This is a genomic window from Methylobacterium currus, assembly GCF_003058325.1.
Lineage (GTDB): Bacteria > Pseudomonadota > Alphaproteobacteria > Rhizobiales > Beijerinckiaceae > Methylobacterium > Methylobacterium currus.
The window spans coordinates 79309-304783 of sequence record NZ_CP028843.1 but is presented as its reverse complement, the minus strand read 5'-3'; the positions used below and the strand labels follow the sequence as shown (position 1 = coordinate 304783).

The 225475-nt window shown below is 71.2% G+C and carries 212 protein-coding genes, 3 pseudogenes and 1 riboswitch (2 of these 216 running past the window's edge); of the genes and pseudogenes, 102 read left to right on the top strand and 113 right to left on the bottom strand.

The genetic code is table 11. The features are described 5' to 3' along the window. Window positions 1-309, bottom strand: partial view of a transcriptional regulator GcvA gene (gene gcvA / locus DA075_RS01425; protein ID WP_099951691.1) — the 5' end (the start) only. The gene continues 594 nt to the left of window position 1, outside the view; 309 of the gene's 903 nt are visible here — the first part of the coding sequence; it begins with the start codon at window positions 307-309; its stop codon lies off the left edge, out of view. Window positions 310-464: 155 nt separating this feature from the next. Here gcvA and DA075_RS01420 point away from each other — a divergent pair, with 155 nt between their 5' ends. Then, window positions 465-1292 (top strand): EamA family transporter, encoded by an 828-nt coding sequence (locus DA075_RS01420; RefSeq protein WP_099951690.1) that lies wholly within the window; start codon window positions 465-467, stop codon window positions 1290-1292. A 4-nt stretch (window positions 1293-1296) separates the two neighbouring features. Here DA075_RS01420 and DA075_RS01415 read toward each other — a convergent pair whose 3' ends face one another. Then, entirely contained in the window at window positions 1297-1917 is a 621-nt protein-coding gene (locus DA075_RS01415; RefSeq protein ID WP_099951689.1) for a pyridoxamine 5'-phosphate oxidase family protein, read from the bottom strand. Window positions 1918-2217: 300 nt separating this feature from the next. On the opposite strand from DA075_RS01415, the gene repA reads away from it, so the two are divergent. From repA to DA075_RS01380, 7 genes are all read left to right on the top strand, one after another. Further along, window positions 2218-3438, top strand: a complete 1221-nt coding sequence (repA, locus tag DA075_RS01410) for a plasmid partitioning protein RepA (RefSeq protein ID WP_099951688.1) — start codon at window positions 2218-2220, stop codon at window positions 3436-3438. Then, window positions 3435-4472 carry a plasmid partitioning protein RepB gene (gene repB, locus DA075_RS01405; protein ID WP_099951687.1) on the top strand — a complete coding sequence of 346 codons (1038 nt, stop codon included), beginning with the start codon at window positions 3435-3437 and terminating at the stop codon, window positions 4470-4472. The genes repA and repB overlap by 4 nt, the downstream gene beginning before the upstream one ends. 194 nt (window positions 4473-4666) lie before the next feature. Continuing rightward, a complete protein-coding gene (locus DA075_RS01400; protein ID WP_099951686.1) occupies window positions 4667-5806 on the top strand; it encodes a replication protein RepA in 1140 nt (379 codons plus the stop codon). Window positions 5807-7258: 1452 nt separating this feature from the next. Continuing rightward, complete coding sequence (locus tag DA075_RS01395; protein ID WP_099951685.1) at window positions 7259-8350, top strand: IS5 family transposase; 1092 nt, start codon at window positions 7259-7261, stop codon at window positions 8348-8350. Window positions 8351-8944: 594 nt separating this feature from the next. Then, window positions 8945-9685, top strand: a complete 741-nt coding sequence (locus DA075_RS01390) for an ImuA family protein (protein WP_099951684.1) — start codon at window positions 8945-8947, stop codon at window positions 9683-9685. Beyond that, a complete protein-coding gene (locus tag DA075_RS01385; protein ID WP_099951683.1) occupies window positions 9603-11120 on the top strand; it encodes a DUF6504 family protein in 1518 nt (505 codons plus the stop codon). Before DA075_RS01390 ends, DA075_RS01385 begins: the two co-directional genes overlap by 83 nt. After that, complete coding sequence (locus tag DA075_RS01380) at window positions 11120-14341, top strand: error-prone DNA polymerase (protein ID WP_099951682.1); 3222 nt, start codon at window positions 11120-11122, stop codon at window positions 14339-14341. The genes DA075_RS01385 and DA075_RS01380 overlap by 1 nt, the downstream gene beginning before the upstream one ends. Window positions 14342-14538: 197 nt before the next feature. Here the strand turns inward: DA075_RS01380 and ssuD are convergent, their stop codons facing one another. The 5 genes from ssuD to msuE (DA075_RS01355) are packed head-to-tail and all read right to left on the bottom strand — an operon-like array spanning window position 14539 to window position 18914. Beyond that, window positions 14539-15702, bottom strand: coding sequence for an FMNH2-dependent alkanesulfonate monooxygenase (ssuD, locus tag DA075_RS01375; RefSeq protein ID WP_099951681.1), 1164 nt, complete (start codon window positions 15700-15702; stop codon window positions 14539-14541). Window positions 15703-15728: 26 nt separating this feature from the next. Next, window positions 15729-16553, bottom strand: coding sequence for an ATP-binding cassette domain-containing protein (locus DA075_RS01370; protein ID WP_099951680.1), 825 nt, complete (start codon window positions 16551-16553; stop codon window positions 15729-15731). 47 nt (window positions 16554-16600) lie between these two features. After that, window positions 16601-17386, bottom strand: a complete 786-nt coding sequence (gene ssuC, locus DA075_RS01365; RefSeq protein WP_099951679.1) for an aliphatic sulfonate ABC transporter permease SsuC — start codon at window positions 17384-17386, stop codon at window positions 16601-16603. A 5-nt stretch (window positions 17387-17391) separates the two neighbouring features. Next, a complete protein-coding gene (locus DA075_RS01360) occupies window positions 17392-18336 on the bottom strand; it encodes an aliphatic sulfonate ABC transporter substrate-binding protein (RefSeq protein WP_099951678.1) in 945 nt (314 codons plus the stop codon). Further along, the gene (gene msuE / locus DA075_RS01355; RefSeq protein ID WP_099951677.1) at window positions 18333-18914 is read right to left on the bottom strand and encodes an FMN reductase; all 582 of its coding nucleotides are present in this window, start codon (window positions 18912-18914) and stop codon (window positions 18333-18335) included. The genes DA075_RS01360 and msuE (DA075_RS01355) overlap by 4 nt, the downstream gene beginning before the upstream one ends. Before the next feature lie 567 nt (window positions 18915-19481). Between msuE (DA075_RS01355) and DA075_RS01350 the strand changes: the two genes are divergently transcribed. Next, a complete protein-coding gene (locus DA075_RS01350; protein WP_099951676.1) occupies window positions 19482-19901 on the top strand; it encodes a tellurite resistance TerB family protein in 420 nt (139 codons plus the stop codon). Window positions 19902-20240: 339 nt separating this feature from the next. Here the strand turns inward: DA075_RS01350 and DA075_RS01345 are convergent, their stop codons facing one another. Together DA075_RS01345 and DA075_RS01340 are read right to left on the bottom strand one after the other, a co-directional pair. After that, the gene (locus DA075_RS01345; protein ID WP_099951675.1) at window positions 20241-21206 is read right to left on the bottom strand and encodes a D-2-hydroxyacid dehydrogenase; all 966 of its coding nucleotides are present in this window, start codon (window positions 21204-21206) and stop codon (window positions 20241-20243) included. Window positions 21207-21513: 307 nt separating this feature from the next. Beyond that, the gene (locus DA075_RS01340; RefSeq protein ID WP_099951674.1) at window positions 21514-21783 is read right to left on the bottom strand and encodes a hypothetical protein; all 270 of its coding nucleotides are present in this window, start codon (window positions 21781-21783) and stop codon (window positions 21514-21516) included. 165 nt (window positions 21784-21948) lie between these two features. Between DA075_RS01340 and DA075_RS01335 the strand changes: the two genes are divergently transcribed. From DA075_RS01335 to DA075_RS01325, 3 genes are read left to right on the top strand one after another with little or no spacing between them, the layout of a single operon-like run. Further along, a complete protein-coding gene (locus DA075_RS01335) occupies window positions 21949-22467 on the top strand; it encodes a (2Fe-2S)-binding protein (RefSeq protein WP_099951673.1) in 519 nt (172 codons plus the stop codon). After that, entirely contained in the window at window positions 22464-23519 is a 1056-nt protein-coding gene (locus DA075_RS01330; RefSeq protein WP_099951672.1) for an FAD binding domain-containing protein, read from the top strand. Before DA075_RS01335 ends, DA075_RS01330 begins: the two co-directional genes overlap by 4 nt. Further along, entirely contained in the window at window positions 23512-25749 is a 2238-nt protein-coding gene (locus tag DA075_RS01325; protein WP_099951671.1) for a xanthine dehydrogenase family protein molybdopterin-binding subunit, read from the top strand. The genes DA075_RS01330 and DA075_RS01325 overlap by 8 nt, the downstream gene beginning before the upstream one ends. A 57-nt stretch (window positions 25750-25806) precedes the next feature. On the opposite strand, the gene DA075_RS01320 is transcribed toward DA075_RS01325, so the two are convergent. From DA075_RS01320 to DA075_RS01310, 3 genes are all read right to left on the bottom strand, one after another. Next, window positions 25807-27825, bottom strand: coding sequence for a PhoX family protein (locus tag DA075_RS01320; RefSeq protein ID WP_099951670.1), 2019 nt, complete (start codon window positions 27823-27825; stop codon window positions 25807-25809). Window positions 27826-27900: 75 nt separating this feature from the next. Then, window positions 27901-28173 carry a hypothetical protein gene (locus tag DA075_RS01315; protein WP_099951669.1) on the bottom strand — a complete coding sequence of 91 codons (273 nt, stop codon included), beginning with the start codon at window positions 28171-28173 and terminating at the stop codon, window positions 27901-27903. Between the two features lie 212 nt (window positions 28174-28385). Further along, window positions 28386-28706, bottom strand: coding sequence for a hypothetical protein (locus DA075_RS01310; protein ID WP_123834109.1), 321 nt, complete (start codon window positions 28704-28706; stop codon window positions 28386-28388). A gap of 376 nt (window positions 28707-29082) precedes the next feature. On the opposite strand from DA075_RS01310, the gene DA075_RS01305 reads away from it, so the two are divergent. The 3 genes from DA075_RS01305 to DA075_RS01295 are packed head-to-tail and all read left to right on the top strand — an operon-like array spanning window position 29083 to window position 31158. Then, window positions 29083-30501 carry a pyridoxal phosphate-dependent decarboxylase family protein gene (locus DA075_RS01305; protein ID WP_099951667.1) on the top strand — a complete coding sequence of 473 codons (1419 nt, stop codon included), beginning with the start codon at window positions 29083-29085 and terminating at the stop codon, window positions 30499-30501. A gap of 52 nt (window positions 30502-30553) precedes the next feature. Next, the gene (locus tag DA075_RS01300; RefSeq protein WP_099951666.1) at window positions 30554-30850 is read left to right on the top strand and encodes a type II toxin-antitoxin system RelE/ParE family toxin; all 297 of its coding nucleotides are present in this window, start codon (window positions 30554-30556) and stop codon (window positions 30848-30850) included. Beyond that, entirely contained in the window at window positions 30850-31158 is a 309-nt protein-coding gene (locus DA075_RS01295) for a HigA family addiction module antitoxin (RefSeq protein ID WP_099951665.1), read from the top strand. Before DA075_RS01300 ends, DA075_RS01295 begins: the two co-directional genes overlap by 1 nt. A 9-nt stretch (window positions 31159-31167) precedes the next feature. Here the strand turns inward: DA075_RS01295 and DA075_RS01290 are convergent, their stop codons facing one another. Further along, window positions 31168-31785, bottom strand: a complete 618-nt coding sequence (locus DA075_RS01290; protein WP_099951664.1) for a TetR/AcrR family transcriptional regulator — start codon at window positions 31783-31785, stop codon at window positions 31168-31170. Window positions 31786-31889: 104 nt separating this feature from the next. Here DA075_RS01290 and DA075_RS01285 point away from each other — a divergent pair. After that, window positions 31890-32804: pseudogene (locus tag DA075_RS01285) on the top strand (SDR family oxidoreductase). 212 nt (window positions 32805-33016) lie between these two features. On the opposite strand, the gene DA075_RS01280 reads toward DA075_RS01285, so the two are convergent. The 5 genes from DA075_RS01280 to larC all read right to left on the bottom strand — a co-directional run bounded on the left by DA075_RS01280 (window position 33017) and on the right by larC (window position 37374). Next, the gene (locus tag DA075_RS01280) at window positions 33017-33241 is read right to left on the bottom strand and encodes a hypothetical protein (protein WP_099951663.1); all 225 of its coding nucleotides are present in this window, start codon (window positions 33239-33241) and stop codon (window positions 33017-33019) included. A gap of 90 nt (window positions 33242-33331) precedes the next feature. Beyond that, window positions 33332-34459: an aldo/keto reductase gene (locus DA075_RS01275; protein ID WP_099951662.1), complete on the bottom strand. Its 1128-nt coding sequence runs from the start codon at window positions 34457-34459 to the stop codon at window positions 33332-33334. Between the two features lie 118 nt (window positions 34460-34577). Then, on the bottom strand, window positions 34578-35255 hold the full coding sequence (larB, locus tag DA075_RS01270; RefSeq protein WP_099951661.1) for a nickel pincer cofactor biosynthesis protein LarB: 678 nt from the start codon (window positions 35253-35255) through the stop codon (window positions 34578-34580). Next, entirely contained in the window at window positions 35252-36064 is an 813-nt protein-coding gene (larE, locus tag DA075_RS01265; protein ID WP_099951660.1) for an ATP-dependent sacrificial sulfur transferase LarE, read from the bottom strand. The genes larB and larE overlap by 4 nt, the downstream gene beginning before the upstream one ends. Continuing rightward, window positions 36061-37374 (bottom strand): nickel pincer cofactor biosynthesis protein LarC, encoded by a 1314-nt coding sequence (larC, locus tag DA075_RS01260; RefSeq protein ID WP_099951659.1) that lies wholly within the window; start codon window positions 37372-37374, stop codon window positions 36061-36063. The genes larE and larC overlap by 4 nt, the downstream gene beginning before the upstream one ends. Window positions 37375-37652: 278 nt before the next feature. Between larC and DA075_RS01255 the strand changes: the two genes are divergently transcribed. From DA075_RS01255 to atpC, 10 genes are all read left to right on the top strand, one after another. After that, window positions 37653-39236 (top strand): aldehyde dehydrogenase (NADP(+)), encoded by a 1584-nt coding sequence (locus DA075_RS01255; protein WP_099951658.1) that lies wholly within the window; start codon window positions 37653-37655, stop codon window positions 39234-39236. A gap of 150 nt (window positions 39237-39386) precedes the next feature. Further along, on the top strand, window positions 39387-39620 hold the full coding sequence (locus DA075_RS01250; protein ID WP_099951657.1) for a DUF2171 domain-containing protein: 234 nt from the start codon (window positions 39387-39389) through the stop codon (window positions 39618-39620). 426 nt (window positions 39621-40046) lie between these two features. Continuing rightward, window positions 40047-41252: a Zn-dependent hydrolase gene (locus DA075_RS01245; protein ID WP_174800044.1), complete on the top strand. Its 1206-nt coding sequence runs from the start codon at window positions 40047-40049 to the stop codon at window positions 41250-41252. 38 nt (window positions 41253-41290) lie between these two features. After that, window positions 41291-41782, top strand: a complete 492-nt coding sequence (locus DA075_RS01240) for a glutathione peroxidase (RefSeq protein WP_099951655.1) — start codon at window positions 41291-41293, stop codon at window positions 41780-41782. 76 nt (window positions 41783-41858) lie between these two features. Next, window positions 41859-42560, top strand: coding sequence for a DsbA family protein (locus tag DA075_RS01235; RefSeq protein ID WP_099951654.1), 702 nt, complete (start codon window positions 41859-41861; stop codon window positions 42558-42560). 382 nt (window positions 42561-42942) lie between these two features. Then, window positions 42943-43515 carry a F0F1 ATP synthase subunit delta gene (locus DA075_RS01230; protein ID WP_099951653.1) on the top strand — a complete coding sequence of 191 codons (573 nt, stop codon included), beginning with the start codon at window positions 42943-42945 and terminating at the stop codon, window positions 43513-43515. 67 nt (window positions 43516-43582) lie between these two features. Then, a complete protein-coding gene (atpA, locus tag DA075_RS01225) occupies window positions 43583-45112 on the top strand; it encodes a F0F1 ATP synthase subunit alpha (RefSeq protein ID WP_099951652.1) in 1530 nt (509 codons plus the stop codon). Between the two features lie 31 nt (window positions 45113-45143). Then, window positions 45144-46028, top strand: coding sequence for a F0F1 ATP synthase subunit gamma (locus DA075_RS01220; protein ID WP_099951651.1), 885 nt, complete (start codon window positions 45144-45146; stop codon window positions 46026-46028). A gap of 25 nt (window positions 46029-46053) precedes the next feature. Next, the gene (atpD, locus tag DA075_RS01215) at window positions 46054-47511 is read left to right on the top strand and encodes a F0F1 ATP synthase subunit beta (protein WP_099951650.1); all 1458 of its coding nucleotides are present in this window, start codon (window positions 46054-46056) and stop codon (window positions 47509-47511) included. Window positions 47512-47604: 93 nt separating this feature from the next. Next, complete coding sequence (gene atpC, locus DA075_RS01210) at window positions 47605-48006, top strand: ATP synthase F1 subunit epsilon (RefSeq protein ID WP_099951649.1); 402 nt, start codon at window positions 47605-47607, stop codon at window positions 48004-48006. A gap of 69 nt (window positions 48007-48075) precedes the next feature. Here atpC and DA075_RS01205 read toward each other — a convergent pair whose 3' ends face one another. From DA075_RS01205 to DA075_RS01195, 3 genes are all read right to left on the bottom strand, one after another. Continuing rightward, the gene (locus DA075_RS01205; RefSeq protein ID WP_123834107.1) at window positions 48076-49416 is read right to left on the bottom strand and encodes a sulfatase-like hydrolase/transferase; all 1341 of its coding nucleotides are present in this window, start codon (window positions 49414-49416) and stop codon (window positions 48076-48078) included. A 294-nt stretch (window positions 49417-49710) separates the two neighbouring features. Continuing rightward, window positions 49711-51324, bottom strand: coding sequence for an AMP-binding protein (locus DA075_RS01200; protein ID WP_099951647.1), 1614 nt, complete (start codon window positions 51322-51324; stop codon window positions 49711-49713). After that, complete coding sequence (locus tag DA075_RS01195; RefSeq protein ID WP_099951646.1) at window positions 51321-51920, bottom strand: nitroreductase family protein; 600 nt, start codon at window positions 51918-51920, stop codon at window positions 51321-51323. The genes DA075_RS01200 and DA075_RS01195 overlap by 4 nt, the downstream gene beginning before the upstream one ends. Window positions 51921-52084: 164 nt before the next feature. Here DA075_RS01195 and DA075_RS01190 point away from each other — a divergent pair, with 164 nt between their 5' ends. The 8 genes from DA075_RS01190 (at window position 52085) to DA075_RS01160 (ending at window position 56997) form a co-directional block, all read left to right on the top strand. After that, on the top strand, window positions 52085-52429 hold the full coding sequence (locus DA075_RS01190) for a hypothetical protein (protein ID WP_099951645.1): 345 nt from the start codon (window positions 52085-52087) through the stop codon (window positions 52427-52429). A 4-nt stretch (window positions 52430-52433) separates the two neighbouring features. Continuing rightward, complete coding sequence (locus DA075_RS01185) at window positions 52434-52727, top strand: hypothetical protein (RefSeq protein WP_099951644.1); 294 nt, start codon at window positions 52434-52436, stop codon at window positions 52725-52727. 10 nt (window positions 52728-52737) lie between these two features. Continuing rightward, window positions 52738-52911, top strand: a complete 174-nt coding sequence (locus DA075_RS36325; protein WP_164712183.1) for a hypothetical protein — start codon at window positions 52738-52740, stop codon at window positions 52909-52911. A 78-nt stretch (window positions 52912-52989) separates the two neighbouring features. After that, complete coding sequence (locus tag DA075_RS01180) at window positions 52990-53232, top strand: hypothetical protein (RefSeq protein ID WP_099951643.1); 243 nt, start codon at window positions 52990-52992, stop codon at window positions 53230-53232. A 112-nt stretch (window positions 53233-53344) separates the two neighbouring features. After that, a complete protein-coding gene (locus DA075_RS01175; RefSeq protein ID WP_099951642.1) occupies window positions 53345-54766 on the top strand; it encodes an SNF2-related protein in 1422 nt (473 codons plus the stop codon). A 107-nt stretch (window positions 54767-54873) separates the two neighbouring features. After that, a complete protein-coding gene (locus DA075_RS01170) occupies window positions 54874-55479 on the top strand; it encodes a sulfite oxidase-like oxidoreductase (protein WP_099951641.1) in 606 nt (201 codons plus the stop codon). 3 nt (window positions 55480-55482) lie between these two features. Continuing rightward, entirely contained in the window at window positions 55483-56190 is a 708-nt protein-coding gene (locus DA075_RS01165; protein WP_099951640.1) for an FAD-binding oxidoreductase, read from the top strand. Between the two features lie 9 nt (window positions 56191-56199). Continuing rightward, window positions 56200-56997, top strand: coding sequence for a shikimate dehydrogenase family protein (locus DA075_RS01160; protein ID WP_099951639.1), 798 nt, complete (start codon window positions 56200-56202; stop codon window positions 56995-56997). A gap of 64 nt (window positions 56998-57061) precedes the next feature. On the opposite strand, the gene DA075_RS01155 is transcribed toward DA075_RS01160, so the two are convergent. After that, entirely contained in the window at window positions 57062-58210 is a 1149-nt protein-coding gene (locus tag DA075_RS01155; protein ID WP_164712182.1) for a S8 family serine peptidase, read from the bottom strand. Between the two features lie 587 nt (window positions 58211-58797). On the opposite strand from DA075_RS01155, the gene DA075_RS01150 reads away from it, so the two are divergent. The 3 genes from DA075_RS01150 (at window position 58798) to DA075_RS01140 (ending at window position 62560) form a co-directional block, all read left to right on the top strand. Further along, complete coding sequence (locus DA075_RS01150) at window positions 58798-60207, top strand: FAD-binding oxidoreductase (RefSeq protein ID WP_099951637.1); 1410 nt, start codon at window positions 58798-58800, stop codon at window positions 60205-60207. Window positions 60208-60454: 247 nt separating this feature from the next. Then, complete coding sequence (locus tag DA075_RS01145; protein ID WP_099951636.1) at window positions 60455-62050, top strand: GMC family oxidoreductase; 1596 nt, start codon at window positions 60455-60457, stop codon at window positions 62048-62050. A gap of 42 nt (window positions 62051-62092) precedes the next feature. Further along, entirely contained in the window at window positions 62093-62560 is a 468-nt protein-coding gene (locus DA075_RS01140) for an ureidoglycolate lyase (RefSeq protein ID WP_099951635.1), read from the top strand. A 9-nt stretch (window positions 62561-62569) separates the two neighbouring features. Here DA075_RS01140 and DA075_RS01135 read toward each other — a convergent pair whose 3' ends face one another. From DA075_RS01135 to DA075_RS01115, 6 genes are all read right to left on the bottom strand, one after another. Further along, window positions 62570-63343 carry a DUF4198 domain-containing protein gene (locus tag DA075_RS01135; protein WP_099951634.1) on the bottom strand — a complete coding sequence of 258 codons (774 nt, stop codon included), beginning with the start codon at window positions 63341-63343 and terminating at the stop codon, window positions 62570-62572. 160 nt (window positions 63344-63503) lie between these two features. Continuing rightward, on the bottom strand, window positions 63504-63656 hold the full coding sequence (locus DA075_RS36320) for a hypothetical protein (protein ID WP_164712181.1): 153 nt from the start codon (window positions 63654-63656) through the stop codon (window positions 63504-63506). Between the two features lie 2 nt (window positions 63657-63658). After that, entirely contained in the window at window positions 63659-64960 is a 1302-nt protein-coding gene (locus DA075_RS01130; RefSeq protein ID WP_099951633.1) for a CCA tRNA nucleotidyltransferase, read from the bottom strand. Further along, the gene (locus tag DA075_RS01125; RefSeq protein ID WP_099951632.1) at window positions 64957-65214 is read right to left on the bottom strand and encodes a DUF6111 family protein; all 258 of its coding nucleotides are present in this window, start codon (window positions 65212-65214) and stop codon (window positions 64957-64959) included. The genes DA075_RS01130 and DA075_RS01125 overlap by 4 nt, the downstream gene beginning before the upstream one ends. A gap of 6 nt (window positions 65215-65220) precedes the next feature. Then, window positions 65221-65880 (bottom strand): CoA pyrophosphatase, encoded by a 660-nt coding sequence (locus DA075_RS01120; protein WP_099951631.1) that lies wholly within the window; start codon window positions 65878-65880, stop codon window positions 65221-65223. Then, window positions 65877-66491, bottom strand: a complete 615-nt coding sequence (locus DA075_RS01115) for a DUF1285 domain-containing protein (RefSeq protein ID WP_099951630.1) — start codon at window positions 66489-66491, stop codon at window positions 65877-65879. The genes DA075_RS01120 and DA075_RS01115 overlap by 4 nt, the downstream gene beginning before the upstream one ends. Window positions 66492-66882: 391 nt before the next feature. Here DA075_RS01115 and DA075_RS01110 point away from each other — a divergent pair, with 391 nt between their 5' ends. Further along, a complete protein-coding gene (locus DA075_RS01110; RefSeq protein ID WP_099951629.1) occupies window positions 66883-68376 on the top strand; it encodes a pilus assembly protein TadG-related protein in 1494 nt (497 codons plus the stop codon). A gap of 70 nt (window positions 68377-68446) precedes the next feature. Here DA075_RS01110 and DA075_RS01105 read toward each other — a convergent pair whose 3' ends face one another. After that, window positions 68447-68878 (bottom strand): PaaI family thioesterase, encoded by a 432-nt coding sequence (locus DA075_RS01105; RefSeq protein WP_099951628.1) that lies wholly within the window; start codon window positions 68876-68878, stop codon window positions 68447-68449. A 91-nt stretch (window positions 68879-68969) separates the two neighbouring features. Between DA075_RS01105 and DA075_RS01100 the strand changes: the two genes are divergently transcribed. After that, a complete protein-coding gene (locus DA075_RS01100) occupies window positions 68970-69440 on the top strand; it encodes a PaaI family thioesterase (protein ID WP_338067995.1) in 471 nt (156 codons plus the stop codon). Between the two features lie 57 nt (window positions 69441-69497). On the opposite strand, the gene DA075_RS01095 is transcribed toward DA075_RS01100, so the two are convergent. Both DA075_RS01095 and DA075_RS01090 read right to left on the bottom strand, forming a co-directional pair. Beyond that, the gene (locus DA075_RS01095; RefSeq protein WP_099951627.1) at window positions 69498-70070 is read right to left on the bottom strand and encodes a hypothetical protein; all 573 of its coding nucleotides are present in this window, start codon (window positions 70068-70070) and stop codon (window positions 69498-69500) included. A gap of 363 nt (window positions 70071-70433) precedes the next feature. After that, entirely contained in the window at window positions 70434-70790 is a 357-nt protein-coding gene (locus DA075_RS01090; RefSeq protein WP_099951626.1) for a c-type cytochrome, read from the bottom strand. Between the two features lie 292 nt (window positions 70791-71082). Between DA075_RS01090 and DA075_RS01085 the strand changes: the two genes are divergently transcribed. Then, window positions 71083-72516: an FAD-linked oxidase C-terminal domain-containing protein gene (locus DA075_RS01085; protein ID WP_099951625.1), complete on the top strand. Its 1434-nt coding sequence runs from the start codon at window positions 71083-71085 to the stop codon at window positions 72514-72516. Between the two features lie 16 nt (window positions 72517-72532). Here DA075_RS01085 and DA075_RS01080 read toward each other — a convergent pair whose 3' ends face one another. From DA075_RS01080 to DA075_RS01045, 7 genes are all read right to left on the bottom strand, one after another. Next, a complete protein-coding gene (locus tag DA075_RS01080; RefSeq protein ID WP_099951624.1) occupies window positions 72533-73378 on the bottom strand; it encodes a 23S rRNA (adenine(2030)-N(6))-methyltransferase RlmJ in 846 nt (281 codons plus the stop codon). 134 nt (window positions 73379-73512) lie between these two features. Further along, window positions 73513-74349 (bottom strand): ABC transporter ATP-binding protein, encoded by an 837-nt coding sequence (locus DA075_RS01075; protein WP_099951623.1) that lies wholly within the window; start codon window positions 74347-74349, stop codon window positions 73513-73515. A gap of 238 nt (window positions 74350-74587) precedes the next feature. After that, on the bottom strand, window positions 74588-75859 hold the full coding sequence (locus DA075_RS01065) for an ABC transporter substrate-binding protein (protein WP_099951622.1): 1272 nt from the start codon (window positions 75857-75859) through the stop codon (window positions 74588-74590). A 48-nt stretch (window positions 75860-75907) separates the two neighbouring features. Continuing rightward, the gene (locus tag DA075_RS01060) at window positions 75908-76981 is read right to left on the bottom strand and encodes a branched-chain amino acid ABC transporter permease (protein WP_099951621.1); all 1074 of its coding nucleotides are present in this window, start codon (window positions 76979-76981) and stop codon (window positions 75908-75910) included. Beyond that, window positions 76981-77874, bottom strand: coding sequence for a branched-chain amino acid ABC transporter permease (locus tag DA075_RS01055; protein ID WP_099951620.1), 894 nt, complete (start codon window positions 77872-77874; stop codon window positions 76981-76983). The genes DA075_RS01060 and DA075_RS01055 overlap by 1 nt, the downstream gene beginning before the upstream one ends. A 13-nt stretch (window positions 77875-77887) precedes the next feature. Beyond that, window positions 77888-79819 (bottom strand): long-chain fatty acid--CoA ligase, encoded by a 1932-nt coding sequence (locus DA075_RS01050; RefSeq protein ID WP_099951619.1) that lies wholly within the window; start codon window positions 79817-79819, stop codon window positions 77888-77890. Then, a complete protein-coding gene (locus DA075_RS01045) occupies window positions 79819-80628 on the bottom strand; it encodes an ABC transporter ATP-binding protein (RefSeq protein ID WP_099951618.1) in 810 nt (269 codons plus the stop codon). Before DA075_RS01045 ends, DA075_RS01050 begins: the two co-directional genes overlap by 1 nt. A gap of 194 nt (window positions 80629-80822) precedes the next feature. Here DA075_RS01045 and DA075_RS01040 point away from each other — a divergent pair, with 194 nt between their 5' ends. From DA075_RS01040 to DA075_RS01030, 3 genes are all read left to right on the top strand, one after another. Next, a complete protein-coding gene (locus tag DA075_RS01040; RefSeq protein ID WP_099951617.1) occupies window positions 80823-81476 on the top strand; it encodes a TetR/AcrR family transcriptional regulator in 654 nt (217 codons plus the stop codon). Between the two features lie 223 nt (window positions 81477-81699). After that, window positions 81700-82257: a dihydrofolate reductase family protein gene (locus DA075_RS01035; RefSeq protein WP_099956328.1), complete on the top strand. Its 558-nt coding sequence runs from the start codon at window positions 81700-81702 to the stop codon at window positions 82255-82257. Window positions 82258-82824: 567 nt separating this feature from the next. Next, on the top strand, window positions 82825-84501 hold the full coding sequence (locus tag DA075_RS01030; RefSeq protein ID WP_099951616.1) for a methyl-accepting chemotaxis protein: 1677 nt from the start codon (window positions 82825-82827) through the stop codon (window positions 84499-84501). A 71-nt stretch (window positions 84502-84572) separates the two neighbouring features. Here the strand turns inward: DA075_RS01030 and DA075_RS01025 are convergent, their stop codons facing one another. The 10 genes from DA075_RS01025 to DA075_RS00980 all read right to left on the bottom strand — a co-directional run bounded on the left by DA075_RS01025 (window position 84573) and on the right by DA075_RS00980 (window position 96371). Further along, on the bottom strand, window positions 84573-84785 hold the full coding sequence (locus DA075_RS01025; protein WP_099951615.1) for a hypothetical protein: 213 nt from the start codon (window positions 84783-84785) through the stop codon (window positions 84573-84575). A gap of 11 nt (window positions 84786-84796) precedes the next feature. Next, on the bottom strand, window positions 84797-86494 hold the full coding sequence (locus DA075_RS01020; RefSeq protein WP_099951614.1) for a Dyp-type peroxidase: 1698 nt from the start codon (window positions 86492-86494) through the stop codon (window positions 84797-84799). An 80-nt stretch (window positions 86495-86574) separates the two neighbouring features. Beyond that, window positions 86575-87549: a hypothetical protein gene (locus DA075_RS01015; RefSeq protein WP_099951613.1), complete on the bottom strand. Its 975-nt coding sequence runs from the start codon at window positions 87547-87549 to the stop codon at window positions 86575-86577. Between the two features lie 11 nt (window positions 87550-87560). Further along, window positions 87561-88406: a hypothetical protein gene (locus DA075_RS01010; RefSeq protein ID WP_210207012.1), complete on the bottom strand. Its 846-nt coding sequence runs from the start codon at window positions 88404-88406 to the stop codon at window positions 87561-87563. Window positions 88407-88671: 265 nt separating this feature from the next. After that, window positions 88672-89862 carry a phenylacetate--CoA ligase family protein gene (locus tag DA075_RS01005; protein ID WP_099951612.1) on the bottom strand — a complete coding sequence of 397 codons (1191 nt, stop codon included), beginning with the start codon at window positions 89860-89862 and terminating at the stop codon, window positions 88672-88674. A 399-nt stretch (window positions 89863-90261) separates the two neighbouring features. Next, entirely contained in the window at window positions 90262-91128 is an 867-nt protein-coding gene (locus DA075_RS01000; protein ID WP_099951611.1) for an HpcH/HpaI aldolase/citrate lyase family protein, read from the bottom strand. A gap of 6 nt (window positions 91129-91134) precedes the next feature. Further along, complete coding sequence (locus tag DA075_RS00995; RefSeq protein ID WP_099951610.1) at window positions 91135-91629, bottom strand: MaoC family dehydratase; 495 nt, start codon at window positions 91627-91629, stop codon at window positions 91135-91137. Further along, a complete protein-coding gene (locus DA075_RS00990) occupies window positions 91626-93572 on the bottom strand; it encodes an acetyl-CoA carboxylase biotin carboxylase subunit (protein ID WP_099951609.1) in 1947 nt (648 codons plus the stop codon). The genes DA075_RS00995 and DA075_RS00990 overlap by 4 nt, the downstream gene beginning before the upstream one ends. A 7-nt stretch (window positions 93573-93579) precedes the next feature. Next, window positions 93580-95187 carry a carboxyl transferase domain-containing protein gene (locus DA075_RS00985; protein ID WP_099951608.1) on the bottom strand — a complete coding sequence of 536 codons (1608 nt, stop codon included), beginning with the start codon at window positions 95185-95187 and terminating at the stop codon, window positions 93580-93582. Between the two features lie 11 nt (window positions 95188-95198). Then, window positions 95199-96371, bottom strand: coding sequence for an isovaleryl-CoA dehydrogenase (locus DA075_RS00980; RefSeq protein WP_099951607.1), 1173 nt, complete (start codon window positions 96369-96371; stop codon window positions 95199-95201). A 426-nt stretch (window positions 96372-96797) separates the two neighbouring features. Here DA075_RS00980 and DA075_RS00975 point away from each other — a divergent pair, with 426 nt between their 5' ends. Beyond that, window positions 96798-98201 (top strand): methyl-accepting chemotaxis protein, encoded by a 1404-nt coding sequence (locus DA075_RS00975; RefSeq protein ID WP_099951606.1) that lies wholly within the window; start codon window positions 96798-96800, stop codon window positions 98199-98201. Between the two features lie 503 nt (window positions 98202-98704). Next, window positions 98705-100819, top strand: a complete 2115-nt coding sequence (locus DA075_RS00970) for an ATP-binding protein (protein WP_244936469.1) — start codon at window positions 98705-98707, stop codon at window positions 100817-100819. 97 nt (window positions 100820-100916) lie between these two features. On the opposite strand, the gene ruvC is transcribed toward DA075_RS00970, so the two are convergent. Further along, window positions 100917-101474: a crossover junction endodeoxyribonuclease RuvC gene (ruvC, locus tag DA075_RS00965; protein WP_099951604.1), complete on the bottom strand. Its 558-nt coding sequence runs from the start codon at window positions 101472-101474 to the stop codon at window positions 100917-100919. A 191-nt stretch (window positions 101475-101665) separates the two neighbouring features. Between ruvC and DA075_RS00960 the strand changes: the two genes are divergently transcribed. After that, window positions 101666-102421, top strand: a complete 756-nt coding sequence (locus DA075_RS00960) for a TSUP family transporter (protein ID WP_099951603.1) — start codon at window positions 101666-101668, stop codon at window positions 102419-102421. Here DA075_RS00960 and DA075_RS00955 read toward each other — a convergent pair. Continuing rightward, entirely contained in the window at window positions 102418-103269 is an 852-nt protein-coding gene (locus DA075_RS00955; protein WP_099951602.1) for an urea carboxylase-associated family protein, read from the bottom strand. The genes DA075_RS00960 and DA075_RS00955 overlap by 4 nt on opposite strands. Window positions 103270-103448: 179 nt before the next feature. On the opposite strand from DA075_RS00955, the gene DA075_RS00950 reads away from it, so the two are divergent. After that, window positions 103449-104093, top strand: coding sequence for a DUF1007 family protein (locus DA075_RS00950; protein WP_099951601.1), 645 nt, complete (start codon window positions 103449-103451; stop codon window positions 104091-104093). Next, entirely contained in the window at window positions 104087-105091 is a 1005-nt protein-coding gene (locus tag DA075_RS00945; protein WP_099951600.1) for a nickel/cobalt transporter, read from the top strand. Before DA075_RS00950 ends, DA075_RS00945 begins: the two co-directional genes overlap by 7 nt. 78 nt (window positions 105092-105169) lie before the next feature. Here the strand turns inward: DA075_RS00945 and DA075_RS00940 are convergent, their stop codons facing one another. After that, complete coding sequence (locus DA075_RS00940) at window positions 105170-106078, bottom strand: MBL fold metallo-hydrolase (RefSeq protein ID WP_099956327.1); 909 nt, start codon at window positions 106076-106078, stop codon at window positions 105170-105172. A 156-nt stretch (window positions 106079-106234) separates the two neighbouring features. After that, window positions 106235-108979 carry an ATP-binding cassette domain-containing protein gene (locus tag DA075_RS00935; RefSeq protein ID WP_108394336.1) on the bottom strand — a complete coding sequence of 915 codons (2745 nt, stop codon included), beginning with the start codon at window positions 108977-108979 and terminating at the stop codon, window positions 106235-106237. A gap of 394 nt (window positions 108980-109373) precedes the next feature. On the opposite strand from DA075_RS00935, the gene DA075_RS00930 reads away from it, so the two are divergent. Both DA075_RS00930 and DA075_RS00925 read left to right on the top strand, forming a co-directional pair. Further along, a complete protein-coding gene (locus tag DA075_RS00930; RefSeq protein ID WP_099951598.1) occupies window positions 109374-109631 on the top strand; it encodes a hypothetical protein in 258 nt (85 codons plus the stop codon). 124 nt (window positions 109632-109755) lie between these two features. Then, a complete protein-coding gene (locus tag DA075_RS00925; protein ID WP_244936467.1) occupies window positions 109756-110454 on the top strand; it encodes a carbonic anhydrase in 699 nt (232 codons plus the stop codon). A gap of 71 nt (window positions 110455-110525) precedes the next feature. Here the strand turns inward: DA075_RS00925 and DA075_RS00920 are convergent, their stop codons facing one another. Further along, on the bottom strand, window positions 110526-111083 hold the full coding sequence (locus tag DA075_RS00920; protein ID WP_099951596.1) for a DUF2239 family protein: 558 nt from the start codon (window positions 111081-111083) through the stop codon (window positions 110526-110528). Between the two features lie 168 nt (window positions 111084-111251). Between DA075_RS00920 and DA075_RS00915 the strand changes: the two genes are divergently transcribed. From DA075_RS00915 to DA075_RS00905, 3 genes are all read left to right on the top strand, one after another. Continuing rightward, complete coding sequence (locus tag DA075_RS00915) at window positions 111252-112667, top strand: DHA2 family efflux MFS transporter permease subunit (protein ID WP_099951595.1); 1416 nt, start codon at window positions 111252-111254, stop codon at window positions 112665-112667. A 158-nt stretch (window positions 112668-112825) separates the two neighbouring features. Continuing rightward, window positions 112826-113155, top strand: coding sequence for a hypothetical protein (locus tag DA075_RS00910; protein ID WP_099951594.1), 330 nt, complete (start codon window positions 112826-112828; stop codon window positions 113153-113155). A gap of 209 nt (window positions 113156-113364) precedes the next feature. Next, window positions 113365-113796 (top strand): LbetaH domain-containing protein, encoded by a 432-nt coding sequence (locus DA075_RS00905; RefSeq protein ID WP_244936464.1) that lies wholly within the window; start codon window positions 113365-113367, stop codon window positions 113794-113796. Here DA075_RS00905 and DA075_RS00900 read toward each other — a convergent pair. Further along, window positions 113789-115201: an adenylate/guanylate cyclase domain-containing protein gene (locus DA075_RS00900; protein WP_099951593.1), complete on the bottom strand. Its 1413-nt coding sequence runs from the start codon at window positions 115199-115201 to the stop codon at window positions 113789-113791. The genes DA075_RS00905 and DA075_RS00900 overlap by 8 nt on opposite strands. Window positions 115202-115809: 608 nt before the next feature. Here DA075_RS00900 and DA075_RS35700 point away from each other — a divergent pair. Further along, on the top strand, window positions 115810-116268 hold the full coding sequence (locus DA075_RS35700; protein ID WP_123834105.1) for a DUF6894 family protein: 459 nt from the start codon (window positions 115810-115812) through the stop codon (window positions 116266-116268). A 207-nt stretch (window positions 116269-116475) separates the two neighbouring features. On the opposite strand, the gene DA075_RS00895 is transcribed toward DA075_RS35700, so the two are convergent. The 3 genes from DA075_RS00895 to DA075_RS00885 all read right to left on the bottom strand — a co-directional run bounded on the left by DA075_RS00895 (window position 116476) and on the right by DA075_RS00885 (window position 119513). Beyond that, window positions 116476-116889: a GNAT family N-acetyltransferase gene (locus DA075_RS00895; protein WP_099956325.1), complete on the bottom strand. Its 414-nt coding sequence runs from the start codon at window positions 116887-116889 to the stop codon at window positions 116476-116478. Between the two features lie 53 nt (window positions 116890-116942). Continuing rightward, window positions 116943-118253: a 2-oxo acid dehydrogenase subunit E2 gene (locus DA075_RS00890; RefSeq protein ID WP_099951592.1), complete on the bottom strand. Its 1311-nt coding sequence runs from the start codon at window positions 118251-118253 to the stop codon at window positions 116943-116945. A gap of 147 nt (window positions 118254-118400) precedes the next feature. After that, the gene (locus DA075_RS00885) at window positions 118401-119513 is read right to left on the bottom strand and encodes a DUF2336 domain-containing protein (protein ID WP_099951591.1); all 1113 of its coding nucleotides are present in this window, start codon (window positions 119511-119513) and stop codon (window positions 118401-118403) included. A gap of 274 nt (window positions 119514-119787) precedes the next feature. On the opposite strand from DA075_RS00885, the gene DA075_RS00880 reads away from it, so the two are divergent. Then, window positions 119788-120006, top strand: a complete 219-nt coding sequence (locus tag DA075_RS00880) for a hypothetical protein (RefSeq protein ID WP_099951590.1) — start codon at window positions 119788-119790, stop codon at window positions 120004-120006. Between the two features lie 16 nt (window positions 120007-120022). Then, complete coding sequence (locus tag DA075_RS00875) at window positions 120023-120814, top strand: hypothetical protein (RefSeq protein ID WP_099956324.1); 792 nt, start codon at window positions 120023-120025, stop codon at window positions 120812-120814. A gap of 29 nt (window positions 120815-120843) precedes the next feature. Here DA075_RS00875 and DA075_RS00870 read toward each other — a convergent pair whose 3' ends face one another. The 4 genes from DA075_RS00870 to DA075_RS00855 form a co-directional block, all read right to left on the bottom strand. Next, window positions 120844-121440, bottom strand: a complete 597-nt coding sequence (locus DA075_RS00870; protein ID WP_099951589.1) for a DUF1254 domain-containing protein — start codon at window positions 121438-121440, stop codon at window positions 120844-120846. After that, window positions 121437-122171, bottom strand: coding sequence for a DUF1214 domain-containing protein (locus DA075_RS00865; protein WP_099951588.1), 735 nt, complete (start codon window positions 122169-122171; stop codon window positions 121437-121439). Before DA075_RS00865 ends, DA075_RS00870 begins: the two co-directional genes overlap by 4 nt. A gap of 153 nt (window positions 122172-122324) precedes the next feature. Continuing rightward, window positions 122325-123002, bottom strand: a complete 678-nt coding sequence (locus DA075_RS00860; protein WP_164712180.1) for a glycosyltransferase — start codon at window positions 123000-123002, stop codon at window positions 122325-122327. 280 nt (window positions 123003-123282) lie between these two features. Continuing rightward, window positions 123283-125436 carry a transglycosylase domain-containing protein gene (locus DA075_RS00855; RefSeq protein ID WP_244936590.1) on the bottom strand — a complete coding sequence of 718 codons (2154 nt, stop codon included), beginning with the start codon at window positions 125434-125436 and terminating at the stop codon, window positions 123283-123285. 321 nt (window positions 125437-125757) lie between these two features. Here DA075_RS00855 and DA075_RS00850 point away from each other — a divergent pair, with 321 nt between their 5' ends. The 3 genes from DA075_RS00850 to gshB all read left to right on the top strand — a co-directional run bounded on the left by DA075_RS00850 (window position 125758) and on the right by gshB (window position 128130). After that, a complete protein-coding gene (locus tag DA075_RS00850) occupies window positions 125758-126330 on the top strand; it encodes a YcgN family cysteine cluster protein (RefSeq protein ID WP_099951585.1) in 573 nt (190 codons plus the stop codon). Between the two features lie 205 nt (window positions 126331-126535). Further along, the gene (locus DA075_RS00845; protein ID WP_099951584.1) at window positions 126536-127066 is read left to right on the top strand and encodes a YciE/YciF ferroxidase family protein; all 531 of its coding nucleotides are present in this window, start codon (window positions 126536-126538) and stop codon (window positions 127064-127066) included. A gap of 107 nt (window positions 127067-127173) precedes the next feature. Further along, a complete protein-coding gene (gene gshB / locus DA075_RS00840; RefSeq protein ID WP_099951583.1) occupies window positions 127174-128130 on the top strand; it encodes a glutathione synthase in 957 nt (318 codons plus the stop codon). Window positions 128131-128154: 24 nt separating this feature from the next. Here gshB and DA075_RS00835 read toward each other — a convergent pair whose 3' ends face one another. The 4 genes from DA075_RS00835 to DA075_RS00820 all read right to left on the bottom strand — a co-directional run bounded on the left by DA075_RS00835 (window position 128155) and on the right by DA075_RS00820 (window position 131322). Next, entirely contained in the window at window positions 128155-129243 is a 1089-nt protein-coding gene (locus DA075_RS00835) for an AI-2E family transporter (protein ID WP_232386655.1), read from the bottom strand. Window positions 129244-129535: 292 nt separating this feature from the next. Further along, entirely contained in the window at window positions 129536-129940 is a 405-nt protein-coding gene (locus tag DA075_RS00830) for a hypothetical protein (protein WP_099951581.1), read from the bottom strand. Between the two features lie 151 nt (window positions 129941-130091). Continuing rightward, the gene (locus DA075_RS00825) at window positions 130092-130652 is read right to left on the bottom strand and encodes a DUF1993 domain-containing protein (protein WP_099951580.1); all 561 of its coding nucleotides are present in this window, start codon (window positions 130650-130652) and stop codon (window positions 130092-130094) included. Between the two features lie 214 nt (window positions 130653-130866). Then, window positions 130867-131322, bottom strand: coding sequence for a molybdenum cofactor biosynthesis protein MoaE (locus tag DA075_RS00820; RefSeq protein ID WP_099951579.1), 456 nt, complete (start codon window positions 131320-131322; stop codon window positions 130867-130869). Window positions 131323-131467: 145 nt separating this feature from the next. Here DA075_RS00820 and DA075_RS00815 point away from each other — a divergent pair, with 145 nt between their 5' ends. After that, window positions 131468-132487 carry a gamma carbonic anhydrase family protein gene (locus tag DA075_RS00815; RefSeq protein WP_099951578.1) on the top strand — a complete coding sequence of 340 codons (1020 nt, stop codon included), beginning with the start codon at window positions 131468-131470 and terminating at the stop codon, window positions 132485-132487. A gap of 248 nt (window positions 132488-132735) precedes the next feature. Here DA075_RS00815 and msuE (DA075_RS00810) read toward each other — a convergent pair whose 3' ends face one another. Beyond that, on the bottom strand, window positions 132736-133314 hold the full coding sequence (gene msuE, locus DA075_RS00810; RefSeq protein WP_099951577.1) for an FMN reductase: 579 nt from the start codon (window positions 133312-133314) through the stop codon (window positions 132736-132738). Window positions 133315-133439: 125 nt separating this feature from the next. Then, a complete protein-coding gene (locus tag DA075_RS00805; RefSeq protein WP_099951576.1) occupies window positions 133440-134135 on the bottom strand; it encodes an HAD family hydrolase in 696 nt (231 codons plus the stop codon). Between the two features lie 175 nt (window positions 134136-134310). Between DA075_RS00805 and DA075_RS00800 the strand changes: the two genes are divergently transcribed. Together DA075_RS00800 and DA075_RS00795 are read left to right on the top strand one after the other, a co-directional pair. Beyond that, window positions 134311-134631: a PetM family of cytochrome b6f complex subunit 7 gene (locus tag DA075_RS00800; RefSeq protein ID WP_099951575.1), complete on the top strand. Its 321-nt coding sequence runs from the start codon at window positions 134311-134313 to the stop codon at window positions 134629-134631. An 88-nt stretch (window positions 134632-134719) separates the two neighbouring features. Then, complete coding sequence (locus DA075_RS00795; RefSeq protein WP_099951574.1) at window positions 134720-135766, top strand: YeiH family protein; 1047 nt, start codon at window positions 134720-134722, stop codon at window positions 135764-135766. A 6-nt stretch (window positions 135767-135772) separates the two neighbouring features. Here the strand turns inward: DA075_RS00795 and DA075_RS00790 are convergent, their stop codons facing one another. From DA075_RS00790 to DA075_RS00775, 4 genes are all read right to left on the bottom strand, one after another. Continuing rightward, window positions 135773-137083: a TadE/TadG family type IV pilus assembly protein gene (locus tag DA075_RS00790; RefSeq protein WP_099951573.1), complete on the bottom strand. Its 1311-nt coding sequence runs from the start codon at window positions 137081-137083 to the stop codon at window positions 135773-135775. Window positions 137084-137470: 387 nt separating this feature from the next. Beyond that, on the bottom strand, window positions 137471-137596 hold the full coding sequence (locus tag DA075_RS38080; protein ID WP_269153902.1) for a hypothetical protein: 126 nt from the start codon (window positions 137594-137596) through the stop codon (window positions 137471-137473). Window positions 137597-137803: 207 nt separating this feature from the next. Beyond that, entirely contained in the window at window positions 137804-139669 is a 1866-nt protein-coding gene (locus DA075_RS00780) for a L,D-transpeptidase family protein (protein ID WP_099951572.1), read from the bottom strand. A 69-nt stretch (window positions 139670-139738) separates the two neighbouring features. After that, window positions 139739-140278: a TetR family transcriptional regulator gene (locus DA075_RS00775; RefSeq protein ID WP_099951571.1), complete on the bottom strand. Its 540-nt coding sequence runs from the start codon at window positions 140276-140278 to the stop codon at window positions 139739-139741. A 92-nt stretch (window positions 140279-140370) separates the two neighbouring features. Here DA075_RS00775 and DA075_RS00770 point away from each other — a divergent pair, with 92 nt between their 5' ends. Further along, window positions 140371-140958: a PaaI family thioesterase gene (locus DA075_RS00770; protein ID WP_099951570.1), complete on the top strand. Its 588-nt coding sequence runs from the start codon at window positions 140371-140373 to the stop codon at window positions 140956-140958. Continuing rightward, window positions 140955-141653 (top strand): SDR family NAD(P)-dependent oxidoreductase, encoded by a 699-nt coding sequence (locus tag DA075_RS00765; RefSeq protein WP_099951569.1) that lies wholly within the window; start codon window positions 140955-140957, stop codon window positions 141651-141653. The genes DA075_RS00770 and DA075_RS00765 overlap by 4 nt, the downstream gene beginning before the upstream one ends. Before the next feature lie 11 nt (window positions 141654-141664). On the opposite strand, the gene DA075_RS36315 is transcribed toward DA075_RS00765, so the two are convergent. Next, window positions 141665-141811, bottom strand: coding sequence for a hypothetical protein (locus DA075_RS36315; RefSeq protein WP_164712179.1), 147 nt, complete (start codon window positions 141809-141811; stop codon window positions 141665-141667). 38 nt (window positions 141812-141849) lie between these two features. After that, window positions 141850-142635, bottom strand: coding sequence for an SDR family NAD(P)-dependent oxidoreductase (locus DA075_RS00760; protein ID WP_099951568.1), 786 nt, complete (start codon window positions 142633-142635; stop codon window positions 141850-141852). Window positions 142636-142832: 197 nt separating this feature from the next. Here DA075_RS00760 and fliF point away from each other — a divergent pair, with 197 nt between their 5' ends. Genes fliF through DA075_RS00730 form a run of 6 tightly spaced genes read left to right on the top strand, consistent with a single transcriptional unit; the run spans window position 142833 to window position 150643 of the window. After that, the gene (fliF, locus tag DA075_RS00755; protein WP_099951567.1) at window positions 142833-144527 is read left to right on the top strand and encodes a flagellar basal-body MS-ring/collar protein FliF; all 1695 of its coding nucleotides are present in this window, start codon (window positions 142833-142835) and stop codon (window positions 144525-144527) included. Continuing rightward, window positions 144527-145411 carry a hypothetical protein gene (locus DA075_RS00750; RefSeq protein ID WP_244936463.1) on the top strand — a complete coding sequence of 295 codons (885 nt, stop codon included), beginning with the start codon at window positions 144527-144529 and terminating at the stop codon, window positions 145409-145411. The genes fliF and DA075_RS00750 overlap by 1 nt, the downstream gene beginning before the upstream one ends. Before the next feature lies 1 nt (window position 145412). Continuing rightward, window positions 145413-146759 carry a MotB family protein gene (locus tag DA075_RS00745; RefSeq protein ID WP_099951566.1) on the top strand — a complete coding sequence of 449 codons (1347 nt, stop codon included), beginning with the start codon at window positions 145413-145415 and terminating at the stop codon, window positions 146757-146759. Then, a complete protein-coding gene (locus DA075_RS00740) occupies window positions 146756-148108 on the top strand; it encodes a chemotaxis protein MotC (RefSeq protein ID WP_099951565.1) in 1353 nt (450 codons plus the stop codon). Before DA075_RS00745 ends, DA075_RS00740 begins: the two co-directional genes overlap by 4 nt. Then, window positions 148105-150087 carry a flagellar hook-length control protein FliK gene (gene fliK, locus DA075_RS00735; protein WP_099951564.1) on the top strand — a complete coding sequence of 661 codons (1983 nt, stop codon included), beginning with the start codon at window positions 148105-148107 and terminating at the stop codon, window positions 150085-150087. Before DA075_RS00740 ends, fliK begins: the two co-directional genes overlap by 4 nt. Then, window positions 150041-150643 (top strand): transglycosylase SLT domain-containing protein, encoded by a 603-nt coding sequence (locus DA075_RS00730; protein ID WP_232386667.1) that lies wholly within the window; start codon window positions 150041-150043, stop codon window positions 150641-150643. The genes fliK and DA075_RS00730 overlap by 47 nt, the downstream gene beginning before the upstream one ends. A 77-nt stretch (window positions 150644-150720) precedes the next feature. Here the strand turns inward: DA075_RS00730 and DA075_RS00725 are convergent, their stop codons facing one another. From DA075_RS00725 to motA, 8 genes are all read right to left on the bottom strand, one after another. Next, the gene (locus tag DA075_RS00725; RefSeq protein WP_099951563.1) at window positions 150721-151446 is read right to left on the bottom strand and encodes a response regulator transcription factor; all 726 of its coding nucleotides are present in this window, start codon (window positions 151444-151446) and stop codon (window positions 150721-150723) included. Between the two features lie 317 nt (window positions 151447-151763). Beyond that, entirely contained in the window at window positions 151764-152204 is a 441-nt protein-coding gene (locus DA075_RS00720; RefSeq protein ID WP_099951562.1) for a hypothetical protein, read from the bottom strand. After that, on the bottom strand, window positions 152201-153265 hold the full coding sequence (flhB, locus tag DA075_RS00715; protein WP_099951561.1) for a flagellar biosynthesis protein FlhB: 1065 nt from the start codon (window positions 153263-153265) through the stop codon (window positions 152201-152203). The genes DA075_RS00720 and flhB overlap by 4 nt, the downstream gene beginning before the upstream one ends. 119 nt (window positions 153266-153384) lie before the next feature. Further along, on the bottom strand, window positions 153385-154422 hold the full coding sequence (locus DA075_RS00710) for a flagellar motor switch protein FliG (protein WP_099951560.1): 1038 nt from the start codon (window positions 154420-154422) through the stop codon (window positions 153385-153387). 4 nt (window positions 154423-154426) lie between these two features. After that, entirely contained in the window at window positions 154427-154780 is a 354-nt protein-coding gene (gene fliN / locus DA075_RS00705) for a flagellar motor switch protein FliN (RefSeq protein WP_099951559.1), read from the bottom strand. A gap of 388 nt (window positions 154781-155168) precedes the next feature. Further along, on the bottom strand, window positions 155169-155462 hold the full coding sequence (locus tag DA075_RS00700; RefSeq protein WP_099951558.1) for a hypothetical protein: 294 nt from the start codon (window positions 155460-155462) through the stop codon (window positions 155169-155171). Beyond that, window positions 155446-156423: a flagellar motor switch protein FliM gene (locus DA075_RS00695; protein WP_099951557.1), complete on the bottom strand. Its 978-nt coding sequence runs from the start codon at window positions 156421-156423 to the stop codon at window positions 155446-155448. Before DA075_RS00695 ends, DA075_RS00700 begins: the two co-directional genes overlap by 17 nt. A 19-nt stretch (window positions 156424-156442) precedes the next feature. Further along, entirely contained in the window at window positions 156443-157315 is an 873-nt protein-coding gene (motA, locus tag DA075_RS00690) for a flagellar motor stator protein MotA (protein WP_099951556.1), read from the bottom strand. A gap of 648 nt (window positions 157316-157963) precedes the next feature. On the opposite strand from motA, the gene DA075_RS00685 reads away from it, so the two are divergent. The 3 genes from DA075_RS00685 to DA075_RS00675 all read left to right on the top strand — a co-directional run bounded on the left by DA075_RS00685 (window position 157964) and on the right by DA075_RS00675 (window position 163528). Next, window positions 157964-159409, top strand: a complete 1446-nt coding sequence (locus DA075_RS00685; protein WP_099951555.1) for a flagellin N-terminal helical domain-containing protein — start codon at window positions 157964-157966, stop codon at window positions 159407-159409. A gap of 452 nt (window positions 159410-159861) precedes the next feature. Beyond that, window positions 159862-161307 carry a flagellin N-terminal helical domain-containing protein gene (locus tag DA075_RS38075; RefSeq protein WP_099951554.1) on the top strand — a complete coding sequence of 482 codons (1446 nt, stop codon included), beginning with the start codon at window positions 159862-159864 and terminating at the stop codon, window positions 161305-161307. 454 nt (window positions 161308-161761) lie between these two features. Further along, a complete protein-coding gene (locus DA075_RS00675) occupies window positions 161762-163528 on the top strand; it encodes a flagellin N-terminal helical domain-containing protein (RefSeq protein ID WP_099951553.1) in 1767 nt (588 codons plus the stop codon). 103 nt (window positions 163529-163631) lie between these two features. Here DA075_RS00675 and DA075_RS00670 read toward each other — a convergent pair whose 3' ends face one another. Both DA075_RS00670 and DA075_RS00665 read right to left on the bottom strand, forming a co-directional pair. Beyond that, on the bottom strand, window positions 163632-164327 hold the full coding sequence (locus DA075_RS00670; RefSeq protein ID WP_099951552.1) for a response regulator transcription factor: 696 nt from the start codon (window positions 164325-164327) through the stop codon (window positions 163632-163634). A gap of 536 nt (window positions 164328-164863) precedes the next feature. Then, window positions 164864-165292: pseudogene (locus tag DA075_RS00665) on the bottom strand (glutathione S-transferase C-terminal domain-containing protein); the annotation flags it as partial. 52 nt (window positions 165293-165344) lie between these two features. On the opposite strand from DA075_RS00665, the gene DA075_RS00660 reads away from it, so the two are divergent. Next, the gene (locus tag DA075_RS00660; RefSeq protein WP_099951551.1) at window positions 165345-165866 is read left to right on the top strand and encodes a helix-turn-helix domain-containing protein; all 522 of its coding nucleotides are present in this window, start codon (window positions 165345-165347) and stop codon (window positions 165864-165866) included. A 65-nt stretch (window positions 165867-165931) separates the two neighbouring features. Continuing rightward, on the top strand, window positions 165932-166393 hold the full coding sequence (locus DA075_RS38475; protein WP_244936442.1) for an IS630 family transposase: 462 nt from the start codon (window positions 165932-165934) through the stop codon (window positions 166391-166393). Between the two features lie 9 nt (window positions 166394-166402). On the opposite strand, the pseudogene DA075_RS38470 reads toward DA075_RS38475, so the two are convergent. From DA075_RS38470 to DA075_RS00635, 4 genes and pseudogenes are all read right to left on the bottom strand, one after another. Continuing rightward, window positions 166403-166690, bottom strand: a pseudogene (locus DA075_RS38470) (thioredoxin domain-containing protein); the annotation flags it as partial. A 64-nt stretch (window positions 166691-166754) separates the two neighbouring features. Continuing rightward, window positions 166755-167486 carry a YidB family protein gene (locus tag DA075_RS00645; protein WP_099951550.1) on the bottom strand — a complete coding sequence of 244 codons (732 nt, stop codon included), beginning with the start codon at window positions 167484-167486 and terminating at the stop codon, window positions 166755-166757. A gap of 61 nt (window positions 167487-167547) precedes the next feature. Beyond that, window positions 167548-167859, bottom strand: coding sequence for a hypothetical protein (locus DA075_RS00640; RefSeq protein WP_232386673.1), 312 nt, complete (start codon window positions 167857-167859; stop codon window positions 167548-167550). 270 nt (window positions 167860-168129) lie between these two features. Continuing rightward, the gene (locus DA075_RS00635; RefSeq protein ID WP_099951548.1) at window positions 168130-168393 is read right to left on the bottom strand and encodes a hypothetical protein; all 264 of its coding nucleotides are present in this window, start codon (window positions 168391-168393) and stop codon (window positions 168130-168132) included. Between the two features lie 344 nt (window positions 168394-168737). Here DA075_RS00635 and DA075_RS00630 point away from each other — a divergent pair, with 344 nt between their 5' ends. From DA075_RS00630 to DA075_RS00615, 4 genes are all read left to right on the top strand, one after another. Beyond that, a complete protein-coding gene (locus DA075_RS00630; protein WP_099951547.1) occupies window positions 168738-169133 on the top strand; it encodes a VOC family protein in 396 nt (131 codons plus the stop codon). A 128-nt stretch (window positions 169134-169261) separates the two neighbouring features. Beyond that, window positions 169262-169810 carry a twin-arginine translocation signal domain-containing protein gene (locus DA075_RS00625; protein WP_099951546.1) on the top strand — a complete coding sequence of 183 codons (549 nt, stop codon included), beginning with the start codon at window positions 169262-169264 and terminating at the stop codon, window positions 169808-169810. Between the two features lie 110 nt (window positions 169811-169920). Continuing rightward, on the top strand, window positions 169921-171489 hold the full coding sequence (locus DA075_RS00620; protein ID WP_099951545.1) for a GMC family oxidoreductase: 1569 nt from the start codon (window positions 169921-169923) through the stop codon (window positions 171487-171489). Next, a complete protein-coding gene (locus DA075_RS00615; RefSeq protein ID WP_099951544.1) occupies window positions 171489-171875 on the top strand; it encodes a hypothetical protein in 387 nt (128 codons plus the stop codon). Before DA075_RS00620 ends, DA075_RS00615 begins: the two co-directional genes overlap by 1 nt. 290 nt (window positions 171876-172165) lie before the next feature. Here the strand turns inward: DA075_RS00615 and DA075_RS00610 are convergent, their stop codons facing one another. Then, window positions 172166-172501 carry a hypothetical protein gene (locus DA075_RS00610; protein WP_232386676.1) on the bottom strand — a complete coding sequence of 112 codons (336 nt, stop codon included), beginning with the start codon at window positions 172499-172501 and terminating at the stop codon, window positions 172166-172168. Between the two features lie 385 nt (window positions 172502-172886). Between DA075_RS00610 and DA075_RS00605 the strand changes: the two genes are divergently transcribed. After that, complete coding sequence (locus DA075_RS00605) at window positions 172887-173147, top strand: DUF3297 family protein (protein ID WP_099951543.1); 261 nt, start codon at window positions 172887-172889, stop codon at window positions 173145-173147. On the opposite strand, the gene DA075_RS00600 is transcribed toward DA075_RS00605, so the two are convergent. Continuing rightward, window positions 173137-173643, bottom strand: a complete 507-nt coding sequence (locus DA075_RS00600) for a VOC family protein (protein WP_099951542.1) — start codon at window positions 173641-173643, stop codon at window positions 173137-173139. The two genes, DA075_RS00605 and DA075_RS00600, sit on opposite strands and share 11 nt — an antisense overlap. Window positions 173644-173763: 120 nt before the next feature. Between DA075_RS00600 and DA075_RS00595 the strand changes: the two genes are divergently transcribed. From DA075_RS00595 to lexA, 5 genes are all read left to right on the top strand, one after another. After that, the gene (locus tag DA075_RS00595) at window positions 173764-174744 is read left to right on the top strand and encodes a LysR family transcriptional regulator (protein ID WP_099951541.1); all 981 of its coding nucleotides are present in this window, start codon (window positions 173764-173766) and stop codon (window positions 174742-174744) included. Then, window positions 174741-175853 carry a PAS domain-containing protein gene (locus DA075_RS38070; RefSeq protein ID WP_276330924.1) on the top strand — a complete coding sequence of 371 codons (1113 nt, stop codon included), beginning with the start codon at window positions 174741-174743 and terminating at the stop codon, window positions 175851-175853. Before DA075_RS00595 ends, DA075_RS38070 begins: the two co-directional genes overlap by 4 nt. 72 nt (window positions 175854-175925) lie before the next feature. Next, window positions 175926-178727: an excinuclease ABC subunit UvrB gene (gene uvrB, locus DA075_RS00585; RefSeq protein WP_099956318.1), complete on the top strand. Its 2802-nt coding sequence runs from the start codon at window positions 175926-175928 to the stop codon at window positions 178725-178727. A gap of 145 nt (window positions 178728-178872) precedes the next feature. Continuing rightward, window positions 178873-179112, top strand: coding sequence for a hypothetical protein (locus DA075_RS00580; RefSeq protein ID WP_123834103.1), 240 nt, complete (start codon window positions 178873-178875; stop codon window positions 179110-179112). Window positions 179113-179328: 216 nt separating this feature from the next. After that, window positions 179329-180081 (top strand): transcriptional repressor LexA, encoded by a 753-nt coding sequence (gene lexA, locus DA075_RS00575; RefSeq protein ID WP_099951539.1) that lies wholly within the window; start codon window positions 179329-179331, stop codon window positions 180079-180081. 78 nt (window positions 180082-180159) lie between these two features. On the opposite strand, the gene DA075_RS00570 is transcribed toward lexA, so the two are convergent. From DA075_RS00570 to DA075_RS00555, 4 genes are all read right to left on the bottom strand, one after another. After that, window positions 180160-181344 carry a cupin domain-containing protein gene (locus tag DA075_RS00570; RefSeq protein ID WP_099951538.1) on the bottom strand — a complete coding sequence of 395 codons (1185 nt, stop codon included), beginning with the start codon at window positions 181342-181344 and terminating at the stop codon, window positions 180160-180162. Between the two features lie 191 nt (window positions 181345-181535). Beyond that, window positions 181536-182891 (bottom strand): NCS2 family permease, encoded by a 1356-nt coding sequence (locus tag DA075_RS00565; protein WP_099951537.1) that lies wholly within the window; start codon window positions 182889-182891, stop codon window positions 181536-181538. After that, window positions 182882-185653: a molybdopterin-dependent oxidoreductase gene (locus tag DA075_RS00560; RefSeq protein WP_099951536.1), complete on the bottom strand. Its 2772-nt coding sequence runs from the start codon at window positions 185651-185653 to the stop codon at window positions 182882-182884. The genes DA075_RS00565 and DA075_RS00560 overlap by 10 nt, the downstream gene beginning before the upstream one ends. Further along, the gene (locus DA075_RS00555) at window positions 185650-186474 is read right to left on the bottom strand and encodes an FAD binding domain-containing protein (RefSeq protein WP_099951535.1); all 825 of its coding nucleotides are present in this window, start codon (window positions 186472-186474) and stop codon (window positions 185650-185652) included. Before DA075_RS00555 ends, DA075_RS00560 begins: the two co-directional genes overlap by 4 nt. A gap of 439 nt (window positions 186475-186913) precedes the next feature. Here DA075_RS00555 and DA075_RS00550 point away from each other — a divergent pair, with 439 nt between their 5' ends. Both DA075_RS00550 and DA075_RS00545 read left to right on the top strand, forming a co-directional pair. Next, window positions 186914-187633: a hypothetical protein gene (locus DA075_RS00550; protein ID WP_099951534.1), complete on the top strand. Its 720-nt coding sequence runs from the start codon at window positions 186914-186916 to the stop codon at window positions 187631-187633. Window positions 187634-187761: 128 nt separating this feature from the next. Then, window positions 187762-188823, top strand: a complete 1062-nt coding sequence (locus DA075_RS00545) for a DMT family transporter (protein WP_099951533.1) — start codon at window positions 187762-187764, stop codon at window positions 188821-188823. Between the two features lie 5 nt (window positions 188824-188828). Here DA075_RS00545 and DA075_RS00540 read toward each other — a convergent pair whose 3' ends face one another. From DA075_RS00540 to DA075_RS00520, 5 genes are all read right to left on the bottom strand, one after another. Continuing rightward, window positions 188829-190499 (bottom strand): FAD-dependent monooxygenase, encoded by a 1671-nt coding sequence (locus DA075_RS00540; protein WP_099951532.1) that lies wholly within the window; start codon window positions 190497-190499, stop codon window positions 188829-188831. A 60-nt stretch (window positions 190500-190559) separates the two neighbouring features. Further along, on the bottom strand, window positions 190560-191069 hold the full coding sequence (locus tag DA075_RS00535) for a MarR family winged helix-turn-helix transcriptional regulator (protein WP_414468070.1): 510 nt from the start codon (window positions 191067-191069) through the stop codon (window positions 190560-190562). Window positions 191070-191284: 215 nt separating this feature from the next. After that, window positions 191285-193573 carry a putative bifunctional diguanylate cyclase/phosphodiesterase gene (locus DA075_RS00530; RefSeq protein ID WP_099951531.1) on the bottom strand — a complete coding sequence of 763 codons (2289 nt, stop codon included), beginning with the start codon at window positions 193571-193573 and terminating at the stop codon, window positions 191285-191287. 650 nt (window positions 193574-194223) lie between these two features. Beyond that, entirely contained in the window at window positions 194224-195660 is a 1437-nt protein-coding gene (locus DA075_RS00525; RefSeq protein ID WP_099951530.1) for a peptidase, read from the bottom strand. Next, window positions 195660-197798, bottom strand: coding sequence for a TonB-dependent receptor (locus DA075_RS00520; protein WP_099951529.1), 2139 nt, complete (start codon window positions 197796-197798; stop codon window positions 195660-195662). Before DA075_RS00520 ends, DA075_RS00525 begins: the two co-directional genes overlap by 1 nt. A gap of 256 nt (window positions 197799-198054) precedes the next feature. Beyond that, window positions 198055-198255: riboswitch (cobalamin riboswitch) on the bottom strand. Window positions 198256-198588: 333 nt separating this feature from the next. Here DA075_RS00520 and DA075_RS00515 point away from each other — a divergent pair. The 6 genes from DA075_RS00515 (at window position 198589) to DA075_RS00490 (ending at window position 202848) form a co-directional block, all read left to right on the top strand. Continuing rightward, window positions 198589-199803, top strand: coding sequence for an ABC transporter substrate-binding protein (locus DA075_RS00515; protein ID WP_099951528.1), 1215 nt, complete (start codon window positions 198589-198591; stop codon window positions 199801-199803). A 93-nt stretch (window positions 199804-199896) separates the two neighbouring features. Further along, a complete protein-coding gene (locus DA075_RS00510) occupies window positions 199897-200724 on the top strand; it encodes an aldo/keto reductase (protein ID WP_099951527.1) in 828 nt (275 codons plus the stop codon). Window positions 200725-200795: 71 nt separating this feature from the next. After that, window positions 200796-201233, top strand: coding sequence for an acyl-CoA thioesterase (locus DA075_RS00505; protein WP_099951526.1), 438 nt, complete (start codon window positions 200796-200798; stop codon window positions 201231-201233). A 101-nt stretch (window positions 201234-201334) separates the two neighbouring features. Continuing rightward, window positions 201335-201739, top strand: coding sequence for an ACT domain-containing protein (locus DA075_RS00500; protein ID WP_099956316.1), 405 nt, complete (start codon window positions 201335-201337; stop codon window positions 201737-201739). Between the two features lie 125 nt (window positions 201740-201864). After that, a complete protein-coding gene (locus tag DA075_RS00495) occupies window positions 201865-202071 on the top strand; it encodes a hypothetical protein (protein WP_099951525.1) in 207 nt (68 codons plus the stop codon). A 12-nt stretch (window positions 202072-202083) separates the two neighbouring features. Beyond that, complete coding sequence (locus DA075_RS00490; RefSeq protein ID WP_244936458.1) at window positions 202084-202848, top strand: sulfite exporter TauE/SafE family protein; 765 nt, start codon at window positions 202084-202086, stop codon at window positions 202846-202848. A 7-nt stretch (window positions 202849-202855) separates the two neighbouring features. Here DA075_RS00490 and DA075_RS00485 read toward each other — a convergent pair whose 3' ends face one another. Then, the gene (locus DA075_RS00485) at window positions 202856-203425 is read right to left on the bottom strand and encodes a hypothetical protein (protein ID WP_123834101.1); all 570 of its coding nucleotides are present in this window, start codon (window positions 203423-203425) and stop codon (window positions 202856-202858) included. 322 nt (window positions 203426-203747) lie between these two features. On the opposite strand from DA075_RS00485, the gene DA075_RS00480 reads away from it, so the two are divergent. The 4 genes from DA075_RS00480 (at window position 203748) to DA075_RS00465 (ending at window position 206599) form a co-directional block, all read left to right on the top strand. Beyond that, window positions 203748-203957, top strand: a complete 210-nt coding sequence (locus tag DA075_RS00480; RefSeq protein WP_099951523.1) for a hypothetical protein — start codon at window positions 203748-203750, stop codon at window positions 203955-203957. A 108-nt stretch (window positions 203958-204065) separates the two neighbouring features. Beyond that, window positions 204066-204827 (top strand): 5-oxoprolinase subunit PxpA, encoded by a 762-nt coding sequence (locus DA075_RS00475; RefSeq protein WP_099951522.1) that lies wholly within the window; start codon window positions 204066-204068, stop codon window positions 204825-204827. Window positions 204828-204833: 6 nt separating this feature from the next. Continuing rightward, window positions 204834-205556 (top strand): 5-oxoprolinase subunit B family protein, encoded by a 723-nt coding sequence (locus DA075_RS00470; RefSeq protein ID WP_099951521.1) that lies wholly within the window; start codon window positions 204834-204836, stop codon window positions 205554-205556. After that, window positions 205553-206599, top strand: a complete 1047-nt coding sequence (locus tag DA075_RS00465; protein WP_099951520.1) for a 5-oxoprolinase subunit C family protein — start codon at window positions 205553-205555, stop codon at window positions 206597-206599. Before DA075_RS00470 ends, DA075_RS00465 begins: the two co-directional genes overlap by 4 nt. Window positions 206600-206742: 143 nt before the next feature. Here DA075_RS00465 and DA075_RS00460 read toward each other — a convergent pair whose 3' ends face one another. Beyond that, entirely contained in the window at window positions 206743-208011 is a 1269-nt protein-coding gene (locus DA075_RS00460; protein ID WP_099951519.1) for a serine hydroxymethyltransferase, read from the bottom strand. A 134-nt stretch (window positions 208012-208145) separates the two neighbouring features. On the opposite strand from DA075_RS00460, the gene DA075_RS00455 reads away from it, so the two are divergent. After that, the gene (locus tag DA075_RS00455) at window positions 208146-209057 is read left to right on the top strand and encodes a LysR family transcriptional regulator (protein ID WP_164712178.1); all 912 of its coding nucleotides are present in this window, start codon (window positions 208146-208148) and stop codon (window positions 209055-209057) included. Between the two features lie 66 nt (window positions 209058-209123). Here DA075_RS00455 and DA075_RS00450 read toward each other — a convergent pair whose 3' ends face one another. From DA075_RS00450 to DA075_RS00410, 8 genes are all read right to left on the bottom strand, one after another. Continuing rightward, window positions 209124-211274 (bottom strand): TonB-dependent receptor family protein, encoded by a 2151-nt coding sequence (locus tag DA075_RS00450; protein WP_099951517.1) that lies wholly within the window; start codon window positions 211272-211274, stop codon window positions 209124-209126. Between the two features lie 512 nt (window positions 211275-211786). Further along, window positions 211787-213268, bottom strand: a complete 1482-nt coding sequence (locus DA075_RS00440; protein ID WP_232386695.1) for an HWE histidine kinase domain-containing protein — start codon at window positions 213266-213268, stop codon at window positions 211787-211789. Between the two features lie 258 nt (window positions 213269-213526). After that, on the bottom strand, window positions 213527-213871 hold the full coding sequence (locus DA075_RS00435; protein WP_099951514.1) for a DUF3088 domain-containing protein: 345 nt from the start codon (window positions 213869-213871) through the stop codon (window positions 213527-213529). A gap of 22 nt (window positions 213872-213893) precedes the next feature. Next, window positions 213894-214472, bottom strand: coding sequence for a cytochrome b (locus DA075_RS00430; RefSeq protein WP_099951513.1), 579 nt, complete (start codon window positions 214470-214472; stop codon window positions 213894-213896). 121 nt (window positions 214473-214593) lie between these two features. After that, entirely contained in the window at window positions 214594-215403 is an 810-nt protein-coding gene (locus DA075_RS00425; protein WP_244936456.1) for a TetR/AcrR family transcriptional regulator, read from the bottom strand. Between the two features lie 165 nt (window positions 215404-215568). After that, window positions 215569-216390 (bottom strand): pyrroline-5-carboxylate reductase, encoded by an 822-nt coding sequence (proC, locus tag DA075_RS00420; RefSeq protein ID WP_276330923.1) that lies wholly within the window; start codon window positions 216388-216390, stop codon window positions 215569-215571. Further along, the gene (locus DA075_RS00415) at window positions 216387-216890 is read right to left on the bottom strand and encodes a type III secretion system chaperone family protein (protein ID WP_099951512.1); all 504 of its coding nucleotides are present in this window, start codon (window positions 216888-216890) and stop codon (window positions 216387-216389) included. The genes proC and DA075_RS00415 overlap by 4 nt, the downstream gene beginning before the upstream one ends. A 280-nt stretch (window positions 216891-217170) precedes the next feature. After that, on the bottom strand, window positions 217171-217500 hold the full coding sequence (locus tag DA075_RS00410; RefSeq protein ID WP_099951511.1) for an accessory factor UbiK family protein: 330 nt from the start codon (window positions 217498-217500) through the stop codon (window positions 217171-217173). A 240-nt stretch (window positions 217501-217740) separates the two neighbouring features. Here DA075_RS00410 and DA075_RS00400 point away from each other — a divergent pair, with 240 nt between their 5' ends. From DA075_RS00400 to DA075_RS00390, 3 genes are all read left to right on the top strand, one after another. After that, a complete protein-coding gene (locus DA075_RS00400; protein WP_099951509.1) occupies window positions 217741-218457 on the top strand; it encodes a response regulator in 717 nt (238 codons plus the stop codon). Beyond that, the gene (locus DA075_RS00395) at window positions 218454-219815 is read left to right on the top strand and encodes a sensor histidine kinase (protein ID WP_099951508.1); all 1362 of its coding nucleotides are present in this window, start codon (window positions 218454-218456) and stop codon (window positions 219813-219815) included. The genes DA075_RS00400 and DA075_RS00395 overlap by 4 nt, the downstream gene beginning before the upstream one ends. Window positions 219816-220017: 202 nt before the next feature. Beyond that, window positions 220018-220611, top strand: coding sequence for a hypothetical protein (locus tag DA075_RS00390; RefSeq protein ID WP_099951507.1), 594 nt, complete (start codon window positions 220018-220020; stop codon window positions 220609-220611). Window positions 220612-220630: 19 nt separating this feature from the next. Here DA075_RS00390 and ruvA read toward each other — a convergent pair whose 3' ends face one another. From ruvA to DA075_RS00370, 4 genes are all read right to left on the bottom strand, one after another. Then, window positions 220631-221257, bottom strand: coding sequence for a Holliday junction branch migration protein RuvA (gene ruvA, locus DA075_RS00385; RefSeq protein WP_099951506.1), 627 nt, complete (start codon window positions 221255-221257; stop codon window positions 220631-220633). A gap of 114 nt (window positions 221258-221371) precedes the next feature. Continuing rightward, window positions 221372-221977 carry a PAS domain-containing protein gene (locus DA075_RS00380; RefSeq protein WP_099951505.1) on the bottom strand — a complete coding sequence of 202 codons (606 nt, stop codon included), beginning with the start codon at window positions 221975-221977 and terminating at the stop codon, window positions 221372-221374. 456 nt (window positions 221978-222433) lie between these two features. Then, a complete protein-coding gene (locus DA075_RS00375) occupies window positions 222434-223603 on the bottom strand; it encodes a mandelate racemase/muconate lactonizing enzyme family protein (RefSeq protein ID WP_099951504.1) in 1170 nt (389 codons plus the stop codon). A gap of 135 nt (window positions 223604-223738) precedes the next feature. Beyond that, entirely contained in the window at window positions 223739-224044 is a 306-nt protein-coding gene (locus DA075_RS00370) for a hypothetical protein (protein ID WP_099951503.1), read from the bottom strand. Between the two features lie 611 nt (window positions 224045-224655). Here DA075_RS00370 and DA075_RS00365 point away from each other — a divergent pair. Further along, entirely contained in the window at window positions 224656-224931 is a 276-nt protein-coding gene (locus DA075_RS00365) for a hypothetical protein (protein WP_099951502.1), read from the top strand. Between the two features lie 17 nt (window positions 224932-224948). Here DA075_RS00365 and DA075_RS00360 read toward each other — a convergent pair whose 3' ends face one another. Next, window positions 224949-225475, bottom strand: partial view of a sigma-70 family RNA polymerase sigma factor gene (locus DA075_RS00360; protein ID WP_099951501.1) — the 3' portion only. The gene runs 190 nt beyond the window's last position; the window shows 527 of its 717 coding nt (coding positions 191-717); its start codon lies off the right edge, out of view — the gene reads right to left on this strand; its stop codon occupies window positions 224949-224951.

Genomic DNA, 225475 nt, shown 5'->3' with positions numbered 1-225475 from the left:
GAAGGTCGACGGCGCATTGACCCGCAATACCGCGCCCGCCTCGTGACCGTAGAGCGCCGTCGCGGCGGCGATCCGGTCGAGGGCCGGGCCGATTTCCGCCAGATAGGCGCGGGCCGCCGGCGTGAGCATGACGCGCCGGTTGTGCCGCTCGAACAGGCTCGCCCGCAGCCAGTCCTCCAGCCCGCGCACCTGCTGGCTGACGGCGCCGTGCGTCACCCCGAGCTCCTCGGCGGCGGCCTTGAAGCTGCCGAGGCGGGCGGCAGCCTCAAAGGCGCGAAGGGCGTTCAGGGGAGGCAGCGCGCGCCGCATTCGGGTGAGTTTTCCTGCCCGGTTCTGCCTGAACAAATGGTTTGTCGGGCCCGCCCGCAAGAGCCACCCTCACGTGGACCGTCTTTCAACCGCGTGAAACCCGTGTTCGCTCTCATCCTCCTCCCGATCCGCCGGCGCGGCGCCGAGCCCGCCGCATGACGCCCCTCATCTTCGCCTCCGTGACCGGCGCCGCGATCCTGCATGCCGGCTGGAACGCCGTCCTGCGCGGCGGCAGCGACCGGCTGTGGTCGATGACCCTGATGATGATCGCGGTCAGCGCCGTCACCGGGCTCGCGGCGTGTGCCCTGCCCTGGCCGAACGCGGCGAGCTGGCCTTACGTGATCGCCTCCGCCCTGCTCCATACCGGCTACAACCTGTCGCTGGTGCGGACCTACCGCATCGGCGATCTCGGCCAGACCTATCCGATCTCCCGCGGCTCCTCGCCGGTCCTGGTCGCCTTGGGCGCGATGCTCTTCGCGCACGAGGCCATCACCCTCGTCTCGGCGCTCGGCATCGCGCTCGTCTCCGGCGGGATCGTCTCGCTGGCCTTGCAGGGCCGGACGGTCCGGGCCGAGGTGCTGCCCGCGGCGCTCACAACGGGCGTGCTGATCGGCGCCTATACGGTCGTCGACGGGATCGGGGTCCGGCTGTCGGGCGACAGCGTGGCCTATGCCAACGCGATGTTCCTGCTGTGGAGCCTGACGATGCCGCCGATCTTTCTGGCCCTACGCGGCAGGCCCCCGGCCTATACCCGGCGCGAGACCGCCCTGGCGCTCGCCGGCGGCGTGGTCTCGATCCTCGCCTACGGCATCGTCATCGGGGCGATGCAGTCCGGCGCGATGGGGGTGGTCTCGGCCCTGCGCGAGACCAGCGTGGTCTATGCCGCCCTGATCGGCCGGATCTTCCTGAGGGAGCGGCTGACGGCGCAGCGGGTCGCCTCCTGCCTGGCGATCGCGGCAGGCGCGGCCTGCCTCGCTGCCTGACCCGTCACCACATCGTCTGCTTCGCCCGCTCGGCCCAAGCGGCGTCGTAGGTCTCGCCGCCGACGCGACCCTCGCTCAAGCCGGCCAGGATCTGGCCGGGCGTCGGCATCGTCGTCGGATCGACCTGACTGTCGGCCCGCCACAGGCCGGAGCGGATCAGCGCTCGGGCGCATTGGAAATAGACCTCGCCCACACGGATCACCATCACGGTGCGCGGCGCCTTGCCTTCGACGGCGAAGGAGGTGCACAGCTCGGCATCGTCCTCGATCACCGCCCGCCCATTGATCCGGAGCGCGTTGCCGAGGCCGGGGATCAGGAACATCAGTCCGACCCGGGGATCGCGGACGACGTTGCGCAGGCTGTCGATCCGGTTGTTGCCGCGCCGATCGGGCAGGAGCAGCGTATGCGGATCGGCAACCCGCACGAAGCCCGGACGGTCGCCGCGGGGCGAGCAATCGAGCCCCTCCGGGCCACTGGTTGCCAGGGCGGCGAACGGCGCCGCCTCGATGAAGCGGCGGTAATGCGGTGTGATGTGGTCGGCGACCTTCACGGTCGAGGCTTCGCCGACGGCGCCGAACGCGCCGTAGACCCGTTCGAGGTCTGCTTCCGTCTTCAGGATCGCCATGACCTTCACCTCCTCTCGCCCGGTTCTCGGCTCTTAGGGGTTCGGGAGGCGCGCGAATATCGAGAAGATTGCACTCTCGCGTGCGTATCGCTCACGCATGGACGGCTCGCCGCATCCTCTTCGGTTGCCAGCTGGCAACTGCCGGGCGAGGGTGAAATCCTGCTCGGGGCCGGTCTCAGGTTGCCAGCTGGCAACCAGCTGCCCATGGTTAATGGCCCTTAACCAAAAAAAGTTTGCACCGTGACAGCCACGCTGGCATCGTTTTACGGAATATCCTCGCGATGCGCTCAGGAACCGTAAATGCCCGATCAGCCGCAGGAGCAGGCGAGAGCCGCAGCCTCCGACCGTCCCACGATCACCCGGATCATCGCCGATGACGGCGGCGCCCTGTCGAGCGAGTTGAACGCGCTCCGGCGCACGCTCTTCCCGCCGGCCTCGCACAAGCTCCTGCGCTCGTTCTCCTCGGGCGAGGCGGCGAAGCTGATCGGGGTGGCGGACGGTTACCTGCGCCAGCTCTCGCTCGCCAGCAAGGGCCCGCAGCCGGAGATCGGCCCCGGCGGCCGGCGGTCCTACACGCTCGGCCAGATCAACGAGCTGCGCCAGCTCCTCGACGACGGCCCGAAGGCGAAGGGCTACGTGCCGCACCGCTCCGGCGATGAGCATTGCCAGGTGCTCGCCGTCGTCAACTTCAAGGGCGGGTCGGGCAAGACCACCACGGCGGCCCATCTCGCCCAGTACCTCGCCCTGCGCGGCTACCGCGTGCTCGCCGTCGACCTCGATCCGCAGGCCTCGCTGACCGCGCTCCACGGCTACCAGCCGGAATTCGACGTCGGCCCCAACCAGACCCTCTACGCCGCGATCCGTCACGACGACGAGCAGCGGCCTCTCGCCGAGGTGGTGCGCAAGACCTACTTCCCGGGCCTCGACCTCGTGCCCGGCAATCTCGAGTTGATGGAGTTCGAGCACGACACCCCGCGGGTGCTGGCCGACCGGAATGCCGAGCCGTTCTTCGGCCGCATCGCCACGGCCCTGGGGAGCGTCGCCGACGATTACGACGTGATGATCCTCGATTGTCCGCCGCAACTCGGCTTCCTGACGCTCGGCGCGCTCTGCGCCGCCACCGCGATGCTGGTGACGGTGCACCCGCAGATGCTCGACGTGATGTCGATGTGCCAGTTCCTGCTCATGGCCTCCGACCTGCTCGGCGTGGTGCAGGAGGCCGGCGCCGACCTCGATTACGACTTCCTGCGCTACGTCGTGACCCGCTACGAGCCCTCGGACGCGCCGCAGACCCAGATGGTCGGCTTCATGCGCTCGCTGTTCCGCGAGCGCGTGCTGACCCACCTGATGCTGAAATCGACCGCCATCTCGGATGCCGGCCTGTCGAAGCAGACCCTCTACGAGATTGGTCGCGAGAGCTTCACCCGCGCCACCTACGACCGGGCGATCGAGGCCCTCGACGGGGTCAACGGCGAGATCGAAGGCCTGATGCACCGCGCCTGGGGACGCGTTCCGGCATGAAGCGCAAGGACGCCCTCCGCGCCGCCCTCGGCGCCCGTTCCGCCGACCGTGAGACGCCGCCCGAGTTGCCAGCTGGCAACCCGGCCGAGCCGGTGGAAACGCCCCCTGAGGCGCCGCGCCCCCTGGTGCGGTCCGGCGCCGTCGGCGCCATGGGCCGCAGCCTCGGGCGCATCGCCAGTGCGGCGGCGGAAGCTCGCGCCATGGTCGCCTCGGGCGACAGGGTGGTCGAGCTCGATCCGGCCCTGGTCGACAGCTCCTTCGTGCAGGACCGCCTCACCGGCGATCCGCAGGAGCACGCCGCCTTCGTCGCGCTGATCCGCGAGCGCGGCCAGCAGGTGCCGATCCTGGTGCGGCCGCATCCGAGCGCGGAGGGCCGCTACCAGGTGGCCTATGGCCATCGCCGGTTACGGGCGGCCCTGGAGCTCGGCCGCCCGGTGCGGGCGGTGGTCAAGGCGCTCTCGGACGAGGATCTCGTCGTCGCGCAGGGCCAGGAGAATTCGGCCCGGGCCGATCTCAGCTACATCGAGCGGGCTCTGTTCGCGATCGCGCTCGAAGACCGCGGCTTCGACCGCGCCACCATCATGGCGGCGCTCGCGGTCGAGAAGACCCAGCTTTCGCGCCTGATCGGCATCGGCCGGGCGGTGCCGGCCGCAATCGTGGCGGCGGTCGGCCCGGCGCCGAAGGCCGGGCGGCCGCGCTGGACGGCGCTCGTCGAGGCGCTGGCGCGGGACGGGGCAGGGGAGGCGGTGACCCGCATCCTGGCCGCACCGGATTTTCCGGATCTGCCCTCCGACGACCGCTTCGCCCGGCTGCTCTCCGGCCTCACCGCACCGGTGCCGCGGCCGGCCCCGACGCCGGCTTTCTGGACCAATCTCGGCGGCCGGCCGGTGGTTCGGATCGAGCGTGGCCGTCAGGGCACCCAGCTCACCGTCGACGACACCCTCGAGCCGGACTTCGCCGCCTACCTGATCCAGAGTCTTCCACAGCTCTACGCCGCGTTCAGCGAGTCGAAGACCCGCGACGAGACCGATTAAGGTTCGGCTCACGCCCAAGCCGGCGGGACGAAGACTCGCCGGTTAAGCACAGAGATTCACAGGAATCTGTCACTCTGCTTCGAGAATCGGCCAGACTCGACTCTGCCGATTCGGGTTTTGCGCGTTAGGACTCCACCAGACAACAGTCACGACGCGTGCCCGAAAGGCTCGCGTCCCCGTGCGGAGCCCTCTTGGTGGAGACGACGACCCCGCCGCAATCCGCCCTCGAGCCGGTCGAGGGCGTGCGCGATGCCGACCTGATCGAGATCGTCGAGAAGGCGCGCGGCAGCGTCGCCTACAAGGCGACGCTCGCCTTCGTGCGCGCCAGCCAGGCCAAGCGCGACGCCGAATCGGAAGCGCGCGACAAGCTGGTGGTGCTGAAGGCCGAGGCCGCGGCCGAGCGTGCCCGGCTGCCCCGCAACGCCCGCCGCCGCGACATGGTGCGCGAGGTGATCGAGAACGAGCCCGCGGCGCCGGAGAACATCCAGCACATCCACTCGGTGCTGGCGCTCTGCGGCCTGCCGTATCGCGAGCCGAAGGGCGTTACCAACGTCTCGCGGGAATACGGCCGCAACACCCTCGCCATCAATGCCGGCCGGCTCATCAACCCGACCACCGGCGAGATGGAGATGCAGGGGCTGCCCTACGGCCCCAAGGCGCGCCTTCTCCTGCTGCATCTCTGCACCGAGGCGGTGCGCCAGCGCAGCCCCAAGGTCGAGGTGGCGCAGAGCATGTCGGGCTTCATCCGCGACATGGGCTTCCCGGTCACCGGCGGCGAGCGCGGCACGCTCAAGCAGTTCAAGGAGCAGCTCAACCGGCTCGCCGCCTGCTCGATGCAGATCGGCCTGTGGGACGGCACCCGTGCCTCGACCCTCAACGTGCCGCCGTTCCGGCAGATGGATGTGTGGCTGCCGCTGCACAACCATCCGGATCAGGGCCTGCTCTGGTCTTCCACCATCACGTTCCACCGCGAGTTCTACGACAACCTGATCCAGCACGCGCTGCCGGTCGACATCCGCGCCGCCCGCGCCTTCGCCGGCTCGGCGCGCAAGCTCGACCTGCTGTTCTGGGTCGGCTACCGGCTCTCGCGCCTGGAGCGGCCGCTCCGCCTGACCTGGGACAACCTCTACAAGCAGTTCGGCAGCGAGAACGGCTCGATCCGCTCGTTCCGGCAGGAATTCCGCAAGGACGTCGCCCATCTCACCGAGGTGTTTCCCCGCCTGCGCCTGACCCTCGACGACGGAGGGATGCAGCTGTTGCCCTCCGATCCGAAGGACCTTCTGGTGCCCCCGAAGGCAGCTCTGGCGAATAAGCGAGCCCGGGCAAGGGCTTGATTCCGCCGACTTCCCTACGCGGGGAGGGGGTGTGTCGGGCGGGGCACGGCGTGGACCCGCGGGTCCACGGGCTTGGCCGCGACCTGTTATAGGATTGTTTTCTTAATATCGGCTGTGCTATGCAGTCGGGAGCGGTGTGTGCATCCGGCGGTGGCGCGCGCGCTATGGCAAGAGATAACACTTCGGATACTGGGTTTTACGTCAGGTTTCTTCCATATCATCTTATGATTTCGAAACATGACCATGTAAAACATCAAACCAGGTGACCATGAGGCGACGCGGGACCTCCTCTGCGGTTTGGCAGCACGTATCCCGCGATTTTTCTTGGCAATTCATAGTTTTTTGTGAGAATACTATTGATTGATATGTTTTATAGTGTTGTTTCAAATAATCAATCGGATGTTTATTACACTTATCAGAACTTAAATCCTCCGAGGTCGATCTTGTCCATCTCACCCGCATGCCTTCCCCACGCTGAGTTGCCTACGCTCCGGGACTGCCAGAACCGGCCTCGGCCACGCTGAGTCGCCTACGCGCCCACGCACCCGCACGGCCCCCCGAATCCAGCGCCTTGCTTTTGAGATTCGGCGGTTTTTCCGATCCCGCGGCCGCGCAGACCTGCCTATGGGACGTGACCGGTCTCACGCCGAATTGCCTACGCTTCTCCCCGACCGGGCAATCCGCCGGTAACCCTCCGGCCGATGGAAGCCGCGACTCGCAGCCAAGTATTGCCGAGCTGCCGCAGCACCGCGAGAGTCGAGCAAGAGTCCCGTATCGGGACGGCGAATCATCATCCCGCGTACAGGCGAGTCGGTCCCCCCGCTTCAAGCCTCGCCTCGACTCTTCCACGGGGAAACGAGTCCGGCTGTGCTGGGCTTTGTCGGATGAGGACTCGGGACCCGGGAGTCTCCGAGTCGCGGATCGGCACCCAAGACTCGGGACGGAGCAAGGCGGGCATCGAGCCGCTCGCCTCAGGCCGGAGGGCGCCAGGCGCCCCTCAGGCGGATCCCCCGCAGGGGGCCAAACTCGGCGATCGCGCTCTGGGAACCCCTAACTCCCGATCCCCAAAAGCCTTTTTATGAGAGATTCAGAATCTAGATTCCGAGTCTGAATCCGTAGAGCTATATGGGTATTATATGGGGGCGCGAATTTCCGAACAGCCGCAAGGGGTTAGGCCCCGTTCGCGTAGGCAGGTCTGCGCGTCCGCGTAGGCAACTCGGCGCAGGTCCGTAGGCAGGTCTGCGCGGAATCGCCGGCTTGGCGAAGGCGACTCGGCGTGGCCCCGTAGGTTACTCAGCGCAGGCCCCCGATTAACAGCTTGGAAAGCTGTGTGAATCGCGGATGGCCCGGCGTAGGCCACTCAGCGCACCCCGCTAGCAGGCTGCTGAAAAAGGGCTTCGCCTGTCGGCAGAAGCGTGATTCACTCTTCTGGGATCATCGGGAGAGTTTTCAGTGCGTGGTCAGGATCTCCGAAGCAGCTCGCTGTTCTCCTACGTGGATCTCGAGCGCCGCATTCGGCCTGACCATCCCCTGAGAACGATCCGAACTTTGGTCGACGAGGCGCTCACGACGCTCGACGGGCAGTTCTCGGAGATCTACTCGCAGATTGGCCGCCCCTCGATCCCACCCGAGCAACTCCTGCGCGCCATGCTGCTCCAGGCATTCTACTCCGTGCGCTCCGAGCGACAGTTGATGGAGCGCCTCGACTTCGACCTGCTGTTCCGCTGGTTCGTCGGCCTCGGCATCGACGATCCCGTCTGGGATGCCTCCACCTTCTCCAAGAACCGCGATCGGCTGCTGGGCGGCAGCGTGGCCGCCGCCTTCCTGAGCGCCGTGCTGGCGATCCCGCGCGTCAAGCGGCTGCTGTCGCAGGATCATTTCACCGTCGATGGCACCTTGATCCAGGCTTGGGCCTCGATGAAGAGCCTCAAGCCCAAGGACATTGCGCCCTCCGACCCGCCTGATCCCCCGGCAGGCGGGCGCAATCCCGACGTCGACTTTCGCGGCAAGAGCCTGTCCAACGACACTCATCAGAGCAGCACTGACCCCCAGGCGCGGCTCTACCGCAAGGGTCAGGGCAAGGAAGCCAAGCTCTGCTTCATGGGTCATGCGCTCATGGAGAACCGCAATGGGCTGATCGTCGATGGCTGCGTGACCCAGGCGACGGGGCAGGCCGAGCGCGTCGCGGCCCTGGCGATGATCGAGAAACGGGCCAACCGTCCCACCCGCGTCACCCTGGGCGCCGACAAAGGTTACGACGCCGCGGACTTCGTGAACGAACTGCGCGCCATGGCGGTGACGCCGCACGTGGCCTGCAACACGGCGGGACGCCGCTCCGCCATCGACGGACGCACCACACGCCAGCCCGGCTATGCGATCAGCCAGACGATCCGCAAGCGGATCGAGGAAAGCTTCGGCTGGAGCAAGGAGATCGGCCTGATCGGCCGCATCCGGGTCCGCGGGCGGGAGCGGATCGACATGGCCTTCACCTTCACAGCCGCAGCCTTCAACCTCGTGCGGCTGCCAAAACTCCTCGGAGCGTAAGCGACCGCCTGACGACAGAACGGTGCCGCCTCTTGCTCAACGCAGCCGAACCCTGCCCCAGCGCAGCGGTTGAGCCCGGCACGACGAGCCACCGCAACGCCGGTGCAAGGCGAAAACCAGCAAACCAAACGGCGCCAAGCCAGGCATCAAAGCGACAAGCCCCTTTTTCAGCAGCCTGCTAGGCGTCGCGCCACCCCTCGGACGGCGCCGGATTCGCGCCTCCGGACGCTGCGCCGACACCCGTCGCGGCGGGATTGCCGGAATCTCCGCCAGGAGGCCCGTGGAGGCCCGTCGCGCCTCGGGACAGTTGTACGGCACCTGCCGGCCCCGAATCCAGCTCAGCGGCGCTCCTGGCGGCTTGAGGGGCGTTGTCCAACGGCTGTGCCCGTCCGCAGGTCTCGCCGCGCCCTCGGGCGATCTCCTTGCACCATCGGGCTTTCCGGGCGGCGCCGGGGCAGCTGTCCCCGCTGCCGTCAACAGGAGCCCGGTTTCGGCAGGCTCTGACGGCGCCTCCGTCCACAGCCCCGATTGACACTCCCATGAAACCGAACAAAACAAGAACGAGTTGGTGTTTCGGTCGGTGATGGGCATGAGATGCGGCAGGCCGAGCGAGAGCGGCAGCTCGCGGCGTTGCGCGAGCGGATCGGTGGGCTGGCGCCCGAGGGGGCGGGCCGGCCGGTCCTGCCGTTCGGCGTGGCAGACCTGGACGCGCATCTGCCGGGCGGGGGCCTGCGCCTCGGCGCGGTGCACGAGGTTCTGGCGGCCGGACCCGTGGACGGGGAGGGGGCGCTCGCAGCGCTGTTTGCCGCCGCGATCCTCGCCCGGCTGCCCGGCCCGGTCCTGTGGTGCCTGGCGAGCCGCGACCTGTTCGCCCCCGGCCTCGCCGCGGTCGGCCTCCATCCCGACCGGGTGCTCTACGCCGAGACGCGGCGCGAGGCCGAGGTTCTGCCCACCATGGAGGAGGGGTTGCGCCATCGCGGCCTCGCGGCGGTGGTCGGCGAGGTCGCCCGGCTCGGGCTCACCCCGTCGCGCCGGCTCCAGCTCGCCGCCGAGGGCAGCGGCGGCCTCGCCCTGGTGATCCGCCGCTGGGGCGCCGCCGTCCCGGAGCCGAACGCCGCCGCGACCCGCTGGAGCGTCGTCGCGGCGCCGTCCCCCGCTCTTCCCGTACCGGGCCTGTCGCGGGCCCGCTGGACCGTGGCGCTCGTCCGCGCCCGGGGCGCCGAGCCCCGCACCTGGCTCCTCGAGGCTCCCGATGCGAAGGGTCATCTGCGTGTTCCTGCCGACCTGGCCGACCGACCGCTGGCGGCGCCGGAGCGGCGGGCCGCCGCCGGATGAGCCGCTGGTCGCGGCGGCGCAGGAGGGTCCGCGCCGGGTGCTCTCGGCCGTCGATTCCGCCGCCCGCCGCCTCGGCTTGCGCCCCGGCCTCGCCCTCGCGCAGGCGCAGGCGCTATGCCCGGGCCTCACGGTGATCGAGGCCGATCCGGAGGGCGATGCAGCAGGGCTCGCCCGCCTCGCGGCCTGGTGCCTGTCCTACGCCCCCCTCGTCGCCCCCGACCCGCCGGACGGGATCTGGATCGATGTCGCGGGCGCGGCCCACCTGCAAGGCGGCGAGGCGGCCCTGCTCGGCCAGTTGCGCCGCCGCCTCGGCCGGGCGGGCATCCGGGTCCGGGTCGCCGTGGCCGACACGCCCGGCGCCGCCTGGGCGGCGACCCGCTGCCTGCACCCCGAGACGGTGCTGCCGCCCGGCGGGCAGCGGGACGCGCTCCCCGACCTGCCGCTCCGGGCCCTGCGCCTCGACCCCGCCACCGTCGCGGCCCTCGCCCAGCTCGGCCTCACCCGGGTCGGCCATCTCCTGGACCAGCCCCGCGGCCCCTTGCGCCTGCGCTTCGGGGAGGAACCCACCCGTCGCCTCGACCAGGCGCTGGACCACGCCCCCGAACCGCTCGCCTATCTGGCGCCGCCGGTGGAGCACGCGGTGCGGCTCGCCTTCCCGGAGCCGATCGGGGCGCCCGAGACGCTGGCCCGGGTGAGCGGGCGGCTCGCCGCGATGCTGGCGGAGGGGCTGACCCGGCACGGGCTCGGCGCGCGCCGGCTCGACCTGGTCTTCCGCCGCGTCGACGGGCTCGACCAGTCGGTCAGCGTCGGCACCGCCCGGCCGAGCCGCGACCCGCGCCACCTCGCCCGCCTGCTCGCCGAGCGTCTGCCGCAGATCGATCCCGGCCACGGCCTCGACGAAGCGCGGCTCTCCGCGCCCCGGGTCGAGCGCCTGGAGGCGCGCCAGCTCGCCGCCCCCGGCGAGGAGCCGGATCCGGACGCGATGGCCGAGCTGATCGACCGGCTGGTGCTGCGGCTCGGGCCGGGCCGGGTGTTTCGCAAGGCTCCGGTGGAGAGCGAGTGGCCCGAGCGGGCGGTGCGCCGGGTCGCCCCCTTGAGCCCCGCCACCGGCGTGACCTGGCCCGCCGACCTGCCGCGGCCCGGCCGCCTGCTCCCCGTGCCGGAGCCGGTGGCGGTGCTGGCCGCGCTCCCCGATGCACCGCCCTCCGCCTTCACCTGGCGCGGCACCCGCCGCCGGGTGGCGCGGGCCGACGGGCCGGAGCGCATCTTCGGCGAATGGTGGCTCGCCGACGACGAGGTCGCGGCGACCCGCGACTATTACCGGGTCGAGGACGAGACCGGCGCCCGCTACTGGCTGTTTCGCGATGCCCTGACGAAGGACGGCGCCCGCTGGTGGCTGCACGGCTTAGGGGAAGCGGGCTTGGGAGAGGCGTGATGAGCGTCGAACTCCAGGTCACCACCCATTACTCGTTCCTGCGCGGCGCCTCCTCGCCCGAGGAACTGTTCGCCACTGCCGCGCTCCTCGGCATCCGGGCGCTCGCCGTCACCGACCGCAATACCCTCGCCGGGATGGTGCGGGCCCATACCGCGGCGCGCACCACCGGCTGCCGCCTGATCGTCGGCTGCCGGCTCGACCTCGCCGAGGGCTGGAGCCTGCTGGTCTATCCCACCGACCGAGCGGCCTATGGGCGGCTCTGCCGCCTCCTCACGATCGGCCGCTCGCGGGAGCGGGCGCCCCGCGGCGGTTGCCACCTGACAACCGCGGATGTCGCCGAGTGGAGCCGGGGCCTCGTGGCGGTGCTGCCGGCCGACCGGCCGGACGACGTGCTCCTTGAGCGCCTGCGCACCTTGAAGGCGATCTTCGGCAAGGACCTCTCCTGCGGCCTGTCGCGGCGCTTCGGCGTCAACGACCACCTGCGCCTGGACGGTCTCGCGAGCCTCGCCAGGGCTGCCCGGGTGCCGCCGGTCGTCCTCGGCGACGTGCTCTACCACGTGCCCGAGCGGCGGATGATGCAGGACGTCGTCACCTGCATCCGCCTGAAGACCACCATCGCGGCGGCGGGCTTCGCCCGCGAGCGCCATGCCGGGCGCCACCTGCACGAGCCTGACGAGACCGCGCGCCTGTTCGCCCGCCACCCCGAGGCGCTGGCCCGCGCCGCTTCGATCGCCGAATCCTGCCGCTTCTCGCTCGACGAGCTGACCTACACCTATCCGGACGAGGCCGGAGAGGATGGCCGCCCGGCGCAGGTGCGCCTCGCGGCGATGACCTGGGAGGGCGCGGCCCGACGCTACCCGGCCGGGGTGCCGGAGGCGGTGCGCAAGCAACTCGGCGACGAGCTCGACCTCGTCGCCAAGAAGGCCTACGCGCCGTACTTCCTCACCGTCGAGGCGATCGTCCGCTACGCCCGCAGCCAGGGCATCCTGTGCCAGGGCCGCGGCTCGGCGGCGAACTCGGCGATCTGCTGGTGCCTCGGCATCACCGCCATCGACCCGGTGGAGCAGGGGCTGCTCTTCGCCCGCTTCATCAACGAGACCCGCGACGAGCCGCCGGACATCGACGTCGATTTCGAGCACGAGCGCCGGGAGGAGGTGATCCAGTGGATCTACGCCACCTATGGCCGCGAGCGGGCGGCGCTCACCGCCACGGTGATCCGCTACGGTGCCCGCGGCGCGGTGCGGGAGGTCGGCAAGGTGCTGGGCGTGCCGGAGGATGTCACCGGGGCGCTCGCCCGGCTGGTCTGGGGCTGGTCGCGCGAGGGCGTCGGCGAGCGGGAGGCGAAGGCGCTCGGCCTCGACCTCTCCGAGCGCAGCTTGCGGCTCACCCTGGAGATCGCCCGGGCGCTGATCGGCACGCCGCGCCATTTCGGCCAGCATCCCGGCGGCTTCGTCCTCACCCTCGAGCGGCTCGACCTCCTCTGCCCGGTGGTCCCGGCCCGGATGGAGAACCGCCAGATCATCGAGTGGGACAAGGACGACATCGAAGCCTTACGCTTCATGAAGGTCGACGTGCTCGGCCTCGGCATGCTCGGCTGCCTGCGCCGGGCCTTCGCGCTCCTCGCCGAGCACAGGCCCGAGACGAACCCGCCGCGGGAGATCGCCGACATCCCGCCGGGCGACGAGCCGACCTACGCGATGATCCGGAGCGCCGACACGATCGGGGTCTTCCAGATCGAGAGCCGGGCGCAGATGGCGATGCTGCCGCGGATTCAGCCGAGAAATCTCTACGATCTCACGATCGAGGTCGCGATCGTGCGGCCGGGCCCGATCCAGGGCGACATGGTCCATCCCTATCTGCGCCGGCGCAACAGGCGGGAGCCCGTCACCTACCCGACCAAGGAACTGGAGAGCGTGCTCGGGCGCACTCTCGGCGTGCCGCTGTTCCAGGAGCAGGCGATGCAGGTCGCGATCGTCGCCGCCGGCTTCACCGCCGCCGAGGCCGACGGCCTGCGCCGCGCCATGGGCACCTTCAAGGGCGACGGCACGATCAACCTCTACGAGGACAAGCTCGTCCGCGGCATGATCAGCAACGGCTACGACCCGGACTTCGCCGCCCGCACCTACCGCCAGCTCGAAGGGTTCGGTTCCTACGGCTTCCCGGAGAGCCATGCCGCCTCCTTCGCCCTCATCGCCTACGCCTCGTCCTGGCTGAAATGCCGGCACCCCGATGTCTTCGCTTGCGCGCTCCTCAATGCCCAGCCGATGGGCTTCTACGCCCCGGCCCAGATCGTGCGCGATGCCCGCGCCCATGGCGTCGAGGTGCGGCCGATCAGCGTGAACGCCTCGCGCTGGGACTGCACCCTGGAGCCGGCGGGAGACGGACGGCTCGCGGTGCGCTTGGGCCTGAGACTGGTGCGCGGCCTGCCCAACACCGACGGCGCCCGCATCGCCACGGTGCGGGAGGCGGACCTGTTCCGCTCGGTCGAGGATCTGTGGCGCCGGGCCGGGCTCTCGCTGAAAGGTTTGCGCAGCCTGGCGGGCGCCGACGCCTTCGCGTGCCTCGGCCTGGGGCGGCGCGAGGCCCTGTGGGCGATCCGTGGCCTCGCGCCCGCGCCGCTGCCGCTCTTCGCGGCGGCCGACCGGCGCGAGGCGGTGCCGTCCCCCGAACTCGCCGAGCCCCCGGTGCGCCTCGCACCCCTCGGGGAGGGGGCCGCCGTGGTGGCGGATTACCGGGCTTCGGGCCTCAGCCTCGGCCGCCACCCGCTCGCCTTTCTGCGCGCGACGCTGTCGCGCGACGGCGTCTCGACCTGCGCCACCTTGCGCCGCCTGCGCGACGGCGCCCGGGTGACGGTGGCGGGGCTGGTGCTGGTGCGCCAGAAGCCGGGCTCGGCCAAGGGCGTGATGTTCATCACCCTGGAGGACGAGACCGAGGTCGCCAACCTGGTGATCTGGCCTTCCCTGTTCACCCGCCAGCGCAGCCTGATCCTCCAGGCCGGCCTGATGGCCGCCCGCGGCCGGGTGCAGCGCGAGGGCGAGGTGATCCACCTCGTCGCCGAGCACCTGATCGACCGTTCGGACCTCTTGGGCCGGGTGGCGGAGGACGGGCCGGCGGAGCCGCTCGCGGTCGATGGCGGGCGGGGGGACGAGGCGCGGCGCGGGGGGGCGGATCCGAGGGGCGCGGCGCGGCCGTTGCGGGTCGGGAGCCGGGATTTCCGATGATGTGGGGGGCTCTGCCTGGTCACGGATATTCGCGCTACACGACCGGCCTGCCCTTACGCGGATCACACATGGCCACGCTCACGATCCGCAATCTCGATAGCCAGGTCGAAGAGTGGCTGAGGTCGCGGGTGAGATGAATGGCTGAACCGCGTCGAGCGGGCTCTGTTTGTCCTCGCTCCACAGCCCGAACGCCCCTTTCAATGCGCCGCCACCCCCCGTGCCGGCACGATGTCGTTGGCGATCACCTCGCCGAACGGGCCGTCGTTGCGCGCCCCCGTCGCCGCCGTCCCGGTGGTGCTGCGCAAGGGCAGCTTCGGGAAGACCAGCTCGGCGAAGCGGTAGGCCTCCTCCAGATGCGGGTAGCCGGAGAGGATGAAGCGGTCGATGCCGAGGTCGATGTATTCCTTCATCCGGTCGGCGACCTGGTCGGGGGAGCCGACGAGGGCGGTGCCGGCGCCACCGCGCACCAGGCCGACGCCGGCCCAGAGGTTCGGCGAGACCACGAGCTTGTCGCGCCGGCCGCCGTGAAGCTGCATCATCCGGCTCTGGCCGACGGAATCCTGGCGCGCCAGGGTCGCCTGCGCCTTGGCGATGGTGGCGTCGTCGAGGCGCGAGATCAGCGACTCGGCCGCCTCCCAGGCCGCGGATTCGGTCTCGCGCACGATGACGTGCAGGCGGATGCCGTAGGAGAAGGTTTTTCCGCGCTTCTCCGCCGCCGCGCGGGCCCGGGCGATCTTATCCGCCACGTCGGCCGGGGGCTCGCCCCAGGTCAGGTAGACGTCGCAATGCTCGGCCGCGACCTCGATGCCGGCCGGCGAGGAGCCGCCGAAATAGAGCGGCGGGTAGGGCCGCTGCACCGGCGGGAAGATCAGCCGCCCGTCCTCCAGCCGCAGGTGCTCGCCCGCATAGGTCACGGTCTCGCCGGAAAGGAGCCCGCGCCAGACCCGCAGGAACTCGTCGGTCACCGCGTAGCGCTCGTCATGGGCGAGGAAGACGCCGTCGCCGCGCAGTTCGACGGGGTCGCCGCCCGTGACCACGTTGATCAGGAGCCGCCCGTCCGAGATCCGGTCGAGGGTCGCGGCCATGCGGGCGGCGGTGGCGGGCAATTGCAGGCCCGGCCGCACCGCCACCAGGAAGCGCAGGCGCTTCGTCAGCGGCGCGAGCGCCGAGGCGACGACCCAGGAATCCTCGCAGGAGCGCCCGGTCGGCAGCAGCACGCCGAAATAGCCGAGCTCGTCGGCGGCCTGGGCGATCTGGCGCAGGTAGGGCAGGGTGACGGCCCGGGCCCCTTCCTGCGCGCCGAGATAGCGGCCGTCGCCGTGGGTGGGCAGGAACCAGAGGACGTCGGTCTGGCCGATCATTGGAAGTCTCCCAGGGGAGGGCGCGCTCAGGCGCGCCCGTCGAGCAGGTGATCGAGGATGCGGCCTTCCAGGGCCGCCAGCTCCGGGTCGCCGCGCCGGCGCGGGCGGGGCACCGGCACCGCCAGGTCGAGGGCGATGCGGCCGGCCTCGACCACCAGGATGCGGTCGGCGAGCGCCACCGCCTCGGCGACGTCGTGGGTGACGAGGAGCGCCGTGAAGCCTTGCCCGCGCCAGATCCGCTCGATCATCGCCTGCATGTCGATGCGGGTCAGCGCGTCGAGGGCGCCGAGGGGCTCGTCGAGGGCGAGGAGACCCGGGCGGCTGACGAGGGCGCGGGCGAGCGCCACCCGCTGGCGCTGGCCGCCCGAGAGGGTCGAGGGCCATTGCCCCGCCTTGTCGGCGAGGCCGACCTCCTGGAGCGCCGCGGCCGCGCGCTCCCGCCGCTCCGCCACCGACCCCTCGCGCAGGCCCACCGCGACGTTGTCGAGGACCCGCGCCCAGGGCAGGAGCCGCGGCTCCTGGAACATGATCCGGCGCGGGGCGTCCCCGCCCTCGACCGCGACGCGCCCGGCGCTCGGGGTCTCGAGGCCGAGGATCAGCCGCAGCAGGGTGGACTTGCCGCAGCCCGAGCGCCCGATCACGGCGACGAACTGGCCGGCCGGGATATGCAGGTCGAGCCCGTCGATGACGGGCTTCCCGTCATCGAAGGCCTTGGACAGGCCGCGCAGGGTGAGACCGAGGCCGGCCGTGGTCCGGTCGCGGGCGATCTCGCGGTCGATGACCTCGCGGCGCAGGCGGGCGGGGGAGGCGGGCGCGACGCTCTCGAACCGGCGCAGGGTGCTGGCGAACATGGAGGAAGATCCTGGGGGGAAAAAATCCTGGAAGCGGGGAGCGGGGATCAGGCCGAGCGGTAGGCCGGGTTCCAGGCGAGGCAGGCCCGCTCCAGCTGGCGCGTCAGCAGGTCGGCGACCTTGCCGAGGAGCGCGTAGATCAGGATCGCCAGCACCACGACGTCGACCAGCATGAACTCGCGGGCCTGCATCGCCATGTAGCCGAGCCCCGAGGACGCCGAGATCGTCTCGGCGACGATCAGCGTCAGCCACATGATGCCGAGCGCGTAGCGCAGGCCCACGAAGACCGAGGGCAGGGCGCCGGGCAGCACCACGCGAGAAAACAGCTCAGGTCCCGACATGCCGTAGATCCGGCCCATCTCGACCAGCTGCGGATCCACCGAGCGGATGCCGTGCAGGGTGTTGGCGTAGATCGGGAAGAACACCCCGAGCGCCACCAGGAACAGCTTGGCCTCCTCGCCGATGCCGAACCACAGGATCACCAGCGGGATCAGCGACAGGTGCGGGATGTTGCGGATCATCTGCACGGTGGTGTCGGTGAGCCGGTCCGACAGGCGCGACAACCCGTTGGCGAGGCCGAGGATAAAGCCGATGCCGCCGCCGATGAGGAAGCCGCTCGCCGCCCGCAGGAAGCTGACGCCGAGATTCGTCCAGAGCTCGCCGGTCTCGGCGAGGCGCCAGCCGGCCGCCGCCACGTCGAGGGGGGCGGGCATCAGCCGGGTCGAGACCAGCCCGGCCGAGCCGGCGGCCTGCCAGCCGACGAGGATCACCGCCGGCAGGAGCCAGGGGGCGAAGCGCCGCGCCGCGGCGGCGGGGGAGGGGAGGGTGGGCATGGATGTCAGCCGTTCTGGGGGACGGGCGCGCGGAGCGCGTCGCCGATCCGGATCGGGTGCGGGATCAGCGAGAGGGCATGGAAGCGGTCGGCGACCCGCTGCTGCTCGGCCACCACGCTCGGGGTCATCGGGCCGATGACGTAGTCGGTGCGGTCCACCGCCCGGCGGGTCGCGGCCAGCGGCACGCCGGTCCCCTTGGAGAGGAGCGCCGCCACCTCGCCGCGATTGGCCTCGCACCAGCGCGCCACACCGGATAGCGCATCCAGGGCCGCGTCCAGCACCGGGCCGCGTTCCGCCGCGACGGTCTTGTGGGCGAGAAAGAAGTTGTTGGGCTTCGCGATGTCGGTGGCCAGCGACAGCACCCGGGTGCTCGGCTGCATCTCCGCGATGGCGAAGTACGGGTCCCAGATCGTCCAGGCATCGACGCTGCCGCGGGCGAAGGCGGCAGCCGCGTCGGCCGGCGCCAGGGTCACCGGCTCGATGTCGCGGTAGGTGAGCCCCGCCTTCTCCAGGGCCGCGATGGTGAGGTTGTGCGCGCTCGACGCCTTGGCGAAGGCGACGCGCTTGGCCCTAAGATCCGCGAGGCTGCGGATGGGAGACTCCTTCTGCACCAGGACCGCGGCGCCCGAGCCCGCGGCTTCCTGCGCGGCCACGTAGACCAGAGGAGACCCGGCGGCCTGCGCGAAGATCGGCGGGGCGTCGCCGGTCTGGCCGAGATCGATGGCGCCGAGGCTGATCGCCTCGAGGAGCGGCGGGCCGAACGAGAACTCGACCCAGGTGACGCCGACGCCGAGGGCCTTGAGCCGGGCCTCGATCACGCCCTGCTGCTTGGCGACGACCAGGATGCCGTTCTTCTGATAGCCGATGCGCAGGGTGTCGCCGGCAGCCGCACGGGCCGGCAGGGCGGCGCCCGCGAGAGCCGCCGCGAGGAGAGAGCGACGGTCGATCACCGGGCGCCTCCGGCGACGCGGGCCAGCGGCGCCGCCGCAGCCGCCCGGGCGCCGGCCAGGGCGGCGAGCTGCCCGCCGGCCTCGGCCACCCGCTGGCGGATCGCCGCGGAATCGAGGCCGCCATCGCGGAAGTCGGGGTCCGAGGCGTAGACGGCCGTCGGCACCGTCAGCGCGGTGAAGAAGCCGAAGAGCGGGCGCAAGGCGTGCTCGACCACGAGGGCGTGGCGCGGGCCCCCGCCGGTGGCGGCGAGCGCCACCGGCTTGCCGGCCAGCGCCTCCGGCGCCACGAGGTCGAACAGGTGCTTGAACAGCCCCGTATAGGCGCCCTTGTAGACGGGGGTGCCGACCACGAGGGCATCCGCCTCCTCGACCGCCTCGACGAGGCGGCGGGCCGGCAGGGAGAGCTGGTCGCGGGTGAGGGCACCGCCGAGGCCGGGACCGGCATCGACGAGGTCGAAGATCCGCACCTCGACCGGCAGCCGCATGGCGGCCTCGGCGGCGATCGCCTCGACCAGGGTGCGGGTCTTCGAGGGCCGCTGGATGTTCGCGGAGAAGCCGACGAGGCGCGGTCGCGTCATGGAGGTCGATCCGGTGGTCAGGGGCGGGGGGGACGGACGGGCCGTCGCGGCCCCGTGCTCGATGCCCTCAACGATGCGGCCCAGACTGAGATCAGTCAATGAAATGAGATTTTAAATGCACGTATAGCGGGAGTTGATCCTGCTACCAGGGCAACGGAAGAGAGAAAAAGAGACTCGGACGACGATCTGGAATGAGAAAGATCGGAGCATCTCGTCGGATATGCTGGGTTCGCCGGTGCCGTCGCGGTTCGGGCACGGCGATCGGCGGGCGGCCTTTGCCGCCAGGCGGCTCGGCCTTGCCCGGCCGGCATCGATCGCCGGACCACCTCCACGCCGCATTTTCAAGCCTCGATCAGGGATTAAACCCGGTCACCGAACGTACTTCATGATGACCGGCCGCTATATGGGAGTTTGAGACGGCAAACGGAATACCGGTCAAACGAAAAATACTTATCATCAACCCGCTCTCCGATGATCGACACCGCCGCATCGTTGCGGTAATCGACCGCCTGCGCTGATGGACCGAGTCAGCACATTGACAGAGCACCTTGCCAGGGGCCCCCGACGATGTTCAACATGTTCAAGTCGCAGACCTCGCTCGACCTCACGCCGCGGACCTGCCTCGCGGTCTCGCTGATCTACTGCATGAGCGCCGACGGCGAGATCGACCCGGAGGAGATCGGCCACCTGATGTCGGTGCTCGGCCGCAACGCGACGCGCCAGAGCCTCGACGCCGCCGTCCGCTACGCCCGCAGCACCCCACCGGCCCAGTTCCTGGCCGATGCCGCGCCGCGCCTGCGCCCGGACCAGAAGCTCTGCATTCTCCTCAACATGATCGACAGCGCCATGGCCGACGGCGAGGCCGAGGCGGGCGAGCAGCGCCTGATCATGCAGTTCGCGCAGGCCTTCGGCCTGTCGGAGAACGACCTGACCCCGTACTTCAAGGCCCTGGTGGCGAAGAACGACCGGGCGGTGCTGGATCGGTGAGGCGGGGCCGGGCGTGAGCTGAGGCGCCCGCTTCCGGGACAGGCGCAGGGTCCACCTCTCCCCGCGGGCGGGGAGGCCGGGGGATCGTCGATCCCACCCCTCGTTCGGAGGGTTCGGCAGGCCCGCAGCGAACCGCCGGTTCGCCGCGAGGGCGAGGGCTATGTCCGGGGGAGTCTCACGCGTCGAGACCCCCACCCTCGCTCCGGCTGCGCCTCCGCTTGCCGCTTGCACGACAAGGTGCAAGCGGCTCTCTCCCCGCCCGCGGAGAGAGGCGGACGCGCACGAACCGTCGCGTGAGAACAAACCCGCGGAGATGAGATCCGCATCGGAACCCGTCCCTCACACCACCGGGTTCGCCAGCTCCTCCCCCCGCCGCAGCCGCTCCAGATTCTCAAGCAGCAGGTCGATCACCCGGCCCTCGTAGTGGCCGGTCTCGCCGGCACTGTGCGGCGTGACGATCACGTTCGGCATGCGCCAGAACGGCGCCTCCGGCGGCAGCGGCTCGTCGTGAAAACAATCGAGGCCGGCGCCGGCGATCCGGCCCTCGGCGAGCGCCTGCGCCAGGGCGTCCTGGTCGACCACGCGGCCACGGGCGACGTTGACGAGGAGCGCCCCCGGCTTCATCGCCGCGAGCGCCGCCGCGTCGATCAGGCTCTCGGTCTCCGGGGTCAGCGGGCAGGCGAGCGCCACGATGTCGGCCTGCCCCAGAGCCTCGTGCAGCCGGTCGGGGGCGAGCACCGCCTCGACCGGATCGCCGGCCTGGAGCGGGCGGCGGCGCAGGCCGATCACCCGCATGTCGAAGGCCTGGGCCAGCCGGGCGATGCGGGTGCCGATGCGCCCAAGGCCGATCACCAGCAGCGTCCGGCCGCCGAGCTCCTGCTCGCGCTTCGCCGGATCGGCGATCATCGGCCGCCAGGTCGCGGCGGCCTGGTTGCGCAGGGCCTCCGGCAGGCGGCGGGTGAGGCCGAGCATCAGCGCGAGGGCGTGCTCGGCCACGGCGCGCTCGTTGCCGCCCTGCGCGCTGGCGAGCCGGATGCCGCGCGCGCGAAGAGCGTCCTTCGGGAACTGGTCGGTGCCGGCGCTGACCGACTGGATGAAGCGCAGGCGCGGCGCCCGCTCCAGCAGGGAATGGCGCCAGAGCCCCGAGACCACCAGCACCTCGGCCTGCGCCACCGCGTCTTCCAGCCCCTTCAGGCTGCGCACCTCGACGAAAGGCTGAGGCGCGCCCTTCGCCGCATAGGCCTCGCCGAGGCGATAGGCGGCATGGGCGAGGACGATGGGGCCGGACAGGGCGGATGCGGTCATCGGCGGGCGGCTCGGGGGCTTGTGGAAGCGGGGCCGCGGGAGTTCACACCGGTGGAGGGTGCAAGGCAAGCCGGAATGTGGATCCCGCCAATCCTTCCCGATTGTAAAGGCCGTTTCCGACAAGTCGCGGGATCCCCTCTCCCACACGGGAGAGGAGAGAGGCGTTTTACTCGTGACTGCTAGAGAATCGGCTGTCGCCCGCAAGTAAAAAGCCCGCCCCCGCGGGAGGCGGGGACGGGCTTTACCGGCTCGCGAGAGCGGAAGGTCCCGAACGGGGCAGACGGGACCTCCGGGCTCGATTACTCGGTTAGCGGCCGTAGCCGTAGGGCGCGACCGGCGCGTAGCCCGGGGGCACCTCGCGGACCAGCACGCCGCGCTCGTCGCGCGGATAGACGAGGACGGAGCCGGTGCTGTCGACCGACGGAGCGCCGCCCGGGGCGCCGTAGGCACGCTCGATGCCGCCGAGCGGGCCGCCGGCCTGCGAGCCGGAGCGGTTGTAGGGCGAGCCGCCCTGGGCGAAGGCGGGGGCAGCGGCGGCGGTCAGCAGGGCGGCGGCGAGGGCGAGACGGGTCTTCATCACAGTACCTATCGGTTGAGGGGGGACCGGCGATCCGGTTTCGCAGGGTCAATCGCCGCGCCGGCAAAAGGTTCGCTGCGACATGTGCGCTGCCGCACGCGGCAGGATCTGGGCGGTGCGGGCGGCCGGATTAGTTTGGACACGGTCTAGCCTGGAGGAAGCCGCATGAGCGTCGACATCGTCCTGACGGTGAACGGCACGAGGCGCACGATCCCGATTCCGGACCCGCGCACCACCCTGCTCGACCTCCTGCGCGAGGGCCTGCACCTCACCGGCGCCAAGAAGGGCTGCGACCGCGGCCAGTGCGGCGCCTGCACGGTGCTGGTCGACGGGCGGCGGATCAATTCCTGCCTCGCGCTCGCCATCAGCCTCGACGGCGCCGAGGTGCTGACCATCGAGGGCCTGGCGGAGGGCGACCGCCTGCACCCGGTGCAGGAGGCCTTCATCGCCCATGACGGGTTCCAATGCGGCTTCTGCACCCCGGGCCAGATCATGAGCGCGGTCGGGCTGATCCGCGAGGCCCAGGCCGGCGACGACCCCGAGCGGGTGCGCGAGGCGATGAGCGGCAACCTGTGCCGCTGCGGAGCTTACGCGGGCATCACCGAGGCGGTGCTGGAGGCGCAGAAGACCATGAGCCAGCACACGATCCAGGATTCCGCGGCCCGGCGGGGAGAGGCGGCATGATCCCGTTCGAGTACGTGCGCGCCACCGACATCGCGGGCGCGCTCGCCGCCGGGGCCGCGCCCGGCGCCGCCTATCTGGCCGCCGGCACCAACCTCCTCGACCTGATGAAGGGCGACGTCAGCCGGCCGACCCGCCTCGTCGACATCACCCGGCTGCCCGGCCTCGCCGCCATCGAGCGGCAGGGCGACGGATCGTTGCGCATCGGGGCGCTCGCCCGCAACAGCGACCTCGCCCACGATCCCGCCTTCGCCAAGGCCTATCCGGCGGTGGCGGAAGCGCTCCTCTCCGGCGCCTCGGCGCAATTGCGCAACGCCGCCACGGCAGCCGGGAACGTGATGCAGCGCACCCGCTGCCCGTACTTCACCGACACCGCCAGCGCCTGCAACAAGCGCCGGCCCGGCAGCGGCTGCGACGCCAGAGGTGGCGAGACCCGGCTGCACGCCATCCTCGGCTGGAGCGAGGCCTGCATCGCCACCCACCCGTCGGATTTCTGCGTGCCCCTCGTGGCGCTGGACGCTGTCGTCGAGATCGCCGGCCCGGCCGGAACGCGCAGCGTGCCGCTCGAGGCGTTCCACCGCCTGCCCGGCGAGGCGCCGGAGCGCGAGACGGTGCTGGAGCCCGGCGAGCTGATCACCGCCCTCGTGCTGCCGCCGGAAGCGTCCGCGTTCGCCGGCCACAGTCGCTACCTCAAGGTCCGCGACCGCACCTCCTACGCCTTCGCGGTGGTCTCGGCGGCTGCGTCCTTGCGGCTCGATGGCGGGCGCATCGCCGAGGCGCGGCTGGCGCTCGGCGGCGTCGCCCTCAAGCCCTGGCGCGCCAGGGAGGCGGAGGCGGTTCTCGCCGGGCGCGCGCCCGACGAAGCCGCTTTCCGGGCTGCCGCCGACGCCGCCCTCGCGGGGGCCAAGCCGTCGGGCGACAACGCCTTCAAGATCGCGCTCGCCCGCCGCCTCGTGGTGCGGGCGTTCCAACGCGCCGCGTCCGGCACGCCGGACCGCCTGCCGGCGCTGCCGGGTTCCGCCTTCGCCCCGATTCCGGAGGCCGCTCATGTCTGAGACCGCTCCCCGCCAGATCCGCCACGGCTCGAAGATCGGCCAGCCGCTCACCCGCCGGGACGGGATCCTGAAGGTGACCGGCGCTGCCGCCTACGCCGCCGACCACCACCCGCCCGGGATGCTCTATGCCGTGATGGCGGTGAGCCGCATCGCCCGCGGCCGGGTCACGCATCTCGACGTCGCAGCCGCCGAGGCGCATCCCGGCGTCGTCGCCGTGATGACGCCGCAGACCAAGCCCGCGCTCGCGCAGCACCCGGACGAGAAGCATGACGGCTTCACCTTCCGGCTCGACCTCCTGCAGGACGACCGCGTGCGCTACGCCAACCAGCCGGTCGCGGTGGTGATCGCCGAGACGCTGGAGGCCGCGACCGAGGGCGCCGCCCTGCTCAATCCGACCTACGAGGCCGAGATGCCGGCGGTCGGGCTCGATCCGGCGCAAGCCTTCACCCCGCGGGCGATCGGCGTCGGCGACCCGGCCGACATGGAGATCGGCGACGTCGCGGCCGGCCTCGCCGCGGCGGCGCGCACCGTCGAGGCGACCTACGAGACGCCGGCCCAGTACCACAACGCCATGGAGCCGCATGCCGTCGTCGCCACCTGGGACGGCGACCGGCTCGACCTCGACATGCCCTCGCAGGGCCTGGCGATGGCGCAGGGGCGGATCGCCGGCCTCTTCGGCATCTCGCCAGCGGACATCCATATCCGCAGCCCGTTCCTCGGCGGCGGCTTCGGCTCGAAGGGGATGATCGCCGGTCCCCAGGTGCTCGGCATCATGGCGGCCCGCCTCGTCGGCCGGCCGGTGAAGCTGGTGCTGAGCCGGCCGCAGATGTTCGGCCCGGTCGGCCACCGGGCGCCGACCCGCCAGACCCTGCGCCTCGGCGCGCGCGAGGATGGCGCGCTCACCGCCCTCGACCACCACACGCTCACCGCAACCAGCACCTTCGACGACTTCATCGAGCCGAGCGGCGGCGTCTCGCACACGCTCTACGCCGCGCCGGCGCTCGCCACCCGGCACCGGGCGGTGCGGCTCGACACCGGCACGCCGCTCTTCATGCGTGCCCCCGGCGAGGCCTCGGGCAGCGTCGCGCTCGAAGGCGCGATCGACGAGATGGCCGAGGCCTGCGGCATGGATCCGCTGGATTTCCGCCTGCGCAACTACGCCGAGACCGAGCCCGCCTCCGGCAAGCCGTTCTCCTCGAAGGCGCTGCGGGAGTGCTATGCGCGCGGGGCCGAGGCCTTCGGCTGGGCCAAGCGCCCACGGGCATCCGGGCAGATGCGCGACGCGAACGGCCTCCTCGTCGGCTGGGGCGTCGGCACCGCGACCTTCCCGGCCCTGATGTTCCAGGCCGAGGCGCGGGCGGTGCTGACGGCCAACGGCGAGGCGTCCGTTGCGATCGGCGCGATCGACATGGGGCAGGGGGCCTGGACGGCGCTGGCGCAGATCGCCGCCGAGGAGCTCGGCCTCGACATCGACGCGGTCGACTTCCGCATCGGCACCTCGGACCTGCCCAACGGCGGCATCGCCGGCGGCTCGGCCCACACCGCCACCGCCGGCACGGCGATCAAGGGCGCGGCCGCCGACGCGATCGCGCAGCTCGCGGCGCTCGCGACGCAGGATCGGCGCTCGCCCCTCTACGGCGCCGGCAATGCCGGGGTGATCGCCCGCGGCGGCCGGCTGGTGCGGCGCGACGACGAAACCCGGTCCGAGGCCTTCGCGGAGATCTTGAGCCGGGCAGGCCTTGACCTGGTCGAGGGCAAGGGCGCGGCCGGGCCCGACGCGGCGCGCGAGGCTTACGCCATGCACGCCCACGGCGCGGTCTTCGCCGAGGTGACGGTCGACCCCGATCTCGGCCAGATCCGGGCGACGCGCCTCGTCGGCGCCTTCGCGGCCGGGCGGATCATCAACCCACGGCTGGTGCGCAGCCAGTATTACGGCGGGATGATCTGGGGCGTCTCCTTCGCCCTGCACGAGCAGGCGGTGATGGACCCGCGCACCGGCCGGCCGATGAACGCCAACCTCGCCGAGTACCACGTGCCGGTGAATGCCGACGTACCCTCGCTCGAGGCGATCCTGGTCGAGGAGGAGGACCCGCACGTCAACCCGCTCGGGATCAAGGGCGTGGGCGAGATCGGCGTCACCGGCAGCGCCGGCGCCATCGTCAACGCGATCTGGCACGCGACAGGCAAGCGGGTGCGCAAGCTGCCGGTGACGTTGGACAAGGTGCTGTAGGGGACCCGGACCCTCCCCCGCAGAAGGGGAGGGTTCGGGCGGTGCGACGTCCTGAGTTTACGTCCCCACCTTCCCCCCGCCCCTCTTGGTGATCGCCACCACTGCCGGGCGCGGCGGCAGGGCGGGGTGGAAGTCGGGCCAGCGGGTCGTCGGGTTCTCGAAGGTCGCCGGGGCGGCGTTCGGGTCCTCCTCGTCGGCCTCGCCGGGATGCTGCACGGCGACGAAGAAGGTGGTGTCGTCGGGGGTGAAGTAGGGGCCGCACATCTCGGCCCCGAGGGGGACCTGGAAGAAGTGCTTGGCGGTGCCGCGGCGGGCGCCGTCGGTCTCCACCGCCCAGATGCCGTCGGCGCGGCCGGTCTTGGCCGGCGAGTTGCCGTCGGTGGCGACCCAGAGCCGGCCCTGGCCGTCGACGGCGCAATTGTCCGGCATGCCGAACCAGCCGTCCTTCGTCGTCGCCGACGAGAAGGTGGCGCCCACCGCCGCGATCGACGGGTCGCCGCAGCGCACCAGCACCTCCCAGGCGAAAGCATCGGCCGCGAAGTCGCCGCCCTCGGGCGAGAGCTCGACGATGTGGCCGAAGCGGTTGTCCGGCCGCGGGTTCGCGGCGTCGACCTGGTCGGCCTTGCGGCGCACGTTGTTGGTCAGCATCACGTAGACCTTGCCGGTCTTCGGGTTGGCCTCGACGTCCTCCGGCCGGTCCATCTTGGTGGCGCCGAGGAGGTCGGCGGCCCGCCGGGTCTCGATCAGCACGTCGGCCTGGTCGCGAAACCCGTTCTCCGGGGTCAGCGGGCCCTGCCCGAACACGATCGGCAGCCAGGTGCCGCGCCCGTCCGCGTCGAAGCGGGCGACCGACAGCGTGCCGTGATCGAGGAGGTCGCGATTCGCTGACCTGTCGTCCTTGTTCACCGCGTCCCGGGTGACGAAGCGGTAGACGTAATCGAAGCGCTCGTCGTCGCCCTGGAACACGACGTAGCGCCCGTCACGCGCCATCGCCCCGGCGGCGCCCTCGTGCTTGAAGCGGCCCATGGCGGTGCGCTTCACCGGCACGCTTCCCGGGTCGAAGGGATCAATCTCGACAACCCAGCCGAAGCGGTTCGGCTCGTTCGGCTCCTTCCCCAGGTCGAAGCGCTCGTGGAAACGGGCCCAGCCGTAGAGGTTGCCCGGCATGCCGAGGCGCTTGTGGTTCCTCGTCTCGGCCGAGCCCTCGGGCAGCCGGCCCTGGAAGTAGTAGTTGACGTTCTCCTCGCAGGTCAGCCACGTGCCCCAGGGCGTGACGCCGCCGGCGCAGTTGTTGAGCATGCCGAGGACTTTTGTCCCCTCCGGGTCGGCGCTCGTGCGCAGGCGGGGCGAGCCGGCGGCGGGGCCGGAGAGCCGGATCGGGGTCGAGGCGGTGATGCGGCGGGCGTAAGCGGAGTTCGGCACCACGCGCCAGCGCCCGTCCTCGCGCTTGACCTCGATCACCGAGCCGCCATGGGCCGCCATCTCGATCTCGACGAGGTCGCGGCTCATCCCGGCGAAGGCGGCCTTGCCGTCCTGCCGGCCGAGGCCGGGGAACATCAGCTCCTCGTTCGTGTATTCGTGGTTGACCACGAGGAGGCCGTGGCCGGCGGGATCGCTCGACCCCGGCAGCGGGAAGAAGCCCAGGAAGTCGTTGTTGTAACCGAATTGCTGCGCCTGCGCGGCGGCGGACTGCCGGTGCGGATCGAAGGGCGGGGCACCGGGCAGGACGGGATCGCCCCAGCGGATCAGCACCTCGGCGTCGTGGCCCTCCGCCACGTGGTGGCGCTCGTCGGCGCCGGCCGGCAGCTCGCGGAACGGGAAGGTCTCGGGCAGGCTCTCGGCGGCCGCCACGGCCCGGGGAACCAGGGTCGCGGAGATCGCCGAGACCGCCAGACTTCCGGCCAGGCTTCCCGCCAAGCCTCCCGCCAAGCCTCCCGCCAAGCCGCCGCGCAGGATCTCGCGCCGGTGGAAGCGCCGGGCCACGACCTCGCCGAGGGTCGGGTTCGGGCTCGGATTCGAGCCGGCATCCTCGGCGGCCTCGGCCTGCTGCGATCGGTTCAGCGACGGCTGTGTCATCGGGTCCCCTCGGTGCTCCGTCTCGGATCAACCCGGACGCTTACCCTGGGGACCGTGGCAAGCGCGTGACGGTCCTCAGCGAGGTGCCCGTCTGTGGGCCGGGAGGGCCCGCACGGAGCCGGTGGCCTCGGGTCCGGTGACGCTCGGCACGAGCCACGGCGTCGGCCGGTCGAGCGGGCGGGCCTCGGGCGCGCGGGCCGCGGCGTAGGGGTTGGTGACGTAGCTGCTCATGAAGGCGCCGCCGGCCGGCTCGCGGTCCCCGCCATTGGCGAAGGCCGGGACGGGCAGGGCAGCGAGGGGAAGGGCGACGAGGGCGGCAGAGGCCGCGGCGGTGACGAAGCGGATCATGACGAGTCTCCGGCCGCCTCCATCCCGGCGTCTCACGCGGGCGCTGCGGGGCTTGAGCGGCATGGGAGAGATATGGACCCGGCCCGCCCGACCTCGCGTGCGCCGGCGCACCGGACCACTCCGCCGGCCGCCGCCTCGGGCCGAAAACGGTTGTGGTGGAACCGCTTAACGTCGGCGTTGCGCGCCCGTCGGACCCGCTAGGCGACGCGGCCTCACGGCAGCAGGTGCGCGTCCATCCAGGGCGGCGGGGCCGGGCGCGGCAGGCGGCGGGCGATCCAGTCGATCACGGCGTCGGGCGTGTCGAAGAGCGGGGCGCGAGCCAGCGCCTTGCCGGGACCGTAGGTCTCCGCCACGCGCCATTTGTGGTGGTGCTCCGGCGCGGCGGTGCCGGGCTGCAGGCGGATCAGCCGCGAGACCAGCTGGTCGCCGAGGTAGATCAGGCAGCCATCCTGATCGGCGCCCTCGCCCTGCACGCGAACATGGCGTTGAATCAGCGTGCCGGCCGGTCTCGTCTGGGTGCCTCGCCCGAACATCGTGCTCCTCTTGTCGTCCTCTCATGAACTAACATGGCGGGTTAAGGAATATCGAAGCGAATCCCGACAATTTGCGCGACCGACCAATGTCCTCGCTTTCGCCTTCATGCCCTTGGGTCGATAGGAGATCGTGGCCTCGAAGCGCAACCTTAAATTGGTTAAGCAGCCGTAAATAACCCTCTCTCGATTGATCGTGGCACGCTTTCTTTGCGCTCTCAAGGGGCTCCGATGCAGGGATCGATTGTCGGACACGGTCAAGTCCGCGAGGCGGCCCACGCCTCGATTGCAGGCCCGGGCCGGGCGGGGGAGGCGCGTCCCGCAAAACCTGCTAGACAGCCCCGGGCACCGGGAAAAGCCGGGCCGGCGGGAGGAGCGGATGGACGAGGAGACGTTTCGGGCCTGGGCGCGCCGCGCCGCCGACTGGTCGGTGGATTACCTGTCTGGCGTCGGCGAGCGGCCGGTGCGGGCGCAGGTCGCGCCGGGCGAGGTCTTCCGGCAATTGCCCGACGCCCCGCCCGTCGCGGGCGAGCCGATGGAGCGGATCTTCTCCGACCTCGACCGGGTGGTGATGCCCGGCATGACCCACTGGCAGCACCCGCGCTTCTTCGCCTATTTCCCGGCCAATGCCAGCCCGCCCTCCCTGGTGGCGGAGTTCGTCACCGCGGCGCTCGCCGCACAATGCATGCTCTGGCAGACCTCGCCGGCCGCGACCGAGCTCGAGACACGAGTGATGGACTGGCTGCGCCAGATGATCGGCCTGCCCGACGGCTTCTCCGGCGTGATCCAGGATTCGGCGTCGGGCGCCACCCTCGCGGCGCTCCTCACCGCACGGGAGCGGGCGCTCGGCTTCACCGGCAACGCCCAGGGCCTCGCCGGCGGTCCGACGGTCCGGGTCTACGCCTCCGAGCAGGTGCATTCCTCGGTCGACAAGGCGGTGCGCATCGCCGGCATCGGCGACGCCAACCTGGTGCGGATTCCGGTGACGGGCTCCCTCCACGGCATGGACCCGGAGGCCCTCGACGCGGCGATCCGGGCCGACCGCGAGGCGGGTCTGGTGCCGGCCGCGATCGTCGCCTGCCTGGGCGGCACCGGCATCGGTGCCTGCGATCCGATCGAGGCCGTGGCCGCGGTGGCGCGCCGGCACGGGGTGTTCCTCCATGTCGACGCGGCCTGGGCCGGCAGCGCGATGATCTGCCCCGAGTTCCGCGACCTGATACGCGGCGCGGACCTTGCCGACAGCCTGGTGTTCAACCCGCACAAGTGGCTGTTCACGCATTTCGACTGCTCGGCGCATTTCGTGCGCGATCCGAAGGCCCTGACCGACACGCTGGGCCTGCGTCCCACCTACCTGCGCACGCTCGGCCGGGACGGCGTCGTCGACTACAACGAGTGGTCGATCCCGCTCGGGCGCCGCTTCCGGGCGCTGAAGCTGTGGTTCGTCATCCGCTCCTACGGCGTCGAGGCGCTGCAGGGCATGATCCGCCACCACGTCGCCTGGGCGCGGGATCTCGCGGAGGTCATCGCGGCCGAGCCCGATTTCGAGCTGACGACGGCGCCGATCCTCTCCCTGTTCACCTTCCGGTTTGCGCCTGCGGGCGCCGACGACCTCGACGCGCTGAACGCCCGCCTCGTCGAGCGCATCAACGACGACGGCCGCACCTACCTGACCCAGACCCGCCACGACGGCCGGTTCGTCATCCGCTTCCAGGTCGGCCAGACCACGACGACGCGGGAGGACGTGATGACGGCGTGGGCGGCGGTGCGGGAGATCGCGGCGGGGTTGCGGGCAGGGTAAAAGGACGCCGTGCGGATTCGATCTGTAAGGTGTTGCTTGACATTGTCGGGTGATGCCTTGCATCTCGAGTCACGATCCGCTCGTTCAGCAAACGGGCCTCCGGCTGTTCGCCGAAACGGGCGATCCCAAGAAGCTCGGCGTCGAGAATGTGACCCGCGTCCGCCGCATCCTGGTCCAGCTCGATGCGGCGACGAGCCCGGAAGATATGAACCTGCCGGGCTATCGCGTCCATGAATTGAGCGGCAGCCGAATAGGCACCCACGCCGTCCGAGCCAGCGGCAATCACCGGATCACGTTCCGCTGGGACGCTCCCGACGTCACCAACGTCGATCTCGAGGATTACCACTGATGAGCGGCAATCCCCTGCTCGCCGGCCTCGCACCGACCCATCCGGGCGAGATCCTGCGCGAGGACATCCTGCCGGCCGTGAACCTGCCGAAGACCGAGATCGCCCGCCGGCTTGGGATCTCGCGTCAGACGCTCTACGACCTGATCGAGGAGCGCCAGCCCGTCACGCCCGCCATGGCGCTGCGCCTCGGCCGGCTGTTCGGCAACGCTCCCGAATTCTGGGTCAACCTCCAGCGCGACCACGACCTGCGCACCCTGGAGGTCCGCATGGCGAGCGAGCTGGCCGCCATCGAGCCGATCGCCGCCTGAGCGGTCGGCCTAACAAGGCCCGCCGGCCCCGCAGACCTCGGCGGCGATCTGCGCGAACGCCTCCTCCAGGTACGGCGCGGCACCCCGGTCGCCGCCGGCCTGGATCCAGGCCTCGATCGCCAGGCGCATCGCGCCGAGCGACACCATCGCGACGAGGCGCAGGGCCCGGCTGCGCGAGGGATCGGGCCAGCGCTCGACCAGGGCCTCGTGCAGGGCCCGCTCCTGAAGCGCGTAGGTCGCCTGCTTGCGCGCCTGCAGCGTCTCGCTCGCGCGCATCACCCGGTCGATGCTGATGAATTCCTGCGCGCGGATACCGGCGGCGATCTGCAGCATGGCATCGCGCACCACCGCGATCGGCGCCCGGTCGGTGGGCTGCGCCAGCACCGCCCGGCGCAGCTGCGCGCTGAACCCGCGCATCTGCCATTCCAGCAGGATCTCCTCCTTCGAGCGGAAGTAGGAGAAGAACGTCCGGCGCGAGATGCCGGCGGCGTCCGCGATGGCGTCGAGCGTCGTCGCCTCGTAGCCGCGTTCGCCGAACAGCCGCAGGCCGGTCTCGGCGATGCGCTGCAGCGTCTCCTGCCGCTTGCGCGCGCGCAGGCCCTCGGGCTTCGGGGGTTCACTCTCCATGACGGCCTTCTCGCACGCCGATCGCCGCTTGTGAATTTGCACTCGGTGCAGTAATAATTTTGCACTGAGTGCGATCATGCACCCGGTGAAAGGGACACGTGACGATGGCGGGATGGAGCTTGTCGGACATGCCGCCCCAGGCGGGACGCACCGCGATCGTGACGGGGACGGGCGGCCTCGGCTTCGAGGACGCCTTGGCGCTGGCCCGCGCCGGGGCCGACGTGATCGTCGCCGGGCGCAACCCGGAGAAGGGCGCGGCGGCCCTCGCGCGGATCCGCCGCGCGGTGCCGAACGCGACCGTGGCGTTCGAGCCTCTCGACCTCGCCCGCCTCGCCTCCGTCGCCGCCTTCGCCGAGCGGGTGGCGGGGAGCCGCGACCGGATCGACCTTCTCATCAACAACGCCGCGGTGATGACCCCGCCGACGCGGTAGGTCTCCGCCGACGGATACGAGCTGCAATTCGCCACCAACCATCTCGGCCACGTCGCCCTCACGGCGCGCCTGCTGCCGCTGCTGCGCCGGGCGAGCGCTCCGCGGGTGGTGTCGCTGTCGAGCGTCGCAGCCCGCGGCGGCTCGCTCGCCTTCGACGACCTGCAGGCCGAGCGCGCCTACAGGCCGATGGCGGCCTACAGCCAGTCGAAGCTGGCCTGCCTGATGTTCGCCCTCGAGTTGCAGCGCCGCAGCGAGGCCGGCGGCTGGGGCCTCACCAGCCTCGCCGCCCATCCGGGCATCGCCCGCACCGACCTGCTGCCGAACGGCGCCGGCCCGCGCAGCCTCGCCGGCCTGGCGCGGACCTATCTGTGGTTCCTGTTCCAGCCGGCCGACCGGGCCGCCCTGCCGGCGCTCTACGCCGCGACCGCACTCCAGGCGGCCGGAGGCGCCTATTACGGCCCGGTGCACCTCTCGGAGACCCGCGGCGCGCCCGGCCCTGCCCGGATCCCGGCCCAGGCGCTGGACGAGGCGGCGGCTGCGCGGCTGTGGGACGTCTCCGAGCGCCTCGCCGGCGTGCGCTTCGGCTGAGGAGGCCCTATGACCCCGATTCTCGCCCGCTTCGGCACCGCCTTGCTCATCGGCGCGGCGTCGTTCGTGAACCTCCACCCTTGCGCCGCGACGGCGGCCGAGCGGCCCGGGGGGCGGATCATCGCCGTGGCAAACATCGCGTCCGCCGGCGTCCCGACGCCTCCCGGCCGACCGGACCGCGAGGTGACATGGTCGGAGCGATCCGCGAAGGGTCAGGCCTGCCCCATCCGCGTCGGCGGGCAGCGCAGGACCGCCTCCGCCTCCTCGCGCGACTTGCCCCGCACCGCGTAGCCCATCGCCTCGAAGCGCTCGACCAGCGCCGGGCTGTCCCCGGCCGTGCAGGCGGCCCAGGCGGCGAGGCGCTCGTTCATCGTGTGCAGCTCGGCGGACGGGTTGCGGGGCGGGGCGGGAGTGTCGCTCGCGGTGGTGTCGCTCATGAGGCGGCCTCTTGCAGACGTGAGGATTTGCCGGCGTGAAGACGTGAGGTCAACGCGCCGGCCGCCGTCATGGTTGTGTCGTATCGGCCCTCACTCCATGGTCGGGGCGAGTTTCTTCACCCCCGGCACGTCCTCGCCGAGCCAGGCAGCGTTCTTGGCGGTGCCGTCGAAGGTCGCGCTGGTCTTGAACAGCTCGTACTTGCCCTCGAGCGCGTAGGGCCGGCTGCGGTTCAGGAGTTCCGCCACCGCCGCCTTGTCCATCGGCTTGAAGGTCTTCACCGCCTCGAAGGCCTGGTCGAGGTCGCGCTGGTTCTGGATGCCGGTGATGACCACCGAGGTCGGCAGGTTGAGCGAGAAGTGCAGGTACTCGATCGGCTTGATCGGTGCGTCGCTCTTCAGGATCACCCCGTCGCCGAAGGTCTTCATGCCGAGCGCCGCGATGCCGTTCTGGACGAGGTAGGGCAGCACGAGGTGGCCGAAGCTGCGGAAATGCGCGTCCATCACGTTGAGGGGCATCTGCACCGAATCGAAGTGGAAGCCGCGCTCGGCCGCCACTTCGAGCATCTGCAGGTGGATGCGCGGGTCCTTGTGGCCGGTGAAGCCGATATAGCGCAGCTTGCCCGCCTTCTTCGCCTCCTCGAACGCCTCCATGGCGCCGCCCTCGGCGAAGACCCGGTCGGGATCGTCGTAGCGCAGGATCTCGTGGTGCTGGACGAGGTCGATCCGGTCGGTGCGCAGGCGGCGCAGCGACTGGTCGATCTGCTTCATGGCTTCCTGCTTGGTCCGCCCGTCCATCTTGGACATCAGGAAGACCTTGTTGCGGTATCCGTTCTGCTCGAGGGCGATGCCCATCCGCTCCTCCGAGCGGCCCTCGTTGTAGTCCCAGCAATTGTCCATGAAGGTGATGCCGCGGTCGATCCCCTCATGCATCAGCCGGGTCGCCTCGGAATCGGTCACCGCGCTCTTGCCGAGATGGAAGCCGCCCATGCCGATCGCCGAGATTTTTTCCCCCGTCCGCCCGAAGGACCGGTAGAGCATCTCGCCCCGGCGCTCGCCGGGATCGGTGACCAGCGGCAGGTCGGCGGGATCGGTGGGCCGGGTGCCCGGCAGGGGACCGGAGCTGGGAGGGGGCGGATTGTTCACGGCCGCCCCCGCACCCGTGGTGACGGCGAGACCGGCCCCGAGGGCCGCGCCCTGCAGGAAGCTGCGACGTTCCATGGCGATTCTCCCAAGCAGATTTCGCAAAAGTGGTGGCCGGATTTGCGACAATGATCTGCGGCAAACCAACAAACGAAGCGGATGAAGCGTTGGCTTGCCAACGCAGGTCTGCCGAGGGTCATCGGGGAGCCTCCGCGAGCCGGGATGCCGCGTGGAGCAGGCGCAGGGCCGCGCAGGCGGCGCCGTAGCCGTTGTCGATGTTGACGACCGCGATGCCGGGGGCGCAGCTCGCCAGCACCGCGTCGAGGGCGGCGCGCCCCCCTTCGGCGACGCCGTAGCCGACCGAGGTCGGCACCGCGATCACGGCGCCGGCGACGAGGCCGCCGAGCACGCTCGGCAGGGCCGCGTCCATGCCGGCGGCGCAGATCACCACCGGATGAGCCCGGATCTCCTCGATCCGCCGGGTCAGCCGCCACAATCCCGCGACGCCGACATCGGCGATGAGCGTCGTGGCATGGCCCTGGTAGGCGAGCGTCCGCTCGGCCTCGCGGGCCACCGGCACGTCCGAGGTGCCGGCCGCCACGATGGCGATGCGGGCCGGTCCCTCGACCCGCCTGGCCGCGCCGAAGAAGGCGGTGCGCGAGACCGGGCAGTAATCGAGCCGGTCGTGATGGTCGAGCGCCGCGAAGCGCTCCGGGTCGAGGCGGGTGACGAGGAAGCGGGCGCCGCGCGCGTCGGCCGCCGCCAGGATGGCGTCGATCTGCGCCGGCGACTTGCCGGCGGCGAACACCGCTTCTTCCAGGCCGATCCGCTCGGTGCGGGCGAAGTCGAGGGTGAATTCGTCGGAGAGGCTCACCGCGGCGCTCCTCCGGTCAGGAAGGCACTGCCGGTGCGGTAGGGCGCGAAGGAGACCGGCGCGTCGGAGAGCCGGGCCGGCGCCCGGGCGGCGATGCGACGGCCCAGGGTGATCCTCGCCGCCTCGGGCAGGCTGGCGAGGCTCTGGGAATCGAGCTCGACCACGATGCCGGCGGCACGCACCCGGCAGCGCACGGCGCGCTTCGCACCCGTCACCTCAAGGTTCTCGCCGACCAGCCGCTCGACGGCGTGGATGAAGGCCAGGGTCTCGGGCTCGATGCGGATGCCGGTCTCGACCCGGCTCGACAGGCAGGGCGCCGCGGGCAGCTCCGCCACCGCGCCCAGGCCCAGGTCGCGGGCGAGCGCCCGCACCATCGCCTTGCTGAAGGACGCCTCGACGAAGGGGTGGCGCACCCCGTGCTCGCGGGCGGCGTCGAGGCCGGGGCGGTACTCGCCGAGGTCGTCGAGATTGGCGCCCGACACGATCGGGCGCCCGGTCACGCGCCGGATCGCCCCGTAGAGGTTGGTCTTGCAGAAGAAGCAGCGGTTGACCGGGTTGTCGCGGTAGGCCGGGTCGGCGAACTCGCCGGCCTCGATCACCCTGAGGTCCCAGCCCTCGCGGGCGGCCTCCGCCCGCACCCGCTCGGTCGCCTCGCCGGGCACGGCGGGGGACACGGCGTGGACCATCAGGGGCGGCTCCGGCGCGGTCCGATGCGCGATCGTCGCCAGGGTCAGGCTGTCGACCCCGCCGCTCACCGCGACGGCGACCGGACCGAGCCCGGCAAGGACCGATGCGAGGCTCGCGCTCATCTTTCGTTCTCCGGCAACGCGAGAGCCAGGCGCTCGGCTTCCCGGCGTAAGGCCTGGCGGGCGGCGTGGCCCTCGGTGGCCTGCGCGTCGTCGGCCTCGGCCTTGGCGGTGCGCCCGCCCGGCCGCGCGACGCTCTTCACCCGGACAGTCCTGCCCGCCACCGCGACGGTGTCGAGCCGCCGTGTGAGCGCGGCTCCCGAGACGGTGTGGTGGCGCAGGCCGATCGTGGTGGTCTCGCGGAAGCAGGCCTCGATCGCCTCCTCGATCGCGTCGGCCCGGGCGAGCGCCCGGACATGCGTCATCATCCGGCCCTTCTTGCCGAAGACCGGCATCTGCACGACGTCGAAGATCTTTGGGTGCGCCCTCAGCCGGTCGAGCCCCATGGCGAGGTCTTCCGCCGACTGGTCGTCGACCTCGAACTCGATGATGCCGAGCTCGCGGTGGCCGGGCGATCCGGTCTCGCCCTGCTCCTCGAAGGCCAGCACCCGCAGGACGTTGCTCAGGCCGGGAAGCGTCTTCGTGCCGAAGCCGAGGCCGCTGCGCAGGAGCCGGCGCGGCCCGCTCCTTCGCGGCTGGTCGCCGCACAGATGGCGCAGGATCGCCGCGCCGGTCGGGGTCACGCGCTCGCCCGGCACGCCGTCGTCGAGGGTGAGGAAGCCTTCGAGCAGGAGCGCGGTCGCCGGTGCCGGGACCGGCAGGGGACCGTGCTGGGTCATCACCCGGCCGGAGCCGAGCGGCAGCGCCGACACGCTCCAGCCCGTCGCGCCGATCGCCTCGACGAGATGCGCCGCCGCGACGATGTCGGCGATCGAATCCCAGGCGCCGACCTCGTGGAACGCCACCTCCTCGACCGGGATGCCATGCACCCGCGCCTCGGCCTGCGCCAGATGCCCGAAGATCGCGAGCGCGTGGGCGAGCAGAGCCGGGGACAGCCCGCACGATTCGAGGTCGCGGCGGATGCCGGACCAGTGCCGGTGCGCGTGCCCGCCGCCGTGATGGCGATGGCCGTGATCGCCTTGCGGTTGATCGCCTTGCCCGTGATGGTGGTGGTGATCGCCGTGGTGACGGTGGCGAGGGGCATGGTCGTCCGCCGGCCGGTCCGGCGCCTCGCCCCCGGGGCCGGTGACCGCGAAGCGCCGGCCCTGGAGCACGCCGTCGCCATGGGCGAGGAGGGCGCAGGCGGTGCGCCCGCGGCTCGCCCGGGCCACGCTCTCGCGGACGCCCGCCTCGTGCTCCGGAAAGGCGTCGAGGAGCGCCGCCACGACCATGTCGCCGGCCACGCCCCCGACGGCGTCGAGATGGATCTGCATCGGGTCCTTTGTCCCGGCCCCTGACCTGACGCCGGTCGGGGGCACATCGGCCCGCGCGGGCCCGTGGCAAGCGCCGACCCCTCGGGACAGACCGTCGCAGCGGGGATGAGACGGATTTTTCTGCCCGCCCCGGTGGATCATCCCCCTCCCGCCGGGGCATAAGCCTGCCCAGCCGGAGCCGCGTCCGATCGGGCGAGGCTCGACCGTCGCCATGCGACGCGGCCATGCGACGCGCGACCCAGCGGTCGGGCGGCCGAAGCAGGAGAGGACGCGACCCCATGCCCATCACCGGAGAGAACCTGATCGGCGCCGCCGCCCGCCGCGGCGAAGGCGAGAGCTTCCGTGCCGTCGAGGCCGCCACCGGCAACAGCCTGGAGCCGGCCTTCGCCTCGGCGACCGCCGCCGACGTCGAGCGGGCCTGCGCGCTCGCCGCCGAGGCCTTCGACACCTACCGCGAGACCTCCCTCGACGACCGCGCCCGCTTCCTCGAGGCGGTGGCCGACGCCATCGTGGCGATCGGCGACGAGCTGATCGTGCGCTGCATGGCCGAGAGCGGCCTGCCCCGGGCGCGCCTCGAGGGCGAGCGCGGCCGCACCGTCGGCCAGCTCAAGATGTTCGCCGGCGTGGTGCGCGACGGCGGCTTCCTGGAGGCCCGGGTCGACCCGGCTCAACCCGAGCGCAAGCCCCTGCCGCGGCCCGACCTGCGCCTGCGCCAGATCGCCGTCGGCCCGGTCGCGGTCTTCGGCGCCTCGAACTTCCCCCTCGCCTTCTCGGTCGCCGGCGGCGACACCGCCTCGGCGCTGGCCGCCGGCTGCCCGGTGGTGGCCAAGGCCCATCCGGCCCATCCCGGCACCTCGGAGCTGGTCGGCCGCGCGGTGCAGGCGGCGGTCAAGCAATGCGGCCTGCCGGAGGGCGTGTTCTCGCTCCTCATGGATTCCGGCATCTCCGTTGGCCAGGCGCTGGTGGCCGATCCGCGCATCGCCGCTGTCGGCTTCACCGGCTCGCGCCGCGGCGGTGTCGCGCTGATGCAGGCCGCCGCGTCCCGCCCTGTCCCGATCCCGGTCTATGCCGAGATGAGCAGCGTCAACCCGGTCGTCCTGCTGCCGGCGGCGCTCGAGGCCCGCGGCCGCGACATCGGCCGCGCCTTCGTCGGCTCGCTCACCCTCGGCTCGGGCCAGTTCTGCACCAATCCGGGCCTGATCCTGGCGGTGGAGGGTGCGGGCCTCGACGGCTTCCTGGAGGCGGCCTCGGCCGCCCTCACGGAGACCCAGGCCGCCACGATGCTGACGCCCGGCATCCACAAGGCCTATTGCGCCGGCGTCGCGGCTTTGGAATCCAACCCGGCCGTGACGACGCTCGCGCGCGGCCTCGCCGGCGGCACCCACCAGGGCCAGGCGGCGCTCTTCGCGACCACCGCCGAGGCGTTCCTCGCCGACCACGCCCTCGCCGAGGAGGTTTTTGGCGCGGCCTCGCTGGTGGTGCGCTGCCCCGACCTCGCGACGATCCGCGCGGTGCTGGAGCGGCTGGAGGGCCAGCTCACCGCGGCCCTCCACCTCGACGAGGCCGACCATGACGCCGCCCGGGCCCTGCTGCCGGTGCTGGAGCGCCGGGTCGGGCGCATCCTGGTCAACGGGTTCGGCACCGGCGTCGAGGTCGGCCACGCCATGGTGCATGGCGGACCCTACCCGGCGACCTCGGACGGCCGTACCACCTCGGTCGGCAGCCTGGCGATCCACCGCTTCCTGCGCCCGGTGAGCTACCAGGACCTGCCCGCGTCCCTGCTGCCGGCGGCGCTCCGCGACGACAACCCGCTCAAGCTGTGGCGGCGGCAGGACGGCAAGCTCGCCGCGCCAAGCGCTTGAGATGTCCGGCGCTTGAGATGTCCGGCGCTTGAGATGTCCGGCGCCTGAGACGTCTTGAAACGCCCGCGGGAGGCTGCACGGCCTCCCGCGGGCGGCAGGAACCTGCCCCCGGTAGCCTCGTTGATCGCCGCACCACGTAAGGAACGGGCGATGATCGATCTCAGCAGCATCAAGGAGCACATGCCGGTCGTCGGCTCCGACGGCGGGCATGTCGGCACGATCGATCACCTCGACGGGCAGCGGATCAAGCTGACCAAGACCGACCCGGCGGCCGGCGGCCACCACCACTTCATCCATGTCGATTCGATCGCCAGCGTCGAGGGCGGGCAGGTGCGCCTCAACCGCACCACCGCCGAGGCCAAGGACGAGTGGGCGACGGCCTGACCGCCCCCCAGGGAGCACCTTTCGGCGGTAGACCGAGGGATGATGCAACCGGAAGCGAGGGACTTGAGTTGGGTTAACGATCCTGGACCGAAAAAGGGCCGCCCCACGAGAAGGCGGCCCGAGTCTAGGGAGGAAACGCCCGAGGAGGGCGCGAGCAGCGCAGCGGCATCGCCACCGCCCTGCACAGGACCAAACCCGGTCCGCTGCCGCGTGGTTCCCGGGCGGGAACTGCTACCAAGGTCCGCTCCGGCGGGCCTTCTTTTTGCCGTGATCGGCGCGGCGGGCCGAAGCGGGCCCGGATGGGGCGCCATCCCCCCGGTGCTGCTTGTTATAGCTTGACCAGGTGCGCCCTGGTACGGATCGTGCCTCGAACGAGCCACGCCCGACCGTCCCGGTTCCGGGCGGCCACGGAGGGCAGCGAGCATCATGCGGGCGATCGACACGCAGGCTTTTCTCAAGGATCTCCACGACCTGCGGGCGATCGGCCGCTTCCGCACCGGCGTGCACCGCCCGACCTACTCAGCCCAGGACATGGAATCCCGGCGCTGGCTGATGCGGCGCCTGGAGGAATGCGGGCTCGACCCGACCATCGACGGCGTCGGCACCGTCCTCGGGCGTCATCGGGGTGACGGTCCGCACCTCCTCGTCGGCAGCCATATCGAGAGCCAGAACGAGGCCGGCTGGCTCGACGGGGCGCTCGGCGTGGTGGCCGGCCTCGCGCTCGCCCGGGCCGGGCTGCCGGTCGATGTCTGCGCCTTCGCGGACGAGGAGGGGCATTTCGACGTCGGCTTCCTGGGCAGCCGCTCCGCCATCGGCGAGGTCACCGAGGCCGAGATCGACGGCAGCCACAACCGCACCGACGGAACCCCTTTGCGCGCGGCGCTGGCTTCCGCCGGTCTCGCCGGCCTGCCGCGGATGCAGCTGGAGGCGGGGCGCTACCGCGGCTTCCTGGAGATGCATATCGAGCAGGGAACGCAGCTCGAATCGACGGGTTTGCGCCTCGGGATCGTCACCGGAATCGTGGCGATCTGGCAGTGGCGGATCGTGATCGAGGGCGCGCAGGACCATGCCGGCGGCACCACCATGGCGGAGCGCCGCGATGCAGGCCTGACCGCCGTGCGCCTCCTCTCCGCCATCGACCAGGCCTTTCCGCAGGTCTGCGGCGAGCGCAGCACCTGGACCACCGGCCGCATCACCCTCGATCCCGGCGCGCCGAGCATCATCCCGGGCCGGGCCGAGATCCTGTTTCAGATCCGCGACGTCGCGGTGCCGGTGCTGGAGCGGATGGAGGCGACCCTGCGGGCGCTGATCCGCGAGAGCAACCGGCGCGAGCGCTGCACCGCGACCCTCGAAGAGATCTCCCGCAACACCCCGGCCCTGTGCGATCCCGGCCTGATGGGGGCGCTGTCGGAGGCGGCCGAGGCCCTGTGCCCCGGCGGCTGGCAGACGATGCCCTCGGGCGCCGGCCACGACGCCCAGAACGTCGCCAAGGTGATGCCCGCCGCGATGCTGTTCGTGCCCTCGATCGGCGGCATCAGCCATCACTGGGCCGAGGACACCAAGGAGGAGGACCTGGCGCTCGGGGTGCGGGTGCTGGCGGCGGCGGCGGAGCGGGTGCTGGCCGCACGCTGAGGCGAGACCTTCGCCGCCGGGTGAGGCATAAGGCGGCCATGACGACGGTCCATGACTTCGCCCCCGCCGCCCCGGACGGCACGCCCCACCCGCTGGCGTCGTACCGCGGCAAGGTGCTGCTCATCGTCAACACCGCCTCGGCCTGCGGCTTCACCCCGCAATATGCCGGGCTGGAGGCCCTGTGGCGTCGCCACCGCGAGGCCGGCCTCGTGGTATTGGGGTTTCCCTGCAACCAGTTCGGCGCCCAGGAGCCGGGCAATGCCGAGGAGATCGCCCGGTTCTGCACGCTGACATACGACGTCAGCTTCCCGCTCTTCGCCAAGGTCGAGGTGAACGGAGGCAGAGCCGAGCCGCTCTTCACCCACCTCATGCAGGCCCGGCCGGGGCTGTTCGGCACGCGCGCGATCAAGTGGAACTTCACCAAGTTCCTGGTCGGCCGCGACGGGCGGGTGATCGCGCGCTTTGCCCCGCGGGTGAAGCCGGAGGCGCTTGAGGCTGCTGTGGGGGAGGCGCTGGCGGAGCCGGCGTGAGGCCATCATCCGGCCAAAATGGCCGAGCTAGTCATCAAGGGTGACGAGTACCTGTCGCCCTGGACGCGAAACCATCATGTCGCTCTCCCGCCGCACCCTCCTGGCCGCCTCCCTGGCGACGCTCCCCACCCTCGCCACCAAGGCCCGGGCGCAGGCCGAGGGCCAGTGGCGCGCGGTGACCGGCGACAACGGCCAGCCGATCCCCAATACCCGCCTGCCGGGCGAGCTCGCCTCCGAGATCGGCCGCCTGCGCGGCGTGACCTGGCTCGGGCCGCGGGAGGCCTCGGTCACGCTCTACGAGTTCTTCGATTACAATTGCCCGTGGTGCCGGGCGGCGGCACGCGACCTCGACGACCTGGTCAAGGCCAATCCGGACCTGCGCATCGGGCTCGTCAACAACCCGATCCTGTCGGTGCAATCGGCCCAGGCCGCCAAGGTGGCGCTCGCCGTGCAGCGCACCGGCGGCTCGGCGGCGACCGCGAAGCTCTACGCCGCGCTCCTCGGCCCCGGCACCTCCGGGCGAAACGACGGGCCCCGGGCGCTCGAGGCGGCGGCGCGCCTCGGGCATGACCGGGCCGCCATCGAGCAGGCGGCGGATTCCGACGAGGTGCGGGAGGCGCTGAAAAGCCAGATGAGCCTCGCGGCGAATCTCGGTCTCCACGCCACCCCGTCCTACGTCGTCGGCACCTCGGCGCTCCTGGGCTATCCGGGCCCGAAGAGCCTCGCCCGGGTGCTCTCCAACGTGGCCGAGTGCGACGAGATCGCCTGCGGGAGCTGAGACCGGTCCGAGCCCGGAAATGCCTTGGAAACCTGCTCGAAACCTCCGCGGCCCGGCGCCGCGGAGGAAAATCCTCCCTGCGCCCGGGCACCGGCATTGTCCCGCAGCGCAATGGGACCATCGTCGAAGGTGCGCCCCGTCCCCGCAACCGCGAGGCGCCGGATGGGTTTAAGCTCACGGCCCGCCTCGCGATTGGCGCGCCTCCGCTCGCCTTGCGCCCCCCGAAAACCCATGCTAGGCCGGCGCCGCGCCGGGGGAGGGGGCATTCTTCTCGTGCCGGAGCCTTTCCCATCATCGACGGGCCGCGCGCCGCCGCCGCTCCACTCCAGGCCGGCGCGATGCGGCCGGACCCGTCGGGCCAGGACATGAAGAGAGAGCGCTGGTGGCTCAGAACGCATCGGAATCGGGTTCTCCCCTGGCGGGCGTCGCCGGGCGGTACGCCTCGGCGTTGTTCGAGCTCGCCCGCGACGAGCGGGCCGTCGACGCGGTGTCTGACGGGCTCGACCGGTTCGACGCCCTGCTGACCGAGAGCGCCGACCTGCGGCGCCTCGTGCGCAGCCCGGCCTTCTCGGCCGAGGATCAGGTCAAGGCGATCGAGGCCGTGCTGGCCAAGGCCGGGATCGGGGGCATCGCCGCCAACTTCATCCGCCTGTCGGCCGCCAACCGGCGGCTCTTCGCCCTGCCGAACATGATTCGCGCCTATCGCGAGCTGGTCCGCGAGTCGAAGGGCATCGTGCGGGCCGAGGTGCGGCTGGCCGAGAAGCCCTCCGACGCGGTGCTCCAGGACATCAAGGCGTCCCTCAAGGACGTGGCGAAGGCCGAGGTCGACCTCGACCTGCGCATCGACCCGAGCCTGATCGGCGGCATCGTCGTCAAGCTCGGCAGCCGCATGGTCGACGCCTCCTTGCGCACCAAGCTCAACAGCATCCGCCTGGCGATGCAGGGCGCCCGCTAAGGGCCCCGCCGCATCCGCCGACACCCCGAATAACGCCCGACACGCGAACGAACGAGGGAAGGTCCAGATGGACATCCGTGCCGCCGAGATCTCCGCCATCCTGAAGGAGCAGATCAAGAACTTCGGCCAGGAGGCCGAGGTCACCGAGGTCGGTCAGGTCCTGTCGGTCGGCGACGGCATCGCCCGCGTCTACGGCCTCGACAACGTCCAGGCCGGTGAGATGGTCGAGTTCGAGTCGGGCGTGCGCGGCATGGCCCTGAACCTCGAGCAGGACAATGTCGGCGTCGTGGTGTTCGGCGCCGACCGCGAGATTAAGGAAGGCCAGACCGTCAAGCGCACCGGCGCCATCGTGGACGTGCCGGTCGGCAAGGGCCTGCTCGGCCGCGTCGTCGACGCGCTCGGCAACCCGATCGACGGCAAGGGCCCGATCGTCGCCGAGGAGCGCCGCCGGGTCGACGTGAAGGCCCCCGGCATCATCCCGCGCAAGTCGGTGCACGAGCCGATGGCGACCGGCCTCAAGGCGATCGACGCCCTGATCCCGATCGGCCGCGGCCAGCGCGAGCTGATCATCGGCGACCGCCAGACCGGCAAGACCGCCGTCGCCCTCGACACCATCCTGAACCAGAAGCCGGCCCATGCCGGCACCGACGAGAAGGCCAAGCTGTACTGCGTCTACGTCGCGGTCGGCCAGAAGCGCTCCACCGTCGCCCAGTTCGTGAAGGTGCTGGAGGATAACGGCGCCCTCGAATACTCGATCGTCATCGCGGCCACGGCCTCGGACGCCGCTCCGATGCAGTTCCTGGCGCCCTTCGCCGGCTGCGCCATGGGCGAGTATTTCCGCGACAACGGCATGCACGCCGTGATCGTGTACGACGACCTGTCGAAGCAGGCCGTGGCCTACCGCCAGATGTCGCTGCTGCTGCGCCGTCCGCCGGGCCGCGAGGCCTATCCGGGCGACGTGTTCTACCTGCACTCCCGCCTGCTCGAGCGCGCCGCCAAGATGGGCGACGCCGCCGGCGCCGGCTCGCTGACCGCGCTGCCGGTCATCGAGACCCAGGCCAACGACGTCTCGGCCTACATCCCGACCAACGTGATCTCGATCACCGACGGCCAGATCTTCCTCGAGACCGACCTGTTCTACCAGGGCGTGCGCCCGGCGGTGAACGTCGGCCTCTCGGTATCCCGCGTCGGCTCCGCCGCCCAGACCAAGGCGATGAAGTCGGTCGCCGGCAAGATCAAGGGCGAGCTGGCGCAGTACCGCGAGATGGCGGCCTTCGCGCAGTTCGGCTCGGACCTCGACGCCTCGACCCAGAAGCTGCTCAACCGCGGCGCCCGCCTGACCGAGCTCCTGAAGCAGCCGCAATTCTCGCCGCTGAAGATGGAAGAGCAGGTCGCGGTGATCTACGCCGGCGTGAACGGCTACCTCGACGCGATCCCGGTCAACCGGGTCCGTGCCTTCGAGGACGGCCTGCTCTCGACCCTGCGCACCCGGCACACCGACCTGCTCGACACGATCCGCTCCTCCAAGGAGCTGTCGGCCGACAGCGGCGCCAAGCTGAAGGGCGTGGTCGAGTCCTTCGCCAAGTCGTTCCAGTAAGCCCCAAGGCTCGACACCAAAGGACGCTCCGATGGCGAGTCTGAAGGACCTGCGCAATCGCATCACCTCGGTGAAGGCGACCCAGAAGATCACCAAGGCGATGCAGATGGTCGCCGCCGCCAAGCTGCGCCGGGCGCAGACGGCGGCGGAGAGCGCCCGGCCCTATGCCGAGCGCATGGCCCAGGTGCTCGGCAACCTCGCCGCCAACCTGACCCCCGGGGCGGAGACGCCCCGGCTGCTCTCCGGCACCGGCCAGGACCGCACCCACCTGCTCGTCGTCTGCACGGCGGAGCGCGGCCTGTGCGGTGCGTTCAACTCCTCGATCTCGCGGCTGGCCCGTGACCATGCCCGCCGCCTGATGGCGGAGGGCAAGACGGTCAAGATCATCTGCGTCGGCAAGAAGGGCTACGACGTCCTGCGTCGCGAGTTCCGCGACCAGATCGTCGAGCTGATCGAGCTGCGCGGCGTGCGCCAGCTCGGCTTCGAGAACGCCGAGGGAATCGCCCGCAACCTGCTCGGCCGCTTCGATGCGGGCGAGTTCGATATCGCCACGCTGTTCTACTCGCGCTTCCGCTCGGTGATCGCCCAGATCCCGACGGCGCAGCAGATCATCCCGGCCGAGATCGCCCCGACCAGCGCCGCCACCGGCGCCTCGGCGGACGCGGTCTACGAGTACGAGCCGGGCGAGGGCGAGATCCTGGCGGCGCTGCTACCCCGGAATCTCACCGTCCAGATCCTCCGGGCGCTCCTGGAAAACGCCGCCTCCGAGCAGGGCGCGCGCATGGGCGCCATGGACAGCGCCACGCGCAACGCCGGCGAGATGATCAAGAAGCAGACCTTGATCTACAACCGGACGCGCCAGGCGATGATCACCAAGGAGCTGATCGAGATCATCTCGGGCGCCGAGGCGCTCTGACCGCACGCAATCAGGGATTAGCATCATGGCGAACACTGCCACCCCCGGCGCCGGCTCGAACAAGGTCGGCCACATCACCCAGGTCATCGGCGCGGTCGTCGACGTGCAGTTCGAGGGCCACCTGCCCGAGATCCTGAACGCCCTCGAGACCAAGAACCAGGGCAACCGCCTCGTCCTCGAGGTCGCCATGCAGCTCGGCGAGAGCACCGTGCGCTGCATCGCCATGGACACCTCCGAGGGCCTGGTCCGCGGCCAGGAGGTCACCGACACCGGTTCGCCGATCCGCGTGCCCGTCGGCGCCAACACCCTCGGCCGGATCATGAACGTCATCGGCGAGCCGATCGACGAGGCGGGCGAGATCAAGACCGAGTCGCTCCGCGCGATCCACCAGCCGGCCCCGTCCTACGCCGAGCAGTCGACCGAGGCGCAGATCCTCGTCACCGGCATCAAGGTGGTGGACCTGCTGGCCCCCTACGCCAAGGGCGGCAAGATCGGCCTGTTCGGCGGCGCCGGCGTCGGCAAGACCGTGCTCATCATGGAGCTCATCAACAACATCGCGAAGGCCCACTCGGGCTACTCGGTGTTCGCGGGCGTCGGTGAGCGGACCCGCGAGGGCAACGATCTCTACCACGAGATGATCGAGTCCAAGGTGAACATGGACCCCAAGGAGCACGGCTCCGCGGCAGGCTCCAAGTGCGCCCTGGTCTACGGCCAGATGAACGAGCCCCCGGGTGCCCGCGCCCGCGTCGCGCTGACCGGCCTCACCGTCGCCGAGCATTTCCGCGACGAGGGCCAGGACGTGCTGTTCTTCGTCGACAACATCTTCCGCTTCACGCAGGCGGGCTCGGAAGTGTCGGCGCTGCTCGGCCGCATCCCGTCGGCGGTGGGCTATCAGCCGACGCTGGCCACCGACATGGGCGCCCTGCAGGAGCGCATCACCACCACCACCAAGGGCTCGATCACCTCGGTGCAGGCGATCTACGTGCCGGCCGACGACCTGACCGACCCGGCGCCCGCCACCTCGTTCGCCCACCTCGACGCCACGACCGTGCTGTCGCGCTCGATCGCCGAGAAGGGCATCTACCCGGCGGTGGACCCGCTCGACTCGACCTCGCGCATGCTCTCGCCGGCGATCCTCGGCGAGGAGCACTACACCGTCGCCCGCCGCGTCCAGCAGGTCCTGCAGCGCTACAAGGCGCTCCAGGACATCATCGCGATCCTCGGCATGGACGAGCTGTCCGAGGAGGACAAGCTGACCGTGGCCCGCGCCCGCAAGATCGAGCGCTTCCTCAGCCAGCCGTTCCACGTCGCCGAGATCTTCACCGGCTCGCCGGGCAAGCTTGTGGCGCTCGAGGACACCATCAAGGGCTTCAAGGGCCTGGTGGACGGCGAGTACGACAACCTCCCCGAGGCGGCCTTCTACATGGTCGGCTCGATCGAGGAGGCCAAGGAGAAGGCCCAGCGCCTCGCCGCCGCGGCCTGATCGGCAGCGACCCCAGACGGGCCCGGCCGCGAGGCCGGGCCCTATCGCGCAAAGTCCTGTCGCGCCTGACGAAACCGGAAACGACCCTACCCCATGGCCACCTTCCAGTTCGACCTCGTCGGCCCCGAGCGGATCCTCTATTCCGGCGCGGTCGATGCCGTGCAGCTTCCGGGCTCCGAGGGCGAGATGACGGTGCTGCCCGGGCATGCGCCCGTGCTCACCACCCTCAAGACCGGCATGCTGGTCATCACCGAGAGCCCGCAGGTCGGCAAGCGGGTGCTGGTGCGCGGGGGCTTCGCCGAGATCAACGCCACCTCGCTCACCGTGATCGCCGAGCGCGCGACCCCGGTCGAGGAGCTGACGCCCGCGATCATCGACGCCGACATCGCGGCGGCCGAGCTGCTCTACGATGCCACCGACGATTACGACCGCAAGATCGAGATCGAGGGGCAGATCGCGCAGCTGCGCGAGGCCAAGGTGGCACTGAGCTTCTGATCGCCGGATCTGCGCCGGTTCGGACATCGAGAGGGCGGCGGGACCGGAAGTCCCGCCGCCCTCTTCCTTTTACGGCAAGGCCACGGTGGCGGTCGGGATCGGCGCGAGCCGGATCCACGGTACCCTGCCGGGCTCGAAGGCATCGCGGGCGGCCCGGCGCCACAAAGGCGGGGCGTGATCGCCGACGAGCAGGATCTCGGTTCCCGGATGGGCCAGGGCGATGCGCGACACCGCCGCGAACACGTCCTGCCAGATCCCCACCATGGCGCAGACCTCGCGGTCGGCGAAGGGGCTGCCCGGGTGCCGACAATCCTGCCGCCCCGTCGCCCCGTCCCGTGGCACCGGCACGTGCGAGGTCAGGGTGAGCCAGTAGACGAAGGCGGGCCCGGGCGCCGCCAGCTCGGCCTCGACCACCTCCGCCACGTCGGTGTCGCAGGGGCCCGGGAACGGACCGCCGCAGGTCCTGGCGAAGCGGGGCGCCAGCGCCTCGCCGAACAGGCTCTGCTGGAACCCGACCAGCGGGTACCACTGCGCGCGGTCGTAGAAGCCCGCATGGTAGCCGTGCACCGAGATCGTGCGGTAGCCGTGGGCGGCGAATCGAGCGGGCAGGCAGGTCGGATGGCCCGCGGCGAAGACCTGGAGGTGGGAGCGGTAGGTGCGGCACAGCTCGCGCATCTCACCCGACGCGGTGGCCCCGAAGAAGGCGCTGGTGCCCGTCGTGACCGTGTAGAGCCGGCGCAGGGCCGGATCGTCGAACGCGGCCGTCAGGATCGCGTGCCGACCGGCATCGCGCAGGAGGCCCAGGCTCTCGACCATCACCAGCAGGGCCCGACGGGGCGGCCGCGCCTGGTCGGGCAGGGCCGCGAAGCCGGAGCTTAGGCTGGCCGCTTCGAAGGGCTGGCCGATGCTCGCGAGCGGCCCGAAATCGTAAGCTGAGGAGCCGTTGACCAGGCCGTCGCCGAGAAGCAGCCCGGCAGCCGCCGCCGCGAGGGCGGGACGGCTGCCCTGGCGCATCGTCGGGCCGGCCCGCAGCAGGACGGCCAGGTACGCGAGCGTGGCGCAGAGAGCCGCGAGGGTGCCGGCCGCGTAGGCGGGCGTCGCCAGGAGCGACGCCAGCAGCTCGGCGTCGATCAGGTGCAGGACCATCGCGGGATCGAGGAAGAACATCCGGCCGACGGCGAAGACGAGATCGAACAGCACCGTCGCCAGGCCGAGCAGCACGAGCGCCCAGCCCGGCAGCCGTCCGCCCAGGAGCGCGACCGCGGCGTAGAGCGCGATGGCGCCCGTCCGCGTCGGCACGCCCGCGACGGTGCAGGCGGCGAGCGCCAGGACGTTCGGCAGCACGAGGCCGCCGACGATCAGGAGCAGACTCGGCCGAGCCGACAGGATGAGTGCCGAAACGCACCGCATGAATCGCAGGGTTGCGGCGTAAACCGCCGCTCCATGACGTAGAAGCATGAGGGCTTCGTAGCCGGTTTTTTCTTAATTTTGGCTTCAGTCTCGGCGTCGATAAAGATCTAACAGTATTCGCTCGAAGAAATTTCAACGAGACTGAAGCGATCGAGCCGTGATTACATCGATCGCGAGGCAATCGGGCGCGACGGTCTGCGGCCGACACGGTCGATCGTCCGGCGCCGCGACGAAGACGAAGTCTGTAGGATGATCATCGCGAGGCGCGGGGCCGCTTCCGGCGCCGGGCACGGCCTACGCCTCGTCGCGCAGCACTCGCCGGATGATCTTGCCGGTCGTGGTGAGCGGCAGGCTCGGCCGGAACGCGATCTCGCGTGGATATTCGTGGGCCGAGAGCCGCGTGCGCACGAAGGCCTGGATCTCCGCGGCGAGCGCGTCGGAGGCGGCATATCCAGGGCGCAGGACCACGAAGGCCTTGACGATCTCGGTGCGGACCGGATCGGGCTTGCCCACCGCCGCCGCCAGCGCCACCGCCGGATGGCGCAGCAGGCAATCCTCGATCTCGCCGGGGCCGATCCGGTAGCCGGCCGAGGTGATGACGTCGTCGTCGCGGCCGACGAAGTGGACGTAGCCGTCCGGATCCATCCGGCCCTGGTCGCCGGTGGTCATCCAGCCGCCCAAAAACTTGCGCTCGGTCGCCTCGGGGTCGTTCCAGTAGCGCAGGAACATCACCGGGTCGGGCCGGGCGACGGCGATCTGGCCGGTCTCGTCGGGGGCCGCCGGGCTGCCGTCGGGGCGGATGACCGCGACGCGATGGCCCGGCACCGGCCGGCCGGTGGAGCCCGCCCGGGCCACACCGAGCGCCGCACAGGAGGCCAGCACCAGGTTGCACTCGGTCTGGCCGTAGGCCTCGTTGACGGTCAGCCCGAGGGAGCCGCGCGCCCAGTGTAAGGTCTCGGGGCCCAGCATCTCGCCGGCCGAGGCCAGGGTGCGAAGCGCGCCGAGATCGAAGCGCCGGCGCGGATCGTCCACGGTGCGCAGCATCCGCAGGGCCGTCGGCGGCACGAAGGCGTTGGCGACCGAGAGGTCGGCCATCAGCCGGAACGCCTCCTCGGGCTCGAACTTTTCCGCCTTCCGCGCCACCACGGCGACGCCGTGATGCAGGCTCGGCAGGAGCGCGTTGAGCAGGCCCCCGGCCCAGGCCCAGTCGGCCGGGGTCCACATCCGGTCGCCGGGCTTCGGCATGAAGTCGTGCATCATGGAAAAGCCCGGCAGGTGGCCGAGCAGCACCCGGTGGCCGTGCAGCGCCCCTTTCGGCGGGCCGGTGGTGCCGGAGGTGTAGATCATGAGGGCCGGGTCGTCGGCCCGCGTGTCGACCGGGACGAGGTCCGGCGAGGCCGCCGCCAGAAGACCCGCATAGCCGAGCGCGCGGTCGCCGGCGCCGTCGGTCGAGACGACGAGGTCGAGATCCGGCAGCGTGTCGCGCAAAGGTCCGAGTTTGGCGACGCCCCCCGCATGGGTCACGACCGCCCGGGCCCCCGCGTCGCCGAGGCGGTGGAGCAGGCCTTCCGGCCCGAACACCACCGCCAGCGGCAGCGCCACGGCGCCGAGCTTGTAGATCGCGAGATGGGCCACCACCACCGCGGGGGATTGCGGCAGCAGCACCGCCACCCGGTCGCCGGCCTGGATGCCGTGGGCCCGCAGGGCGTTGGCGAAACGGTTCGACGCCTCGCGCAGGGCGGCGAAGGTCCAGGCCTCCACCCGGCCGTTCGGCGCCACGTCGAGGATCGCCGTGCGCTCCGGATCGGCCGCGGCCCAGCGGTCGCAGACGTCGACCGCGATGTTGTAGCGCTCCGGGATCCGCCAGCGGAACCCGGAGACGAAACCCTCGTAGGAGGTGGGGGTCACGCCTCGCGCGGCGGGAACCCGCCCTGGAACACGAAGTCGGACAGGGGATGGCGGCCGTTCGGGGTCTCGCGGGCGCGGATCTCCTCCGGCAGCGTCGCCGGGTCGGCCTTGCGGCCGATGGCGAAGGCGGCCTCGACCCGGTGGTGGGGCGGCAGGTTCAGGGCGGCCGGCGCCCGCTCGTGGTCGAAGCCGGTCATGCCGTGGGCGTGCCAGCCCATCTTGATCGCCTGGAGCTGGAACAGGGCCGAGGCCGTGCCGGCGTCGAAGGACGCGCTGTAGGAGGGCTTCAGCCCGTCCTGGGTGTTCATCATCCCGTTCGAGGCGATGAACACCAGCGCCCCGGCATTCTTCACCCAGCCCTGGTTGAACGGCACGAGGAGCCCGAACAGCGCCTCCCAGGCGGGGGTGTCGCGAAGCGCGTAGACGAAGCGCCAGGGCTGCGAGTTGTAGCCCGAGGGGGCCCAGCGCGCCGCCTCGATCATCGTCGTCAGCTCAGGCAGCGGCACCGCCTCGCCGGTGAAGGCGCGGGGCGACCAGCGCTCGAGGAACAGCGCGTCGATCGGGTGGTCGGCGGTACGGGAATTGGCGGATGTCACGGGCGTAAGGATCTCCGTGGATGTCGCGCCGTCCTGCCAGCAAGCGCGGCGGTTGTCACGGGCCGGAGCGCCGGACCTTGGGCGCGGCTGACCCGCGGAAACCTCATACCGCCCCCGGTGTTGTCCTCGACACGAGCGAACCGGCCGCAACAGGAGACGGATCGATGGCGAAGACGGATCAGGCGCGGCCCTCGCTGCGCGACTTCGACCCCTATACCGATCGCAATGGGCAGGACATGGGGCAGGATTCGCCCCTCGATGTCGGCGTGCCGCAGCGCACGCAAGCCGACATGGCCCACGATCCGATGGGACAGGCCCGCGACGCCCGGGTCGCCTCGGACTTCAACCGCCTCGACGCGATCGGCGCGACCGACGGCAGCCAGGCCACCGAGGACGAGACGCCGCCGGAGAACCTGCGCCGGATCAGCGATCCCTCGACCGGCAGCCCCGCCGTCAAGGAGGCGATCGACCGGGCGACGGCCGCGGTCGGCAAGGACGAGGGGGAGTGAGGCGATGACGCGCAAGCCCGACGACGTGGTGGGCAGCCGGGGCGGACCGGCCGCCGGCGGCGGCCATCAGACACCCGAGCAGGAGGCGATCACCCGGCAGGAGGGTGGGGGCCGCGACGAGGCCGAGCTGAAGCGCGAATGGTCCTCGGCCGGCACCCCCGGCCGGCCGCCGGTCTCGGTCGGCGGCAGCTCCGGCGGGCATTCCGACCAGATCGCGGCGCAAGGCCCCCGCGAAGGCGAGAAGGTTGCTGACGGCGAGTACCGGACCGAGAAGACCGGCGGCAAGGCCGATGGGTGAGGAGCACGGGATGGCTGAGCGCAAGGACGGGCGGGACGGCAAGCCGGCCCGCGACGACACGATCACCGCCGACGACCTGAAGGGCGTCGCGGCGGTGCCGCAGGACGGCGACGGCGAGGGCAACAAGTCCGGGGCGAATGCCGGGGATCGGCAGGGCGACGAGGTCGATCCGGGTGCGGGTTAGGACACCGGGCGCATCCGGGCGCCCGAGGCGTAATGGCCGGCCGCGCCGCGGCCGGCCCGGTTCCTCACGAGGACGACGATGACGAAGCTCTTCATCGCACGGGTGCGCGGGACGTCCGGTGATCGGCCGCTCGTGACCGTGCGCGCCGCAGCCGAGGGCGAGGCGAGGCTGTTTCTCGAAGCGGCCTACCCGGACGACGAGGTGGTCGAGGTCGCCGAGCCCGGCGACTGGGTCAGCACGTTGGACACCGGCTCGAAGGCCGGGGATGTGCGCGAGCATCCCGGCGTGGCGTGGCAGGCGCCGTCGACCGGCTTGAGCTAGGCTCAGGCGGGGCTGGAATCCTGTGCGTCGCGGAGGCGGCGCCGCGGCATAGGGGCCTCGAACCGGAGCGCGGGCTTGAGCCCCACCCCGCCCCGCGGGCATGAGGGGCCGCATGTCCTCGTTCTCCGCGCCACCCCGCCTGATTCCCCGCCCGCATCAGGTCGAGGCGATCCGCGCCATCCTGGCGGCGCGGGCGGAGGGGCGGCCGGGCTTCCTCCTCGGCGACATGACCGGGCTCGGCAAGACGCTGTCGGTCTGGGGCGCGGTGGCGGCGATGCCCGAATCCGCAGTGCTGATCGTCTGCCCCAAGGGGGCGATGCCGCAATGGCGGCGCACGATCCGCGATTCGGGGCTGGCCTCGAAGGACGTGACGCTGCTCAACTACGAGCGCACCAAGTCCCTGCTGGCGCTCCCCGCCGCCAGCGCCCGCCGGTCAGTGCGGGCGAAGAACAACGAGCTCGCCAAGCTAGGCCAGCCCAAGCGCGTCTGGCCGATCGTGGTGTTCGACGAGGCGCACCGCCTTCGCAACCCGAACTCGCAGCAGGGCCAGGCCTGCCGGCGGATGGCGGAGGCCGCCGCCTTCACGATCTACGCCAGCGCCACCGCCGGCCAGGCGCCGCACGAATTGTCCTATCTCGGCGCGCTGCTCGGCCACGCCGTCGGCCGTCCGGTCGAGACCATGGCCGATTTCCGCGCCCTGATGCAGCACCTGACGATCGGCCGCGCCAAGGGGCGCTGGCAGAACTGGTCGTGGGAGCCGAATGCCCGCGACCAGACCGTGATGGCCGACCTGCTCTATCGCGGCGCGCGGGCGATCGGGCTCCGGCGCCGCCCGGCCGACATCGCCGGCTGGCCCGAGGTGCAGCGCGACCTCGCGCCCACCGCCCTCGATGCACCGTCGCAGCGCCTCTACGACGCGACCTGGCGCGAGTTCCGCCGGGAATGGGGCCTGGCCGGTGGCTCGAACCGGCGCGCCGCCGGCTGGGCGGCGGACTTGCGCTTCCGCCAGAAGGCGAGCCTGATCCGGGTCGCCGGCACGGTCGACCTCGCCGAGGACCTTTTGGCGGCCGGCGAGCAGGTGGCGATCTCGGTGGCGTTCCTGGAGACGGGCGCGGCGCTCAAGGCTGCCCTGACCGGCCGCGGCTGGCGCGCCGGCACCATCGACGGCACGCAGGCGCCTGAGGTCAACGAGGCGGTAAGGGCCGCCTTCCAGCGGGGTGAGCTCGACGCGGTGGTGTTCACCGTCACCGAATCGATCTCGCTCCACCGCAACGAATTGCCGGGCGGCGAGCGCCCGCGCAGCCTGATCGTCCACGACATGCGCCACAGCGCGATCCAGCTCAGCCAGATCGAGGGCCGCTGCCACCGCGACGGCGAGCGCGCCGCGATCCTGTTCGCCTATGCGGAGGGCACCGTCGAGGAGCGGGTCGCCGCCACCGTCATCGCCCGCATGGCCGCGATGGACAGGATGGCCGGCGAGGATACCTCGCTTCTCGACGCGATCGCGCGGATCATCGATGGTGAGGCGGACTGACTCCGCAGCCCGCCAGGGCCGCGGCAAGCCTGACCAGGCGCGGCGCCCATGCGCCGGACGTCCTGCCATCGACCGATGGCAGGACACTTGGATAAGGAGACATCCCCATGGTGACGCGAGGGTTCACGGGGCGCCGCCCTGCCCGGCCGGATGCGGAGCGCCTGCCGCCGGGCCAGTACCTCACCGAGGACTTTCCGGTGCTGCAGCTCGGGCCGACGCCGAAGATCGACCTCGCGCGCTGGCGCTTCACCCTGCGGGAGGGCGCCAAGCCCCTCAAGAGCTGGACCTGGACCGAGTTCGAGGCCCTGCCGCGTACCCGCTGGAAGGGCGACATCCACTGCGTGACCAAGTGGTCGAAATTCGACACAGCCTGGGAAGGCGTGACGTTCGACGATCTCCTGGCGGCGGCCGGGATCGAGGCGCCGACCGCCTATCTGCTGGCCGAGGGCTACGACGATTACACCACCAACGTGCCGGTGGCCGACCTGACCGGGGCCAAGGCCATGGTGGCGACCCGCTACGCCGGCGAGCCGATCCCGCCCGACCACGGCGGTCCCGCCCGCCTCCTGGTGCCGCACCTCTACTTCTGGAAGAGCGCCAAGTGGGTGAAGGGCCTGCGGTTCACGCAGAAAGACGAGGCCGGGTTCTGGGAGCTGCACGGTTACCACATGTACGGCGATCCCTGGCGCGAGCAGCGCTTCACGGGTGATTGAGCGGTGCCGCTCGTCTGGCAGGAGGCGCGGATCACCGCGGCCGTTCCCGAGACGCCGCGCGTGCGGCGCCTCACCCTGGCGGTCGGCTGGGGCAAGCCGTTCCGGGCCGGCCAGCACGTGGACGTGCGCCTGACCGCGCCGGACGGCCACCAGGCCCAGCGCAGCTACTCGATCGCCTCCTCGCCGACCCGTCCGGAGACGATCGACCTCCTGATCGAGCGCCTCGCGGACGGCGAGGTCTCGGGCTTCTTCGCCGACGTGGCCGAGCCCGGCGACGTGATCGAGCTGCGCGGGCCGATCGGCGGGGCCTTCGTGTGGGACCCCGCCGAGGGCGGGCCGCTGCTCCTCGTCGGCGGCGGATCCGGCGTGGTGCCGCTGCTGTCGATGCTGCGCCACCGGGCGGAAGGCGCGCCGGACGTGCCGGCCCTGCTGCTCACCTCCGCCCGCACCCCCGACGATGTGATCGCCCGCGAGGAGCTGATGCGCCGCGACGCCGAGGAGCCGAATTTTCAACTGAGGCTCGTCCTCACCCGGGTGCCGGGCGGCCGGCGGATCGACGCGGATACCGTGCGCGCGGCGCTCGCCGCCCTCGGAACACCGGCCCACACCTTCGTGTGCGGCAGCAACCCCTTCGTCTCCGCCGCCTCCGACCTCCTGGTCGAGGCCGGCCTGCCCGCACGAACGATCCGCACCGAACGCTTTGGAGGATAGACCGCAGCCATGCCCGAGATCACCGGCCACACCCGCGTCTTCGCGATCCTCGCCGACCCGATTACCCAGGTGAAGGCGCCGCAGGGCCTCAACCGCATCATGGCCGAGCGCGGCGTCGACGGGGTGATGGTGCCGCTCCACGTCGCGGCGGCGGACCTCGCGACGGTGCTGGCGGGCCTGCGGGCTGTGCAGAGCTTCGGCGGCGCGATCATCACCGTGCCGCACAAGACCGCGATCGTGCCGCTCCTCGACCGGGTCAGCGAGGCGGCGCGGCTCGTCGGGGCGGTCAACGCGGTGCGGCGCGAGGCCGATGGCCGCCTCGTCGGCGAGATCCTGGACGGGGCCGGCTTCGTCGCGGGCTTGCGGGCGGCAGGCCACGAACTGCTTGGCCGCAGCGCCTATCTCGCCGGGGCGGGTGGGGCGGCCAACGCCATCGCCTTCGCGCTGGCCGAGGCCGGGGTGAGCCGCCTCACCGTGCACAACCGGACGGCCGGACGGGTCGAGGACCTGTTCGCGCGCCTGCGCCGGCTCGCCCCGGACCTGCCGCTGGCTCTCGGCAGCCCCGATCCGGCGGGGCACGACCTCGTGGTCAACGCCACCTCGCTCGGCTTGAGGCCCGACGATGCCCTGCCCCTCGACCCGGCCGGGCTCGCGCCCGATCAGCTCGTGGCCGAGATCATCATGCAGCCGGCCGAGACGCCGCTGCTGACGGAAGCGGCGGCGCGGGGCTGCCGCACCCATCCGGGCCTGCCGATGCTGGAGGGCCAGCTCGCCCTGATGGCGGATTTCCTCGGCATGCGGCCGTGAGCCGAGGGCCCGGTCACAGCCCGAGGCGCATCACAGCCCGAGGCGCATCACAGCCCGAGGCGCATCACAGCCCGAGGCGCATGGCGGTGCGCAACGGCGCCATCACCCCGTAGCCGAGGCTGTGGTGCCAGCTCGACGGGCCGCGGCGGCGCGCATCGGCCTGGAGCGCGACGGTGAGGTCGCGGGGATTGAGCGCGGCGTGCGGCAGCCGGGTCCGGAGCGCGGCGACGCAGCCGGCGGCGACCGGGCAGGCGGCGGAGGTCCCGGCATCGGCCTTTCCGGACCCGCCCGCCTCCGAGCCGAGGAAGTCGGTGTAGCTCGCGAGGTCGGGCTTGGCGTAGACCATGCCGGGAATGCCCGGCCCCTGCGACGCGTCGTCGGTCCGCCGGCCCCGCAGGGTCGCGCCGGTCACCGTGATGACGTCCGGATGGGCGTTCGCCCCCATGATGGTGGGCTGGGTCCGGCCCTGGCCGCGTGGATCGGGACGCCCATCGCCATATCCTCGGTGAGAGCCTTGGTGGGGTCCTTGGCCGCCATTGCCGGCCGCGAACAGGATGTCGACGCCATAGCGGCTGAGCGCCCCGACGATCCGGTTGAAGGGATGGCCCGGATTGTCGACGTAGCGCCCGGGATGCCCGGCCGGGAAGTCCCAGCTCTCGTGGCCGAGACCCCAGGAATTGGTGACGATGAGGGCCTTGAAGCGCGGCTTGTCCGCCTGCACCGCCGTGAGCAGGTGGGCATAGGCCTGGAGGGCGTCGCTGAGGAAGCCGGGCCCCGTCGCGGGCAGGACGGGCACGTCGAGCAACGTCGCCCGCGGAGCGGCGATCAGGGCGCCGTAGGCGCACATCGTGCCGGTGCCGACCGGATGCTGGCCGGATTCGACCGGACGAGGCGGCCAGGTCACCGCGGCGTCGAGCGAGGCCGCGACCCCGCGCGAGGCCAGATGCGCGAGGTTGATCCCGGCATCCACCACCGCGATCGTCACGCCCGCGCCGTCGAGCCGGCGCGCGGCGAGCCCAGGCACGCCGAGGCGCTGCTCCACCTCCGCCCGGGTGCCGCCCGGAACGCCGGCCGCGCCGGCCGGCGCCGTGAAATGCGCGATCGGCGGGTCGGAGAAGATCGCCGCGCCCTCGGTCGTCAGCGCCGGCAGCTCGGCATCGGCGTCGATCGTCGCCCGGACGGCGTAATGCGTGGCGCCGTCGGGTGACGACACCGAGAAGGGGGAGGCGGACTGACTATCCCCGAGCGGGACCGCAGAGAAGCACGTGTCTATGTCCGCGCGGGCCGGCAATCCGGTCAACCGGCGGCTGATTCCGCCGCCGCCACTCAACCTCATCATGGCTGAGTCGTGCAGCGCCTCTTGCGTCGGCAGGACGAGAATCACGCGCCGCTCGGGCATCGTTGTCTCCAATCGGGAGTGATGCCGGTTTTTATATAAATTTTATTTTCACGCAAGTAATTTCCGCTGCGCGAGGTGCATGCTCTCGGCGGAACCTTGGCGGCCTGCCTGCGCCCGGCCGGCACGGTAAAATTGTTCTTTCCGCGCGGATGGGCCCCGATGAATCGGCCGCTTCCGGCTCGTGCGCCTCCGGCGCACCTGGCTCATTCGCCTCCGGCGCCTCAGATCCTTTCGCCTCCGGCGCCTCCGGTCCACGCGCCTCCGGCGTATCCTGTTCATGCTCCTCCGGCGCGTGCGGCCCGCGCCGAACCGTCCCGCGCCCACGGGCTTGACCCCGGCTTCCATCCGGGCGAGGCCGGCGCCCAGCTCACCACACCCGCGCGACCCGTCGGAGGACGCCGATGACCCTTCCGGCCCACCAGCCCCCGCACGACACCCTGATCCAGCGCCTCAGGGATCGCCTCGGCCCGGCCGGCCTCCTCACCGAAGAGGCCGACATGGCCCCCTTCGCGATCGACTGGCGGCGCCTGTTTCCGGGCCGGCCGGCCGGCGTGGTGCGCCCCGCCAGCACCGCCGAGGTGGCCGACGTGGTGCGGCTCTGCGCCGAGGCCGGCGCCGCCCTGGTGCCGCAGAGCGGCAATACCGGGCTTGCCGGCGGCGCGGTGCCGGACGCGTCCGGCACGCAGGTGGTGCTGTCGCTCGCCCGCATGAGCGCGATCCGCGGGGTCGATCCGGTCGGCCTGACGCTGACCGCGGAAGCCGGCTGCATCCTCAAGGTGGCGCAGGACGCCGCCGAGGCCGCCGGGCGGCTCCTGCCGGTGAGCTTCGCGGCGGAGGGCTCGGCGCTGGTCGGCGGCGTGATCGCCACCAATGCGGGCGGGATCAACGTGGTGCGCTACGGCATGACCCGCGGCCTCGTCCTCGGCCTCGAGGTGGTGCTCGCCGATGGCAGCGTCGTCGACGGCCTGCGGGCCCTGCGCAAGGACAATGCCGGCTACGACTGGAAGCAGCTCTTCATCGGCACCGAGGGCACGCTCGGCATCGTCACGGCGGCGGTCCTGCGCCTCGTGCCCAAGCCGCGCCACAGCGCGACGGCCCTCCTCGCCGTGCCCGATCCGGCGGCGGCCCTGCGCCTGTTCACCCTCGCGCAGGAGGAGATCGGCGACAGCATCCAGGCCTTCGAGCTGATCTCCGGCACCTCGCTCGGCTTGGTGGAGACGCATGCAGGCCTCAGGAGCCCGGTCGGGCAGGCGGGCTGGAGCGTGCTGATCGAGGCCGCCTCGTCGCTCTCGGGGCTACGCGAGGCGATGGAGGGCGTACTCGGCACGGCGCTCGAGCGCGAGGATGCCCTCGACGGGGTGCTGGCCGAGTCCGGCCGCCAGGCCGCCGAGCTCTGGGCCCTGCGCGAGCACGTGACCGAGTGCGAGGCTCGCGAGGGCAAGAGCGTCAAGCACGACGTCTCGGTCCCGATCACCGCGATCCCCGCCTTCCTCGACGAGGCCGGAAGGGTGCTGGCGGCGGGCGCGCCCGGCACCCGCGTCAACGCCTTCGGCCACATGGGCGACGGCAACATCCACTACAACGTCCTGATCGGGCCGGACCATTCCTCGGAGGCGATCAACGCCCTCGTGCACGGGGTGGTGGACCGCTACAGCGGCAGCATCTCGGCCGAGCACGGCATCGGCCAGTACCGCGTCGCCGAGCTCGCCCGTCACCGCCACCCGGACGAGATGGCGCTGGCGCGGCGGATCAAGGCGGCGCTCGATCCGGAGGGGCTGCTGAACCCGGGCAAGGTGTTGGCGCGGGGGTAGGGAAGGCGGGCGCCCGAACCCTCCCGCCTCTGCGGGGGAGGGTGGCGAGCGGATCGAGCCGGGAGAGGGAAGCCACGCTTCCGGATATGGCGGAACCGTTCTGACGGGTGCTCCCTGGACCGGCGTCGCGCTGCCCCTCTCCCGCCCGGCTCCGCCGGGCCCCCTTCCCCGCAGAGGGGGGAGGGATCGGGGGCGAGCTGCAACGATAAGAACTAACAACGATAAGAACGAACAGAGAGGGAGGACCATGGACGCGTTCGACTTCGTCATCGTCGGCGGGGGCACGGCGGGCTGCGTGCTGGCCAACCGCCTGAGCGAGGATGCCCGCCACCGCGTGCTGCTGCTCGAGGCGGGAGGGGAGGGGACCGGGTTCTGGGTCGGCATCCCGGCCGGCTTCCCCAAGCTCCTCACCGGCGGCGCCTTCAACTGGCGCTTTTCCACCGAGCCGGAGCCGAACACCCACGATCGCGCCATCGTCGTCCCCCGCGGCAAGGGGCTCGGCGGCTCGACGCTGATCAACGGCATGATCTTCGTGCGCGGCCAGCCGCAGGATTTCGACACCTGGGCCCAGAGCGGCAACCGTGGCTGGAGCTGGCAGGATGTGCTGCCCTACTTCCGCAAGCTCGAGCATTTCGAGGGCGGCGACCCGGAGCTTCGCGGCCGCGGCGGGCCCCTTCACGTCACCCGGGTCGGGGTGAGGCATCCCCTCGCCGACGCCTTCATCCGGGCCGGGACCGAGGCCGGCTATCCGGCGAACCCCGACTATAACGGCGCCTCGCAGGAGGGTTTCGGCTACTACCAGGCCAACCAGCGCAACGGCCGGCGCTGGAGCGCCCGGGACGCCTACCTGCAGCCGGCCCGCACGCGGCCGAACCTGACGGTGCGCACCGACGCCCATGTCCTGCGCCTCGACCTCGACGGAAACCGCGTGACGGGCGTCACCTACCGGCGCGACGGGCGCGAGGAGCGGGTGAGCGCGCGCGCCGAGGTGATCCTGGCCGCCGGCGCCGTGCAGTCGCCCCACCTGCTCGAACTCTCCGGCATCGGCCGGCCTGAGGTGCTGGCGGCGGCCGGCATTCCCGTCCGCCATGCCCTGCCGGGAGTCGGCGAGAATTATCGCGATCACTACGCCACGCGGATGAACTGGCGGGTGAAGGTTCCGGTGACCCTCAACGAAGCGACCCGCGGCTGGCGCCTCGGCCTCGCGGTCGGGCAGTATTTCCTGACGCGCCGCGGCATCCTGACCCTCGGCACCGGCCTCGCCCACGGCTTCGTGCGCACCCGGCCGGACCTTGCCGGGCCCGACGTGCAGTACTTCTTCATGCATGCGAGCTACGCCAACGCCGCCGACCGCACCCTCGACCGCGAGCCCGGCATGACGATCGGCGTGACGCAGCTGCGGCCCGAATCCCGCGGCACCATCCACGCGGTCTCAGGTGATCCGCTCCGCCCCCCGGCGATCCGCCCGAACTTCTTGGATGTCCGCAGCGATCAGGAGGCCCTGATCGAGGGGATGCGCATCGCCCGCCGGGTGATCGCGCAGCCCGCCATGGACCCCTACCGCGCCCACGAGCTCAATCCCGGCGCGGGCGTGCAGTCGGACGACGAGTGGCTCGATTTCGCTCGCCGCAACGGCCAGACCATCTACCACCCGGTCGGCACCTGCAGCATGGGGCAGGGGCCCGAGGCGGTGGTGGACGAGCGCCTGCGGGTGCGCGGCCTCGACGGCCTGCGGGTGATCGACGCCGCCGTGATGCCGACCGAGGTCTCGGCCAACACCCAGGCCGCCGTGATGATGATCGCCGAGAAGGGCGCGGACCTGATAGGGGAGGATCGCCGCTGAGGCGCCGCCCGCGATGGGCGACCCGAGAGGAGCCGACGAACGATGCGCACCCTTCCGATCGAGCCGATCACCGCGGACGCCTTCGCGCCTTTCGGCACGCTGCTGGTCGGCCCGGCGGCCGGGCCGCGGCAGGACCGGGCGGCCGAGATCGAGAACGGGCGCCCGGCCGCGGCCCTCAACCTCGCCCTCATCCGCAGCGAGCCCTTCGCCGACACGATGCCCCTGCGGCGGCTCGAACGGCACCCGCACTCGGCGCAAGGTTTCCTGCCCCTCGCCGTCGGCGACTATCTGGTGGTGGTGGCGCCCGATGAATGCGGGCGGCCGGACGAGGCGGCCTTGCGCGCCTTCCGGGTGCCGGGCGATACGGGCATCGTCTATCGCAGCGGCGCGTGGCACGCCCACATGACCACGCTCTCAGGCCCCGGCACCTTCGCGATGCTGGTGCACGAGGATGGCAGCGCGGAGGATTGCGTGTTCGCGCCGATCGCCCCGGTCGTGCCGGAGGCATAGGGGCGCCGCTCAGTTCACCGACGGCTCGTCGAGCCGGAACGCGAAGGTCGCCGTGTAGACGTCCTCGTCGGCGAGCGTCGGGGTGGCCGAGGGGCTCACCGTCTGGGTCACCGTGAGCACCTGGCTGCCGGCCTTGCGGATCGGCACCGTGGCGATGCCTTCCGGGTCGGTGGTGTAGGCCGGCACGCCGGCCCGCTCCGGCTCCATGCCGCTGTCGCCATAGTAGAGGTCGGCTCCCGGCAGCGGCGCGCCGCGGAACAGCACCCGCACCCGGATCGCCCCCGCGGTCGGGCCCGGCACCTCGACCGGCACGATCTCCAGGGTATGGCCGACCACCCGCAGCCACGGCGCGCCGGGGCCGAAGGCGGCCTTGGCGTACTTCACCGACCAGCGGCCCTCGCGGGCGTCGGGCACCAGGCGCCGGCCGGCATTGAGGCGGGTGCCGTCGCGGAGCGTCGTCCAGTAGCCGGCATCGTAGGTCGCCGCGACCAGCGTGCGTCCGGGCTTCGTGCCGAGCGGCGCCAGCAGGGCGGGGGGCACCTCCGGCGGGGCGGGCTTGAGGCCGGCGCGCAGGGACGTGCGCCCCTCCTGCGTCAGGGCGACGAGTTCGAGGAGCTGGGGCGCACGCGGCGCCTCGCGCTTCGAGGCGTGGCCGTAATTGACCCGGACCTGCGGGGCCTGATCGGCGGTGCTGAGCGTCAGCCACAGCTCGTGCGCGCCGCCGGGCCGCGAGGCCCCGAGGACGAGGGCGGCGGCCAGGGCGGTACGGAGCAGGGGCAGCATCGGTCGTCGGTCTCCATCGGGCGGCGCCGGACAGCGCCTCGCGCGGGTGGGGCGAGGCACGAAGCGGGCCCGCGGCGGCAAGGCATCATAACCCATCCGGCGCCAAACCGATCCAGGCGGGGAGCACGCGAGGCCGGCGCTCCCTCGGACAGGGCCCCGCTCAGGTCGGCTTGGCCTTCTGCCCCTGGTCGGCCTGACGGGGCCCGCTCGCCAGGTAGGACAGCGCCGCCGCCCCGGCAACAGCCGCGCCCACCGCCCGGAACACCGTCGCGATCCGCGCCATCCCGGCCTCACCTCCGGGCGAGCCCGGCAATGTTAGCTCTTGGGAAGGGGCGAACGGCCGGAATCTTCCGGGGTTCCGCCGGCAGCCGCCAGGGCCGAGGCGAGCGCCAGGGCGCGGAGGCGCGCCTTGGCGGCCGCATCGGTCGGGCAGCCTTCCGCGAGCCAGGCCCGGCGCGCCGCCGCGAGGCCCTGGCCGAGCCCGCGGCCGGGCGGGGCGCCCGCCGCCACCAGGGCCGCCCCGGTGACCGGCAGCACGGGCACCGGCTCGGCGCCGGCCGCGAAGCGCGCGAGCGCGTCGGCGGCGTCCGGCGTCAAAACCGGCCGCGGCTCGCCCGTCAGCACCAGGGCGGCGTCGGACACCGCCCCCGCCCCATGCTCGGCCACGAGGCGCCGCACATCCGCGGGCGCCAGGGGGGCTGGCGCCCCGTGCAGGGCGGCCTCGGCCCCCGCATAAGCGGAGAGCCGCGCATGCTCGGCGTTCGACAGGCGTAAGCCCTCCCGCAGGCGCTCGGCATCGGCCCCGGAGCGCACCGCGAGGGCGGCGAGGCGGCGCACCGGATCGGCTTGCGCCTCCGCGGCGGCCAGCCGGGCGAGGCGGCCGAGATCGCCGATTCCGCCGATCAGCCGCTGCAACAGGCCCGTCTGCGACAGGATCGTGGTGACGGCGGGCGCCCCCGGGGCGACGAGGAGCTTCAGGAGCTCCCCCCGCACCCGCTCGCGGGAGAGCTGCGCCAGCCCGTCCCGCGCCTCGATTGCGGCGGCGAGCCCCTCCGGATCGGGAGCCCCGGCACCATAGCGGGCGTGGAAGCGGAAGAAGCGTAAGGTCCGCAGGTAATCCTCGCGGATGCGCTGGCGCGCCTCGCCGATGAAGCGCACCCGGCCCTCCGCGAGATCGGCGAGGCCCCCGACCGTGTCGTGCACCCGTCCGTCCGGCGTGACCGAGAGGGCGTTGACGGTGAAGTCGCGCCGGGCCGCGTCGTGGGAGAAGTCGCGGCCGAAGCGTACCACGGCGCGGCGCCCGTCGGTCTCGACGTCCTCGCGCAGGGTCGTCACCTCGAACGGCTCGCCCTCGACCACGACCGTCACGGTGCCGTGGGCGATGCCGGTCGGCACGGGCTTGAGGCCCGCGTCGCGCGCGCGCGCCACCACCGCCTCGGGCAGCAAGGTCGTGGCGAGGTCGATATCGGCGACCGGGCGGCCGAGGAGCGCGTCGCGCACCGCGCCGCCGACGAGGCGGGTCTCCTCGGTCGGGGCGGAGAGGGCGTCGAGCACGCGGGCCAGCCGCGGCCGCGCCAGCACCGCCCGTAAGGCGCGCTCGTCGAGGAGGAGGCTCACCGGAACTGCCCGGGCACCACCCGGCCGTTCTCGATGTGGGTCGGCACGAAGCCGTCCCGGTGCCGCTCGGCGGTAAGCGCCACCGCCAGGAACGAGAGGATGACCAGGGCGGCGCCCGCGATGGCCAGCCGCGCGGCGTGGTCGCTCCAATGGATCCAACGCAAGGGGCTGCGCTGGCGCAGGACCAGCCACACCGCGAAGAGTCCGAAGGGGACCAGGAACAGCAGGATGTCGTCGATCAGCGCGCGGGCCATCACGTCTCACTCGTCCGCGTCGCGGAGCCGGTCGTAGAGGTTGCGCACGATGCCGGCTGTCACCCCCCAGATGTAGCGCTCGCCGAACGGGATCGCGTAGTAGCGCCGCTGGCGCCCGCGCCATTCCCGGCTGTGCAGGGCATGGTTGGCGACGTTCATCAGGAAATCGAGCGGCACCTCGAACGAATCCGCCACCTCGTGCGGGTTGAGGCGTAGCGAGGCGTCCGGCGCCACCAGCCCGACCACCGGCGTCACCAGGAAGCCGGTGCCCGACAGGTAGGGATCGAGGTAGCCGAGCGGCGTCACCGCCGCCGGGTCGAGGCCGATCTCCTCCTCGGCCTCCCGCAGGGCCGCGGCGAGCGGCGAGGGGTCGCCGGGATCGATCTTGCCGCCAGGGAAGGCGATCTGGCCCGAATGGTCGCGCAGATGCGCCGAGCGCAGGGTGAACAGGACCGAGACGCCGTCGTCGCGCGGCACAACCGGCACCAGCACCGCGGCCAGCCGCGGCGGGCGCGACAGGGCCGCCTCCAGCACGTCCGGCTCGAGATCGTGGTCGCCTCTCGGGTTCGAGGTCGAATCGTGCGGGCCCGGCGGCTCGGGCCGCAGGCGCGTGCGGGCGCGCTCCAGGAAGAAGTCGAGAGCGGTGGACGCGATGAGATCGGTCACGACAGCTCGGCCGCCCCGAGTTCGGTAGACTTTGCGATGCGGTGGAAGCGTCCGCCGGCGGCGAGGCCGAACCAGGTCTCGCCCGCCTCCGCGCGCTCCTCGCACAGGTCCACGAGGTCGTAGGCGAGGGAACGGGTGAGGCGGGCCCAGAGGCCGTGGCGCACGGCGATGTAGGGCTTGAAGCCGCCCTCCGGATCGCGCTCGACGCGCAAGGGGTGGGCGTCGTCGAGGGGCACGATGTCGTCGAGGTTGGTGCGGAAGGCGATGGCGCGGGTCTCGCCCTCGCCCTCCACCGCCATCTCGACCGCCAGGAAGGCCGCGTCCTCGACCTCGATCCCGACCCGCTCCACCGGCGTCACCAGCACGGTGCGCCCGTCGGGGTCGCGGCGCAGGATCGTCGAGAACAGCTTGACCAGGGCCGGCCGGGTGATCGGGCTGCCGTTGTAGTGCCAGGTCCCGTCCGCGGCGATGCGCATCGGGATCTCGCCGCAATAAGCCGGGTTCCACCGCTCGACCGGCGGCGGCCCGCGCCGCGAGCCCTCCGCGCCGAGCGATGCGGTCAGTCGTTCGAGGACCCCGCCGGGCGGGGTGCCGTTCGGATCGTGCGTCATCCCCCTCTACATAGCGGATCGGCGCGGCTTGTGCAGGCGCGCCGACGCGGGTCGGGTGGTTGCAGAGGCCGGGACGGGTGTCGGCCGGTCCCGCTTCCGGCACCCCGAGGGTTCCGACGCCGGCGGATCGGGTCTGCGGGAGCCCCGTCAGCAGAGGCACCTGCTCGCAATCAGGCAACCTATGGTCGAATAAGCGCGATTGCGATGGCACCTGACGTCGATTTAACGTCGCGATGTGAAGGAAAAATATCCCAAAAACGGTGTATGATGCTGGTGAAACGCTAGGTAATTTCAGCGGATTGATCGTGACGTGCCGCGAATCCGCTGCGTCAGGTTAGTTCGGAATTTACGGAAAGCCCGTAGCGTGCTCGCATACTAGGGTAAAAAACTTATGCACCGAACCATCGCAAGTTGCTTCGGCCGTTTCGCGCGCAACCGGGACGGAGGCCTCGGCCTGGTTTTCGCGCTCCTGTTTCCCATCCTGATGGGGTGCGTCGGCGTCGGCGTCGACTACGCGACATGGCTGGTCCGCAAGCAGAAGCTCCAGAACCTCGTCGACGTGACGGCGCTCGCCGTCGTGTCCGACATGCAGGTCGGTGGCTTCGACAAGGGCCGGGTGCGGGCCGTGGCGGAGGGCCAGACGCGCGGCTTCGCTGAGAACAAGATCCGAGACGACTGGATCACGATCGATATCGAGCCCGTCTATCGCCGGAGACAGGGGAGCGATCCCTTCGAGATCGTGCCGGCCAACGGGCGTGACGAGGCGCCGACCGGCATCAGGCTGACCATGTCGCAGCGCAAGCACGCGATCATGACCAAGCTCGTCACGCCGTACCTGACCAACATCGTCGTCCGGGCGACCGCCGAGATCGTCGGCAATTCCAAGGTGTGCGTCGTGGCGCTGGAGGACCAGGCGGGGCAGGCCATCGGCCTGAACGACGATGCCCAAGTGTCCGCGACCGGCTGCTCCGTCTACGCGATGTCCGCTTCCCCTGCAGCGATCGATGCGCGTGACTCATCGAAGCTGAGCGCGATGAAATCCTGCGCAGTCGGCGGCTATGCCGGCCCGTCCCAACGCTACCAGCCCGTGCCGATCACGGGCTGCCCGGCGATCAAGGATCCGCTCGCCGGCCGCGTCCCCCCAGTCGTGGGTCGTTGCGTCAATGACCCCCGCCAAGGCCCCTTTCAGGTAGGAAACGAGAGCAAGGTCCTGAAGCCTGGCGTTTATTGCGGCGGTCTCATCCTGAAGGCGGGAGCGAATGTCAAGCTCGATCCCGGGATCTACGTCATAAAGGACGGTCCACTCGTGGTCGGCTCAGAGGCTTGGACGGGTGGGTCCAGATTTCGGAATTGGGTACCCTGCCTTTGCTATCGCAGGCGTGTTTTGGCGGGGATAAAATCTCGCTTGCGCTGCCCGAATGCGTCGACAATGCTCCCGCCTGCCTCGTTGAGCGGTGACGGCGTGGGTTTCTACTTCACCGGGAGAGTTGAACCGGACGACGACCATATCGCCAGGCCGATACAGTTCATGCCGCGCTCGAACGTATCGCTCAGCGCGCCGACGGGCGACCTCACGACGGACAACCGCAAGATGGCAGGCCTTCTGTTCTTCGAGGATCGCGCGGCCCCGCCGAACCGGGTCTTCGAGGTCATGAGCGACAACGCCCGCCGTCTCGTCGGCACGATCTACCTGCCGCGCGGCACGTTCCTGGTGTCCGCCAACCAGGTCGTCGCCGACCAGTCGGAATACACCGCCATCGTCGCGCGGAGGCTCGCGCTGTCGGAGTCGCCGCGCCTCGTCGTCAACGCGAATTACAGCGCGAGCAAAGTGCCGGTGCCGAAGGGGATCGGGCCGACGAGCGCCTACCCGACGCTCACCAACTGACGCTCCGTCCCCGAACGGGCGCATCCCCGGGGCACCTATGCCCGGGGCACCCATGCGCGGGCGGGCCGCCTCAGGCCGGGCCCGCCTCCGGCCGGCGGCGCAGGATCTTCCACACCCCGGTGGCGGTGGCGACGATGCGCCCGTCGCACCGCGCATCGCCGCGCAGGAAGACCAGGCTCGTCGTGCGCTGCACCACCTCGGGCGTCATCGTGATCGTCTCGCCGATCCGCCCGGCCGAGACGAACTGCATCTCGAACTGCACCGTGACGCAATTCGCCCCGCCGGCGGCCCGCATGGCGGCGAAGCCCAGCGCCCGGTCGGCGAAGGTCATCATCATGCCGCCCTGCACCACGCCGATCAGGTTGGCATGCTTGGGCTCGGCCCGGAACGCGAAGCTCGCCGCCTCGCCTTCCTCGCGCAGCAGCACCGGGCCGACCAGGGAGAGGAAGCCCGGGTCGTCGAAGGGGCGCCAGCCGGCCGGATCGGAATCGGGGGTGGTCATAAGGGCCTCGGAGGGTGAGGGCGCTGGACAGCGCGGCCGCGGCCGTGCCTCAACGTCCCTACACAACAATCGAGGGGGAGGCCCAGCGCCCGTGACGGATCAGACACAAGAGGCTTTGCGCGCCGAGTCCGAGGTGATCCAGGCGCGCGTGCACGCCAGCTTCGACAAGCAGGGCCTGATGCGGACCCTCGGGGCCACCCTCCAGGCGGTGTCGCCCGGCGCGGTCGAGATCGCCCTGACCCCCGGGCCGGCTTTGTCGCAGCAGCATGGCTTCGTCCATGCCGGGGCGGTGAGCGCCATTGCCGACAGCGCCGCGGGCTACGCCGCCCTGACCCTGATGCCGCCCGGCGCCGGGGTGCTGACGGCGGAGTTCAAGATCAACCTGCTGGCTCCCGCCGCCGGCCGCCGCATCCTGGCCCGGGGCCGGGTGGTCAAGGCCGGCCGCACCCTGACCCTGGCGCAGGCCGAGGTTTTTTCCGAGGGCGAGGGAGGCGAGAAGCTCGTCGCGCTCCTCACCGCCACCCTGATGGCGGTGCAGGGGCGGGAGGGCGTCGGGGATTGAGGACAGTCTCGCCTCGTCCCCGACGGCGCCCGAAGGCCGCCGCCGCCGATTCGGCTCCTAACCGCCGAGGGATGTCGCGTCGCGGAGACACGTCGAGTATCGCTGGCTCTTCGCGTAGGCGCGGGCTTCCTCGATCGGGATGCCGGCCTCGCGGTACCAGGACAGGTGACGGGCCGTGAACCGCCCGCCGACCCGCACCGCCCGCCAGATGTTCGCGTGCTGGAAATGATCCTTGTTGTCGAGCGCAAAGGTCGTATCGAGGATCGCATCGTAAACAGGATCTCCTCCTGGCAGAGGAGGCAATGGGTTGTGCCAAAATTGCTCTTCGTGTTCCCAAATCTTGACCATCTTCCCGCCGGAAAAGACCAGGGCGTCGCGCATGAGATAGCGGTCGCTGATGTCCAGGGCGAAGCCCGCCTTCCCGACCTGATGCAGGTCCGTCAGATACGCCAATTCTCCCAGGAAGTTTTTCGGGAGGTCTGCGTTCAGCAGCAGGTCCGGATCGGTCAGGCAGAACAGCTTCGGCAGCATCGAAAACACGCTGCGATCGTTGAGAATGTGGCTGGGGCCGAGATTGTCCGCGAGCCTGATGACCTCTGACTCTTCGACATGATCGAGGTAATCGATCATGCTGGTAGAATCCGACGCATTGTCGATCAAGATGATATTGTCTAATCAGATTAAATTTAATTGCCTCACCATGCTGTGGCAATATGTTTGATTATTATGACAGAAAATGTAGACTGGTATTCCTGCCTGGAGAAAGCTGCTGACGGACGTGTGTCGCGCCTTTGCCGGTCCGTCGATCGTCACCGCAATCGCCTGTCTTACCCAGGTGTCTGACGGCGGGTCCTGTACCAGGAACGGTCGATCGCCAAGATTTTTGCGATTGTTATTGCTTCATCCGATGCGTCGTCTTGCGAGCATCGATCAACCCACCCCGCCGACGAGCGGCAGGACCCCGGCGGACGCCGCCGGGGTCCGTCACGCGCGTTACTTCTGGGTCTCGAGATAGGCGATCAGGTCCGAGACCTTCTTGTCGTCCTTCTGGCCGGCATAGATCATCTTGGTGCCCGGCACCTTGGCCTTCGGGTCGTGGATGTAGTCCCGGAAGGTGGCCTCGTCCCAGGTCAGGCCGGAATTCTTCATCGCTGCCGAGTAGTTGTAGCCCTCGTGGGTGCCGGCCTTGCGGCCGATGACGCCCTTGAGGTCAGGGCCGACGCCGTTCTTGCCGAAGGCGTGGCAGGCCTTGCAGGGGGCGAACACCTTCTCGCCGGCGGCCGCGTCCTGGGCCTGGGCGGCGAAGGGCAGGAGCACCGCCAGGGCGGCACCGAGGATGAGCTGACGCATGAGGTTCCCTCCAAACGGACGTCATTCGCGACCGGCCACGGGGATATGGCCTAGCCTGCAGATTGGTACAGTTAAAAACGCCGACGGTACGCGCCGGGTCCCGTGCGACGAAAAGAAGCTCTGCCGCGTCCGCGCGCAATCGGACGAAGGTGCGGGGCCGCGTTGGGGCTCGGCGCGGGATGGGCGCGATCCCTCGCCTCCGGTATGATGGAGCACCAGGGACCGGCCCGCCGGGGCCGGCGAGACGATATCCGACAAGACTCCCGCGACAAGAAACCCGAGAGGACGCGCCATGACGATCGCCTTCCCGCTCCCGGATCCCGCGATCCTCGCCCGCCGCGACGCGATCGTCGAGGGCCTGCGCGGCCTGGTGGCGCCCGAGGCCCTGGTGACCAGCGAGGACGAGCGCCGCGCCTTCGAGACCGACGGGCTCACCGCCTACCGCAAGATGCCGCTCGCCGTCGTGCTGCCCTCGACGACCCAGGAGGTCGCCGCGGTGATGCGCTACTGCCACGAGGCGGGGGTGAAGGTGGTGCCCCGCGGTGCCGGCACGTCGCTCGCCGGCGGCGCCATCGCGCAGGAGGATGCGGTGATCCTCGGCGTCGCCAAGATGAACCGGGTGCTCGAGGTCGATTTTTCCAACCGCACCGCCCGGGTCCAGGCCGGCATCACCAACCTCGCCATCAGCGCGGCGGTGGCGCATGAGGGCTTCTTCTACGCCCCCGACCCGTCGAGCCAGCTCGCCTGCACGATCGCGGGCAACATCGCGATGAATTCCGGCGGGGCGCATTGCCTCAAGTACGGCGTCACCACCAACAACCTGATGGGCGTGACCCTGGTCATGATCGACGGCACGGTGGTGGAGATCGGCGGCGATCACCTCGATGCCGCCGGCTACGACCTGCTCGGCCTCGTCTGCGGCTCGGAGGGGCAGCTCGGCATCGTCACCGAGGCGACCGTGCGGATCCTGCGCGCGGCGGAGGGCGCGCGGCCGGCGCTGATGGGCTTCGGCCGGGTCGAGGATGCGGGCGCCTGCACGGCGGCGATCATCGGGGCCGGCATCATCCCGGTGGCGATCGAGTACATGGACCGCGAGGCGATCACGATCTGCGAGGCCTTCGCGCATGCGGGCTACCCGCTCGACGCCGAGGCGATGCTGATCATCGAGGTCGAGGGCTGCCAGCAGGAATGCGACGCGATGCTCGCCCGCATCGTCGAGATCGCCAAGCCCTTCAACCCGACGAGCCTCAAGGTCTCGCAATCCGAGGCCGAGAGCGCCGCGATCTGGAAGGGCCGCAAGTCGGCCTTCGGCGCGACGGGACGCATCTCCGACTACATCTGCATGGATGGCACCATCCCGACCGGGCAATTGCCCCGCGTGCTGGAGCGCATCGGCGAGATCACGAAGTCCTATGGTCTTCGCTGCGCCAACGTCTTCCATGCCGGCGACGGCAACCTGCACCCCCTGATTCTGTTCGACATCAACACGCCCGGCGAGATGGAGAAGGCCGAGGCCGCCGGCGAGGAGATGCTGAAGCTCTGCGTCGAGGTCGGCGGCTGCCTCACCGGCGAGCACGGCGTCGGCATCGAGAAGCGCGACCTGATGACCTACCAGTACAACCCGGAGGATCTGCAGCAGCAGATGCGGGTGCGGGCGGTGTTCGACCCGGCCTGGCTGATGAACCCGGCCAAGGTCTTCCCGCTGGAGGGGCGGATCGCCGCGTGAGCCGGTGTGCCTGCCCTCAGGCCGGCGGTCCCAATGATGCGCAGCGGAAGGCGCCGTAGCCTTCCTGCGCCAGGCGCTCGGCCAGCGCCGGCAGGACGGTCTCGGCTTCCTCGCGCAGGGTCCAGGGCGGGTTGACCACGATGAGCCCGCTGCCGCTCAGGCGCGCCGGGTCGGGCCGGTGGATCAGGAGGTCGAGGCGCAGGGCCGGGCGGGGGAGGGCGGCGTCGAGGGTGGCGGCGAGGCGGTCGATCACGGCTGCGTCCTTGATCGGGTACCAGGCGAGGTAGGTGCCGGTCGCCCACTTCGTCACCGCCTTCAGCAGTTCGCGGCCCAGGCGCTCGATCTCGCCCGGCACCTCGTAGGGCGGGTCGATCAGGACGAGGCCGCGGCGCTCCTTCGGGGGGATCAGGGCGGGCAACGCCGTCCAGCCGTCGAGGGCCAGCACCTTGGTGCGCGGATCCTGGTTGTAGCGGGCATGCAGCACCGCGCCGTCGGCCGGGTGCAGCTCCACGAACACGCCCTGGTCGCCGGGGCGCAGGAACTCGCGGATCAGGGCCGGCGAGCCCGGATAGATCGTCGCGCCGTGGCGCGCCCGCACCGCCTCCACCGCGGCCCGGTAGGGGGCGAGCAGGGCCTCGACCGCGTCGGGGAACGGATCGTCGAGCCGGCCGATGCCGTCGTGCCACTCGCCGGTGCGCCCGGCCTCGTCGGCGGTCAGGTCGTAGAAGCCGAGGCCCGCATGGGTGTCGATCGCCCGGAACGGCGTCGCCTTGCGCTGGAGATGCGCCAGCACCCGGGTCAGCACCCAGTGCTTGAGCACGTCGGCGTGGTTGCCGGCGTGGAAGGCGTGGCGGTAATTCACGGTTCTCGGGCCCTCGTCTCGCCGTCCCGCCCGGGACGCGGCGCCCGATGCCTAGCATCATCGCGTGGGCCGCGACGAGATCATGGCGTGCCCGACCTCCGCCTCGCGGGTGAGGGACGGGACGAGCGATCCGCTCAGATCCAGCGCTTGCGCCGCTTGAAGCTCTTCAGGTTGCGAAAGCTCTTGCGCTGGTCGCCGGCGCCGCCGAGGTAGAATTCCTTCACGTCCTCGTTGGTGCGCAATTCCTCGACCGTGCCGTCGAGCACGACCTTGCCCTGCTCCATGATGTAGCCGCGATCGGCCACCGAGAGGGCGGCGCGGGCATTCTGCTCGACGAGCAGGATGGTGACGCCGAGATCGCGGTTGATCTGGCGGATGATGGAAAACACCTCCTTCACCAGGAGCGGCGAGAGGCCCATCGAAGGCTCGTCCATCAGGATCAGGCGGGGCCGGGCCATGAGGGCGCGGCCGATCGCCAGCATCTGCTGCTCGCCGCCCGAGAGGTAGCCGGCCGCGCCCGTGCGCTCCTTCAGGCGCGGGAAGTAGGTCAGCACCCGCTCGAGGTCCTGGCCGATCTCCCGGTCGCGGCGCGAGAAGGCGCCGAGGCGCAGGTTCTCCATCGGCGTCATGTCGGCGACGATGCGGCGGCCCTCCATCACCTGGAAGATGCCGCGGCGCACGATTCGATCGGGCTCGATGCCGTCGATGCGGGCGCCGTCGAACACGATCTCGCCGCGGGTGACCTCGCCGTCCTCCGAGCGCAGCAGGCCCGAGATGGCCTTGAGCGTCGTCGACTTGCCGGCGCCGTTGGCGCCGAGGAGCGCCGTGATCGAGCCCGCCGGCACGTCGAGGCTGAGGCCCCGCAGGACGAGGATCACGTCGTCGTAGACGACCTCGACGTTGCGTAAGGAGAGGAGGGGGGCCGGCGCGGCGTCGGGACTCGGGCGCTCCAGGGTCATGACCTGCGACATCGGGGGCTTTCGCTAAACGAGATGCGGGTCGAACCCTCCCCCCTCTGCGGGGGAGGGGGCCCCTGCGTCAGCAGGGGCCGGGACAGGGGAGCCACGCTTCCGAAAAGGTCGCGACCGCTGTGACGGTCGCCACATCCGGCATCGTCGCGTTCCCCTCTCCCGCCCTGCCTTCGCAGGGCACCCTCCCCCGCAGAGGGGGGGGAGGGCTCAGAGGCGGGTCACTCGTTGGCGGCGGTTCTCACCACCCCTGCCACTCGGCCTTGCGCGGCAGCGTCACGGTCTTGACCGGCTCGAGCTTGATCGTGCCGGCCTTCATCAGGTCGGGCAGCGCGCCGTCGGTGGGACCCGAGACCTTGGCGCGGTAGATGTGCACCTCCATCATCCCGCGATGGTCGGTGGCCGACCAGGTCGAGGGGACGCAGACGCCCTCCATGCCGGCCGGCACCCAGTCCTTCTTCTGGTAGAAGCCCTTGCGGACGTTGGGGCCGGCAAGCCCGCCATTGTCCTTGGCCCAGGCGAGGGCCTCGGTCATGTAGAGGGCGGCGCAGATGCCGGTATAGTAATGCACCGGGCGGTAGGCGGTGCCGGCGGCGTCCGACACCTTCGAGATCTCGGCCGCCATCGCCATGCCGGGGGCGGTGCTGCCGCTCACCGCCGCTGTGCGGACCGGGAAGACGACGCCGTTCGCCGCCTCGCCCGCCGCCTTGGCGGCGTTCTCGTCCATGCCCCAGACATTGCCCATGAACTGGATGTCGGTGCCGACCGACTTGCAGGACTTGAGCAGCGAGATGTTCGACCCACCCGTGTTGCCCAGGTAGGCGTAGTTGGCGCCGGCGTTCTTGGCGGTCAGGCACTGGGCGGTGTAGTCGCCGGGCGCCAGCGCGAAGACGATCGCCGGCAGCACCTCGAAGCCGAGGTCCTTCGCCATCGCCTCGCCGGCTTCCTTGGGCGAGTTCGGGTAGGGGTGGTTGCCGCCCATATGGACGTATTTCGGCTTGCCGGTCTTGCCCTTGGCCTTCCAGTCGTCCGCCGCCCATAGCAGCATGGCGCGCAGGGCATCCGAGTAGCTCGGCCCGTAGAAGAAGTTGTAGGGCGCGGCCTTGGCCTTGCCGCTGGCACCGGTCGGGTCGCTCACCTGCGCGGCATAGGAGCCGGAGATGTAGGGCACCTCGTCCTTGGTGACGAAGGCCGAGAGCGCCTCGGTGTCGGCGGTGCCCCAGCCCTGGATCGCCGCGACCTTGTCGCGCCCGCCGGTCCACTTCTTGTAGAGCGCGACGGCGCGGGGCACCTGGTAGCCGTAATCGACCGATTCGACCGCCATCTTCTCGCCCTTGATGCCGCCCTTGCGGTTCACGTAGGCGAGCGCATCGGCGACGCCCTGGGCGTAGGGCACCCCGACATCCGAGGTGGCGCCGCTCTGGTCGGCGAGGTGGCCGATCGGGATCTCGGCGGCCAGCGCCGGGAGGCCAAGGGCGAGGGCGGCGGCCGAGGCGAGGGAGAGACGAAGCATGGTTTCCTCCGGTTGGCGGGCCGGTTCGTCCGGCCTCGTCGATGGTGGTCAGTGCGAGAACGGGTAGAGCTTCCAGTACGCCTTGATCTGGCGCCAGCGATGGGCGAGCCCGTCGGGCTCGAACATGAGGAACAGCACGATCACGAGGCCGATCGCCATCTCGCGCAGGAAGGACAGGTTGTCCTTGAGCGCCAGCGCCCGGTCGAGGGCGGAGCCGCGGACCGCGTCGGTGAGCCAGCCCATGGCTTCCGGCACCAGCACCATGAAGGCGGTGCCCATCAGCGTGCCCATGATCGAGCCGAGGCCGCCGATGATGATCATGCCGAGGAACTGGATCGAGAGCAGGATGCCGAAGCCCTCGACCGAGACGAATTGCAGGTAATGGCCGTAGAGCGCCCCGCCGATGCCCGCGAAGAAGGCCGAGAGGCCGAAGGACAGGGTGCGGTAGCGGGTGAGGTTGATCCCCATCATCTCCGCCGAGAGATAGTGGTCGCGCACCGCCACCAGCGCCCGCCCGTCGCGGGAGCGCATCAGGTTGGTGGCGAGCACGAAGGTCAGCACGAGGTAGGCCAGCACGACGTAAAAGTAGCGGTGGTCGGTGTCGAAACTGAACCCGAAGATCGAGAAGGCGTCGGCCGCCGTGCCGGCGACGCCGCCGGTGAACCAGTTCGCCCGGGCGAAGAAGTCCTGCAGGATGTATTGTGCGGCGAGCGTCGCGATGGCGAGGTAGAGGCCCTTCAGCCGGGCCGCCGGCAGGCCGAAGATCAGCCCGACCGCGGTGGTGATGATTCCGGCGAGCGGGATCGCGAAGAAGACCGGGATGCCGTAATTGTTCGACAGCCAGGCGGAGGCGAAGGCACCGAAGCCGAAGAAGGCGGCATGCCCGATCGAGATCTGCCCGGTGAAGCCGACCAGGATGTTGAGGCCGAGCGCCGCGACCGCGAAGTAGCCGATCTGGATCAGCAGGCTCAGCCAGTAGCGGTCGAGGACGAGCGGCGCGAGGCAGAGCAGGGCCAGCCCCGCCCAGACCGCGTAGCGGCTGCCGGCGGTCGGGAAGATGGTGGTGTCGGCCGCATACGTCGTGCGGTAGTCGCCGGCGGGGATCAGGCTCTGGGTCGCCATCAGACGCGCTCGATGTCGCGGGTGCCGAACAGGCCGTAGGGCTTGATCATCAGGATCACCACCAGGACGTAGAAGGGAACGATCTCGTAGAGGTTGCCCCAGTGCAGGTACTGGCCGTCGACGTATTGCGCGACGTTCTCCAGCACACCGATCACGAGGCCGCCGATCACCGCGCCGACGACCGAGTCGAGCCCGCCGAGGATCACGGCCGGGAAGACCTTGATGCCGTAGAGCGACAGGGCCGAGGACACGCCGTTGACGATGCCGACCACGATGCCGGCAACCGACGAGACCACCGCCGAGATCGCCCAGGCGAGGGCAAAGACGTTGCGGACCGAGATGCCGAGCGACTGCGCCACCTGCTGGTTGAAGGCGGTGGCCCGCATGGCGAGGCCGTGCTTCGAGTAGCGGAAGAACCAGGCGAAGCCCGCCATCATGGCGACCGAGATGCCGAGGCTCATCAGGTACACGGTCTGGATCTCGAGGCCGAGGAACGACACCGACTGCGTGGAGAAGATCGGCGGGAAGGGCTGGGCGAAGACGCCGAACAGCCACTTGCACAGGGCCTGGAAGAAGATCGACAGGCCGATCGTCACCATGATGACCGAGATGATCGGCTCGCCGATCAAGGGCCTGAGCACCACCACCTGGAGGGCGATGCCGAAGACCAGCATGAACGCGAAGGTGACCGCCATGCCGACCAGGAACGGCAGCTGGTAGGTGGTGAGCAGCCACCAGCACACCCAGGCGCCGATCAGGAGGAACTCGCCCTGAGCGAAGTTCACGACCTGGCTCGCCTTGTAGATCAGGACGAAGCTCATCGCGACTACGCCGTAGAGGGCGCCGACGATCAGCCCGTTGACGACGAGCTGGAGCAGCAGATGGGTGTTCATGATCGTGAAGACCCTATTCGGCGGCGGCGAGGGTGGCGGGGGCCGCCGTGAGGTCGATCACCGGCAGGGTGGTGCGGATGCGCTGGGTGGTGCCGTCCTGGAAGCGGATCACCGTATCGACCCGGTAGCTCGGCGCGCCGGCATAGATCGTGTCGATCAGGTCGGCGTATTTCTCGTTGATGACGCCGCGGCGGACCTTGCGGGTGCGGGTCAATTCGCCGTCGTCGGCGTCGAGCTCCTTGTAGAGCAGGACGAACTTCGCGACGCGCTGCACGTCCGTGAGCCCGGCATTGACCCGCTCGACCTCTTTCCGGATCATCTCGATCACCGCCGGCTTCGCGGCGAGGTCGGAATAGGTCGTGAAGGCGATGCGGTTCTTCTCGGCCCATTTCGCGACGACCGCGTAGCGGATGCACACCAGCGCCGCCAGGTACTCGCGCCCGGCCCCTAGGATCACCGCCTCGGCGACGTAGGGCGAGAATTTCAGCTTGTTCTCGATGTATTGCGGAGAGAAGCGCTCGCCATGGGCGTTGACGGCGAGGTCCTTGATCCGATCGATGACGACCAGTTCGCCCTTCTTGTCGACGTAGCCGGCATCCCCGGTATGCATCCAGCCGTCGCGCACGTCGCTCGGGGTATCGGGGCCGGCCTTGTAGTAGCCGTGGAACATGTTGGCGTGGCGCGCCAGCACCTCGCCGATGCCGTTGCGGTCGGGATCGAGCACCCGGATCTCGATGCTGTCGTCGAAGGGCACGCCGACCGTGTCGAAATCGACCGTCTCGCCGCGGTGCAGGGTATAGGCGCCGAGCGTCTCGGTCTGTCCGTAGAGCTGGCGCAGCGGCACGCCCATGGCGCGGAAGAACCGGAACGTGTCGGGCCCGAGGGCTGCCCCGCCGGTCGCCGCCGAGGTCAGCCGCGTGAAACCGAGCCGGTCGCGCAGGGCCCGGAACAGCAGGGCGTCGGCCGCCATCGAGCGCGTACCCTTGTCGAGGGCCTCGAGCCCCATCGCCATGCCGCGCTCGTAGAGGGCGCGCTTCAAGGGAGACGCGTCCATCATCCGGGCGCGCACGTCGGCGGCCACCGCCTCCCAGACCCGGGGAGCGAAGAGCACGAAGGTCGGGGCGATCTCCCGGAAGTCGTGCATCAGGGTGTCGGCATCCTCGACGAAGTTGACCTTCATCCGCGAGAGGAGCGCCTGGCCGAGGGCGTAGACCTGCTCCATGATCCAGGGCAGCGGCAGCACCGAGACGTAGTCGTCCTGCGGCCCCTTCGGGTCTGCGGCGAGGTAGCGGGCGCAGTGGCGGAGCACCCGTCCGCCGCTCAGCATCGCGAGCTTCGGCCGCGCGGTGGTGCCGGACGTGGTGCAGAGGATCGCCACCGCTTCGCCGTCGGTCGCGTCCACCATCCGATCGTAGAGGCCGGGATCGGCCGCGTGCAAAGCCTCGCCCTTGGCCGCCAGGGCCTCCGCCGAGATCAGGCGCGGGTCGTCGTATTTGCGCATCCCGCGGGGATCGCAGTACACGATGTGGCGCAAGCTCGGCACGCCGTCGGCGAGGTTGAGGAGCTTGTCGACCTGCTCCTCGTCCTCGGCGATCACCGCCTTCACCTCGGCGAAGGCGAGGAGGTACTGCACCTCGTCCTCCAGCGCGTCGCGGTAGAGGCCGAGCGACAGGGCGCCCAGGGCATGGGCGGCGATCTCGCCGGCCACCCAGTCGGGCCGGTTGTCGCCGATGAGCCCGACGACGTCGCCGCCATCGATGCCGAGATCCGACAGGCCGAGCGCGAAGGCGCGGGTCCGGGCGTGGTACTCGGCCCACGTGGTCGGGCGCCACAGCCCAAAAATCTTCTCGCGGAGAGCGACCTCGTGCGGGTGCTCGGCGGCGTTGAGGCGCAGGAGCTTCGGGAAGGTGTCGGCCTGGCGCGCCCGCACGGTGAAGTCCGTCATCACGACACCGCCCTCACCGGAAGGGCCGCTTGCGGCTCGTCGTCCTCCTCGCCCAGATAGGCCTTGCGCACATGCGGATCGGCCAGCACCGCCTCGGGCCGGCCGAGGGCGATGCGGCGGCCGAAATCGAGCACCATCACCCGGTGCGAGATGTCCATGACCACGCCCATGTCGTGCTCGATCATCACGACGGTCATGCCGAACTCCTCGTTGAGGTCGACGATGTAGCGGGCCATGTCCTCCTTCTCCTCGAGGTTCATGCCGGCCATCGGCTCGTCGAGGAGGATCAGCTTGGGCTCCAGCGCCATGGCGCGGGCGAGCTCGACCCGCTTGCGCAAGCCGTAGGAGAGGGTGCCGGCCGGCGCCTTGCGGTAGGCCTGGAGGTCGAGGAAATCGACGATCTCCTCGACCCGGCGGCGATGCGCCAGCTCCTCGCTCTGGACACCCGGCAGCCAGTAGAGCGAGCCGGTGACGAAGTTGTTGCGCATCAGATGGTGGCGCCCGACCAGGATGTTGTCGAGCACGCTCATGTGGTGAAAGAGCGCGAGGTTCTGGAAGGTGCGGCCGATGCCGAGCTTCGGGCGCTGGTTCGGCGTGGCCTTCGTGATGTCGCGCCCGTCGAGCAGGATCTGGCCCTCGGACGGCCGGTAGCGGCCCGAGATGCAGTTGATCATCGAGGTCTTGCCGGCGCCGTTCGGGCCGATGATCGAAAAGAGTTCGCCCTTCTCGACCGCGAAGCTGACATCCGTCAGCGCCTTGACGCCGCCGAAGCGCAACGAGATCTGGCGAACCGCGAGGGTTTCCGCCACGCCTGATCCTCCCCTGAGGATGGCGGCCGCGCTCGTGTCCGGCGCCGCTCTGCCATTCTGAGATGCCGGGTATGCGTCCCGCTCATCCGTGATGGAAATACGTTCGACTGTTTTTTTCCGAGCGTCAAGTGCTACACTGGCGCGACGAAAGTCGAGGGGGCGGGAGCCCCGCAGGGGCAGGGTTAGGAGCCAGCATGGCGCGTATCGCAGGCTCGTCGGGACCGCGGACCGAGGAGGCCATCCGGCGGGCGGGGCTCGCCCTCATCGCCACTCACGGCTACGCCGCCATGAGCCTGCGCCAGCTCGCGGCCGAGGTCGGCATCCAGCAGGGCTCGCTCTACAACTACTTTCGCAACAAGCAGGAATTCCTGTTCGATCTCATCCGCGGGCACATGCTCGACCTGCACGCCGCCCTCGACGCGGCGTTGCTGCCGGACGGGAGCGCCGAGGCACGGCTGACCCGGTTCACGGAGTTCCACGTCGCCTACCACGTCGAGCGGCCGCAGGAGGTGTTCATCTGCTACTCGGAGCTGCGCAGCCTGGAGCCGGACAACCTCGCCGCCGTGGTGGCGATGCGGCGCGACTATGAGCGCAAGCTCGGCGACATCCTCGACCACGGCTGCGCCACCGGCGAGTTCGGGCTCGCCGACACGCGAATGGCGACGCTGGCGATCCTCGCCATGCTGTCGGGCATCTGCACCTGGTACAAGCCGGAAGGCCGGCTCTCGACGACGGCGTTGCAGGAGATCTTCACCGGCATGGTGCTAGCCCTCGCCCGCGGTGGGGAGCCGGCGGCCGCTGCGGTGCCGGCGCGCCGGCGCGGCGCGTTGCGGGCGGGGGCCGCCTAAGCAGATTGCGCAAGAGCGGTGGCCGGTTTTTCGGCAAAAATCTGCGACAAAACAAGACTCTAAGCGGACGAGGCGTTGGCCTGCCGACGCAAGTCTGCTTAGGGTCAAAACTCTGGCAGTTTGGTGATGCGAGAGGGCCGCTTGCCACCCGCAGCGGGATTTGAGCATCAACCGCGAGCAGATCGCCCTATGTCTCTTCGAGCGCATGGCACAGGCTCACCGCATGGGATTGTTGACCTTCAGTCTGAACGTCACCCTAGATGGTTGCATCGACCACCAGGAAGGAATCGCTGACGACGAGACCCATGCGCTCTTCACCCGCCTGATGGACGAGCGAGGGGCGATGCTGTGGGGCCGCATCACCTACGAGATGATGGAGAGCTACTGGCCGGCGGTCGCTCGCGGCGACGTGGACGCACCGCCGGCGATACGCGAGTGGGCGGTCAAGCTGGAGGCCAAGACGAAATACGTGGTGTCGTCGACGCGAAAGGACTTTCCGTGGACCAACAGCCACCACATCGCCGACGACCTGCGAACAAGCGTACAGAGTCTCAAGGACGCGACTCCGGCAGGCGTGCTTCTCGGCAGCGGCAAACTCGCGACCGAGCTGGACCGTCTGGACCTGATCGATGAGTACCAGCTCCTCGTCCATCCCAGGATCGCTGGCCACGGCCCGACCTTGTACCAGGGAGGGCTGCCCAGTACGCGACGGCTCGAGTTGGTCTCGGCGAAGCCGCTCCGCAATGGTGCGGTCGCCATGCACTACCGGCGCGAACGCTGACTCAGAGCAGCCCTCTCGCGCAGCGTGAGGACCTGCGCGTCGCGGGAGCACCGCCAACAGGCAGCCGGCTTCGGTCGTCGATTGCGATGGACGATAGCCAATGCATCCAAGCGCTGGGCCGCCTGCATTGGAGATCTCGACGGCCTGCCCGTACCGGCGAGGTCAGGACGATCAGAGGGGCGGGAATGTCCGGCTCCCGCCGAGGCTGTGTGAAACGCAGAGACTGTCGAGGGCTCTTCCCAGACACGCCCTGGGCAGCGCCGACATACGCATCCTGGCGGCATCGCGGCCGCCATCCAGGATGTCTGAATGGCCGCAACGCGGACGATTGTTCTACAAATCCGGGGCGTGCCTGAGTTCTCACGCAGCCTGCACCCTCAGCTGCTCCTCGCACGGTCAAGCTGACTCGGTTTGGATCCTCGGGCGCGGGCGATGCCGCAAGGGCAAGATCTACGCGATCGAGCGCAAATCGTTCCAAGGGCTTACAATGTATACCGTGTGTTCACGACCGAGCCTCTAGGTCCAACGGGATATCCGGCGAGGACCGGATCCGGAGTGGCCGCCCCCATGTTCGTGCTCACACTTCCCCGCAAGTTCGCCCTGCTGATCGCGTTCGCGACCTTGAGTCTGGTCGCCCTGGGGGGGATCGCACTCACCTACCAGTACGAGACGATGATGGCGCAGCGCATCGAGCGCATGGCGCTCATCACCGAGGCCGCCGCCAACATCGTCGAGCGCTACCGGAAGAAGGTGGACAAGGCCGAGTTGAGCGAGGCGGCAGCTCGGGAGGCGGCGCTCGCCGACATCGCGGCGATGCGGCACGGCCGCGACAATTACCTGTTCGTCAACGACGCCACCGGCACCGTGATCGCCCACCCGGCGGCGAAGGTGGTCGGCCGCAACCTCATGGGCGTGACCGACTCGACCGGCTTCCGCTATGTCGCCGACGTCATGCCCCGGGCGGCGCGGGACGGCGTGGCGACGTTCCGCTACACCTGGGTCCCGGAGGGCGCGACGGCGGCCGTGCCGAAGATCGGGCTCTTTCGCCACTACGCGCCCTTCGGCTTCTACATCGGCGTCAGCGAGTATGTCAGCGATCTGCGCGAGATGATCGTGGCCCAGATCGAGCGCCTGGCCGTCGCCGGCCTCGTCATCGTGCTGGTCCTCGGCGCCGCCTCGCTCCTGATCGTCCGTTCGGTCGTGCGGCCGATGGAGCGCCTGCGCGCCGTGATGGGGACCCTGGCGGAAGGGCGCACCGATCTCGCGGTGCCGGAGGCCGGGCGGCGCGACGAAGTCGGGGCGATGGCCCGCGCGGTGCTCGTCTTCCGCGACCACGCGATCGAGCGCGAGCGCCTGCGGGGCGAGAGCGAGGCCGAGGAGCTGCGCCGCATGCGCCGCGCCGCTTCGCTGAACGAGCTGATCCAGGGCTTCGAGGCCTCGATCACCGGCGTCGTCGCCACCGTCGCGTCGGCCTCGGGCGAGCTGACGGGAACCGCCCAGGCCATGACCGCCACCGCGACCCAGACCGCGGCCCAGTCCACCGCCGTCGCGGCGGCGGCCGAGGAGGCCGCATCCAATGTCGAGACCGTCGCGGCGGCGGCCGAGGAACTCGGCGCCTCGGTCCAGGAGATCGGCCGCCAGGTCGACGGCTCGGCGAGGCTCGCCCAGGCGGCGGTGGCGGAAGCCGGGCAGACCGCGCATCAGGTCCGTGCGCTGACCGAGGCCACCGCCCGCATCGGCGACGTGGTCGGGCTGATCTCGTCCATCGCCGCGCAGACCAACCTGCTCGCGCTCAACGCCACGATCGAGGCGGCCCGCGCCGGGGCGGCCGGCCGCGGCTTTGCGGTGGTGGCCGCCGAGGTGAAGGAACTGGCCGGCCAGACCGCGAAGGCGACGGAGGAGATCACCAGCCAGATCGCGGCGATCCAGGCCTCGACCGGGCAGGCGGCGGGCGCGATCGGCCAGATCACGGCGCGGATCCAGGAGATTTCGGGCGTCGCGACCTCGATCGCGGCGGCGGTGGAGGAGCAGGGCGCGGCGACGCAGGAGATCGTCCGCAACGTGTCGCAGGCGGCGGCCGGCACCGGCGAGGTGACGGGCAATATCGCGGGCGTGGCGGGCGCCGCGGAGGAGACGGGAGCCGCGGCCAGCCAGGTGCTGGCCTCCGCCACCGAGCTGTCGCGCCAGTCCGCGCATCTCTCGGCCGAGGTGGCGCAGTTCCTGGCGCAGGTCCGGGCGGCCTGAAGTCCGGGCGGCCTGACGTCCGCGCCGGCCTGAGGGCCACAGAGGCCGGACGGCCGGACTCGGTCTCGCCGTCAGGCCTCGAACACCGTTTCGAGGCGGACCGGGCACGGCGCGCCCTGCCGGTCGATGCGCCTGCGCCCCTGGCTCGGGCCCAGGCGGGCGAGGGGGCGGCCGCGCAGGAGCGCCGCGGCGGCCTCCCCGCGAGAAGCGAGCGCGGCGTCGATCCCCTCCCCGAGGCGGAGCAGGCGCCGCCGGAGCACCACCGGAACCTGGAGGTGCCACATGGCGGGCACCCTCAGGTCGGGTCGGTGATGCCCGTGCCGATCAGGCGCAGGGCGGTCATGCTCGGCATGAAGAAGTAGTCGCCGCCGCGGGGCTCCACGAGCTGCGGGATGGCGCTGCAGATGTAGGGCCGGCGCCCGCCGCCCGGCTCGACCGCGATCACGAGCTTCGGTTCGTGGTGGGGATCGCCCTTCGGGTGGTTGCCGATCACCGGGCAGGTGTCGCTGCCGGCGTCGAAGTCGAGGCCGTACTGCATCCATTGCTGCTGCACGAACTCGAACTGGCGGAACAGGCTGGCGCAGATCGCCAGGAAGATGATGCCCTGCTCGCCGGAATCCGTGCCGCTGCCGCCCTGGGACGGACCGCCATAGGGCAGGCCGCGGCGCAGGATGCGGCGTCGATTGACCAGGGCCGAGCCGTCGCCGCGTGTCGGATCCGGGTCGGTGACGTGCGGGTCGAGCATGTCGCGCGGGTTGGCCCGGCGCATATGGGCGGCGACCGGGCAGGTGGTGCCGGCGAGGTCGTCGCGATAGGTGAAGTCGGTGTAGCGCAGGGCGAGCGCGGCGAGCCTCGGCTTGTCCTTGGCGGCCTTCGCCTGCGCGAGTTCCTCCTGGAACGCCAGCCAGTCGGCATGGGTCGGCGCGGCCTGGAGCGGGATCCCGTCCTCCCAGCGCCCGACCAGCTTGGCGCGCAGGATCGCCTCGGCCTCCGCCTGCGGGATGCCGTGGAGCGCCGCGTAGGTCTGCGCCTGGTCGCGGAGATAGGTGGCGAAGCTCGCGACGTTCTCGTGCAGCTTGCGGTAGGCCATGAAGGTGCCGTTGCGGCTGAACTCGATCGGCATCGCCGCGCCGGGGATCTCCTGCGCCTCGTCCGGATAGCCGAGCAGGAACTCGCCCGTGGCGAGCGGCGCCCAGGTCTGGTCGGACATCAGCTTGCCGCCGCCGATCACCCGCAGCGCCTCGAGCGCGGGCGGGAACTGGCCCTCGAAGACCGGGTCGCCGAAGCCGTCCGAGAGCCCGAAATGCTCCTTGTTGGTCGGCGCGAGGCCGTGCTCGCCCGGGCGCAGGACCGCGGACATCTCCTGGAAGTCGGCCCCGTCCGGCCCGGTGCCGGAGAGGAGCACGACGTGGCCGCCCGAAGCCGCGCACAGGTCGCGAAGGCGCGTCGTCTCCATCTCCAGCTCGGCGACCGGGGTGCCGTCGGGATTCATCTGCGCGTTCAGCATCACCAGGATGTGGACGCGGTTCTCGCCGGCCGAGTCGCGCCACACCACGTCGCGCGTGTCGAGGAAGGGGTCGTCGCCGAGGATCTCGGCCCGCTGCGCCATGCCGTCGATGAACTCGTCGGGCATGCCCCGCAGGGTGCGGATCGGCACGCCGAGGGCGAGGAGACCGTAGAACGTGAAGGCGAGGTTGAGCGTCACCGTCGGCTTCACCAGCGTCACCTCGCCCGGGTAATCGTCCTCGTCCTCGGCTCGGGCCACGTCCTTGAGGCGCGGGGCGCGGGTGCGCAGCAGCGCCTCGCCGCGGTGCGGGTCGCGCCAGCGCGCGGCGGTGGTGACGCGCGGCCGCAGCGCCTCCACGAAGGCGCGGCCCGCCGCGCCGTCGCCGCGCAAGGTCAGGAAGAAGGCGCGGGCCTTGGGGAAGCCCTGCCGGCCATAGGCCCGCAGGATGCCGCCCTGGATGTCGGCGAGGTCGAGGAGGGTCGTCATGCCTGGTGTCTCGCCGTGATGTCTCGCCGTGATGTCTCGCCGTGATGTCTTGGGCGGGAGGATGGGATCGAGGAGGGGAGTCAGCTGCCGACGACGCTTGCGCCGACCGCGCTTGCACTGATCACGCTTGCACTGATCACCCCCGGCGCCTGGGTCGGTCCGTCGAGGTCCGCCGGCCGGTGGGCGGCCAGGAACTCCCGGAACGCCGCCCCGCGCGCCTGCGGTGCGGCCCCCTGCTGGGCGACGGCGAAGCGGGTGAAGGCCTGCTGCAGGCAGAGCGCCTTCAGCACGTGCCGCAGGGTCGCGTCCGGCGCCGCCGGCAGCGGCCGGGCGCCGCGGCGCATCACGATCCCGTAATCGACGGCGAGGCCCGCGAGGCCGAGCACCAGCGCCAGGATCAGGCCGGCGGGCCAGCTCACCCGGTGGAGCAGGGCAGCGAGAAGCGGCAGCGCCACGCCGAGGGCCGGCGGGGCGATCAGCCACCACCGCGACAGCGTCGGCAGCGCCGGCGCGCCCACCCAGTAGTCGTTGAACGGCATCGTCGTCTCGACCTGGCACGGTAGCAGGAAGTCGGCGAAGGTCTTGGCGTCGCGGACGGCGGGGAAGCCGTAGCAGTAGCGGAACACCGCCTTGAGCTCGCGCGGCATCAGCGTCCAGAGCTCCTCGCAATAGTGCCGCGCCGGGTCGGACCCTTCCGGGTCGAAGTCGATCATCACCAGGAGGTAGGGGCAGGCGAGGACGTCGTTGGCCTGCGGCGCCAGCAGGTCGGTCCCGCGCAGGGCGTCCGCCACCGCATCGCTGTGGTCGCGCCCGTTGAAGAACGGCTGGTCGAGCACGACCAGCCGCGCGAAATGCGTGCGCAGCGAGCGGGCGAAGGGGCTCTGGATCCCGACCTTCACCGCCTCCGGCGATTGCAGGGCGGTGGGCAGCGTCTCCAGCGCCTCGCGCACCATGTGGACGGGCGAGCTGCGCAGGCCCTCATGCGCGACGACGACGTCGTTCTTGATCGGCACGATCGCGGTGAAGAAGTAGTGGCCGCCGTCGAGGTTCGGCATCTCAGCTCTCCCTAGCCGTGGCGGCGCGCGGCGCTGCGGCGGGTGCGGCCCTTGACCAGGGCCGCGACGGTGGCCCGGACCTCTCCGGCCTGCGCGGCTGCGTCCGCCTGCGCGGCTGCGTCCGCCTGCGCGGCCGACGCGTCGGCGCGCGGGGCGGCCTGGATGCTCGCCGCGGCGGCGGCCGGCGCGACGACCTGCGCCCGAGGCGGCCCTTCGCCGTCCCGGCCCCAGCGGGCCCGCACCATGGCGCAGCGATGCAGGTCGGCGATCGCGGTGTCGCGGCTCGCCACCGGCCCGTAGCCCGGAGTGCCGAAGCAGCCCTGGTTCTCGGCGAGCACCCGGTCGAACGCCGCCGCGGAGGCCTCGTCGGTCCCGGCCGTCACCGCCCGCAGGGCGGCGGCGAGCTGCAGCGCCCGCTTGATGTCGCGCTGGCCGCTGCCCGGCGTCGCGTTGTAGTAGTAGCCGGTATCGACCTGGTTCGCCCGGATGTACGACTTGAACGGGGTGATCGGGATCGAGTTCGGGTACTTGGTGCTGCAGTACCAGAACAGATCGAGCCCGTTGGGGATTCCGTCCGCGAAGGCGTCGATATACTGGTCCCAGGTGCCGTTGAAGTTGCTGCAGAACAGCATGTAATCGTTGGCGAGCACCTGTTTCGGCTGTCCGCGCTGGGGCCACTGATCGCGCCGGATGATCACCCAGCGGGCGAAATGGATCAGCGACAGGCCGAGAAGACCTGACAGAGACCCTGGAAACACCCGCGACACCATGAAGATGAAGCGATTGAGCCAAGTCCAGCGCGGCCGGATCGGCGTCACGACGTTCATGCCATAGGCTTTGCCCGCCACGTTCGACATGCGCCCGCTCCCGATTCGGGAATGGACACTATCACAACCTAGAGCGACATCAACGTGGAGCGTAAATCGGGTCGACGAAAAATCGAGCGGCCCGCAGCGAAAGGGTGACGCTGGACGATGTTCTAACGCGAATTGGTCGGTTTGCGTCGTCTTGAAGAGGATGCGGCGAACGCCGATGTATTGGATTTGAGAATGACTTTTCGAAAAAACAGGATGAGCCCTTTTGCGGGGCGGCGGGCACGGGGGTGCGCCGCCGCCCGGCGCCTCAGCCCACCGGCCGTTCGTCGGCGATGACCTTGCCGTCGTTCGGCAGGGTGCCGGGGGGCACGAGCGCGACCGTGCCGCGCAGCTTCGTCACCGCCCGCAGGGTCTCGGCCACCGCCTCCGCCAGGGCGGATTCCGCCGTCCCGGCCTCCGCCCGCAGGGTCATGACGTCGGCCTCGTCGGCCCGGGTCACCACGAGGCGCAGGCGCCCGAGTTCCGGATGGCGGCGGGCGATCTCGGCGACCTGCTCGGGGCGCACGAACATGCCCTTCACCTTGGCGGCCTGGTCGGCCCGGCCCATCCAGCCGCGGATGCGGCTGCGGTCACCCTCTGCCGGCAGGGCCGCCGTGAGGTCGCCGAGGGCGTAGCGGATCAGCGGCCGGTCGAGGTCGAGCACCGTGACGACGATCTCGCCGACCTCGCCCTCCGGCACCGGATCGCCGGTGCCCGGCCGCACGATCTCGAGGATCAGCCCGTCATTGACGAGGAGGCCGGGTTCCCCCGGCGTCTCGTAGGCGATGAAGCCGACATCGGCGGTGGCGTAGGCCTGGCAGGCGGCGATGCCGCGCTCCCGGAGCTCGGCCTGGAGCGACGGCGGGAAGGCGGCGCCCGAGACCAGGGCCTTGGTGATCGACGACACGTCCCGCCCGGCCTTGGCGCCGGCATCGAGCAGCACCTTGAGGAAATCCGGCGTGCCGACATAGCCGGCGGGACGGTAGGCCTCGATCAGGTCGAGCTGCTGCTCGGTGTTGCCCGGCCCGGCCGGGATCACCGCGCAGCCGAGTGCCCGGGCGGCGGTGTCGAAGATGAATCCGCCCGGCGTCAGGTGATAGCCGAAGGTGTTGAGCACCACCTCGCCGGCCCGGAAGCCCGCGGCTTCGAGCGCCGGCGCGCCGCCCCACGGATCCTCGCCCGCCCGCTGCGGCTCGAAGATCGGCCCGGGCGAGGTGAACAGGCGGGCGAACCCCCCGGCCGGCCCCGGCACGAAGCCGCCGAAGGGCAGGGCCTCGCGCTGGCGCGCCGGCATCTCGCCCTTGCGCAGGACCGGCAGGCGGGCGAGCGCCGCCCGGTCGGTCACCGAGGCGGGGTCGATCCCGGCGAGGTGGGCGGCGTAGGCGGGGGCGCTCAGGGCGGCCGCGAGGGCGTCGGGCAGGCGGGCAAAGAGGGCGGCTTCGGGGGTGGCGTGGGACATGGCGGAGCGGTCTCCCGGGGGATGGCCCGCGCGTTGGCCGCGCGGTGCGTCAGGGTTGAAACGAAGGGCTCCTGGTGACGCCGGCCGCGTGCCTGCCTGTCGACCCGAGCCCCGGTCAGCGTGGACATCATCGATGCCGTGACGTCATGGCGCCCATCTGACCTCCGCGGTTCGCGCCCCTCCGGATCGGGTTCGGTAGAGGCCGCAGCCAAGGCGTCACAGGCCGAGGCGATCGAGGTCGCGCAGATCCTGCATCAGCTCCGGCTGATCACAGTCGGTGTGGACACTGCGCTCCTTCAGGAGGGCATCGAGCGCCGTCCGGGCTGGAATTCCTCGACAGCGAGCGCTTCCAGGGTGTGCCGGGCGAGCGCGTTTCCGTCTGCCTCCATCGGCGCCACCTCACCCCACCCGCGCCAGCAGCCGCTCCGCCCGGCGCAGATGCGGCCGGTCGAACATCTCGCCGTCGATCCCGACGACGCCGACGCCCGGCGCCTGCGCGAAGGCCGCCACGACCTTCCGCGCATGGGCGATCGCCGCCCCGGTCGGCGTGAAGGCCTCGTTGATCACCGCGACCTGCGCCGGGTGGATCGCCATCTTGCCCACGAACCCGTCGCGCCGCGCCGCGCGGCACTCGCGGGCGAGGCCGTCGAGATCGCGGAAATGGGCGTTGATGGTGTCGATGGCGTCGACCTCGGCGGCGGCGGCCGCCATCAGCGTCAGGTTGCGGGCGAGCTGGAACGGCGCGCTCCAGGCCCCGTCCTCTCCCCGGTTGGTCTCGGCGCCGAGATCGGCCGACAGGTCCTCCGCCCCCCAGGTGACGCCTGAAAGCCGCGGGCTCGATCCCGGCAGGGTGGACAGCGCGAAGACCGCGCGCGCCGTCTCGGTGGCGATCGGCAGGATGCGGGTGGCGCCGTCGGGAAGGCCCGCTTGCGCCTCGTGGACCGCGAGGCGCGCGCCGAGATGCGCCAGGCTGGGACCGCCCTCGGCCTTGGGCAGCATGATCCCGTCGGGAGCGTGCGGCATCACCGCCGCGAGGTCGTCCTCCGTGAGGCCGGAGTCGAGGGCGTTGACGCGCACGTAGAGCGCCGGCCGGCCGGCCTGATCCCGCATCCGCGCCAGGAAGCTGGCTGCGACCTCGCGGGCCTTGGGCTTTTCCGCCAGCGCGACGGAATCCTCCAGGTCGAGGATCAGGGCGTCGGCGCCGACTTCCAGGCCCTTCTCCTGCTTGCGGGGGGAGTCGCCGGGCACGAACAGCAGAGAGCGCATGGGGTCTCAGGCCTCCGCCGCGGGGCGCTTGCGCATCATCGCCTGGCGGCGGCACTCCGCCACCAGCGTCCCGTCCTGCTTGTAGGCGCGGTGGACGAACTCGACGATGCCGGCCTCAGGCCGCGAGCGCGATTCGCGCTTGGCTACCACCTCGGTGGTCACGCTCACGGTATCGCCCTCGAACAGCGGGGCGGGGAAGCGGGTCTCGGTCATGCCGAGATTGCCGATCGTGGTGCCGACGGTGGTGTCGTTGACCGAGATGCCGATCATCAGCCCGAGCGTGAACAGCGAGTTCATCAGCGGTTTGCCCCACTCGGTCTCGGTGGCGCAGAAATGCGCGTCGATGTGGAGCGGCTGCGGGTTGAGCGTCATGTTGGAAAACAGCATGTTGTCCATCTGCGTCACCGTGCGGGTGAGGCGATGGCGCAAGGTCGCGCCGACCTCGAAATCCTCGAAGTACAGCCCGCCACGCGGGTGGGTCGAAGCGGGAAGCGTGCTCACGCGGCGTCCTCATTCGTCAGGGTGATCAGGCGTGCGCCCTCGGCGACCTGCTGGCCGGCCTCCGCCGCGACCTCGGCCACGAGGCCGTCGGCGGGCGCGGTGAGCGCGTGCTCCATCTTCATCGCCTCGACCACCGCGAGGCGCTGGCCGCGCACGACCCTGTCGCCCGGGGCGACCAGCACCGCGACGAGACGGCCATGCATCGGCGCCTTGATGGTGCCGCCCTGATCGATGTGGTCGAGATCGACCGCGAAGGGATCGGGCGGGGAGAGGGCGATCTGGCGGCCCTCGGAGAGCACCAGCACGCCGCCCGGCGCATCGATCACCGCCAGGGAGGCGGGCTCAGGCCCCGGATCGCCGTACTCCACGCCCGGCCCGGACGCGCTCCAGTGCAGCACGGCTTCGGCCGGCTCGCCCTCGAGCACGAACGGAAACGCCTGGCGGCGGACCTCGCCGAGCTGGAACCCGTCCGCCGCGTCCCAGGGCGAGCCGGTGCGCGCCGGGCTCTCCCGCGCCACCAGCGCCCGGATCCCGGCGCGGATCGCGGCGTCGCGGCGCGGGCTCGGCGCCGTCAGGCTCGCCAGGTCGCGGTCGATGAAGCCGGTATCGAAGCGGCCTTCGCGGAACGCCTCCGCCTCGGCGAGCGCCTTGAGGAAGGCGACGTTGGTCTTCGGCCCCGCCACCCGGGTGCGGCCCAGCGCCTCCGCCAGCCGGTCGAGGGCTTCCGTGCGGGTCGCCCCGTGGGCGATCACCTTGGCGATCATCGGGTCGTAGAACGGCGTCACCCGGTCGCCCGCCCGCACGCCGGTATCGACCCGGATGCCCTCGCCCGCAGGCAGGTCGAGCGCGCGCAACGGCCCGGTCGAGGGCAGGAAGCCGTGATCCGGGTCCTCGGCGTAGAGCCGCGCCTCGACGGCGTGGCCGTGGATGGTCAGCCCGTCCTGGCCGACGGGCAGCGTCTCGCCGGAGGCCACCCGGAACTGCCACTCGACCAGGTCGTGGCCGGTGATCGCCTCGGTCACCGGATGCTCGACCTGGAGCCGGGTGTTCATCTCCATGAACCAGAAGCCGTCGGGCCGCAGGCCCTCACGGCCGTCGGCGATGAACTCGACGGTGCCGGCGCCGACATAGCCCACCGCCTTGGCGGCCTCGACGGCGGCGCGGCCCATGGCGGCGCGGACCTCGTCGGGCATGCCGGGGGCGGGCGCCTCCTCGATCACCTTCTGGTGGCGGCGCTGCAGCGAGCAATCGCGCTCGAACAGGTGGACGGCGTTGCCGTGGGCATCGCAGAAGACCTGGATCTCGACGTGGCGCGGCGACAGGACGTATTTCTCGACCAGCACCCGCGGGTCGCCGAAGGCGTTCTGGGCTTCCCGCTGCGCGGAGGCGAGGGCCTCGGCGAAGCCCTCCGGTCCCTCGACCCGGCGCATGCCCTTGCCGCCGCCGCCGGCCACCGCCTTGATGAGGACCGGGAAGCCGATCGCCGCGGCCTCGGCCGCCAGGAAGTCGGGATCCTGGCGGGCGCCGTGATAGCCCGGCACCACCGGCACGCCGGCTTCTGCCACGAGGGCCTTCGCGGCGTCCTTGAGGCCCATGGCGCGGATGGCCGATGCGGGAGGGCCGACGAAGACGATGCCGGCGTCAGCGCAAGCGTCGGCGAAGTCCGGCCGCTCGGACAGGAAGCCGTAGCCTGGATGGATGCAATCGGCCCCGCTCGCCCGCGCGGCCTCCAGAATGCGGTCGATGCGCAGGTACGAGTCGGCGGCCGGGGCCGGGCCGATGCAATGGGCTTCGTCAGCGAGCGCGACATGCATCGCGTCGCGGTCGGCCTCGGAATGGACCGCGATGGTGCGCATCCCGAGGGCCTTGGCGGTACGGATCACCCGGCAGGCGATCTCGCCGCGATTGGCGATGAGGACGGAGGCGAGGCGGCGTGTCGTCATGGCATCCTCACATCCGGAACAGGCCGAACCGGGTCTCCGGCACCGGCGCGTTGAGGCAGGCCGAGAGCGAGAGGGCGAGCACGCGGCGCGTCTCCTCCGGCAGGATGATGCCGTCGTCCCACAGCCGCGCGGTGGCGTAGTAGGGCGAGCCCTCCTCCTCGAACCCGGCGCGGATCGGCGCCTTGAACGCCTCCTCCTCCTCCGGGCTCCAGGCGCCCCCATTGGCCTCGATGTTGTCGCGCTTGACGGTGGCGAGCACGCTCGCCGCCTGCTCGGCGCCCATGACGGAGATGCGCGAGTTCGGCCAGGCGAACAGGAACCGGGGAGAGTAGGCCCGGCCGCACATGCCGTAATTGCCCGCGCCGTACGAGCCGCCGACGATCAGCGTGAGCTTCGGCACCGCCGCCGTGGCGACCGCCGTGACGAGCTTGGCGCCGTTCTTGGCGATGCCGCCGGCCTCGACCTCCCGCCCGACCATGAAGCCGGAGATGTTCTGGAGGAAGACCAGCGGGATCCGCCGCTGGCAACACAATTCGATGAAGTGCGCGCCTTTCAGCGCGCTCTCCGAGTAGAGGATGCCGTTATTGGCCAGGATCCCGACCGGCATGCCGTGCAGCCGGGCGAAGCCCGTGACCAGGGTGGTGCCGTAGAGCCGCTTGAACTCGTCGAACTCCGAGCCGTCGACGAGGCGGGCGATCAGCTCGCGGGCGTCGTACTGCTTGCGCAGGTCGGTCGGCACCAGGGCGTCGAGGTCGGCCACGTCGTAGGCCGGATCGACCGGGGCGGCGATGTCGAGGTCGGGGCGCTTGACGGTGTTGAGGCCCCCGACGATGCGGCGCAGGATCGCCAGCGCGTGGGAATCGTCGGTGGCGTAGTGGTCGGCGACGCCGGAGAGGCGGGCATGGACGTCGGCGCCGCCGAGATCCTCGGCGCTTACCACCTCGCCGGTCGCGGCCTTCACCAGCGGCGGGCCGCCGAGGAAGATCGTGCCCTGGCGGCGCACGATCACGCTCTCGTCCGACATCGCCGGCACGTAGGCGCCGCCGGCGGTGCAGGAGCCCATCACGCAGGCGATCTGCGGGATGCCGGCGGCCGACATCTGCGCCTGGTTGTAGAAGATGCGGCCGAAATGCTCGCGGTCGGGAAAGACCTCGGTCTGCTGCGGCAGGTTGGCGCCGCCGGAATCGACGAGATAGAGGCAGGGCAGGCGGTTCTGGAGCGCGATCTCCTGCGCCCGCAGGTGCTTCTTGACAGTGAGCGGGTAGTAGGTGCCGCCCTTGATGGTGGCGTCGTTGCAGACCACCATCACCTCGCGGCCCGCCACCCGGCCGATGCCGGTGATGATGCCGGCGGCGTGGATGTCCTCGCCGTAGAGCCCGTTCGCGGCGAGCGCTCCGACCTCAAGGAAGGGCGAGCCCGGATCGAGCAGGCGTAAGACCCGGTCGCGGGGCAGGAGCTTGCCGCGGGCGACATGGCGCTCGCGGGCGCGCTCCGGCCCGCCGGCGGCGGCCTTGGCGCGGTGGGCCTTCAGGCTGGCGCGCAGCTCGCCCCAAGCGGCGCGGTTCTGCTCCGCCGCCCCGGAGGCGAGGTCGGCGCTGGTGGGGATGACCGGCATCGGGTGCGACCTCAGGCGGATTTGGCGAAGAGCTCGCGGCCGATCAGCATCCGGCGGATCTCGCTGGTGCCGGCGCCGATCTCGTAGAGCTTGGCGTCGCGGAGCAGGCGCCCGGTCGGATAGTCGTTGATGTAGCCGTTGCCGCCCAGGAGCTGGATCGCGTCGAGCGCGCATTGCGTCGCCCGCTCGGCGGCGTAGAGGATCGCGCCGGCAGCGTCCTCGCGGGTGGTCTCGCCGCGGTCGCAGGCCTGCGCCACCGCGTAGACATAGGCCTTGGCGGCGTTGGTCGAGACGTACATGTCGGCGAGCTTGCCCTGGACGAGCTGGAACTCGCCGATCGCCTGCCCGAACTGCTTGCGCTCGTGGACGTAGGGCATCACCACGTCGAGGCAGGCCTGCATGATGCCGAGCGGCCCCGCCGCCAGCACCGCGCGCTCGTAATCGAGGCCCGACATCAGCACGTTGACGCCGCGGCCGACCTGGCCGAGCACGTTCTCCTCGGGAATCTCACACTCCTCGAACACCAGCTCGCAGGTATCCGAGCCGCGCATGCCGAGCTTGTCGAGCTTCTGGGCGGTCGAAAACCCCTTCATGCCCTTCTCGACCAGGAAGGCGGTGATGCCGCGGGGACCCGCCTGCGGATCGGTCTTGGCGTAGACCACCAGGGTCTCGGCGACCGGGCCGTTGGTGATCCACATCTTGGAGCCGGTCAGGACGTAGCGGTCGCCCTTCTTCTCGGCGCGGGTGCGCATCGACACCACGTCCGAGCCGGCGCCCGGCTCCGACATGGCGAGCGCCCCGACATGCTCGCCGGAGATGAGCTTGGGGAGATACTTCTGCTTCTGGACGTCCGAGCCGTTGCGGCGGATCTGGTTGACGCACAGGTTCGAATGCGCGCCGTAGGACAGGCCGACCGAGGCCGAGGCGCGCGACACCTCCTCCATCGCCACGCAATGGGCGAGGTAGCCGAGGCCGAGGCCGCCATACTCCTCCTCGACCGTGATGCCGTGCAGCCCCAGCGCGCCCATCTCGGGCCAGAGGTCGCGCGGGAAGGTGTTGGTGCGGTCGATCTCCTCGGCCCGCGGCGCGATCCTCTCCTGCGCGAAGGTGCGCACGCTGTCGCGGATCGCCTCGGCGGTCTCGCCCAGGCCGAAGTTGAATTCACGCACGGCGTTCGGGATCATCGGCGCCCTCCCTCGATTTTCCCCATTCATACGAACGATCGTTTTTTAAGACAAGTCTGCTCGACCCCTCGCAGGGGCGTGACCGGCCGTGTCCGAACGGCGCGGCGTTCTGCCATGACGGGTCGAGCCGGAGCTCGGCTCGTCCTGTTCGTGCCATCCGCCGAAGCGGACGAGACGTGATCCTTCAACGGGCTCGATGTCTCAGCAAAGGCCCCCGGGCGGCGCCCGGCCGAACGGTCGTGGGGTGCCGATCAGCCGCATGAGCCGTCCCGATACGCTGGGTCAATGACAACATATAACGGTCATTTTAGGAAATTTTTACCCTTGTCTGATTGAGGAATATCTTCACACCACTGGGGAAGCGGCATGGCTTGGGGCAGGCATAAACCGATCGAGGATGCGAGACTGATTGCTCTCGACCGTGCCATGGCCACGATCGAATTCACCCTGGACGGAACGATCGCCGGGGTGAACGCGAACTTCCAGGCGCTGGTCGGCTACACACCGCAGGAGCTCATCGGCAAGCACCACTCGCTTCTGGTCGCGTCCGGCGTCGCGGCCTCGGAGGCCTACCGGGAGTTCTGGCGCCAGCTCCGCGCCGGCATCCACCAGGTCGGCGAGTTCGAGCGGATCGGCAAGGGCGGCAAGGCGGTCTGGCTCTGCGCCACCTACCTTCCGGTGCTCGGGCCCGACGGGGTCCCGAAGAGCGTGATGAAGTTCGCCTTCGACATCACCGCCAGGAAGCGGGACGCCGTCCGCCTCGCCCAGATGGTCGACGGGATGCCGGTCGCCGTGATGATGGCGGATCCGCGGGACGAGTTCCGCATCACCTACATCAACGAGACCTCGCGGGCGACCCTCGGCTCGATCGAGCGGCACCTGCCCGTGAAGGTGGCCGATCTGGTCGGCTCGTCGATCGACGTCTTCCACAAGAACCCGTCGCACCAGCGCCGGATGCTCGCCGACGCGAGCCACCTGCCGCACCGGACCAAGATCCGCCTCGGGCCGGAGGTGCTCGACCTCCAGGTCTCGGCGATCAACGGACCGGACGGCGCCTATCTCGGCCCGATGCTGACCTGGTCGATCGTCACCGGGCAGACCCGCATGGCCGAGGAGGTGCGCGAGGTGGTGGATGCGGTGACGGCGGCGGCGCGCGAGATGGCGCAATCCGCCGAGGGGCTGACCGGTGCGGCGACGGATGCCCGCGAGCGCGCCGCGGCGGTCGCGGACACGTCCCATCAGATGTCCGGCAGCGTGCGGGACGTCGCCGACCAGGTCGGCCGCGTCTCGGAGCGCAGCCGGCAGATCGCCTCCCAGGCCGAGGCCACCGACGCGACGGTGCGGCGGCTCACCGAGAACACCCGCAAGGTCGATGCGGTGGTGGGCATGATCAAGTCCATCGCCAGCCAGACCAACCTGCTGGCGCTCAACGCCACGATCGAGGCGGCGCGGGCCGGGGAGGCGGGCCGCGGCTTCGCGGTGGTCGCCGCCGAGGTCAAGGAGCTCGCCGGCCAGACCGCCAGGGCCACGGACGAGATCACCCAGCAGGTCGCCACGATCCAGGCCGCCACCGGCGACGCCGTGCAGGCGATCCAGGGCATCACCGAGGCCGTCGGCGAACTGTCCTCCCTGACGCATTCCATCTCTGCGGCGGTGGAGGAACAGGCCGCATCGACCTCCGCGATGTCCGGCACCATCACCGGCGTGTCCGCTGCCGCGACGCAGACCGGGGACCTCGCCGACGCGGTGCGGGGCCTCGCCGGAACCCTCTCGACCTATTCCGGGCGGCTCGACCGCAGCATCGTGTCCTTCGTCGGCGGCCGGCATTGATGGGCCTTCGGCAGACCTGCGGCGGTGAGGCGACGCCGGTCTGCCGAGATTCGCGGTGTCGAGCCGGAGACGGGCTCTGCGAGAGCTGCCTGGGGTCGGAGCCCGACCGGCTCGACCGGCGCGTCGATTCGGTGTGGACGGGTCGCCGTCAGTGATCCCTCACCGAGCCGCCGGCATTCGGCGGCATGCCGAGTTCGGCCGTCTCACGGTCTTCGCCAGCATCGCCCAGAACGGCCTTCGCGTGAACCGGTGCGGAGCGCAGCCTTTGCCGAGCACTCGTAAATTGCCCGCAATTGTGCCGTACGAGGCCGCCAGAGCCTCGCGGGGCCGGCTTCTCCTGCCCGTCCCGCTATCGGCCGATGTCGCGCGGTGCTTGCAATCGTGATCCGGAACTGACGTGGTCCGCACGGTCATGACTCCCATGATCCGGTCCGGGGCATCTCCGCTCGTATCGTTTACAAGGCCTCCGCCGGCCAGCGGTTGGCATGAGGAAAGCATCGTTCGTGTCGGCGGCCGTTCTCGATTCCCTGTCCCGCGAGGAGCTTGAGGCCGAGGTCCTGCGCCTGCGCACGACCGAGGCCGCCTTACGCGTCAGCGAGGAGCGCTTCCGGACGATCCTGGAGACGGTGGATGCCGCCTTCGCCATCGTCCAGGTCAAGTTCGACGCCGACGACCGGCCGGTCGATTACAGGTTCCTCGAAGCCAACCCCGCTTTCGAGCGCGAGGCCGGGGTCAATCTGCGCGGCAAGTGGGTCACCGAGTTCGCGCCGGAACTCGAACGGTTCTGGTTCGAGACCTACGGTCGCGTCGCCAGGACCAGGGAGCCGGAGAACTTCGAGAGCTACGCCAAGGCCTTCTCGCGCTGGTTCGACGTGCGGGCCGTGCCCGTCGGTGCCCCCGCCGACCGGCAGATCGCCATCATCTTCAACGACGTGACCGTACGGCGCGAGGCGGAGGAGCGGCTGCGCGCCAGCGAGGCCCTCGCGCGCGCCAATATCGAGCGCGTGCAGCTGGCGCTCGAGGCTGGTGCCATCATCGGTACGTGGCACTGGGACCTGCCCACCGACCGGTTCACGGTCGACGAGGGATTCGCCCGCAGCTTCGGGCTCGATCCGGCCCTCGGCCGCGAGGGCATCCCCCTCGCCAAGATCGTCGCGACCGTGCATCCGGACGACCAGGCGGGGTTGGCCGCCGCGATCGACGAGGTCGTCGCCCGGGGCGGCGCCTACGCGCATCAGTATCGGGTGCGCCGGGCGGACGGACGCTATTACTGGATCGAGGCCAACGGCCGGGTCGATTTTGGGCCGGACGGCACGCCGCTGAGCTTTCCCGGGGTGCTCCTCAACGTCGAGGAGCGCCGCGCCGTCGAGCAGGAGCGCGACCGGGCCATCGCCCAGCTGCGCGCCCTGACCGAGACCCTGGAGCAGCGCGTCGGCGAGCGCACGGCCGAGCTGATGAACGCCGAGGAGCAGCTCCGCCAGTCGCAGAAGATGGAGGCGGTCGGCCAGTTGACCGGAGGCCTCGCGCACGACTTCAACAACCTGCTGGCCGGCATCTCCGGCAGCCTGGAATTGATGAACACCCGCATCAGCCAGGGCCGCCTGACCGAGATCGACAAGTACATGGTCGCCGCGCAAGGGGCGACGAAGCGGGCGGCGGCGCTGACCCACCGCCTCCTGGCCTTCTCGCGCCGGCAGACGCTCGCGCCGAAGGGGACCGACGTGAACGCCCTGGTCGGGGGCATGCTCGACCTGATCCAGCGCACGGTCGGACCCGGCGTGCAGCTCGAGATGGCCGGTCCGGACGATCTCTGGCCGGCCCTGGTGGACCCGTCCCAGCTGGAGAACGCCCTCCTCAACCTCTGCATCAACGCGCGCGACGCGATGCCGGAGGGCGGGCGCATCGTCATCGAGACCGCCAACCGCCGGATCGACCCGCATGCGGCCCGACGGCAGGACATGCCGGACGGCGAGTACCTGTCGCTCAGCGTCGCCGATACCGGCACCGGCATGGCGCCGGAGGTGGTCGCCAAGGCGTTCGACCCGTTCTTCACCACCAAGCCGCTCGGCCGGGGCACGGGCCTCGGCCTGTCGATGATCTACGGCTTCGCCAAGCAGTCGGGCGGCCAGGTCCGCATCCACTCCACGGTGGGCGAAGGCACGACGGTCAGCATCTACCTGCCCCGCCACGGGGGCGAGGCGGAGCGCGACGAGGCGCTGCCGCAGGGCGGCCTGATCCCGGTCGCCGAGGCCGGCGAGACGGTGCTGGTCGTGGACGACGAGCCCAGCGTCCGCATGCTGGTGACGGACGTGCTCGGCGAACTCGGCTACACCGCTCTGGAGGCGGCCGACGGGGCAGGCGGGCTCACGATCCTTCAATCCGACGCGCGGATCGACCTCCTCGTCACCGATGTCGGGCTGCCCGGCGGCCTGAACGGTCGCCAGATGGCGGATGCGGCGCGCACGACCCGGCCGGACCTCAAGGTGCTGTTCATCACGGGCTATGCCGAGAACGCGCTTCTCACCAATGGCGAGCTCGACCCCGGCATGGCGGTGCTGACCAAGCCGTTCGCCGTCGATGCCCTGGCGGCCCGCATCCGCGAGATCATCGCGCGGTGATCCCGGGCAGGGTCGCCGAGACGGGCGGTAAGCGGATGTTCCGAAGGATCACCTCGGGCGCAGCCGCTCGCGCCGCTGAGCCGACCGGGTTTCCACCCTAACCCCGCGCGACTGCGCGGGCGATCCGCGCCGCCGCGGGTCCTGCCGCCGCGGCGTGGGTCGCGGCCCGGGCCCGTGCCGCCCGGTGGCTCGCATGGGTGATCGCCACCGCCAGCGCGTCGGCAGCGTCCGCGGTGTCGGCGGTGGCCTTCGGCAAGAGGAAGCGCACCATGGCGCCGACCTGGTCCTTCTCGGCGTGGCCGGCGCCGACCACGGTCTTCTTCACCAGGTTGGCGGCGTATTCCGCCACTGGCAGGCCGGCGAGGGCCGGCACCAGCAGGGCCACGGCGCGGGCATGGCCGAGCTTCAGAGTCGCCTGCGCGTCCTTGTTGACGAAGGTCTCCTCCACCGCCGCCTCGTCGGGCAGTAGGGTGGCGACGACCTTGGTCAGGCCCTCGTGCAGGGTGCGCAGGCGGGTGGCGAGGTCGTCGTCGCCGTTCGAGGTCACGGTGCCGCTCGCCACGAAGGCGAGGCGGGTGCCCGTGACGGTGATCAGGCCCCAGCCGGTGCGGCGCAGGCCCGGATCGATGCCGAGGATGCGGATGGGTTCGCTCATCGCCGCGTGGATATCCTTGCAATGGGTGCAGGCGGCGCCCGCATCATGCCGCGAATCCGTCCCGGCGCGAAGCGCGCCGTTCTGTAGCCGGGAAACGACTGCGCCGCCACCGCGGGACGTTCCGTGAACACGCCTCGCACTCTTGCGGCCGACACCTTGACGAACCGTAGCCGTGGCGGCGTGGTGGCCTCATGTCGCCCGATCTCGCCACCCTTCTGCCCCTCGATGTCCGGGCCGCCACCCTGTTCCTCGCCGCCCTGGTCGGCGGTCTGGTGCGCGGCTTCACCGGCTTCGGCTTCGCGATGGTGTTCGTGCCGGTGGCGGCCGCCGCGGTCGGTCCGGCGGCGGCGGTGGGGCTGATCTGGGTCGTCGACGCGCCGTTCTCGCTGTGGTTCGGCCTCCGCTCCGCCCCGCGGGCGACCTGGCGCGAGGTCGTTCCGCTGCTCGTCGGCTCCACCCTGCTGCTGCCGGTCGGCGTCTGGCTCCTCACCCGGCTCGATCCGGACCTGACCCGCTGGATCACCGCGGGCGCGATCCTGCTGGCGCTGGCGGCGCTCGTCTCGGGCTGGCGCTATCGCGGCGTCCCGTCGCTGCCGCTCTCGCTCGCCACCGGGGGCGCCTCGGGGCTGGCGAGCGGCTTTGCCGCGCTCGGCGGCATGCCGCTCGCGGTGTTCTGGCTCGCCAGCCAGCGCGCCTCGGGAGCCCAGGTGCGCGACAACCTGATGGCCTATTTCGGCCTCTCGACCCTGGTGTCGGGCGTCGTGTTCACGGCGACCGGGGTGCTGTCGGGGCCCCGCTTCGCCGAGGCCCTGCCGCTGCTCCTGCCCTACGGTCTCGGCCTCGCGGCCGGATCGCACGGCTTTCGCCTCGCCTCCGACCGGATGTTCCGGACCGTCGCCTACGCGGTGATCCTGGTGGCGGTCTGCCTCGCGCTACCCCTGCGTTAGGCCTTGTCCCACCAGCCCTTCTCGGCGCGGAGCCCGTGCTGGCCGCGATAGGGCGCCACGCCCGGGCTCTGCCAGCCTTCCGTCAGCTCCGGCGCCAGCCGGTACACCTCGACGCCCAAGGGGCGGCAGACCTCGATCGGATCGCGGGCATCCGGCCCCCAGAGCGGCACCGAGAGGTCGCCGCCCGGGCAGGTCGAGAGGGCGCAGAGCAGGTCGATCTCGGCGAAGAACTCGAGATAGTCGCCCGCCTTCGCCGGGCAGTCGCGCATGAAGTACATGTCGTCGTGGTTGAGGCCGGTGACCTGGAACACGTTGAGCACGTCGTGCACGTCGAACTCGGTCAGGCCGAACGGCATCACCGCGCGGACCAGGTTCGAGTGGCAGTGGAAGTGGAAGTCCTGGCCGGTGAGCAGCTTGTTGACATAGGGGTCGCAGCGGGTGCCGAGGAGATCATGGACCCGGCCGCCATACTCGTCGGTGCCGTAATGGCTCAAGCTGTCGGCCGTGATGGTGACCAGCGGGCGCAGGAACGGCAGGGTCGACCACAGCCGGTCGAAGGTCGAGACATGGGCGCCCTGGAGCTGGCGGGTGCGCGCCGCCCAGAGCCGCTCGCGCGGGTCGTGCCGGTTCCAGATGTTGAGGTCGCCGACCTGCGGCCCCTCGGGCGCCACGATCCGGAAGACATGGCCCGCCGGCACGCTCCAGGCCCGCCCGGTGCGGATCGGGATGGTGAAGCTGTCGACCCGCTCGCGCCCGCCGGTCTCGGCGGCGATCCGCGCGTAGAACGGCCGGTCGACCGACAGGGCCGAGCCCTCGCTGACCTGATAGGCGGCCGGAAAGTCCTTCATGCCCGGTGCTCCCGCGGGTGTGATCCCGCTTGGAGTGGCAGAAGAGCGGCGGAGGGGCAAACCGGCTCCTCCCGCCCCGCTCCCGCCGCAATGCGGCGGGACCAGTGCGGAAGCCGGAGGCGCCGCGCGCTTTACCGGTGGTTGACCAGGAGGGGCGAGCGTCGCCGAAGGACATCGTCATGCCGCGCTCTTGCTCCCTCCCGCTCCTCCTCGCCGGGGCCGCGCTCGTCGCGGCGAGTCCGGCCCTCGCGCATCCGCATGTCTGGATCACCACTCGGGCCGAGCTCGATTACGGGCCGGACGGGGCATTGCGGGCGGTGCGCCACGCCTGGACCTTCGATCCGACCTATTCCGCCTTCGCGGTCCAGGGCCTCGGCCAATCGACGACCGGGCCGGTGAACCCGGCGGCCTTGGCGGCGCTCGCGCGCGACAATGCCGAGAACCTCGCCGAGCAGGGCTACTTCACGCAGCTGAAGGTCGACGGCCGCAAGCAGGATGTCGGCCCCGCGACCGATCCGGCGATGACCTTCACGGACGGGCAGCTCACCCTGCGCTTCACCCTGCCGCTCAAGGCGCCGGTCGCCGGCACCGCCTCGCTCGAGGTCTTCGACCCGACCTACTTCGTCGCGTTCAGCCTCGCCGACGGCGACGGCTTCGCGACGCTCAAGGGCGCCCCGGCCGGCTGCCGCGCCACCGCCCACCGGCCGAAGAGTGCGGCCCCGGTGCCGGCCGCCACCGGCATGTCCGAGGCGTTCTTCGAGGCGATGACCGCCGCGTCGACCTACGGGGTGCAGTTCGCCAACCGGATCGTCGTCGCATGCTGAGCACGCTCAGCCTCAACCCCCCCTCCCGCGGGCTCCAGCGCCTGGTCCTCGCGGCGCTCGCAATCCTGGCCGCTTGCGCCGTGCTCGCGGCCCTGCTCGGGCTCCTGGCGCCGGGCTTCCGGGCGCCGCCGCGCTCGCCCTTCGGCATCGGCTTTCGCGAGGCGGCGCCCACCGGCGCCACCAGCCTCGGGGCCTGGCTGCTCGCCATGCAGGCGGGCTTCTCCCAGGCGCTCCAGGCGGCGGTGTCGGCGGTCAAGGCCGGGCGGGACGGCACCCTGACCCTCATCGGTCTCGGCTTCGCCTACGGGGTCCTGCACGCCGCCGGGCCCGGCCACGGCAAGGCGGTGATCGCCGGCTACCTGATGGCCGGCGAGCGGGCCCTGAAGCGCGGCTTCACCCTGAGCCTGCTCGCGGCGCTGCTCCAGGCCGTCGTCGCCCTGGCGCTGGTCGGCGGCGGCGCGGTCCTGCTGCGCCTGACCGCCGCCGGCCTGAACCAGGCCGGCACGGTGATCGAGACCGCGGGCTTCGCCTGCGTGGCGTTGCTCGGGGCGGCGGTGACCTGGCGCAAGGCCGGGCAGCTCGCCCGGCTCCTCAACCGCGAGGCGGGACCGGCCTGCGGGCCCGATTGCGGCCATGCCGGCCTCGCCGACGGGACGCGCGTCGAGCGGCTGACGACCTTGCGCGAGCAGGCCGGCGTGGTCCTGGCCGCCGGGACCCGCCCTTGCGCCGGTGCGGTCCTGGTGCTTGTCTTCGCTTTGTCGCAGGGCATCCTGTGGGCCGGCGTGGCCGCCACCCTGGCGATGGCGCTCGGCACCGCGATCACCACCGGATTGCTGACGGCGCTCGCGGTCTTCGCCAAGGCGCTGGCCCTGCGGCTTGCCGGGGGCCGCGGCCAGGGCGGGGCGATCGCGGTCGGCGTGCTCGAATTGTGGGCCGCCGCCTTCGTGCTGGTGCTGGGTGCCGGGCTGCTCTCGGGCTGGGCCGCCGCGGCGTTCTAGTGCCCCTCACGCAACTCCCGCTGCGCTGACGCTGCCTCGGCGAGCAACGACGGCGATCGGGAGTTGCGTGAGAGAGACTTAGGCCAATGCCGCGATCCGCGCGGCGCGCCGGCGCCGCGGGCTTGCCGCCGCGACGGCCGCGAAGGTGATCTCCTGGCGCTCGCGGGCCACGAAGGCGCCGGGCATGTCGGCCTGCATCTGGCACTCCAGCTCGCGCAGCAGCGCGTCGGTGTGCTGCGGATAGAGGTGCACGATGGCGAGCCGCCCGACTCCGCCGGCGCGGCACAGTTCGACGCCCTTCTGCCAGGTCGAGTGACCCCAGCCGCGGCAGGCCGGGTACTCGCCCTGCGTGAACATGCCGTCATAGATCACGAGGTCCGAACCGCGCACGAAGTCGAGCAGAGCCGGATCGGGCCAGGGCTCCGAATGCTCCAGGTCGCTGATGTAGCAGACGGCGCGGCCGCCATGGCGGAAGCGGTAGCCCGTGGCGCCCTGGGGATGCTGGAGCGGGATGGTGTCGACCACGGCGCCGTCCGGGAAGGTCAGGCTCTCGCCGGCCCGGAAGCCGTGATGCACGAAGCGGGCGGGCAGCACGTCGAGGGTGATCGGGAAGAGCGGGGGCGAGAACAGCCGGTCGAGGGGCTCGGCGGCGCTCGCCCCGTCGAGGTTGCCGCACCAGGTGTGGATCTCGCGCGAGGGGTCGAGGATCGCTGGCTTCATGAACGGCAGGCCGCCGACATGGTCGAGATGGAGGTGGCTCAGGAGCAGGTCGACCCGCTGGGGCAGCCGGTCGCGGTGATGGGCGCCGAACGCGTTGATGCCGGTGCCGGCATCGATCACGAACAGCCGCTCGCCGCAGCGGACCTCGACGCAGGGGGTATGCCCGCCGAATTCCACGAATTCCGGACCGGAGGCGCAAGTCGACCCCCTGACGCCCCAGAACCGGAGCGTCAGGCCGGCTTCCATGAGAGGACCCCTCGTTGTCATGCCGGCGACCGTGATGGGGGTTGTCGGGGTTGGATGTGCGATGACGCACATGGCGGATGCTCCGGCCGGACGGTCCGGCAAGACACTATGGTGGGCTGTGCACGAGAGATGTGCGTCACGAACGATGAGCACAAGACGAAGGTTCCCCCGGACGGCCTAATCTGTCGTTAAGCGGGTGTGCTCGCGCACCGGGCCTGTGGATCGTGCAGCATCCTGCCCGAGCGCGGCCGTGACGGGAAGACCTACCTCCGGCGCATCCGCCGACGGGCCGGGGAGACTGGTCCGCACCACCGTGTTGCGCTCGGCCCGCAGCACGAGGTCGAAGGGGGCCGCAAGATTCGACCCGGACTGATCCGGCCGGCACTCGTCCGGCAGGCAGACCACGAGGCCGCGCCCGGCCCGGGCCGCCCGCAGCCGCTCGATCCCGGCCATGATCTCGGGCGCGCCGCGATCGTCGAGGGCAAGGCCGATCACCAGGATGTCGGGCTGGCGCACCAGGCAGCGGGCGAGGTCGATCGCCATGCGCTCGGACGCCGTGAAGCCGTCGCGCCCTCCCAGCCCGCTGTCGGCCGCCCGCGGATCGACCTGGCTGGCGAGGCCGAACCGGTAGACCGTCCGCTCCAGGCCGCGCTCGCGCAGGACCGCCTGCATCAGGGCGCGCACCCGCGCCCCGGCCCCGGCCTCGGCCCCGGCGATGCGGCCGAACAGCAGGTTCTCCTCCAGGCTCGCCGCGGCGGTGACCTTGCCCGGGTCGTAGAACTCCACCGAGCCCTGGAGCGAGGCCGGCAGCAGGGCCGCGAAGGTGCGCCGTGCCGCGACGAGGCGCGCCTCCATCGCCTCGTCGATGAGGCCGAAGCGGTGCCGGGTCTCGCTGTAGCGCAGGCAAAGGCCGATCAGCCGGGCGCGGTCGCGCTGGCCGGCGGGGCCGCGGCGCCAGCCGGAGGCCTCGGGCTGGCGCGCCACCAGGTCCTCGAAGAAGCCGCGCTCCCGGGCCGGGAACAGCGAGAAGGCGTCGAAGAGCGGGTGGTCGTCCGGCAGGTCGGAGAAGATCTCGACGGTGGCCCGCGCGATGGCCAGCCCCATCTCGGTCATCGGCCGGGTCAGCCCTTCCGCCTCCAGCACCGCCCGGGTGAAGGGATGGCCGGCGAGCCGCGCCTCCGAGAAGGCCGAGCCGACCGGCGCCCCGAACAGGATGTTCTCGCCCACCGTCGCCTGGCGGTTGTAGCGGGCGGGGTCGAACGGCTCGATCAGGTGGGCGGCCTGATCCGCCGTCAGCGCGGCCCGCAGGGCGCCCCGTGTCTCGACGATCGCGGCGGCGGTGGCCGCGTCGAGCCGGCGCGGCAGCACGCTGGCGAGCCCTCGCCCGTAGACCAGCCGGTCGAGCCCGGTGACCGACAGGGCCTCGACCAGCCGCTCTTCCAGCTCGCCGGCCGGCGGCGCGCCCGCATCGGGACTCGATCCGTCGGCGAAGGCGGGATCGCCGTAGAGCAGGTTCTGCAGGAGCGTGCCGGTCATCAGCACCGGCTCGGCGCCCGCATAGGCGATGCGCCGGGCCCGCTCCGCCGGTTCGACCGAGCGCAAATCGGTGCCCGCATAGGTCACCGCTCCGACGGTGGGCTCGAGCTGGCCGGCGATCAGCGCCGCCAGCACCCGCCCGCCGCTGCCGCGGTCGCCGAGGATCGCCACGTGGCCCGGCATCGGCACGGTCAGGTCGAGGCCGATCAACCGCTCGCCCGAGGCCGGATCGTAGGCCGCGACGTTCGAGAGCACGATGGGACCACCATCGGGCAGATGTGCCGACTGGCTGCGCAGCCGGCGCGGCGCCCGGGCGCGCGCCTCGAGCGACGCGGTGGCGCGGGCGATCTCCCGGAAGGCCGGCAGGGCGGCACGCCGGCGCCGGTTCTGGCGCAGGAAGGCGGCCACCGCGCTCGACGCCACGGCGAGCGCACCCAGCACCGCCGACAGGCCGCCGGGGCTCACCGGCATGGCCGGCGCCGGCCCCTGCCAGAGGGCGGCGGCGAGCACGAGGGTCGGCACCAGCACCGCGAGCGCGAGCGCCGGGGCGCGGGCGCGGGAGAGCTCGTCCTCGGTCGCCGTCAGGGCCCGGCGGGCCCGCTCCGCGACGTGGCCGAGGCGGGCATGCTCGAAGGCGGTGGTGCCGTGGGCCCGCACCGCCGGCAGGCGCCGCACCAGGTCGGTGAGGCCGCGCTCCAGGGCGGCGCCCTCCAGCCGGCGCTGGTCGTCCCGGCGCTCGGTGCGGGCGATGAGGAGCTGGCGCGCGAGCGCCGCCGCCACCAGGCTGATGCCCGCCACCGCGATGAGGCGCGGCGCCACCGCCGCGGCGACCGCCAGCGTCACCAGCACGGCGCCCGCCGCCAGCGCCGGGACCAGGATGCCGACGGCCAGAAGCCCGTCCGCGGCGCGGATCGCCGCCCCGACCTGCCCGGCGAGCGCCCGCGCATCGTCCCGGGCGGCCGGCCCGGAGCGCAGGATCGCGTCCTCGGCCAATTCCCGCAGGCGGCGCACCGCCTCGGCCTGCGCCGTCACGCAGAGCCGCGCCACGCCCCAGCCGAGGAGGGCGAGGGACAGGGCGACGCCGATCAGGCAGCCCAGCGCCCACAGGGTCAGGGCGCTCTCCGGCAGCGGCCAGCCGGGCATCAGCACCAGGCCGTGACCACCCAGTCGCTCCGCCCATCGCTCCGGCATCGGCACGACGAGGTGGAGGAAGTGGATCGGCCCTCGCCCCGGCTCGGCCAGCGCCAGCAGCTCGTCGACGAGGTCGCGCAGGGCGAGCAGCCCGAGCCCGACCAGCGGAAAGCCGAGCCCGAGGGCGACCGCGACGGCGGCGGCGTGCCGGCGCTTGGCGCTGCGCCAGGCGAAGACGATCGGATCGCGGTCCATCAGAGCGGGCGACGGGACCGGGGGGAGGGGGCGCCAGAGAGAGAGGCGCCAGTGGGCAGCGCCGGTCCGGTGCGCGGGGGCAGGCCCGGAGGCCGTCTCGCGATGGTGACCATGGGCCTCCTCGATGTTGCGCGAGGTATGGGCCGCGCGGGCCGGAGCGGTCAAGCCGGGCGCGCGGACGCGCTCGCTCCATCGGGCAATCCGTCGTGAGGGCGCCCTGATGCAGCACAGACGTGCGGGACCGCACGCGATCGCATCGGAGGCGGGATTATTCTTCGCGGTTCCCATGGGTGCGCGGTCGCACATCACGAGGATATATTTCCATTCATGATCATTTTCATCACCTGACGGGATCGTTTGGGCCCGTCTATACAGTCAATAGAGAGAGAATGACATGACGAAGACGATCGTGACCACGACCGTTCTGGTCGCCGCCCTCGCGCTGCCGGTCGCCGCACAGGCCGAAGGCGGGGAGGGCAGCCGCCAGGCCGCCGGCGGCGGATTCATGAGCAGCTACGTCGCCGACCCCTATCACGACCCCCGGTCGCGGGTATCGCAGCGGGACGGCACCGGCCAGATCCAGGGTCAGCCGATGGTGGCGGAGCGGGGCAATGTCGTCGGGCGGGGAGGCCGCTGGGCCGTCGGCCGGTAAGGCGCCGGTTCCGCCGCTTCCCGCCTGCGGGGAGAGGCGAATCTGCACGACCGGCATGCCTCGGCGAGATTCCGGGGTGGCCGTGCCCCACCCCCATCCCCCAACCCTCACGCAAGGCCCCCCCGTGGACAGCAGCATCATCCAGGGCATCTCCACCTTCCGCGGCAGCGTCTTTCCCGGGCAGCAGCGGATGTATGAGCGCCTCGTGCGCGACGGGCAGCAGCCGAAGGCCCTGATCATCGCCTGCGCCGATTCCCGGGTCGCGCCCGAGCACATCACCCAGGCCGGCCCCGGCGAGCTGTTCGTCTGCCGCAACGCCGGCAACATCGTGCCGCCCTTCTCGCAGATGAATGGCGGCGTCTCCTCGGCGATCGAGTACGCGGTGGTGGCGCTCGGCGTGCGCGATATCGTGGTCTGCGGCCACTCGGATTGCGGAGCCATGAAGGGGCTGATGCAGCCCGGGGCGCTCGCCGCGATGCCGAACGTCGCCGCCTGGCTGCGCCACAGCCACGCCGCCGACCGCATCGTCTGCGAGGCCTATCCGGACGACATCGACCCGAAGGACCGCCTGCGGGCGCTCGCCCTCGAGAACGTGGTGGTGCAGCTCGCCCATCTGCGCACCCATCCGAGCGTGGCGGCGGCTCTGGCCAAGGGCGGCCTCTCCCTGCACGGCTGGTTCTTCGAGATCGAGACCGGCGCGCTCCACGCCTATGACGGCCGGCGCTTCGTGACCCTGACCGACGACGGTGCCCTGCCGGTGGCGGAGGTCTCCACGCCCCGGCGCGCGGCCGCCGACCTGCCGGTGCGGGTGGCGGCCGAGTGAGGCGCTGAGGCGGGCCGTTCCCCGACACCCATCGTGGAGGAGCGGGCCCGCTCCGGCCGGCGGAAGGATACCTACGCCGCTTCGCTCTCGAAGGCTGGACCGGCCAGGAAGCGGGCATGGTCGCGCAGATCCACCGGCCAGTCCTCGCTCAGGGTGCGAAAGCGGTCGGCATCGCCCGCATAGAGGGCACGGGACGCCTCTTCGTAGCCGGAGGCGTCGCCGAGCATCGCCCCCATGAAGCGGTCCGCCGCCTCTTGGGCGACGCGCCGCCGCTCACCGCCCGCGCCGGCATTGCGGGCCGCCTCGACGAGCTTGCGCAGGGCGACCGAGGCGCCGCCGGGCTGGGCGGCGAGCCATTCCCAGTGCCGCGGCAGCAGGGTGACCTCACGGGCCACGACACCGAGCTTCGGGCGCCCCGCCGGGCGGGCCGTCGGCTCCAGCCGCGCCGTCACCTCGGCGTCGCTGCCGCGCAGGTCGAAGTCGATCTGCCGGCCCGAGCGGTCGTCGAAGACCAACGGGCTGGCGCCCCGCTCGACGGATCGCTTGACCGCCAGGGCCACGGCGGCGGCGGAGCCGGCAGCCAGGCGTCGCCCGTCCTCGAAGGCGGTGCAGGTGAAGGGTTCGTCCATCGCGGATCTCCGGGTTCGTCGACGGTCGCTATTTTACCCGGATAAAAAACGACCGTCAATAACACCCGGGTAAAATCACGGGTAAAGCCGCCATCCCCGCGCCCCGCGCGGGCGAGCCCCCGCCGATTCGCGCTTCCGGTATGGCGGGCAGGCGCTAGATACCGCGCCATGCGCCAAGCCCGGATCGTCCCCCTCGTCGTCGCGACGGCCCTGTTCATGGAGAACACGGACTCGACCGTGCTCGCGACGTCGCTGCCGGCGATCGCCGCGGATATGGGCGAGGACCCGATCGCCCTGAAGCTGGCCCTGACCTCCTACCTGGTCAGCCTGGCGATCTTCATACCCATCAGCGGCTGGGCCGCCGACCGCTACGGCGCCCGCACGGTGTTCCGCTGGGCGCTCGCGGTGTTCATGGCCGGCTCGCTCGCCTGCGCGGCGGCGGATTCCCTCGGCTGGTTCGTCGCCGCCCGCTTCCTGCAGGGCATGGGCGGGGCGATGATGGTGCCGGTCGGACGCCTCGTGCTGCTGCGCAGCGTGCCGAAGGGCGAGCTGGTCCAGGCGCTTGCCACCCTCACCATCCCGGCCCTCGTCGGCCCGGTGATCGGGCCGCCGCTCGGCGGCTTCATCACCACGGCCTTGCACTGGCGCTGGATCTTCTTCATCAACCTGCCCATCGGGCTCGCCGGGATCCTGCTCGCCACCCGGTACTTCCAGGACATCAAGGAGGAGGCGCGCCCGCCCCTCGACCTCGTCGGCTTCGTCCTCTCAGGGATAGGGCTCGCGAGCCTGATGCTCGGCCTCGCCTCGAGCGGGCGCCACCTCCTGCCCGAGGCCGCGTCCTGGGCCTGCACCGGCGCCGGCCTCGTGCTGTGCGGGCTCTACCTCGCCCATAGCCGCCGGGTCGCGCATCCGGTGATCCGCCTCGATCTCCTGCGCTACCCGACCTTCCGGGCGGCGGTGCTCGGCGGCAGCCTGTTTCGCATCGGCACCGGGGCGATCCCGTTCCTGCTGCCCCTGATGCTGCAGCTCGGCTTCGGGCTCGACCCGCTGCACTCGGGCCTCATCACCTTCGCGGCCGCCGCCGGCGCCCTGTTCATGAAGACCATCGCCGCCCGCATCCTGCGCGCCTTCGGCTTCCGGGCGGTGCTGACCCTCAACGCGGTGGTGGCCGCCGGCCTGCTGGCGATCAACGGCCTGTTCACGGCGGGCACGCCGCATGCCCTCATCATCGTGGTGCTGTTGATCGGCGGCTGCTTCCGCTCGCTGCAATTCACCGCCGTCAACGCCATCGCCTATGCCGACGTCGATCCGCGCGACATGAGCGCGGCGACGAGCCTTGCCAGCGTCGCCCAGCAGCTCTCCCTGAGCATCGGGGTCGCCTTCGGCGCCTTCGCGCTCCAGTCCGCCGCCGAGTGGCACGGCCGCACCGAGATCCGGGCGGAGGATTTCTGGCCCGCCTTCCTGGCGGTGGCGGTCCTCTCCGGGCTGTCCACCCTGTCGTTCCGCCGCCTCGCCCCGGAGGCCGGCGCCGAGGTCTCGGGCCATCGCATCGTGCAGGCGAAGCCCGCCGCCGACGCCACGTGAGCCGGCCGGCGAGCCTGCCTGAAGGAATCCTGCGCTCGCGCTTCAGCGAACATTCAGCGTGACGGTGCGAATCTAAGGGCATCGGGCGCGGACGGACCGCGATCACCGTTCCGGGTGCCCGCGAAACCTCGTTCACCCTTACGTCATGGGGATCTGCCATGAAGCGCATCGCATCCATCTGCGTCGCCGCGGCGACCTTGGCGAGCGTGACCCTGGCCGGCGCCGCTCCGGCCGAGGCACGCTGGCGGGCCGGGCCGGCCTTCGCCCTCGGCGCGGTCGGCGGCCTCGCCCTCGGCAGCGCGATCGCCGCCGGCGCGCGCCCGGCCTACGGCTACGCGCCCGCCCCGGCCTACGGCTACACGCCGGTCTATGGCGGCCCGGCCTACGGCTACGCCCCGGCCTACGGCCCGGACTGCTACACCGTCCGCCGCCGGATGATCGACGAGTTCGGCGACGTCTATATCCGTCGCGTGCGCGTCTGCGACTGAGCCTGACGGCCCGGGATGATCGTGAGCCTGCTGACCCGCCACATCCCGGCCTTCCCCACCTCCGCGCTCGCCGATCTCGTGAACGAGCCGCCCTGGCTGCTCACCGCGGCGAAGACATCGTCCGCCAGCTGCTCGCCCGGCTCGGCGAGGGTTTCTCCATCGCCGACGCGGTCGCGATCCATCACAGCGCCCGGGTCGAGCCCGGCGCGGTGCTCAGAGGCCCGCTCGTCGTCGGGCCGCGCTGCGTCATCGGCCACGGCGCCACGTTGCGCGGCGGCGCCTGGCTGGAGGAGGCCTGTACGATCGGGCCGGGCGCGGAGCTGAAGGCTTCGTTCCTGTTCGCCGGTATGGCGCTCGCCCATTTCAACTTCGTCGGCGAGAGCGTGATCGGCAGGGGAGTGAACCTCGAGGCCGGTGCCGTCATCGCCAATCACCGCAACGAGTGGCCCGGCGCCACGGTGGCGTTCCGGCACGAGGGCGCGACGATCGAGACGGGACTCCCCAAGTTCGGCGCCCTCGTCGGGGACGGGGCGCGGCTCGGGGCCAACGCGGTGGTGGCCCCCGGCGCGATCCTGGCACCCGGCACGGTGGTGTCGCGCCTTGGGCTGATCGATCACGGCGTTCCGCCGGACCTCAGGTGAATTCGTGGACCGGCACCGGCTCGCCGATGCCGCGCAAGGCCCGCAGCTCGACCCGGGCCGTGATCCCGTGCTCGGCGAGGTGACGCGCGGCCTCCTCGTGGCGCAGGACCGAGCCGGTGGCGAAGATGCCGCCCGCCGCCGCGAGCTGCTGCACCCGCGCCGCCACGTTCACGGTCTGCCCGAAATAGTCCTGGCGGTCGTTGAGGCTCACCGCCAGGCAGGGCCCCTCGTGCAGCCCGATCTTGAGCACGAGGTCGTCGGCCCCGCGCTGTACGTTCAGGGCTTGCATCGCCGCCCGCATGCGCAAAGCCGCCGCCACCGCCCGGTGCGGGCCCATGAAGGTCGCCATCACGGCATCGCCGATCGTCTTGACCACCGCCCCACCCTCGGCGGCGACGATTTCGTGCAGGATCCGGAAATGCGCCCGCACCAGGTCGTAGGCGACGAGGTCGCCGACCCGTGCGTAAAGCTCGGTCGAGCCCTTCAGGTCGGTGAACAGGAAGGTCAGGCTCAGGATCTTGAGCCGCTGGTCGATGTCGAGCGTGTCGGTGCGGTAGAGATCGCGAAAGGTCTGGTTGCTGAGGAGCCGCTTGGCGGTGAGGAAGGGCCGCCGCCCGCCGAGCAGCGCGTCGAGCTCCGGCCCGACGCGGAAGATCGTGGGCAGTACCCGTCCGTGACTCCGGTTGTCGAGGGAGAGGCGCAAGGGTCCGGACCGGAACGTGCCGCGGCCCGCCGTCGTCCGCGCGGTGTCGAAGACCAGGGCGAGGTCCTGGCGTTCGAGCGTCGGCTCGCCCTCGATGGCGAGGCTGTGGGCGGCGTGGGTGACGGGATCGAGCACGATCAGCGGCTCGGGCCCGAGCTGCAACGCCAGGATCATCCGCTCGCCGGCGCGCAGCTCGACCGAGTCGACGGTCGCCCGCTGCGCCAGCGCGGCGAATTCCGCCGGCTCCGGGAAGGCGACGCCGGAGCCGAAGAAGACCTGGCGCTGGTAGTCCCATAGGCCAAGCCCGTCGGGGTCGTGCGCGGCGATGCGCCGGAACCGGGGGCTCACCGTGAACGTCACCTCGACCGTGTCGTCGAGGACCGGCTCGCTGTCGAGGGCGCAGAAGGCGCAGTGATAGCCCGATGCCTTCACGCCGCGCAGGCTCCCCGGAGCCTCGATCACGCCGCCGCAGCTCGGGCACAGCACGTTCCAGGCCATCTCGACCAGGCCGAGCCGTGCGCCGTGCAGGAGCGCGGCGATCACCGGCTCGTCGTCGAGGCCCGCCGCCGCGGCGAGATGCACGGCGTTGATCCGCGCCAGTTCCGCATCGGACCCGTGGCGGAGCAGATGCTCCACGGCCTGGGCGGCCTTGGGCTCGGCCGTCCGGTGGAGTGCGGCGAGGAGGGCATCGCTCTCGTCCATGAGGCGAGCTTAGACCCGGGCGCGGGTGGCGGCAACGCGGCGCCCGGGATCCGTCGGTGCCGCGAGGCCGGGCGCGACCCCCCTCCCGGCGGCCGAGGCGGATCGCGCGTGCGGGCAAGCGGCTTTCGGCCCTTCAGACGCGCGTCTCGCCCGATCGGGCGTATCTCCCCAACCTGGCGGACCACTCGCATGGGTCTGAGGCCGCGCCGCGAACGCGTATGCCCCCGTGGACGCGCGGGAGGTGCCTGAGCGTTCCAGACGGGTCGCCGATATGGGCCGATGCCGACCGATCTTGGATGCCGGCCATGTTGACTTGGCCTGAGCTGCATGGAGCGATCCGGAGGACTCGCCCTGTCGGAACACGGCAGGCCGGCGGACCCGATGGATGGGTCGGGAGCCGTTGACCTGAGGGTATGTGCGGCCGTTGCAGGCTACGGGCAGCCGAGACCCGCTATCCTTCGCCGCATCATTCCGTGTATGTGCAAGGCAGCATTCGATAGGTTATCTTCAATTTGCCGCGATGGCTCGAGACGGCCATCGGGAAATCGATCTTGATCCGATGCGTTGTCGCCAACTCGACGAATTTTGCCGCCAGCGGGTGCTCTCATATGCCGCGTTTCTATTTTCATTTGTGGACACCGATCGGAGTGAACAAAGACCATGTCGGCTGTGAATTTGCTAGCATGGAGGTGGCTTATCTCGATGCGTTCGATGCAATCGGGACGATGACCGTCGATTTGATGCGGCAGAAGGCAAACCCCCGGCAATACGGGTTCGAGATCACGGATATCACCGGAAAAACCCTGTTCGATTTGCCATTTGCCGAATATCTGGACCAAGGGCGGCGATCGGTGGTTCCACCGACATCGGTCGGGATGCAGCGGACCGCGGACGAGTTGAGGCGACGACAGGAAGCAGCGGCACATGCGCTGCTACGTTACCGCACTTTGCAGATAGCTCTTGAAGAACAACGCGCCGCCTTGCAGGAAAATCTGGCAGATACGAAGCGGCTTCTAGGTGAAGCGCAAAGGTTTTTGGTGGCGTTCCAGCCATTTCGGTGCGTGTGATCGACGGCCTGAACTCGGCCGGTAGAATTCCGGTGCGGTGCGATCGTTCTCGTGGACCGTATCTCGTGCACCGCATCTCGTGCCGGAGCAGGGGCAGGGCCTGATTGCAGCGCGGTCGCGCGGATCGCGCCCCGATCCTGCCCCGCCCCGCTCCCGGGGCGAGCGGCATCCGCCCCCTTTCCGGTCCTCGGGGGGAGGCCCCCGGCCTCAGCGTCGCTCCGGCCCGCCGAGCGCCGCGAGCGCTTCTCCGTCCAGCCGGAAGAACACCTTGTCCGGCTTCGGCGCCGCCCCGAGGCCCTGGTAGAACGCCAGCAGCCGCGGCTGGCCCGCATCCGCCGTCCAGTCGACCCGCCCCAGTCCGCGTGCCAAAGCCTCTGCCGCCACGGCGCGCATCAGGGCGCGGCCGTGGCCGGCACCCCGATGGGCGGCACCGACGAACAGCTCCTTCAGGAAGAGGCCGCCCGTAAGGCCCGGGCCGGGATAGACCGCCGAGAAGGTGGCGAAGCCGGCGAGATCGGCACCATCCTCCGCCACCAGGATCTCGGTGCCGGCCGGGCGCCCGGCCAGCGCGGCCCCGACCTCTCCCTGAGGGGGGCACGACCCGCCATAATAGGCCTGCATCTCCTGGAACAGCCGCGCCAGCGCCGGATAATCGGCCGGCACCGCCGCCCGGATCACAGGGCGCCCCGGCGCAGGTCGGTGAGCACGGCGGCGAGGTGGGAGAGGAAGCGGGCCGCGGCGGCGCCGTCCACCGCCCGGTGGTCCCAGGACAGGCTCACGGGCAGGATCAGCCGCGGCTGGAAGGTGCTGCCGTCCCAGACCGGCTCGATGCGCGAGCGCGCCGCCCCCAGGATCGCCACCTCGGGCGCGTTGATGATCGGCGTGAAGCCGTCGCCGCCGATGCCGCCGAGCGAGGAGACCGAGAAGCCGCCGCCCTGCATGGCCGAAGGGGGAAGCGTGCCGGAGCGGGCCTGCTCGGCCAGTTCCCCCATCTCCTGGGCGATCTCGACGAGGCCCTTGCGGTCGCAGTCGCGCACCACCGGCACCAGCAGGCCCCGCGGCGTGTCGACCGCGAAGCCGACATGGACGTAGTCCTTCAGGATCACGGCATCGCCGTCGAGCGCCGCGTTGAAGCGCGGATAGGCCCGGAGCGCGGCGGCGGCGGCCTTGATCAGGATCGCCACCATCGTGACCTTGTGGCTGCCCGGCCGCGCGGCGCCGTTCAGCTCGCGCCGCAGCGCCTCGGTCTCGGTGACGTCGGCGTGGTCGAAATTGGTGACGTGCGGGATCGTCAGCCAGTTGCGGGCGAGCGCCTGGCCGGAGATCTGCTGGATGCGCGAGAGTGATTCGCGCCGCACCGGGCCGAACTTGCCGTGATCGACCTGCGGCCAGGCCGGCAGGCCGGCGCCGATCCCGGAGGGCGACGCGGCGGCGGGCGGCGGGCTGGCGGCCGGCGCTGCGGCGGGGGAGGGGACCGCCATCTGGCCGCGGACGAAGGCCAGCACGTCCTCGCGCAGGATGCGCCCTTGCGGGCCGGTGCCCGGGATGCCCGCGAGATCGACGCCGAGCTCGCGCGCATAGGCGCGCACCGAGGGCGTGGCGTGGATGTCGGACGAGGCGGCGACATCGGGCGCGGGAACAGCTGTCGCCGGAGCAGCAGGGGCCGGGGCAGGCGCCGCCGGGGAGGCTTGCGGCGCGGGAATCGGCGGGGCCGCAGGTGCCGGCTGGGGCGCGGCGCCCTCGCCGGACGTATCGACCATCAGGATCGTCGTGCCCTGCGACACCCGGGTGCCCGGCGCCACCAGGATCTCCGTCACCACGCCCGCCACCGGCGAGGGCACCTCCATGGTGGCCTTGTCGGATTCGATGCTGATCAGGAGGTCGTCGACGGCGATCCGGTCCCCCGGCTTGACCAGGATCTCGACCACCGGAACGTCCTTGAAGTCGCCGATATCGGGCAGGGCGACCGGCAGGCTGGCACTCACGAGGCTCTCCCGAGACGTTTCTCGTTGTCCCGTCGTGCGCCATCCCGTCGCGGGCGGCGCGGCGTCCGGAGCGCCACGCCTAGACCATTTCGCCAGCGAGGGGAAACCGCCGGGCCGGCTCTCCGCGCCCCGTCCTCGCTCCTGGCGTCAGCGGGTCTTGCGGGTCCGCTCCGGCAGGGCCGGGCGCAGGGCCGGGGCGACGGCCGGGCGGAGGCGCGGCGAGGCCGGGCCATGGGCCGGACGGTGCTGCTCGGGGGTGGCGCTGCGTCCGGTCGGATCGCTGCCGAGGATCGAGGCGACGAGGTCGCGGGCGGTGGCGGCGTCCATGGCGCGGAACAGCTCGGTCAGGCCGAACACCGCCTCGACCGAGCGGGCGATGGACGGATCGAGGCGCAGGAAGATGAACACCGCCTCCTCCTCGGCGAGGTCGGCCGCGCGGAGCGCCAGCGCCAGCAGGTCGCGCCGTTCCGGCTCGGTGGCGCGGAAGCTCACCCCCGGCATGCCGAGGGCCTCGCCGAGCGCCACCTCGAACCGTTCCGGCTCGCCGCGGGCGGCGAAGGCGGTGAGCGCCGCCCCGGCGGCGCGCATGCCGGCCCGGTTCTGCGGCCGCAGGGCCGCCCGGGCCGCGACGCCGTCGCGGATCGCCGCCCGGCGCTCGCGGCTCGCCTGCAGGTAGAGGGGCGCGAGGTCGACCGCCGGCAGGTCGTCGCGGGCGAGCAGAAGCGCGGCCAGGTCCGACCGGCCGCGCGCCCGCTCGACCAGCCGCTCCAGGGCGGGACCGGCGAGCGGCGCCGTCGTGTTGCGGGCGAGCGCCAGGTCGACATCCGGCTCGTCGCGCAGGCTCAGGTCGTCGACGAGCGCCCGGCTGAGATCGTGCCGCAGGGCGATGACCGCGTCGAGTTCCGGCCCGTTGCCGGCGGCGTCGAGCAGGGCCGTCGACAGGACCGGGCTCAGGGACAGCACCGCGTCGCGGGCGCCGCCGCCATGGGCGGCGAGCAGCGTCAGCACGCTCTGCGGCGTGTCGGGAAGCGGTGCGAGCTTCTGGGCGACGATCTCGGCCGTGGCGGAATCGACCGTCGGGATCAGCCCGCAGGCCAGGGATTCGAAGGCCCGGATCGTCGCGACGTCCCGTACGGGCGCGGCGCGGAACAGGTCCGTCTGCACCCGCAGCAGGACCGGTTTCATGTCGAGACGCCGGTCTCGCGCGAGGTCGAGGAGGCCGGACATGTCCGGCGGAGCGTCGGCGGCGGAGCGGGCCATGGGCGATCGGGTACGCAGGACTGGAGACGATCCGCAGAATGCGAGGATGTGCGTAAAGCGACGCTTAAGGCTGCGGGCAGCCGCCGGGTCCCGGCCTGGGGACAGCGGGGATCGTGCACCGGCCCGGTCACCGAGGGTTTACGCCGCGGGCCGGCCGCCTCTCGGGACGGCGCCCCCGGAAACAGTCCATTAACCATGTGCGTGGTTTCGTCTCCCGGTGAGGTCGCGAAGGGCGGCGGTCCCGGAGGGACGTGACGGAGGCGGGAGAGCACACATGGTCGGCCCACAGCGGCGTCCCTCGGCGGACATCATCCCGTTCCCGGCTCCCCGCCCGGCGGCGCGCCCGGACGCGGTCGTCGGCGGTGCGGCCAATTCCCATTCGGCGGACACGGTCCGCGGCCAGATTCTGCTGTTCACGGGAGTGCGCTATGAGAGGCTGCCCGATGCCGTCGAGCCCGGCCTGCCCGCGCCCGAGCGGCGCTGCCGGCGCTGAGGCCTTGCGCCGCCCGATGCCGCGCCGCGTCCTGCCGCTCGTCCTGCCGCTCGCCCGCGTCCTTCTCGCCGTGCCCCTGGTGGCGGCCTGCGCCCAGCAGGGCGATTTCGGCCGCCCGGCGCCCACCGCCTGGAACAGCCTGATCGACGCGGCCGGCACCTTCGCCGCGCATGAGCGGGGCGAGCCGGCCTCGCTGTTTCCCTTCACGGAGGACGAGCGGGCCCTGCGCGACCGCGCCTGGCGCTTCCTGATGCCGGCCCGGGAGCGCAGCGTCTTCGACGCCGCCCTCAACAATCTCACCCGCGCCCGGGTGCTGCCGGTGGGCTGGCGCCTCTCCGATCCGGCGGCCTATGTCGAGGCGATCACCGCCGGCCCGTTCCGCTCGGTCGTCTCGCGCTACCGGCGTCTCTCCGACGACCTGGTGGCGGATGGCCGCCTCATCCCGGCCTTCGCCGAGACGGCGTCGCGTGTGGTGCGGGCGGACCTGACGCGGCTGCAGAGCCTGCCCTTCATCACCACCCTCGACGACCGCGACGTGCGCAGCGCTGCGATGCGGGTGGCCGAGAACCGCTGCCTCATCGCCTGGGTGCGGCGCGAGACGGCGGCGCGTTCCGCCTCCTACCGCTACGCCCTCGAGCACCTGCTGGTGGCTGCCCCCGAGGACGAGGCGGTGGCGGCCGAGCGGGCACTCGCCTTCCTGGATTCGCGCCGGACCCTGCTCGATCCGCTGCTGCCGGCCGATGCCGAGGCACGCTGCGGCCTCGTGCCGCCGGAGCCCGCCGAGGTGGTGCTGGTGCGCAAGGGATAGGGCGATCGTACGCGATCGGGGCGATCGCCCTACTCGTCCGGCCCGTCGATGGTGCAGGAGACCGAGCGGGCAGCCTCGTTGGCCTGCGCCTGCTGGCTCGGCAGGGCGGCGAGCACCCGCACGCTGACGAAGCCCTGCCGGCTCGGCGCGACGATGCGCACGTCGCGGTTGCGCTCGTCCTCGTCGGCGGTGGCGAGGGCCTCGTCGAACTGGCGCCGGGTCATGATCACGAGTTCGACCGTGCCGCGCACGGCTGCCTGGTCGGTGATGGCATAGTAGGCACCGTTTCGCCCATGCAGGGCGAGCGTCTCGATGAGCGGGCCGGTCTCGGCGGTGATCCGCACCGGGCCGTCGTCGAGGTCGTAGGCGCAGACGCCGACCGCCACCGCCGGGTCCTGCGGCGGCAGCCACCCCTCTGCCGGCTGCGCCGGAGCTTGCTCCGCCGGTCCGCCGGTCTCGGCGGCGTGGACCAGCACCGAGGTGTCGTTGGCGAGCGTCGCGCGCGAGCGCGCCAGGGCGTCGCCGGCGGCGAGGTAGGGGATCGCCAGCACCGTCGCGACGTGCACGAGCCCGGCGAGCACGAGGCCGCACAGGGTGGCGAGGATGAAGCGGCCGAGCGGCGTCACAGGCAATCCTCCCGGGTGATCGAGGGCACGCCCTCGCGCTCGAGCACGCCGGTGCTCGCCGCCACCGGCGTGTCGTAGAGCCGCAGCACCAGCCGAATCGAGCCCTCGCCTTCGGGAATCGGCAGCCAGTTGCCGGGCTGCACGGTCGGGCTCACGATCACCGAGAAGCGGCCGTCGCGGTCGCGCAGCACCTCCGTGGAGGTGAAGCCGGTGCGCGGCGGCGGCATCGCGCCGGCCGGTGCCGCGTGCTTGACCGCCTGGTCGGCCCCCTGCTTGGCCACCTCTTTGGCGTGGCCGCGCCGCTCCACCGACAGGGTCCAGGCCCGGGCCGGCGGCGTGGCGCCGGCGACGCGGTAGCGGCAGGAGGGATCGAGCCGGCGTCCGGCATCGTCGGTGAGCGCGGTGAGGAGCAGGCCCTCCCCGAGCGCCAGCGGGATCTCGCCGGTGCGGGCATGGATCGCCCGCACATAGGGGTCGGCGTCGCGCGAGCCGATCTTCGGCCAAGCCGTCCAGGCATTGAGGGCGACGCCCCCGAACGGATAGCGCCCCCGCGTCGCCCAGTTCGCGGAGGCGAGTCCCAGACCGACGCCGAGCGCGAGGGTGTAGAGCACCAGCCCGACGGTCCCGACCCGGCGCAGGCGCAAAGCCCCCCGCAGGAGCCGGGGCGGGAGTCGATGGCCGGGGGACGCGGCGCGCCCGGCGGCCGGAAGGGCGATTTTCTCGGTCAGCATCGTGGCCCGTGTCTAGCTCAGGTCGGGCCGGGGCCGAACGGGTTTTTGTAGCCGCGCCCCGGCCGGAGGGAAGAGGTCACGGCCGCTCCCTCGCGGGCTTGGGGCGCGGGGCCGGTCCTTCCGCGCGCGCCGCGCCGGCCAAACGCCCGCGCCTCAATCCAGGAAGAAGCGTTCCTGCGTCTGGCGCTCGCTCCAATGGCCGCCCGGCTTACGGTAATTGTAGAAAGCGGCGATTTCGAAGCCAGATTGCTGGTTGTCCTTCATGTAATGGATAAAAATCTTGTCTCGGAACTCAGTCTTCAATTCCGGACGAAGAGGGCCGTGGTCGAAATAGGACTCGACGATGGCATAGGTTCCGGTCAGAGAGAACAGATTATACGGAACGTAATCGGCTGTCGCCTGTTCCTTGTGCCATTGTTCAACGATGTTGTTGGTCACCTTGGAGATCAGGGGGTCGAGTTCCGGCGTCTTCCTGCGGGCGGCGAGGACACCGTTCATCAAGTCGAAATCGGCTGGAGTGTTCATCGCCCACCCCTTTCCGAAAAGGATGAGGTTATACTCGAACATCTTGTCGAGCGTACTCAGCAGGCAGGCCGGGGCTGTCGGTCCGATGTGGGCGTCGATGTAGAAGCCGCCGAACTCGCGCAGGAGAAGCAGACGGGCCAGATCCGACTTCGCCGACGGTAGGCGAATCCGTCCGAAAATTGGCTTGATCTCATCGGGTAGAAGCGGGGCGACATCCTCGTCGGTAAAGACCCGAAAATCCGGATAGATCTGTTTCCATGCCGGCCCTGCGGGTGCAGTGTTGATTTCCGTGCTGGTCCAATACATAAACAACATTTAATGCGCCTACTTGAAGCGAGCTGGCGACGCGAGACCTGCGCCTTGCTCCCGCATCTATGGGTCCATGGCTCTAAGCGACCGATCCGCCGTGGCGCAGGACGTCGGTGCGGGTGCCACCGGCATCGATCGCTCAACGAGACACGGTCCTTACAATGAGGAATGTCTCGGGCCGGCCCCGACCACTGTCAAGCGCAACTGCCGGATTGGCCGGAGGCGCCTGCCCGAAACGAGACGTCGGCTGCAGGAGATGCGTTCACTGCCCGGGGCTTCACGGCACCCCGACCTGCCCGCCCACCGTGTTGAACGCCGCCCGTCCCGGAGCCGGGCTCTCCACCGAGCGGAACAGGTGGCCGAGGCCGCCCAGCACCTCGAAGGAGCGGCGCGACAGGGCGCCGGCCGGCGCGCCGGGGGGCGGCGTCGCCGGGGCGGGGCCTTGCGCGGTGCGGGCGCCGGCCTTGTCGGAGTCGAAGCCCGGCATCGGCTTGATCTCGATGCCCTGGTGGGCCGGGGCCATCACCTCGTGGAAGGTGATCGCCGGCAGCGAGCCGCCGGTCAGGTTCTTGGTCGAGGAATGGTCGTCGTTGCCGTACCAGACGGCCGTCACGAGGTTGCCGGTATAGCCGACGAACCAGGCATCCCGGTAGGCATTGGTGGTGCCCGACTTGCCGGCGGTGCGCACGCCCTCCACCGCCGCCTTGCGGCCGGTGCCCTCGTCGACGACCTTGTTGAGCATGTAGTTCATGTCGGCGACGACCCGGGTCGAGAGCAGCTGCTCGGGGGGCGCCTCGCTGGTGTCGTGGCGGTAGATCACCTCGCCGGCCCCGGTGCGGATCTCGGTCGCCGCATAGGGCTTGGCCCGCCTGCCGCCATTGGCGAAGACCGAGTAGCCGGCGGCCTGGTCGAGCACCGTCACCTCGGCCGAGCCGATCGGCAGCGAGACCGAATCGACCAGATTCGAGGTGATGCCCATCTTGTGGGCGAGCTCGATGATCTTGGCCCGGCCGAGCTTGGCCGCCCGGGCGTCGTGGGTCTCGCCGAGCTGCTTGCCCATGGCGATCGAGAACTGCACCGGGATGGTGTTGATCGATTTCGCCACCGCGACCCATAGGGGCACGGTGCCGGCGAAGGAGCGGCCGTAATTGGCCGGGCACCAATTGCCGATGCAGACCGGCCGGTCGACGACCCTGCTCTCGGGCCGCCACTGCCCGGTGGCGAGGGCCGCGGCGTAGACATAGGGCTTGAAGGACGAGCCGGGCTGGCGCAGCGCATCGGTGGCGCGGTTGAACTGGCTCTGGCCGTAATCGGCCCCGCCGACCATCGCCCGCACCGCCCCGTCCGGGTCCATGGTCACGAGCGCCGCCTGCTCGACGTCGAAGGCGTCGCCGAACTGGCGCAGCACGTTCTCCACCGCCTGGTCGGCCCGCTTCTGGATCGCGAGGTCGAGCGGGGTCTTGACGACCAGCACCCGCTCCTTCTTGAGCTTGCCCTCGTCGACGAGCTTCTTGATCTCGTTGAAGGCCCAGTCGAGGTAGTAATCGGCGCTGATGTCGCGCGAGCGCGTCACCGGGGTCGCCGGGTTGCGCAGGGCCGACTGGATCTGCCCTTCCGTCAGGTAGCCCGCCTCGACCATGTTGTGCAGCACGTCCGCGGCCCGGGCGCGGGCCGCCGGCAGGTTCACGTGCGGCGCGTACTTCGTCGGCGCCTTGAACAGGCCGGCCAGCATGGCGGCTTCCGGCAGGGTGATGTCCTTCAGGTTCTTGCCGAAATAGTAATCCGCCGCCGCCGCCGCCCCGAAGGTGCCGCCGCCCATGTAGGCCCGGTCGAGGTAGAGCTTCAGGATCTCGTTCTTGGTCAGGTGGCATTCGAGCCAGAGGGCCAGGAACGCCTCGTTGACCTTGCGCTCGAGCGAGCGCTCGTTCGACAAAAAGAGGTTCTTGGCGAGCTGCTGGGTGAGCGAGGAGCCGCCCTGGACGTGGCCGCCGCCGCGGGCATTCACCGTCACGGCGCGCAAGGTCCCGATCGGGTCGATGCCCCAATGCTCGTAGAAGCGCCGGTCCTCGGTCGAGATCAGCGCCTTGACCAGGATGTCGGGAAACTCGTCGATGCGCAGCGAATCGTCGTGCTTGATGCCGCGCCGTCCGACCTCGGTGCCGTAGCGGTCGAGGAAGGTCACGGCGAGGTCCGGCGCCTTGAGCCAGTTCTCGCTGGTCTGGTTGAAGGCCGACTGGGCGAGCGTCAGCATCACCACGGCGCCGGCGAGCCCCAGCGTCACGCCCTCGCTCGCGAGGTCGAGGACGACGCGCCTGACGCCCCGCACCCGGAAGCGGCGCTGGATCCGCTCCGCGAAGCGCCCATAGGCCTCGCCGAACGACCGGCCGCCATTGTAGAGGCCGTCATTCAGCCAGGCGTCGAAGCCGAGCATCCCGTGGGACAGGCGGGTCCGGAGCTTGGTCAGCCGGTTGGGGGGCTGGTTCTCGGGCACTGTGGCGGGTCCTCGGGCAGATCCTCGGGAGGCTGCGGTCTGACGGTCTAGCAAGCCTCGCATCCTAGCGCGAGACGGTAAGCCGGTCGCAGGCTTCCAGGGCCTATATGGGGCGCCGGCGCGCCGACACGACGTCGCAGGAGTGCGCAGCCGGGTCCGGCCGTGCTTGCCCGCGGGCCGCGGGCGCGGCAGAGGAGGGGCCTCCCGCCCCGATTCCACCCTCGCGCCGTCGATCCGGCGCCTCGAAGGCCCTGAACAGCCGTGGCCAAAGCCCGCAGCAAACCCCCGCGCCCGCCCGCCTCCCGCAAGGCCGCGACCCCGTTCTGGCGCGAGAAGAGCCTGGAGGCCCTGAGCCCGGAGGAGTGGGAGAGCCTGTGCGACGGCTGCGGCCGCTGCTGCCTCCTCAAGCTCGAGGACGAGGATACGGGCGAGATCCACTACACCGATATCGGCTGCACGCTGCTGGATGCCGGCACCTGCCGCTGCCGCGACTACCCGCGGCGCCATCTCAGGGTGCCCGATTGCGTGCGGCTGACGCCCGAGGCGGTGCGCAGCCTGCGCTGGCTGCCGCCGACCTGCGGCTACCGTCTGGTGCGGGACGGGCAGGACCTGCCCTGGTGGCACCCCCTGGTCTCCGGCACCCGGCGCACGGTGCACGAGGCCGGCATCTCGGTCTACGGGCGCGTCAGCGGCACCGAGGAGGAGTTCGAGATCGACGAGATGCCGGACCGCATCGTCGACTGGCCGGGCCAGGATCCGGAATGCCAGGATCCCGAGAGCCAGGATCCCGAGAGCCGGGATCCCGGGAGCGAGGACCCGCAGGCCGGGTCGTGATACCGGCCCGGAGCCGTCGAGGAACCGTGCCGGCCGGGTGACGCTCGCCGGCAGTCCGGGACGGCGCCCGCACCGCGCAAGGCCCCACCCCGGCAACGCCCCCGCCCCGGCAACGCCCCCGCCCGCCGTTCCCGGATGCTGGCGCGCCTCGGCTCGGCAAGGCCGCGTCGAGCCGGAACGCGGCGCGCCTCCCAGGGAGAACGCCTTGGGCCTGTTCTCGAAGCCGATCAGGCGCATGGACGATCTGTTCCAGCACAGGCTCCGGGACATCGACTATGCCGAGCGGCGGATCACGAAGGTGCTGCCGAAGTTGATCGCCAAGGCGGGCGACCCGCCGCTGAAAGCGGGGTTCGAGACCCACTTGCGCGAGACCGAAGGGCAGATCCGGCGGCTCGAGCAGGTGTTCCGGACGCTGGGCCCGCAGCCGAAGGGTGTGCGCTGCGCGGCGATGGACGGGATCATCGCCGAGGCCGAGGAGATCACCCGCTACGGCACGATCATCGCCTATGCCCGGCAGCTCGGCCGCCAGGACGTGATCGGCCCGCTGCAGCAGACCCTTGAGGAGGAGAAGGCGGCCGACAAGGCGCTGACCTCGCCCGCCGAGAGCCGGGTCAACCGCAAGGCCGTCGGACCGTGGGCGCAGGGCCGCCCGACCGTGGACCGGGACGGTCTCGTCCCGGACCTGGCATGGGACTTGCTACGTCTCGTTGGACGCTCATGGGCGTTTCCTCCCTGACTTGGGGCCCCGCCGCAACCCTGCGCGCGGGGCCTCCTTTCCTTCGCGGCCGTTGCCATCGGGCGCGGGCCGCCCGATAACCCGGGCGACCGGAGGATATCCCCGACATGGCCCTCACCGTCGCGGTCCAGATGGACCCGATCCAGGCGATCCGCATCGCCGGCGACACCACCTTCGCGCTGCTGCTGGAAGCCCAGAGCCGCGGCCACACGCTCCTGCACTACACCCCCGACCGGCTCTCGATGCGCGACGGGCGCGTCACCGCCCGGGTCGAGCCCCTGCGGGTGCAGGATGTCGAGGGCGACCACGCGGCCTTGGGCGCCCAGGAGCGGATCGACCTCGCCGAGGTCGACGTGGTGCTGATGCGCCAGGACCCGCCCTTCGACCTCGCCTACATCACGGCGACGCACATGCTGGAGCGGATCCACCCGCAGACGCTGGTGGTGAACAACCCGTTCGAGGTGCGCAACGCCCCCGAGAAGCTGTTCGTCACCGCCTATCCGGAGCTGATGCCCCCGACCCTGATCACCCGCGACAAGCGCGAGATCGAGGAGTTCCGGGCCGAGCATGGTGCCGTGGTGATGAAGCCGCTCCACGGCCATGGCGGCGCGGCGGTGCTGCGGGTGCTGCCCGAAGACCCGAATTTCGGCTCGATGTTCGACCTGTTCTCGGTCACCTTCCGCGAGCCCTGGGTGGTGCAGCGCTTCCTGCCGCGGATCACGGAGGGCGACAAGCGCATCATCCTGGTCGACGGCGAGCCCCTCGGCGCCGTCAACCGGGTGCCGGCCGCCAACGACATCCGCTCCAACATGGTGCGGGGCGGCACCGGCGGCGCGACGGCCCTCACCCCGCGCGAGCAGGAGATCTGCGCGGCGATCGGCCCGGAATTGCGCCGCCGCGGCCTGATCCTGGTCGGCATCGACGTGATCGACGGCAACCTGACCGAGATCAACGTCACCTCGCCGACCGGCATCCGGGCGATCAAGCGCCTCGGCGGCCCCGACCTCGCGGTTCCGGTCTGGGACGCGATCGAGGCCAAGGTGACCAGGCCGCAGAGTGCCTGATGCGGGACAAGGGGGAGGGCGCTCTCAGCCCGCATCCTCCCCCAGCGTGTCCTCGATGTAGAGCCGGTCGAGCAGCACCTTGGCGACCGCCATCAGGGGCAGGGCCAGGGCCACGCCCCAGAGGCCGAACAGCACGCCGAGCAGGATCTGCCCGGCGAACAGGGTGGCGGGCGGGATGTCGAGCGCCCGCTTCTGCACGAAGGGCGTCAGCACGTAGCTCTCGAGGGTCTGCACCAGCAGGTAGACGCACAGCCCCGCTATCACCCCCTTCAGCCCCGAGGCGAGGGAGGCCAGCACGATGACGATGCCGGCGACCAGCGCCCCGATGGTCGGGATGAAGCAGAGCAGGCCCGCCTGGAGCCCCAGCACCAGGGCCCCGTCGATGCCGACCAGGGTCAGCCCGAGCCAGACGCAGACGAAGATCGCCGCCATGACGATGAGCTGGCCGAACAGCCAGTGGCGCAAGGTGATGCCGATATCGTCGGCGACGGAGGCCGCATGGGTGCGGTGGCGCGAGGGCACGAAGCGCAGGAGGCCGTCGCGGTAGGTCCGGGGATCGGCCGCCACGAACAGGCCGAGCACCACCACGATGAACAGGTTGCCGATGGCGCCGAACACCGCCAGCACCACCGTCGAGGCCTGGCCGAGCACGCTGCCGGCGCCCGAGAGCAGGGTGCCGGGGCTCGGCAGGCCGCTGGGGCCCTTCGAGCGCCCTTCCTCCGGATGGCCGTCCTGCGCCGCGGCATCCTTGAGCTTGCCGAAATCGAGGAAGCGGGTGTCGATCCCGCGGGCGTCGAGCCAGGACTTCACCGTGCCGGATTGCTGCTGCAAGGTCTGCCCCAGGCGCTGTGCCTGGCCCGCCACGGTCGCGCCGCCGAGCCCGACCATGCCGAGCACCAGGAGCGTGAGCAGCACGCTCACGATCGCGAGCCGCGCCCCGTGCCCGAGCGGGAGGACGCGGCCGAGGTAATGGGTCAGCCCCTCGAGGAAGACCGCGAACAGGATGCCGGCGAAGATCAGCAGCAGCGTGTCGGCCGAGTGCCAGGCCAGCAGCAGGGCGGCGGTGAACGACACCACCCCGATCCCGGCCAGCACGAGGGAGCGGGTGCTCACCCTGGCCGGGCGGGCTGGCTCCTGGCGAGCGACGTTCTGAGGTGGAAAAACGGCCATGTCCGGTGCACTCTCTCCGCCGGCGGCGCCGAGGCCGCCGTGAAGGACAGATAGCCGCGAGCGGCCGTTCGGCGACCGGGCTTCCGCGCTTGCACTCGCCGGACGTGATCGTCCGGCAGCCGTCTCATACCCTCGCGCCTTCGCATCGATGCGCACGCGTCCGGCGCATCAGCGCCGGCGCCCGTTCGGGCTTGGCCAGCGCCTTCGGACGAGGCCGTTCGAAGGCGCGGCGGTATCACCCCTCCTCGCGCCGGCGCCGCACGCTGGCGAGCACGGCGGGATGCGCGGAGGTCTTCCAGGGTTCCAATCCCTCCGGCGCAACCGCCACGAAGGGCTTGGGCAGGGCCAGGACCGGGGCCGAGCGCCGGGGCTTCCACTCCTTCACCTCGACGACCTCGATGATCGGCTCGGGCGGCGGGCGGATCGTCCGGCGCACCGGCGGCGGCGCGCGGCGCCGGCCCATGATGCGCAGCAGCGCCCAGCCGATGAGGCCGGCCCAGGCGATGAGCACCCCCCCGGGCGTCGGCCGCTCGGAGAGGAGAAGAGTGACGAGTCCGACCAGGGCGCAGGCCACCGCGAGGCTGCGTGCGCTCAATGGGTCGAACGGCAGGGGGTCGGGATGTCTGTGATTGCGGAGCATGGCCACGATCCTGCCGCAGGCCGGTCAGCGCTTCGTCAGTTCGATCGCTCCAATTCTCGGTAATCCCCGCTTCACACGGATTTGCCGGCCCGGATGACGGGTTTCGAGACTGGCCGGACGTGTTTGTCGTCAGGCCTGACGGTCGCCACCGTCATGTCGCGGTGCCGGGGCGCAGATACGCGAACATGTGAGCGACGTAGTCGGCTTTCCCCAGTTCGACGCCTTGCGCGCGCAGGATCGCGTAGGCGGCCATGACGTGAAAATAGAACTGCGGCAGCGCCCAATCGCGCGTGTATTGCGCGGCGGTGAGATCGAACACCATGCCCTGCGGCAGAGCATGCGCGATCGGCGTCGCCGGGTCGACCGCGGGCCCATCCGCTGCCGAGGCCCGTACCAGCGCCACCGTCTCGGCGATCCTCGCCTGCGCATCCGCGATCGATCCGGGCCGGTCGGCCGCGTTCCGGCCTTCATCGATCAGGGTTGCCACCGAGGGCGGCAGTGGCTCCCCGCGCAACCGGAACACGCCTTCCTGAGCCTGCACGCAGGCGAAACGGACCTGGGCGGAGAGCGGGAACATGTCGGGGGCCAGGCGCGCGGTGAGAAGCGCCTCGGCCCCGCCGCCCGGCCGCTGCCGCTCGGCCTTGCCGAGCCAGGCCGACAACGCCTCCAGCATCTGCACATAGGTCGGTATGAGGACGTCCGGCAGGGTCATGGCTGTCTCCTCGACGGTCAGTGGCCCTGCCGTCCCTACCGACCCGTCGGGCGCCACGCAATCCAATGCCGATATGTTCTGACAGAAATCCTTGCCATGTCAGGTGATGTGCTGATTTCGATTTTTATCGTATCAAAACATCATGTGCCTTGTTCTTATGTTCGTGGCGCCAAGAGGCGGCAGGCTGGTGGAACGATCTTCTGGAAGGGTGAGGTCACCACCGCGCTGCCGCGGCCGCGTCGTGCTCCGTCGCCTCGACCCAGCCGCCGAGGGTGCCGTCGGCGCGGTGCTCGCGCTTCCAGAACGGGGCACGGGTCTTGAGGTAGTCCATCAGGAAGCTCGCGGCCTCGAAGGCGGCGCTCCGGTGGGCGGAGGCCGCGAGCACCAGCACGATGCCCTCGCCCGGGCGGATCAGGCCGTGGCGGTGGATCGCGACGGCGCCTTGCAGCGGCCAGCGCGTCACGGCCTCGTCGAGCACGCGGCCGATCTCGGCCTCGGCCATGCCGGGATAGTGCTCGAGCTCGAGGGCGGCCAGCTGCCCGTCCTCGTCGCGGCACAGGCCGGTGAAGCTCACGATGGCGCCCGCCCGCCCGCCCAGCTCCGCCGTGAGGGCGGCGATCTCCGCCGCGACGTCGAAGGGCTCGGGCTGGATCGAGAGGCGAGGGGTCATGGCGGGTCCCAGCGGTGAGGAGGGCGGCGTTCTAGCACGAACGGTCGCGGCCCAAAGACCCCGGGGCTGGCGGCGGCGGCGGAACGGCGTCAATGTCGGGGGCAGAGGGACCGGCCGCGCGGCCGTCCGGACGGAGGAACGCCCCGTGACCCCTGACCTCCTCCTCCCCTTCGACGACACCGAGCCCACCTTCGCGGCCCGGCCGGTCTGGTGCGGCCGCGGAAGCGCGGTGATCGGGCGGGCGAGCCTCGGGGCGCAAGGCTGGCTCGGCGACGAGTCGGTGATCCGCGCCGACGGGCACGACGTGATCGTCGGCGACCGGTTCTGGCTCGGCGCCCGCTCGACCCTGCACATCGCGGCCGAGATGTATCCGTGCATCGTCGGCGACCGGGTCACGGTCGGCCGCGACGCGGTGATCCATGCCTGCACGGTGGGCGACGATGGTGTGATCGAGGATGCCTGCGTGGTCCTCGACGGGTCTCTGATCGAGGACGGGGTGCTTCTGGAGGCCGGCAGCACGGTGTTTCCGCGCACCACCCTGCCGGCGGGCTTCGTCTGCGCCGGCAGTCCGGCCCGGCCCCTGCGCCCCCTCGCGCCGGGGGAACTGGCCGAGCGGGCCGAGCGCCTGCGCGAGGCGGCCGCGAGCGAGCCGGCCCCGAATCCGGGGGATGCGTTCGCGCCCGATCCGGCGGTATTCGTCGCCCGCACCGCCCGGCTGCACGGCCGGGTCGCCCTCGCGCCGGGCGCGAGCGTGTTCTTCTCCTGCATCCTCGAGGCGACGTCGAGCCCGATCGTGGTCGGGCCCAACGTGAACGTGCAGGACAATTGCGCGCTTCATGCCCGGGCCGAGGGCCTGGTGATCGAGCGCGACACCACGCTCGGCCACAACGTGACCGCCGGCGACGGGCGCATCGGCTCGGGCTGCCTCATCGGCATGGGCGCCCGCCTCAGCCCCGGCACGGTGGTGGAGGCCGACGTGCTGCTCGCCGCCGGCAGCACTACCGATCCGGGGCAGGTGCTCGATTCGGGCTGGCTCTGGGGCGGACGCCCGGCCCGCGCCCTGTCGCGCCTCGATGCGAATCGCCGCGCCATGATGGCCCGCACCGTCGCGAGCTATGCGGCCTATGGCCGGGCCTATCGCAAGCTCCAGGAGCGCGTGCCCTGAGAGATCTCAGGCTCTCTGAGAGATGCGGGGCTGAGCAGACTGGCGTTGGCAGGCCAACGCTTCGTCCGCTTGAGTTCTTGTTGTGCCGCGGATTCTTGTCGCAAAACCGGCAATCATACCATCGCGCTTTCGCATGACGTGCCGACGCGAAAGCGCCAGGCGCATCAGCGCCGGCACCCGTTCGGGCTTAGCCGCGCCTTCGAACGAGCCGTTCGAAGGCGCGGCGGCACCGCCTTTGCGAAATCTGCTTAGAGCCCCGCCACCGCTCGTCCGGTTCCGGCGCGGCGGGCCGCCTCCGCCACGTCGAGGAGATGGGCGAGCTCGGCCGCCGCCGCCGCGACCCGCTCGGCGACGCGCTCGTCGGTGACGATTCCGTCCTCGATCTCCGTCTCGCCGGCATAGACCGCGGTCGGCGCCACGTGGGCGGTGAAGAAGCCGAAGAGCGGGCGCAGCTGGTGCTCGACCATCAGGGCGTGGCGCGGGCCGCCGCCGGTCGCGGTGAGGGCCACCGGCTTGCCGGCGAGGGCGGCCGGTTCGAGGAAGTCGATCACATGCTTGAACAGGCCCGAATAGGAGCCGTTATGCACCGGCGAGCCGACGATCAGCCCGTCCGCGCCCTCCATCGCCTCGATCATGTGGGCGATCGGCAGGGGCAGGCCCTGCCGGGTGGTGGCGCCGAGCCCGGTGCCGACCTCGGCGAGGTCGTAGACCTTCAGGTCGATCGGACGGCGGCGGCCGAGCTCGGCCGCGACGGCTTCCACCAGCGCGCGGGTCCGGGAGGGGCGGCGGACGTTGCCCGAGAAGGCGACGATGCGGGCTGGTCTCACGGCGGGCTCCGGTTGGCTGGCGGCGACGGGGATGCTGGAACGGTCTCGCGGCCTCGCGTCGGCCCCGAATGTGCCGGGCGCGCGCGACAGGTCAATGCGAAACCGGTGCCAGGGCTCCCCGTCCCTTAACGGGACGCAGCGTCCCACGTCTCCAGAAGATGGGGCAGGGCGGTGAATTCGTCGAAGACGCGAAGGGCCCCTGCGGCCAAAAGGTCGGCCCCGGCCCGGTCATGCGCCCAGTGGCCGCCGCCGCAGAAGCCGAGGACCGGCATCCCGGCGGCCCGCGCCGCAGTGACGCCCGGCACGCTGTCCTCGATCACCACGCAGGCCTCCGGCGCCACGCCCATCTCGCTCGCGGCGTAGAGGAACAGGTCCGGGAAGGGCTTGCCCCGCGCCACCATGGCGGCGCTGAAGACGTGGCCGTCGAAATGCTCCAGCAAGCCGGTGAGCGCGAGCGCGTGGCGCAGGCGCTGGGGATCGCTGCTCGAGGCGACGCATCGCCGCTTGCGCATCGCCTCCAGCACCGCGCCGGCGCCGGTGATCGCCGTCAGCTCGGCGTCGAAGGCCCGCAGGGTCTCGGCCCGCACCGCGTCGACGAAGCCCTCGGGGGCCGGCACGCCGTAATCGGTGGCGATATGCGCCATGATCGAGGTCATGCTGGTGCCGGTGAAGCGCCGCGCCACCGTGTCGAGGTCGATCGGCACGCCGATGCGCTGCAAGTTCTCGGTCAGGCGCGCGAGGCTGATCGGCTCGCTGTCCACCAGGACACCGTCGCAATCGAAGATCACCAGCTCCGGCCCTGCACCCGTCCTGCCGTTCATGCCGCTCCCCTCGCTGTCGGTCGGGAGCGCCGTGGCATGCGGGGCGAGCCGGGATCAACCCGCCACGGTGCCGCGCTCGCGATGGCGCTCGCGGCCTGCAAATCCTTGCGCCCGCAAGGGCCTGTCTCTACTCAAGGTGCCGCGCGTCCGGGGGGGGCGCGGTCCGGAGCCCTGGATGATCCGCTTCCTGTGTCGCTGCCTCGGCCTGCTGCTTCTCGCCGCCGGCTTCGTCGGGATCGTCTATGACGGCGCCCGCTCGATCGCCAACAATGCGGTGCTCGTCACCTCGGTCAGCGACGTCGCCGTGGCGCTCATGAAGGACCGGGCCGCGAGCCTGCAGGCGATGGCCGAGGGCGGGCAGCCGACGCTGTGGAAGCTCCTCGGCCTCCCTTTCACCCTCTCGCCGGCGGCCCCGATCGCCCTGGTCCTCGGCCTCGTCCTGCTCTGGCTCGGCCAGCCGCCGCGGACGGGCATCGGCACGAGCTTCCGCCCGTGAGGTCCCGCCCGTGAGGTCCCGTCGATGAGTGCCGGACGTCCCGCCGGCGAGTGCCCGCGGCTTCTTCTTTCCATGAGCATGCCCGACGATGCGGCCTGATGCGATGGGGCGGACCGCACTCGCGGTCCTGCCCGGCCTCACCCTCTGCGTCGCCGTCACGGCGGCGGCGAGCCTGGTCCAGGCGGCGGAGGAGCGCCTCGTCCACCACCCCTATGTCGAGGCGCTGGTGATCGCGATCCTTGCCGGCATCGCGATCCGCTCGGTCTGGGAGCCGGGGCCGCGCTGGCGCATCGGCATCGCCTTCAGCGCCAAGCAGCTCCTCGAGGTCGCCGTGATGCTGCTCGGCGCCTCGATCAGCCTTGGCGCCCTGGTCGCCTCGGGGCCGGCGCTGCTGACCGGCATCGTCGCCACCGTGGTGATCGCGCTCGTCGCCAGCTACCTGATCGGCCGCCTGCTCGGGCTGCCGGCCCGGATGTCGATCCTGATCGCCTGCGGCAATGCCATCTGCGGCAACTCGGCCATCGCGGCGGTCGCCCCGGTGATCGGGGCGAGCGGCGACGACGTCGCCTCCTCGATCGCCTTCACGGCGATCCTCGGCGTGCTGGTGGTGCTGGGCCTGCCGCTCCTCATCCCGCTCCTCGGCACCACCCCGACCGAGTACGGGGTGCTGGCCGGCCTCACGGTCTACGCGGTGCCGCAGGTGCTGGCCGCCACCGTGCCGGTGAGCCTCGTCAGCACCCAGGTCGGGACGCTGGTCAAGCTCGTGCGGGTGCTGATGCTCGGGCCCGTCGTCCTCGGCCTGTCGCTCCTCGCCTCGCGCCTGCGCGACGAGCCCGGCACCCCGGCCGGCGCGCGGAGAAAGCTCGGCTTCTTCAAGCTGGTGCCGTGGTTCATCCTCGGCTTCCTGAGCCTCGCCACCGCCCGGTCGCTGGGCCTCGTGCCCGACGCGGCGCTGGCGCCCCTCACCCGCACCGCCGGCATCCTGACGGTCATCGCCATGGCGGCCCTCGGGCTCGGCGTCGACGTGCGGGTGGTGGCGCGGGTCGGTGGCCGGGTGACGCTCGCGGTCACCGCCTCCCTGGGCGTCCTGCTCGTCGTCAGCATCGCGCTGGTGCGGGGCCTGGGGATTTCCTGATCGTGCTCAGCTCCTGAGCGACGCCGTCCCGGATTTCGGCCCGACCCCGTCCGGGACCGGCACCGAGGTCGCGCCGTAATTCGCGTTGAGGGTGAGGTTCGGACCTTCGTAGAGGTTGATCTGCTTCGCGACGATCACCGTATAGGCCGACTGATCGGCGACCGGCCGGCTGCTGTCGATGATCAGCCGCCCCGCCGGCAGGTAGATCGTCCCCAGCATCGTGCGGGCGTTGTTGCTGATGATGCGGTACTCCCGCATCGGCTTGGTGCCGCCCGGCGGCGGCGGGGGCGGCGGCGTGACGTAGATGTCGATCGGCACCGGGATCGGGTTCGCCACGGTGCGCTCCTCCGCCATCAGCAGGCCGGCCATGAGACCGCCAGTCGGCGCGGTGAGGCTGATGGTGGTGTCCTTGTCGAACAGCATCCCGCCCTTGCTGCCGGTGAAGTAGAAGCCGACCCCCTGGCCCGACATGCTGGCTTTCTTGTCGACGATCAGCGGGCCGTCCTTCATGACGTAGGTACCGGGGCGCAAGGTGACGATGGCGGTCTCCGTGATATGCAGGCCGCCGCAATAGGTGCCGGGATCGAGGGTGATGGTCGCCGTCACCACGTTGTGGCGCCGGGACCGCGACTTCGCGGCGGGATCGGCATACGGGCTCAGCACCGTGCAGGCGAAGTCCGGCGTCGGCAGGGGACGGTCCTTGAGCGGATCGCCGAGGGACGGGCAGTCGGTGATCGGCGTCGGCGTGAACAGGGCCTTGGATCCGTCGAAGCCGCCCGCCGAGCAGATCGACATGGCCCGGGCCGTCGCGCTGTCCTTGCCCTGGATGCCGCTCGGGCTCACGGAGTTCGAATATAGCGAGCATCCGTCGGCGGTGATCTTCGCGTTCTTCTCCATGTCGAACGCCCCCTTGGCCGAGGGGTCGAGGGCGAGCAGGCACAGGCGGACCGAGCCGACGAGCTGAGCCTTCGCGCGGACGATCAGGGTGGTGGAGGGCAGGCTGAGCAGCTTGCCCATGAGCGAGGGCACCGTCTCCTCGATCACCGTCGCCACGGAGCTGCGGCTGTCGCCGATCTCGGCCGCGATGCTGCTGCGGCGGTCGGCAGGGGTGCGGGCCTGCGCCTGGATCGCCTGCCGGGTGATGCTCGCCACCGAGGCATCGTCGGCATTGGCGAGCTTGAGCATGTTGGCGCCGGCGAGCACCCCCGCATCGGCGGCGCTCTGCAACTGGGCCTTGCGGTAGAGCAGCCGGCTGTACTCGACGCCGGCGCTCACCGCGGCCAGCAGGACCGGCAGGATGACCGCGAAGGCGACCATGACGGCGCCGCTGCGATCCCGCGCGAAGAACCGGAGCAGACGGGCGCCGCGCCTCCCGCGGTCATGGGCATGGTCTCCAGAAAGTGGGTTCGTCAAGGAAGCCGCACCGCCGTTGAGCCTTGGTGGAGAGGGCAGGCCTCCTGCGCAGGCTCCGCCGGGTTGCGAGGTCGACCACGCACAGGCACCGCGCCGTAGGCTGCGGTCTGATCTAACAACGGCGATCTGAGGGAGAAAAATTCTAACGAATGGTGAAAACGGCAGGTCTGGCGCGTCGTTGTGCCAGCATTCGAGGTTGCCGTTACGGTTCAGCCCGTCCGGGATCGGTGGCCGTGACGGCGATGACGCGGGGGGCGGCCGCGGATGTGATCGCCGGCGGCGCGATCGGTCTCAGGCCAGGACGGCGACGGCGGTCTCGATCGGCAGGAACAGCGTGCGGCTGTCTTCCGGGTCATCGGTGAGTTCTGCGCAGCGCCGGGAGAAGCGCTTGGCTCCGTCATCCGTCGCGTGAATCACGACAGCGGCGATGCCGATGCGGCGTGAGGCGACGGCGATCCGGTGCGAAGCATCGCAGAGGAGATCCGCTCCGAGCCCTTGCCGGCAGAGACATCGTCGTGTTGGTCGCGAAGGGCGTGCACATCGCGCAGCCGCGCGGTGGATGCCTCGGACGACCGGGCGGCGCTGCGACGAGTCTGGTGCGGACCCGTCGCGGGATGCGCCGGGTCAGGTCGGCGGCACGGAAGTCCGGCGCTCGATGGCGGCGGAGGGCTTCGACGAAGCAGGCTTGTCGGTCGGGGGGGCCTTGGCGGAGGACGGTTTCGGCTCGGCCCTCAGTGCCGGCTTCTCGGCCGCAGGTTCCTTGACGTCGGCGGGCTTGGTGCCGGCAGCCTTGGCGGTGGTGGACTTGGCGGCGGTGGACTTGGTGGTCGAAGACTTGGTGGTCGAAGACTTGGCCGCGACGGGCTGGGTGGTGACGGGCTGGGTGGTGACGGGCTTGGCCGCGGCGGGCTTGGCCGGCTCCGGCTTGGGAAGCGCCCCGGTCACCGCGACGTCGGCCGGCTTGGCCGGGTCCTTGGCCGGGTCCTTGCCCGGGTCCTTGCCGGTGTCGAGGCCGTAGACGTCGTCGCGAAAATGCACCCGGCCGTCGGGGGTGGCGTAGCCAGTGAGATAGACGAAGGTCACAGGGATAGGCTTGGCCAGCTTGATGTCGCGGCGCTCGCCGGTGGCGATGCCGGTCTCGATCTCCATCGGTCCCCAGGTCGAGCCGGGGCCGTTCGGGCCCGGCGTGCCGTCGAGCAGCCACCCGACCAGCGCCTTCACGTCCGCGACGCGCACGCAGCCCGAGGAGTGGAAGCGCACGTCGCGGGAAAACAGCGACTTCGAGGGCGTGTCGTGCATGTAGACCGCGTGCCGGTTCGGCATGTCGATCCGCACCTGGCCGAGCGAGTTGTCGAAGCCCGGATCCTGGCGCAGGGTGTAGTTCACCGCCCGCTCGGTCGACCAGTCGACGGCGGTCGGCTGCACCTCCTGGCCCTGGCCGTCGAGCATGCGGATATGCATCTTGGCAAGATAGCCCGGATCCTTGCGCATGTGCGGGATGATGTCCTTCTTGATGAGGGACACCGGCACGGTCCAGGTCGGGTTGAAGTTGATGTTGGTGATCCTGGTCTCGACCGACGGCGAGGCGCGCTCCGGCTTGCCCACCACCGCGACGTAGCGGCGCGCCACGCTGCCGTGATCCACCGCCTCGACCGCGGCCGACGGGATGTTGACCACGACGTAGCGGTCGCCGAACGGGAAGCTCGACCCGATCAGCCGGTTGGCGGAAGCCGCGAGCTGGCGCTGGCGCACGCTCGCCGGCACGTTGAGGGCGGCCACGGTCTGGCGGCCGAGGAGCCCCGTCTCCGGCAGGTTGTGCCGGGCCTGGAAGCGCTTGAGCGCCGTGACGAGGCCGGGATCGAGGGCGTCGCTTTCCGGGCCGCCCGGGGCCAGATCCTCGGTCAGCACGAGGTGACGGCGCAAGCCCGGGATCGCCGGGTTGCGCTCGCCGGGCTTCACCGTGAGGTCGGCCGGCAGGGACGGCCAGCCGCCGGCCTCGACCAGGGCCTGGTAGCGCTCGGCCGCCCGCAGGGTGTCGAGGAAGGTCGCCGGCGTCAGGGTCGGGGTGGTGTCCTGCGACATCCGCGCCACCACCAGCGGCGGCAATTCGCGCGAGATTTTCTTGGGAGCAGGCTTCCCGTCGTTGGGAGATGCCTTGCCGTCGGCGGGCTTCGCCTCGGCCGGCCGGGTCTCACCGACCTTCGGGGCCGCCCCGGGCTTGATCGGGCCGACCGGCAGCGGCGCCGCGCCGCCCGGCACGGGAGAGGGTTCGGTCGTCACCTCGCGCCGGGCGGGCTCGATCGGCGCCGGCGGAACGGGCGCGGCGGGCGCCTGAGCCTGGGCGGGCTGAATCTGTGAGGGCAGGGCCTGAGGGATCGGGGCGGGCGGCACCGGGGCCGCGGGCTCGGTCGCGGCAGCCAGGCCGGTGCCGAGCACCCAGGCGAGGGCTGCCGCCGAGGGCAGGTACGGAAACGCAACACGCAACACCATCACCGGCCTCGGGCAAGGACGCCCCCCAGGATGGTCATGCGAGGGTTACCAAAAGCCTGCCGACCTGACTCAAGGGCTGCCGAGCGCCCCCCGCGCCGCGGCCAGGATCTCGTCGGACAAGGCGGGATCGTCCACCGCCCGGGCGAGCATCAGGGCGCCGACGAGGCCCGAGATCGCCGCGAGGGCCGCCGCCCGATCGCCCTCGGGCTGGGCCTCCTGCATCCGGGCGACCCGAGCCTCCAGTCCCTCCGTGAAGGCGCGCCGCACGGGGGCCGGCTGGCGCGCCGCCTCGCTGCCCAGGGCCGCCAGCGCGCAGCCGCTGCCCGGCCGGTCGCGATGGGCCGCCGACAGGTAGGCGGCGACGAAACCCGCGAGGTCCGGCGCCGTCCCGGGCTCCCGCGGCGCCGGGGTCAGCGCCTGGGCCAGGGCCTGGGCGGCGAGGTCCTCCTTCGAGGCGAAATGGCCGTAGAAGCCGCCATGGGTCAGCCCGGCCTCCTCCATCACCTCCGCCACCGTCACGGCGGAGAACCCCTTCTCGCGGAAGAGGCGGCCGGCCGCCTCGAGGATCCGGCGCCGGTTCTCCCGGACCTGCTCGCGCGTCACTCGCATCCGACGCTCCGCTCCCGTTGACATTAATGAGGACGACGATCATCAGTATGGTATCATGATTGACGTCATGTAATAAGACCAAGGGAGTGAGCATGGCCGCCACCTCGTCGCCGGAGGCGCAGAAGCGGGAGCACCGCGTCAGGGAGCGCCGCGTGACCTGGGCCGATCCGCGGGCCCTGGCCCGGGCCGGCCAGGGCCTGGCCGGGCTCGATTTCCTGCGGGCGCTGATCGCCGGCGAGGTGCCTCCGCCGCCGATCGTAGCGCTGATGGGCATCATGCTGGCTGAGGCCGAGCCGGGCCGGGTGACGATGCGGATGCCGGCGGGCGAGTACCTCTACAACCCGATCGGCAGCGTCCATGGCGGGGCCCTGGCGACGCTCCTCGACAGCGTGATGGGCTGCGCCGTCCACAGCACCCTGCCGGCCGGGCGCGGGTACACGACCCTGGAGATCAAGGTGAACTACCTGCGGGCGGTCACGGAGGTCTCCGGCTGCGTCACGGCGGTCGGCCGGGTGGTCCATGCCGGGCGCCGCCAGGCCGTGGCCGAGGCGAGCCTCACCGACGAGTCCGGACGGCTCTGCGCCACCGCCAGCACCACCTGCCTGGTCTTCGACCTGCCCGCCCGGGAAGACCTGCCTGCCCGGCAGGACCGGTCCGCGCGACCGGAGGAGCGCCCGTGAGCCTGCCCTACCGCACCGCCCTCATCGTCGGCGCCGGGGCCGGCATCAGCGCCGCGCTCGCCCGGCTCCTCGCCGCCGAGGGGCTGCGGGTCGTCCTCGCCGCCCGCGACATCGCCAAGCTCGCCGACTTGGCCGCCGAGACCGGGGCGGTGACCGTCGCGGCCGACGCCGCCGACCCGCAGGCCGTGGCGGCTTTGTTCGGCGAGGTCGATGTCCGCTTCGGCGCGCCCGACGTGGTGATCTACAATGCCAGCGCCCGCGTCCCCGGCCCGCTCGCCTCCCTCGACCCGGAGGCCGTGCGGCAGGCCGTGGAGGTCACCGCCTTCGGCGCCTTCCTGGTCGCCCGGGAGGCAGCGCGGCGCATGGAGCCGCACGGCCACGGGGCGATTCTGTTCACCGGCGCCACCGCGGGCGTGAAGGGGTTTCCGCTCTCGGCTGCCTTCGCGATGGGCAAGTTCGCCCTGCGCGGCCTCGCCCAGAGCGCGGCGCGCGAGCTCGGCCCCAAGGGCATCCACGTCGCCCATGTCGTCGTCGACGGCGCGGTGCGCAGCGCCCGCCGGCCCGACCCGGCCGACAAGCCCGACAGCACCCTCACGCCGGAGGGCGTGGCGCGGGCCTATCTCGACCTGCTGCGCCAGCCCCGCGACGCCTGGTCGTCCGAGGTCGAGCTGCGGCCCTGGGTGGAGCGGTTCTGACGCACGCGCCGTCAGGCCGCCCGCACCGCCTCCAGGACGCCGTGCACCCGGCCGCGCAGGCGATCCGGCCCGGCCGGCGGGTCGGAGGAGGTGGCGAGCCCCTGGGTGGCGGCGCGGCCGATCTCCTTGATCCGGCTCCTTCGGGACGTCTTTCCCACGAGGACCGCGACGATGCCTCAGGCCCGGCTTCGTCGTCTCAGTCCCGGTAGCGCGCCGCTGCGTGCGCTTGCGCAAAATTCGGCACCATCGCCCGGCGCGCCGCCTCGAACGCCTCCCACTGGCCCGCCTCCGGCAGGGACGGGATCGTTACCGCCTCGCGCCGGTCGAACCCCTTGAGGGCGGCATCCACCATCTCGCCGACCTCCATCACGCCCTGAAGGCTCTCCACCGCCCGGCCCGAGCGCTCCCAGATCTCGGTGCGGGTCGCGGCCGGCAGCACGGCCTGGACGTAGAGGCCGCGCGGCCCAAGCTCGGACTGGAGCGCCTGCGACAGGGTCAGCACGTAGGCCTTGGTCGCCCCATAGACGCCCGGCAGCCACTCGGGCGCCAGGGCCACCACCGAGCTGATGTTGACGATACTGCCGCCGCCGCGGCCCAGGAACCCCTGCGCGGCGGCGCCGGAGAGCCGCGTGAGGGCCACCACGTTGAGGTCGACGAGGCGGTATTGCGGCGTGAGATCGTCGGCGGAGAAGCCCGCCGGGGCCGCCGCGCCGGCATTGTTCACCAGGAGGCCGATCCGGGCGTCGTCGCGCAGGCGCGCCTCGACGGCGGCGAGGTCGGCCGGATCGGTGAGGTCGGCGGGCAGCACGTCGACCGCGACGCCGGTCTCGGCCCGCAGGCGGCCCGCCAGCGCGTCGAGGCGGGCGGCGTCGCGGGCCACCAGCACCAGGGGATGGCCGCGCCGGGCGAGGCGGTCGGCATAGGTGGCGCCGATGCCGGACGAGGCGCCGGTGACGAGGGCGGCTTGGGTCTGGTCGCTCATGGGGATTCTCCGGGCCGGCGGATTTTCATGATCGCCGTCATGTTTGTATTGATGATTTCTATCATCAAAATCGTCAACCGGCCCGTTCGACGCCGCGTGCGCCAGCGCACGCGGGCTCCGCAATCTCCGCACAAGGCAAGGGCGTCACAGAGCGGTGAGGCAGTGTCGCCTGTGCTGGGACGGGATTGGCAGACGAGATGTCCGGTCGCGAGCAAGCCGAGAGGCTGTGGAGCAACATCGTCGAACTCGGGCCCCGGCGCCTCGCCGCGCTCGGGCTGATCGGCCTCGTGGTGTTCCTGGCCGTGGGCTTGGGCGCCTATTACCTGAGCCGCCCGGCGCAGGAGACGCTCTATACCGGTCTCTCCCGCGAGGACGTCGCCCGCATCGGCGGCGTGCTCAAGGATGCGGGCATCCGCTTCGACGTCAGCGCCGACGGCGCCGCCGTGCTGGTGCCCTACGGCAATACTGCCCAGGCCCGGATGCTGCTGGCCGAGAAGGGCCTCCCGCAAAGTTCGAGATCGGGCTACGAGCTGTTCAACGATCTCGGCTCGCTGGGCATGACCTCGTTCATGCAGGAGGTGACCCGGGTCCGCGCGCTCGAGGGCGAGATCGCCCGCACCATCCAGGGCATGAAGGGCGTGCGCGCCGCGCGCGTCCACATCGTGCTGCCCGAGCGCGGCTCGTTCCGGCGCGACCAGCAGCCGCCTTCGGCCTCCGTGGTGGTGCGCACCGAGCCCGCCGACGACCACAGCGGCGCCCAGGCGATCCGCCAGCTCGTCGCCTCGGCGATCCCCGGCATGAAGCCTGACCGGGTCACGGTGATCGGAGCCGACGGCACCCTGCTCCTGTCGGGCGACGATGCCGGCCAGGCGCCGACCGGCAAGATGGCGAGCCTGGAGAAGGACGTCAGCCGCGAGGTGCAGGACCGGATCCGCCGGGCCCTGACCCCCTATCTCGGCCTCGGCAATTTCGAGGTCAGCGTCGCGGCCCAGCTCAACACCGACAAGACCTCGACCAACGAGACGATCTACAACCCCGACCAGCAGGTCGCCCGCTCGGTCCGCTCGACGCGCGAGAACGAGAACAGCCAGAACCGCAGCGCCCAGCGGCCGACCAGCGCGCAGCAGAACCTGCCCGACCAGCGCACCCGCTCCGACGGCAACGACACCGCCAGCAACGAGACCTCCAAGAAGGAGGACCTCACCAACTACGAGATCTCCCAGAAGGTGATCCAGACGGTGAGCGACGGCTACGCGATGAAGCACCTGTCGGTGGCGGTGCTGGTCAACCGCTCGCGCCTCATCAACGGCCAGCAGGGCCAGGAGGCCGCGACGGCCGTCGAGAAGCAGATTGCCGAGATCGAGCAGATCGTCGCCTCGGCGGCCGGCGCGAACAAGGAGCGCGGCGACACGGTCAAGGTCGCGGCAGTGGGCTTCATCAATGACGGCCAGGCCCTCGAGCCGGTGCCGCCGCTCAGCATCGCCGACGTGATGGTGCGCCAGTCCGCGACCCTCATCAACGCGGCCACCATCCTGGTGGTGGCGGGCCTCCTGATCTGGTTCGGCCTGCGCCCGGCGCTGCGCGCCATCCTGGCCGTGCCGGAGGCCGCCCAGACCGAGATGGCGGCGCTGGAAGCCGCGGGCGCGGCCGCCGCCCTGGCGGGCCCGGCGATGGCCGAGGGCGGCGCCCTGCCGGCGCCCGGCCAGGCCGTCCCCGGCCAGCCGGCGCTCGCCGGCCCCGAGGGGGTGCCCGCCATGGCGAGCCTCATCGAGGACATGGCCGAGAAGGCGAAGAACTCGCCGCAGAAGCGCCTGGAGCAGATGATCGACGTCGACGAGGAGCAGGTCGCCGCCATCCTCAAGCGCTGGCTGCTGCGTGAGGAGCCGGCGTGATGGACGCGGTGATCGCCCGCTACCTGCCGGAATTCGCGCCGACCCCGGTGCCGCCCCAGGCGGCCGCCCAGGACCGGGCGGCCCCGGGCCAGGTGCAAGCCCCCGAGACCTTCGGCAATCCCTGGGCCGGTCTCGCCCGCGCCCCGCGTGCGCCCCAGCCGCAAGCGCTCGCCGGGACGCCGGACGCGATCCGGATCGAGCCGGCTCCGGCCGGCGGCGCGCCGGCCGGATTGCTCGACACGTCGCGCGTGGAATGGCTCGAAGGCCTGCTGCCGCGTGCCGCCGCCGCTCCGGCGCCGCCCGTCGTGGAGCCTGCCGCCGCCGCCTCGCCCCTCGTCAAACCGGCCGCCGCTAAGCGCGAGACGCCGGAGGAGCGCGCGGCGCTGCTGGCCGCCGCCGAGGAGCGCGGCCGGCAGCAGGGCCTGGCCGAGGCGCGGGAGGAGGCCGAGATCGCCCGCCGCCAGGCGGCCGAGGCGGCGGAGGCCCGCCTCGCCGAGGCACGCCGGCACTGGAGCGAGGCCGAGGCCGAGGCCCTGGCCGACGGGTTCTCGGCGGCCCTGCGCGCCCTCGACGCGACCCTCTCCGAGCGGATCGCCCGCCTGCTGGTGCCGGTCCTGACCGATGCCCTGCGCCGCCAGGCTCTGGCCGAGCTGAGCGGTGCCCTGACGCGCCTCCTCGCCGAGCCGCAGGCGGCGCAAGTGCGGGTGAGCGGGCCCGAAGACCTGCTGGCGGCGCTCGCCGCCCGCCTCGGGCCACTTGCGGCCTGCGTGTCGTTCACGGCGGCCGAGACGGCGGAGGTGCAGGTGAACGCCGACCAGACCGTGATCGATACCCAGCTCGGCGCCTGGACGCGCCTCATCGCGGCGGCGGTGGCGGAGACCTGAGATGTCCGAGGGCCATCAGGAAATCATCATCATCAAGCGCCACGGCGACCACGAGGACGGTCACCACGGCGGCGCCTGGAAGATCGCGCTCGCCGACTTCATGACCGCCATGATGGCGCTGTTCCTCGTGATGTGGCTGATCAACTCCACCAGCAAGGAGCAGAAGCAGACCATCGCCGAGTACTTCAACCCGGTGAAGCTCGCCGAGGTCACCCACGACAAGAAGGGCCTGCGCGATCCCCACGACACCCCCTCCGAGCCCGGCGCCGAGGGCGGCAAGGCCGAGGGCAAGGGCGGTGAAGGCAAGGGCGAGGGAAAGGGCGAGGGCAAGGCCGGCGACAAGGCGAGCGAGGCCGCGCCGGGCAGCCGGGCGCGGGAATCGGCCCTGTTCCAGGACCCCTACGCGGTGCTGGCGCGGCTCGCCGCCGAGTCCGAGCGCGGCGACACGGCGAGCGCCGACGCGGCTGCGGTGGAATCCGGCCAGCCCGGGATCAGCGGCGGCGACGCGGCGCGCGACCCCTTCGATCCGCTCTACTGGCAGGTCGAGCCGCTGCCGCGCCACCGCACTGAGCGGCCGGGCAAGGTCGGCACGGCGGTGACGGCGCCGTCCGAGAACCGCCTCGACGCCGCGGGCCAGGTCGCCTCCTCGGCCAAGCCGCGCGACCCGAAGGATCCGGTGACCCGCGTCGCCTCCGCCGAGGACGGACTGCCGCTCACCCCCCGGGATCCCAAGGATGCGGCTTCGAAGGATGCGGCTTCGAAGGATGCCGCCAAAGATGCCGGGAAATCCGCCGCCCTCAAGGAGCCGGCGCCGAAGGACGCTGCCAAGGATCAGGCCAAGGATCAGGCGAAGGACGCCACCAAGGACAAGGCGGCCGAGACCGCCGCGGTCGCCGCCATGAAGGCCGAGGTCGCCAAGGCGGTGGCGCCGCTCGCCACCGGCACGCCGATCCCGAAGGTCGAGGTGCGCCGCTCGGGCGAGGGCATCCTGATCAGCATCACCGACGACATCGACTTCAGCATGTTCAGCATCGGCTCGGCCGAGCCGACCCCGAAGGTGGTGAGGGCGATCGAGAAGATCGCCAAGGTGATCGGCAGCCGGCCCGGCCGCATCGTGGTCCGCGGCCATACCGACGGCCGGCCGTTCCGCTCCGAGACCTACGACAATTGGCGCCTCTCGTCGGCCCGGGCGCAGATGGCGTCCTACATGCTGGTGCGCGGCGGCGTCGACGAGGCCCGGATCGAGCGCATCGAGGGCTATGCCGACCGCCAGCCCCGCAACCCGGCCGACCCGAAGGCGGCGGAGAACCGGCGCATCGAGATCCTGCTGCGGGGGCTGCCCGAATGAGCCGCCACGCCGCCCGCCTCGCGCTGGCCGGGCTCCTTCTCGCGGCCGGGCTGCTCCCGGTGACCCTGCCGGCCCGCGCCGGCGGCGACGGCCACGGCGACGGCCATGCCGCGCCGGCCGCCGACGCGCATGGCGGCGGCGGGCATGCCGATGCCGCGCATGGCGGGGGCGGGGACGGCCATGGCGGGCATGGTGCGCCGGCCAAGCCCATCGAGCCTCTGCCGGTGGCGCCCCGCGGCCTGCCGGTCGAGCTGGTGCGCACGCTGCAATTGCTGCAGGACCGGATCGCCCGCGGCTCGACCCAGGCCCACCTCGCCCAGCGCCAGCTCCTCGGCCATATCGAGCAGCGCCTGCTCGCCCTCGAGCCGGAGGCCTGGGCGGCGCCTGAGAACGTGCGTGCGGCGGTGACCTTCGCGCTCGGCGGCGGCGGTCCGACGCTGCTGCGGCGGCTGCGCGAGACGGGCAAGGTGCCGGAGGACCTGTCGGCCCTGGTGCAGGGCGCGCTCGCCTACCTGGAGGGCCGCGAGCGCGACGCCAGGACCCTGCTCGGCCGCTACGATCCCCGCACGCAAGCCCCGGGCCTCGCCGGCCAGCTCGCCCTGACCCAGGCGGCGGTCACGGTCCGCGAGGCGCCCCGCAAGGCGATCGAGCTCCTCGACCTCGCCCGGCTGCTCGCCCCCGGCACCCTGGTGGAGGAGGGGGCCCTGCGCCGCGAGATCTTCATCCACGCCCAGGGCGGGGATGCGACGCGCTTCGAGGCCCTGTCGATCCAGTACCTGCGGCGGTTCCGCCGCTCGGTCTATGCCGGCAATTTCCGCCAGCGCTTCGCCACGGCGCTGACCCGGCTCGATTTCGACAGCGACCGCGCCCGCGTCGACCGTCTCGAGCGCATGCTCGACGAGATCGAGCCGGGAGAGCGGCGCGACCTCTACCTGCTGGTCGCCCGGGCCGGGCTGGAGCAGGGCCGGCGCGAGACCGCGACCTTCGCGGCCGAGCGGGCGCTCAGCCTCGCCGGTCCCGACAGCGAGGCCGCCGCCCGGGCCCGGCTCTACCGCGCCGCCGCCCTGATCGTCGTGGATGGGCGTTACGAGGAAGGGCTCGAATCCCTGCGGGCCGTCGACCGGGCCGGGCTCGATCCGTCCGATCGCAGCCTCCTCGACGCTGCGCTCTCCACCGCCGGCCAGATCCGCGGCGGCGCGCCGCCGGCGCCGGCGGCTCCCCCCGCCCCGCCGGCCGCCGACGCCGCCCCGCCGGCCGGCCGGCACCAGATTCCCGAGGCCGCCTCGATCGCCCGGGCGCGCGAAGCGCTCGCGCAGGTCGACCGGATGATCGACAGGACCGACCCGTGACTCCCCTCGACGCGATGCTGACGGGCCCGCGGCTGCGCCTCGACGGTGCCCGCACCACCGGCGACCCGGTCCGCCCCGATGCCGGATCCGGCTTCGACGCCGTGCTCGGCGGTCTCGAGAGCCGCGAGCGCCCCGCCCGCGCGGACTCGCCCGATGCCGGGACCGAACCGGCTCCGGAGCCCGACGAGGCCCCCCGCGCCGGCGCGCCGCGCCCCGCCCCCCTGGGCGCGCTCATCGCTGGCGCGCTCCCGGGCGGCCCCGCTCGTCCGGGCGACACGGACCTCGCCGACCTGATGGAGCGGGCCGCCGGCCGGCCGCCTGCGCAGACCGGGCCCGGGACCGCGTCGGGATCCGGAGGCGCCGCCTCGGCGACCCGGCTCCCGGCGGCCGGAGTGTCGTCGGCCGGCGCTGGCGAGGACGCCGCGCTCTCCACCTCGCCATCCGGCCTCCTCGATCCCGCGGCGCGGGAGGTGCTGCCGCATCACCAGGCACGGCTGCGCGCGGCGTCGGCTCCGGCAGCCGAGAGCTGCGACGGCGCGCCGGACGGCGAGAGCGGGGCCTCCGACGCCACGCCGTCATCCGTTCCGGCCGACGGTGCCGCGCTCGCGGCCCTGCCGTGGCCGGCGCGCACCGATGCGGCGATCCCGCTCCCGCTGGCGGCCGGCGCGCCGGCCTTCGCGCCTCCGCCGCCGGCCTTCGGAGCTGCGGCCGGGTCGGCGACGACGGCCGCGTCCGCGCCGCTTCCCGCCGTGGTCGTGGTCGCGCAGGAAACCCACTTCGCTCCGATCGCGCCGCCCGTCCTGGCGGCTCGCGCCGGGCAAGGCGCGGCGCCTTCCCTCACGAGCGCCGCCGGACCACTCTCCGCTTCGCCGAGCGTGACAGGGGCGGCATCCCCTCCGCAGCCCGTCGGGGACATGCCGGCCAGGGCGGCGTTGCCGGGCCTCCCGGCTCCGGGCTCTGCCGAGACGGCCGGCCGCGCGCCGTCGCCGATGAATGCAGGGGCCGCCCCGGCCGCGACGCAGCAACCCTTCGGTCGTCCGGTCCGCATCGACGCGCCCGATCCGTCCACGCCTCCGGCCGGGACGGGAGCGTCGGAATCCGGTCGTGCCGCGGCGGCAGGCGGCGCCGTCTCGCTCGCCGGGGGGGGCGAGCCGATGCGTCCGGGCGTGGCGGACCCCACCGCACGCTCGTCCGGGCCGGATGCGGCGTCATCGTCGGAGGCCAAATCCGGGGAGGCCAAATTCGCGGAAGCGAAGCCTGTCTCCGAAGCCAGGCTTCTGCCCGAGGCTAAATCCGCGCAAGAGATCAAGCCCTCGCACGCGATCGAGGCCGTCGCCCCGGCCACGCCCGGCGAACGCCGTGCCGAGGACCCGGCAGCGGGTCTCCTCGCCCCGGCGCCCGCAGCCGGGCCCGCGCCGGCCCCGGCCGCGCTGCCCGCCGCCACCCTGCGCCAGATCGCCGATGCGGTGGCGACCGGGGCCGCCTCCCTGCCCGACCCCGCCACGGTCCGGGCCGGTGCGGTCGCGGCCGCCTGGAGCGCCGCCGCCCAGGCGGAGGGGCCGGTGCGGCTCCTGACGCTGCAGCTGCGCCCGGCCGAGCTCGGCCAGGTCCAGGTCCGGATGCGGCTCCAGGACGGTCGCCTCGAGATGACCCTGCGCGCCGAGCGGGAGGAGACCGCGGAGCTCCTGCGGCGCGATGGTGGCCTCCTGAGCGCGCTCGTGCGCGAGGCGGGCTATCAGCCCGATCTCGTCACGGTGCAAACCGGCCGCCTGCCGGGCCAGCCCGAGGCGTCGCCAGGGACCGCACCGGGCGGCCAGGCCCTCCCGTCCTTCGCCGGTGGGCAGCAGCAAGGTGGCGCGAGCCCGGACCAGCCGGCCCGCCGCATCCCCGACGCGCCCGAGGAAGGCGGGCGCAGGAGCATGGAGCAGAGAGATGACGCGCATTCCGGCGATCGCGGCCGCGGCGGTCTTTACCTTTAGCGCCGCCACGGGCGCGGAGGCCGCCGCCACGGTCTCCGGTGCCGCCAGGGCGCCGCTGCCGCCGACCGGCAATGTCTGCGAGCAGCAGATGGCGCAGGCCGCCGCGCGCCACGGCGTGCCCCTCGGCATGCTCTATGCCGTCGGGCTGACCGAGAGCGGCAACCGCGGCTCCCTGCAGCCCTTTGCCATGAATATCGGCGGCAAGGCCTATTTCGGCACGAGCGCCGCCGACGTGATCCGGCGCTTGGGCGAGGCGCAGGCCAGCGGCGTGCGCCTGGTCGATCTCGGCTGCATGCAGATCAACCACCATTACCACCGGGCGAAGTTCTCCTCGCTCGAGGCGATGATCGATCCGCGCCAGAACGTCGAGTATGCCACGCTCTTCCTCAAGGAGCTCAAGGCCCGGGAGGGCAGCTGGACCCTGGCGGTGGCCCGCTACCATGCCGGCCCGAACAACAACCCGGCGCAGAAGCAGTATGTCTGCCGGGTGATCACCAACATGGTGGCTTCCGGTTTCGGCCAGTGGACATCGGGGGCCAAGACGTTCTGCCAGTAGTGACGTTCTGCCAGTAGTGACGTTCTTCCAGGACTGGCGTTCTGCCGGTCAGGCGCGGTTGCCGGCGGGATTCCGGGTTACCCGACGTAGGTGTAGCCGATGTAGCGCTTGGCCTCGATCGGGTCGTGGCCGAGGGCTTGCGCCAGCTTCTTGCGCAGCTTGCTGACGTGGCCCTCGACGACGCTCTCCTCGACGCCGTCGCTGTAGACGCCGTAGACGCCGTTGAAGAGCTGGGTCTTGGTCACCCGGCGGCCCCGGTTGCGCACCAGGAATTCCAGGATATGCCGCTCGCGCCGGGGCAGGGAGAGGGGCACGCCGTCGACCTCGGGGTCGCGACCGTCGAAGAACACCCGGAGCCGCTCGGGACCCCGGGCCTGCGGGATCGGGGCTCCCTGCGCCTCGCAGGGTCGGGCGGCGGCGTCCGCGGCCTGCGCCTGCTCCCCGTTGACCCGCCGCCAGATCGCCTCGGTCCGGGCCAGGATCTCGCGCACATGGACCGGCTTGGGCAGCACGTCGTCGATCCCCGCGTCGAACAGCACCAGGGTCTGCTCCAACGATCGCGAATCGGCCAGCGCGATGATCGGCGCGCGGGATTGCCGGCGGATCGCGCTCGCGCAGCGGGCACGCTCGTCGAAATCGCCCAGAAGGAAACCCTGCACCGCGTCGAGGTCGCTGCGGGACGCCGATTCAATCCAGCTCGTGAACTCCTCCGGCGAGAGCGAAAAGGAAGATACCCCTTCCCGATCGAAGCCAGCCTTGAAGCCCGCGTTGACCGATTTCCTGGCGTCAACCAAGAAATACATCTGTCGTACCCTCATCGAGCCAGGCGGGAGGCGCGGCGGCACGCCGTCCCAACCTGTGCCCCATCTTCTGCCCTCGGGGTCGAACCTTCGGCAGACCCGGATGCGGCGTGCGCGCACAGGTCTGAATTCCTAAGGCTGTCCGATTTGCGCCGATCGAATTCATGTCCGGGCCGCGGCGGCCGGTCAATGACCGGCGCGCCGCAGCGGGCCCGCTTCGCAAGCCTTTTTGTTAAGAATCGATCAGAGTGTGGATGCGGGGACGCGTTAGGCCGCTGTTAGTTCAAAACCACGGCCTTCTGGGCACGGAGCATCCCGAATCAGGCGAGGCGGGCATCCGACAGGGCGCGGGCGAAGGTGTCGAGGTGCAGAGGGGGACCGTCCTCGGCCAGGATGCGCTGGATCGCCACCCCGACGAAGCAGCCGTCGAGGACGAGCTTGAAGAACACCGTCACGGGCTTGGCCGCGAATTCCATGTCGAGCACCACCTGCATCGAGCGGCCCCAGTCGAGGCAGACGTCGGCGGCGTCGGCATAGGTCAGGGTGGCGTGCTTGAAGAACGGCTCGGCCGAGGAGGCGACGAGGTCGGCGATGTTGCCGTGGCGCTCGCCCCGCACCCAGCCGATCAGCACGCTGCCGTCGAGCAGGCAGAATTCGCTGATGAAATCGCGGAGCGCCGTCGCGAAGACCTCCTCGGCCGCCGCGATCACATCTCGGGGGACCGTCCGGGCCTGCGCGAGATCGTGGTCGTGAGGGATCATCGTTGTCTCGCGAACAGGAAGAACAGGATCTGCGCGACCGCGCGGTAGAACTCCGCGGGGATCATTTGGTCGACCTGGACAGCATCGTACAGCGACCTTGCCAGAGGCTTGTCTTCGATCACCGCGATGCCGTGCTGTTCGGCGATTTCGCGGATGCGCAGGGCGATGAGGTCCTGACCCTTGGCCAGCACGATCGGTGCCGGCCCCTCGGACGGCTCGTAGCGCAGGGCCACCGCGAAATGGGTCGGGTTGGCGATGACGACGGTGGCGCGGCTGACCTGGCCGAGCATGCGCTTGCGGGTGCGGTCCTGGGCGAGCGAGCGCAGGCGCGCCTTGACGCTCGGATCGCCCTCGATCTGCTTGTGCTCGTCCTTGATCTCCTGGCGCGACATTCTCAGCGAGCGCTGCCAGCGCAGGCGCGCCCAGACGAGGTCGCCTGCCACGATCACGATGGTGGCGATGCTGACGGCCGAGACCAGGCGGATCGCGGTCGTCAGGATCAGCTCGGGGAGCTGGCTCGGGTCGACGAACATGGCACTCACGGCTTTGCCCTGTTCCGAGCGCAGGAGCAGGAGGACGACGAGACTGACCGAGGAGACTTTAAGGACGGCTTTCAGGAACTCGACCTGACCGGAGCGGCCGAAGATCCGGCTCCAGCCCGAGGCCGGGGAGATGCGGTTCCATTTCGGGGCGATCCGGTCGGCGACGAGGCTCGGGACGTTCTGGGCGAGGGAGGCGACGAGCCCGAACCCGCTGAGCACCAGCAGGATCGGGGTGAGGAATCGGGCGAGCGCGAAGCCGGTGGCGTGCATCAGGGTCAGGGCGTCCTCTCCGCTCGCGAGCGAGAAGCCGCCCGGATGGTCGAGGAACGAGGACAGGTCGCGGGCGAGCGCCGCCGCCTGGCCCCGCACCACCAGGCTCAGGCAGACCAGGAGCCCGAGGATCGAGGCGAAGACCGGCGCTTCGCGGGAGAACGGCACGTCGCCCTTCTCGATCGCATCGCGCACCTTCCGCTCGGTGGCGGCCTCGGTCTTGCTCTCCTGGTCGGTCTCGTCAGCCATGCGTCGAAGCGCGGGGCGCGCGCCCCGCCCCGGCCGGTGCGCGGGGCGTCGTCCGGTGTCGGATCGATCGCAGCGCGGGCGCGCGACCCGGCGCCGTCGCCCCGCTCATCGCTCGCCGCTCAGCGGATGAGGGCTTCATCCTCGCCTCCCGGGTTGATCTCGATCTCGCCGCGGCCCGCCATGTCCATGGCGAGGTCGGTGATGCTGCGGCGCGCCTCCATCACGTCGCGCTGGGCGGCCGGCTCGCCGCCGTTGAGCTCGTGCTCGACCATGCGGCGGACGCGGGCCGAGAGGGCGCTCAGGACCACCGTGCGGAACTCCGCCTCGGTGCCCTTGAGGGCCAGCACCAGGCGGTCGTTCGGCACCGCGTCGAACAGGGTGGTGCGCGCGCGCGGCGCCAACTTGACGATGTCGTCGAAGGTGAAGAGCAGGCCCTTGAGGATCTCGACCGATTTCGGCCGCGAATCGGCGAGGCTGTGGAGCGCCTCGTCCATCTGCTGGCGGTCCATCTTGTTGATGATGTCGGCCATCTTGGCGTGGGTGTCGGCGCCGGAATTGCGCGACCCGTTGATCAGGAAATCCTCGTGCAGGGCGCGCTCGACCGCCTGCATCACGTCGTCGACCACCGGCTTGAAGCTCAGCATCCGCCGCATCACGGTGTTGCGCACCGGCAGCGGCAGGTGCCCCATCACCTTGGCGGCGATGGCGGGCTTGACCTTCGACAGGATCAGGGCCGCCGTCTGCGGATGCTCCTTGACGAGATAGCTCGCCAGCACGCTCTCCGACACCGTCGCCATGCGCTCCCAGACCGAGCGGTTGGCGTTGCCGCGCAGGTCGGCCAGGATGTCGGCGACCTGGTCGGCCGGCAGCAGGCCGGTGAGGAGCTTCTCGACCTCGGTCACCGTGCCGACGAGGCTCGCCCCGCCGGCGAACTCCTCGGCGAAGCTCTCGACCACGGTATCGACCTGGTCGGGGCTCACCGCGCCGAGCCGCGAGGCCGAATGGGTGATCCGCTTGATCTCGTCCGGCTCGAAATATTTCAGCAGGCGGCCCGCCGCGGGCTTGCCCATGGCCAGGAGCAGGGTCGCGACCTGGTCGACGGGCGCGAGCTGCCGGGAGGCGCTGCGCAAGGCCGGAGGGGACACCGAGACGTTCACGCGGTCAGCCGTTCTGTGCGGCGTCGGCCGGGCCGACCACCTCGGTCAGCGAGACGCCGAAGCGGGAATTGTCCTCCTCGACGATGACGATCTCGCCCCGGGCGATCACCCGGCCGTTGACCATCACGTCGACCGGCTCGCCGACCCGGTGGTCGAGGGGCACGACGGCGCCGCGGCCGAGCTTCATCAGGTTGGCGACCGGCATGGTGGCCGAGCCGAGCACCACCTGCATCAGGACCGGGATGCGCAGGATCGAATCGAGGTTGCGTCCGTCCTCGGCCGGCGGGGAGGCCGGCTGGGAGCCCTGGCTCGGGAAGGCGGGGCTGGCGCCGGCGTCGGGGAAGGGGCTCGTGCTCATCGCGGGCTCGCGTGGAAGTCTCGAAATGTCCCTGACAGGTCTAGGCGATCAAGCTGATCCGAGGCTTGCGGCCGGATCTCGCTGCCGGATCGCACGGCTTCGTCCGTCGTCCCCGCTCGACGCGTCGATGTCGGGACCTCCGGTGCGTGAGACCGTGTCTGTGCCTGCGCCGCGCCCGGGCGGAACACGACGGAGTGGGCAGCGACCAGTGTCCCGCGAAAACGATACCGGATCGTGCAGGGGATGCGGCAAAATCGAGGCTCCGGAGCGGCGCTCGGCCGCCGCGCGCGAGCGGCGCCCGACCCCACGGCGATCGGATGTGGGTCTCGGCCGTCGATCGTGCCGCATCGTCCGCGACGAACCGGTCGTCACGTCGTCGGGCCGCGCTCTAGCGGCCGCCTTCGGCCCGGGCCGCGTCGCGCCGGCCGGCCTCGAGGGCGTCGAGCGTCGCCTTCGCCTCGTCGATCTTGGCGCTCAGAGCCTCCAGCACCGCGCGGCCCTCGCCGGTGAAGCTGCGCACCGCCTCGCCGGCGCTGGCCAGCGCGTGGCCGGAGGCCGCGACCGCCCGTCCGTACTCGGCCTGGGCGCGGTCGAGGCGCTTGAGCTTCAGGTAGAGCGGCAGCACGCAGGCATTCGTACCGACCAGGGCGGCGAGCAGCACTCCGTCAACCAGCGACACCATGCTCCGCCCCTTCCTTGTCCTGGCTGATGGCCTCGTCGATCCGCAGGACGTAGGCCCCCTGAGACTGCCCGGCATGGCACCAGAACAGCGGCTTGTCGTTGCCCTCGAGCTTGATCCGCGTCGCCGGGGTGGCGTCGAGGGCGATCACCTGGCCGACCTTCAGCCCGGCGATCTCGCCCAGGGTCAGGTGGCGCTCCTCCAGCACGGCGCGCAGGTGCACCGTGGTCTTCTGCACCTCGGCGGCGATCTGGGACGCCCAGCGCGGGTCGCGCCGGGTGCTGGTTTCGCCTGTCAGCACCTTGGCGAGGCTCGGGCGCAGCGGGTTGAGCACCGATTGCGGGATGATGATGAACATCTCGCCGCCCCGGCTGAGCGCCTGGATCAGGAACTTGGCCTGGATCGCCTTGTTGCTGCGCCGGCCGATCACCGCGAACTCCATCCGGGTCTCGGTGCGCTCCAGGTGGAACGCCGTCTTCGAGACGAGGCCGAAGGAGGATTCGAGCGCCCGGCCGACCTGCTCGAGGATCATCTGGGCGATGCGCAGCTCGATCGCCGAGAAGGCGCGCTCGTCGTCGACCGGCTGCTCGCTGCCGTCGGCCCCGAACAGCGCCTCCACCATGGTGAAGACGAAGTCGCGGTCGAGGCCGACCAGGATGTGGCCGTCCCAGGCCGGGGCGCTGAAGATGCCCACCACCGCCTTCATGTCGTAGGCGTCGAGGAACTCGCCGAAGCGTCCGCTCTCGACGCCGTTCAGCGAGTAGAGGATCGACGAGGCGGCGAGGTGCTTGATCCCGTCGCCGCAGGCGGTGGCCAGGCGGTCGAAGATCAGCTGCAGCATCGGCAGCCGGTCCAGGGAGAGGCCGGCGGCCTCCTGGATGCGGGCGCGGATGTCGGCCGGGCTCGTGAGGACCGTCGGGGTCGAGGAGCCGGTCGTGGAAGGGCCGGATGTGGGTGGGGTCATGGGTCGGGTGTCCCGGCTCTCAGGCCGCCTCGCGGTTCTGGGCACCCGGCACGGTGGCGGCCTCGACCTCGTCGATGGTCGGGCGGTCGGCCGCGGCGATGCCCTTGCGGCCGTGCTCGATCGCCACCTGCGGCAGGGCGCCGTTCATGTAGGCGATCAGGCTCTGCTTCACGATGACGTAGACGGAGCATTGCTTCTCGCGCACGCCCTTCACCTTGAGGGCGAGCGGCGCCAGCACGCCGTACGAGGCGAACACCCCGAAGAACGTGCCGACGAGCGCCGCGCCGATGAGGCCGCCGAGGATCTGGGGCGACTGGTCGAGGGCGCCCATCGCCTTCACGATGCCGAGCACCGCCGCCACGATCCCCAGCGCCGGCAGTGCCTCCGCCACCGTGTTGATCGCCCCGTAGGGCTTGAGCGCGTACTTCTTGTGCGTGCCGATCTCCTCCTCCATCAGCGCCTCGATCTCGTGCGAGCGGGCGCCGCCGATCAGGATCAGCCGGCAATAGTCGCAGATGAACAGGACCAGGCCCTGGTCCTTGGTCACGTCGGGATAGTTCTTGAAGATCTCTGAATTCGCCGGGTCGTCGAAATGGGACTCGACCTCGTTGCGTGGCTTGGTCTTGATCTCGCGCAGGAGGGCGTGGATCAGGCCGAGCAGGGACAGGAAGTCCTTGCGCTTCGGTCCCTTGCCGGTGAACGCCTCCATGGTCGCCTTGCCGGAATCGACCACCGTCTTCATCGGGTTGGCGATCACGAAGGTGCCGGCGGCCATGCCGCCGATGATGACGAACTCCCAGGGCTGCCAGATCACGATCAGGTGGCCGCCCATGGCCACGAAACCGCCGAGCATGCAGCCGATGGCGATCAGCAGGCCGACGAGAATTCCCATATCCCGCAACGCTCCCTCTTGATGGGGCTACGGCTCTAAGGCCGGTGGCTTGCGCGGGGCTTTTTCTCGCCTCGCCGCCCGGTGCGCGGGGCTGCCGGGGCCTCGACCGGTGATCCGCCGCGCCGCTCGCGATGGGCGGACCGCCGAAGGGCAAGGTCGCGGCGCCTGATTTGCGCCGATCGGAGCTCCGGTTGCACGGACTTTGCCAATGCCGGCGTCGTTTCGCGGTGGGCAACGGCGACATGCCGCAAGGTCGATCGGGCGAAGCGTCGGAGTGATGAGGCCGATCTGCTTCAAATCGCCGGTGCATGGCGGCCGGACATCTCCGTCACCTTGCTGAACGCCTGGGGCCGAGGCGTCCTGGGGCCCGTGTGGATAGCGGGTATTACCACCGACTTAATCGGTTGCTAACGGGGCGGGTTCGATAGTGAGCAGGTCAGCGGCGCCACGGAGGGCCGTTGGAAGGCGCAACGGATGGGTTCTCACGAGCCCAAGACATGATGTCGAACCGTTGACCCGGTGAGAATCCGGATGTGTTAAAGCGCAGTCGGCCAGTGCATGCCCAAAGCATGATGCTGGTCGGCTGCACCGGTGAGAGCCCGGAACCTTGCACATTCCCGCCACGCCACAGCACCGGAAGCATCAGCCGTGACCAGCCTTCTCACCAACAACGCCGCGATGACGGCGCTGACCACGCTCAAGAACATCAACCAGAACCTGGACACGACCAGCAACCGCGTCTCTACCGGCCAGCGCGTCTCGGCCGCCTCGGACAACGCCGCCTACTGGTCGATCGCCACCACCGTGCGCACCGACAACGCCTCGCTCGGCGCGGTCAAGGACTCGCTCGGCCTCGGCTCGTCGTCGGTCGACACGGCCTATAACGGCCTCAACAGCATCCTGTCCGACCTGCAGAACATGCGCTCCAAGCTGCAGACGGCGCTGTCCCCGGGCGTCGACCGCACCAAGGTGCAGACCGAGATCGCCGCCATCCAGTCGAAGATGAAGGCGACGGCCGATTCCTCGAACTCGAGCGGCCAGAACTGGCTGTCGGTCAACTCGGCGACCACCAACACGGCCTACCAGGCGACCCAGAACGTGGTCGGCGGCTTTGCGCGCACGGCCAACGGCACGATCACGTTCTCGCAGGTCAGCGTCGACGTGCAGAGCATCAAGCTCTACGACACCAACTCCGCCAGCATCACGACCGCCGCGACCGGCGCTCAGTTCTCGGCCAGCACGTCGCTCACCGGGACGACGGGTTTCCGGCCGGGCGCCGCGGTCGGGACGGCCGGCACGGCGGATTTCAGCACCACCAACGAGGTGTCGTTCAACCTCGCCCTGACGCAGAACAACAACGCGATCCCCCCGGTCCCCACGACCGTGACCGCGAACATCGTCCTGAACAAGACCAGCCTGCAATCGGCCGCAAAGGATCTCACTAAGGTCACGACCGACGAGTTCCTTGAAGCCATCAACAACCAGATCACGGCTAAGATCGGCGCGAACAAGGCCATCGCTCTGCTCGACAGTGCCGGTCGCCTGACGTTCCAGTCGGTCGGTTCGGGGTCGGACGTCGCGCTGACGCTGACCAACGTGGCCGCCAGCTCCGGCAACACGCTGATCGACGTCGGCTTCACCGCCACGGTCCCGAGCAGCGGCTCCAATGCCAGCGGCAACGGCACCGCCGCCGGCACTCTGCCGGCGCAGGGCATCCTCGACACGGCCGGCAACACCTACGCGAATACCGGCCTCGGCTCGTACTCGATCGCCAATCTCGACATCTCGAAGCTGGTAGGCACCAAGGGCGACCTGGACCTTCAGGCGGTGATCACGGCGGTCGACAAGGCAATCGGCAAGGTGACGGATGCGGGCACGAAGCTGGGCGCCAACAAGACGCAGATCGACGGGCAGAAGGCGTTCGTCGACACGCTGATGAAGGCCAACGACCGCACCATCGGCATCCTGGTGGACGCGGACGTGGAGGAGGAGTCGACGAAGCTGAAGGCGCTGCAGACGCAGCAGCAGCTGGCGGTGCAGGCGCTCTCGATCGCCAACTCGGCGAGCCAGAACATCCTCTCGCTCTTCCGCTGAGCCGAGAGCACGGTTCCTCCGGGACGGGGCGGCCGCTCGGCCGCCGCTCCACGCCAGACCAAAAGGCCACGCCTCGCCGGCGTGGCCTTTTTGTTGTGCTTACTCTGAGTTATGGTTAACCAATCATTGCGATGTCTATTCGTAAATGTCTGTCAAGATTTAGGCTCTTTCGCAGGGGCGCCTTAAGCTTAATCATTGAATAACCTGTCGCGTGCAATCTCTCCCTATCGACGGGGCGGGCGGCGGTGCCGGTCCCAGGTCGGTGCAGGCGCAGCGGATGGGTTCTCACGAGCCCAAGACATGATGTCGAGCCGCTGACCCCGGTGAGAATCCGGATGTGTTAAAGCGCAGCCGATCAGTCCATGCCCGAAGCATGATGTCGGTCCGCTGCACCGGTGCAAGCCCGGAACCTTGCACATTCCCGCCACGCCACAACACCGGAAGCATCAGCCGTGACCAGCCTTCTCACCAACAACGCCGCGATGACGGCGCTGACCACGCTCAAGAACATCAACCAGCAGCTCGACACGACCAGCAACCGCGTCTCCACCGGCCAGCGCGTCTCGGCCGCCTCGGACAACGCCGCCTACTGGTCGATCGCCACCACCGTGCGCACCGACAACGCCTCGCTCGGCGCGGTCAAGGACTCGCTCGGCCTCGGCTCGTCGTCGGTCGACACGGCCTATAACGGCCTCAACAGCATCCTGTCCGACCTGCAGAACATGCGCTCCAAGCTGCAGACGGCGCTGTCCCCGGGCGTCGACCGCACCAAGGTGCAGACCGAGATCGCCGCCATCCAGTCGAAGATGAAGGCGACGGCCGATTCCTCGAACTCGAGCGGCCAGAACTGGCTGTCGGTCAACTCGGCGACCACCAACACGGCCTACCAGGCGACCCAGAACGTGGTCGGCGGCTTTGCGCGCACGGCCAACGGCACGATCACGTTCTCGCAGGTCAGCGTCGACGTGCAGAACATCAAGCTCTACGACACCAATTCGACCAGCGTCACCACCGCTGCCAGCGCCGCTCAGTTCGTAGGTTCGACCGCACTGACCGGGACGACGGGTTTCCGGCCGGGCGCTGCTGCGGGGACGGCCGGCACGGCGGATTTCAGCACCACCAACGAGGTGTCGTTCAACCTCGCCCTGACGCAGAACAACAACGCGATCCCCCCGGTCCCCACGACCGTGACCGCGAACATCGTCCTGAACAAGACCAGCCTGCAATCGGCCGCAAAGGATCTCACCAAGGTCACGACCGACGAGTTCCTCGACGCTGTCAACAACCAGATCACGGCTAAGATCGGCGCGAACAAGGCCATCGCCTCGCTCGACAGTGCCGGTCGCCTGACGTTCCAGTCGGTCGGTTCGGGGTCGGACGTCGCGCTGACGCTGACCAACGTGGCCGCCAGCTCCGGCAACACGCTGATCGACGTCGGCTTCACCGCCACGGTCCCGAGCAGCGGCTCCAATGCCAGCGGCAACGGCACCGCCGCCGGAACGATGCCGGCGCAGGGCATCCTCGACACGGCCGGCAACACCTACGCGAATACCGGCCTCGGCTCGTACTCGATCGCCAATCTCGACATCTCGAAGCTGGTGGGCACCAAGGGCGACCTGGACCTTCAGGCGGTGATCACGGCGGTCGACAAGGCGATCGCCAAGGTGACGGATGCGGGCACGAAGCTGGGCGCCAACAAGACGCAGATCGACGGGCAGAAGGCGTTCGTCGACACGCTGATGAAGGCCAACGACCGCACCATCGGCATCCTGGTGGACGCGGACGTTGAGGAAGAGTCGACGAAGCTGAAGGCGCTGCAGACGCAGCAGCAGCTGGCGGTGCAGTCGCTCTCGATCGCCAACTCGGCGAGCCAGAACATCCTCTCGCTCTTCCGCTAAGCGGAGAAGGGCAGTTCCTCCGGGACGGGGGCGGCCGCTCGGGTGCCGCCCCCACCGGACCACAAGGCCACGCCTCGCCGGCGTGGCCTTTTTTGTTGTTCTTATTTCTTGTTATGGTTGATCAAATATTACTCTATAGCCTGGCTCTATCGATCAATGTCTTGGTTTATTTGCAGGGGCGCTTTAAGATTAAGCATCGAACAACCTATCGCGTGCAATCTCTCCCTATCGACGGGGCGGGCGGCGGTGCCGGTCCCAGGTCGGTGCAGGCGCAGCGGATGGGTTCTCGCGAGCCCAAGACATGATGTCGAGCCGCTGACCCCGGTGAGAATCCGGATGTGTTAAAGCGCAGCCGATCAGTGCCATGCCCGAAGCATGATGTCGGTCCGCTGCACCGGTGCGAGCCCGGAACCTCGCAGATTCGTGCCACGCCACAACACCGGAAGCATCAGCCGTGACCAGCCTTCTCACCAACAACGCCGCGATGACGGCGCTGACCACGCTCAAGAACATCAACCAGAGCCTGGACACGACCAGCAACCGCGTCTCCACCGGTCAGCGCGTCTCGGCCGCCTCGGACAACGCCGCCTACTGGTCGATCGCCACCACCGTGCGCACCGACAACGCCTCGCTCGGCGCGGTCAAGGACTCGCTCGGCCTCGGCTCGTCGTCGGTCGACACGGCCTATAACGGCCTCAACAGCATCCTGTCCGACCTGCAGAACATGCGCTCCAAGCTGCAGACGGCGCTGTCCCCGGGCGTCGACCGCACCAAGGTGCAGACCGAGATCGCCGCCATCCAGTCGAAGATGAAGGCGACGGCCGATTCCTCGAACTCGAGCGGCCAGAACTGGCTGTCGGTCAACTCGGCGACCACCAACACGGCCTACCAGGCGACCCAGAACGTGGTCGGCGGCTTTGCGCGCACGGCCAACGGCACGATCACGTTCTCGCAGGTCAGCGTCGACGTGCAGAACATCAAGCTCTACGACACCAACTCGGTCAGCGTCACCACCGCCGCCACGACGGCGCAGATCGTCGCCGCGACCTCGCTGACCGGGACCACCGGCTTCGGATCGGGAACCGGTACGGCCGATTTCTCCGGCCCGAACGAGGTCTCGCTCTCGGTGAACGTGAGCGGCCTGGCCGGTACGCTGACGCTCAACACCGCAACCCTGCAATCGGCGGCCAAGGACCTGAACAAGGTCACGACCGACGAATTTATCAGCGCCCTCAACAACCAGATCTCCGCCAACGCCAATCTCAGCGGCAAGGTGGTGGCCGCCCTCGATACGGCCGGGCGCCTGACCTTCGCCACCACCGGTGCCGGGACGGCCGCGACGCTCGACGTGCAGCTCGCCAACGCATCGTCGGCCAGCAAGAAGGTGATCGATATCGGCTTCGGCACCGTGACGACAGCGGCACAGCCGGCCATCGTCACCGGCACGGCCATCACCACCTTCGATCTGTCGGGTGGCAACACGAAGACGATCTCGATCAACGACGGCTCGGCGACGAAGACCATCACCCTGAACGCCGCGAGCTTCACCGCGCTGGGTGGCGCGGCGACCTCGACGAGCAACACCGCGGTGAATACCACCGACATCGTGGCGATGCTCAACTCGGCGCTGGGTGCCGCGACGGCCAGCACGGTGAGCGCCACGCTCGCCAGCGGCAAGATCACCCTGACCAACTCGGTCGCCGCGAACGCGATCACGATCGGCGGCGCGGACGCGGCGAGCTACGGCTTCACGGCCGGCCCCACCAACCCGGCGGCGGCCGGCACCGTGGTGGTGCGGAGCGCAAAAGGCACCGACGCCGGAACGACGCCGGCGCAGGGCATCCTCGACACGGCCGGCAACACCTACTCGAATACCGGCCTCGGCTCGTACTCGATCGCCAGCATCGACATCTCGAAGCTGGTGGGCACCAAGGGCGACCTGGACCTTCAGGCGGTGATCACGGCGGTCGACAAGGCGATCGCCAAGGTGACGGATGCGGGCACGAAGCTGGGCGCCAACAAGACGCAGATCGACGGTCAGAAGGCGTTCGTCGACACGCTGATGAAGGCCAACGACCGCACCATCGGCATCCTGGTGGATGCGGACGTGGAGGAAGAGTCGACGAAGCTGAAGGCGCTGCAGACGCAGCAGCAGCTGGCGGTGCAGGCGCTCTCGATCGCCAACTCGGCGAGCCAGAACGTCCTATCGCTCTTCCGCTAAGCGGGGGAGGGCGGTCCCTGCGGGGACCGCCGACGGCCGAACGGAAAGAGCCGCCCGTGACCGTCGGGGTCGCGGGCGGCTCTTCGTTGTGGGGAGGCGGCGATCAGCCGACGAAGGTGTAGCCGGCCATGCGCTTGGCCTCGATCGGGTCGTAGCCGAGGCGCATCCGCAGCTTCTTGCGCAGCTTGCTGATGTGGCCCTCGACCACGCTCTCGTCGACCGCCGCGTCGAGATCGCCGTAGACCGCCTTGAAGATCTGGCCCTTGGTCACCGGCCGGCCGCGGTTGCGGGCGAGGTAGTCCAGGATGTCGCGCTCGCGCCGCGGCAGCATCAGGCTCTCGCCGTCGATCTCGGGATCGCGGCCGTCGGTATGGACCGTCAGGCGGCCGCTCTTGTCCGGCGTGCTCGCGGGCTTCGCCTCGCTGCGGTTGGTGCGGCGGCGGATCGCGCCGGCCCGGGCGATGATCTCGCGCACATGGACCGGCTTGCGGACCACGTCGTCGATGCCGGCGGTGAACAGGGCGAGGGTCTGCTCCAGGGAGCGGGTCTCGTTGAGCGCGATGATCGGCGCGCCGGACAGGCTGCGCAGGATGGCCGTGAAGGCGGTGCGGTCGGCGCAATCGCCGATCACGAAGCCCTGGACCGCCGCGAGGTCCTGGGCGAGATCCTGGGGTGGCGTGGCGTCGATCCAGGTACGGACGTCCCGCACGTCCAGCCCCCTGGCCGCAACGCCCTCCACGCCGAAGCCTTCCACGTATTGCGCGGCCACGTTTTCCCGCTCGTCGACGACGATGTACACGCCAGCCCCCAATTTTTTGACGCGTTGTCTTGCTCGCCTCCGGACAGAGGTGAGGTATCTTGATTCTTATATTGTCGAAAACGTGTTCCTGACGGAAGGTAATTTTCTTGCCGTCGCCCGAATCGCACCTTGCGGCGCGGTCTGGTGAACCATTCGTTAAGATATTTTCGCGCCCGGGTGGTTAATTTTCTGTAAATCGAGGCCCCTGCTGTCCACTTGCGGACACACCGTTGCGAACCCGCAACGAACCGAAAACTTCCTTTGCCGTGCAAGGATTTGGCAGGGTTCCGGCTCGGCTCCGGCTCGGAAAAGGCGCGCCGGCACCCCTCTCGGGGCGCGTTAACGGTTAAGGACGCGCCGTTCGCGCGCGGCCCGCCGGAGGCTATTCGGGGTCGGCGCGGACCGCCTCGCGGCCTCGCAGCCGAATCAGCAGCGGGGCCGACGCGGCGCTTCTCCTGCGTCACCCGGGAGATGAGCGATGGTCAAGGGGGCGTTCATCCACCTGCCCCGCTTCGCGGCACTTGGCTCGCAGCCGCTCAGCCGTCGAGCTCGGGGTAGCGACGGAAGATCCCGTCCTCGTTGAAGGGCGCGCGCCGGTCGCTCGCCAGATAGGCGGCGATGCGCGGCCGGGACGCCACGAGCCGATGGAGCGCGACGACCTTCGGCGTGGGTCCGAGCGCCCGCTCGGTGGCCCGCGGGAAGGCGTAGGCGAGGCCCTCGACGAGCTGGAACAGCGAGAGGTCGGCGTAGCTGAGGCGGGCGCCGACGAGGTGGCGCGGGCCGGCGGGGTTGGCGGCCAGCACCCGCTCGAACCAGGTCAGGAATTTCGGGATCCGGTTCTCGCGAAAGTCCCCGGCCCGGCGGGCGGCCTCGGCCCGCTGCTCCTCGTAATACAGCGCGGAGGCGATCGGGTGGTGGCTGTCATGGGCCTCGGCCACCGCGTCCGCGATGGTGAGCTGGATCTGAGTACGTCCTCATAATTTTTGTGGTATGCTGGTGTGTTATCAGGGGGCCGCGATGCGCGCCTTGCATCTGGACAAGCTGAACGTCGATCAGCTGCGCGGGCTTGACGATCTCTATCGCATGACGCGTGACGTCCGGGTCCGCACGCGTGCGCAGATGATCCTGCTGCTGGCCGAGCAGGGCCTCACCATCTCCGAGGTCGCCACGATCGTGCGCGAGAGCGGTGAGACGGTCCGACGCTGGGTCCATCGCTATGAGGCCGAGGGCATCGACGGACTCTCCGACGCGCCGCGCTCGGGCAAGCCGGCCAAAGCCGGAGCCGCCTATCGCGAGCGGCTGGTCGAGCTGGTGCGGCGACGGCCCCGCGCCCTGGACCTGCCGTTCTCGATGTGGACCGCCGCCCGGCTGGCCGACCGCTTGGCGGAGGAGACGGGCTTGCGCATGAGCGTGGCGAGCATCCATCGACTGTTGCGCTCGGCTGGTCTGGGGTTCGGTCGTCCCCAGCACACGATCAGCAGCCCGGATCCGGACTATGCTGTCAAAAAAAGGCGGTCGAACGCGCTCGCGACGGCCTGAGGCCCGGCTCGGTCTTCTACTACGCCGACGAGTTCAACATCAGCTGGTATCCGACCTTGCGGCCGATGTGGGGTCCCAAGGGGCAGCAGGTGATGATCCCGACCCCGATGCAGCCGACGCGGCGCTATGGGCTCGGGGCGGTTGATTGGCAGAGCGGCCAGACGGTGGTCCTCACCCGCCCTCATAAGCGGCGACGCGAGGTCGCTGAACTCCTCGAAGCGCTCCTGAAAAAGCACCCGACCGAGACCGTCTACGTCGCCTGGGATAATGCCAGCACGCACGAGGACGATGAGGTCGAGGCGGTGCTGCGCGGCGCGGCCGGGCGCCTCGTCCTGCTTTACCTCCCGACCTACAGCCCGTGGCTGAACCCGATCGAGATGCTCTGGCGCCAGTTCCGCCGCGAGGTCACACACTGCGAGCTGTTCGCCAGCATCGACGCTCTGGTTGAAGCCGCCCAGGCTTTCTTCGACCGTTACAACCGCAAGCCAGGCGGTGTCTGCTCCATCATTGGAGCGCATCCCACATGACTTCCGCGGCTGTACTTGGTGGGTCCAGATCCGGTCCGCCTCGCTCTCAGCCACGAGGCCGAGGCGCGGCCCGAGATGCAGCAGGATCGCGGCGGTCTGGCCGATCACCAGGTCGCCGTCCCGCAGGTAGGGCGGCGCGAAGGGCGGCCGGGGCGGCGCCTCCAGGCCCGCCATCAGGCCGTCGACGCCGTCCTCGCGGGCGACGTCGACGTACTCGGCCCCGGCCTCCTCCAGGGCGAGACGGACGAACTCGCCCCGGCCCTGGATCGACGGCCAGTAATGGAGCTCGTAGGCCATGGGCGCCGTCCTTCGCGTCACCTTCGCGCGCCGGCGCCCGGACCGGCCGGGCGCCGGCGCCGACTCACCAGCCGCGCATCTCGTCGTGGTTCGGACGCCGGCCCTGCGGCGTCAACCCGTCGATGACGCCCGGCAGCACCTGGGCGAGCTGCGCCAGCAGGTCGTTCCGGTCCATCCCGGTCTGGCGGCTCAGGGTCTCGACCGTGTCGGGACCCAGCGCCTGGGCGAGCTGCTGCGGCTGGATCGGCCGGTTGTGGCCGGGACCGATCCACGATTCGATCATCTCGCCGAGGCCGCCCCGGCGGAACCTGTCGATGAGCTGGTCGAGGCCGCCGCCGGCCGCATCTTCCGGCTGCTCCCGGTCGAGGCGGGAATACGGCCCGGCGCCCTGGTCGAACGGGTTCTGGACGCCGCCACCGCCGGCGGGGGAGGGGGGCGCAGCGCCCCCGGGGCCGTCGAGCATCCCGGCGAGGTCGGAATAGGGATTGTCCGGGTCCTCGCCGCGCCGGCTGCGGGGCGCGTCGTCCCGCGGGTCGGGGGTGTCGTAGCCGCGCGGGTCCGGGGCATAGCCGTCCTCGGGCCCGGATTGCGGCGCCGGCCGGCGGCCGCCGCCGAAGATGTCGCCGAAGCCGCCCTGCATCGCCTTGGCGGCGAGCAGCATCAGCAGCGCCTTGACCAGGGGCGACATGGCTCCGGAGCCGCCCCCGTGATTCCCCCCTTGATGGTCTCCTGGCCGGCCGCCGCCGCCGAGGACGTTGCCGAGCACCGAACCGATGACCTGATCGAGCAGACCCATGGGCACCTCCCCTCGCGCCTATCACGCGAGGATTAACCGTGCTGGCCGTCAAGCGGTTTCGTTACCGGCGATCGCCCGCCCCGTTGCCGCCGCCGGTGGCGCGCCGGTCCTTGGCATCGAGCTGGTCGAGGGGGTTGGTGCGCGAGCGCGCATTCCCGCTGAGCCCGGTATCGCCGGGCATGACCTTGGTGTCGGGCTTGATCGCCTGGGGCGGCGCGATCCCGGAGGCGTCGCCGCGCGCGCCGTCGGGGATGTCGGCCTGGGTCGGCTGGTCGCGCCGGTCGGAGATCGCGAGGGCCGGGGCGGCGCTCGCGACGAGGAGGAGAAGGGCGGAGGCGATGCGGGCGGTCGGGGACATAAAGGGCGGGGACATGGCAGTCTCCTGCGGTCATCTCGCAGGGGCAAAGCGGGCCGAAGCTCTGCGGTTCCGGCGGGATCGCCGGAAATCCCGCCGGATCCCGTCCATGATCCGCCCATGCGGAAAGGGCCGCCCATGGGGCGGCCCTTCGATCGGATTACAGGTTGATCAGGGCGTTGGCGGTGCCGAATGCCGTCATGGCGAGGCCGCCGGCCAGGACACCGATCATGCCGTAGGACACGGCACGCAGAAAGCGCATCTCGCTCATCGTTCGTCTCCGTCAGATCAGCAGCGGTAGCCGCCGGAGGTCTGGCCGTATTGCTTGACCGGGAAGTTCTGCTGGTTGGCATTGCCCTCCGAGGCCGAGCTCATCGGGCAGGCGCCGTAGAACGGCACGCTGGCATTGCGGGAGCCGATCGAGCCGGTGGTCTCGACGTCGCGGGGGCCGAACGGATGGGCGGGGGAGTTCGCGCTGAATGCCATCGCGGACGAGATCGGAGCGACGCCAAGGACAAGAGCGGTGACGACGGCGGCGATACGGGTCTTCATGTGGTATTCAGGCTCCTTTTTCGCAGTACAGTCCGGAGCTGCCGGCCTGCTTCCGCTGCGATGATCGGAATATAGGTGGCCCGCCCTGGCCGCGATGTGCCCCTGCGCACGCGGCGGGGTGGAACAACAACTGGCCCTTCCGCGTGGTGGGCGGCGATCGCCGGGCGGGCGCCCGCGCGGGAGCCGACCTCCAGGCGGAAGGGAGCATCCCCGGCACCTCCGCCTCCCTCAGGCGCCAACCTCGCGGGCGTCACATCCCGCTACCACCCCGGCGGCTTCCCTGGAGCTAGTCTAAGCGGCGACACCCGAGCGGTTGCTCACGCGAAACGAGGTTCCTGCTGCCGATGGCCAAGCCCGTCCACTCGATGATCCGTGTCCTCGACGAGGAGCGGTCCCGCGCCTACTACGCCCGCGCCTTCGGCCTCGAACTCGCCGAGAGGGTCGGCTTCGACGGTTTCGCGCTCGTCTACCTGCGCCATCCCTCGTCGCCGTTCGAGCTGGAGCTGACGGTCAACTTCGATCGCACCGAGCCCTACGACCTCGGCGACGGCTACGGCCACCTCGCGGTGGTGGTGGACGACGTCGATGCCGAGCATGCCCGCTTCACGCAGGAGGGCCTGCCCGCCACCCCGGTGAAGGACTTCCAGCACCAGGGCAAGACGCTTGCCCGCTTCTTCTTCGCCACCGATCCGGACGGCTACAAGATCGAGGTGATCCAGAAGGGCGGCCGCTTCGGCTGATCGCGATTCCGTCGGCCCGGCAAGCGCGCAAAGACGCGCCAGACCGGCAAGCGCGCGAAGACGCGCCCCGGGCCGGCCGGCACATCACAAGAACCACACGACAACCATCACCCGAGAGGAGACGCCCGATGAGAGAAGTCGATCCGCGCACGCGGTTCAGCCGCCGCGGCTTCCTGCAGAGCGCCGCCGTGGCGGCGCCGGCCGCGGCACTCGCCACCGGCGCCGGGCTCCAGGTCTCGGAGGCCTGGGCCGAGAACGGCGCCGCCCTGGCCCCGGCCGAGCTGAAGACCCTGGTGAAGATGGCGCGGGACATCTACCCGCACGACTTCCTCGGCGACGTCTACTACATCACGGCGATCAAGCCCTGGGACGGCAAGGCCGCCGCCGACCCAGGCGTGAAGACGCTGCTGAAGGAGGGCGTGCGCCGCCTCGACGAGGATTCGCAGGCCCGCCACAAGGTCGCCTACGCCCAGATCGGCTGGGAGGCCGACCGGGTCGCGGTGCTCGAGGGCATCAGCCACACCGACTTCTTCAAGAAGATCCGCTCCGACCTCGTCGTCTCGCTCTACAACCAGCCCGAGCTGTGGCCGAAATTCGGCTACGAGGGATCGTCCGCCGACAAGGGCGGCTACATCAACCGCGGCTTCAACGACATCGACTGGCTGCCGAAGGTCTGACCGGCCGGCCCGATCGATCCGGCGTCGACACACGACGCGACAACGCAAGAACAATCAACGAACAACCGCGCCGGCCCGGCCGCGACCGGCCGCGCGGACCGGAGGAAACCATGGCCACATTCGACCTGAACGACGACGGCCTCGTCGTCATCGTCGGCTCGGGTGCCGGCGGCGGCACGCTCGGCACCGAGCTGGCGCTCAAGGGCATCCGCACCGTCATCCTCGAGGCCGGCGCCCGCCACAACATGGAGGATTTCGTCAACGACGAGTGGGCGAGCTTCGCCCAGCTCGCCTGGACGGACATGCGCACCACCTCGGGCTCGTGGCGGGTGGCGCGGGACTTCCCCAACCTGCCGGCCTGGATCGTCAAGGCGGTGGGCGGCTCCACCGTGCACTGGGCCGGCGCCTCCTTGCGCTTCGAGGAGCACGAGTTCCGCATCCGCGACCATTACGGCGCGCTTCCCGGTGCCAACCTCCTCGACTGGCCGATCACCCGGGCCGAGCTGGACCCCTGGTACGAGAAGGCCGAGGACCGGATGGGCGTGACCCGCACCAACGGCATCCCGGGCCTGCCGGGCAACAACAACTTCAAGGTGATGGAGGCCGGCGCCCGCCGCGTCGGCTACAAGGAGGTCCATACCGGCCGGATGGCGATCAACAGCGAGGAGCGGCACGACCGCGGCGCGTGCCAGCAGATCGGCTTCTGCTTCCAGGGCTGCAAGTCGGGAGCGAAGTGGTCGACCCTGATCGCCGAGATCCCCCGCGGCGAGGAGACCGGCAACCTGGAGGTCCGCCCGAACTGCATGGCGCTCCGCATCGAGCACGACGCCTCGGGCAAGGTGACGGGCGTGGTCTATGCCGATGCGGACGGCAAGCTGCAGCGCCAGAAGGCCCGCATCGTCGCGGTGGCCGGCAACTCGATCGAGAGCCCGCGCCTCCTCCTCAACAGCGCCTCCTCGCTGTTCCCGGACGGGCTCGCCAATTCGTCGGGCCAGGTCGGCCGCAACTACATGCGGCACATGACCGGCAGCGTCTACGGCGTGTTCGAGAAGTCGGTGCACATGTATCGCGGCACCACCATGGCGGGCATCATCCGGGACGAGGCGCATCACGACCCGAAGCGCGGCTTCTCCGGCGGCTACGAGATGGAGACGGTCTCCCTCGGCGTGCCGTTCATGGCGGCCTTCCTCAATCCCGGCGCCTGGGGCCGCTCCTTCACCAGCGCGATGGAGCAGTATCCGCGCATGGCCGGGATGTGGCTCGTCGGCGAGGACATGCCGCAGGAGACGAACCGCATCACCCTCGACCCGACGGTCAAGGACAAGCACGGCATGCCGGTTGCGAGCGTCCACTACGACGACCACCCCAACGACGTCGCGATGCGCAACCACGCCTACAAGCAGGGCGCGGCGATCTACGAGGCGGTCGGCGCCACCGTCACCTACCCGGTCACGCCCTATCCGAGCACCCACAACATGGGCACCAACCGGATGAGCGCGAAGCCGCGGGACGGCGTTCTGAACAAGTTCGGCCAGACCCACGACGTCAAGAACCTGTTCGTCTCCGACGGCAGCCAGTTCACCTCGGGGGCGGCCTGCAACCCGACCCTGACCATCGTGGCGCTCGCCCTGCGCCAGGCCGACCACATCGCCGGCGCGATGCAGAGGCGGGAGATCTGATGCGCGCCACCCTCTCGCTCCTCGTCCTGCCCCTGCTCGCGGCGCTCGCCGCGGGCCCCGCCCTGGCCCAGGGACCCTCGGCGCCGGGCTCGGCCACCCCCGCCGCGCCCGCGCCGCAGCCCGGCGGGGCCGCGGCCTACCCGAACAGCCCCGGCGGCCAGCCGGCGGCCGAGCGGGACGGCCGCTCGGTCGCGACCGACCATGCCGCCTGCCCGGGTCCCGGCCCGTGCCCGGCGGCGCCCGGTCCCTCCGGCGCGGCGGATGCGAGCCGCACCGCGGCGCCGAGCAGCTCGGTCGGCCGGACGGGCAGCGTGCCGAGCACCGCCTATCCGGACGCGCCCGGCGGGATGCCGTCGAACCGGCCGGACGGGACCGCGCCGCGCTAGAGCGGCGCCCGATCACATGGCAATCGGATGCTGCTCTCATGCCGCCGCGCCTTCGAACGGACTCGTTCGAAGGCGCTGGCTAGGCCCGGACGGGCGCCGGCGCTGATGCGCCGGACGCTTTCGCATCGACGTGTCGATGCGAAAGCGCGATGGTATAAGTCTTTGATTTTGCCGCATTGTCTGCGACGGACCGGTGTCCGATCCGTCGGAAGATGCTCTCGCACAGGCCCCGATCACGACGCGATCGGGGCTCTTCGCTGCCGTCACGCGCCGGTCCCGGTCCCACCGCATCAGGCGCGCCCCTGGACCGGCAGGTCGGCGAGACGGGGCCGGTTCCGCTCGATCAGGGCCGCGGCGAGCATGGCCTCGAGGCGGATCAGGTCCTCGTCGGGCTCTGGCTGCCAGCCGCAGCCGCAGCGCGGCGCCGGGCCGTGCAGGGAGGCGATCTGGCGGTAGAGCGTCCCGACCGTGCGGGCTGCCGCCTCGAGCGCCGCCATCGGCGGCATCGGGCCCCGCTCCAGGGCCTCCCAGAAGGCGAGCGTCAGGGCCTGCTCCAAGGCATCCTGCCGCCGAGCCTCCAGCGCCTCGGCCTCGGTTCTCAGGCGCTCGCGCTGATGCAGATTCATCGCCCGCTCCTCGACTCGCTGAAGAGGCCGACCAGCCGCTCCCAGGGCAGGCCGACCGGCGGCCATCCTTCGCGGATCAAGCCCGCACAGCCGTGAATCAGGAACAGCGCTCGCGCCATCGCGGCCTCCATCTCGGGTCGTGCCGGGGTCCGGCGCGCCTTGAATGCAGCACCTCGTCTGTGGACGCAAGATCCATGCGAGATATTGGAGGTTTTCTACTTTGCGATATCTGATCTATATTATCAAGTGAATTATGAAAATTCCAAAGTGCGGGTGGGCGTCGTCCGGGTGGGCCGGAGGCGGATTGGCAGCGGCGGCGGGAGCGGCTACTGGGGCGCCGACGCATTCCCAGATCCTTGCCCGAATGCCTGAAGGCTCGAGACCGATGACCGACACCCCGCCCGACCGCCTCAGCACCGATCCGCGCAGCCCCTTCCACGACGCCGCCCTGCTCGAGCGCGGCGTCGGCGTGCGCTTCAAGGGCGTCGAGAAGACCAATGTCGAGGAGTATTGCGTGAGCGAGGGCTGGGTGCGCCTCGCCGCCGGCAATGCCAAGGACCGCTTCGGCAATCCGATGACCGTGAAGCTGAAGGGCCCGGTCGAGCCCTATTTCCGCACCCCCGGGGCCGACGCCCCTAGCGAGTAGCCCCGCCCCGCGGGGGAGCTTCCGCCCGCAAGGCGACGAGGTCGAGGCGGCGGGTCACCATCTGCAAGCCCCCCGCCTCGTCCCGCGGCCACTCGTCCTCGGGCCGGTCGCGGTACAGCTCCACCCCGTTGCGGTCCGGGTCGTCGAGGTAGAGCGCCTCGCTGACCCCGTGGTCGCTCGCGCCGGTGAGCGGGATGCCGGCGGCGTCGAGCCGGGCCAGCGCGTCGGCGAGGGCCGCCCGGGTCGGGTACAGGATCGCCACGTGGTAGAGCCCGGTATGGCCGGGCGGCGGCGGCGTCCCGCCCGCACTGTTCCAGGTGTTGAGCCCGATATGGTGGTGATAGCCGCCGGCCGACACGAAGGCGGCCTGGGTGCCGTAGCGCTGCATCAGCGCGAAGCCGAGCACCCCGCAATAGAAGCCGAGCGCCCGGTCGAGATCGGCCACCCGCAGATGGACATGCCCGATGCGGGTGCGCGGGTCGATCGATGCGGTCATGCTTCGCTCCTTCGCATGCGTCACCCCTTGCAGAGGCCTGCGCAGACTGCACCCTTTGAGATTGTCCGGAAATCCGGCATCTCGTAGCATCACTTCACACGCCCAGAGTGAGATCGAGCCGTGCCCGACCGGCTGACCGGAATGCAGATCTTCGTGCGCGTCGCCGCGACCGGCAGCTTCTCGGCCGCCGCGCGGGCGCTCGGCCTGTCGCAGAGCGGCGTCACCAAGCACGTCGCCGCCCTCGAGGACCGGCTCGGCGCCCGGCTCCTGCACCGCACCACCCGCCGCCTGACCCTGACCGAGGCCGGCCGGCACTATCTGGAAGCCTGCGAGCGCATCCTCGCCGAGATCGACGAGGCCGAGGCGGCGGCCGGCGCCGAGGCGGCGGAGCCCCGCGGCACCCTGCGGCTCAACGTGCCCGTCTCGTTCGGGGTGCTGCAGGTCGCCCCCGCTCTGGCGGATTTCGGACGCGCCTACCCGTCGCTGACGATCGAGCTCGGCCTCAACGACCGGCCGGTCGACCTGATCGAGGAGGGCTGGGACCTGGCGCTCCGGATCGGCCACCTGCGCGATTCGAGCCTGGTCGCCCGGGCCCTCGCCCCGTGCCGGATGCGGGTCTGCGCCGCGCCGTCCTACCTGGCGGCCCATGGCCGGCCGCGCCGCCCGGAGGATCTCCGCGACCACGACTGCCTCGGCTACACCCTGGCGAGCAGCGACGGCTGGCGCTTCGAGGGCAGTACCGTCTCGGTCTCGGGCTCGCTGCGCGCCTCGAACGGCGCCGCCCTGGTGGCCGCCGCCGCCGCCGGGCTCGGGGTGATCTACCAGCCGACCTTCCTGGTCGGCGATGCGCTTCGCCGCGGCAGCCTGGTGGCGCTCGATCTCGGGGCCATCCCCTCCCTGCCGATCCACGCGGTGATGCCCTCGCGCCGCCGCCCGCCCGCCAAGGTCCGGGCCCTGGTCGAGTTCGTGGCGGCCCGCTTCGCCGACCCGCCCTGGGACCGGGACCTGCCCGCCCCGCTCGGGGCCGAGGATCCGCTGCCCCGGGCCGCCACCGGGCCGGAGCCGGTCGATCCGCGCCCGATCGATGCGAGGCTGCCGTGAGCCGGCTCGTCCCGCCGCGCGGCCTCCCGGCGGAGATCCGCCAGGCCACGGGCCTGCCGCGCACCGAGGCGGTCTTGCCCGGCCTGGACTTCCCGGACCGGGATTTCCTGCGGCTGATCGAGGGTCACGGCCTGACCGGCAGCTGGACTTGGGATTTCACCCGCAACGAGCAGGTCTGGTCCCCGGGCCTCTACCGGCTGCTCGGCTTCGAGCCCGGCAGCGTGCGGGCGGATTTCGGCGTGTTCCTCGGCCTCGTCCATCCGGAAGACCGGCCGGTCATCGAGGCCAACAGCGTGGTGATGCGGGAGGGGGTCTTCCACGATCACACCGTCCGGGTGATCCGGCCCGACGGGTCGCTGCGGATGCTGGCGAACCGCGGCACCGCCTACTTCACCCCCGAGGGCCGGCCGCGGGCGGTGGCCGGGGTGGTGCTGGACGTGACGGATGCCGAGCGCATGGCCGGCCTGCACCGCGAGGAGCAGCGCCGCAAGCGGGCCTTGTTCGAGCAGGCGCAGACTTGGATGCACGCCTCGCCCTACTCGGCCTCCCTCCGCATCGCCTCGCGCGAGCTCCTGACCCTCACCGGCCTGACCCAGCAGGAGTTCCACGACGACTGGACCCGGATCCTGGTGCCGGAGGAGCGCGCCCGCACCCACGATTACGTCCTCTCGCGGGTCGAGGCCGGGCAGCCCTTCGTGGTCGAGAACCATCTGGCCCTGGCCGGCGGCGAGCGCGGCCTGTTCCGGGGCGTGTTCGTCCCGGTGCGCGGCACCGACGGGCGGATCGAGACCTGGGCCAGCCTGAATTCCCGGATCGACCGGATCCGCCCGGTCCCCATAGCCCCCGTCCCCCCGGGCGCGGTGCGGCACGGCCTGGAGCAGGCGGTCCAGGGCGCGCATCTGCGCGCCGCCCGCGGGCTGCTCGGCTGGTCGATGACCGACCTCGCCGAGGCCAGCAGCCTCTCGCTCTCGACCATCCGGCGCCTGGAGGAGGGGAACGAGGGGCCGGCGGCCCGCAGCCGCCACGCCGCGGTCGAGGCCCTGCGCCGGGCCGGCATCGGCTTCGTGCTCGTCGCGGGCGACGCGATCGCGGTCGCCAAGGTGCGGTGAGCCGCACGAGGTGGTCAAGGTGCGGTCACGAGAGCCCTTTCCGGCTCCGGCAGGGGTTGCCATATGGGGTTCATGCCCGCCCCCAAGAAGCCCCGCCTGTCGACCGGCAAGGCCTCGAAGCCCGAGCTGAAGCCGCTCGATCCGTTCCTCGCCGAGCTCTTGAACCCGGCGCTGAACCGCGACCGCCTGCCCGCCATCGAGCCGCCGCCCGAGCCACCGAAGCGCGGGCGTCCGCGCAAGGACGCGGCCGACGTCAAGCCACCCTCCGGCAAGGCACCCTCTGGCAAGGCACCCTCCGGGCCTGCCCGCAAGGGCAAGCGCGTGCAGGAAGCGACCCCCGCCGGCTTCGGCGAGGCGCCGCAGGCCGCCTTCGCGCACGGCACGGCGGCCGATGTCGAGCCGGCGCTGGCCCAGGCCCTCGGCCTGCGCGAGCCGGACGGCGAGGCGGTGGAGGAGCGCGGGTCGCTCGCGAGCGAGGGCGTCTCGGCCACGGTCGACGCGCTGACCAGGCTCCTCACCGAGGGCAACCCGCTGTTCAAGAACGGCGAGCTGTGGCGCCCGCACCGCCCCGAGCGGCCGCAGAAGTCCGAGGGCGGCGTCCCGTTCCGCCTCAAGTCCGACTTCACGCCGGCCGGCGACCAGCCCCGCGCCATCGCCGAGCTGGTCGCCGGCGTGAAGGGACAGGAGCGCGACCAGGTGCTGCTCGGGGTCACGGGCTCGGGAAAGACCTTCACGATGGCCAAGGTCATCGAGGAGACCCAGCGCCCGGCCCTCATCCTCGCCCCCAACAAGACCCTGGCGGCGCAGCTCTACGGCGAGTTCAAGAGCTTCTTTCCCGACAACGCCGTCGAGTATTTCGTTTCGTACTACGATTATTACCAGCCTGAGGCCTATGTTCCGCGCTCCGACACCTTCATCGAGAAGGAATCGTCGATCAACGAGCAGATCGACCGGATGCGCCACTCCGCCACCCGGGCGCTCCTGGAGCGCGACGACGTCATCATCGTCGCCTCGGTCTCGTGCATCTACGGCATCGGCTCGGTCGAGACCTATACGGCGATGTCGTTCACGGTCAGCCTCGGCGAGAAGATCGAGCAGCGGCAGCTCGTCGCCGACCTGGTGGCGCTGCAATACAAGCGCATCCAGTCCGACTTCGCCCGCGGCACCTTCCGGGTGCGCGGCGACGTGATCGAGCTGTGGCCGGCCCACCTGGAGGACCGCGGCTGGCGCATCGGGCTGTTCGGCGACGAGATCGAGTCGATCTCGGAATTCGATCCGCTCACCGGCAAGACCATCAACACGCTCAAGTTCGTCAAGGTCTACGCCAACAGCCACTACGTGACGCCGCGCCCGACGCTGCAGCAGGCGGTCAAGGGCATCAAGGACGAGCTGAAGTGGCGGGTCGAGGAGCTGACCCGGATGGGCCGGCTGATCGAGGCCCAGCGCCTGGAGCAGCGCTGCACCTTCGACCTCGAGATGATCGAGGCCACGGGCGCCTGCAACGGCATCGAGAACTATTCGCGATACCTCACCGGCCGGAAACCCGGCGAGCCGCCGCCGACCCTGTTCGAGTACCTGCCCGACAACGCCCTCGTCTTCACCGACGAGAGCCACGTCACGGTCTCGCAGATCGGCGGCATGTACCGGGGCGACTTCCGCCGCAAGGCGACGCTCGCCGAATACGGCTTCCGGCTGCCCTCCTGCCTCGACAACCGCCCGCTGCGGTTCGAGGAATGGGACGCGATGCGCCCGCAATCGATCCACGTCTCGGCGACGCCGGCGAAGTGGGAGCTGGAGCAGACCGGCGGCGTCTTCGCCGAGCAGGTCATCCGGCCGACCGGCCTCGTCGACCCGGTGATCGAGGTGCGCCCGGCCCGCTCCCAGGTCGACGACCTCTTGGGGGAGGTGAAGGAGGTGGCGGCCGCCGGCTACCGCACGCTGGTGACGACGCTGACCAAGCGCATGGCCGAGGACCTGACCGAGTACCTGCACGAGAACGGCGTGCGGGTGCGCTACATGCACTCGGACATCGACACCCTGGAGCGCATCGAGATCATCCGCGACCTGCGGCTCGGCGCCTTCGACGTGCTGATCGGCATCAACCTCCTGCGCGAGGGCCTCGACATCCCGGAATGCGCGCTGGTCGCCATCCTCGACGCCGACAAGGAGGGTTTTCTCCGCTCCGAGACCTCGCTGATCCAGACCATCGGCCGCGCCGCCCGCAACGCCGAGGCCCGCTGCATCCTGTACGCCGACCAGGTCACCGGCTCGATGGAGCGGGCGATGGCGGAGACCGAGCGCCGGCGCAAGAAGCAGCTCGCCTACAACGCGGAGCACGGCATCACGCCCCAGAGCGTGAAGCGCAACATCGCCGACATCCTGGAGAGCGTCTTCGAGCGCGACCACGTCCAGGTCGATACGGGGCTGGCCAAGTCCGCCGTGACGGTGGGCCACAACCTCAAGGCGGTGATGGCCGACCTCGAGAAGCGGATGCGGACGGCCGCCGCCGACCTCGACTTCGAGGAGGCGGCGCGCCTGCGCGACGAGCTCAAGCGGCTCCAGGCCACCGAACTCGCCATCGCCGACGACCCGATGGCCGGACAGGCCGAGGTCGAGCGCGAGGCCGGCCGCTTCGGCGCCAAGCGCAAGCGCAGGGGGCCTGACTCCTTGGGGCCTGAATCCCTGAGCTACGGCCCCGGCGGCAAGGGTACCTCCGACGAGGGCACCCGCATCCGCGAGCCCGACCTCGACGACATGGGCCCGGGCACCGACCGCGAGGTGCCCTTCACCTACGCCGAACGCCCGACCGGCCGCTCGACGCAGGGCTTCCCGGGCCAGCGGCCGAAATACAAGGGGCGCAAGGGGCGGGGCTGAGGGGCGAGGGGAGCGCTCGTCGTGGAAGCCGCCCGGCCATGCCGAACCGGCTTCGATGGAGCCATTCCGGCTCCTCGTATGCCCACGCCCGTCGGCGAGAGGAGAGCGTCGGACGAAGTCGATCCTGGGTGCCGGCATCGTGGCGGTGATCCTGCTTCCCGCGCCCGTGCTGGCGCAGGCGGCGCAGACGACCGCCGCCGGCCTGCGGTTGCCCCAGGTCATTGCCGGCAAGTCCCCGGCGCCCGATGCCGGCAGGGACGTCGCCGCCGCTCCTCCGGCGCATGTCGACTCGCTGGCGGACGACGTCAACCGGCCGCTCTCCGCGACCGCGGAGCCGCCGCCCGACCCGCTCGTCACGCACCGGCCGGAGCCGGCCCGCCGATAGCGCCCGCGGAACGTCTCTCCGGCAGTGAGCCGGCCGGTTTTCCCCCGAGGACACGCCCGGTTTGCCTGTCCGACATCGCCCGAACTGGCCGGGTTCTCTCCCCTCTGCTGCGTTCGCGCGCCGCAGTGTCAGACCCGCTTGCGGAACACTTGCGGAACGCTTACCATGTTCGCGATTTGTTTCCGGAGCGCGCCAGCGCGGGGATGAGAGTGTCACATGCTCACGCGTAAGCAGTTGGACCTGCTCCGCTTCATTCAGCAGAGAATGCGCGAGACGGGTGTCCCCCCGTCCTTCGACGAGATGAAGGACGCCCTCGATCTCAAGTCGAAATCGGGCATCCACCGCCTGATCACGGCCCTGGAGGAGCGGGGCTTCCTGCGCCGCCTGCCGAACCGGGCCCGGGCGATCGAGGTGATCCGCCTGCCCGACACGGGGACCGGGCCGGTCGCGGCCGCATCCGGGGGAACCGGATCCGGCGCCGAGGTGGTGCGGTTCAACCCCAGCGTGGTCGAGGGCGGGCGCGCCCACGAGCCGAAGCGGCCCGCCGGCATCCCGGCGATGACGACGGCGTCGGACGAGAACGGCCAGTCGGTCAGCGTGCCGGTCATGGGCCGGATCGCCGCCGGCACGCCGATCTCGGCGATCCAGAGCCAGAGCCGCTCGGTGGCGATGTCGCCGGACTTCCTGGCCAGCGGCGAGCATTACGCCCTGGAGGTGCGCGGCGACTCGATGATCGAGGCCGGCATCCTCGACGGCGACCTGGTGGTGATCCGCCGCCAGGAGACCGCCAATACCGGCGACATCGTGGTGGCGCTGATCGACGACGAGGAGGCGACCCTCAAGCGCCTGCGCCGCCGCGGCTCCTCGATCGCGCTGGAAGCCGCCAACCCGGCCTACGAGACAAGGGTGCTCGGGCCGGACCGGGTGCGGATCCAGGGCCGGCTGGTGAGCCTGGTCCGGAAGTATTGAGGCGATCAGACAGGAAGGCGGGCCTGATGTCGGCCCGCTTCATGCTGCGCTCGGATGCCTCGCGAGCCGTCGGCGCCCTCAGGCTGGCCGGCTGAAGACGCGCGACGCCGTCGGAAAGCCGGCGGTTCCCTGCTCGTCGAGGCCGAGATTGGCGGCGAGAAGGTGGCGCGGCGCCTGGGCGAGCCAGAGCGCCAGCGACGTCTCGCTGTAGACGCCGCTGTCATGCACGCCGACGATCTCGGCCGTCTCTGTTCCGGTATTCTCGACGGAATGCCCGCAGGCCCGCGGGATGCAGGCGCAGTCGCCGGGGCCCAGCTCGGCCACGGCCAGGCGCTTGTCGGGCCCGAACAAGGTCACGCGCGTGCGCCCCCGCAGGACGTAGTGCCACTCGTTCGCGCCCGGGTGCCAGTGCGGGGTGTGGATCGCGCCGGGCGCGAGCCGGACGAGGAGGCCTGTCATCCCCGACGAGACCGGGAAGGCGGTCGCGGGCGCCACCCGCATCGTGCTGCCGGCGGCATCCACGATCGCCTCGCTCCCCGCCAGCCCGTAGCGATGCGACCGCGACGGCGCGAGGGGCCGCCCGGCGCGCGCGGCCGGGCCGTCGAGGGGCAGGACGGGCCCCTGCATGATGTAGGTCTCGCCCGGGGGAAGCGCCGCCAGCGTCGCCTCCGGCACGCCGAGAGCGTGGCCGAGGATCGCCGGATCGAAGCGGCTCATCCAGTCGGAGAGCCCGAAGGTGCCGTGCTCGCCGTAGAGGCCGTCGTCGAAGGCGAGGATCGCGTGGCACGGATCGGTCCCGAGGGTCTGGATCGCGTGGGCGTGGCCGCCGGGAAAGTACCAGGTGTCCCCGGGCGCGAAATTGACCACCTCCATCTCGCCTGCGGCGTCGATCACCGTCGCCTGGCAATGGCCGGCGACGATGTAGCCCCACTCGGCGGAGGTGTGCCAATGCATCTCGCGCACGCCGCCCGGATTGAGGAACAGATGCGCGCCCGCGATCCCGGTCGCGATGGGAAGCTGGCGCGTCGTGACGTCCCGGGCCCAGCCGCCCGAGGTCGCCTTGATCGGGCCGGCATCGAGCGAGATCGTGAAGGCGGGCGCCTCACCCGCCTTGCGGGGGATCGTGCGCAGGAAGGTGCCGGCGGGGGCGACGTCGGCGCCGGCCGCGTGACCGTCATCGGGGGCGGCGAAGGCTCCGCCGACGGCGAAGCTGCCGCCTGCGGCCAGGGTTCCGAGGAAGACGCGGCGGCTGGTCTGGTCCATGGGGCCCTTTCGACGAAAGGGCGCGAGATCGCGACGAGTCCTGATCGGTTGAGGCGCCCGCGCGCATGATCAGAGTTCCGGATCGACTTGGCGTCCTTCGTTTGGTGGACGCCTGGCCGGCGATGCGACTTCCGGATGGAAATTTCCGGAAGTCGATCGGCGCGCCAAAATCCGACAGGACTTGCGCTTCCTCAATGCGCGCTGCCCGTCGCGACGAACTTGAACAGGAACACGCCCGCGATCACCCACACCACCGGCTTCACGTCGCGAAAGCGGCCGGTGAGCAGCTTGATCACCGCGTAGGTGATGAAGCCGAAGGCGACGCCGTTCGCGATCGAGTAGGTGAAGGGCATCAGCAGCGCGGTGACGCAGGCCGGCAGCACCTCGGTCAGGTCGTCCCAGTCGAGATCGACCAGTTCGTGCAGCATCAGGCAGGCGACGTAGAACAGGGCCGGCGCCGTGGCGTAGGCCGGAACCGAGCCGGCCAGCGGCGCGAAGAACAGGCAGGCGAGGAACAGCACGGCCACGGTCGCGGCGGTGAGCCCGGTGCGGCCGCCCTCCTCGACGCCGGACGCGCTCTCGAGATACGCCGTCGTGCTCGACGTGCCGAGCAGCGAGCCGACGAAGATCGACGACGAATCCGCCATCAGGGCCTTGTCGAGGCGCTCCATCTTGCCCTCGGTGAGCAAGCCCGCCCGGTTGGCGACGCCCATCAGCGTGCCGGTGGCGTCGAAAAGCTCGACCAGGAAGAACACCAGGATCACGTTGAGCAGGCCGCCCGACAACGCGCCCTTGATGTCGAGGGCGAACAGGGTCGGGGTGATCGAGGGCGGCAGCGAGGCGACGCCCTGGAAGCTGTTGTCGGCCACGATGAAGCTCAAGGCCGTCACCGACAGGATGCCGGCGAGCAGCGCGCCCCGCACCTTGCGCACCGAGAGCACCGCGACGATCAGGAAGCCGAGGACGGCCAGCACCGTGCTCGGCTTGTGCAGGTCGCCGAGGGTGATGAAGGTCGCCGGGCTCGCCGCCACCACGCCGGCGCTCTTCAGTGCGATGATCGCGAGAAAGAGCCCGATGCCGACCGTGATGGCGATGCGCATCGAGCGCGGGATGCCCTCGACGATGATGCGGCGCAGGCCCGTCAGCGTGACGGCCATGAAGCACAGGCCGGAGATGAACACCGCGCCGAGCGCCGCCTGCCAAGTGTAGCCCATCTGGAGCACCACCACGTAGGCGAAGTAGGCGTTGAGCCCCATGCCGGGGGCGAGGGCGATCGGGTAATTGGCGTAGAACGCCATCACCAGCGAGCCGATCGCCGCGACGAGGCAGGTGGCGACGAACACCGCGCCCTTCGGCATCCCGGCATCGCCCAGGATGTTGGGATTGACGAAGATGATGTAGGCCATCGTCAGGAAGGTGGTGAGCCCGGCGAGCAATTCCGTGCGGATCGTGGTGCCGTGGGCCGAGAGCGCGAAGGTGCGCTCCAGAAATCCACCTGGGGACGATCCGCCCGGCCGGGTCAGGCCGTCGTCGCGCTTCAGGTCCATCGCTCCTCCTTGCCGCTGCGGGTCGCATCGCTGATCTGGCGGTAGATCCGGTCGGGCGCGAAGGGCGTCGCGGTCAGCCGCGCGCCGGTCGCGTCCCGGATGGCGTTGGCGAGCGCCGCCGCCACGGGGTTGAACGGGCTCTCGCTCATCGACTTGGCGCCGAGCGGCCCGATCCCGTCATGGGTGTCGGCGAAGATCACCTCGGTGCGGGGCACGTCGGCGATGGCCGGGATGTGGTAGGTGCGGAAGGACGGGGTCGCGACCCGGCCTTCGGCATCGATCCGGAGATCCTCGTAGAGCGCGGCGCCGAGCGCCTGGGCGACGCCGCCCTCGATCTGGCCGCGGCACTGCACCGGGTTCATCACCCGTCCGGCATCGGCGGCGTGGATGCTTCGGAGGATACGCAGCTCTCCGGTCCCGGGATGCACCGCGACCTGGAAGCCCTGGACGTTGAACGCCACCGAGCGCGGGGTGCCGTCGGCCTGTCCCAGAGCCTCCGCGGAACCGAGATCGGCGAGCGGGATCCGGGTGTCGCCCGCCGTGACGGCGTCGCCGTCGAGCCGGCAGGCGGCGGGATCGAGGCCGAGGCGCGCGGCGGCGCGCTCGCGCAGGATCGCGGCCAGGCTATCCGCGGCGCGCAGGGTGGCCTGGCCGGCCACCACGATGCCGGTGCTGCCATAGGCGCCGGTATCGTGCCCGACCGCGTCGGTGTCGCCCTGGCGCAAGCCGACCCGGTCCGGCGTGGTGCCCAAGGCTTCGGCGGCGATCTGGCCATGCACCGTCGAGGTGCCGTTGCCGAACTCCACCGTGCCGACGCTCAGGACGTAGCGCCCGTCCTCGCCGAGGGCGATGCGCGCTTGCGCGACGTGGCCGCGGGGCGGGATGGTGTCGATCATCGCGAGTGCCATGCCGGAACCCGTGCGCCAGCCCGGCGGGCCTGGGGGAGGGGGCGCGGACAGGGCCTCGGCGACCGCGTCGAGGCATTGGTCGAGCCCGTAGCTGCCGTACTGGACGTCGTGCGGCTCCAGGCTCGTCGAGACCATCGGGTCGCCGGGCCGCACCACGTTGCGGCGCCGCAGCTCGACCGGATCGAGGCCGAGCGCCCGGGCGAGCTCGTCCATGGCGGATTCGACCGCGAAGATCGTCTGGCTCAAGCCGTAGCCGCGGAACGCGCCCGCCGGCAGGGTGTGGGTGTGGACGGAATAGCCGTCGACCCGCTTGTTGGCGCAGCGATAGACCGCGATCACCTCGTTGCAGCCGTGATGCAGGACGCCGCCGGCATGGTTGCCGTAGGCGCCGGTATTCGAGAGCACGTCGAGGGCGATCGCCGTCAGGATGCCGTCGCGGCGGGCGCCCAGGCGCACCCGCACCCGCATCGGGTGGCGGGTCGTGGTGGCGGTGAACTGCTCGGTGCGGGTCAGCTCCCAGCGCACCGGCCGGCCAGTCGCCATCACGGCGAGCGCCACCAGGTCCTCGGTCAGCATCTCCTGCTTGCCCCCGAAGCCGCCGCCGACCCGGCCGCACTCGACCCGGACCTCCTCGCGCGGGAGATCGAACAGGGCGCAGAGCGCGTCCCGGGTGAGGAACGGCACCTGCGTGCTGGAGCGGATGACGAGGCGCCCGTCCGGGTCGCGCCAGCCTGCGGCCGCATGGGTCTCCAGATGCGCGTGCTGGATCCGCTGCGAGCGGTAGACGCCCTCGTGCACCACATCCGCCGCGGCGAGACCCGCCGCGACGTCGCCGATCTCGCCATGCGCCTCGGCGGCGAGGTTGGGGTGGGGATGCCGCGGCGGCGCATCCTCGCCCGTCGGCCGCGCGCCGTGGACCAGGGGCGCGTCGGGGTCGAGGGCGTGCTCGGGATCGAGGCAGGCCGGCAGCACCGCGTAGTCGACGCGCAAGGCCCGGCAGCCGGCCTCCGCGGCCGCCTCGCTCTCGGCGAGCACCGCCGCGACGCGCTGGCCGACGAAGCGCAGCACCGGGTCGAGCACCCGGGTGTCGCTGGCATCGTCGGCGGGGTTCTGGTGCCGGGCGGTGGAGAAGAGCCGGTCCGGCGCGTCGGCGTGGGTGAGCACCCGCACCACCCCGGGCAGGGCCAGGGCGGCGCGCGTGTCGATGCGCAGGACCCGCGCATGGGCATGGGGCGAGCGCAGCACCTTCAGGTGCAGGGCGCCGGGCAGAGCGAGGTCGAGGGTGTAGCGGGCCCGGCCGCTGACGAGGGCGGCGCTCGCCGGGGCCGGAGGGCTATGCTCGCAGGTCGACGGGACGGGTCGGCCGATGCCCGCGATCTCCGGCGAGATCGCCGCGATCTTCGGCGAGATCGCCGCGATCGCGTCAGCGATCGACCGGTAGCCGGTGCAGCGGCAGAGATTGCCCTTCAGGGCCGCCGGCAGGTCTCGCCGCTGGCCCTGGTCGAGGGCGGCGGCCGTCATCACCATGCCGGAGGTGCAGAAGCCGCACTGGAATCCTTGCGCGGCGACGAAGGCCGCCTGCACCGGGTGGAGGACGTCCGGCACGCCGCCTTCCGGCGCGCAGGGGCCGGCCAGTCCCTCGGCCGTGGTGATGCTCCGGTCCGCCGCCCGGAAGGCCGGCACCAGGCAGGAATGCAGCGGCTCGCCATCGACATGCACCGTGCAGGCGCCGCAATCGCCGGCATCGCAGCCCTTCTTGACCCCGAACCAGCCGAGCTCGCGCAGCAAGGTGCGCAGGCATTGCCCGGCGCGGGGCGCGGCCTCGTGCACCGTTCCGTTGACCGTCAGCCTCATGCGCCGCCTCCCGCGAGCTCGGCCCGGGCCTCCTCGGCGAGGAGCCCGGTGACGTGGCGGCGCCAGTCCGGCGCCCCGTGGACGTCGTCGTACCAGAGCCCGTCCGGGATCGCGGCGGCAAGCGCCGCTGTGAGGTCCCCGGCCTCCGGCAGGGCGGGGAGGTCGATCCGCACCGGGCGCCGGGTCGAGGCCGTCACCGTGAGGGCGAAGGCGCCCGACGGGTCGAGAGTGGCGATCGTGAGCGCCCCGGAGCGGCCGTTGGGACTGAGGGCGATGCGGCGGAAGGCGGCGCGTCGCCGGAGGGCCGCCGCCGGCAGGCCGATCTCCCGCAGGATCTCGCCGGGCCGGAGCGCCGTCGCCTGCGGCCCGCGCACCAGGTCGCGGACGGGCAGCGATCGCTCGCCGCCGTCCGGCATCCAGATCAGGCAGACGCCGTCGAGGGCGACCGCGAGCGCGATCATCGGCCCGGCGGGAAGCGCGAGGCAGAGATTGCCGCCGACCGTCGCGGCGTTCCAGACCTTGAACGAGCCGAGCAGGGCCCGGCAGCAATGTCCGATCAGCGGGGCGGCGGCAAAGGAGGCCGGCAGCTCGATCCGGTCGAGGGCCGCGATGGTGCAGGTCGCGGCGATCCGCAGGCCCTGCTCCATCACCGCGCAGGGCTCCCAGCCGAGGGAGGGCAGATCGATCAACCGGCTCAGTCTCTCTTGCGGCTCGGAGAAGAGCCAGGTCCCGCCGGCGAGAAAGGCGTCGCCCGGCCGCCAGGCCGGCAAGGCGGTCCTCTCGCGGGGCGCCGCCACCTCCGTGATGCTGTTGAGGTCCATGAGCCCTCTCGCAAGCCTCCCGCACGCTCCCGGCGGGAGCCGCCGCTACCTTAAGGCAAGATCGCGTCCAACGCGGCAGCGGTTTCGGCGGCGCGCGAGCCTGCCTCCCGCCATCCTGCGCCGCGCCGCCGGGCGCGTGAGCCGGCAAACTTCATTATGTGGAGCCGTTAACTATCTGTTAGCAATTCGATTGACTTTAGCAAGTCGTTAACCCACTTATCGCGCATATCGGGACGATGAACAGGCCGCCGCCATGCAGACTCTAGAAAAGTTTACTTCCGGGGTTACGTTGCTGAGCGAGACGGGGGTGAAGAACATGCAATCGGCCTATCCCAGCGACGCGAGTTATCTCAGGCCCGCGACGCGGTCGATCGACTTGGCATCAACACGGAAAAAATTTCGCAAAGGCGGAGAAGCGACTGGGAGTCTCAATCCTGAGTTGATCATCAAGGCGTTCAACACCTGGGCGTTCAAGCGCGAGCAGCCCGGCAATCCCGAGCGGCTGGTGCCGGTGGTCGAGGCGGCGATGCGCGCCGGGCGTCCGCTCGAATTCGTGCTGTACTGGGGCAAGGGCCCGCGGGCTGAGATCGCCGCACCCGACCTCGCCTGCCTCGACTATCTCGGCCAGCTCGCCGAGCGGGTGCGCCAGGCCTATGCGCCGGGGGCGATCTTCCGGCTGATCTTCACCGACACCCACGCCTCGCTGAACGGGCACCCAGCCGCGGCGGCGGATGCCTATTTCGGCGCCATCGATGCCGCCGCGCAGGCCCGCGGCTTCGCCAGCACCCGGCTCAGCGACGTCGTCGCCTTCGCCCGCGAGATCGGGGCGGGCGCCCCCGAGGAGGAGCCCTCCGGCGAGATCCTGGCGAGCCTGATCGCCTGCGCGGCCAAGTGGTACCGCGGCGAGGGCTCCACGGAGCAGGGTGCCCTCGACTACCATCGCATGAACATGGTCGAGAAGCGGGCCGTGGCGGCGGCCTTTCCGGAGGCGGTGTTCGTCACCTTCAACGGCAGCGAGTTCCGCGACCTGTTTCCGGCCACCCTGCCGATCTTCTACATGTACTCCCTGCGCCGCGGCGTCGGGGTGAAGCCCTGGTTCATGAGCGCCCCATCCGACGCCGTCTCCGACGCCCCGCCCGCCGAGCGGCCTGCCGTCTGACCCGCCCGCGAGGGCGGCGCCCTGCCTCCGGGCGACCGGGCGCCGCTTCAGGTCGTTGATCGTGCCGCATGGGCCGCGGCGGGCGGGTGCCCGGGCGGTCGCCCCATGCCTCAGCGTCGGAGATCCCCATGCAGAGCGCCGCTCGCGCGACCGCCGCCCTTCGGCCGGCGGCAGAGGCCGTCCGCCCCGCCGACAACATCCCCGTCGGCATCGCGCTGATGATCGGCGCGACGATGCTGCTGACCCTGTCGAACGCCTTCTCGAAGCACCTCGTTGCCCATTACCCGGTCGGCGAGGTGATGTTCCTGCGCTCCTCGATCGCCTTCGGTCTGGTCTGCGCCTTCATGCTGCCGGCGACGGGTCTCGGGGTCTTCCGCACGAAGCGGCCCGGGGCCCACGTCGCCCGCGGCCTGTCGCAGGCGATCTCGCAGACGCTGACCGTTCTGGCTCTGGGGCTGATGCCGCTCGCCGGGGTCACGGCGATCGGCTTCTCGGCGCCCCTCTTCGCCGCCGTGGTGGCGATCCTCTGGCACAAGGAGGTATCGGACCCGGTGCGCTGGGGCGTGCTGGTGGTCGGCTTCCTGGGCGTGCTGGTGGTGACCAACCCGGGCGCCGACTCGCTCCAGGTCGGGGCGCTGTTCGCGCTCGGCAACGCCGTGATGTACGGCACCGTCACGGTGGCGGTGCGGGGCATGGCCAAGACCGAGAAGGCCGGCACGCTGCTGATCTGGCAGATGGCCGTGATGGCGGCGGCGCATTCGCTGCTGCTGGTCTTCGGCTTCCGCTGGCCGAGCTGGCCCGATGCCGCTCTGTTCGGGCTCCTTGGCACCTCGAATGTCGGCGCGCAGTATCTCTGGACCCGGGCGCTCGCCTCGGCCCCGGCCACCGCGGTGTCGCCGTTCTACTACCTGATGCTGGTCTGGGGCATGGCCCTCGGCTATCTCGCCTTCGGCGAGGTCCCGACCCCGCACCTCGTCGTCGGCGGCGTGATCGTCGTGGCGGCCGGCGCGCTGCTCCTCTGGCACGAGACCTGGACGCGCCGGCGCGGCGCCGCGCCCGCGCCCTCATCCGCGCCCGCGCCCTCATCCACGCCCGCACCCTCGTCCTGGCCCTCCCGGCTCCCCCGCCCGGCGGCCGTCCGGTTGCACAGGCCCGACAAGCTCGGCCTGTCCCGGGATTACGCGGCGTGAGGGCGTCAGATCCGGGGGCCGAACACCCGGCGGCAATACGCATCCAGGCGGTCGGGCCGGTCGGCCGCGTCGCGGAACGCGATGTGGCCGTCGGGGCGCACGAGGAGGACGGCCGGCTGCCCTTCGAGGCCGTAGGCCCCGTGCGCCTTGCCGTCGAGATCCGACAGCACCGGGACCGTCCCGGCTTCGATCGAGGGGCCGGCGAGGACGAGGCGCGGCCGCACGCAGCGCCAGGGGGCGACGGCCTCGATCGCCGCGCGGAGCGACGGGCTTGAGGTCGCGGACCGGCCGTCGAAGCACAGCAGGGTCCAGCCCGTCGTCACCCCGTCCGGATTGGTCAGGAGCCGGAACAGCGAGGTCGTCTCCCCCGCCTGCGTGACCTCCGCCTCGGGCGCCCGGTCCCCGGGCGCGGGGCCGCGCTGAAGCGGATGGGCCAATCCCCCGAGGTGGTCCTCGTTGAGGGGGCTGTCCGGGTAGCGCACCGCGAGCTGCTGCAGGTCGTCCGTCCCCTGGAGCAGGGCGCCGAGCCCCGGCACGGCCTTGGCGGCGAGCCCGAGCGCCGCATCGGTGACGGGCCCGCGATAGACCGTCCGGCGAAAGCCCTTCGCCTGCTGGCCGCTGAGCCGGGCATGCTCGCCGCCGCGCTCGGCATCGTAGGAATCCAGCACGACCGGCGCAGCCTCGCCCCGCAGCGTCATCGCGAGCCGCCAGGCGATCTCGACCGCATCGTGGAGGCCGGCATTCATGCCCTGCCCGCCGATCGGCAGGGACAGGTGCCCGGCATCGCCGGCGAGAAAAATCCGTCCCCGCGCATAGGCCGGCGAGACCCCGTACTGGAAGCGGCTGTGGGTCAGCCATTGCGGGTCGGTCAGGGTCAGCGTCTCGTCTCCGGTGACCTCGCGGGCCAGGGCCTGGATCTCGGCGAGCGTCGGATCCCGGTCGGGCACGCCCGCGTCGTCGCCCAGGAAGAACAGCCGGTGATAGCCGCCCCAGACCGGCATCACGCCGCAGAAGCCGCGCTCGTAGTAGAAGAACCAGAGCTGGTCGGGCTCCAGCGACCGCCGCCAGGACAGCCGGGCATCGACCTGGCGGTTCATCCGGCCCTCGAACCGCACGGGCTCGAAATCCAGGCCGAGAAGCGGGCGCACCGTGCTCCGGGCGCCGTCGGCAGCGACGAGGTAGCGGCCGCGCAGGGTTTCCTCCGGGCCGTCCTCCCCGCGCCGCAGCGTGACGGTCACGCCGTCCTCGTCCTGGGCGACCGCCACGACCTTGCGGCCGCGGGCCATCCGGCCGCCCCGATCCGCGAAGGCCCCGATCAGGGTCGTCTCGATCACGTCCTGCCCGCTATAGAGGACCTGCGGGTAGGGGCTGGCCACCTCGTCGATCGGGATCGGCGTCGTCGGCGTGCCGTTCATGAAGAAGTTCACGAGCCGGATCGGGTAGGCCCGCGCCGCCAGGGCATCGCGCAGGCCGATGCCGGCGAGAAGCTCCTGCGGCCGCGCCCAGAGATTGTTGGCGCGCGAAGTGGCCTGCACCTCGGTGCGCTCCTCCAGGATCAGGCAATCGATGCCGTGATGGCGCAGGGCGCAGCCCGTGGTCAGCCCGACCGGGCCGGCCCCGACGACGATGACCTCCGCGTCGTGCGTGGCGGGGGGCGAAGACGGGTTGTTGGACATGGCGACCTCCTCGCTGGAGCCGGATCGGTCCGTGGGGCTGGAATAAGGGGGCCGTGCGCGTCAGGACGCCTGCGCGTCGCCGCTCGCCGCGTCGTCGAGGCGGCGCTGGAGATCGCGCAGGAGCGCGTCGGCGGCCTCGACGGTCTCCGCGGAGAGACCGATGCAGAGGCCGTCGGCCCAGCGGTCCTTGCGGGCGATCGCCTGCCGATAGGCGTCCTCGCCCTTGTCGGTGAAGGTGATGAGCCCGGCGCGGCGATGATGCGGGTTCGGGTCGATCTGCACGAAGCCGGCCTGGCGCAGGTCGTCGACGACGCGCTGCACGGCCTGGCGGGTCAGGCCCATGTTGCGGGCGATGTGGGCGACCGGCAGCGGCACCGGCGAGAGCGCGATCGCGCCGAGGACCTGCCAGCGCGCGCTGGTCAGACCGAGATCGTGGACGAGCCGGTCGCCGGCCGCCAGCAGATCACCGTTGAGGCGGAACACCGTCAGGATCAGCTCGGTCAGCGCGCGGCGGCTGCGGTCCGGATCGGCGCTCTCGTGCGGGGCTGGGGAATCGATCGGCGCTGGCACGGCTCGCTCGCTGCATGCTGTCACGATGACAATGCGCTGTCATCGTGACGCGTCAACCGACGGCGCGGGCCCTGGTTCCGTTCGAATATCTTCGGTGAGACCCGCTCGCGCATGACGGGCATAGCCCGCCCTCGGGCCGCCTTCCGGGTGATCGAACCGGCCGGCCCGGTCGAGCGCCGCCTCACGCCGCCAGGGTCGTCACGCCGCCAGGGCCATCACGCCGCCAGGGTCTTGGCCTTGCGGTTCTCGGCGCACCAGCGCGTGATCAGCGTCCGCGCCTCCTCGGCCGGCACCGGGCGGCTGAACAGGTAGCCCTGAACCTCGTCGCAGCCCAGGAGAGCCAGGACGCGCTGCTGGTCGACCGTCTCGATGCCCTCGGCGGTGGTGCGCATGCCGAGCACCCGGGCGATGTCGATGACCGCGCGGACGATCGCGGCGTTCTGCGCGCCCGTGCCGAGCCCGGTGACGAAGCTGCGGTCGACCTTGATGCGATCGAACGGGAAGCTCCGCAGGTAGTTGAGCGAGGAGTAACCGGTGCCGAAATCGTCCATCGCGACGTGGAGGCCGAGGGCCTTGAGGTCGCGCAGGATCGCGAGCGTCGCCTCGCCGCTGTCGAGCAGCATCTGCTCGGTGATCTCGAGCTCGAGGCGCTGGGCCGGCAGGCCGGTCCGCTCCAGCACCCCGCGCACCATCCCGACGAGGTCGGGGCCGGTGAACTGCACCGGCGACAGGTTCACGGCGATCTTCAGCCGCTCGGGCCAGGTCACGGCCTGGCGGCAGGCCTCGGTCAGCGACCATTCGCCGATGGCGTGGATCAGGCCGCATTCCTCCGCGATCGAGATGAACAGCGAGGGCGGCACGTTGCCCCGCACCGGGTGGCGCCAGCGCGCCAGCGCCTCGAACCCGGCGATCTCGCCGGTCTTGAGGATGACCGAGGGCTGGTAGTGCAGCTCCAGCTCGCCGCGCTCGATCGCCCGGCGCAGGTCGCTCTCGAGCTGGCGCCGCTCCTCCAGCCCCTCGCTCATCTGCCGGTCGTAGAACCGGACCGTGCCGCGCTTGGCCGCCTTCACCGCGTAGAGCGCGAGGTCGGCGGCGATCAGGATGTCGTCGGCGCTCTCGCCGTCCTCCGGCCCGACCGCGATGCCGATGCTGACGCTGGAGCGGATCTGGTGGCTGCCGATCTCGAAGGGCGGCAGGACCGCCTCGGCGATGCGCTGCGCCAGAGCCTCCAGGGCCGCCCGGTCGCCGGCACGGGGCACCAGCAGCGCGAACTCGTCCCCGCCGAGGCGCGCCAGGATCTGGCCAGGCGCGAGGGTCGCGGCGAGCCGGTCGCCCACCGCCTGCAGCAGGTGATCGCCGACATTGTGGCCGAGGGTGTCGTTGACGATCTTGAAGCGGTCGAGGTCGAGGAACATCACCGCGTAGGCAGCGTCCGGCGCCGCCCGCGAGGCTTCGGCCCGCGCCTCGAGGGAGGCGCGGAACACCCGGCGGTTCGGCAGATCGGTCAGCGGGTCGAGGGAGGCCAGGCGCACCACCCGGGCCTCGGCCTCGGAGCGCTTGGCCTCGATGCGCAGGAGCTTTTCCACCGCGATCCCGACGAGGAGCGTCAGCATAGCCGCCATCACCGCGTCCATCCGCAGGGTGGCGCGGGCGTCCTTGTAGATCTCGGCTTCCGGCACGCTGACGCTCACCCACAGGGGCTGCTCGCGCACCTTGCGGATCGTCACCAGCCGGCTCTCGGCCCCGTCCGGCATCTCCAGGGTGAAGGTGCCGGTCCGGCCGGAGCGGATCTTCTCGTAGGTCTCGGTCCGGCCGAGATCGGCGCCGACCCCGAAGCCGCCGCCGACGCCGCCGCTCGAGCGCACCACCCCGTCGCTGCCGATGAGCGAGATCGAGGCCGGCGTGCCGAGGTCGATCTTGTCGTAGAACTTGGTCAGGTGGCTCGGATTGAGCGAGGCCACCACCACGCCGCCGAAGCGCCCATCCGGCCCGAGGAAGCGGCGGCTGAACTGGACCGAGACCCGGCCGCTCGCCCGCCCGATCACCGGCCGGCTGATATAGAGCACGTCCTCGGGGCTCTCGACATGGATGCGGAAATGGTCGCGGTCGCTGAGATCGGTCGCAGGCGGCGGCTGCGGCCCGGCATTGGTCGCCCGCATCACCCCGTCCGGCCCGATGATCGCCACCTGCACGATGATCTCGCTCAGGAGATCGGTCGTGTTGACGATGGTGCCATAATCCTCACGGCCGCTGCGGTTCTCGATGCTGCGGCGCATGTAGAGCAGGGACTTGTCGATCTCGCCGATCGAGCGCAGCACGTTCTCCTCGAACACCATCGCGAAATTGTGCGTGGTGCGCTCCGAATCCTGCAGCGCGTTCCTGACGTCGCTCTCATGCTTGACCGCGACGCCGACCCACAGGAGCGCTACGACGATCAGGCCGAGGATCACCGGCCCGCGGCGCTCCGCCAGGAATCTGGGAAATTGCTTGAGGTGCAGGGCCATCCCGGCTCGTCCAGCGGCTGCGGTCAGCGTCAGTATGCGCCGCGAAAGTTATCGGTATCTGAATCCCGCCGAACCATTCCGACATTTTTGCGTGCTGATACAGTGGCATAGCTTCGATGGTCACGGCATCGACTGGTGTTTTGCTTGCACAATCAGGGCGTTTCCGGCGTGTATAGCCTGGTCGAAGCCGTGACGTGAGGGGCTGCCGGGGGCTGGCCGCACGACAAATCATCCGGAGACTGAAGCGATCGGAAGTGGATACAGGGCGGCACAACCGATGGTAGTGCCGACTCCAGTCGCGTCATCGGCGTCGCAGGTCGATTCCTTGCGGCTTCGACGCGCCACATCTACGCCACATCGGGTCAACGTAGTCGATTGCGTGCACTTCGATCAGTGACCCTGCTCGGGCGACCGCCTGATCCGCGGCCTCGGTCCCCGGGGGGGCGGCCTGAGTCTTCGCGATCGCGGCAGCGAGATGAGGCAGCGTATTCGAGAAACTTGGGATTGGTCCCGCAATGGAGGGCGATTCCGGAATTGGTATCGGATCGTGCTGAGCCGCACCGGCTGGCGCCGCGTTGCAATCGGAACCGTCTCGGGGCGGCATTTGTTGTGCCCGTCTCAAATCACCCAGGCGGGAAAAGCTGTCGGCGTCAGGCATGGCGGCGCAGGCGGCGCCAGCCGAGGACCACGCCCGAGGCCGAGATCACCAGGCCGAGGGCGCTGAGGGCGACGATCGCCGTCAGCCGTGCCGCCGGGCTCTGCGCCAGGGGGCTGGCATCGAGGGTGTGCAGGGCGTCGAACAGCCAGCGATTCGCCCGCCCGCTACGGTCGGTCCGTCCGAGGATCACCCCGGTCGCCGGATCGAGGTGGAACCAGGTCCCGGCCGGGTCGTCGAAGGCGAGGCGCAGAACCGGCAGGAGCGGGGCGCCGTGGCGGTCGTACCAATAGGCGTCCGGTGCGTCGAGGCGGGTGACCGAGCGCAGCGCGGCCCCCGGCAGCATCGCGCCGGCCGCCGCCACGACGGCCTCGGAGGTCAGGGCGGTGCCGCAGCACGGGGCGGCACCGTCAGGCCCGGTGGCGACGACGAGGGGCCGTCCGCCGATCCAGGCGAAATCGAGCGCGACGGGGCCGGCGGGCGCCCGCGCGAGGTCGGCGAGGCCGGCGGGAAAGACCGGCGCCGCCTGCCCCGCATAGGCCGCCCGCATGGCGGCGTCGGGCCCGCGCGGCCCGAACCAGCCGCGCGGGTTCATCGACAGCCAGCCGCTGAGCAGGAAGGTGACGACGACGAGGCCGCCCGCCACCCCCGCGAGGTGATGCCAGGCGGCAATGCCGCGATAGGGCGTCAGCCGGCCGCGCATCAGCCGCACGACGCCGAGGGCGTAGCCGCTCAGGCCCCCCGCGAGCGCGAGGCCCGAGATCCACAGGACCACGTCCTGCCACAAGCCCGCCCGCGCCCTGAGCGGGGTGAGATAGATCCAGTGGGTCACGGCGCCGGCCCAGTTCCACATCCGCTCGGCCCGAGTGGTGTCGAGGGCAAGCTCGGCCGTGGCGACCGACAGGTACAGTTCCGTCCCGGCCGCGTCGCCCAGACCGACCCGCCGGAACGGCCGCAGCAGGTCGTAGCGGGCCGTCACCGTCCACTGGTCGCGGGTGACGGTGCCGAGATCGGTCACGCCACGGGCCAGGGGATGGGTCGCCGCGAGGGCCGCCGCGCGCTCCGCGGTCAGGGGCGGGAAGGACAGTCCGGTCGCGGCCGAGAGCGCCTGGCGCCGCCCATCGGCCTGCGTGATCCAGTAGGCGGGCTCTGCTCCCCGCATCGCCAGGGTGAGACGGGCGGGAAAGCGCGGGCTGCCTGACCGCTCCAGCGCCTCCTGCGGCGTCAGCCGCACGGACTCGAGGCGGAGCGGGCCCGAGGCCGCGACCCGCTCCGCCGCGGTGAGGGAGGGGAAGCCGACGGCCAGCATCACCAGCCCGGATGCGAACCAGGCGACGACGAAGAGCCCGGTGGCGATGCCGAGCCAGCGATGGCCGAGATGCAGCCACCGTTTCAGGCGCTTCACCAGCCCTTTCGTCAGAGAGCCCCGCATCAGAACGTGACGTGGTAGGCGAGCTCGACCGAGCGCGGCCGGCCGAGCAACCAGGAATTGCCGTTGCCCGAGACCGCGTAGAGCTGGTCGGTGAGATTGTACCCGCGCAGCGACAGGCGCGAGGTTGGCGTCACCTGCCAGTCCAGGGTGGCGTTCAGCAGCGTGTAGGCCGGCCGCTTCACCGTGTTGGCAAAGTCGCTGAAGACCGGCCCGACATCGTTGACGCCGAGCCGCGCCACCCAGCCCGGCGCGAAGGCGTAGGAAAGCCAGACATTGGTGACCCGCTGGGGCACGTCGACCGGGACCTTGCCGGTGAACGACAGCAGCGCCCCGCCGATCGTCTGTGCGAAATTGTCGTAGCGGGCCCGCAGCAGGGCGGTGTTGGCCTCGATGCGCCACGCCTCCGACAGCTGGTAGGCGACGGCGACCTCGACGCCACGGGACGACTGGCTGCCGACCTGCGCCACTTCCGTCGGCCGGTCGGGGATCGGGGTCAGCAGGTCGTCCTTGCGGATGTGGTAGGCGGCGAAGGTCCACTCGCCGCGCCCGCCGTCGAACAGGCCCTTGGCGCCGGCCTCGACCTGCTCGCCGGTGGCGAGCTGGAACTGCGACTGCGCCACGCTGGTGGTGATCAGGCTGCCGAGGGGATCGGCGGCGGTGGCGTATTGCGCGTAGAGGGCGAGGTCGGGCGTCGGAGTGTAGACGGCTCCGACGCGGTAGCTCGTCGAATCGAAGGTCTTCTCGAAGCGGCTTCCTGCCAGGGGCCGGCTCACCGCCACATTCGGCGCGTCGTAGCGCAGGCCCGTCACCAGGGCGAATTGGGGCGTCAGTTCGAGCCGGTTCTCGGCGAAGACCGAGGCCTGGCGGGTACGTGAGACGATGTCGGTGCGGGTGCCGGCGAGGTTGATGAAGCGCCCCTGCGCAAAGTTGAACGGATCGACGAATGTTTCGCCGCCGAACGGCGCGTTGCTGTCGCGTCGGAAGTCGATGTGGTTGACGTCGAAGCCGATCACCGTCGTGCTCTTGAAGCCGAGCAGGCTGCCGCGGAGCGTCGCGTCGAGGCGGTTGCCGATCTGCTCCTCGTGATGGAAGATTTCGATGTAGTCGCTGCGCCGGATCAGGCCGGTGGCCGGCTGGTAGGTGTATTGCTCGACGTCGCGCCAGTGCCGCTCGGTCGAGAGGCGGTAGGCGGTGTTGCGGATCGTGATGTCGGGGCTCGGGTTCCACTCGGTGCGCAGCTGCGTCCAGTTGTCGAACCAGGCGATCTGCGAATCCTGGATGTTGTAGTTGGTGAAGCGCAGCCGGTCCCGCACCCTTGTGCCGACGAGCGGCGAGCCCCAGTAGCGGGCGGGCTCGTTGTAGCCGAGATCGTGCGAGAGGGTGACGCTCAGGTCCGGCGCCGCCCGCCAGGTCACCGCCGCCGAGAGGGCGATGTTGCGAAAATCGCCGTCGGGCTTCACCCAGCCGTCGGCCCGGTTGCCGCTGAGGTTGAGCCGGTAGGCCAGGTCCTCGCCGACCGGCCCGCCGCTGTCGAGGGCGAGCCGCGCGAGGCCGTCGGAACCGATCGCCGCCCGCGCCTCGCCGATGGGCACGAAGCTCGGCTTCTTCGGCACCACGTTGATGATGCCGCCGATCGCCCCTTCTCCATAGAGGACCGAGGCCGGGCCGCGCAGCACCTCGATCCTCTCCGCCGACCAGGTGTCGAACGGGAAGGTGACGGTGCCGGCCCCGACATAGAGCCTCGTGCCGTCATAGAGCTGCTGCACCGATCCCGCTCCCGCGAAGCCTCGCGACGTGAAGGCGAGGTTGCCGTTGCCCGGCGCCCCGATGCTGGTGATGCCGACAGCGTTCTGGGTCACCGCCTCCTCGACGGTGTTCTGGCCCCGGGCCCGGATGGTCTCGCCGCTGATGATGTCGAGGCTCGCCGGAGTCTCGAGCGGGGTGAGGCCGAGGCGGCTGCCTGAGCGCGACGGCGTCGCGAGGTTGAGGCCGGCGGCGGCCTGCTCGCGACCTCGGGCGCCCGCGACGTCGATGCGGTCGAGGGCGATCTCCTCGGCGCAAGCCGGAGCGACGGCGAGGAGCGGGGCGGCGAGGGTGGCGGCGAGTGTCGTGGCGCGTCGGGCGCTTTGCGCGGGCATGTCGGTTTCCGGGGAGGGCGTCCGCCCCGTCCCTAGCCGGTCTCGCCAAAAATGTAACGTTATAAAGTTACATTGTTGCCATCCCGGACGATGCGCAGGTGGCGCCAGGCGCGTCCTGTCGGCCGATCGGGGGAAGGCGGGGCTGAGCATGGCGGGACGGCGCGGGGCTGTGGCACGTCACCGCGAACGACAGCGGGGCGACGGCCTCACGCCATCGCCTCGACACCCATCAGGACACCCCGCCCGACGTGCTCGCGTGTGACCACGGCTGACGGCAGGTCTCCTGGCTCACGGGTCAGCGCCTGCCATCGTCTTCCCAGGGACTTTTAGGGGTCCCCAGTGACGTGAGTGATGGAAGGCTCGCCGCTTACAGTTGCGGGGGCAGCCGCGGCATCGGGCAAGCCCTCACCGCGTTCCCTTTTGATCCCCGAAGGGAACCGTCGGGGTGAAGCTTAGCGGTTCGGTTACGAAGGAGCAATGGTTGGGCGTGGGCATGATCGCCACTTTCGGAGCCTCGCGCATGAACCCTCCCCCTTCTGCGGGGGAGGGTTCATGCGCGCCGCGGAGGGCGTGTCCACAAACCAGGTGCCCGCTCCAGATTCACGTCAGGCAACGATCACGGAACCTCACCAGCCCCCGGCCTCAGACCCCAGCTTTCTCGGCCACGCCGCCCGATCCGCATCGACGCCGCCCCGGACCCCTGACATACAGGGCCCCGAACCGGCCCCCTCGGGTCGTGCTTAAGCTCTGACAAAAACGTCCTGGCACCATCATCCTGGGAGGTCCCCCGATGTCGTTCCGCTCACGGGTCGCCGGCGCCGCCGGCCTCGCCCTGTCGCTCGCCCTGGGGACGTCCGCCCTCGCCCAGGACGCTAAGGCGCCGATCAAGATCGGCGTGCTCAGCGACATGAGCGGGCCCTTCGCCGACCAGGCGGGCACCGGCTCGGTGACGGCGGCCCAGCTCGCCGTCGAGGATTTCGCCAAGGAGGCGGGCGAGCTCAAGGTCGAGGTCGTCTCGGCCGACCACCAGAACAAGCCCGATATCGGCCTCGCCACCGCCCGGCGCTGGCTCGACCAGGAGGGCGTCTCGACCATCGTCGACCTGCCGAACTCGGCCGTCGCGCTCGCGGTCTCCAACCTGATGCGCGAGCGCCACCGGGTGGCCTTGGCCTCGAGCGCCCTCACCTCCGACCTCACCGGCAAGGCCTGCGCGCCGACCACGGTGCAGTGGGTCTCGGATACCTGGGCGCAAGGGTCGGCCACCGCGCGGGCCATCGCCGGCCGCGGCCTCAAGTCCTGGTACTTCGTCACCGTCGATTACGCGCTCGGCCACGCGCTCGAGCGCGACGCCACCGTGGCGCTCAAGGCCGCCGGCGGCACCGTGAAGGGATCGAGCAAGCACCCGCTCAATGCCGGCGACTTCGCCTCGCCGCTGCTCTCGGCGCAAGGGTCGGGCGCGCAGGTGCTGGCTCTGGCTGACACCGGCGCCGACATGATCAACGCCGTCAAGCAGGCGGCGGAGTTCGGCGTGATGCCCGAGATGCGGCTCGCCGCCCTGTTCGTGCAGCTCTCCGACACCCACGCGCTCGGCCTCAAGGCGGCGCAGGGGCTCCAGCTCGCCAGCGCCTTCTACTGGGACCGCACCGACGGCACCCGCGCCTTCGCCAAGCGCTTTGCCGAGCGGATGAACGGCCGGATGCCGACCGAGAACCACGCCGGCGTCTATTCCTCCACCCTGGCCTACCTGCGGGCGGTGCGCGACACCGGCACCATCGAGGGCGAGAAGGTCGTGGCGGCGATGCGCGAGAAGCCGATCAACGATCCGCTCTTCGGCACCGTCACGGTGCGCCAGGACGGCCGCGCGGTGCACGACCTGTTCCTCTACGAGGTGAAGGCGCCCGCCGACAGCAAGGGCCCCTACGACTATTACAAGCTCCTCGAGACCGTTCCGGGCGACCAAGCCTTCCGGCCGATGGCCGAGGGCGGCTGCCCGCTGGTGAAGTAGCCCGGCGACGTCGCCCACGGCGCTCGACATCGGCGGGGTGCGACCCAGATCAGGCGTTGGTTCCCTGTCAGACCCCGCCGAAAGGCTCCGCTCATGTCCGACGCCGTCCTGACCCTGAACGACGGGAAGCGCATCCCCCAGCTCGGCTTCGGGGTGTGGCGGCTCTCCGACGAGGAGGCCCCGGCGATCGTCGGGGCGGCGTTGGAGGCCGGGTACCGCTCGATCGACACCGCGGCGGTCTACGGCAACGAGGCCGGGGTCGGCCGCGCCATCGCGGCCTCCGGCCTGGAGCGGGAGGAGATCTTCGTCGCCACCAAGGTCTGGAACGACCGCCACGGCTACGACGAGACCCTGCGGGCCTGCGAGGAATCGCTCGCCCGGCTCGGCCTCGACCATGTCGACCTCTACCTCGTCCACTGGCCGGTGCCGCAGCGCGGCGCCTATGTCGACACCTGGCGCGCCCTGATGCGCCTGCGCGAGGACGGCCGCGCCCGCTCGATCGGCGTCTCGAACTTCACGGTCGAGCACCTGAAGCGGGTGATCGACGCCACCGGCTCGACGCCGTCGATCAACCAGGTCGAGCTGCATCCGCGCTTCCAGCAGCGCGCCTTGCGCGCCTTCCATGACGAGGCCGGCATCGTCACCGAGGCCTGGGCGCCGCTCGGCCGAGGCGGCGTGCTGGAGGATCCGGTGATCCGGGCCATCGCCGAGAAGCACGGCCGCACCCCGGCCCAGGTCGTCCTGCGCTGGCACAGGGACAGCGGCACCGTCGCGATCCCGAAATCGGCCACCCCGGCCCGCATCCGCGAGAACCGGGAGATCGACGGCTTCACCCTCGATGCCGACGACCTCGACCGCATCGCCTCCATGGACGATCCGGCCGGGCGGATGGGGCCGGATCCGGAGACGTTCGGGGCGTGACCACGGCTTGATCGCCGGAGCCGGGCCGGCCTACGGTCCGGTTCCTCCCCTCTGTTCGCGAGGCTTGTCCGTTGAGCGGCCGCACGCCCCCCGAGACCCGCGCCGCCTACCGGCGCTTCGTGCCGATCACCACCCGCTGGGCCGACAACGACGTGTACGGCCACGTCAACAACGTGGTCTATTACGCCTTCTTCGACACGGCGGTGAACAGCGTGCTGATCGCGGAAGGCGCCCTCGACATCGCGAACAGCCCGGTGATCGGCCTCGTGGTCGAGACCGGGTGCCGCTACTTCCGCTCGATGGCGTTTCCCGACCGGGTCACCGCCGGGATCCGGGTCGCGCATCGCGGCACGTCGAGCGTGCGCTACGAGGTTGGGCTGTTCCGCAACGACGATGACGAAGCCGCGGCGCAGGGGCACTTCGTCCACGTCTATGTCGACCGGGCGACGCAGCGCCCGGTGCCGCTGCCGGAGGACCTGCGCCGGGTGCTGGAGCCGCTGGCCGTATGAGCGGCGAAACCGACCTGATGAGTGGCGAAGTCGACTTGATGAGTGGCGAAGTCGACTTGATGAGTGGCGAAGTCGACTTGATGAGTGGCGAAGTCGACTTGATGAGTGGCGAAGTCGACTTGGGCCGGCTCCTTGCGGGGATGCGGCCGGAGTTGCGGCCCGGGACTTACGTCTTCGCCACAATGAGCGTGGGTGCGGTGCCGGCGGGCCTCGGCGTCGTCATGAGCTTTCGCGAGGCGGAAGGCACGACCCTGATCCTGTCCGAGGCGGAGGCCGCGCGGGCCGGCCTGCCCGTCGCCTTCCCGTGCCGCTGGATCACCCTCGCGGTGCAGTCCTCGCTCAGCGCCGTCGGCTTCCTCGCCGCCGTGACGGCGCGCCTCGCCGAAGCAGGGATCGCCGTCAACGCCGTCTCGGCCTTCCACCACGACCATCTGTTCGTGCCGGCGGCGCGGGGCGAGGAGGCGATGGGGGTGCTGAGCGCGCTCGCCGACCGCGCCGCAGCCTGATCTCCGGGCTCGGACCGTCCGGAGGGCGGCCTCCATCCCCCGCGAAGGCACCGTTCGCCCCTTACGGCTTGTTGCACCCTCCGCCGCCGCCCAAGCTGCCGGCATCGCCACGGAGGACTTCATCCATGCCGCCGCGCATCCCGCTCCGTCCCGGGGGACCGGGGCCGCTCGGGCTCATCGCCCTCGCCCTCGCGATCCTGGCCGCCGGCCTCCTCCTCGAAGGGCACCCGGTCGACGCGTCGGTCTCGCCGCGCGTCACCCCGCCGGACGCCCCCGCCCGCCCGCTGCCGAGCCCGGAGACGATGCTCCGGGACCTGATCGGCCGCGACTGACACGAGAATCCCTTGACCGATCTCCTCGCCGGCACCGCCGGCCCGCTCGGCTGGGCGGTGATCCTCGTCACCTTCCTCCTCGCCGGCTTCGTCAAGGGCGTGATCGGGCTCGGCCTGCCGACGGTGGCGGTCGGGCTGCTCGCCACGGTCATGAGCCCGGCGCAAGCCGCGGCCCTGCTGATCGTGCCCTCCTTCGTCACCAATATCTGGCAGCTCCTCGCCGGGCCGCGCTCTAGCGCCCTGCTGCGGCGGCTCTGGCCGATGATGGCGGCTGTCGCTATCGGCACCGTCGCGAGCGCCGGGCTGATCGCGGGGACCAAGGGCCCGGGCCCGGCGAGCGCGCTCGGCGTCGCACTGGTGGCCTACGCGGTGACCGGCCTCGCCGGCCTCGCCGTCAGGGTGCCGGCCCGTGCCGAGCGCTGGCTGTCGCCGGCGGTCGGCCTCGCGACCGGCCTCGTCACCGGGGCGACCGGGGTCTTCGTGATCCCGGCGGTGCCCTACCTCCAGGCGCTCGGCCTCGACCGCGACGGGCTGATCCAGGCCCTCGGCCTGTCCTTCACGGTCTCGACCGTGGCGCTCGCCGCCGGTCTCGCCCGGGAGGGCGCGCTGCCGCTCGCGGCCGGGGCCGCCTCCCTCGCGACCCTGGCGCCGGCGCTCCTCGGCATGGCGGCCGGGCAGTGGCTGCGCGGCCGGGTCTCGGCGCCGACCTTCCGGCGCGCCTTCCTGGTCGGCCTGCTGCTCCTCGGCGCCCACCTCGCCTTGCGGCCGTGGCTGTGAGCGGGGCTTATTCGTCCTCGTCCTCGACGGGGTGCAGGATCTGCATCTGGCGGCCCATCGGGTCCTCGATGGTGGTGCGGCGCATGACCAGAAGGCCGCCATCCCGGGCGCGCCGGATCCGGTCGGCGCGGGCATCGATCCAGAGATCGACGTCGCGGTAGCCCGCACGGTAACCCGCCATGTCCGGCGGGAGCGGTCGAGCGGCCCGCACCGGCCGCGGCTCCGACGGAGTCCGGAACGCGACGACCCGGCGGGACGGCGCCTCGGCGACCGGGCGCCGGATCGGACGCGACGCGACGCGCTCCCGCTGCTCGGCCTTGCGCCGCGCCAGCGCCGGCCGCTCCACCTTGCGCGGCCGCGACGCGATCCGGGCGGGTTTCGAGGCCGTTCGCGCCGGTGTCGCCGCAGCGGGTTCGACGGGCTTCGCCGCCTCCGTCACGGGCGGCGCTTCGGCTGGCTTCGTCGGCGGGTCGCTCCATGGGCGCGGGGCGGCGGGCCCCTGCGCCCGCGTCGGAGGCGCGCACAGGATGCCGAGCAACAGGGCGAGGCCGACGGAGCGGCGTAGTCCGTCACGCATGATCGCACCTCCGGATCGGCAGGCAGGGCCTGCCCGGCTCCTCGGTTACCGCGGCGGAAGCGGGCCGCGCGGCGGTTGTCGCAACCTGACCGTGTTGGGACGATGGCGGGACGCCGCCGTGGCGTCAACGCACAAGGTTTAAGAATCCACCACACTGTCTCATCCCGGCGCGTTCCGCTCCGGCACAATCCGCGGCATGAGATGTCGTGCCTGTGATGGAACTTTATTAACCATCCGGCGTTCCCGCGCCGACTCGCCGCTCTTGCCCGGTGGGCCCGCACCTTGCCACCGCGGCGGTACGACTTCTCCGGGACCGGTAGCGATGATCCAGTTCGACACGAAGGCGTCCGCGGGGGGACAGGGCACAACCTTCGCTGCCTCATACGAGGCCAGGCTGCGCCGGGCCGCAATGGTGCTCACCTTGGCGCTCGGCGTCCCGCTGGTGCTGGCATGGTTCGGCCTGCTCGGCTGGGGCGTGCTCTGGCTCGCCAGGAGCGCCCTGGACCTCTCGGTGAGCGCCCTGGCGCTCTGAAGAAGGGACGGCGCGGGGGACAACCCCGGGCGGCGCGGCCCGCGGGTTGCAGGGGCGCCGGGGCGATGCCAGGAACAGGCACCCGCTTCATTGTCCGGAGTGCCCGCCATGCTGTCCATCGACCTCAATTCGGACCTCGGCGAAGGTTTCGGCGATTATCGCTGCGGCGACGACGCGGCGATGCTGCAGGTCGTGACCTCGGCCAACGTCGCCTGCGGCCTGCATGCGGGCGATCCCGAGATCATGGCCCGCACCTTCGCCATCGCGCGGGAGCGCGGCGTCGCGGTCGGCGCCCATCCGGGCTACCCGGACCTGTGGGGCTTCGGTCGCCGGGTCCTGCCCTTCACCCCCGGCGAGGTCGAGCGGCTCGTCGCCTACCAGATCGGCGCCGCCGCGGGGCTCGCGGCCTATGCGGGCCACCGCCTCACCTACGTCAAGGCGCACGGGGCGCTCGCCAATCTCGCGGCGGTGGAGCGGACGGTGGCGGACGCCATCGCGCGCGCGGTCAAGGCCGTCGATCCGTCCCTGTCGCTGCTCGCCATCGCGCTCACCGCGCAAGTGGCGGCGGGCGAGGCGCAGGGCCTCGACGTGCACCAGGAGATCTTCGCCGATCGCGGTTACACCGAGGCCGGGTTCCTGATCCCCCGCGGCCAGCCCGGCGCGATGATCACCGACGAGGCCGAGGCCGCGGAGCGCGTGCTCGCCATGGTGCAGGAGGGAGCGATCATCGCGGCGAGCGGCCGGCGCCTGCCGACGCCGATCCGCTCGGTCTGCGTGCACGGCGACTCCGCCCATGCGGTCGCCACCGCCCGGGCCGTGCGCGCCCGGCTCGAAGGCGCCGGCGTGCGCCTCGCCCCGTTCCGGGCCTGACCGCCGATGGAGAGCCCCCGCCTCCTCGATGCCGGCGAGGCCGCCCTGGTGGCGGAGTTCGGCACCACCGTCGATCCGGCGATCCACGACCGGGTGCTGGCCCTCGACGACGCGCTTCGCGCCGCGCCGCCGGAGGGATTGCGCGAGACGGTGCCGACCTACCGCTCGCTGATGATCCACTACGATCCCCTGGTCCTCGACCGGGACACGCTCGCCGCGCGGGTGCTGGCGCTGGCGGCAACGCCCGGCGCGGCGCGGGCCGGCGCCGCCCTCTGGACCTTGCCCTGCTGCTACGATCCGGATCATGCCGAGGATATCGGCGCCGTGGCGCAGGCGACCGGGCTCTCGATCGAGCGCGTCGCCGCCCTCCATGCAGGAGCCGAGTACCGGGTCTACATGTACGGCTTCGCCCCGGGCTTCGCCTATCTGGGCGGCCTCCCGAGAGAACTGGCGGTCTCGCGCCGCGCCACGCCGCGCCCGCCGCATCCGGCGAACGCGCTGCTGATCGGCGGCGGGCTCGCCGCGGTCGGCACCTTCCCGATGCCGACCGGCTGGTACGTGGTCGGCCGTACGCCGGAGCGGCTCTACGCCCCGCACAGGCCCGAGCCGTTCCCGGTCGCCGTCGGCGACACGCTCCGCTTCGAGGCGGTGGATGCCGCCACCTTCGCGGAACTCGATCGCCGCGCCGCCGCCGGCGAGGTCGTCGCCCAGCGCCGGGAGGCCGCATGAACCCCAAGGTCGACACGCCCAAGCTCAGCATCCTCTCCGCCGGTCCCGGCGTGACGCTCCAGGATGGCGGCCGCCACGGCTACCTGCGCTACGGCATCACCGCCGCCGGGCCGATGGACCCGCTCGCCCACGCCACGGCCAACCGGGCGCTGGGCAACCCCCTCGGGGCCACCGCCCTCGAAGTGTCGCTCGGCGGCGTGGAGGTGACCGCCGAGGGGGGAGCGCTTGGCATCGCGCTGGCCGGCGGCGAGTTCCGGATCAGCCTGGACGGCATCCCCCTGCCGCCGGCCTGCGCCCTGACGCTCCACCCCGGCAGCCACCTGGTGGTGCGGGCGGGCCGGACCGGGGCCTGGGCCACTCTCGCCGCTTCGGGCCGGTTCGACATCGCCCCCACCCTCGGCTCGACCGCGACCCATACCCGCTCCGGCTTCGGCGGCCTCGACGGGCGGGCCCTGCGGGCCGGCGACCGGCTGACGATCGCGGAGGCCCGCCCCGGCCCGGCCGATCCCCACGCGCTCGTGGTGCCCTGGCTCGTGCGCCCGCCGGAGGAGATCCGGGTGGTCATGGGCCCCCAGGACGATTTCTTCAGCGACGATCAGATCGCCGCCTTCCTGGCCGGGCCCTGGACGGTGACCACCAAGGGCGACCGGATGGCCTGCTTCCTCGACGGCACGCCGCTTACCCACGCCAAGGGCTACAACATCGTCTCGGACGGCATCGCCATGGGGGCGATCCAGGTGCCCGGCGAGGGCTGGCCCATCGTTCTGATGGCCGACCGGCAATCCACCGGCGGCTACCCGAAGATCGCCACGGTGATCGGCCCGGATCTCGGGCGGCTCGCTCAGGCGCAGGGCGGCACGCGGATCCGGTTCCGCGCCGTCGACCGTGCCGAGGCGGTGGCGGCGCGGCGCGCCGAGGCCCAGGCGCTGGCCGGCCCGGTGGCGATGGAGCCGCTGATCCGCACCGATTTCAGCGCCGAGTTCCTGCTCGGGCGCAACCTGATCGGCGGCGTGGTGGACGGGGCCGGGGCGCATGCGCCGTAGGGGCGGTCGCGGACTGTTCGTAGACGATCCAGACGCTGGGCTTCTCCTCTCCCCGCCCGCGGGGAGAGGAGGTCCCCGCGATTTCCGTTTTCCCCCGTCAGCCTGCATCGACGAGGCCGATGCTCGTCGTCTGTCAATCCAGCTCAGTCCCCGCCATAGATCGGAAACCGCCGGCACAACGCCAGCACCTCGCCCCGTACCGCCGCCAGCCCGGCCGCATCGTGGGGCGCCGCGACGACCCGGGCGATCCAGCGGCCGATCTGCCGGAACTCCTCCACGCCGAAGCCGCGCGCGGTGCCGGCATTCGAGGACAGGCGCAGGCCGGACGGCGCCTCGGGCGGGCGGGTGTCGAACGGGATCTGGTTCTTGTTGACCGCGAGGCCCGCCGCCTCGAGCGCCTTGGCCGCCACGTCGCCCGTGATCCCTTGAGGCGAGAGATCGACCAGCATCAGCCCGCAATCGGTGCCGCCGGCGACGAGGCGCATCCCGGCCTCGGCGACGCTCCCGGCCAGCGCCCGGGCATTGTCGAGGACGGCCTGGTTGTAGGCCGTGAATTCCGGCCGCAGGGCTTCGCCGAAGCACGCCGCCTTGGCGGCAACCGCGTGCATCATCACCGAGCCCTGCACGCCCGGGAAGATCCCGTAGTTGATCTTGTCCGACAGGGCGGGATCGTTCCACAGCACGAGCCCGCCGCGGGCGCCGCGCAGGGACTTGTAGGTGGTCGAGGTCACCACGTGGGCGTGCGGGAAGGGGTGAGGATAGAGCCCGGTGGCGACGAGGCCGGCGAAATGCGCCATGTCGACCATCAGGAGCGCCCCGACCTCGTCGGCGATGGTCCGCAGGCCCGCGAAATCGAGGGCGCGGGCATAGGCCGAGCCGCCGGCGACGATCATCGTGGGGCGGTGCTCGCGGGCGAGGCGGGCGACCGCGTCCAGATTCACGCGCTCGCTGGCGCGCTCCACGCCGTAGCGGACGATGCGGTAGTCACGGCCCGTCAGGGTCGCCGGATGGCCGTGGCTGATATGGCCGCCGGCCTCGACGCCCATCGACAGGATGGTGTCGCCGAGCGCCAAGAGGCCGAGGAAGACGCCCGCATTGGCGTTCGAGCCCGAATGGGGCTGCACGTTGGCGAAGCGGCAGCCGAACAGCCGCGTCGCCCGGGTCACCGCCAGGGCTTCGATCGCGTCGGCATGCTCGGCGCCGCCATAGTAGCGCGCGTAGGGAAGTCCCTCGACGGTCTTGTTGGTGAGGACCGATCCTTGCGCCTCCAGCACCAGCCGCGAGACGATGTTCTCCGAGGCGATCAGCTCGATCCCGTCCCGCTGCCGGGCGAGCTCGCCGCGGATCGAGGCGGCGAGCTCCGGGTCGGCGTCGAGCCCGCGGTCGAAATAGCCGTCGTGGAGGAGGCGCATGGTTGGAGGGTCCCGTCGGTGGCAGGACCCGAGTGTCGGGCTTGCCGGACCGGCCGGCAAACGGGATAAGCTGAGCCTCTGGCCAAGCTTTTCTTGGCCTCGTTTCCTTGGTCGAGAGAATGCGAGGCCCCGCGATGGATCCGGCCGGCCGGGCGGCCCCGCCCTCCCTCAACGCCCTGCGGGCCTTCGAGGCGGCGGCGCGCCACGGCGGCTACGTGGCGGCGGCCGAGGAGCTGCACGTCACCCCGGCGGCGATCGGCGCCCAGGTGAAGGGTCTCGAGGCCTGGCTCGGCCGGCCGCTCTTCCACCGCCGGCCGAACGGCCTGTGCCTGACGCAGGAGGGGAGGGCGGTGCTGCCGTCCCTGACCATGGCCTTCGACGCGCTGAACCACGCGGTGCGGGTGATGCGCGGGGTCGGCCGGCCGCGCAGCCTGACGCTCGCGGCCCTGCCCTGCATCGCCCAGCTCTGGCTCGCCCCCCGGCTCCCGGCCCTGCAGGCGACCTTCGACCTCGACGTCGCGATCCTGACCCGGGACGACCCGCCGGACTACCTCCGCGAGCGCGTCGATCTCGGCCTGTATTTCGGCGAGGCGCCGGCCGGCTGCGCCTCGGTCGTGCTCGCTCCGGACGACCTGTTCCCGGTCTGCGCCCCCGCGCTGGCAGCGGCCCTGCGCCACCCGCGGGACCTGAGCGGAACGACGCTCCTGCACGATTCGGTCTGGCGCGAGGACTGGCCGCGCTGGCTCGGCCGCCACGGCGCCGGGGCCCTGCGGCCGGCCCGGGAGGCGGCGTTCTCGCTCTACGGCATCGCCCTCGACGCCGCGCTCGCCGGCCACGGCGTGCTCATCGGGCACAGCGCCCTGGTGGGCGAGGCGCTCGCCGCCGGGCGCCTCGTCGCGCCGTTCGGGGATCGGGTGGTGGCGGGGGCGCCGCTGCGGCTGGACATGCCGGAGGGCGGGGAGGCGGCGCGGCTGGCGCCGGTGATCCGGTGGTTGAGCGGCGAGGGATCGCAGGCCGGCCCGTGCGACCGCGCGGAAGGGGACTGAGGGCCGGACCAGGCCTGCCGGCGCGTGCGCCGGCAGGCCTTGGTGACACCGACCTCGGGCCGAGGCTCAGAACGCCGCCCGCACGCCGGCAAAGACGCTCCGGCCGCTGCCGGGGTAGAAGGCGGCCAGAGCCGCCGCGCCGCCCGCCGTCGCGGCGGCGTTGGTCACCACGGAGATGTCCGAGATGTAGCGCGCATCCGTGAGGTTGCGGGCATCGACGAAGAGCGACACCCCGTTCTCGAAGTCGATCCCCGTCTGGATGTTGAGCAGGGCGTAGCCCGGGACCCGCAGCGTATTGGCGTGGTCGGCGAAGGCCCCGCGCGGCACCCAATCGACCGAGGGCGAGAGGTAGAAGCCGTTCGGATGCCGATAGCTGGCCACGGTCCGCAGCACGTCGTCCGGGATCCCGGCGATGCGGTTGTTGCCGAAGACGGGGTCGTGAACGAAGCGGAAGTCGTTATGCGTCCAGATCTGGGCGACGCTGACCGTGTCGCCGGCGCCCGTCAGGTCCCGCACCACGTCGAGGGTGACGGCGGCCTCCACGCCCTGATGGACCGTGCGCGGCGCGTTGAAGGTCGCCGCCGGGATGTTGAGACCGGGATTGATCGAGAAGTTGATCAGTTCGTCGCGAACGTTCGACCGGAACACCGTGACGTCCCAGGCCAGCCGGTCGACCCGGCCGCGTGATCCCGCCTCGACGGTCCAGGCGCGCTGCGCCTGCAACGGCACGAAGGTGGTCCTCAAGGTATTCTGCTGAACCAGATCGGAGAAGTCCGGCACGTCGCGCGAGCGGGTGATGTCGCCGAAGACCTGGATGTCGGGCAAGGGCTGCCAGAGCAGGCCGACCTTCGGGTTGACGCCCTCGTAGGTGGCATTGCCGAACTGCACGTTCGGGCTCGCCGGCAATCCGCCCTTGTTGCTGTAGGTGCGGTTCGACGAGAAGACCTTGGCGCCGGTCATCAGCGCCAGGTCGGACAGGAACCAGAAGCGGTTCTCGCCATAGGCCTCGTAGTTCGACGCGCTCTGGAGGGCGTTCGCCGTCGGCGCGCCGCGCTGGCCGGCGATGTTGACGAACTGCAAGGCGGTGTTCTGGCCGGCGAAGGCGCGCAGCCCGAGGATCGCGTCGTTGCGAAAACCCGCCACGTCGAACGTGCCGGCCCAGTGGGGCGCGATGCCGTAGGTCCAGCCGTCCTGGTCGATGACCTGGAAGATCGGATGGTAGAGGCTCTTGTGAATCGCCCAGGTGTCGATGTCGAGCTTGCCGACATCGAGAACCAAGGACGTGCGGTTGGCGATCCGCTCCGTCTCGACCTTTCGGGACTGGTTGCCGCTGATGGCGCTCGGGTTCGCCGAGCGGGGCGTGTTGAAGGCGTCGAAGAGCGTCAGGGTACCCGGCAGCTTCTGGTCGGTCAGGTAGGTGCCGAGAAAGAACCGGGTCTCGACACCCGGCGCGAGCTGGTAGCCGAGATTGGCGTTGACGTTCTGCGTGCGCTGCGCCTCGTGCTGGCGGTAGCCGTCCGAGTTCGTCACGGTCCCGTTGAGCAGGAAGTCGGCCGGACCGGAGATGCGCGAGAACTGGACATTCTCCCGGATGGTGTTGAAGCTGCCGCCGTCGATGCGGAGGATGGTGGGCGCGAGCGCCGTGTGGGCGGTCGGGGTGACGGTGTTGACGGCGCCGCCCAGGGTCGTTGCCCCGAAGGTCAGGGCGTTGCCGCCCTTGTAGACCTCGATGGACCGGAGGGCGAGCGGGTCGACCTGGTAGAAGTCGCCGCTGCCATCGGCCAGGTTGAGCGGAATGCCGTCCTGCAGCAATTCGAGGCCGCGCAGATGATAGCCGCGGGCGATGCCGGAGCCGCGCACCGAGAGGCGGATCTCCTGGCCGTAGCGCTCCTGGACGTAGACCCCGGGCACGTCCTTGAGAACGTCGCGCAGGGTGTTGGCGTAGCGGCTCTGGACGTCCGCGGCATCGACGAACGCGACCGAGCCGACCGTCGCGTTCACCGCCGCGCGCTGCCGGGCAATGCTCGGGACCGTGACGGACCCGGCGGCCTCGCCGGGACGAGGGCTCGTGCCGGCCCCTGGTGGAGCGGCGCCCCCGACCGTGATCTCGTCGAGCGGGATCGAGGTCGGACCGGCGGACTGGGCAAGGACCGGGGTGGTGGCAAACAGGGTGAGAAGCAGGGCGGCATGCAGCGCGACCCGCGGAACGGAATCCATGACTGACATCCATCGTGTGACTGATCCCAAGAGGCGATCGGTCAGGCGATGGGGGGCGCTCTCGCGCTGGCATGGGCCCCGGGCGGTGCGCGGGGACGGGCGACGACCTCCGGACGCCAGGACGCGCCGACGATCCTGCGGACCGGCCAGGCGATGAGGGCCGAGCCGAGGACCGGGACGGTCAGGACATCGAGGCTGTGCGCCGCCGTACAGCAGGCGAGATGGTGGTGAACGGGAGGCGCCTTGACCGGATCATCGGGCGACGAGCCGACGTCCGGAGCGCAGAGGATATGCGGGAGACCGGGCTGGGCGGTGGCGACAGCGCCGGTGAGGAGGGCCTGCAGGGCAAGCGCATAGAGCGCAGCGACAGCGACCGCCGCACGGAAGCCTCTCCAGCTTGTCCACCCCCTCTGCATGGATCCCTGCGTAAGGCCGAGCTTCCGAGAGGGTCAAGCAGGATTGCTGGATCGCTCACCGATTCGGCATCCATGTGTCTCCGGCACCGGTCGGGCTCAACCGCCCGCGGGCCCACCCACCGGCAGCCCCGCCTCCGGCAGCGGCGCCTCCACCCTCGCCACCACGCCGCCCGGCCGGTACTCCACCTCCGCCGTGCCGCCGATCTCGGCGGCCAGCACCCGCTCGATCATCCGCGAGCCGAATCCGCGCCGGGCCGGGGTCGAGACCGGAGGACCGCCTGTCTCCTCCCAGCGCAGCCGCAGGCGCGCATCGCCGGTCACCTCCCAGGTCAGGAGCACCCGGCCCCGATCGTCGGAGAGCGCGCCGTACTTGGCCGCGTTGGTCGCCAGCTCGTGCAGGGCCATCACGAAGGCCAGCGCCAGCCGGGGCGGCAGGCGGATGGGCGGTCCGCCGATCGTGAAGCGGGTGCCGGCGCCGCTGCGGAACGGACGCAGGGCCTCTTCGGCGATCTCCGCCAGGGTCGCGCCCTCCCAGGCATCCCGGGTCAGGATGTCGTGGGCAGCCGAGAGCGATTGCAGGCGGGCATTGAAGGCGGTGCGCGCCTCAGCGAGCGAGGTCGCATGAGTGAGGGTCTGGTTGGCGATCGACTGGATCGTCGCCATGGAGTTCTTCACCCGGTGGTTCAGCTCCTCGGCGAGCAGGGCCCGGTGCTCCTCGCCGCGCTTGCGCTCGGTCACGTCGAGGGTCACGCCGGCCATGCTCAGGGGTGCACCGTCCGCGTCGTAGAAGGGCTGGCCGCGGATCTGAAGCCAGCGCACCTCCCCGCCCGGCGTGCGGATCCGGTACTCGATGTCGTAGTCGCTCCGGGTCTCGATCGAGTCGCGGACCGCCGCCTGCATCCGGTCGCGGTCCTCCGGCAGGATCGCGGCGATCAGGTCGTCGAAGGTGAACGGCTCGCCCGGATCGCGGCCGAGATTGCGCTTGCAGCTCTCGGAGGCCACCAGCCGCATGTCGGCGAGGTCGAGGGTCCAGGAGCCGAGGCGGGAGGCCCTGAGGATGAAGTGCAGGCGCTCCTCGCTCCGCCGCAGGGCGTGCGTGCGCCGCTCGATCTCCCGCTCCAGCGCGTCGCGGTCGGCTTGCAGGCGCACCAGCCGGTCGCGCTCCAGCGTCGCGTCGAATTGCGAGGCGAAGAAGTAGGTGAGCCGGCCCTGATCATCGAAGACCGGGGAGACGAGCAGGCGGTTCCAGAACGCCTCGCCGGTCTTCTTGTGGTTGAGAAGGTCGATCTCGATCGGGACCTGCCGCTCGATCGCGTCACGGATCTGCGCCACGTCGGCCGGGTCGGTCTCGGGACCCTGGAGGAAGCGGCAGTTGCGGCCGAGGATCTCGTCCCGGGGGTAGCCGGTCAGCTGCGAGAAGGCGTCGTTGACGAAGACGATCGGGTTGTCGGGCTGGTGCGGATCGGTGATCACCATCGGCATGCGCGTCGCCCGCACGGCCGCCGCGAACGGATCGGGGCTCGTGCCGGTCCGGGTCAGCTCGGTCGCGATGCGGCTGTCGTCGCGATGGTCGGTCACGCTTGTCCTCGCCTCCCGGGCGATCCCGTCGGTCTGGTCGTCAGGCGCGGATCCCCGCCTCATGGTCAATGGCCCGGCGTCACGCAATGCTTGGCTTTGCTGCAAAAGCGCGCATCCGGCGACCTCCTTTGCAGTGCTCGTCATCGAACATGATCGCACCCGCCAAGTTGCCGGTGCCGCGCGGCGAAATCCGTCCCGCAGCAGGATCTCCACCAGCGCCGGCGCGGCACCGGGCTCCCAGGATACGGGGAGCGCACGTCACGGATGCGGCTCCGGAAACCCGTGGCGCTCGTGCAGCGCCCGCAGGATCGCGTCCTTGTCGTCGGCGAAAAGCAGGGCGCCGTGGCGGCCGGTGGCGAGGGCGTCCGGGGCGTCGGGGGCGAGGATCAGGAGCGGCAGCGACTGGTGAGCGTCTCCGAGGCGGTCGATCAGCGCCCGCCGCGGACGCGGCCAGGGCAGGCGCGTCACGTCGAGGCGCCCGGCCCGTTCGGGGAAGCCCGCGAGCACGCCCTCGATCAGGGCGCAGTGCCAGCAATAGAAGCGCCGGCCCGGGAAGGCCGGGTCGGCGAAATCCGGGATCAGCAGGTAGAGGTGATCGCGCAAGACCCTCGCCCTCGCTCGTCGCTCAGGCGTCCTGGCGCGGCAGCATCCGGTCGAGGAGGGCGTCGCGCCGCGCGATCAGGTGCCAGGCGGTGGCCAGCACGTGCAGCGCCACCAGGGCGTAGACGGCGTACTGACCCGCCAGGTGGATCTGGTCGGCGAGCTTGGCCACCGCCTCGTTCTTCGCCATGAAAGGCGGGATCGGGAACAGGAAGAAGTACTGCGTCGTGTTGCCGGCGGCGGCCGAGAGCACGAAGCCGCTCGCCGGCATCAGCAGGAACACGAGGTAGAGCAGCCAGTGGTTGATCCGGCCGAGCAGCGCCAGGCCCCGCGGCACGTAGACTTCCGGCGGGGCCGGGTGCCAGGCCCGCCACAGGATGCGGAGGGCGACGATGGCGAAGATCGTGATGCCGACCGACTTGTGCAGCTGGAAGTAGACGCCCTTGGCCGGGCTCGCCGGCAGGCTCGTGGCGATCCAGGCGAGCGGCAGCACCGCCAGCACCAGGGCGGCGGTGAGCCAGTGCAGGCCCTGCGCCACGGCCGTGTAGCGCGGCTGCTCGACGCGGGCGATCGGCATCGGCGCGCGGGTGGACAGGTCGAGCATCCGGAAGGGTCCTCAAGCGGCCGCCGCCCTCGCGGCGGCGATGGATCACCCCGGCAGGCTAGACAATACGCGACGCACGGTCACCCTGGAATCGCTCGAAATGCCGGGGACGGGCGCGGCGTCAGATCGCCGCCGCCGGATCGCCCCCGAGAGGATTGCCCTCGTCCTCGTTGCGGTCGTCTCGGGCGTCGTCCCGACGGTCGCGCCGGCGTCGGCGGCGTCCGCCCTCGGCGAGGGACTGGGCCAGCGCCCGGAACGGTGCGGTCAGGCGGCGCACGTCCTCGGCACGCTCCATGAAGCGCTCGCCGTTGCGGATCTCGCGGTCGAGCGCCGCCATGGTGCGGGCGAGCGCCGGATCCTCGTCCTCCAGCCACACCTCCATCACCCGCGCGAAGGCGATCACCACGCCCTGGAGCTTCAGGCGGCCGAGCGGCCCCTCGGTGCTGATCCCGGCGGAGGCCAGCATGAAGCGCTGCGAGTTGAGCGCCACCTGGTTGAGGGCGGCAAGCGACAGGGGATCGCCGCGCAGCGCGAAGGCGATGCGGCGCAGGGCCGGCTTGTAGGGATCCATCGCGTCGAGGCGGCGCATCAGCACGTCGAACAGCCGCTCGCGGGTCGGCTCCTCGTCGAGGTCGTCGCTGGCGCCTTCCAGCACCTGCTTGTCGATCATGCGGGCGAAGCCGCCGAGCACCGCGCCCTTCGACGGATAGGCGTCGCGGAACTCCGCCAGGCTGACCCCGGCCTCGCGGGCGATGTCGGCGATCTCGATGTCATTCCAGGGCTGCTCGGCGGCGAGCCGCATCAGCGCCTCGACGATCGCCTCCCGGGGCGGCAGGCGGGTGGTCTCCGGCCCGCCGCCGGCGCCGTGCTGCTCGCCGGAGGTCGTGTCGCCGGATGCCGTGCCGTCGGACACCTTGGGGGTGCGGGCCATGGATGGACGCTCCGATACCGTTGAGGCGAAAGGGGAGCGCGCCGCAGCGCCTCCCCGAGGCGGATCGCCCGCCCCGACCGCCTATCTAGGGATCGTCCCGCCCGCCGGGCAGGGGGCCGCGGCGACGCGCCCGCGTGAGCCGTGGGTGATCTCGTCGGGCGGGCGTCAGCCCGCCAGCTCCCCGGCCCGGCGTTTCGCCGCCGCCACGGCCTCGCGCATCAGGGGGGCCAGGCCATCCTCGGCCATCAGCACCGAGAGGGCCGCCGCGGTGGTGCCGCCCGGCGAGGTCACGTTCTGGCGCAGGGTCCCCGGCTCCTCGGGGCTCTGCCCCAGGAGCTCGCCCGCCCCCGCCACGGTCTGGCGGGCGAGGCGCGCCGCCACCTCGGCCGGCAGCCCGGCGGCGACGCCCGCGGCCGCCAGGGCCTCGGCCATCAGGAAGACGTAGGCCGGGCCGGACCCCGAGACCGCCGTCACGGCGTCGATCAGGTCCTCGCTGTCCAGCCACTCGACGAGGCCGATGCCGGAGAGGAGCGCATGAGCCTTGCGGCGCTGGTCGGCGCTGGTCTCGGGCGAGGCCGCGGCGCCCGTGGCGCCCCGGCGGATGCTCGCCGGCAGGTTCGGCATCGCCCGCACCACCGCGCGGGCGCGGGGCAGGCGGTCCTTCAGGTTGGCGATGGTCTTTCCGGCCAGCACCGAGACCACGACGGTATCCGGCCCGACGAGCGGCGCCAGGGCGCCTGCTGCGGCCTCCAGGCCCTGCGGCTTGATCGCCAGGACCAGGGCCTCGGGCTCGGCCGGCGCGGCCGGGTTGAGGGCGATGCCGTGGGCGGCGCAGAGGGCCGCCATGGCGGGGGCCGGGTTGGGATCGATGACGGCGACGCAGGCGCCCGGCAGCCCGTCGGCGAGCCAGCCCTCCAGCATCGCCCCGCCCATCTTGCCGGCGCCGACCAGGATCAGCGAGGCCGGCAGGGTCCCGCCCTCGCTCACGCCTCGCCCTCGGTCTCGAACAGCACCGCGTCGAGGGCCTCACGGGCCGACTTGCCGGCCCAGATCACGAACTGGAACGCCTGGAAGTAGCGCTCGCAGGCCTCGACCGCGGTCTTCAGCATCGTCTCGCACTGGCCGTGCGTCGGCTCGGCGCCGCCGGTGAGCAAGAGCGCGTGGCGGAACATCACCACGTGCTCGCTGTTCCAGAGATCGAAATGGCCGACCCAGAGCTGCTCGTTGACGAGCGAGACGAGCCGCAGCACCTCGTTGCGCCGCCGCTCCGGCACCTTCAGGTCGAAGGCGGACGCGACGTGCAGCGCCTCCACGTCCTCGATCCACGTGAAGGCGACATGGTACTCGGCCCACTGACCGGCCACCGCCACCGACATCTCGTCGGTCTCGGCACGATCGAAGATCCAGTCCCGGAGGGAGGCGAGGCGCTCGACGACATCGAGCGGGTGCTCGGCGCGGTTCAGGTCGTCGATGTTGAGCTGGGTCATGGCGATCCAAGTTTGGCTCGTCAGAGCGGGAAACAGCTGCGTCAGCGGACGCGGCGAGTGTCGTCTTCAAGGCAGATCGCGACCCGGGCACGGTCAGGACGTGCAGGCGATAAGCTAAAGCGCCGACTTGTCTCCCCTGAGCGGCTGCGAATCAGTGCGTCACCCACTATAGCCCGGGCGAGTCCAGGGACTCAAAGCGGAAAGCCGCGGTGGCGGCGGCGCACCGCCGGCTATCCACCGAAGCTTCCTGTGCACAAGCGGGGCGCCGCCGGACGAGGCGTCAGGCCGTCGCCGTGTCGCCGGCCGCCGGGCCAGCCGTCGCACCCTTGGCCTTGGCGGAGGCGATTTTCGTCTCCGGCGCCTTGGTCCCGGCCGGAGCGGCCTCCAAGGCCGCGACCCGGGTCGCGAGCGCGTCGTTCTGGGCCCGCAGGGACGCGACGAGGTCGCGCAGCACCTCGACCTCCTCGCGGGTCGCCACGTCCATGTCCCGCAGCATGCGCTCGATCTGCGCCTTGACCATGGTCTCGGCCTCGCGGCGCACGCCCTGGGCCGCGCCGGCGGCGTCGGTCATCAGGCGGGCGAAGTCGTCGAACAGGCGGTTCTGCTGCATGAGAATCCTCCGGGGCTGGTCCTGGTGCACAGCCCTAATGCATTTCGTGGCGGAATGGGCCCCGGTCCGGGCTCCCGATCGCGCGAAAATACGGCACCATCGCGATGACGCCCGTGCGGGCGCCCTCAAGCCCGTGGGACGGGGTCGGTTGCGCGACGGTGTCGCGGGCGGGATCCAGCAACAGACGGTTGCACAATGATGGCTTCAAGCAAAACCCGGTCTCGGGCATAAGGCGGAACCGTGAGCACGACACCGCACATCCTGATCGTCGAGGACGATCGCGAGATCAGCACGCTGGTCGCCCGCTACCTCCGCGGCAACGATTGCCGGGTCTCGATCGCCGGGGACGGCCGCGAGATGGACCGGCTCCTGGCCGATTCCCGCGTCGACCTGATCGTCCTCGACCTGATGCTGCCGGGCGAGGACGGATTGTCGATCTGCCGGCGCCTGCGCGCCGGCTCCGGCATGCCGATCCTGATGCTCACGGCGAAGAGCGAGGAGATCGACCGGATCGTCGGGCTCGAGATCGGGGCCGACGACTACCTGGCCAAGCCCTTCAACCCGCGCGAACTGTTGGCCCGCATCCGTGCGATCCTGCGCCGCGGCGCCGCGTCCCAGGGCCGCGACGACGAGGGCGTGCGCCGCCACGCCTTCGCGGGCTTCGTGCTCGATGCGGGCCTGCGCCAGCTCCTCAACCCGGAGGGCGCCCAGGTGGCGCTCACCGGGGCCGAGTTCGACCTCCTGCACGCCATGTGCCTGCGGCCGGGCCGGGTGCTCTCCCGCGACCAGCTCCTCGACCTGACGCAGGGCCGGGCGCCCGGGCCGTTCGAGCGCAGCATCGACGTGCTGGTGAGCCGCATCCGCCAGAAGATCGAGCGCGATCCCCGCAACCCGGAGATGATCAAGACCATCCGCTCCGGCGGCTACCTGTTCACGCCGGAGGTGGTCTCGACATGACCGGGAAGGGGCCCCTGCCGGGCCGCATCGCCGGGCAGCTCGCCCTCCTGGTGGTCGCCGCGATCGTGGTCACCCACGTCGTCGTGACGGTGGCCTTCCTGCTGCTGCGCCCGGAGCTGCGCCGCTCCGACGAGCGCCCGAGCGCGCTGGCCAACCGCCTCGTCACCGTGGTCCACATGGTGGCGGCCGCGCCGGCGGAAGACCGGGCCGACGTGGTGGCGGCGGCCCGCCACAGCGCCTCCTCCCTCCACCTGACCCTGCTGCCCGCCAACGAGCCGAACGCGCCTAGCCCGTCGAGCGCCGACGTGCCGGAGATCACGGGCCTGCGCGCGGCCTTGGGGCCCGGTTACGGCGTCGCGGCCGAGCACCAGCCCGCCGGCGCCCTGCACCTGCGCATCGCCGGGCCGGGCGGCCTGCAGCTCGCCGCCGACCTGCCGCCCCTGCCGCTGCCGCACCCGCCGCTGACCAGCGCGGTGCTGATCACCCTGGTCTTCCTCGCCCTCTCGCTGACGCTGCTGTCGATCTGGGCGACCCGGGCGCTCACCGCGCCGCTCGCGCGGCTGGCCGAGGCGGCAGAGGCCTTCGGCACCGCCACCGAGGCGCGGCCGCTGCCGCAGCGCGGGCCGGAGGAGGTGCTGGCGGTGTCCCGGGCGCTGGGCCGGATGCGCGACCGGGTCTTGCGCCTGATCGACGACCGCACCCACATGCTGGCGGCGATCAGCCACGACCTGCGCACGCCGATCACCCGCCTGCGCCTCAGGGCGGAGTTCCTGGAGGACGAGACCCTGCGCCGGCAGTTCCTGCGCGACCTCGACCAGATGAACGCGCTGGTCGAGGCGGCCCTGTCCTTCGTGCGCGACGGCCAGTCCCGCGAGGGCCTGAGCCTGATCGATCTCGCCTCGGTGGTGCAGACGGTCTGCGACGGCTTCGCCGATATCGGCGAGGCGGTGCGGGCCGAGGACCTGCGGCCGGCCCTGGTGCGCGGCTCCTCCGGCGAGTTGCAGCGGGCGCTCACCAACCTGATCGACAACGCGGTGAAATATGCCGGCGGCGCCACCGTGCGCCTCGTCGAGGCCGGGCCGGGCCGCGTCGCGGTCGAGATCCTGGACGAGGGCCCGGGGATCCCGGAGGAGGAGCGCGCCCTGATGCTCCAGCCCTTCGTGCGCGGCGACCGCGCCCGCACCCTCAACGAGGCCGGCGGCTTCGGCCTCGGCCTGTCGATCGCGAGCGCCATCGCCCAGTCGCATGGCGGCGCGTTCAGCCTGGAGAACCGGGCTCCGCAGGGCCTGTGCGTGCGGCTCGAACTGCCGCGGGCGCCCGGCGCCGTGCCGCGCCAGCCGGCGGCCCGGGCCGCCTGACACGGCTCGCGAACGATCCGTTCGGACGCCGCGCCACCGGATACGTCCGGCGAAGATGTAGCGTCTCGTTGCGTCACGGCGCGGCGCAACGGAAGGAAACCTTTCTCTTGCGTCGGCGAAAGTTCTCTTAAGCCGCGCCGGACGCACTCTGACCCGCATCGGGGATGACGGATCGTCCCCGTCCACGCGAGGTCCCCGCCCCATGACCACCGTCTCCGCATCCAGCGCCGCCGCCCAGCCGATCAGTCAGCCCAGGGTCGAGAAGGCCGGCGGGCCCAAGCAGCGGCTCCTCGACCAGATCTCGGCGCAGCAGCAGGCCGGCAGCCTCGGCGACACCGACGCGAGCGCGCTCACGAGCGCGGTCCAGGATATCGACCAAGCGATATCGGGCACCTCCGGCACCCGTGGCGGCACCCGCCTCGACCCGGCGCAGGCCAGGAGCCGGATGGACGACCTCATCGGCGCCGAGGTCACCAAAGGCGCCCTGACGAGCGACCAGGCGACGACGCTCAAGAGCCTGCTGTCGTCTCAGAAGGGCGGTGGCCGCGACGGGGATCGCGGTGGCGTCGGCGGCGCCGGCGGTCCTCCCCCCGGCCCGCCGCCCTCCGGCGGCGCCGACACGGCGGGCTCGACCGACACGGCCTCCGCCACCACCGACGCCAGCGATCTCCTCGCGAGCTTCCTGAAGCAGGTGCAGGACTCGCAGGCGCAGACCCAGGCGAGTGGTTACGGCGCGAGCGGCAGCGGGAGCACGACGAAGGGCAGCCAGGCGGCGGTGTTCGACTTCCGGGTCTGATCAGACCGCCCGGGCCCGATCACCGCGCCAGTTCACGCAGGCCCAGGCGGATCAGGGTCTTGGCCTCCATCGCCGCCGCGCCTTCGCCGGCCCCCTTCAGCGCCGCGGCCACCGCCGCCGAGGCCTGGACCTGGGCGTAGCCGAGATTGACGAGCGCCGAGATCGCGTCAGCCACCGGCTGGGGCGCGGTGTTGTCCTCCACCGCCCCGGTAAGCTGGATCAGGGCCGGGTCTATGGCTGAGAAGGCCGGGGCCTTGTCCTTCAGCTCGGCCACCAGCCGGGCGGCGAGGCGGGGGCCGACGCCGGGGGCGCGGGCGACCGCGCCCTTGTCGCCGGTGGCAATGGCGGTGGCGAGGTCGCCCGGCTCCATCACCGAGAGCACCCCGAGGGCGACCCGGGTGCCGACGCCCTGCACCGTCTGGAGCAGGCGGAACCACTCGCGCTCCGCATCGGCCCGGAAGCCGTAGAGGCGGATCATGTCCTCGCGCACATGGGTCTCGATCGCCAGCTCCGCCGCCTCGCCGATAGGGGGCAGGCGCTGCAGCGTGCGGGCCGAGCAATGCACCACGTAGCCGACGCCGTGCACGTCGAGGATCACGAAATCCTCGCCGTAGGAATCCACGACGCCCTTCAGCTTGCCGATCATCGCCCGTTGAGTCTCTGGCGGGCCGGACGGCCCTGAGACCCGGCCCATACCCAGCCCGGACCCGGCCCACAAGGCGGCGCGTCGCCCCGTCGGCGATGCGCCGCGCCGCTCTCGTCAGCTCAGGCGGCGCAGCGTGGCCCGGCGCAGGCTCTTGCCGATCTCCCGGCCGAGTTCCAGGAGCAGCATGTCGAGGATCTTGAGGAGGAACGGCCGGTCCGCGCTCGCCAGGGCCTCGCGGGCGGCGATGCAGGCCTCGGCGGCCTGCTCCAGGGGGGAGTCCGGCCGCGCATCGACGCAGTGGCCGTAGGCGGTGTCGCTCAGCGCGCTGCCGGTCATGTCGACCAGGATGCCGTGCGCCCGGGCCGGGCGGCCGTCGCGGCCGCGCTCGTAGCGGGCGCGGGAGAGCACCCACAGCGTCCGGCCGGCGGCATCCCGCACCCGGAACTCGGCCACGAACGAGCCGCCTTCCGCCGCGCCGTGCTGCATCCGGGCGATGACGGCGTCGCGGTCGTCGGGATGGATGCAGGCCGCGAAGACCCGCAAGGGCGCGCCCTTCGCCAGGCGGTCGAGATCGGCCCCGAACAGGCTGCCGGCGACATCGTCGGCATGCATCCGGTCGCCGGCGATGTCCCACGACCAGGTGCCGACCATGTCCGCCGTCACCGGCAGGGACGGCCGCGCCGTCCCGGCGCCGCGTCTTCCCTCGACGTCCCCGATCATGGTGGTCCGCTTCTCCCGTCGCCTCGCTCGACCCCCGGTGGTCGGGCCCCGTCCCGGCCTTGTGCGCTTCTCCGGCGAGGCCGGTCAATGCAGTCGTTTTACGGGCGCCGCACACATGAGCGAAAGATCCCGCGGACCGTTTCATCCTCGGACGGTCTGCCTCCGGCAAGACGATGTGCTGGATGGGGATTTTTAGGGCGCAAGCTATTCATTCACCATGGGAATGAATATCGTATTTGTATAGACGTAATCGAATATGCGGGCGTGATGGGCCGCGCATGCCGCCGGCGATCGTGCCGATCCGGTGACGCGAGCCGAGCGGCACCGCCTCGCGGCAGGCGGCCTTCGATCGCGTACCGTGCCGCAAGCCTCCCTCCGCCCAGGGCCCCCGGATCGGCCCTGGAGCCGGGAGACCGGTCCATCCCGTGTCGTGGCGAGCAGGAGCGGGCCGGGCGCTCACTCCCGCTCCAGCGGCCGCATCACCGCGTAGAGCGCGGTCTTCGCCTCGAAGCCGATGCCTGGCACGTCCGGCATCGCGACCCGGCTGTCCTCCACCGGCACCGCGTCGGCGAAGCCGCCGAAGGGGGCGAAGACGTCCGGGTAGCTCTCGTTGCCGCCGAGGCCGAGGCCGACCGCGATGTTGAGCGCGAACTGGTGGCCGCCATGGGGCACGCAGCGGCGCGGCGACCAGCCATGGGCGCGAAGAACCTCGAGGGTGCGCAGATACTCGACCAGCCCGTAGGACAGGGCGGGATCGAATTGCAGGATGTCCCGGTCCGGCCGCAAGCCCCCGTGGCGGATCAGGTTGCGGGCGTCCTGATGCGAAAAGAGGTTCTCGCCGGTGGCGAGGGGCCCGTCATAGGTCGTGGCGAGTGCCGCATGAGCCAGGTAGTCGAGGGGATCGACCGGCTCCTCGTACCAGCGCAGCCCGTAGGGTGCGACCGCCCGGCCGAAGCGGATCGCCTCTTCGAGCGTGAAGCGCCCGTTGACGTCGACGCAGAGGCGGGACCCGTCGCCGCCGAGCACGCTCAGGACCGCCTCGATCCGGGCGATGTCCTCCTCGAGCGGCACCAGCCCGACCTTCATCTTCACGGTGCTGTAGCCGCGGTCGAGATAGGAGCGCATCTCGTCCTTGAGGGCGTCGAGGCCCTTGCCCGGATAGTAGTAGCCGCCGGCGGCGTAGACCCAGGCCTTGGGATCGGCCTCGCCGCCGCGGTAGCGGTCGGCGAGCAGCCGCCACAGCGGCACGCCCTTCGCCTTGGCGAGCGCGTCCCACAGGGCCATGTCGAGCACCCCGACCGCCACCGAGCGCTCGCCGTGGCCGCCGGGCTTCTCGTTCTTCATCATCGCCGCCCAGGCCCGGTGGGGGTCGACGAGCCCGTCCTCGCCCTGGAGATCCGCGGGGGGCGCCGCCAGGAGGCGCGGGATGAAGCGCTCGTGCAGCAGGCCTTGCGGGGCGTAGCGGCCATTCGAGTTGAAGCCGAAGCCGACGACCGGGCGCCCGTCGACCACGGCGTCGGTCACCACCGCGACCACGCTCGCCGTCATGGTCGAGAAGTCGATCCAGGCGTTGGCGATGTCCGACTTGATCGGCGCGACGATGTCGCGGATGGCGGTGATGCGCATGGCGGATCCCCCTCGGGAGGCTGACGGGACCGTCTCGTAGGGGTGCGCGCCCACGCTGGCAAATGCGCGGGACGCAGGTGTCGGCCCGACGCGCGGGACGCAGGTGTCGGCCCGACGCGCGGGACGCGCCTGGCGTCAGCGCGCGGTGCCGTTCTTCTGAGAACCGGGGCCGGTGCCGGGCGAGCCGCTGCCGGTCGGGCCGTCGCGCTTCACGGTCGGGCCGGGGCCCATATTGCCGCCGCTCGACCCCTGCGAGCCGGTCGAGCCCATGCTGCCCGGGTTGTTGCCGCCGATGCCGGTGCCCGGCGGCTGGCTCGCCATGCCCGACCCGGTGTTGCCGGTCGAGGACGGGGCGGCGCCGCTGCCGTTGTTGATGCCCTGGGCGGCGGCGGCGCCGGTCACGAGCGCGAAGGAGAGGGCGAGGAGGGTGCGCGTCGGCATGAGGGTGTGTGTCCGCGGTTCGGGATGCGATCGGACCGGGGCAACGGCAGGAGCGGGCCACCGTTCCCGCCCGGAGGCGTGCCCCGGTCGGACGGGCGACGAGCCGAGGCGCACGGCCGCCCATGCGGCGGGCCGTTTGGGACGAACCGCCTGGCCCGGCGGGTCTTGGCATGGCGGGTCTTGGCCTGGCGGGTCTTGGCGGGGGTTGGCCTGGCGGGCCAGCCTCATGTCTTTGCATCTCGGTCGCTCTGCATGCAAAGTATGGGGTCTGTCGTCCTGCCGTCATGGGGCGGCGGCTATCGCCACCCGGCAGAAGGTGGCGCGGATCTTGTTAGGGAGTGCGCGGGGTCCGGTCGCGACCCGTCCCGCGCGAAGGAGATGAGATGCAGGTGTTCCTGATCGCCCTGGGGCTCGTTGCCGTTCTGGTCGTCGTCGGCGTGTTCGGTCATCATCCCGATACCCGCGAGGATCCAGTCTCCCGGCGGCGCTCCTGAGCGGACGGCGAGCGCGGACGGGCACCGGCGCAACGGCCGCGTCCCTGCCGCGTTAGAGTCTGCGGGCGGCCGCGTCGGCCCCTTGGGAGTCAGGTTCTCCTGCGACAGGAGTCCATCATGCCCGCATCGCGTTCGCTCACCCGCGTGCTCCTCGCCGGCGCGCTCGTCTCGACCGGCTCCCTCGCCCGGGCGCAGGCGCTCCCCGACCAGACCGGCACCGGCGGCGGGCCGCGCTCCACCATCACGGCGCCGAATACCAGCTCGGTCGGCCAGACCGTGCCGCATCCCGGCGCGGCCGACCAGCGCCTGGAGCGCCGCATCGATGACCGCACCCGCCAGGAGCGCGTCGACGACCGGATCGACACCGGTATCTGCGTCGGCTGCAACCGATAGGCCGGCCGGGCGTCCCGTCAGCCCAGCAGCTCGGCGAGGCGCGCCCGGGCGCGGTTGATCCGGCTCTTCACGGTGCCGACCCGGCACTCCATCGCCGTCGCGATGTCCTCGTAGGAGAGGTCGTGCACGGCGGAGAGCAGCAGCGCCTCGCGCTGGTCCGGCACCAGGCGCTCAAGGGCGGTCTGCACGTCGCGCAGCTCGAGGTTGCCCTGCTGCGCCGGCAGGGAGACCAGGCTCGCGGCGAACAGCCCGTCGGGATCGCCGACCTCGCGCGCCCGCTTCTGGTGCTCGGAATAGAAGCTGTTGCGCAGGATGGTGTAGAGCCAGGCCGAGAGGTGAGTGCCGGGGGCGAACCGGTCCTGCGCCGCCCAGGCCTTGAGCAACGTTTCCTGCACCAGGTCGTCGGCACGGGTGCGGTCGTTGCACAGGGTCACGGCCCGGCGCCGCAGCCGCGGCACCTCCTCCAGGAGGTCGCGGCGGAAGGCCTCGGCCGAGGCTGTGTCGAGGCCGGCTAGGGCCGCGGCGAGGCGGGCGACCAGCGCCT

Coding starts and splice junctions, on each gene's coding strand:
- DA075_RS01415 (WP_099951689.1), bottom strand. CDS start 1,917: ATGGCGATCCTGAAGACGGAAGCAGACCTCGAACGGGTCTACGGCGCG.
- DA075_RS01020 (WP_099951614.1), bottom strand. CDS start 86,494: ATGACGACCCTCCTCGACCTCGCCGACATCCAGGGCGGCATCCTGCGG.
- DA075_RS00370 (WP_099951503.1), bottom strand. CDS start 224,044: ATGCCGACGCGCACCCTCCTCGCCCTCTCCTTCGCGCTCGTGACCGGC.
- DA075_RS00985 (WP_099951608.1), bottom strand. CDS start 95,187: ATGCCGGTCATCCCCACCAGCGCCGACCTCGCCTCCGGGGCGGCGGAG.
- DA075_RS01340 (WP_099951674.1), bottom strand. CDS start 21,783: ATGAAGACCCGTCTCGCCCTCGCCGCCGCCCTGCTGACCGCCGCCGCT.
- DA075_RS00940 (WP_099956327.1), bottom strand. CDS start 106,078: ATGACAACGAGGGGTCCTCTCATGGAAGCCGGCCTGACGCTCCGGTTC.
- DA075_RS01370 (WP_099951680.1), bottom strand. CDS start 16,553: ATGTTCGCCAGCACCCTGCGCCGGTTCGAGAGCGTCGCGCCCGCCTCC.
- DA075_RS01180 (WP_099951643.1), top strand. CDS start 52,990: ATGACGAAGCTCTTCATCGCACGGGTGCGCGGGACGTCCGGTGATCGG.
- DA075_RS00960 (WP_099951603.1), top strand. CDS start 101,666: ATGTCGCCCGATCTCGCCACCCTTCTGCCCCTCGATGTCCGGGCCGCC.
- DA075_RS01125 (WP_099951632.1), bottom strand. CDS start 65,214: ATGGCCCGCGCGCTGATCGACGACATCCTGCTGTTCCTGGTCCCCTTC.
- DA075_RS00740 (WP_099951565.1), top strand. CDS start 146,756: ATGAGCCGCCACGCCGCCCGCCTCGCGCTGGCCGGGCTCCTTCTCGCG.
- DA075_RS00615 (WP_099951544.1), top strand. CDS start 171,489: ATGCGCGCCACCCTCTCGCTCCTCGTCCTGCCCCTGCTCGCGGCGCTC.
- DA075_RS00475 (WP_099951522.1), top strand. CDS start 204,066: ATGCTGTCCATCGACCTCAATTCGGACCTCGGCGAAGGTTTCGGCGAT.
- DA075_RS00565 (WP_099951537.1), bottom strand. CDS start 182,891: ATGGACCTGAAGCGCGACGACGGCCTGACCCGGCCGGGCGGATCGTCC.
- DA075_RS00865 (WP_099951588.1), bottom strand. CDS start 122,171: ATGCTGACCGAGAAAATCGCCCTTCCGGCCGCCGGGCGCGCCGCGTCC.
- DA075_RS00900 (WP_099951593.1), bottom strand. CDS start 115,201: ATGGACGAGAGCGATGCCCTCCTCGCCGCACTCCACCGGACGGCCGAG.
- DA075_RS01345 (WP_099951675.1), bottom strand. CDS start 21,206: ATGACCGCATCCGCCCTGTCCGGCCCCATCGTCCTCGCCCATGCCGCC.
- DA075_RS00910 (WP_099951594.1), top strand. CDS start 112,826: ATGAAGCGCATCGCATCCATCTGCGTCGCCGCGGCGACCTTGGCGAGC.
- DA075_RS00825 (WP_099951580.1), bottom strand. CDS start 130,652: ATGACCCTGCCGGACGTCCTCATACCGACCTATGTGCAGATGCTGGAG.
- DA075_RS00365 (WP_099951502.1), top strand. CDS start 224,656: ATGCCCGCATCGCGTTCGCTCACCCGCGTGCTCCTCGCCGGCGCGCTC.
- DA075_RS01350 (WP_099951676.1), top strand. CDS start 19,482: ATGTTCAACATGTTCAAGTCGCAGACCTCGCTCGACCTCACGCCGCGG.
- DA075_RS00620 (WP_099951545.1), top strand. CDS start 169,921: ATGGCCACATTCGACCTGAACGACGACGGCCTCGTCGTCATCGTCGGC.
- DA075_RS00510 (WP_099951527.1), top strand. CDS start 199,897: ATGTCCGACGCCGTCCTGACCCTGAACGACGGGAAGCGCATCCCCCAG.
- DA075_RS00750 (WP_244936463.1), top strand. CDS start 144,527: ATGGACGCGGTGATCGCCCGCTACCTGCCGGAATTCGCGCCGACCCCG.
- DA075_RS00395 (WP_099951508.1), top strand. CDS start 218,454: ATGACCGGGAAGGGGCCCCTGCCGGGCCGCATCGCCGGGCAGCTCGCC.
- DA075_RS01030 (WP_099951616.1), top strand. CDS start 82,825: ATGTTCGTGCTCACACTTCCCCGCAAGTTCGCCCTGCTGATCGCGTTC.
- DA075_RS00495 (WP_099951525.1), top strand. CDS start 201,865: ATGCCGCCGCGCATCCCGCTCCGTCCCGGGGGACCGGGGCCGCTCGGG.
- atpC (WP_099951649.1), top strand. CDS start 47,605: ATGGCCACCTTCCAGTTCGACCTCGTCGGCCCCGAGCGGATCCTCTAT.
- DA075_RS00730 (WP_232386667.1), top strand. CDS start 150,041: ATGACGCGCATTCCGGCGATCGCGGCCGCGGCGGTCTTTACCTTTAGC.
- DA075_RS01065 (WP_099951622.1), bottom strand. CDS start 75,859: ATGCTTCGTCTCTCCCTCGCCTCGGCCGCCGCCCTCGCCCTTGGCCTC.
- DA075_RS00540 (WP_099951532.1), bottom strand. CDS start 190,499: ATGTCCAACAACCCGTCTTCGCCCCCCGCCACGCACGACGCGGAGGTC.
- DA075_RS01135 (WP_099951634.1), bottom strand. CDS start 63,343: ATGCTGCCCCTGCTCCGTACCGCCCTGGCCGCCGCCCTCGTCCTCGGG.
- DA075_RS00455 (WP_164712178.1), top strand. CDS start 208,146: ATGGATCCGGCCGGCCGGGCGGCCCCGCCCTCCCTCAACGCCCTGCGG.
- DA075_RS01310 (WP_123834109.1), bottom strand. CDS start 28,706: ATGTTCGGGCGAGGCACCCAGACGAGACCGGCCGGCACGCTGATTCAA.
- DA075_RS00560 (WP_099951536.1), bottom strand. CDS start 185,653: ATGAGGCTGACGGTCAACGGAACGGTGCACGAGGCCGCGCCCCGCGCC.
- ruvA (WP_099951506.1), bottom strand. CDS start 221,257: ATGATCGGCAAGCTGAAGGGCGTCGTGGATTCCTACGGCGAGGATTTC.
- gshB (WP_099951583.1), top strand. CDS start 127,174: ATGGCCCTCACCGTCGCGGTCCAGATGGACCCGATCCAGGCGATCCGC.
- DA075_RS00800 (WP_099951575.1), top strand. CDS start 134,311: ATGATCCGCTTCCTGTGTCGCTGCCTCGGCCTGCTGCTTCTCGCCGCC.
- DA075_RS00470 (WP_099951521.1), top strand. CDS start 204,834: ATGGAGAGCCCCCGCCTCCTCGATGCCGGCGAGGCCGCCCTGGTGGCG.
- fliF (WP_099951567.1), top strand. CDS start 142,833: ATGTCCGGTCGCGAGCAAGCCGAGAGGCTGTGGAGCAACATCGTCGAA.
- DA075_RS01385 (WP_099951683.1), top strand. CDS start 9,603: ATGCGAAGGGTCATCTGCGTGTTCCTGCCGACCTGGCCGACCGACCGC.
- DA075_RS38475 (WP_244936442.1), top strand. CDS start 165,932: ATGTGGGGTCCCAAGGGGCAGCAGGTGATGATCCCGACCCCGATGCAG.
- DA075_RS01055 (WP_099951620.1), bottom strand. CDS start 77,874: ATGAACACCCATCTGCTGCTCCAGCTCGTCGTCAACGGGCTGATCGTC.
- DA075_RS00570 (WP_099951538.1), bottom strand. CDS start 181,344: ATGGACCAGACCAGCCGCCGCGTCTTCCTCGGAACCCTGGCCGCAGGC.
- DA075_RS00485 (WP_123834101.1), bottom strand. CDS start 203,425: ATGCGTGACGGACTACGCCGCTCCGTCGGCCTCGCCCTGTTGCTCGGC.
- DA075_RS01005 (WP_099951612.1), bottom strand. CDS start 89,862: ATGTCCCACGCCACCCCCGAAGCCGCCCTCTTTGCCCGCCTGCCCGAC.
- DA075_RS01085 (WP_099951625.1), top strand. CDS start 71,083: ATGACGATCGCCTTCCCGCTCCCGGATCCCGCGATCCTCGCCCGCCGC.
- DA075_RS01315 (WP_099951669.1), bottom strand. CDS start 28,173: ATGATCCGCTTCGTCACCGCCGCGGCCTCTGCCGCCCTCGTCGCCCTT.
- DA075_RS01235 (WP_099951654.1), top strand. CDS start 41,859: ATGTCGCTCTCCCGCCGCACCCTCCTGGCCGCCTCCCTGGCGACGCTC.
- DA075_RS00700 (WP_099951558.1), bottom strand. CDS start 155,462: ATGGTGTCGCTGGTTGACGGAGTGCTGCTCGCCGCCCTGGTCGGTACG.
- DA075_RS01420 (WP_099951690.1), top strand. CDS start 465: ATGACGCCCCTCATCTTCGCCTCCGTGACCGGCGCCGCGATCCTGCAT.
- DA075_RS00935 (WP_108394336.1), bottom strand. CDS start 108,979: ATGGACCGCGATCCGATCGTCTTCGCCTGGCGCAGCGCCAAGCGCCGG.
- DA075_RS00600 (WP_099951542.1), bottom strand. CDS start 173,643: ATGACCGCATCGATCGACCCGCGCACCCGCATCGGGCATGTCCATCTG.
- ssuC (WP_099951679.1), bottom strand. CDS start 17,386: ATGCCCACCCTCCCCTCCCCCGCCGCCGCGGCGCGGCGCTTCGCCCCC.
- DA075_RS00885 (WP_099951591.1), bottom strand. CDS start 119,513: ATGGCCCGCTCCGCCGCCGACGCTCCGCCGGACATGTCCGGCCTCCTC.
- DA075_RS00795 (WP_099951574.1), top strand. CDS start 134,720: ATGCGGCCTGATGCGATGGGGCGGACCGCACTCGCGGTCCTGCCCGGC.
- DA075_RS00425 (WP_244936456.1), bottom strand. CDS start 215,403: ATGGCCCGCACCCCCAAGGTGTCCGACGGCACGGCATCCGGCGACACG.
- DA075_RS00930 (WP_099951598.1), top strand. CDS start 109,374: ATGACGAAGACGATCGTGACCACGACCGTTCTGGTCGCCGCCCTCGCG.
- DA075_RS01320 (WP_099951670.1), bottom strand. CDS start 27,825: ATGACACAGCCGTCGCTGAACCGATCGCAGCAGGCCGAGGCCGCCGAG.
- DA075_RS00645 (WP_099951550.1), bottom strand. CDS start 167,486: ATGGGTCTGCTCGATCAGGTCATCGGTTCGGTGCTCGGCAACGTCCTC.
- DA075_RS00380 (WP_099951505.1), bottom strand. CDS start 221,977: ATGATCGGGGACGTCGAGGGAAGACGCGGCGCCGGGACGGCGCGGCCG.
- lexA (WP_099951539.1), top strand. CDS start 179,329: ATGCTCACGCGTAAGCAGTTGGACCTGCTCCGCTTCATTCAGCAGAGA.
- DA075_RS01175 (WP_099951642.1), top strand. CDS start 53,345: ATGTCCTCGTTCTCCGCGCCACCCCGCCTGATTCCCCGCCCGCATCAG.
- DA075_RS00695 (WP_099951557.1), bottom strand. CDS start 156,423: ATGACCCCACCCACATCCGGCCCTTCCACGACCGGCTCCTCGACCCCG.
- DA075_RS01250 (WP_099951657.1), top strand. CDS start 39,387: ATGATCGATCTCAGCAGCATCAAGGAGCACATGCCGGTCGTCGGCTCC.
- uvrB (WP_099956318.1), top strand. CDS start 175,926: ATGCCCGCCCCCAAGAAGCCCCGCCTGTCGACCGGCAAGGCCTCGAAG.
- DA075_RS01380 (WP_099951682.1), top strand. CDS start 11,120: ATGAGCGTCGAACTCCAGGTCACCACCCATTACTCGTTCCTGCGCGGC.
- DA075_RS00555 (WP_099951535.1), bottom strand. CDS start 186,474: ATGGACCTCAACAGCATCACGGAGGTGGCGGCGCCCCGCGAGAGGACC.
- DA075_RS01060 (WP_099951621.1), bottom strand. CDS start 76,981: ATGGCGACCCAGAGCCTGATCCCCGCCGGCGACTACCGCACGACGTAT.
- DA075_RS35700 (WP_123834105.1), top strand. CDS start 115,810: ATGCCGCGTTTCTATTTTCATTTGTGGACACCGATCGGAGTGAACAAA.
- DA075_RS00775 (WP_099951571.1), bottom strand. CDS start 140,278: ATGCGAGTGACGCGCGAGCAGGTCCGGGAGAACCGGCGCCGGATCCTC.
- DA075_RS01150 (WP_099951637.1), top strand. CDS start 58,798: ATGACCCTTCCGGCCCACCAGCCCCCGCACGACACCCTGATCCAGCGC.
- fliN (WP_099951559.1), bottom strand. CDS start 154,780: ATGAGCACGAGCCCCTTCCCCGACGCCGGCGCCAGCCCCGCCTTCCCG.
- DA075_RS01185 (WP_099951644.1), top strand. CDS start 52,434: ATGACGCGCAAGCCCGACGACGTGGTGGGCAGCCGGGGCGGACCGGCC.
- DA075_RS01000 (WP_099951611.1), bottom strand. CDS start 91,128: ATGCGCTCTCTGCTGTTCGTGCCCGGCGACTCCCCCCGCAAGCAGGAG.
- DA075_RS00860 (WP_164712180.1), bottom strand. CDS start 123,002: ATGTATTGGACCAGCACGGAAATCAACACTGCACCCGCAGGGCCGGCA.
- DA075_RS00500 (WP_099956316.1), top strand. CDS start 201,335: ATGAGTGGCGAAGTCGACTTGGGCCGGCTCCTTGCGGGGATGCGGCCG.
- DA075_RS01035 (WP_099956328.1), top strand. CDS start 81,700: ATGGGATTGTTGACCTTCAGTCTGAACGTCACCCTAGATGGTTGCATC.
- DA075_RS36325 (WP_164712183.1), top strand. CDS start 52,738: ATGGCTGAGCGCAAGGACGGGCGGGACGGCAAGCCGGCCCGCGACGAC.
- DA075_RS00480 (WP_099951523.1), top strand. CDS start 203,748: ATGATCCAGTTCGACACGAAGGCGTCCGCGGGGGGACAGGGCACAACC.
- DA075_RS00450 (WP_099951517.1), bottom strand. CDS start 211,274: ATGGATTCCGTTCCGCGGGTCGCGCTGCATGCCGCCCTGCTTCTCACC.
- larE (WP_099951660.1), bottom strand. CDS start 36,064: ATGAGCGCGAGCCTCGCATCGGTCCTTGCCGGGCTCGGTCCGGTCGCC.
- DA075_RS00945 (WP_099951600.1), top strand. CDS start 104,087: ATGCTGAGCACGCTCAGCCTCAACCCCCCCTCCCGCGGGCTCCAGCGC.
- DA075_RS01170 (WP_099951641.1), top strand. CDS start 54,874: ATGGTGACGCGAGGGTTCACGGGGCGCCGCCCTGCCCGGCCGGATGCG.
- DA075_RS00610 (WP_232386676.1), bottom strand. CDS start 172,501: ATGAATCTGCATCAGCGCGAGCGCCTGAGAACCGAGGCCGAGGCGCTG.
- DA075_RS01245 (WP_174800044.1), top strand. CDS start 40,047: ATGCGGGCGATCGACACGCAGGCTTTTCTCAAGGATCTCCACGACCTG.
- DA075_RS00525 (WP_099951530.1), bottom strand. CDS start 195,660: ATGCGGGGCTCTCTGACGAAAGGGCTGGTGAAGCGCCTGAAACGGTGG.
- DA075_RS00625 (WP_099951546.1), top strand. CDS start 169,262: ATGAGAGAAGTCGATCCGCGCACGCGGTTCAGCCGCCGCGGCTTCCTG.
- DA075_RS00955 (WP_099951602.1), bottom strand. CDS start 103,269: ATGAAGGACTTTCCGGCCGCCTATCAGGTCAGCGAGGGCTCGGCCCTG.
- DA075_RS01050 (WP_099951619.1), bottom strand. CDS start 79,819: ATGACGGACTTCACCGTGCGGGCGCGCCAGGCCGACACCTTCCCGAAG.
- DA075_RS00745 (WP_099951566.1), top strand. CDS start 145,413: ATGTCCGAGGGCCATCAGGAAATCATCATCATCAAGCGCCACGGCGAC.
- DA075_RS01105 (WP_099951628.1), bottom strand. CDS start 68,878: ATGACCACCCCCGATTCCGATCCGGCCGGCTGGCGCCCCTTCGACGAC.
- DA075_RS00635 (WP_099951548.1), bottom strand. CDS start 168,393: ATGAAGACCCGTATCGCCGCCGTCGTCACCGCTCTTGTCCTTGGCGTC.
- DA075_RS00530 (WP_099951531.1), bottom strand. CDS start 193,573: ATGGCCCTGCACCTCAAGCAATTTCCCAGATTCCTGGCGGAGCGCCGC.
- DA075_RS01300 (WP_099951666.1), top strand. CDS start 30,554: ATGCCTTGCATCTCGAGTCACGATCCGCTCGTTCAGCAAACGGGCCTC.
- DA075_RS01140 (WP_099951635.1), top strand. CDS start 62,093: ATGCGCACCCTTCCGATCGAGCCGATCACCGCGGACGCCTTCGCGCCT.
- DA075_RS01335 (WP_099951673.1), top strand. CDS start 21,949: ATGAGCGTCGACATCGTCCTGACGGTGAACGGCACGAGGCGCACGATC.
- DA075_RS00460 (WP_099951519.1), bottom strand. CDS start 208,011: ATGCGCCTCCTCCACGACGGCTATTTCGACCGCGGGCTCGACGCCGAC.
- DA075_RS01115 (WP_099951630.1), bottom strand. CDS start 66,491: ATGACGCACGATCCGAACGGCACCCCGCCCGGCGGGGTCCTCGAACGA.
- DA075_RS01025 (WP_099951615.1), bottom strand. CDS start 84,785: ATGTGGCACCTCCAGGTTCCGGTGGTGCTCCGGCGGCGCCTGCTCCGC.
- DA075_RS00725 (WP_099951563.1), bottom strand. CDS start 151,446: ATGTATTTCTTGGTTGACGCCAGGAAATCGGTCAACGCGGGCTTCAAG.
- DA075_RS00915 (WP_099951595.1), top strand. CDS start 111,252: ATGCGCCAAGCCCGGATCGTCCCCCTCGTCGTCGCGACGGCCCTGTTC.
- DA075_RS01110 (WP_099951629.1), top strand. CDS start 66,883: ATGCACCGAACCATCGCAAGTTGCTTCGGCCGTTTCGCGCGCAACCGG.
- DA075_RS01295 (WP_099951665.1), top strand. CDS start 30,850: ATGAGCGGCAATCCCCTGCTCGCCGGCCTCGCACCGACCCATCCGGGC.
- DA075_RS01220 (WP_099951651.1), top strand. CDS start 45,144: ATGGCGAGTCTGAAGGACCTGCGCAATCGCATCACCTCGGTGAAGGCG.
- DA075_RS00430 (WP_099951513.1), bottom strand. CDS start 214,472: ATGCTCGACCTGTCCACCCGCGCGCCGATGCCGATCGCCCGCGTCGAG.
- DA075_RS00760 (WP_099951568.1), bottom strand. CDS start 142,635: ATGAGCGACCAGACCCAAGCCGCCCTCGTCACCGGCGCCTCGTCCGGC.
- DA075_RS00805 (WP_099951576.1), bottom strand. CDS start 134,135: ATGAACGGCAGGACGGGTGCAGGGCCGGAGCTGGTGATCTTCGATTGC.
- DA075_RS01255 (WP_099951658.1), top strand. CDS start 37,653: ATGCCCATCACCGGAGAGAACCTGATCGGCGCCGCCGCCCGCCGCGGC.
- DA075_RS00545 (WP_099951533.1), top strand. CDS start 187,762: ATGCAGAGCGCCGCTCGCGCGACCGCCGCCCTTCGGCCGGCGGCAGAG.
- DA075_RS00990 (WP_099951609.1), bottom strand. CDS start 93,572: ATGACGACACGCCGCCTCGCCTCCGTCCTCATCGCCAATCGCGGCGAG.
- DA075_RS00855 (WP_244936590.1), bottom strand. CDS start 125,436: ATGCTCGGCTTCGACGCCTGGCTGAATGACGGCCTCTACAATGGCGGC.
- motA (WP_099951556.1), bottom strand. CDS start 157,315: ATGGGAATTCTCGTCGGCCTGCTGATCGCCATCGGCTGCATGCTCGGC.
- DA075_RS00780 (WP_099951572.1), bottom strand. CDS start 139,669: ATGGTGTTGCGTGTTGCGTTTCCGTACCTGCCCTCGGCGGCAGCCCTC.
- DA075_RS01205 (WP_123834107.1), bottom strand. CDS start 49,416: ATGCGGTGCGTTTCGGCACTCATCCTGTCGGCTCGGCCGAGTCTGCTC.
- DA075_RS01190 (WP_099951645.1), top strand. CDS start 52,085: ATGGCGAAGACGGATCAGGCGCGGCCCTCGCTGCGCGACTTCGACCCC.
- DA075_RS00920 (WP_099951596.1), bottom strand. CDS start 111,083: ATGGACGAACCCTTCACCTGCACCGCCTTCGAGGACGGGCGACGCCTG.
- DA075_RS00640 (WP_232386673.1), bottom strand. CDS start 167,859: ATGTCCCCGCCCTTTATGTCCCCGACCGCCCGCATCGCCTCCGCCCTT.
- larC (WP_099951659.1), bottom strand. CDS start 37,374: ATGCAGATCCATCTCGACGCCGTCGGGGGCGTGGCCGGCGACATGGTC.
- DA075_RS00790 (WP_099951573.1), bottom strand. CDS start 137,083: ATGGTCGCCTTCGCGGTCATCCTGCCGGTCCTGCTGGCCGCGGTGAGC.
- DA075_RS01290 (WP_099951664.1), bottom strand. CDS start 31,785: ATGGAGAGTGAACCCCCGAAGCCCGAGGGCCTGCGCGCGCGCAAGCGG.
- DA075_RS01305 (WP_099951667.1), top strand. CDS start 29,083: ATGGACGAGGAGACGTTTCGGGCCTGGGCGCGCCGCGCCGCCGACTGG.
- DA075_RS01275 (WP_099951662.1), bottom strand. CDS start 34,459: ATGGAACGTCGCAGCTTCCTGCAGGGCGCGGCCCTCGGGGCCGGTCTC.
- DA075_RS01095 (WP_099951627.1), bottom strand. CDS start 70,070: ATGATCGATTACCTCGATCATGTCGAAGAGTCAGAGGTCATCAGGCTC.
- DA075_RS00410 (WP_099951511.1), bottom strand. CDS start 217,500: ATGCAGCAGAACCGCCTGTTCGACGACTTCGCCCGCCTGATGACCGAC.
- repB (WP_099951687.1), top strand. CDS start 3,435: ATGAAGCGCAAGGACGCCCTCCGCGCCGCCCTCGGCGCCCGTTCCGCC.
- DA075_RS00390 (WP_099951507.1), top strand. CDS start 220,018: ATGACCACCGTCTCCGCATCCAGCGCCGCCGCCCAGCCGATCAGTCAG.
- DA075_RS00415 (WP_099951512.1), bottom strand. CDS start 216,890: ATGACCCAGCTCAACATCGACGACCTGAACCGCGCCGAGCACCCGCTC.
- DA075_RS01010 (WP_210207012.1), bottom strand. CDS start 88,406: ATGTCGAACGTGGCGGGCAAAGCCTATGGCATGAACGTCGTGACGCCG.
- DA075_RS00720 (WP_099951562.1), bottom strand. CDS start 152,204: ATGATCCCTCACGACCACGATCTCGCGCAGGCCCGGACGGTCCCCCGA.
- DA075_RS01240 (WP_099951655.1), top strand. CDS start 41,291: ATGACGACGGTCCATGACTTCGCCCCCGCCGCCCCGGACGGCACGCCC.
- DA075_RS00375 (WP_099951504.1), bottom strand. CDS start 223,603: ATGCGCATCACCGCCATCCGCGACATCGTCGCGCCGATCAAGTCGGAC.
- msuE (WP_099951677.1), bottom strand. CDS start 18,914: ATGACGCGACCGCGCCTCGTCGGCTTCTCCGCGAACATCCAGCGGCCC.
- DA075_RS00880 (WP_099951590.1), top strand. CDS start 119,788: ATGGTCGGCCCACAGCGGCGTCCCTCGGCGGACATCATCCCGTTCCCG.
- DA075_RS01090 (WP_099951626.1), bottom strand. CDS start 70,790: ATGCGTCAGCTCATCCTCGGTGCCGCCCTGGCGGTGCTCCTGCCCTTC.
- DA075_RS00820 (WP_099951579.1), bottom strand. CDS start 131,322: ATGACCCCTCGCCTCTCGATCCAGCCCGAGCCCTTCGACGTCGCGGCG.
- atpD (WP_099951650.1), top strand. CDS start 46,054: ATGGCGAACACTGCCACCCCCGGCGCCGGCTCGAACAAGGTCGGCCAC.
- DA075_RS00875 (WP_099956324.1), top strand. CDS start 120,023: ATGCCGCGCCGCGTCCTGCCGCTCGTCCTGCCGCTCGCCCGCGTCCTT.
- DA075_RS01280 (WP_099951663.1), bottom strand. CDS start 33,241: ATGAGCGACACCACCGCGAGCGACACTCCCGCCCCGCCCCGCAACCCG.
- DA075_RS01325 (WP_099951671.1), top strand. CDS start 23,512: ATGTCTGAGACCGCTCCCCGCCAGATCCGCCACGGCTCGAAGATCGGC.
- DA075_RS00975 (WP_099951606.1), top strand. CDS start 96,798: ATGGCCACGATCGAATTCACCCTGGACGGAACGATCGCCGGGGTGAAC.
- atpA (WP_099951652.1), top strand. CDS start 43,583: ATGGACATCCGTGCCGCCGAGATCTCCGCCATCCTGAAGGAGCAGATC.
- DA075_RS00465 (WP_099951520.1), top strand. CDS start 205,553: ATGAACCCCAAGGTCGACACGCCCAAGCTCAGCATCCTCTCCGCCGGT.
- DA075_RS00770 (WP_099951570.1), top strand. CDS start 140,371: ATGGCCGCCACCTCGTCGCCGGAGGCGCAGAAGCGGGAGCACCGCGTC.
- DA075_RS01040 (WP_099951617.1), top strand. CDS start 80,823: ATGGCGCGTATCGCAGGCTCGTCGGGACCGCGGACCGAGGAGGCCATC.
- repA (WP_099951688.1), top strand. CDS start 2,218: ATGCCCGATCAGCCGCAGGAGCAGGCGAGAGCCGCAGCCTCCGACCGT.
- DA075_RS01075 (WP_099951623.1), bottom strand. CDS start 74,349: ATGTCGCAGGTCATGACCCTGGAGCGCCCGAGTCCCGACGCCGCGCCG.
- flhB (WP_099951561.1), bottom strand. CDS start 153,265: ATGGCTGACGAGACCGACCAGGAGAGCAAGACCGAGGCCGCCACCGAG.
- DA075_RS00895 (WP_099956325.1), bottom strand. CDS start 116,889: ATGCAGGCCTATTATGGCGGGTCGTGCCCCCCTCAGGGAGAGGTCGGG.
- DA075_RS01390 (WP_099951684.1), top strand. CDS start 8,945: ATGCGGCAGGCCGAGCGAGAGCGGCAGCTCGCGGCGTTGCGCGAGCGG.
- DA075_RS01330 (WP_099951672.1), top strand. CDS start 22,464: ATGATCCCGTTCGAGTACGTGCGCGCCACCGACATCGCGGGCGCGCTC.
- DA075_RS01160 (WP_099951639.1), top strand. CDS start 56,200: ATGCCCGAGATCACCGGCCACACCCGCGTCTTCGCGATCCTCGCCGAC.
- DA075_RS00605 (WP_099951543.1), top strand. CDS start 172,887: ATGACCGACACCCCGCCCGACCGCCTCAGCACCGATCCGCGCAGCCCC.
- DA075_RS00520 (WP_099951529.1), bottom strand. CDS start 197,798: ATGCCCGCGCAAAGCGCCCGACGCGCCACGACACTCGCCGCCACCCTC.
- DA075_RS00950 (WP_099951601.1), top strand. CDS start 103,449: ATGCCGCGCTCTTGCTCCCTCCCGCTCCTCCTCGCCGGGGCCGCGCTC.
- DA075_RS01145 (WP_099951636.1), top strand. CDS start 60,455: ATGGACGCGTTCGACTTCGTCATCGTCGGCGGGGGCACGGCGGGCTGC.
- DA075_RS01015 (WP_099951613.1), bottom strand. CDS start 87,549: ATGCCGAACCTCGACGGCGGCCACTACTTCTTCACCGCGATCGTGCCG.
- DA075_RS00830 (WP_099951581.1), bottom strand. CDS start 129,940: ATGCTCCGCAATCACAGACATCCCGACCCCCTGCCGTTCGACCCATTG.
- DA075_RS00660 (WP_099951551.1), top strand. CDS start 165,345: ATGCGCGCCTTGCATCTGGACAAGCTGAACGTCGATCAGCTGCGCGGG.
- ssuD (WP_099951681.1), bottom strand. CDS start 15,702: ATGATCGGCCAGACCGACGTCCTCTGGTTCCTGCCCACCCACGGCGAC.
- DA075_RS00515 (WP_099951528.1), top strand. CDS start 198,589: ATGTCGTTCCGCTCACGGGTCGCCGGCGCCGCCGGCCTCGCCCTGTCG.
- ruvC (WP_099951604.1), bottom strand. CDS start 101,474: ATGAGCGAACCCATCCGCATCCTCGGCATCGATCCGGGCCTGCGCCGC.
- DA075_RS00630 (WP_099951547.1), top strand. CDS start 168,738: ATGGCCAAGCCCGTCCACTCGATGATCCGTGTCCTCGACGAGGAGCGG.
- DA075_RS00980 (WP_099951607.1), bottom strand. CDS start 96,371: ATGATCCCGAACGCCGTGCGTGAATTCAACTTCGGCCTGGGCGAGACC.